Annotated in this window: 205 protein-coding genes, 3 tRNA genes, 1 riboswitch and 1 other annotated feature (2 of these 210 only partly in view); of the genes, 74 read left to right on the forward strand and 134 right to left on the reverse strand. The window is 60.7% G+C overall.

Going from position 1 to position 230,686, the window contains the following annotated elements; all coding sequences use genetic code 11:
• Positions 1–964, forward strand: the 3' portion of a protein-coding gene (locus ACYF6X_RS16505; RefSeq protein ID WP_130018510.1) for a hypothetical protein. It extends 770 nt beyond the left edge of the window; only the last 964 of its 1,734 coding nucleotides appear in the window; its start codon lies beyond the left edge, outside the window; its stop codon occupies positions 962–964.
• 70 nt (positions 965–1,034) lie between these two features.
• Here the strand turns inward: ACYF6X_RS16505 and truD are convergent, their stop codons facing one another.
• From truD to ftsB, 4 genes are read right to left on the reverse strand one after another with little or no spacing between them, the layout of a single operon-like run.
• Complete coding sequence (gene truD, locus ACYF6X_RS16510) at positions 1,035–2,081, reverse strand: tRNA pseudouridine(13) synthase TruD (protein ID WP_130018509.1); 1,047 nt, start codon at positions 2,079–2,081, stop codon at positions 1,035–1,037.
• A 4-nt stretch (positions 2,082–2,085) separates the two neighbouring features.
• Positions 2,086–2,559 (reverse strand): 2-C-methyl-D-erythritol 2,4-cyclodiphosphate synthase, encoded by a 474-nt coding sequence (gene ispF, locus ACYF6X_RS16515; protein ID WP_004932594.1) that lies wholly within the window; start codon positions 2,557–2,559, stop codon positions 2,086–2,088.
• Between the two features lie 10 nt (positions 2,560–2,569).
• The gene (gene ispD / locus ACYF6X_RS16520; RefSeq protein WP_130018508.1) at positions 2,570–3,277 is read right to left on the reverse strand and encodes a 2-C-methyl-D-erythritol 4-phosphate cytidylyltransferase; all 708 of its coding nucleotides are present in this window, start codon (positions 3,275–3,277) and stop codon (positions 2,570–2,572) included.
• 3 nt (positions 3,278–3,280) lie between these two features.
• Positions 3,281–3,601, reverse strand: coding sequence for a cell division protein FtsB (gene ftsB / locus ACYF6X_RS16525; RefSeq protein WP_021505314.1), 321 nt, complete (start codon positions 3,599–3,601; stop codon positions 3,281–3,283).
• A gap of 403 nt (positions 3,602–4,004) precedes the next feature.
• On the opposite strand from ftsB, the gene ACYF6X_RS16530 reads away from it, so the two are divergent.
• The 3 genes from ACYF6X_RS16530 to ACYF6X_RS16540 all read left to right on the forward strand — a co-directional run bounded on the left by ACYF6X_RS16530 (position 4,005) and on the right by ACYF6X_RS16540 (position 6,315).
• Positions 4,005–4,775: a basic amino acid ABC transporter substrate-binding protein gene (locus ACYF6X_RS16530; protein ID WP_107226777.1), complete on the forward strand. Its 771-nt coding sequence runs from the start codon at positions 4,005–4,007 to the stop codon at positions 4,773–4,775.
• A 114-nt stretch (positions 4,776–4,889) separates the two neighbouring features.
• Positions 4,890–5,609, forward strand: a complete 720-nt coding sequence (locus ACYF6X_RS16535) for an amino acid ABC transporter permease (protein WP_042706788.1) — start codon at positions 4,890–4,892, stop codon at positions 5,607–5,609.
• The gene (locus tag ACYF6X_RS16540) at positions 5,593–6,315 is read left to right on the forward strand and encodes an amino acid ABC transporter ATP-binding protein (RefSeq protein ID WP_060445929.1); all 723 of its coding nucleotides are present in this window, start codon (positions 5,593–5,595) and stop codon (positions 6,313–6,315) included. The genes ACYF6X_RS16535 and ACYF6X_RS16540 overlap by 17 nt, the downstream gene beginning before the upstream one ends.
• 52 nt (positions 6,316–6,367) lie before the next feature.
• On the opposite strand, the gene ACYF6X_RS16545 is transcribed toward ACYF6X_RS16540, so the two are convergent.
• The 5 genes from ACYF6X_RS16545 to cysG form a co-directional block, all read right to left on the reverse strand.
• Positions 6,368–6,694 (reverse strand): DUF3561 family protein, encoded by a 327-nt coding sequence (locus ACYF6X_RS16545; RefSeq protein ID WP_130018507.1) that lies wholly within the window; start codon positions 6,692–6,694, stop codon positions 6,368–6,370.
• 84 nt (positions 6,695–6,778) lie between these two features.
• Positions 6,779–7,468, reverse strand: a complete 690-nt coding sequence (gene cysC, locus ACYF6X_RS16550) for an adenylyl-sulfate kinase (protein ID WP_130018506.1) — start codon at positions 7,466–7,468, stop codon at positions 6,779–6,781.
• Complete coding sequence (gene cysN, locus ACYF6X_RS16555) at positions 7,407–8,834, reverse strand: sulfate adenylyltransferase subunit CysN (RefSeq protein WP_130018505.1); 1,428 nt, start codon at positions 8,832–8,834, stop codon at positions 7,407–7,409. Before cysN ends, cysC begins: the two co-directional genes overlap by 62 nt.
• 11 nt (positions 8,835–8,845) lie before the next feature.
• Positions 8,846–9,754, reverse strand: coding sequence for a sulfate adenylyltransferase subunit CysD (cysD, locus tag ACYF6X_RS16560; RefSeq protein ID WP_063991376.1), 909 nt, complete (start codon positions 9,752–9,754; stop codon positions 8,846–8,848).
• Between the two features lie 22 nt (positions 9,755–9,776).
• Complete coding sequence (gene cysG / locus ACYF6X_RS16565) at positions 9,777–11,207, reverse strand: siroheme synthase CysG (RefSeq protein WP_130018504.1); 1,431 nt, start codon at positions 11,205–11,207, stop codon at positions 9,777–9,779.
• Between the two features lie 261 nt (positions 11,208–11,468).
• Here cysG and ACYF6X_RS16570 point away from each other — a divergent pair, with 261 nt between their 5' ends.
• Positions 11,469–12,539 carry an aminopeptidase gene (locus tag ACYF6X_RS16570; RefSeq protein ID WP_060422571.1) on the forward strand — a complete coding sequence of 357 codons (1,071 nt, stop codon included), beginning with the start codon at positions 11,469–11,471 and terminating at the stop codon, positions 12,537–12,539.
• 55 nt (positions 12,540–12,594) lie between these two features.
• On the opposite strand, the gene cysH is transcribed toward ACYF6X_RS16570, so the two are convergent.
• The 3 genes from cysH to cysJ all read right to left on the reverse strand — a co-directional run bounded on the left by cysH (position 12,595) and on the right by cysJ (position 16,908).
• Positions 12,595–13,329 (reverse strand): phosphoadenosine phosphosulfate reductase, encoded by a 735-nt coding sequence (gene cysH / locus ACYF6X_RS16575; RefSeq protein ID WP_130018503.1) that lies wholly within the window; start codon positions 13,327–13,329, stop codon positions 12,595–12,597.
• Positions 13,330–13,390: 61 nt separating this feature from the next.
• On the reverse strand, positions 13,391–15,106 hold the full coding sequence (gene cysI / locus ACYF6X_RS16580) for an assimilatory sulfite reductase (NADPH) hemoprotein subunit (RefSeq protein WP_063991378.1): 1,716 nt from the start codon (positions 15,104–15,106) through the stop codon (positions 13,391–13,393).
• The gene (gene cysJ / locus ACYF6X_RS16585; RefSeq protein WP_130018502.1) at positions 15,106–16,908 is read right to left on the reverse strand and encodes an NADPH-dependent assimilatory sulfite reductase flavoprotein subunit; all 1,803 of its coding nucleotides are present in this window, start codon (positions 16,906–16,908) and stop codon (positions 15,106–15,108) included. The genes cysI and cysJ overlap by 1 nt, the downstream gene beginning before the upstream one ends.
• Before the next feature lie 436 nt (positions 16,909–17,344).
• Here cysJ and queD point away from each other — a divergent pair, with 436 nt between their 5' ends.
• Positions 17,345–17,704 carry a 6-carboxytetrahydropterin synthase QueD gene (gene queD, locus ACYF6X_RS16590; RefSeq protein ID WP_004932638.1) on the forward strand — a complete coding sequence of 120 codons (360 nt, stop codon included), beginning with the start codon at positions 17,345–17,347 and terminating at the stop codon, positions 17,702–17,704.
• A 30-nt stretch (positions 17,705–17,734) separates the two neighbouring features.
• On the opposite strand, the gene queE is transcribed toward queD, so the two are convergent.
• A complete protein-coding gene (gene queE, locus ACYF6X_RS16595; protein ID WP_063991380.1) occupies positions 17,735–18,406 on the reverse strand; it encodes a 7-carboxy-7-deazaguanine synthase QueE in 672 nt (223 codons plus the stop codon).
• A 326-nt stretch (positions 18,407–18,732) separates the two neighbouring features.
• On the opposite strand from queE, the gene ACYF6X_RS16600 reads away from it, so the two are divergent.
• The 4 genes from ACYF6X_RS16600 (at position 18,733) to ACYF6X_RS16615 (ending at position 25,169) form a co-directional block, all read left to right on the forward strand.
• Positions 18,733–20,073, forward strand: coding sequence for an MFS transporter (locus tag ACYF6X_RS16600; RefSeq protein ID WP_130018501.1), 1,341 nt, complete (start codon positions 18,733–18,735; stop codon positions 20,071–20,073).
• A gap of 375 nt (positions 20,074–20,448) precedes the next feature.
• A complete protein-coding gene (hutU, locus tag ACYF6X_RS16605; RefSeq protein ID WP_063991382.1) occupies positions 20,449–22,140 on the forward strand; it encodes a urocanate hydratase in 1,692 nt (563 codons plus the stop codon).
• A complete protein-coding gene (gene hutH, locus ACYF6X_RS16610) occupies positions 22,137–23,672 on the forward strand; it encodes a histidine ammonia-lyase (RefSeq protein WP_063991383.1) in 1,536 nt (511 codons plus the stop codon). Before hutU ends, hutH begins: the two co-directional genes overlap by 4 nt.
• Positions 23,673–23,774: 102 nt before the next feature.
• Complete coding sequence (locus ACYF6X_RS16615; RefSeq protein ID WP_130018500.1) at positions 23,775–25,169, forward strand: amino acid permease; 1,395 nt, start codon at positions 23,775–23,777, stop codon at positions 25,167–25,169.
• 37 nt (positions 25,170–25,206) lie between these two features.
• On the opposite strand, the gene ACYF6X_RS16620 is transcribed toward ACYF6X_RS16615, so the two are convergent.
• From ACYF6X_RS16620 to rlmD, 8 genes are all read right to left on the reverse strand, one after another.
• A complete protein-coding gene (locus tag ACYF6X_RS16620; protein WP_130018499.1) occupies positions 25,207–26,400 on the reverse strand; it encodes a methionine gamma-lyase in 1,194 nt (397 codons plus the stop codon).
• Positions 26,401–26,429: 29 nt separating this feature from the next.
• The gene (locus ACYF6X_RS16625; protein ID WP_130018498.1) at positions 26,430–26,834 is read right to left on the reverse strand and encodes a helical membrane plugin domain-containing protein; all 405 of its coding nucleotides are present in this window, start codon (positions 26,832–26,834) and stop codon (positions 26,430–26,432) included.
• A complete protein-coding gene (locus ACYF6X_RS16630) occupies positions 26,831–28,021 on the reverse strand; it encodes an NAD(P)/FAD-dependent oxidoreductase (RefSeq protein ID WP_130018519.1) in 1,191 nt (396 codons plus the stop codon). Before ACYF6X_RS16630 ends, ACYF6X_RS16625 begins: the two co-directional genes overlap by 4 nt.
• 298 nt (positions 28,022–28,319) lie before the next feature.
• Entirely contained in the window at positions 28,320–29,615 is a 1,296-nt protein-coding gene (eno, locus tag ACYF6X_RS16635) for a phosphopyruvate hydratase (protein ID WP_130018497.1), read from the reverse strand.
• Between the two features lie 81 nt (positions 29,616–29,696).
• Complete coding sequence (gene pyrG, locus ACYF6X_RS16640; RefSeq protein ID WP_063991387.1) at positions 29,697–31,334, reverse strand: glutamine hydrolyzing CTP synthase; 1,638 nt, start codon at positions 31,332–31,334, stop codon at positions 29,697–29,699.
• A gap of 348 nt (positions 31,335–31,682) precedes the next feature.
• Positions 31,683–32,477 (reverse strand): nucleoside triphosphate pyrophosphohydrolase, encoded by a 795-nt coding sequence (gene mazG, locus ACYF6X_RS16645; protein WP_063991388.1) that lies wholly within the window; start codon positions 32,475–32,477, stop codon positions 31,683–31,685.
• Between the two features lie 102 nt (positions 32,478–32,579).
• Positions 32,580–34,811 (reverse strand): GTP diphosphokinase, encoded by a 2,232-nt coding sequence (relA, locus tag ACYF6X_RS16650; protein WP_107226769.1) that lies wholly within the window; start codon positions 34,809–34,811, stop codon positions 32,580–32,582.
• A 9-nt stretch (positions 34,812–34,820) separates the two neighbouring features.
• Positions 34,821–36,170, reverse strand: a complete 1,350-nt coding sequence (rlmD, locus tag ACYF6X_RS16655) for a 23S rRNA (uracil(1939)-C(5))-methyltransferase RlmD (protein ID WP_107226768.1) — start codon at positions 36,168–36,170, stop codon at positions 34,821–34,823.
• Positions 36,171–36,236: 66 nt separating this feature from the next.
• Between rlmD and barA the strand changes: the two genes are divergently transcribed.
• Complete coding sequence (gene barA / locus ACYF6X_RS16660) at positions 36,237–38,963, forward strand: two-component sensor histidine kinase BarA (protein ID WP_063991391.1); 2,727 nt, start codon at positions 36,237–36,239, stop codon at positions 38,961–38,963.
• A 66-nt stretch (positions 38,964–39,029) separates the two neighbouring features.
• Here barA and degP read toward each other — a convergent pair whose 3' ends face one another.
• Together degP and dgt are read right to left on the reverse strand one after the other, a co-directional pair.
• Complete coding sequence (degP, locus tag ACYF6X_RS16665; RefSeq protein ID WP_033637134.1) at positions 39,030–40,469, reverse strand: serine endoprotease DegP; 1,440 nt, start codon at positions 40,467–40,469, stop codon at positions 39,030–39,032.
• Between the two features lie 179 nt (positions 40,470–40,648).
• Positions 40,649–42,166: a dGTPase gene (gene dgt, locus ACYF6X_RS16670; protein ID WP_130018496.1), complete on the reverse strand. Its 1,518-nt coding sequence runs from the start codon at positions 42,164–42,166 to the stop codon at positions 40,649–40,651.
• 129 nt (positions 42,167–42,295) lie between these two features.
• Between dgt and mtnN the strand changes: the two genes are divergently transcribed.
• The 4 genes from mtnN (at position 42,296) to ACYF6X_RS16690 (ending at position 44,868) form a co-directional block, all read left to right on the forward strand.
• Positions 42,296–42,997 carry a 5'-methylthioadenosine/S-adenosylhomocysteine nucleosidase gene (gene mtnN / locus ACYF6X_RS16675; protein ID WP_063991393.1) on the forward strand — a complete coding sequence of 234 codons (702 nt, stop codon included), beginning with the start codon at positions 42,296–42,298 and terminating at the stop codon, positions 42,995–42,997.
• A 22-nt stretch (positions 42,998–43,019) separates the two neighbouring features.
• Positions 43,020–43,805, forward strand: coding sequence for a vitamin B12 ABC transporter substrate-binding protein BtuF (gene btuF, locus ACYF6X_RS16680; protein ID WP_107226808.1), 786 nt, complete (start codon positions 43,020–43,022; stop codon positions 43,803–43,805).
• Complete coding sequence (locus ACYF6X_RS16685; protein WP_063991394.1) at positions 43,805–44,419, forward strand: TRIC cation channel family protein; 615 nt, start codon at positions 43,805–43,807, stop codon at positions 44,417–44,419. The genes btuF and ACYF6X_RS16685 overlap by 1 nt, the downstream gene beginning before the upstream one ends.
• A 200-nt stretch (positions 44,420–44,619) precedes the next feature.
• The gene (locus ACYF6X_RS16690) at positions 44,620–44,868 is read left to right on the forward strand and encodes a hypothetical protein (RefSeq protein ID WP_130018495.1); all 249 of its coding nucleotides are present in this window, start codon (positions 44,620–44,622) and stop codon (positions 44,866–44,868) included.
• A gap of 56 nt (positions 44,869–44,924) precedes the next feature.
• Here the strand turns inward: ACYF6X_RS16690 and erpA are convergent, their stop codons facing one another.
• The gene (erpA, locus tag ACYF6X_RS16695) at positions 44,925–45,269 is read right to left on the reverse strand and encodes an iron-sulfur cluster insertion protein ErpA (protein WP_033649222.1); all 345 of its coding nucleotides are present in this window, start codon (positions 45,267–45,269) and stop codon (positions 44,925–44,927) included.
• 89 nt (positions 45,270–45,358) lie between these two features.
• On the reverse strand, positions 45,359–46,798 hold the full coding sequence (gene clcA, locus ACYF6X_RS16700) for a H(+)/Cl(-) exchange transporter ClcA (protein WP_033637129.1): 1,440 nt from the start codon (positions 46,796–46,798) through the stop codon (positions 45,359–45,361).
• Between the two features lie 174 nt (positions 46,799–46,972).
• Here clcA and hemL point away from each other — a divergent pair, with 174 nt between their 5' ends.
• On the forward strand, positions 46,973–48,262 hold the full coding sequence (hemL, locus tag ACYF6X_RS16705) for a glutamate-1-semialdehyde 2,1-aminomutase (RefSeq protein ID WP_049272773.1): 1,290 nt from the start codon (positions 46,973–46,975) through the stop codon (positions 48,260–48,262).
• A gap of 60 nt (positions 48,263–48,322) precedes the next feature.
• Here hemL and ampE read toward each other — a convergent pair whose 3' ends face one another.
• Positions 48,323–49,177 (reverse strand): beta-lactamase regulator AmpE, encoded by an 855-nt coding sequence (ampE, locus tag ACYF6X_RS16710; protein WP_041033292.1) that lies wholly within the window; start codon positions 49,175–49,177, stop codon positions 48,323–48,325.
• Complete coding sequence (gene ampD / locus ACYF6X_RS16715) at positions 49,177–49,773, reverse strand: 1,6-anhydro-N-acetylmuramyl-L-alanine amidase AmpD (RefSeq protein WP_063991396.1); 597 nt, start codon at positions 49,771–49,773, stop codon at positions 49,177–49,179. Before ampD ends, ampE begins: the two co-directional genes overlap by 1 nt.
• A gap of 84 nt (positions 49,774–49,857) precedes the next feature.
• Between ampD and nadC the strand changes: the two genes are divergently transcribed.
• From nadC to hofC, 4 genes are all read left to right on the forward strand, one after another.
• Positions 49,858–50,748, forward strand: coding sequence for a carboxylating nicotinate-nucleotide diphosphorylase (gene nadC / locus ACYF6X_RS16720; RefSeq protein WP_063991397.1), 891 nt, complete (start codon positions 49,858–49,860; stop codon positions 50,746–50,748).
• A 188-nt stretch (positions 50,749–50,936) separates the two neighbouring features.
• Positions 50,937–51,374, forward strand: a complete 438-nt coding sequence (gene ppdD, locus ACYF6X_RS16725; protein WP_149558883.1) for a prepilin peptidase-dependent pilin — start codon at positions 50,937–50,939, stop codon at positions 51,372–51,374.
• A gap of 5 nt (positions 51,375–51,379) precedes the next feature.
• Complete coding sequence (gspE, locus tag ACYF6X_RS16730; protein ID WP_130017893.1) at positions 51,380–52,822, forward strand: type II secretion system protein GspE; 1,443 nt, start codon at positions 51,380–51,382, stop codon at positions 52,820–52,822.
• Positions 52,819–54,018: a protein transport protein HofC gene (gene hofC, locus ACYF6X_RS16735; protein ID WP_130017892.1), complete on the forward strand. Its 1,200-nt coding sequence runs from the start codon at positions 52,819–52,821 to the stop codon at positions 54,016–54,018. The genes gspE and hofC overlap by 4 nt, the downstream gene beginning before the upstream one ends.
• Before the next feature lie 52 nt (positions 54,019–54,070).
• Here the strand turns inward: hofC and ACYF6X_RS16740 are convergent, their stop codons facing one another.
• Positions 54,071–55,114 carry a GMP reductase gene (locus tag ACYF6X_RS16740; protein ID WP_015376656.1) on the reverse strand — a complete coding sequence of 348 codons (1,044 nt, stop codon included), beginning with the start codon at positions 55,112–55,114 and terminating at the stop codon, positions 54,071–54,073.
• A gap of 362 nt (positions 55,115–55,476) precedes the next feature.
• Here ACYF6X_RS16740 and coaE point away from each other — a divergent pair, with 362 nt between their 5' ends.
• From coaE to yacG, 3 genes are read left to right on the forward strand one after another with little or no spacing between them, the layout of a single operon-like run.
• On the forward strand, positions 55,477–56,091 hold the full coding sequence (gene coaE, locus ACYF6X_RS16745) for a dephospho-CoA kinase (protein WP_060706233.1): 615 nt from the start codon (positions 55,477–55,479) through the stop codon (positions 56,089–56,091).
• A 5-nt stretch (positions 56,092–56,096) separates the two neighbouring features.
• Positions 56,097–56,849: a cell division protein ZapD gene (zapD, locus tag ACYF6X_RS16750; RefSeq protein ID WP_063991401.1), complete on the forward strand. Its 753-nt coding sequence runs from the start codon at positions 56,097–56,099 to the stop codon at positions 56,847–56,849.
• A 51-nt stretch (positions 56,850–56,900) separates the two neighbouring features.
• Positions 56,901–57,092, forward strand: coding sequence for a DNA gyrase inhibitor YacG (gene yacG / locus ACYF6X_RS16755; protein WP_004932737.1), 192 nt, complete (start codon positions 56,901–56,903; stop codon positions 57,090–57,092).
• A gap of 39 nt (positions 57,093–57,131) precedes the next feature.
• Here yacG and mutT read toward each other — a convergent pair whose 3' ends face one another.
• From mutT to secM, 3 genes are all read right to left on the reverse strand, one after another.
• On the reverse strand, positions 57,132–57,536 hold the full coding sequence (mutT, locus tag ACYF6X_RS16760; protein WP_028127851.1) for an 8-oxo-dGTP diphosphatase MutT: 405 nt from the start codon (positions 57,534–57,536) through the stop codon (positions 57,132–57,134).
• An 80-nt stretch (positions 57,537–57,616) separates the two neighbouring features.
• The gene (gene secA / locus ACYF6X_RS16765; RefSeq protein WP_063991402.1) at positions 57,617–60,325 is read right to left on the reverse strand and encodes a preprotein translocase subunit SecA; all 2,709 of its coding nucleotides are present in this window, start codon (positions 60,323–60,325) and stop codon (positions 57,617–57,619) included.
• An 82-nt stretch (positions 60,326–60,407) separates the two neighbouring features.
• Positions 60,408–60,938 (reverse strand): secA translation cis-regulator SecM, encoded by a 531-nt coding sequence (gene secM, locus ACYF6X_RS16770; RefSeq protein ID WP_063991403.1) that lies wholly within the window; start codon positions 60,936–60,938, stop codon positions 60,408–60,410.
• A gap of 26 nt (positions 60,939–60,964) precedes the next feature.
• On the opposite strand from secM, the gene ACYF6X_RS16775 reads away from it, so the two are divergent.
• Complete coding sequence (locus ACYF6X_RS16775) at positions 60,965–61,480, forward strand: DUF721 domain-containing protein (protein WP_130017891.1); 516 nt, start codon at positions 60,965–60,967, stop codon at positions 61,478–61,480.
• A 105-nt stretch (positions 61,481–61,585) separates the two neighbouring features.
• Here ACYF6X_RS16775 and lpxC read toward each other — a convergent pair whose 3' ends face one another.
• From lpxC to mraZ, 16 genes are all read right to left on the reverse strand, one after another.
• Complete coding sequence (gene lpxC / locus ACYF6X_RS16780; RefSeq protein ID WP_004932754.1) at positions 61,586–62,503, reverse strand: UDP-3-O-acyl-N-acetylglucosamine deacetylase; 918 nt, start codon at positions 62,501–62,503, stop codon at positions 61,586–61,588.
• A gap of 103 nt (positions 62,504–62,606) precedes the next feature.
• The gene (gene ftsZ, locus ACYF6X_RS16785; protein ID WP_004932757.1) at positions 62,607–63,761 is read right to left on the reverse strand and encodes a cell division protein FtsZ; all 1,155 of its coding nucleotides are present in this window, start codon (positions 63,759–63,761) and stop codon (positions 62,607–62,609) included.
• A gap of 74 nt (positions 63,762–63,835) precedes the next feature.
• On the reverse strand, positions 63,836–65,092 hold the full coding sequence (gene ftsA, locus ACYF6X_RS16790) for a cell division protein FtsA (RefSeq protein ID WP_004932758.1): 1,257 nt from the start codon (positions 65,090–65,092) through the stop codon (positions 63,836–63,838).
• Complete coding sequence (gene ftsQ, locus ACYF6X_RS16795; protein WP_063991406.1) at positions 65,089–65,940, reverse strand: cell division protein FtsQ; 852 nt, start codon at positions 65,938–65,940, stop codon at positions 65,089–65,091. The genes ftsA and ftsQ overlap by 4 nt, the downstream gene beginning before the upstream one ends.
• Before the next feature lies 1 nt (position 65,941).
• Positions 65,942–66,862, reverse strand: coding sequence for a D-alanine--D-alanine ligase (locus tag ACYF6X_RS16800; protein WP_130017890.1), 921 nt, complete (start codon positions 66,860–66,862; stop codon positions 65,942–65,944).
• Positions 66,855–68,330 (reverse strand): UDP-N-acetylmuramate--L-alanine ligase, encoded by a 1,476-nt coding sequence (murC, locus tag ACYF6X_RS16805; protein ID WP_107226759.1) that lies wholly within the window; start codon positions 68,328–68,330, stop codon positions 66,855–66,857. Before murC ends, ACYF6X_RS16800 begins: the two co-directional genes overlap by 8 nt.
• 84 nt (positions 68,331–68,414) lie before the next feature.
• The gene (gene murG / locus ACYF6X_RS16810) at positions 68,415–69,479 is read right to left on the reverse strand and encodes an undecaprenyldiphospho-muramoylpentapeptide beta-N-acetylglucosaminyltransferase (RefSeq protein WP_130017889.1); all 1,065 of its coding nucleotides are present in this window, start codon (positions 69,477–69,479) and stop codon (positions 68,415–68,417) included.
• Positions 69,480–69,482: 3 nt separating this feature from the next.
• Entirely contained in the window at positions 69,483–70,685 is a 1,203-nt protein-coding gene (ftsW, locus tag ACYF6X_RS16815) for a cell division protein FtsW (protein ID WP_038873480.1), read from the reverse strand.
• Entirely contained in the window at positions 70,682–72,001 is a 1,320-nt protein-coding gene (gene murD, locus ACYF6X_RS16820) for a UDP-N-acetylmuramoyl-L-alanine--D-glutamate ligase (protein WP_107226758.1), read from the reverse strand. The genes ftsW and murD overlap by 4 nt, the downstream gene beginning before the upstream one ends.
• Before the next feature lie 2 nt (positions 72,002–72,003).
• Entirely contained in the window at positions 72,004–73,086 is a 1,083-nt protein-coding gene (gene mraY / locus ACYF6X_RS16825; protein ID WP_004932782.1) for a phospho-N-acetylmuramoyl-pentapeptide-transferase, read from the reverse strand.
• On the reverse strand, positions 73,080–74,441 hold the full coding sequence (gene murF / locus ACYF6X_RS16830) for a UDP-N-acetylmuramoyl-tripeptide--D-alanyl-D-alanine ligase (RefSeq protein WP_130017888.1): 1,362 nt from the start codon (positions 74,439–74,441) through the stop codon (positions 73,080–73,082). The genes mraY and murF overlap by 7 nt, the downstream gene beginning before the upstream one ends.
• Complete coding sequence (gene murE / locus ACYF6X_RS16835) at positions 74,438–75,925, reverse strand: UDP-N-acetylmuramoyl-L-alanyl-D-glutamate--2,6-diaminopimelate ligase (RefSeq protein ID WP_063991411.1); 1,488 nt, start codon at positions 75,923–75,925, stop codon at positions 74,438–74,440. Before murE ends, murF begins: the two co-directional genes overlap by 4 nt.
• On the reverse strand, positions 75,912–77,675 hold the full coding sequence (locus tag ACYF6X_RS16840; protein ID WP_004932790.1) for a peptidoglycan glycosyltransferase FtsI: 1,764 nt from the start codon (positions 77,673–77,675) through the stop codon (positions 75,912–75,914). The genes murE and ACYF6X_RS16840 overlap by 14 nt, the downstream gene beginning before the upstream one ends.
• Before the next feature lie 42 nt (positions 77,676–77,717).
• Positions 77,718–78,038, reverse strand: coding sequence for a cell division protein FtsL (ftsL, locus tag ACYF6X_RS16845; protein WP_012005204.1), 321 nt, complete (start codon positions 78,036–78,038; stop codon positions 77,718–77,720).
• On the reverse strand, positions 78,035–78,976 hold the full coding sequence (gene rsmH, locus ACYF6X_RS16850; RefSeq protein ID WP_049200285.1) for a 16S rRNA (cytosine(1402)-N(4))-methyltransferase RsmH: 942 nt from the start codon (positions 78,974–78,976) through the stop codon (positions 78,035–78,037). Before rsmH ends, ftsL begins: the two co-directional genes overlap by 4 nt.
• Positions 78,977–78,978: 2 nt before the next feature.
• Entirely contained in the window at positions 78,979–79,437 is a 459-nt protein-coding gene (gene mraZ, locus ACYF6X_RS16855) for a division/cell wall cluster transcriptional repressor MraZ (protein ID WP_025159638.1), read from the reverse strand.
• Positions 79,438–80,302: 865 nt separating this feature from the next.
• Between mraZ and ACYF6X_RS16860 the strand changes: the two genes are divergently transcribed.
• A complete protein-coding gene (locus ACYF6X_RS16860) occupies positions 80,303–80,743 on the forward strand; it encodes an L-alanine exporter AlaE (protein ID WP_063991412.1) in 441 nt (146 codons plus the stop codon).
• 37 nt (positions 80,744–80,780) lie between these two features.
• Here the strand turns inward: ACYF6X_RS16860 and cra are convergent, their stop codons facing one another.
• The 5 genes from cra to leuO form a co-directional block, all read right to left on the reverse strand.
• A complete protein-coding gene (cra, locus tag ACYF6X_RS16865) occupies positions 80,781–81,785 on the reverse strand; it encodes a catabolite repressor/activator (RefSeq protein WP_004932801.1) in 1,005 nt (334 codons plus the stop codon).
• Between the two features lie 218 nt (positions 81,786–82,003).
• Positions 82,004–82,495 (reverse strand): acetolactate synthase small subunit, encoded by a 492-nt coding sequence (ilvN, locus tag ACYF6X_RS16870; protein ID WP_063991413.1) that lies wholly within the window; start codon positions 82,493–82,495, stop codon positions 82,004–82,006.
• A 2-nt stretch (positions 82,496–82,497) separates the two neighbouring features.
• Positions 82,498–84,216 carry an acetolactate synthase 3 large subunit gene (ilvI, locus tag ACYF6X_RS16875; RefSeq protein ID WP_107226756.1) on the reverse strand — a complete coding sequence of 573 codons (1,719 nt, stop codon included), beginning with the start codon at positions 84,214–84,216 and terminating at the stop codon, positions 82,498–82,500.
• Between the two features lie 316 nt (positions 84,217–84,532).
• Positions 84,533–86,341 carry an AMP-dependent synthetase/ligase gene (locus tag ACYF6X_RS16880; RefSeq protein ID WP_130017887.1) on the reverse strand — a complete coding sequence of 603 codons (1,809 nt, stop codon included), beginning with the start codon at positions 86,339–86,341 and terminating at the stop codon, positions 84,533–84,535.
• A 466-nt stretch (positions 86,342–86,807) separates the two neighbouring features.
• The gene (gene leuO / locus ACYF6X_RS16885) at positions 86,808–87,755 is read right to left on the reverse strand and encodes a transcriptional regulator LeuO (protein ID WP_063991416.1); all 948 of its coding nucleotides are present in this window, start codon (positions 87,753–87,755) and stop codon (positions 86,808–86,810) included.
• An 872-nt stretch (positions 87,756–88,627) separates the two neighbouring features.
• On the opposite strand from leuO, the gene leuA reads away from it, so the two are divergent.
• The 4 genes from leuA to leuD are packed head-to-tail and all read left to right on the forward strand — an operon-like array spanning position 88,628 to position 93,310.
• On the forward strand, positions 88,628–90,202 hold the full coding sequence (leuA, locus tag ACYF6X_RS16890; RefSeq protein WP_004932820.1) for a 2-isopropylmalate synthase: 1,575 nt from the start codon (positions 88,628–88,630) through the stop codon (positions 90,200–90,202).
• Between the two features lie 2 nt (positions 90,203–90,204).
• Positions 90,205–91,296, forward strand: a complete 1,092-nt coding sequence (gene leuB, locus ACYF6X_RS16895) for a 3-isopropylmalate dehydrogenase (protein ID WP_033649192.1) — start codon at positions 90,205–90,207, stop codon at positions 91,294–91,296.
• A 1-nt stretch (position 91,297) separates the two neighbouring features.
• A complete protein-coding gene (gene leuC / locus ACYF6X_RS16900; RefSeq protein WP_044029698.1) occupies positions 91,298–92,698 on the forward strand; it encodes a 3-isopropylmalate dehydratase large subunit in 1,401 nt (466 codons plus the stop codon).
• A 9-nt stretch (positions 92,699–92,707) separates the two neighbouring features.
• A complete protein-coding gene (gene leuD, locus ACYF6X_RS16905) occupies positions 92,708–93,310 on the forward strand; it encodes a 3-isopropylmalate dehydratase small subunit (RefSeq protein ID WP_063991417.1) in 603 nt (200 codons plus the stop codon).
• 134 nt (positions 93,311–93,444) lie between these two features.
• Here the strand turns inward: leuD and ACYF6X_RS16910 are convergent, their stop codons facing one another.
• The 3 genes from ACYF6X_RS16910 to sgrT form a co-directional block, all read right to left on the reverse strand.
• Positions 93,445–94,917 (reverse strand): DASS family sodium-coupled anion symporter, encoded by a 1,473-nt coding sequence (locus tag ACYF6X_RS16910; protein WP_130017886.1) that lies wholly within the window; start codon positions 94,915–94,917, stop codon positions 93,445–93,447.
• 144 nt (positions 94,918–95,061) lie between these two features.
• A complete protein-coding gene (locus tag ACYF6X_RS16915; protein WP_130017885.1) occupies positions 95,062–96,258 on the reverse strand; it encodes a sugar efflux transporter in 1,197 nt (398 codons plus the stop codon).
• Between the two features lie 154 nt (positions 96,259–96,412).
• A complete protein-coding gene (gene sgrT / locus ACYF6X_RS16920; protein WP_004932838.1) occupies positions 96,413–96,586 on the reverse strand; it encodes a glucose uptake inhibitor SgrT in 174 nt (57 codons plus the stop codon).
• A gap of 90 nt (positions 96,587–96,676) precedes the next feature.
• On the opposite strand from sgrT, the gene sgrR reads away from it, so the two are divergent.
• The 7 genes from sgrR (at position 96,677) to ilvN (ACYF6X_RS16955) (ending at position 104,117) form a co-directional block, all read left to right on the forward strand.
• Positions 96,677–98,338 carry an HTH-type transcriptional regulator SgrR gene (sgrR, locus tag ACYF6X_RS16925; RefSeq protein WP_063991420.1) on the forward strand — a complete coding sequence of 554 codons (1,662 nt, stop codon included), beginning with the start codon at positions 96,677–96,679 and terminating at the stop codon, positions 98,336–98,338.
• A gap of 37 nt (positions 98,339–98,375) precedes the next feature.
• Positions 98,376–98,494, forward strand: a riboswitch (TPP riboswitch).
• Between the two features lie 57 nt (positions 98,495–98,551).
• On the forward strand, positions 98,552–99,538 hold the full coding sequence (gene thiB / locus ACYF6X_RS16930) for a thiamine ABC transporter substrate binding subunit (protein ID WP_107226753.1): 987 nt from the start codon (positions 98,552–98,554) through the stop codon (positions 99,536–99,538).
• Positions 99,514–101,121 (forward strand): thiamine/thiamine pyrophosphate ABC transporter permease ThiP, encoded by a 1,608-nt coding sequence (gene thiP / locus ACYF6X_RS16935; RefSeq protein ID WP_130017884.1) that lies wholly within the window; start codon positions 99,514–99,516, stop codon positions 101,119–101,121. Before thiB ends, thiP begins: the two co-directional genes overlap by 25 nt.
• Entirely contained in the window at positions 101,108–101,812 is a 705-nt protein-coding gene (gene thiQ, locus ACYF6X_RS16940; protein ID WP_107226752.1) for a thiamine ABC transporter ATP-binding protein ThiQ, read from the forward strand. Before thiP ends, thiQ begins: the two co-directional genes overlap by 14 nt.
• A gap of 88 nt (positions 101,813–101,900) precedes the next feature.
• Entirely contained in the window at positions 101,901–102,014 is a 114-nt protein-coding gene (gene ivbL / locus ACYF6X_RS16945) for an ilvB operon leader peptide IvbL (protein WP_154747116.1), read from the forward strand.
• Between the two features lie 111 nt (positions 102,015–102,125).
• On the forward strand, positions 102,126–103,820 hold the full coding sequence (ilvB, locus tag ACYF6X_RS16950; RefSeq protein ID WP_130017883.1) for an acetolactate synthase large subunit: 1,695 nt from the start codon (positions 102,126–102,128) through the stop codon (positions 103,818–103,820).
• Between the two features lie 3 nt (positions 103,821–103,823).
• Positions 103,824–104,117 carry an acetolactate synthase small subunit gene (gene ilvN / locus ACYF6X_RS16955; RefSeq protein WP_016929110.1) on the forward strand — a complete coding sequence of 98 codons (294 nt, stop codon included), beginning with the start codon at positions 103,824–103,826 and terminating at the stop codon, positions 104,115–104,117.
• Positions 104,118–104,143: 26 nt separating this feature from the next.
• On the opposite strand, the gene ACYF6X_RS16960 is transcribed toward ilvN (ACYF6X_RS16955), so the two are convergent.
• Positions 104,144–104,914 carry a DedA family protein gene (locus ACYF6X_RS16960; protein ID WP_033637083.1) on the reverse strand — a complete coding sequence of 257 codons (771 nt, stop codon included), beginning with the start codon at positions 104,912–104,914 and terminating at the stop codon, positions 104,144–104,146.
• A 214-nt stretch (positions 104,915–105,128) separates the two neighbouring features.
• Here ACYF6X_RS16960 and ACYF6X_RS16965 point away from each other — a divergent pair, with 214 nt between their 5' ends.
• The 3 genes from ACYF6X_RS16965 to rluA all read left to right on the forward strand — a co-directional run bounded on the left by ACYF6X_RS16965 (position 105,129) and on the right by rluA (position 111,357).
• Complete coding sequence (locus tag ACYF6X_RS16965; RefSeq protein ID WP_130017882.1) at positions 105,129–107,495, forward strand: DNA polymerase II; 2,367 nt, start codon at positions 105,129–105,131, stop codon at positions 107,493–107,495.
• A 247-nt stretch (positions 107,496–107,742) separates the two neighbouring features.
• Positions 107,743–110,649: an RNA polymerase-associated protein RapA gene (rapA, locus tag ACYF6X_RS16970; RefSeq protein ID WP_063991426.1), complete on the forward strand. Its 2,907-nt coding sequence runs from the start codon at positions 107,743–107,745 to the stop codon at positions 110,647–110,649.
• A 57-nt stretch (positions 110,650–110,706) separates the two neighbouring features.
• Positions 110,707–111,357 (forward strand): bifunctional tRNA pseudouridine(32) synthase/23S rRNA pseudouridine(746) synthase RluA, encoded by a 651-nt coding sequence (gene rluA / locus ACYF6X_RS16975; RefSeq protein WP_130017881.1) that lies wholly within the window; start codon positions 110,707–110,709, stop codon positions 111,355–111,357.
• 143 nt (positions 111,358–111,500) lie between these two features.
• On the opposite strand, the gene djlA is transcribed toward rluA, so the two are convergent.
• Positions 111,501–112,322, reverse strand: coding sequence for a co-chaperone DjlA (gene djlA, locus ACYF6X_RS16980; RefSeq protein WP_015376627.1), 822 nt, complete (start codon positions 112,320–112,322; stop codon positions 111,501–111,503).
• A gap of 227 nt (positions 112,323–112,549) precedes the next feature.
• Here djlA and lptD point away from each other — a divergent pair, with 227 nt between their 5' ends.
• The 6 genes from lptD to apaH all read left to right on the forward strand — a co-directional run bounded on the left by lptD (position 112,550) and on the right by apaH (position 119,314).
• Positions 112,550–114,913: an LPS assembly protein LptD gene (gene lptD, locus ACYF6X_RS16985; RefSeq protein ID WP_130017880.1), complete on the forward strand. Its 2,364-nt coding sequence runs from the start codon at positions 112,550–112,552 to the stop codon at positions 114,911–114,913.
• A 65-nt stretch (positions 114,914–114,978) separates the two neighbouring features.
• Complete coding sequence (gene surA / locus ACYF6X_RS16990) at positions 114,979–116,280, forward strand: peptidylprolyl isomerase SurA (protein ID WP_033637077.1); 1,302 nt, start codon at positions 114,979–114,981, stop codon at positions 116,278–116,280.
• Positions 116,267–117,259, forward strand: coding sequence for a 4-hydroxythreonine-4-phosphate dehydrogenase PdxA (pdxA, locus tag ACYF6X_RS16995; protein WP_130017900.1), 993 nt, complete (start codon positions 116,267–116,269; stop codon positions 117,257–117,259). The genes surA and pdxA overlap by 14 nt, the downstream gene beginning before the upstream one ends.
• A complete protein-coding gene (rsmA, locus tag ACYF6X_RS17000; RefSeq protein ID WP_060422426.1) occupies positions 117,252–118,070 on the forward strand; it encodes a 16S rRNA (adenine(1518)-N(6)/adenine(1519)-N(6))-dimethyltransferase RsmA in 819 nt (272 codons plus the stop codon). Before pdxA ends, rsmA begins: the two co-directional genes overlap by 8 nt.
• A gap of 12 nt (positions 118,071–118,082) precedes the next feature.
• Entirely contained in the window at positions 118,083–118,460 is a 378-nt protein-coding gene (apaG, locus tag ACYF6X_RS17005; RefSeq protein WP_019455040.1) for a Co2+/Mg2+ efflux protein ApaG, read from the forward strand.
• A 2-nt stretch (positions 118,461–118,462) separates the two neighbouring features.
• Entirely contained in the window at positions 118,463–119,314 is an 852-nt protein-coding gene (apaH, locus tag ACYF6X_RS17010) for a bis(5'-nucleosyl)-tetraphosphatase (symmetrical) ApaH (protein WP_130017879.1), read from the forward strand.
• Between the two features lie 44 nt (positions 119,315–119,358).
• Here apaH and ACYF6X_RS17015 read toward each other — a convergent pair whose 3' ends face one another.
• From ACYF6X_RS17015 to ACYF6X_RS17030, 4 genes are all read right to left on the reverse strand, one after another.
• Positions 119,359–121,248 carry a PhoX family protein gene (locus ACYF6X_RS17015; RefSeq protein WP_130017878.1) on the reverse strand — a complete coding sequence of 630 codons (1,890 nt, stop codon included), beginning with the start codon at positions 121,246–121,248 and terminating at the stop codon, positions 119,359–119,361.
• A 180-nt stretch (positions 121,249–121,428) separates the two neighbouring features.
• The gene (gene folA / locus ACYF6X_RS17020; RefSeq protein WP_038873402.1) at positions 121,429–121,911 is read right to left on the reverse strand and encodes a type 3 dihydrofolate reductase; all 483 of its coding nucleotides are present in this window, start codon (positions 121,909–121,911) and stop codon (positions 121,429–121,431) included.
• A 143-nt stretch (positions 121,912–122,054) separates the two neighbouring features.
• On the reverse strand, positions 122,055–122,519 hold the full coding sequence (locus ACYF6X_RS17025) for a threonine/serine exporter (protein ID WP_033637072.1): 465 nt from the start codon (positions 122,517–122,519) through the stop codon (positions 122,055–122,057).
• Entirely contained in the window at positions 122,516–123,316 is an 801-nt protein-coding gene (locus tag ACYF6X_RS17030) for a threonine/serine exporter family protein (protein WP_063991431.1), read from the reverse strand. The genes ACYF6X_RS17025 and ACYF6X_RS17030 overlap by 4 nt, the downstream gene beginning before the upstream one ends.
• Before the next feature lie 127 nt (positions 123,317–123,443).
• Here ACYF6X_RS17030 and ACYF6X_RS17035 point away from each other — a divergent pair, with 127 nt between their 5' ends.
• A complete protein-coding gene (locus ACYF6X_RS17035; RefSeq protein ID WP_015376619.1) occupies positions 123,444–124,058 on the forward strand; it encodes a LysE family translocator in 615 nt (204 codons plus the stop codon).
• A gap of 35 nt (positions 124,059–124,093) precedes the next feature.
• Here the strand turns inward: ACYF6X_RS17035 and kefC are convergent, their stop codons facing one another.
• The 8 genes from kefC to pvcA all read right to left on the reverse strand — a co-directional run bounded on the left by kefC (position 124,094) and on the right by pvcA (position 135,822).
• Entirely contained in the window at positions 124,094–125,947 is a 1,854-nt protein-coding gene (gene kefC, locus ACYF6X_RS17040; protein WP_038873391.1) for a glutathione-regulated potassium-efflux system protein KefC, read from the reverse strand.
• Entirely contained in the window at positions 125,940–126,497 is a 558-nt protein-coding gene (kefF, locus tag ACYF6X_RS17045) for a glutathione-regulated potassium-efflux system oxidoreductase KefF (RefSeq protein WP_107226746.1), read from the reverse strand. Before kefF ends, kefC begins: the two co-directional genes overlap by 8 nt.
• 171 nt (positions 126,498–126,668) lie before the next feature.
• On the reverse strand, positions 126,669–129,893 hold the full coding sequence (gene carB / locus ACYF6X_RS17050; RefSeq protein ID WP_130017877.1) for a carbamoyl-phosphate synthase large subunit: 3,225 nt from the start codon (positions 129,891–129,893) through the stop codon (positions 126,669–126,671).
• Between the two features lie 16 nt (positions 129,894–129,909).
• Positions 129,910–131,058: a glutamine-hydrolyzing carbamoyl-phosphate synthase small subunit gene (gene carA, locus ACYF6X_RS17055; RefSeq protein ID WP_048232622.1), complete on the reverse strand. Its 1,149-nt coding sequence runs from the start codon at positions 131,056–131,058 to the stop codon at positions 129,910–129,912.
• A gap of 470 nt (positions 131,059–131,528) precedes the next feature.
• Positions 131,529–132,350 (reverse strand): 4-hydroxy-tetrahydrodipicolinate reductase, encoded by an 822-nt coding sequence (dapB, locus tag ACYF6X_RS17060; protein WP_130017876.1) that lies wholly within the window; start codon positions 132,348–132,350, stop codon positions 131,529–131,531.
• 263 nt (positions 132,351–132,613) lie between these two features.
• On the reverse strand, positions 132,614–133,873 hold the full coding sequence (locus ACYF6X_RS17065; RefSeq protein WP_130017899.1) for a glycosyltransferase: 1,260 nt from the start codon (positions 133,871–133,873) through the stop codon (positions 132,614–132,616).
• A gap of 24 nt (positions 133,874–133,897) precedes the next feature.
• The gene (locus ACYF6X_RS17070) at positions 133,898–134,761 is read right to left on the reverse strand and encodes a TauD/TfdA dioxygenase family protein (RefSeq protein ID WP_107226743.1); all 864 of its coding nucleotides are present in this window, start codon (positions 134,759–134,761) and stop codon (positions 133,898–133,900) included.
• A 95-nt stretch (positions 134,762–134,856) separates the two neighbouring features.
• Positions 134,857–135,822, reverse strand: a complete 966-nt coding sequence (pvcA, locus tag ACYF6X_RS17075) for an L-tyrosine isonitrile synthase (RefSeq protein ID WP_063991437.1) — start codon at positions 135,820–135,822, stop codon at positions 134,857–134,859.
• 191 nt (positions 135,823–136,013) lie between these two features.
• On the opposite strand from pvcA, the gene ACYF6X_RS17080 reads away from it, so the two are divergent.
• Complete coding sequence (locus ACYF6X_RS17080; RefSeq protein ID WP_063991438.1) at positions 136,014–136,940, forward strand: LysR family transcriptional regulator; 927 nt, start codon at positions 136,014–136,016, stop codon at positions 136,938–136,940.
• Positions 136,941–137,214: 274 nt separating this feature from the next.
• Here ACYF6X_RS17080 and ispH read toward each other — a convergent pair whose 3' ends face one another.
• The 5 genes from ispH to ribF all read right to left on the reverse strand — a co-directional run bounded on the left by ispH (position 137,215) and on the right by ribF (position 143,055).
• Entirely contained in the window at positions 137,215–138,168 is a 954-nt protein-coding gene (ispH, locus tag ACYF6X_RS17085; protein ID WP_107226742.1) for a 4-hydroxy-3-methylbut-2-enyl diphosphate reductase, read from the reverse strand.
• Positions 138,149–138,619, reverse strand: coding sequence for an FKBP-type peptidyl-prolyl cis-trans isomerase (gene fkpB, locus ACYF6X_RS17090; RefSeq protein WP_063991440.1), 471 nt, complete (start codon positions 138,617–138,619; stop codon positions 138,149–138,151). The genes ispH and fkpB overlap by 20 nt, the downstream gene beginning before the upstream one ends.
• A 1-nt stretch (position 138,620) precedes the next feature.
• Positions 138,621–139,130, reverse strand: coding sequence for a signal peptidase II (gene lspA / locus ACYF6X_RS17095; protein WP_063991441.1), 510 nt, complete (start codon positions 139,128–139,130; stop codon positions 138,621–138,623).
• A gap of 13 nt (positions 139,131–139,143) precedes the next feature.
• Positions 139,144–141,960 carry an isoleucine--tRNA ligase gene (gene ileS / locus ACYF6X_RS17100; RefSeq protein ID WP_063991442.1) on the reverse strand — a complete coding sequence of 939 codons (2,817 nt, stop codon included), beginning with the start codon at positions 141,958–141,960 and terminating at the stop codon, positions 139,144–139,146.
• Between the two features lie 156 nt (positions 141,961–142,116).
• On the reverse strand, positions 142,117–143,055 hold the full coding sequence (gene ribF, locus ACYF6X_RS17105; protein WP_063991443.1) for a bifunctional riboflavin kinase/FAD synthetase: 939 nt from the start codon (positions 143,053–143,055) through the stop codon (positions 142,117–142,119).
• A gap of 390 nt (positions 143,056–143,445) precedes the next feature.
• Between ribF and rpsT the strand changes: the two genes are divergently transcribed.
• Positions 143,446–143,709 (forward strand): 30S ribosomal protein S20, encoded by a 264-nt coding sequence (gene rpsT, locus ACYF6X_RS17110; protein WP_033637053.1) that lies wholly within the window; start codon positions 143,446–143,448, stop codon positions 143,707–143,709.
• A gap of 71 nt (positions 143,710–143,780) precedes the next feature.
• Here the strand turns inward: rpsT and nhaR are convergent, their stop codons facing one another.
• The 4 genes from nhaR to dnaK all read right to left on the reverse strand — a co-directional run bounded on the left by nhaR (position 143,781) and on the right by dnaK (position 149,420).
• Complete coding sequence (gene nhaR / locus ACYF6X_RS17115; RefSeq protein ID WP_004932962.1) at positions 143,781–144,680, reverse strand: transcriptional activator NhaR; 900 nt, start codon at positions 144,678–144,680, stop codon at positions 143,781–143,783.
• Between the two features lie 192 nt (positions 144,681–144,872).
• Entirely contained in the window at positions 144,873–146,039 is a 1,167-nt protein-coding gene (nhaA, locus tag ACYF6X_RS17120) for a Na+/H+ antiporter NhaA (protein WP_033649145.1), read from the reverse strand.
• Between the two features lie 236 nt (positions 146,040–146,275).
• Positions 146,276–147,400 (reverse strand): molecular chaperone DnaJ, encoded by a 1,125-nt coding sequence (gene dnaJ, locus ACYF6X_RS17125; RefSeq protein ID WP_004932969.1) that lies wholly within the window; start codon positions 147,398–147,400, stop codon positions 146,276–146,278.
• 106 nt (positions 147,401–147,506) lie between these two features.
• Positions 147,507–149,420 carry a molecular chaperone DnaK gene (gene dnaK, locus ACYF6X_RS17130; RefSeq protein ID WP_130017875.1) on the reverse strand — a complete coding sequence of 638 codons (1,914 nt, stop codon included), beginning with the start codon at positions 149,418–149,420 and terminating at the stop codon, positions 147,507–147,509.
• A 324-nt stretch (positions 149,421–149,744) separates the two neighbouring features.
• Here dnaK and satP point away from each other — a divergent pair, with 324 nt between their 5' ends.
• Positions 149,745–150,344, forward strand: a complete 600-nt coding sequence (satP, locus tag ACYF6X_RS17135; protein WP_149558902.1) for an acetate uptake transporter — start codon at positions 149,745–149,747, stop codon at positions 150,342–150,344.
• 43 nt (positions 150,345–150,387) lie between these two features.
• Here the strand turns inward: satP and ACYF6X_RS17140 are convergent, their stop codons facing one another.
• The 3 genes from ACYF6X_RS17140 to tal form a co-directional block, all read right to left on the reverse strand.
• Positions 150,388–151,695, reverse strand: coding sequence for an MFS transporter (locus ACYF6X_RS17140; protein ID WP_130017873.1), 1,308 nt, complete (start codon positions 151,693–151,695; stop codon positions 150,388–150,390).
• A 124-nt stretch (positions 151,696–151,819) separates the two neighbouring features.
• Entirely contained in the window at positions 151,820–152,407 is a 588-nt protein-coding gene (gene mog, locus ACYF6X_RS17145; protein WP_004932980.1) for a molybdopterin adenylyltransferase, read from the reverse strand.
• 151 nt (positions 152,408–152,558) lie between these two features.
• On the reverse strand, positions 152,559–153,512 hold the full coding sequence (tal, locus tag ACYF6X_RS17150) for a transaldolase (protein ID WP_004932982.1): 954 nt from the start codon (positions 153,510–153,512) through the stop codon (positions 152,559–152,561).
• A 383-nt stretch (positions 153,513–153,895) separates the two neighbouring features.
• On the opposite strand from tal, the gene ACYF6X_RS17155 reads away from it, so the two are divergent.
• Both ACYF6X_RS17155 and yaaA read left to right on the forward strand, forming a co-directional pair.
• Complete coding sequence (locus ACYF6X_RS17155) at positions 153,896–155,332, forward strand: alanine/glycine:cation symporter family protein (protein WP_063991447.1); 1,437 nt, start codon at positions 153,896–153,898, stop codon at positions 155,330–155,332.
• Between the two features lie 106 nt (positions 155,333–155,438).
• Complete coding sequence (yaaA, locus tag ACYF6X_RS17160) at positions 155,439–156,215, forward strand: peroxide stress protein YaaA (protein ID WP_063991448.1); 777 nt, start codon at positions 155,439–155,441, stop codon at positions 156,213–156,215.
• A 47-nt stretch (positions 156,216–156,262) separates the two neighbouring features.
• On the opposite strand, the gene thrC is transcribed toward yaaA, so the two are convergent.
• The 5 genes from thrC to ACYF6X_RS17185 all read right to left on the reverse strand — a co-directional run bounded on the left by thrC (position 156,263) and on the right by ACYF6X_RS17185 (position 161,994).
• Complete coding sequence (gene thrC, locus ACYF6X_RS17165) at positions 156,263–157,552, reverse strand: threonine synthase (protein ID WP_130017872.1); 1,290 nt, start codon at positions 157,550–157,552, stop codon at positions 156,263–156,265.
• A gap of 3 nt (positions 157,553–157,555) precedes the next feature.
• Positions 157,556–158,485, reverse strand: coding sequence for a homoserine kinase (thrB, locus tag ACYF6X_RS17170; protein ID WP_016929148.1), 930 nt, complete (start codon positions 158,483–158,485; stop codon positions 157,556–157,558).
• Position 158,486: 1 nt separating this feature from the next.
• Positions 158,487–160,946: a bifunctional aspartate kinase/homoserine dehydrogenase I gene (gene thrA / locus ACYF6X_RS17175; protein WP_063991451.1), complete on the reverse strand. Its 2,460-nt coding sequence runs from the start codon at positions 160,944–160,946 to the stop codon at positions 158,487–158,489.
• Positions 160,947–160,970: 24 nt separating this feature from the next.
• Positions 160,971–161,088: a sequence feature (Thr leader region), on the reverse strand.
• Positions 161,027–161,113 (reverse strand): thr operon leader peptide, encoded by an 87-nt coding sequence (gene thrL / locus ACYF6X_RS17180; protein WP_071525951.1) that lies wholly within the window; start codon positions 161,111–161,113, stop codon positions 161,027–161,029. Its footprint overlaps the feature before it by 62 nt.
• A gap of 194 nt (positions 161,114–161,307) precedes the next feature.
• The gene (locus ACYF6X_RS17185; RefSeq protein WP_107226734.1) at positions 161,308–161,994 is read right to left on the reverse strand and encodes a tRNA/rRNA methyltransferase; all 687 of its coding nucleotides are present in this window, start codon (positions 161,992–161,994) and stop codon (positions 161,308–161,310) included.
• A gap of 628 nt (positions 161,995–162,622) precedes the next feature.
• Here ACYF6X_RS17185 and arcA point away from each other — a divergent pair.
• A complete protein-coding gene (gene arcA, locus ACYF6X_RS17190) occupies positions 162,623–163,339 on the forward strand; it encodes a two-component system response regulator ArcA (RefSeq protein ID WP_004933003.1) in 717 nt (238 codons plus the stop codon).
• 51 nt (positions 163,340–163,390) lie between these two features.
• Here arcA and creA read toward each other — a convergent pair whose 3' ends face one another.
• Positions 163,391–163,870: a protein CreA gene (creA, locus tag ACYF6X_RS17195; RefSeq protein WP_033652887.1), complete on the reverse strand. Its 480-nt coding sequence runs from the start codon at positions 163,868–163,870 to the stop codon at positions 163,391–163,393.
• Positions 163,871–164,212: 342 nt separating this feature from the next.
• Here creA and robA point away from each other — a divergent pair, with 342 nt between their 5' ends.
• Positions 164,213–165,082: an MDR efflux pump AcrAB transcriptional activator RobA gene (robA, locus tag ACYF6X_RS17200; protein WP_033641224.1), complete on the forward strand. Its 870-nt coding sequence runs from the start codon at positions 164,213–164,215 to the stop codon at positions 165,080–165,082.
• Here the strand turns inward: robA and gpmB are convergent.
• The gene (gene gpmB, locus ACYF6X_RS17205) at positions 165,079–165,726 is read right to left on the reverse strand and encodes a 2,3-diphosphoglycerate-dependent phosphoglycerate mutase GpmB (protein ID WP_025305227.1); all 648 of its coding nucleotides are present in this window, start codon (positions 165,724–165,726) and stop codon (positions 165,079–165,081) included. The two genes, robA and gpmB, sit on opposite strands and share 4 nt — an antisense overlap.
• Before the next feature lie 101 nt (positions 165,727–165,827).
• Between gpmB and yjjX the strand changes: the two genes are divergently transcribed.
• Entirely contained in the window at positions 165,828–166,346 is a 519-nt protein-coding gene (gene yjjX, locus ACYF6X_RS17210) for an inosine/xanthosine triphosphatase (protein ID WP_063991453.1), read from the forward strand.
• Positions 166,347–166,364: 18 nt separating this feature from the next.
• Here yjjX and trpR read toward each other — a convergent pair whose 3' ends face one another.
• Entirely contained in the window at positions 166,365–166,694 is a 330-nt protein-coding gene (trpR, locus tag ACYF6X_RS17215; protein ID WP_004933017.1) for a trp operon repressor, read from the reverse strand.
• 54 nt (positions 166,695–166,748) lie between these two features.
• Complete coding sequence (sltY, locus tag ACYF6X_RS17220; RefSeq protein ID WP_063991454.1) at positions 166,749–168,677, reverse strand: murein transglycosylase; 1,929 nt, start codon at positions 168,675–168,677, stop codon at positions 166,749–166,751.
• A gap of 639 nt (positions 168,678–169,316) precedes the next feature.
• Between sltY and ACYF6X_RS17225 the strand changes: the two genes are divergently transcribed.
• The 4 genes from ACYF6X_RS17225 (at position 169,317) to ettA (ending at position 173,512) form a co-directional block, all read left to right on the forward strand.
• Entirely contained in the window at positions 169,317–169,922 is a 606-nt protein-coding gene (locus ACYF6X_RS17225) for a YfiR family protein (protein ID WP_063991455.1), read from the forward strand.
• Positions 169,919–171,166, forward strand: a complete 1,248-nt coding sequence (locus ACYF6X_RS17230) for a diguanylate cyclase domain-containing protein (protein WP_063991456.1) — start codon at positions 169,919–169,921, stop codon at positions 171,164–171,166. Before ACYF6X_RS17225 ends, ACYF6X_RS17230 begins: the two co-directional genes overlap by 4 nt.
• 38 nt (positions 171,167–171,204) lie before the next feature.
• Positions 171,205–171,702, forward strand: a complete 498-nt coding sequence (locus ACYF6X_RS17235) for an OmpA family protein (protein ID WP_016929155.1) — start codon at positions 171,205–171,207, stop codon at positions 171,700–171,702.
• Between the two features lie 142 nt (positions 171,703–171,844).
• Positions 171,845–173,512 carry an energy-dependent translational throttle protein EttA gene (gene ettA / locus ACYF6X_RS17240; RefSeq protein ID WP_063991457.1) on the forward strand — a complete coding sequence of 556 codons (1,668 nt, stop codon included), beginning with the start codon at positions 171,845–171,847 and terminating at the stop codon, positions 173,510–173,512.
• A 31-nt stretch (positions 173,513–173,543) separates the two neighbouring features.
• Here ettA and ACYF6X_RS17245 read toward each other — a convergent pair whose 3' ends face one another.
• Positions 173,544–174,449, reverse strand: coding sequence for an AraC family transcriptional regulator (locus tag ACYF6X_RS17245; RefSeq protein ID WP_107226732.1), 906 nt, complete (start codon positions 174,447–174,449; stop codon positions 173,544–173,546).
• 162 nt (positions 174,450–174,611) lie between these two features.
• On the opposite strand from ACYF6X_RS17245, the gene ACYF6X_RS17250 reads away from it, so the two are divergent.
• Complete coding sequence (locus tag ACYF6X_RS17250; RefSeq protein WP_130017870.1) at positions 174,612–175,580, forward strand: SDR family NAD(P)-dependent oxidoreductase; 969 nt, start codon at positions 174,612–174,614, stop codon at positions 175,578–175,580.
• A gap of 14 nt (positions 175,581–175,594) precedes the next feature.
• Positions 175,595–176,602, forward strand: coding sequence for an NADP-dependent oxidoreductase (locus ACYF6X_RS17255; RefSeq protein WP_130017869.1), 1,008 nt, complete (start codon positions 175,595–175,597; stop codon positions 176,600–176,602).
• A 25-nt stretch (positions 176,603–176,627) separates the two neighbouring features.
• Here the strand turns inward: ACYF6X_RS17255 and ACYF6X_RS17260 are convergent, their stop codons facing one another.
• Positions 176,628–177,539 carry a LysR family transcriptional regulator gene (locus ACYF6X_RS17260; RefSeq protein ID WP_038878520.1) on the reverse strand — a complete coding sequence of 304 codons (912 nt, stop codon included), beginning with the start codon at positions 177,537–177,539 and terminating at the stop codon, positions 176,628–176,630.
• 97 nt (positions 177,540–177,636) lie between these two features.
• On the opposite strand from ACYF6X_RS17260, the gene ACYF6X_RS17265 reads away from it, so the two are divergent.
• Positions 177,637–178,638: a zinc-binding alcohol dehydrogenase family protein gene (locus ACYF6X_RS17265; RefSeq protein ID WP_130017868.1), complete on the forward strand. Its 1,002-nt coding sequence runs from the start codon at positions 177,637–177,639 to the stop codon at positions 178,636–178,638.
• Between the two features lie 31 nt (positions 178,639–178,669).
• Here ACYF6X_RS17265 and ACYF6X_RS17270 read toward each other — a convergent pair whose 3' ends face one another.
• From ACYF6X_RS17270 to serB, 4 genes are all read right to left on the reverse strand, one after another.
• Positions 178,670–180,103: a glycosyltransferase family 39 protein gene (locus tag ACYF6X_RS17270; protein WP_063991462.1), complete on the reverse strand. Its 1,434-nt coding sequence runs from the start codon at positions 180,101–180,103 to the stop codon at positions 178,670–178,672.
• Positions 180,104–180,235: 132 nt separating this feature from the next.
• The gene (gene nadR, locus ACYF6X_RS17275) at positions 180,236–181,510 is read right to left on the reverse strand and encodes a multifunctional transcriptional regulator/nicotinamide-nucleotide adenylyltransferase/ribosylnicotinamide kinase NadR (RefSeq protein WP_063991463.1); all 1,275 of its coding nucleotides are present in this window, start codon (positions 181,508–181,510) and stop codon (positions 180,236–180,238) included.
• A gap of 58 nt (positions 181,511–181,568) precedes the next feature.
• Positions 181,569–182,954: a DNA repair protein RadA gene (gene radA / locus ACYF6X_RS17280; RefSeq protein WP_025159617.1), complete on the reverse strand. Its 1,386-nt coding sequence runs from the start codon at positions 182,952–182,954 to the stop codon at positions 181,569–181,571.
• Between the two features lie 19 nt (positions 182,955–182,973).
• Complete coding sequence (gene serB, locus ACYF6X_RS17285) at positions 182,974–183,951, reverse strand: phosphoserine phosphatase (RefSeq protein ID WP_130017867.1); 978 nt, start codon at positions 183,949–183,951, stop codon at positions 182,974–182,976.
• Between the two features lie 110 nt (positions 183,952–184,061).
• Between serB and ACYF6X_RS17290 the strand changes: the two genes are divergently transcribed.
• On the forward strand, positions 184,062–184,745 hold the full coding sequence (locus ACYF6X_RS17290) for a YtjB family periplasmic protein (RefSeq protein WP_038878506.1): 684 nt from the start codon (positions 184,062–184,064) through the stop codon (positions 184,743–184,745).
• Position 184,746: 1 nt separating this feature from the next.
• On the opposite strand, the gene yjjJ is transcribed toward ACYF6X_RS17290, so the two are convergent.
• The 14 genes from yjjJ to ACYF6X_RS17360 all read right to left on the reverse strand — a co-directional run bounded on the left by yjjJ (position 184,747) and on the right by ACYF6X_RS17360 (position 198,729).
• On the reverse strand, positions 184,747–186,090 hold the full coding sequence (yjjJ, locus tag ACYF6X_RS17295) for a type II toxin-antitoxin system HipA family toxin YjjJ (RefSeq protein ID WP_130017866.1): 1,344 nt from the start codon (positions 186,088–186,090) through the stop codon (positions 184,747–184,749).
• 137 nt (positions 186,091–186,227) lie between these two features.
• Positions 186,228–186,959: a purine-nucleoside phosphorylase gene (gene deoD, locus ACYF6X_RS17300; RefSeq protein ID WP_004933059.1), complete on the reverse strand. Its 732-nt coding sequence runs from the start codon at positions 186,957–186,959 to the stop codon at positions 186,228–186,230.
• Positions 186,960–187,125: 166 nt separating this feature from the next.
• Positions 187,126–188,349, reverse strand: coding sequence for a phosphopentomutase (gene deoB, locus ACYF6X_RS17305; protein WP_063991466.1), 1,224 nt, complete (start codon positions 188,347–188,349; stop codon positions 187,126–187,128).
• A gap of 193 nt (positions 188,350–188,542) precedes the next feature.
• Complete coding sequence (gene deoA / locus ACYF6X_RS17310) at positions 188,543–189,868, reverse strand: thymidine phosphorylase (protein ID WP_063991467.1); 1,326 nt, start codon at positions 189,866–189,868, stop codon at positions 188,543–188,545.
• Between the two features lie 66 nt (positions 189,869–189,934).
• The gene (gene deoC, locus ACYF6X_RS17315) at positions 189,935–190,714 is read right to left on the reverse strand and encodes a deoxyribose-phosphate aldolase (RefSeq protein WP_004933072.1); all 780 of its coding nucleotides are present in this window, start codon (positions 190,712–190,714) and stop codon (positions 189,935–189,937) included.
• Positions 190,715–191,084: 370 nt separating this feature from the next.
• Positions 191,085–192,362, reverse strand: coding sequence for a NupC/NupG family nucleoside CNT transporter (locus ACYF6X_RS17320; protein WP_063991469.1), 1,278 nt, complete (start codon positions 192,360–192,362; stop codon positions 191,085–191,087).
• A 184-nt stretch (positions 192,363–192,546) separates the two neighbouring features.
• Positions 192,547–193,329, reverse strand: coding sequence for a TatD family hydrolase (locus ACYF6X_RS17325; RefSeq protein ID WP_063991470.1), 783 nt, complete (start codon positions 193,327–193,329; stop codon positions 192,547–192,549).
• Positions 193,326–194,444, reverse strand: a complete 1,119-nt coding sequence (locus ACYF6X_RS17330) for a patatin-like phospholipase family protein (RefSeq protein WP_063991471.1) — start codon at positions 194,442–194,444, stop codon at positions 193,326–193,328. The genes ACYF6X_RS17325 and ACYF6X_RS17330 overlap by 4 nt, the downstream gene beginning before the upstream one ends.
• Before the next feature lie 10 nt (positions 194,445–194,454).
• Positions 194,455–194,640 carry a CsbD family protein gene (locus ACYF6X_RS17335; protein WP_063991472.1) on the reverse strand — a complete coding sequence of 62 codons (186 nt, stop codon included), beginning with the start codon at positions 194,638–194,640 and terminating at the stop codon, positions 194,455–194,457.
• Positions 194,641–194,708: 68 nt separating this feature from the next.
• On the reverse strand, positions 194,709–194,870 hold the full coding sequence (locus tag ACYF6X_RS17340) for a DUF1328 domain-containing protein (protein ID WP_004857650.1): 162 nt from the start codon (positions 194,868–194,870) through the stop codon (positions 194,709–194,711).
• A 160-nt stretch (positions 194,871–195,030) separates the two neighbouring features.
• Positions 195,031–195,645, reverse strand: coding sequence for a molecular chaperone OsmY (gene osmY / locus ACYF6X_RS17345; RefSeq protein WP_063991473.1), 615 nt, complete (start codon positions 195,643–195,645; stop codon positions 195,031–195,033).
• Between the two features lie 517 nt (positions 195,646–196,162).
• Entirely contained in the window at positions 196,163–197,752 is a 1,590-nt protein-coding gene (prfC, locus tag ACYF6X_RS17350; RefSeq protein WP_063991474.1) for a peptide chain release factor 3, read from the reverse strand.
• A gap of 151 nt (positions 197,753–197,903) precedes the next feature.
• The gene (gene rimI / locus ACYF6X_RS17355; RefSeq protein ID WP_107226725.1) at positions 197,904–198,347 is read right to left on the reverse strand and encodes a ribosomal protein S18-alanine N-acetyltransferase; all 444 of its coding nucleotides are present in this window, start codon (positions 198,345–198,347) and stop codon (positions 197,904–197,906) included.
• Positions 198,292–198,729 (reverse strand): DNA polymerase III subunit psi, encoded by a 438-nt coding sequence (locus ACYF6X_RS17360; protein ID WP_033637012.1) that lies wholly within the window; start codon positions 198,727–198,729, stop codon positions 198,292–198,294. The genes rimI and ACYF6X_RS17360 overlap by 56 nt, the downstream gene beginning before the upstream one ends.
• Before the next feature lie 146 nt (positions 198,730–198,875).
• Here ACYF6X_RS17360 and rsmC point away from each other — a divergent pair, with 146 nt between their 5' ends.
• Positions 198,876–199,916 (forward strand): 16S rRNA (guanine(1207)-N(2))-methyltransferase RsmC, encoded by a 1,041-nt coding sequence (gene rsmC, locus ACYF6X_RS17365; protein ID WP_107226723.1) that lies wholly within the window; start codon positions 198,876–198,878, stop codon positions 199,914–199,916.
• 50 nt (positions 199,917–199,966) lie between these two features.
• Here rsmC and ACYF6X_RS17370 read toward each other — a convergent pair whose 3' ends face one another.
• Positions 199,967–200,959 carry an aldo/keto reductase gene (locus ACYF6X_RS17370; protein ID WP_063991477.1) on the reverse strand — a complete coding sequence of 331 codons (993 nt, stop codon included), beginning with the start codon at positions 200,957–200,959 and terminating at the stop codon, positions 199,967–199,969.
• Positions 200,960–201,077: 118 nt separating this feature from the next.
• Between ACYF6X_RS17370 and ACYF6X_RS17375 the strand changes: the two genes are divergently transcribed.
• The 4 genes from ACYF6X_RS17375 (at position 201,078) to ACYF6X_RS17390 (ending at position 202,433) form a co-directional block, all read left to right on the forward strand.
• Positions 201,078–202,022 (forward strand): LysR family transcriptional regulator, encoded by a 945-nt coding sequence (locus ACYF6X_RS17375; protein ID WP_130017865.1) that lies wholly within the window; start codon positions 201,078–201,080, stop codon positions 202,020–202,022.
• Positions 202,023–202,094: 72 nt separating this feature from the next.
• Positions 202,095–202,181, forward strand: a tRNA-Leu gene (locus ACYF6X_RS17380).
• A gap of 36 nt (positions 202,182–202,217) precedes the next feature.
• Positions 202,218–202,304 (forward strand) — tRNA-Leu (locus ACYF6X_RS17385).
• Between the two features lie 42 nt (positions 202,305–202,346).
• Positions 202,347–202,433 (forward strand) — tRNA-Leu (locus ACYF6X_RS17390).
• An 89-nt stretch (positions 202,434–202,522) separates the two neighbouring features.
• Here the strand turns inward: ACYF6X_RS17390 and ACYF6X_RS17395 are convergent.
• A complete protein-coding gene (locus ACYF6X_RS17395) occupies positions 202,523–202,807 on the reverse strand; it encodes a DUF1435 domain-containing protein (RefSeq protein WP_130018688.1) in 285 nt (94 codons plus the stop codon).
• A 442-nt stretch (positions 202,808–203,249) separates the two neighbouring features.
• On the opposite strand from ACYF6X_RS17395, the gene ACYF6X_RS17400 reads away from it, so the two are divergent.
• Complete coding sequence (locus tag ACYF6X_RS17400) at positions 203,250–204,146, forward strand: GGDEF domain-containing protein (protein WP_369919392.1); 897 nt, start codon at positions 203,250–203,252, stop codon at positions 204,144–204,146.
• 37 nt (positions 204,147–204,183) lie between these two features.
• Here ACYF6X_RS17400 and ACYF6X_RS17405 read toward each other — a convergent pair whose 3' ends face one another.
• Complete coding sequence (locus ACYF6X_RS17405) at positions 204,184–204,780, reverse strand: TetR/AcrR family transcriptional regulator (protein WP_107226720.1); 597 nt, start codon at positions 204,778–204,780, stop codon at positions 204,184–204,186.
• 137 nt (positions 204,781–204,917) lie between these two features.
• Here ACYF6X_RS17405 and ACYF6X_RS17410 point away from each other — a divergent pair, with 137 nt between their 5' ends.
• Complete coding sequence (locus ACYF6X_RS17410; RefSeq protein WP_130018689.1) at positions 204,918–206,114, forward strand: MFS transporter; 1,197 nt, start codon at positions 204,918–204,920, stop codon at positions 206,112–206,114.
• 10 nt (positions 206,115–206,124) lie between these two features.
• Here ACYF6X_RS17410 and ACYF6X_RS17415 read toward each other — a convergent pair whose 3' ends face one another.
• Positions 206,125–207,036 carry a LysR family transcriptional regulator gene (locus tag ACYF6X_RS17415; RefSeq protein ID WP_063991483.1) on the reverse strand — a complete coding sequence of 304 codons (912 nt, stop codon included), beginning with the start codon at positions 207,034–207,036 and terminating at the stop codon, positions 206,125–206,127.
• 108 nt (positions 207,037–207,144) lie between these two features.
• Between ACYF6X_RS17415 and ACYF6X_RS17420 the strand changes: the two genes are divergently transcribed.
• A complete protein-coding gene (locus ACYF6X_RS17420) occupies positions 207,145–208,347 on the forward strand; it encodes an MFS transporter (protein WP_130018690.1) in 1,203 nt (400 codons plus the stop codon).
• 1 nt (position 208,348) lies between these two features.
• Here the strand turns inward: ACYF6X_RS17420 and fucP are convergent, their stop codons facing one another.
• Genes fucP through ACYF6X_RS17455 form a run of 7 tightly spaced genes read right to left on the reverse strand, consistent with a single transcriptional unit; the run spans position 208,349 to position 214,510 of the window.
• Positions 208,349–209,578 carry an L-fucose:H+ symporter permease gene (fucP, locus tag ACYF6X_RS17425; RefSeq protein WP_130018691.1) on the reverse strand — a complete coding sequence of 410 codons (1,230 nt, stop codon included), beginning with the start codon at positions 209,576–209,578 and terminating at the stop codon, positions 208,349–208,351.
• A gap of 40 nt (positions 209,579–209,618) precedes the next feature.
• Positions 209,619–209,978 (reverse strand): L-rhamnose mutarotase, encoded by a 360-nt coding sequence (locus tag ACYF6X_RS17430; protein WP_130018692.1) that lies wholly within the window; start codon positions 209,976–209,978, stop codon positions 209,619–209,621.
• On the reverse strand, positions 209,975–210,751 hold the full coding sequence (locus tag ACYF6X_RS17435) for an L-fucose dehydrogenase (RefSeq protein WP_043136096.1): 777 nt from the start codon (positions 210,749–210,751) through the stop codon (positions 209,975–209,977). Before ACYF6X_RS17435 ends, ACYF6X_RS17430 begins: the two co-directional genes overlap by 4 nt.
• On the reverse strand, positions 210,729–211,592 hold the full coding sequence (locus tag ACYF6X_RS17440) for an amidohydrolase family protein (RefSeq protein WP_130018693.1): 864 nt from the start codon (positions 211,590–211,592) through the stop codon (positions 210,729–210,731). Before ACYF6X_RS17440 ends, ACYF6X_RS17435 begins: the two co-directional genes overlap by 23 nt.
• Before the next feature lie 14 nt (positions 211,593–211,606).
• Positions 211,607–212,884, reverse strand: a complete 1,278-nt coding sequence (locus tag ACYF6X_RS17445; RefSeq protein WP_130018694.1) for an L-fuconate dehydratase — start codon at positions 212,882–212,884, stop codon at positions 211,607–211,609.
• A gap of 14 nt (positions 212,885–212,898) precedes the next feature.
• Positions 212,899–213,744, reverse strand: a complete 846-nt coding sequence (locus tag ACYF6X_RS17450) for a fumarylacetoacetate hydrolase family protein (RefSeq protein WP_063991488.1) — start codon at positions 213,742–213,744, stop codon at positions 212,899–212,901.
• A gap of 25 nt (positions 213,745–213,769) precedes the next feature.
• Positions 213,770–214,510 (reverse strand): SDR family oxidoreductase, encoded by a 741-nt coding sequence (locus ACYF6X_RS17455; RefSeq protein ID WP_043136107.1) that lies wholly within the window; start codon positions 214,508–214,510, stop codon positions 213,770–213,772.
• 235 nt (positions 214,511–214,745) lie between these two features.
• Between ACYF6X_RS17455 and ACYF6X_RS17460 the strand changes: the two genes are divergently transcribed.
• Both ACYF6X_RS17460 and ampH read left to right on the forward strand, forming a co-directional pair.
• Positions 214,746–215,504: a FadR/GntR family transcriptional regulator gene (locus tag ACYF6X_RS17460; protein ID WP_025305190.1), complete on the forward strand. Its 759-nt coding sequence runs from the start codon at positions 214,746–214,748 to the stop codon at positions 215,502–215,504.
• Positions 215,505–215,630: 126 nt separating this feature from the next.
• The gene (ampH, locus tag ACYF6X_RS17465; protein WP_063991490.1) at positions 215,631–216,773 is read left to right on the forward strand and encodes a D-alanyl-D-alanine-carboxypeptidase/endopeptidase AmpH; all 1,143 of its coding nucleotides are present in this window, start codon (positions 215,631–215,633) and stop codon (positions 216,771–216,773) included.
• Between the two features lie 33 nt (positions 216,774–216,806).
• Here the strand turns inward: ampH and hpaC are convergent, their stop codons facing one another.
• From hpaC to hpaE, 9 genes are all read right to left on the reverse strand, one after another.
• Positions 216,807–217,322 (reverse strand): 4-hydroxyphenylacetate 3-monooxygenase, reductase component, encoded by a 516-nt coding sequence (hpaC, locus tag ACYF6X_RS17470; protein ID WP_033636989.1) that lies wholly within the window; start codon positions 217,320–217,322, stop codon positions 216,807–216,809.
• A gap of 16 nt (positions 217,323–217,338) precedes the next feature.
• Positions 217,339–218,901: a 4-hydroxyphenylacetate 3-monooxygenase, oxygenase component gene (gene hpaB, locus ACYF6X_RS17475; protein WP_033636988.1), complete on the reverse strand. Its 1,563-nt coding sequence runs from the start codon at positions 218,899–218,901 to the stop codon at positions 217,339–217,341.
• 178 nt (positions 218,902–219,079) lie between these two features.
• Positions 219,080–219,976 (reverse strand): 4-hydroxyphenylacetate catabolism regulatory protein HpaA, encoded by an 897-nt coding sequence (hpaA, locus tag ACYF6X_RS17480; RefSeq protein WP_038878427.1) that lies wholly within the window; start codon positions 219,974–219,976, stop codon positions 219,080–219,082.
• Between the two features lie 34 nt (positions 219,977–220,010).
• Entirely contained in the window at positions 220,011–221,381 is a 1,371-nt protein-coding gene (gene hpaX, locus ACYF6X_RS17485; RefSeq protein WP_130018695.1) for a 4-hydroxyphenylacetate permease, read from the reverse strand.
• A 3-nt stretch (positions 221,382–221,384) separates the two neighbouring features.
• Positions 221,385–222,179, reverse strand: coding sequence for a 4-hydroxy-2-oxoheptanedioate aldolase (hpaI, locus tag ACYF6X_RS17490; RefSeq protein WP_130018696.1), 795 nt, complete (start codon positions 222,177–222,179; stop codon positions 221,385–221,387).
• A 76-nt stretch (positions 222,180–222,255) separates the two neighbouring features.
• A complete protein-coding gene (gene hpaH / locus ACYF6X_RS17495) occupies positions 222,256–223,059 on the reverse strand; it encodes a 2-oxo-hept-4-ene-1,7-dioate hydratase (protein WP_004933170.1) in 804 nt (267 codons plus the stop codon).
• Between the two features lie 14 nt (positions 223,060–223,073).
• Complete coding sequence (locus ACYF6X_RS17500) at positions 223,074–223,460, reverse strand: 5-carboxymethyl-2-hydroxymuconate Delta-isomerase (protein WP_130018697.1); 387 nt, start codon at positions 223,458–223,460, stop codon at positions 223,074–223,076.
• A 50-nt stretch (positions 223,461–223,510) separates the two neighbouring features.
• Entirely contained in the window at positions 223,511–224,584 is a 1,074-nt protein-coding gene (gene hpaD, locus ACYF6X_RS17505) for a 3,4-dihydroxyphenylacetate 2,3-dioxygenase (RefSeq protein ID WP_089180517.1), read from the reverse strand.
• 37 nt (positions 224,585–224,621) lie between these two features.
• Complete coding sequence (gene hpaE / locus ACYF6X_RS17510; RefSeq protein ID WP_063991493.1) at positions 224,622–226,076, reverse strand: 5-carboxymethyl-2-hydroxymuconate semialdehyde dehydrogenase; 1,455 nt, start codon at positions 226,074–226,076, stop codon at positions 224,622–224,624.
• 108 nt (positions 226,077–226,184) lie between these two features.
• Between hpaE and ACYF6X_RS17515 the strand changes: the two genes are divergently transcribed.
• Positions 226,185–227,306, forward strand: coding sequence for an RNA-guided endonuclease InsQ/TnpB family protein (locus ACYF6X_RS17515; protein ID WP_130018698.1), 1,122 nt, complete (start codon positions 226,185–226,187; stop codon positions 227,304–227,306).
• A gap of 58 nt (positions 227,307–227,364) precedes the next feature.
• Here ACYF6X_RS17515 and ACYF6X_RS17520 read toward each other — a convergent pair whose 3' ends face one another.
• The gene (locus ACYF6X_RS17520) at positions 227,365–228,129 is read right to left on the reverse strand and encodes a fumarylacetoacetate hydrolase family protein (protein WP_063991494.1); all 765 of its coding nucleotides are present in this window, start codon (positions 228,127–228,129) and stop codon (positions 227,365–227,367) included.
• Positions 228,126–228,758, reverse strand: a complete 633-nt coding sequence (locus ACYF6X_RS17525; protein ID WP_063991495.1) for a fumarylacetoacetate hydrolase family protein — start codon at positions 228,756–228,758, stop codon at positions 228,126–228,128. Before ACYF6X_RS17525 ends, ACYF6X_RS17520 begins: the two co-directional genes overlap by 4 nt.
• 327 nt (positions 228,759–229,085) lie before the next feature.
• Between ACYF6X_RS17525 and hpaR the strand changes: the two genes are divergently transcribed.
• Positions 229,086–229,538: a homoprotocatechuate degradation operon regulator HpaR gene (hpaR, locus tag ACYF6X_RS17530; protein WP_015376534.1), complete on the forward strand. Its 453-nt coding sequence runs from the start codon at positions 229,086–229,088 to the stop codon at positions 229,536–229,538.
• Positions 229,539–229,637: 99 nt separating this feature from the next.
• Here the strand turns inward: hpaR and ACYF6X_RS17535 are convergent, their stop codons facing one another.
• Positions 229,638–230,561: a nucleotidyl transferase AbiEii/AbiGii toxin family protein gene (locus ACYF6X_RS17535; protein WP_130018699.1), complete on the reverse strand. Its 924-nt coding sequence runs from the start codon at positions 230,559–230,561 to the stop codon at positions 229,638–229,640.
• Positions 230,554–230,686: the final stretch of a type IV toxin-antitoxin system AbiEi family antitoxin gene (abiEi, locus tag ACYF6X_RS17540; protein ID WP_130018700.1), read on the reverse strand. The gene runs 401 nt beyond the window's last position; 133 of the gene's 534 nt are visible here — the last part of the coding sequence; the start codon falls outside the window, past its right edge; it ends in the stop codon at positions 230,554–230,556. Before abiEi ends, ACYF6X_RS17535 begins: the two co-directional genes overlap by 8 nt.

Genomic DNA, 230,686 nt, shown 5'->3' on the forward strand with positions numbered 1-230,686 from the left:
CGCCTATAGCAACCAGAAAATCAACGGTGGCACCTTCGCCGTCACCAGCCATTACACTAACAACCCAGTGAAGGAAATATTAAATATCACCTCCAACTTTACCCATTCTGAATTAACGTTATCCGGCGGAAGCAATCATATCACGGATATCAGTCTTAACGGTTTCGCCTTGGGCGGTGAGAATAATTATGTGCTGAAGCTCAATGTCAAAGCGGGCTTTACCGATTCGCTGGCCCACATCTACGTAGATGAGCTGAGCAACCCCAACGGCAATCTCGCGCCAATCAGCCTGGACATTCACAGCGAAATCGGCGGCACCGGCGGCGGCGACTTTTACAACACGCTGACCAGCCTGCAAAACAGCGGGCAGTTCAGCACAATCATCAATACGCTGGCCGGCAAGCAATTGGTGATAGAGGGCGCTTCGCAAGACGACAGCTTCAGCGTTGTCGGCAACACAACCCTCACCGGACACGGTTCGGGTTTTCATGGCGACACGATCAACTTTGCTCACAGCTCAATTTCCAGCCAGGTCAAAATCACCGACTATAACGCTGCCAACGACCGAATCAATGCAGGCGACGCCGTACAGCAATGGGCGTTTTCAGCGGCCAGCGGCAAATCGCTGGTTTCCTATGGCGACTACGGCAATACGGGCAATTTGAATGCCTTGTTCTCCACGTTGGGTGGCGCTGCCGATGCACAATCTCTGTTCAGCGCAGCGCTCAGCAAAGCCACCGGCGGCACCAGCGAACATGCGCTGGCGGAAGTCGGTGCCATAAAGTTGGGCAATTCGCTGTATATCATCATCGACAGCAATGGCAACCACGGCTTTGACAGCCAGGATATCGTCTTCTCGTTGGGTAACCGCGATCTGCAACAAACAGTGGCGGACATGCATTACAATTCACCTTCGATCACGCTTAACGGCCTGGCGGCGCCGCAGTTGGAAGCGCTGGCATAAAAACGCAAAAGCCCCGGTTGGGTTGACCGGGGCTTTCGGGGCTTGTCAAAGCCCGAACGGCTATTCTCCGTTACTCGCTGATATCTGCATCACCGTCAACGGGAAGCATAATCTCGCGCACCACGCTGGTGGCGAAGCTGCCTGCCGGCAGCCAGAAGCGCAGTTCCACGGTAACGTCATCCCACCAGTTCCACAGCATATTTTGCGGCTGCAACAGCAGGGCCCGACGAGCGGGTTCGACACGCTCGCGCTTTAAAAGCGTAAGCAATTCCGGCTGCTCCGCCAAGCATTGTTGTTCAAATGCCAACGCATCGCCGGCAGTACCCGGCCCGCCGTCGCCCGGCAACGTCGCGGTGACAACCAGCTCACCGGCATCCAGCCGCTGTTGCAGCGTCTCCAGCTCATCGGCCTTGGCGACGAACCAACTGCCGCGGCCGCTCAGCTGCAGGGCGTCCCCCTCCAGCACGGTGCGCTGCAGGCCTTCGGCCAGGCGCCTGCTCGCGACCAGATTAAACAGTGCACTGCGGCTGGCGGAAAGGTAGAAACTGCGTTTGCTGCGCTCTTTGACGCGGATTTCGTCGTTCGCCCAGCGGCGCGCCATCACCAGGTTGTTGCCGCCGCGGCCGAAGCGTTGGCTGCCGAAATAGTTTGGCACGCCCTGCGCGGCGATGGCCTGCAGACGGCGTTCCACGTCCTGCCGGTCGGAAATCTGGCGCAGCACCAGCGTAAAGTGGTTGCCTTTCAGGTTGCCGATGCGCATTTTACGCAGGTGGCGGGCTGACGAGAGCACCTCGCAGCCTTCCAGCGCAAACTGGGAGAAATCCGGCGTGTCCTTGCCCGGCATGTGCAGGCAGAACCACTGTTCGGTCACCGCGTGGCGATCCTTCAAGCCCGCATAGCTGACGGAACGGGCATGGATACCGGCGAAACGCGCCAAATAGTCGGCCACGAACTGGGTATTGCAGCCGTTTTTACGGATGTTCACCAGCACGTGCTCGCCTTCGCCGTCCGGCGCAAAGCCCAGGTCTTCCACCACCACGAAATCTTCCGGATTGGCTTTCAACACCCCGGTGCTCTGCGGCCGGCCATGCAGCCAGGTCAGATTCGCCATATCCATGCAATTATTCCTTGATCAGCAAGGCGACCGCTTCGCAGGCGATGCCCTCGCCGCGCCCGGTGAAACCGAGCTGCTCGGTGGTGGTAGCCTTTACATTGACGTCATCCATATGGCACTGCAGATCTTCCGCCAGGAAGACACGCATCTGCGGGATATGCGGCGCCATTTTCGGTGCCTGAGCGATAATGGTGATATCGAGGTTGCCGAGGCGGTATCCCTTGGCGCGGATGCGTTTCCAGGCTTCGCGCAGCAGCTCGCGGCTGTCGGCGCCCTTGAAGGCCGGATCGGTATCGGGGAACAGCTTGCCGATATCACCCAGCGCCGCCGCGCCCAGCAGGGCGTCAGTCGCGGCGTGCAGCGCAACGTCACCGTCGGAGTGGGCCAACAAACCTTTGTCGTAAGGGATGCGAACACCGCCGATCACTAACGGGCCTTCGCCGCCGAATTTATGTACGTCAAAACCGTGACCGATACGCATGATGCGCTCCTTAATTGTCCAACTGAGTCAAATAGAACGCCGCCAGCGCCAAATCCTCCGGCCGCGTTACTTTAATGTTGTCCGCCCGGCCGGCGACCAGCAGCGGATGATAGCCGCAATGCTCCAGCGCCGAGGCTTCGTCGGTGACGTTCGCGCCTTCATCCAGCGCGCGCTGCAGGCACTGCTTGAGCAGCGGCAGCGGAAACAGCTGCGGCGTCAGCGCATGCCACAGATCCTGCCGTTCGACGGTGTGGGCGATGGTTTCGCGGCCGGGTTCGGCGCGCTTCATGGTGTCGCGCACCGGGGCGGCGAGAATGCCGCCGACCTTGCTGTGTGCGGTGATCGCCAGCAGGCGCTCGAGATCGTCGGCGTGCAGGCAGGGGCGCGCGGCGTCGTGCACCAGTACCCAGTCCGCATCGCCCGCCAGCTTCAGCCCGGCCATCACCGAATCGGCGCGCTGTTTGCCGCCCTCAGTGACGATCACCCGCGGATCCTGGGCGATCGGCAACTGTTCGAACTGGCGATCTTCGGGGCCGATCGCCACGATCACCCGCTCAATGCGCGGATGACGCAACAGGGCGTGGATGGCGTGCTCGACGATGCTGTGCCGGCCGATGGTTAAATATTGCTTCGGGCATTCCGCCTGCATGCGGCTGCCGATACCGGCAGCGGGCAGGACGGCAATCACCGAGGGAAAGGTGCCTGCGGAGTGATTCATGCGTTATTTTTGTGCGTTATTTTGCGAGGAAGACGCCGCGTTGCGTCTGGATTGGTCAGGAACCAGACGATAGAAAGTCTCACCGGGCTTGATCATGCCCAGCTCATTACGCGCTCGCTCTTCGATCGCTTCCTGACCGCCGTTCAAATCATCGATTTCGGCAAACAGCTGATCGTTACGCGCTTTCAACTTGGCGTTGCTGCCCTGCTGGACCGCAACGTCTTCATTGACTCGCACGTAATCGTGAATACCATTTTTGCCCAGCCACAGTGAATACTGTAACCAACCGAGCAATGCCAGCAATAGCAGCGTAAGTTTTCCCATCTCCGCCCCCTGAAAAACCGACCAATCATCCCACAACTTCTCGTTGGACTCCACACTGAGAGCGGCATTTCAACGCCAAATTCAGAATACGGATGAAGGATTCCCGAGTTTATCGACTAATTCCACGGCGAAAGCGGCAAAAAAAGCCCCTTTTGCCCGATGCGCGCGACGCGTTTTGCAATGAAGCATACCCTGCCCTTCACCCATTATGCAGCAAGAACCACTGCACAGCCGCCTCCTGACCCATCGCTTACGCCACAGCAACGAAAAAAGTGAATATTTAACACCATAGAAAGAATAATCCTTATACAGGGGTTGTACTTTCATTCATTGAAGCTTATTTTTATGCACTCATAGTGCATAAATAATTCCAATATATAACCTTTCATTATCGGGGATCGCGATGTTAAAACGTTTAGTTCTGATCGGCGCCTGCCTGGCCGCCACCTTCTCCACCGTCGCGTTGGCGGCTGAAACTACCTACGTCGTCGGCTCCGGCGGCACCTATCGGCCGTTCGAGTTTGAAAATAGCCAAAAGCAGCTGGAAGGTTTCGACATCGACATCATCAAAGCGGTAGCCAAGGCCGAAGGTTTCCAAATCAAACTGATCAATACGCCGTGGGAGGGGATCTTCGCCACCTTGAATTCCGGCGATCGCGACATCATCATTTCCGGCATCACCATCACCGACAAACGCAAACAAATGGTTGATTTCTCGGCGCCATACTTCCCGGCCGAGCAGGCCATCGTGGTGCCGAAAGACTCGACGGTAGACTCCATCGCCGCGCTGAAAACGCTGAAGGTCGGCGTGGTGAACTCCAGCACCGGCGATATCGTGGTGTCCGACGTGCTGGGCAAAAACAGCACCGCCATCAAGCGCTTCGATAATACCCCGCTGATGCTGCAGGAGCTGTATGAAGACGGCATCGGCGCGGCGGTCGGCGACGTTGGCGTGGCCAAGTTCTATATCAAGACCCATCCGGAGAAAGCCTTCAAACTGGTGCCCGACGCCAAGTTTGAGCGCCAGTATTTCGGCATCGCCGTCGCCAAAGGCAACGACGAACTGCGTAACAAGATCAACGCCGGCCTGAAGAAGATCGTCGCCGACGGCACCTACGCCAAGATCTACCAAACCTGGTTCGACAGCAACGTGCCGACGCTGCCGGCGGAATAACACTCTGTCGCCGGCGCCCGCCAGGCCGTCGGCGCGCCACCGTTTCAGCACACCAAGAAGGAATACCCTTTGAACTTCCGCTGGGAGATCATCCAGGAATACGCGCCGCTGTTTATGGAAGGCGCCTGGATGACCATCAAATGCACCATTATCTGCGTACTGCTCGGCACCACCTGGGGCTTGATCCTCGGGCTGGGGCGTTTGGCGCAGGCGCCGCACGGCATCTGGAAACCCATCCTGCATTACGGCGTTCAGTGGCCGGTACGCATCTACATCAGCGCCTTTCGCGGCACGCCGCTGTTCGTACAAATCATGGTGGTGCACTTCGCGCTGGTGCCGCTGTTCATCAACCCGCGTGACGGCCTGCTGGTCACCAGCGGCCTGATGAGCGTCGATTTCGCCCGTGCGCTGCGCGCCGATTACGGTGCCTTTCTTTCCTGCGTGGTGGCGATCACGCTCAACGCCGGCGCCTATGTGTCGGAGATCTTCCGCGCCGGGATCCAGTCGATTGACCGCGGCCAGATGGAGGCCTCGCGCTCGCTGGGCATGAGCTACGGCAAGACCATGCGCCAGGTGATCCTGCCGCAGGCCTTCCGCCGCATGCTGCCGCCGCTGGGCAACAACGCCATCGCCATCGTCAAGGATTCGTCGCTGGCCTCCGCCATCGGCCTGGCGGATCTGGCCTATGCCGCCCGTACCGTCTCCGGCGCCTACGCCACCTACTGGGAGCCCTATCTGACCATTTCGCTGGTCTATTGGGTCATCACCTTCCTGCTCTCACTGCTGGTGCAACACATGGAAAAGAGGTTCGGTAAAAGTGATTCGCGTACATAACCTGCAAAAACAGTTCGGCGAGAGCCACGTGCTGCGCGGCATTTCCTGCCGGATCGCCGCCAACGAAGTGGTGTGCGTCATCGGCCCATCCGGCTCGGGCAAAAGCACCTTCCTGCGCTGCATCAACGCGCTGGAAACACTCTCCGGCGGCGAGATCGAGGTCAACGGCTTCGCCGTCCACGATCAGAAAACCGACCTGAACAAGATGCGTGAAAGCGTGGGGATGGTGTTCCAGCGCTTCAACCTGTTCCCGCACATGACGGTGTTGGAAAACATCATCATGGCGCCGGTGAGCGTGAAGAAGCAGCCGCGCGCCGAAGCCATCGCACAAGCCGAGCAGCTGCTGCACAAGGTCGGGCTGCTCGACAAGATAGACGCCTACCCCAACAGCCTGTCCGGCGGCCAGCAGCAGCGGGTGGCCATCGCCCGCGCGCTGGCGATGGAGCCGAAGATCATGCTGTTCGACGAACCGACCTCCGCGCTCGATCCGGAGCTGGTGGGCGAAGTGTTGGCGGTGATGAAATCGCTGGCACACGAGGGCATGACCATGGTGGTAGTCACGCATGAGATGGGCTTTGCCCGCGAGGTGGCCGATCGGGTGCTGTTTATCGATCAGGGGATCATTCAGGAGGAAGGTGCGCCGCAGCAGATCTTCAGCCATCCGGCCAATCCGCGCACACAGGCGTTTCTGAGCAAAGTTTTGTAACCTTCGGCACCGCTTTGCAATCCTTCGGGCGCCGGCATCGGCGCCCGCTCTCTCACCACCCGGTTAAGAAGCTGAACACCAGCCAGAACAGGCACAGCACGATGGTGCCAGTCAGCAGCAGCGTCAGGATCAGACGGCCGCGCAACAGCGTGCTGAGGGTGATGCCGATCAGCACCGACAGCGGCATCAGCGCCAGGAAGAACGGCCAGGTATAGAGCAGGAAAAACAGCGTGTTGGAACCGTAAACCAGGAACGGCAACGCGAACGCCAGCCAGTAGAAAACAAAGCCGCTGACGCCGCCCAGGAAAGAATAAGAAGGCTCCTCTCTCTCCTGTTTTGACTGCTTGGAGTCGATCAAGATAGGCGTGACATTTTGCATAGTGATCCCTGGTTATTCGGCTCGCTCTGCGGCGGCTTAGAGTAAAAAGCGCATGGCGAAAAACGCCACACGCTTTTTTTGAATTCAGGGTTTGATAATAGCCTGACCACGCAACACGTCTAACAATTGCGCAATCAAATTTGTTACCAATTGTTGGCCATCGAGGTGGATTTCAGGCCGCTGCGGCGCCTCGTAAACCGCGTCGATGCCGGTGAAATTGCGCAGCTCGCCGGCGCGCGCTTTTTTATACAATCCCTTCGGATCGCGCGCCTCGCAGATCGCCAACGGCGTGTCGACGAACACCTCGATAAAGCGATCGTCGCCGAGCATCTCGCGCACCATCTGCCGCTCGGCGCGGTGCGGCGAAATGAACGCGGTCAGCACCACCAGCCCGGCGTCCACCATCAGTTTGGCCACTTCCCCCACCCGGCGGATGTTTTCGCGGCGATCTTCGTCGGAGAAGCCGAGATCGCGGCACAGGCCGTGGCGCACGTTATCGCCGTCCAGCAGATAGGTGCTGACGCCGAGCCCGTGCAGTGCCTGCTCCAGCGCGCCGGCGACGGTGGATTTGCCCGAGCCGGACAGCCCGGTAAACCACAGCACCACGCCGCGGTGGCCGTTGCGCGCTTCGCGATCCGCGCGCGTCACGGCGTGCGGATGCCAAACCACGTTCTCATCGTCCGGCCCGGTCGCCCTCAGTTCAGCGGCCACCTTATCGGCCACCGAGCAGATCGCGCACGCCCCAGTGCGGGAAGTGCTTGCGCACCAGCGCATTCAGCTCCAGCTCGAAGGCGCTGAACTCGCCGCGCGCCGTCGAGGCGGTCTGCAGCGCTTCACGCACCAGACCGGCACCGACCGTGACGTTGCTCATGCGATCGATGAAGATCAGCCCGCCGGTGTCGTGATTGCTCTGATAGCTGTCCAGCATCAGCGGCTCGTCGAACGTCAGCTCCACCAACCCGATGCCGTTAAGCGGCAACGTGTCTGCCGGGTGTTGCGCCAGCGTATTGATCTCCACCTGATGACAAATGTTCTCCACGCGTGCGCGGGTCTTTTTACCGGCGATCTTGATGTCGTAACTCTGGCCCGGCACCAGCGGCTGCTCCGCCATCCATACCACGTCCACCAGCGCGCTCTGCGCCGCCTGCAGGCTTTCGCCGGCGTCGACCAGCAGATCGCCGCGGCTGATGTCCACCTCATCCTTCAGCACCAGCGTAATCGCCTCGCCCGGCACCGCCTCTTGCAGATCGCCGTCGAAGGTCACGATGCGCGCCACGCTGGATTCCACGCCGGAAGGCAGCACCTTGACCCGTTGCCCCACCCGCACCACGCCGGCCGACAGCGTGCCGGCATAGCCGCGAAAATCGAGGTTCGGGCGGTTGACGTACTGCACCGGGAAGCGCAGCGGCTGGTTTTCACGCTCGCTGACCACGTCCACGCTCTCCAGCACTTCCAGCAGCGTCGGGCCGCTGTACCACGGCATATGGGCGCTTTCGCTCGCCACGTTGTCGCCGTCCAGCGCCGACAGCGGCACGAATTTGATATCCAGATCGCCTGGCAGCTGCTGGGCAAAGGTCAGGTAATCCTGTTTGAACTGCTCGAACACCGCTTCCTGGTAGTCCACCAGATCCATTTTGTTCACCGCCACCACCAGATGGCGAATGCCCAGCAGGGTCGCGATAAAACTGTGGCGGCGGGTCTGATCCAGCACCCCTTTGCGCGCGTCGATCAACAGGATCGCCAGATCGCAGGTGGAGGCGCCGGTGGCCATGTTGCGGGTGTACTGCTCGTGTCCCGGGGTATCGGCGATGATAAATTTGCGTTTTTCGGTCGAGAAATAGCGATAGGCCACGTCGATAGTGATGCCCTGCTCGCGCTCGGCCTGCAGGCCGTCCACCAGCAGCGCCAGATCGAGCTTCTCGCCCTGGGTGCCGATGCGTTTGCTGTCGCTGTGCAGCGTCGACAGCTGATCCTCGTAGATCTGGCGGGTATCGTGCAGCAAGCGGCCGATCAGGGTGCTTTTGCCGTCATCGACGCTGCCGCAGGTCAGAAAGCGCAGCAGGCTCTTGTGCTGCTGCGCGTGCAGGTAAGATTCGACGCCGCCCTGGTCAGCGATTTGTTGTGCAATTGCGTTGTTCATCCGGCGGCTCCTTAGAAATACCCTTGACGCTTTTTCAGCTCCATCGAGCCGGACTGATCGCGGTCGATCATCCGCCCCTGGCGTTCGCTGGTGGTGGAGACCAGCATCTCTTCAATGATCTCCGGCAGGGTTTGCGCCTGCGAATCCACCGCGCCGGTCAGCGGCCAGCACCCCAGGGTGCGGAAACGCACCATGCGCTGGCTGATCACTTCACCCGGCTGCAGATCGATGCGATCGTCGTCCACCATCATCAGCATGCCGTCGCGCTCCACCACCGGGCGCGGTTTCGCCAGGTACAGCGGCACGATGTCGATCTTTTCCAGGAAGATGTACTGCCAGATATCCAGCTCGGTCCAGTTCGACAGTGGGAAGACGCGGATGCTCTCCCCTTTGTTGATCTGGCCGTTGTAGTTGTGCCACAGCTCCGGCCGCTGGTTTTTCGGATCCCAGCGGTGGAAGCGATCGCGGAACGAATAGATGCGCTCTTTGGCGCGCGATTTCTCCTCGTCGCGCCGCGCACCGCCGAAGGCGGCGTCGAAACCGTACTTGTTCAACGCCTGCTTCAGGCCCTCGGTCTTCATGATGTCGGTATGCTTGGCGCTGCCGTGCACGAACGGGTTGATGCCCATCGCCACCCCTTCCGGGTTTTTATGCACCAGCAGCTCGAAACCGTACTCCTTCGCGGTGCGATCGCGGAATTCGTACATTTCGCGGAACTTCCAGCCGGTATCGACGTGCAGCAGCGGGAACGGCAGCGTGCCGGGGAAGAACGCCTTGCGCGCCAGATGCAGCATCACGGAAGAGTCTTTACCGATGGAATACAGCATCACCGGGTTGGTGAATTCAGCGGCGACTTCACGGATGATATGGATACTCTCCGCCTCCAATTGCCGCAAATGAGTGAGTCGTTTTTCGTCCATAACAGGTCCTTAAAAGCCTTGCTTATGCCAAATTCACGACGGCCGGGCGCGCGGCCCCTTCCGTCTGCGATTGATGCCCGAACCAGGCGATTTGATGGTGCAGTTCCACCACTTCGCCAATCACCAGCAGCGCCGGCAGCGGCGCCCGGTGGGCCAGATGTTCCAGTTGATCCAGCGTACCGATCTGCACCTGCTGATCGGCGCGCGTGCCGCGGCTGATCACCGCCACCGGCGTATCGGCAGCGCGGCCGTGGGCGATCAGGCGTTGGCTGATGTCCGCCGCCTTCATGGTGCCCATGTAGATAGCCAGCGTCTGCCGCGCCCGGGCCAGATCGGCCCAGTCCAGGCCATCGCCGTCGGGACGGCAGTGGCCGGTGATAAAGGTCACGCTCTGCGCGTGATCGCGGTGCGTCAGCGGAATGCCGGCGTAGGCGGTCGCCCCCGCCGCGGCCGTGACGCCCGGCACCACCTGGAACGGAATGCCGGCGGCGGCGGCTACCTGCAGCTCTTCGCCGCCGCGGCCAAAGATGAACGGATCGCCGCCCTTGAGGCGCACCACGCGTTTGCCCTGCTGCGCCAGCTCCACCAACAGCCGGTTGGTCTCTTCCTGGATCACCGAGTGCGCGCCGGCGCGCTTGCCCACGCAGATGCGCTCGGCGTCGCGGCGCACCAGATCGAGGATCTCGCCGCTGACCAGGTGGTCATACAATACGACGTCCGCCTGCTGCATCACCTGCAGCCCGCGCAGGGTCAACAGCCCCACGTCGCCCGGCCCGGCGCCCACCAGGGCGATCTCGCCCTGCGCGCCTTCATCGCCTGCGGCGAAGCGGTGTAAATCCTGCTCCAGCTGCCGCTCCGCCTGCGCCGTTTGGCCGTTGGCCACCAGCGTGGCGAAACGGCCGCCGAAGGCTTTCTCCCAGAAACGGCGACGCTCGCCGATCGAGGCCAGCCGCTGTTTGACCTGGCCACGCCAGCGGCCCGCCACCTGCGCCATCTGCCCCAAACTGGCGGGCAGCAACGCCTCCAGCTTTTCGCGCAGCAATCGCGCCAGTACCGGCGCCTGGCCGCTGGACGATACGGCCACCACCAGCGGCGAGCGATCGATGATCGACGGGAAGATGAACGAGCAGCGCGGCTGGTCGTCCACCACGTTGGCCAACACCCGGCGTTTATCCGCTTCGGCGAACACCGCGGCGTTCAGCGCGTTGTCGTCCGTGGCGGCGATCGCCAGAAACACGTCGTCCAGCTGTTGCGGGTCAAAGGTTTTCCCCAGCCAGAGCAATTGCCCTCGCTGACGTTGTTGTTCCAGTTCCGGTGAGAGCGACTGCGCAACTATCCGTATTTCAGCCCCGGCGCGCTGAAGCAGATCGACTTTGCGCGCAGCCACGTCACCGCCGCCAACGACCAGCACCGGGCGTTGTTTCAGGTCGGCGAATATTGGTAGATAGTCCACAACAGCCTTTTCATATAACAGAAAGATAGTGTGACTATACGGGCTGAGATTTAGCCTCTGAAATGACGAAAAGGAATGATTAGTTCCTTTATGGAATATAGGCCGCAACGCCAGAGGCAAACGGTGATAACTGCGGCGACGGTTTGCGCGTTAGCGCGAAAATTAAGAGACGGGGAAATTGTGTAATGCCGCCCGGCGTCTCATACTGGGTGCCGCAGAAAAATGATCGGCAGCGCCGATAGCAAAGAAGGATTTTTCGGTATGTTTTCCCGTTTTTACCTGAAGACCAGCCTGCTGGCCCTCGCACTCGGCGGCGTCTTCAGCGTTTGTGCCGCACAGCCCGCAAAAGACGCGCCAATGGGCCGTTTCGCCGCCGAACAGACCCGCCACATCGCCACTTATTTCCCCGGCCGCATGGCGGGCAGCCCGGCCGAATTGCTCACCGCCGACTACCTGAAGCAGCAGTTCGCCAAGATGGGTTACCAAAGCGACATTCGCAGCGTCAACACGCGCTATCTCTACACCAGTAAAGACGGCAAGAAGAACTGGAACAACGTCACCGCCAGCTCGGTGATCGCCGCCCGCAACGGCGACAGTCCGAAACAGATAGTGATCGTCGCCCACTTCGACACCTACACGCCGCAGAGCGACGAAGATCTGGATAACAACCTCGGCGGCCTGACGCTGCAGGGCGTCGACGACAACGCCTCCGGCATCGGCGTGATGCTGGAGCTGGCGGAGCGCCTGAAGAGCATCCCCACCGCCTACGGCCTGCGCTTCGTCGCCACCAGCGCCGAAGAGCTCGGCTCGCTGGGCGCACAGAACTACCTGCAACGCATGAGCGCGGAAGAGAAAAGCAACACCGTGCTGGTGATCAACCTCGACAGCCTGATCACCGGCGATCGCCTGTACTTCAACGCCGGGCGCAACACGCCGCCGCAGATGGCGAAACGCTCCCGCGATCGCGCGCTGGATATCGCCCATCGCTACGGCATCGCCGCCGCCAGCAATCCGGGCAGCGCACAGCATCCGAAGGGCACCGGCTGCTGCTCCGATCAAGAGGTATTCGATGCGGCGGGCATCCCGGTGCTGTCGGTAGAGGCCACCAACTGGTCGCTGGGCGACAAGGACGGCTACCAGCAGCGCGCCGTCAGCCCGCACTTCCCGCAGGGCATCACCTGGCACCGCCCGCAGTATGACAACCTGCAGTACCTGGATCGCTACCTGCCGGGGCGGATCGACAAACGCAGCCGCGACAGCGTGCAGATCCTGCTGCCGCTGATCAAAGAGCTGGCGCAGGCGCACCCGCCGAAAGCACAGAAGAAAAAGTAGCCCGCAAAAAAACAGGGCCCAGCATTGCTGAGCCCTGTCGTGTGATTCGCCTCGTTTAGCCTTCGTGCAGGCCGCACTCGCGCTTCAGCCCGAAGAAACGCGTCTCTTCCTCGCTCATGCCCGGCTCCCACTTCTGGGTGGTGTGGGTATCGCCTACCGACAGGTAGCCCTGCTCCCACAGCGGGTGATAGCTCAGCCCGTGCTCGGTCAGATACTGGTAAATCTTGCGGTTGTCCCAGTCGATGATCGGCAGGATCTTGAACACCCCGCGCTGCACCGCCAGCACCGGCAGATTGGCGCGGCTGCCGGACTGCTCGCGCCGCAGGCCGGCGAACCAGCTCTGCGCCCCCAGCGTCTCCAGCGCGCGGTTCATCGGCTCAACCTTGTTGATCTGGTTGTACTTTTCAATCCCTTCCACACCCTGTTCCCACAGTTTGCCATAGCGCGCCTCTTGCCAGGCGGGAGACTCTTCGGCGCGGAACACCTGCAGATTCAGCTTCAGCTGGTCGGTCAGTTGATCGATAAAGCGGTAGGTTTCCGGGAACAGGTAACCGGTGTCGGTCAGGATCACCGGGATATCCGGCCGGATGCGCGTCACCAGGTGCAGACATACCGCCGCCTGAATGCCGAAACTGGACGAGAGTACGAACTCGCCGGGCAGATGCTCCAGCGCCCATGCAACGCGCTGTTCGGCGCTGAGGGTCTCCAGTTGGCCGTTGACCACCGCCAATGCCAGCGCCTGCCCGGATTTGGGCAACGCGTTCAGCGCCGCCAGATCGAATTCAGCCATGTTGTCTCTCCTGCTACTTGAAATTACCTGTGCGGCCCCTCTGCCCAGGGGCCGCCCGGCCTCACTCCCAGAAATCTCGCGCCGGATCCAGCACCGGTTTGACGATGCCCGCGCGAACGGTGAAGTCGCCAAAGCCTTCGCCGGCATTGCGCTCCTTCGCCCAGCGCCCCACCAACAGGTCGATCTCGCTCAGGATCTCGTCTTCGTTGATGTTCTCGCGATACATACGCGGAATGCGCGTGCCTTCGCGATTGCCGCCCAAATGCAGGTTATAGCGGCCGACCGCCTTGCCCACCAGCCCCAGCTCCGCCAGCAGCGCGCGGCCGCAGCCGTTCGGGCAGCCGGTGATGCGCAGCACGATATGCTCGTCGCCCACCCCGTGCCGATGCATGATCCCTTCCACCTTGGTGACGAACTGAGGCAGGAAGCGCTCGGCCTCCGCCATCGCCAGCGGGCAGGTCGGGAACGATACGCAGGCCATCGAGTTCTTGCGTTGCTCGCTGATCCCGTCGTCGATCAGGCCATGATCGCGCGCCAGGGCCTCGATCTTCGTCTTCTCGCTTGCCGGCACGCCGGCGATGATCACGTTTTGGTTCGCCGTCAGGCGGAAGTCGCCTTTATGGATCTTGGCGATCTCCGCCATGCCGGTCTTCAGCGGGCGCCCCGGATAGTCCAGCAGGCGGCCGTTCTCGATAAACAGCGTCAGGTGCCACTGATCGTCGATGCCCTTCACCCAACCGATGCGATCGCCGCGGCCGGTGAATTCATACGGCCGGATCGGCGCGAAGGTGATGCCGGCGCGCTTTTCCACTTCGGCGCGGAAAACGTCCACCCCGACGCGCTCCAGCGTGTATTTGGTTTTGGCGTTCTTGCGATCGGTGCGGTTGCCCCAGTCGCGCTGCGTGGTCACCACGGCCTCCGCGACCGCCAGCGTATGTTCGAGCGGAATGTAGCCGAACTCGCTGGCCTGGCGCGCATAGGTTTTCTTGTTGCCGTGTTCGATGGACAGCCCGCCGCCCACCAGCAGGTTGAAGCCTACCAACTTGCCATTTTCGGCGATCGCCACGAAGTTCATGTCATTGGCGTGCAGATCGACGTCGTTCTGCGGCGGGATCACCACCGTGGTTTTGAACTTACGCGGCAGGTAGGTCGGCCCCAGAATCGGCTCTTCGTCGGTAGTGGCCACCTTCTCCTGATCCAGCCACACCTCGGCGTAGGCGCGGGTGCGCGGCAGCAGGTGTTCGGAGATCTTCTTCGCCCACTCGTAGGCTTCCTGATGCAGCTCGGACTCCACCGGGTTGGAGGTGCACAGCACGTTGCGGTTCACGTCGTTGGCGGTCGCCAGCGCGTCCAACCCCAGACGGTTCAGCAGCTGGTGCACCGGTTTGACGTTGCCTTTCAGAATGCCGTGAAACTGGAACGTCTGGCGGTTGGTGATGCGAATGCTGCCGTACAGCGTGCTCTCCTGCGCGAACTTGTCGATGCCCAGCCACTGCTGCGGGCTGATGATGCCGCCCGGCAGGCGGCAGCGCAGCATCATGGCGTGGCGCGGCTCCAGCTTCTGCTCGGCGCGTTCGGCGCGAATATCGCGGTCATCCTGCTGATACATGCCGTGAAAACGGATCAGCAGGAAATTGTCGCCGTTGAAGCCGCCGGTCAGGCCGTCGTTCAAATCTTCGGCGATGGTGCCGCGCAGGAAGTGGCTCTCCTTCTTCATGCGCTCCGCATCGGCCAGTTTGCCTTCGACTACCAAAGGCCCGGGGTGTTTATCACTCATCAGTAAACATCTCGCTGATAACGGCGCTCAAGGCGCAGCTCACTTAAAAATTCATCCGCCTGCTCGGTATCCATGCCACCGTGCTCGGCCACCAGTTCCAGTAATGTGTTTTCCACGTCTTTCGCCATGCGATTGGCATCGCCGCAGACGTAAATGTGCGCGCCTTCCTGAATCCAGCGCCACACTTCCGCGCCCTGTTCGCGCAGTTTGTCTTGTACGTATATTTTATGTTGCTGGTCGCGGGACCAGGCCAGATCGATGCGGGTCAGCAGGCCGTCTTTCACGTAGCGCTGCCATTCGACCTGATACAGGAAATCTTCGGTGAAGTGCGGGTTGCCGAAGAACAGCCAGTTCTTGCCGCCGGCGCCGTCGGCGTCGCGCTGCTGCATAAAGGCACGGAACGGCGCGATGCCGGTGCCCGGGCCGATCATGATCACCGGCGCTTCCGGATTGGCCGGCAGGCGGAAGTTGTCGTTGTGTTCGATAAACACCCGCACGTCGCCGTCCTCCTCCAGGCGATCCGCCAGGAAGCCGGAGGCGCCGCCGCTGCGGGCGCGCCCGTCGATATCGTAACGCACCACGCCCACGGTGATGTGCACTTCGCTTTCGTTCTCCGCCTGCGAAGAGGCGATAGAGTACAGGCGCGGCGTCAGCGGGCGCAGTAGGCCGACCAGCTGTTCGGCGCTCAGGTCCGCCGGCGCCTGACGCACCATGTCAACGATCGGCGTGTTGTGCGCATAGCGCTGCAGCGCGGCTTTATCCGCCAACAAGCCGATCAGCGTTTCGTCGCGCGACAGCGCGGCGTATTTATCGACGATAGGCGTGGTGTTCTGCGTCAGCTCGAAATGGCTGCGCAGCGCCTGCGCCAGCGGCAGGGTTTGCCCTTCCACCTCGACCGGCTCGTCGCCTTTCAGCCACAACAGCTGCACCAGTTCGTCCACCAGCGCCGGATCGTTGTCGAACCAGACGCCGAGCGCATCGCCCGGCTGATAGCGCAGGCCGGAGTCGCCCAGATCGATCTCGATATGGCGCACGTCTTTATCCGACGCGCGGCCGGTAATTTTCTGATTGACCGCCAGTTGGGCGGTGAGCGGCTGTTCCTTGCTGTACGGGCTGCTGTCGATCAGATCGACCGCGCCGCTGGCCAACACGCCCGGCGCGGCGCTTTCCGCCGGCGCGCGCGCCTTCAGCACCGATACCACCTGTTTACGCCAGGCGGCGGCCAGTTCCTGGTACTCCACGTCGGCATCCACGCGCTCCACCAGGCGCTCGGCGCCCAGCTCGGCCAGCTTGCCGTCGAAATCCTTACCAGACTGGCAGAAATTCTCATAAGAGGTATCGCCCAGCCCGAACACCGCAAAAGCGGTATCATTCAGCTTCGGCGCCTTCTTCGAGAACAGGAATTTATGCAGCGCCACCGCTTCTTCCGCCGGTTCGCCCTCACCCTGCGTGGAGGCGACGATCACCAGCAGGCGCTCTTGAGCTATCTGCTTGAACTTGTAGTCGCCGGCGCTGATCAGCGTGGCGTTCAGATTGGCGGCCAGCAGATCGTCGCGCAGCTGCTCCGCCAGGCGGCGCGCATTGCCGGTCTGCGAAGCGGAAATGAGGGTGATGCCGGCAGCAGCCGCAGGGGCGACAGGCGCAATGGCCACGGCTCCGGGCTGTTGATTGACCATGCCCCAAAAATAGCCGGACAGCCACGCCAGCTGCGTCGGCGAATAGTCACCGATCGTCGCCTGCAGGCGCGCCAGCTGTTCGGGCGTCAGCGGGAGCAAAGATGTTGGAGGAGCCTGAGTCGTCATTGCTGTACTTATTTCCTATACTTAGCGCCTTTCCTGCCAGGCGCGCGCCAGTGTCAGTCGCTGTCTCTTCGCTGCGTCGGGTGTGCGGAAAAGATCAGGAGAGTTTGTAAGGTTACCGAGCAGAATAGCAACGATTAAATAAGGGATAGCAATAAATCATAACCAAAATGACTAAGCTGTTTTTCTGGTAAGGGATAACGCTTAAACCGTTAAACAAAGTTTTTTATCCAGATGAAATTAAAGCGCTTTTTTTTATCGTTTTTTCACCGTTCAACATTTCGGCTCATTACCCCAGCCGATAGGTGCCGCAAACACCAAACAAAAAAAGTGTTAACCGGGCGCGGTTACCGCGGCGCTAGACCATAACGGTATAAATGGCAAGCAGACGCGCTTTCCGGTACTATGCGGCGGTTTTTGAGTCAATGAGGCCGTAATAATGGCAACCACGCTGTTTAAAGATTTTCAGTTTGAAGCCGCACACCGTTTGCCGCACGTGCCGGAGGGCCATAAATGCGGCCGCCTGCATGGGCATTCGTTTATGGTGCGTCTGGAAGTGACCGGTGAAGTGGACCCCCACACCGGTTGGGTGATGGATTTCGCCGAGCTCAAGGCTGTGTTTTCCCCGATCTGGGAACGGTTGGATCACCATTATCTGAACGATATTCCAGGATTGGAAAATCCCACCAGCGAAGTGCTCGCCGCCTGGATTTGGCAGCAGCTCAAGCCCCAGTTGCCGGAACTGACTGCGGTGATGGTGAAAGAGACCTGTACCGCGGGATGCGTATATAAAGGTTAAAAGAAAGGGCGCCGCAAAGGCGCCCTGATTTTAGGCGATGTTCAGATACTTGTGGGTCTGCATCGACAGCCGCCAGTTGCGCGCGATGCAGGTTTCGATGCACAGGCGGGTCGCCTCTTCTTTCTGACTGATCGGCTGCAGCGCAATAATCCGTGCCTTGTCGTCCTGCAGCGTCGCCAGCAGCGCGTCCAGCGCCTCGATGTCGCGCTCGCGCGCCACCGGATGCTTCACCTCGTCGGCGCGCCGCAGCGCCTGATCCAACACCTTCATGCCGCCGCGCATATTCACCTTGGGCGAAACCGTCACCCAGGTTTTGGCGGAACAGCGGATGTCGTGGGTACCGCTGGTCTCAATCTGGCAGCCGTAACCATGCTGTTCGAACAGCTCGGTCAGCGGCATCAGATCGTAGATGCAGGGTTCGCCGCCGGTGATCACCACATGGCGCGCGGTGTAGCCTTGTTGACGCATCACCGCCAGCAGCTGCTCGGCGCTGGCATTGCCCCAGGCGTCGCTCTCTTCTGTTTTGACCAGGATCCGTTGCAGGTCGACTTCCCGATTGGCTTCCTTTTCCCAGGTATGTTTGGTATCGCACCAACTGCACCCTACCGGGCAGCCCTGCAGGCGGATAAAAATGGCCGGCACGCCGGTGAAAAAGCCTTCGCCCTGCAAGGTTTGGAACATCTCATTGATCGGGTACTGCATCAGTTTCTCAATCTGGAAAAGTAAAAAGCGATTATCGCAGATTCCGGCCCGGCGACCAAACGGCCAAAATTGTATTAAATTTTATCCTCCGCGCCGCCACCAGCATATCTCACCGCCCATGGCGTTTATTTAATTTGTTCGACGGGTTCTGATCTTTCATTCACGGTGTAACCTGCTTCGCAAAAACAACATTTATTTAACGCATAAGATAAATATATTTGACATAAAGCCTCGACGCGCAGATGTATATACAAGCAAACACAAGCCGGGCGTCAGTTTCGGCCGCGTTCCATCCATCACGACTACATCTGCGTTTAGAGGGTGCCATGACTCATTCCACCAGCGAGTTGAACATTCAGCAGGCCATCGACGACAGCAAGTTTTCGCTGTTTCACTGGACCCTGATCATTCTCGGATTCCTGATCCTCGCCATCGACGGTTTCGATACCGCCGCCATGGGCTATATCGCCCCCTCGGTCGCCAAAGACTGGGGCATCGTCAAACAGGATCTGGGGCCGGTGCTGAGCGCCGCGCTGCTGGGGCTGTCGCTCGGCGCGCTGATCGCCGGGCCGATCTCCGACCGCATCGGCCGCAAGCGCGTGCTGGTGTTTTCCTGCCTGTTCTTCGGCCTGTCGAGCCTGGCCACCGCCTACGCCGGCTCGCTCAATAGCCTGACGCTGTGGCGTTTCCTCACCGGCCTCGGGCTGGGAGCGGCAATGCCCAACGCCATCACGCTGATCTCCGAATACGCGCCGCAGCGCTGCCGTTCGCTGGCGATCAACACCATGTACTGCGGCTTTCCGCTGGGCGCGGCCGGCGGCGGCGCCATTTCATCGTGGCTGATCCCGAGCTACGGCTGGCACAGCGTGCTGCTGCTCGGCGCCATTGCGCCGCTGGTATTGACGGTCTTCTTGATCCTGCTGCTGCCGGAATCAGTCAAATATATGGTCAACCGCGGGCAGGATGCGATGAAGATCAAACGCATCGCGCAACGCTTCGTCAGCCAGAGCCTCGACGGCGTAACGCGTTTTTATCTGTACGAAGAGAAGCTGACGCAGGCCAAGACCAGCGTCGGCCTGCTGTTCAGCCGCCCTTACCTGCTCGGTACGCTGATGCTGTGGCTGACCTACTTCATGGGGTTGGTGATCTACTACGTGTTGCTGAGCTGGATGCCAATCCTGATGCAGGGGCTGGGCTATCAGCTGGAACAGTCGGCGATGCTCACCTCGCTGTTCACCTTCGGCGGCACGCTTGGCATCCTGGTGGCCGGCTGGCTGATGGATCGCTGGAATGCGCACAAGGTGGTCTCGAGCGGCTTTGTCGTCACCGCCCTGTTGATCGTGGCGATGGCGACCGAAGACAAGCAGATCGTGTTGCTGGGCGCCTTCATCTTCCTGATGGGCGTCACCATGAACGGCGCGCAGTCCGGGCTGCAAACGCTGGCAGCCACCTTCTACCCCACCCATAGCCGCGCCACCGGCATCGCCTGGATGCAGGGCATCGGCCGCTTCGGCGGCGTCGCCGGCACCATGATGGGCGCCCAACTGCTGGCGATGCAGTGGGAAGTGCAGAGCATCCTGATGTTCCTGTGCGTACCGGCGCTGATCGCCGCCATCGCCACGGTGTGCAAAATGAGCCGCAAACCGATGCTGCAACCGGCCGCCTGAGCCTGGCAAGCCCGCCCACGGCGGGCTTTGTTCCTGCGGTGATAGGACTTGTTTATCCTTCGCCGCCAACTGTAATCAGTCTGTAAAAATATTGTGACTAGTCGCCCAAAAATGAGTCAATTTTAATTCATTTTTGCCGAACAGCTCACTTTTCTCCGGCTTCCAGCACATGAGACCGGCGATAAAAAATCGCATATCAACATGATATAAAAAGAAAATAAATTTTTCTTATGCCACTTTTCAGCGGCAACTGGTCAGTGTTGCATATGCTTGTACATACAAGTATATGTTAATAAGCCCTACGCATTATTATGCCGTGGTACTCATCCCCACCGCGGCATGGAATCTGCACCGATACTGTTTGAGGAAACTGCTGTGACTACAAATAACAAAGTTCGCAATGTCGATGTACGCGCGCCACGCGGCACACAATTAAACGCAAAAAGCTGGCTGACCGAAGCGCCGTTACGCATGCTGATGAACAACCTCGATCCTGAAGTTGCGGAGAACCCACACGAGCTGGTGGTGTACGGCGGCATCGGTCGCGCCGCACGCGACTGGGATTGCTACGACAAGATCGTCGAAACCCTGAAGACGCTGGAAGAAGACGAAACCCTGCTGGTGCAGTCCGGCAAGCCGGTCGGCGTCTTCAAAACCCACAGCAACGCGCCGCGCGTGCTGATCGCCAACTCCAACCTGGTGCCGCACTGGGCGACCTGGGAACACTTCAACGAACTGGACGCCAAAGGCTTGGCCATGTACGGCCAGATGACCGCCGGCAGCTGGATCTACATCGGCAGCCAGGGCATTGTTCAGGGCACCTATGAAACCTTCGTCGAAGCGGGCCGCCAGCATTACGACGGCAGCCTGCAAGGCCGCTGGGTGCTGACCGCCGGCCTGGGCGGCATGGGCGGCGCGCAGCCGCTGGCCGCGACGCTGGCGGGCGCCTGCTCGCTGAACATCGAATGTCAGCAGAGCCGTATCGATTTCCGCCTGAAAACCCGCTACGTCGATGAGCAGGCCAACGATCTGGACGACGCGCTGGCCCGCATCAAAAAATACACCTCAGAAGGCAAAGCCATCTCCATCGCCCTGTGCGGCAACGCGGCGGAAATTCTGCCTGAGCTGGTTCGCCGCGGCGTGCGCCCGGACATGGTCACCGATCAGACCAGCGCCCACGATCCGCTGAACGGCTACCTGCCGAAGGGCTGGAGCTGGGAAGAGTATCGCCAGCGCGCCCAGACCGAGCCGGCTAAAGTGGTCGCCGCCGCCAAGCAGTCGATGGCCGATCACGTCAAAGCCATGCTGGCGTTCCAGCAGATGGGCGTGCCGACCTTCGACTACGGCAACAACATTCGCCAGATGGCGAAAGAAGTGGGCGTCGACAACGCCTTCGACTTCCCGGGCTTCGTGCCGGCCTACATCCGTCCGCTGTTCTGCCGCGGTATCGGGCCGTTCCGCTGGGCGGCGCTGTCCGGCGATCCGCAGGACATCTACAAAACCGACGCCATGGTGAAAGAGCTGATTCCGGATGACGAACACCTGCACCGCTGGCTGGACATGGCGCGCGAGCGCATCAGCTTCCAGGGCCTGCCGGCGCGCATTTGCTGGGTTGGCCTCGGCCAGCGCGCCAAGCTGGGCCTGGCGTTCAACGAGATGGTGCGCCGCGGCGAACTGTCCGCCCCGATCGTCATCGGCCGCGACCACCTGGATTCCGGCTCCGTGTCCAGCCCGAACCGTGAAACCGAAGCGATGAAAGACGGCTCCGACGCGGTCTCCGACTGGCCGTTGCTGAACGCCCTGCTGAACACCGCCAGCGGCGCCACCTGGGTTTCCCTGCACCACGGCGGCGGCGTCGGCATGGGCTTCTCCCAACACTCCGGCATGGTGATCGTCTGCGACGGCACCGACGAGGCCGCCGAGCGCATCGCCCGCGTCCTGCACAATGACCCGGCTACCGGGGTCATGCGTCACGCCGACGCCGGTTACGATATCGCTATCGACTGCGCCCGCGAGCAAGGCCTGAACCTGCCGATGGTTGCCGCGACCCAAGGAGAAAAAGCATGAAAGCGCTGACTATTCGCCCGGGCAAACTGACGCTGGCCCAGCTACGCGACGTCTATCAACACCCGGTAACGCTGACGCTGGACGACAACGCCTACGCGCCAATCCAGCAGAGCGTGGCCTGCGTGGAACGCATCGTTGAAGAAAACCGCACCACTTACGGCATCAACACCGGATTTGGCCTGCTGGCTTCGACGCGCATCGCCCGCGACGATCTGGAAAACCTGCAGCGCTCGATCGTGCTGTCACACGCCGCCGGCGTAGGCGAGCCGACCGACGACAGCCTGGTGCGCCTGATCATGGTGCTGAAGATTAACAGCCTGTCGCGCGGCTTCTCCGGCATTCGTCTGGAAGTCATTCAGGCGCTGATCGCGCTGGTCAACGCCGAAGTTTATCCACATATTCCGCTGAAAGGCTCGGTCGGCGCCTCCGGCGACCTGGCGCCGCTGGCGCACATGAGCCTGGTGCTGCTGGGCGAAGGCCAGGCGCGCCATCAGGGCCAATGGCTGCCGGCGACCGAAGCGCTGGCCAAGGCCGGCCTGAAACCGCTGACCCTGGCGGCGAAAGAGGGCCTGGCACTGCTGAACGGCACCCAGGTCTCCGCCGCGTTCGCGCTGCGCGGCCTGTTCGATGCCGAAGATCTGTTCGCCGCCGCGACCGTGGCGGGCAGCCTGACGGTGGAAGCGGCGCTGGGCTCTCGCAGCCCGTTCGATGCGCGTATCCACGAAGTGCGCGGCCAGCGCGGCCAGATCGACGCCGCCCTCGCCTATCGCCACCTGCTCGGCGCGCGCAGCGAAGTCTCCGACTCGCACCGCAACTGTGAAAAAGTGCAGGATCCTTACTCCCTGCGCTGCCAGCCACAGGTGATGGGCGCCTGCCTGACGCAGATCCGCCAGGCCGCCGAGGTGCTGGAAATTGAAGCCAACGCCGTCTCCGATAACCCGCTGGTGTTCGCCGAACAGGGCGACGTGCTGTCCGGCGGCAACTTCCACGCCGAACCGGTGGCGATGGCCGCCGATAACCTGGCGCTGGCGTTTGCCGAAATCGGTTCGCTGTCCGAACGCCGCATCTCGCTGATGATGGACAAGCACATGTCGCAGCTGCCACCGTTCCTGGTGGAAAACGGCGGCGTGAACTCCGGCTTCATGATCGCCCAGGTGACCGCCGCGGCGCTGGCCAGCGAAAACAAAGCGCTGGCGCACCCGTCGAGCGTCGACAGCATCCCGACCTCCGCCAACCAGGAAGACCACGTCTCCATGGCGCCGGCCGCCGGTCGCCGCCTGTGGAGCATGGCGGACAACGTGCGCGGCATTCTGGCGGTCGAATGGTTGGCCGCCTGCCAGGGCCTGGATTTCCGCAACGGCCTGAAGACCTCGGAAGGTCTGGAGCAGGCGCGCCGTCTGCTACGCGAGCATGTCAGTTTCTACGACAAGGATCGTTTCTTCGCCCCCGACATTGAAGCCGCCAGCCAACTCTTGGCGGCCGGTCACCTGACATCGCTGCTGCCTGCGGCGCTGCTGCCTAGCCAGGCATAATCATCACACACTGAATCACGCAGTTTGTTCTGCCCCGCCGGGTGCGTTCCACCCGGCGCGGGCAGCGCGTGCCTGTTCGGCAAACACTTAACGGGAAGCAACATGCGTAACGAAACGACACAACTCAGACGCGGACTAAACGCGCGGCACATCCGTTTCATGGCTCTCGGCTCGGCGATCGGCACTGGCCTGTTCTACGGCTCCGCCGGCGCCATCCAACTGGCCGGCCCGGCCGTGCTGCTGGCCTACCTGGTGGGCGGTGCAGCGGTATTCATGGTGATGCGCGCGCTGGGTGAAATGGCGGTGCACCAGCCGGTTTCCGGCTCGTTCGGCCACTACGCCAGCCACTATCTCGGCCCGCTGGCCGGGTTCCTCACCGGTTGGACCTACACCTTTGAAATGGTGATCGTCGCCCTGGCGGATGTCACCGCCTTCGGCATCTATATGGGGCTGTGGTTCCCGGACGTCGCCCAGTGGGTCTGGGTGCTCAGCATCATTCTGTTTATCGGCGCGCTCAACCTGTGCAGCGTCAAGGTATTCGGCGAGCTGGAGTTCTGGCTGTCGCTGGTCAAAGTCGCCGCCATCGTGGCGATGATCGTCGGCGGCGCGGCGGTGATGCTGTTCGGCTTCGGCCAAACCCAGCACGCCACCGGCATCAGCAACCTGTGGCAGCACGGCGGCTTTATGCCTAACGGCATGGGCGGCGTGGTCGCGTCATTGGCGGTGGTGATGTTCGCCTTCGGCGGCATCGAGATCATCGGCATTACCGCCAGCGAGGCGAAAGACCCCGCCAAAGTGCTGCCGAAGGCGATCAACGCCGTGCCGGTGCGCATCCTGCTGTTTTACGTGCTGACGCTGACGGTGCTGATGGCGATTTACCCGTGGAACAGCATCGGCCAGAACGGCAGCCCGTTCGTTGAGATCTTCAGCAACCTCGGCATCAGCTCCGCCGCCAACGTATTGAATGTGGTGGTGATCACCGCCGCCATTTCGGCCATCAACAGCGACATCTTCGGCGCCGGCCGCATGATGTACGGCATGGCGCAGGACGGCCAGGCGCCGCGCAGCTTCACCAAACTGACCGCCAGCGGCGTGCCGTGGATGACGGTGTTGGTGATGTCGGTCGCCCTGCTGCTGGCGGTGGTGCTCAACTACCTGATCCCGGAGAAGGTCTTCATGATCATTGCCTCGATCGCCACCTTCGCCACCGTCTGGGTGTGGCTGATGATCCTGCTGTCGCAGATCGTCATGCGCCGCACGCTGTCACCGGAGGAAACCCGTCAGCTGAGCTTCCCGGTGCCATGGTGGCCGGTGGCGCCGGCATTGGCGACCGCCTTTATGGCATTTGTCATCGGCCTGCTCGGCTACTTCGAAGAGAGCCGCATCGCGCTGTACGTCGGGCTGGTGTGGATCGCTATCCTCACCGCCGCTTATTGGCTGTGGGTGCGCAAGAAAGGCGGCGGCTCGCCGGTGAGCGCGGCAACGCAGCAGATGTAACACTCGCTTCTGATAAAACCCGCTGCGGCGGGTTTTTTTATTGCGCTTGCGCCAACGCCCGCCGTAGATCCCCCTGCAGATCCTCAAATGCCTCCAGCCCGGCGGACAGCCGCACCAGCCCCTCGCTGATGTGGTGCCGCTTCCGCTCTTCCGGCGTGTAAGCCGAGTGAGTCATACTGGCCGGGTGTTGCGCCAGGCTTTCGCAATCGCCCAGGCTGACCGCGCGCAAGATGAGCTGCAGCGCATTGAGGAAGCGAATACCCGCCGCCATGCCGCCCCGCAGTTCAAACGCCAGCATGCCGCCGGGGCGCGCCATTTGCCGCTGCGCCAACGCATGCTGCGGGAAGTTCGCCAGGCCGGGGTAATACACTCGCTCGACCGCCGGATGCTCCGCCAACATCTCTGCCAGGCGCTGCGCGTTATCGCAATGACGATCCATACGCAGCGGCAGCGTCTTCAACCCACGCAGCACCAATGCGGCGTCCTGTGCCGACAACACCGCTCCGTTCATATCCTTCAGCCCCTCCAACCGTATCTCCTGCGCCAGCGCCTCGCTCGTCACCGCTACTCCGGCCAGCAGATCGCCGTGCCCGCCGAGGTACTTGGTCGCCGAGTGCACCACGATATCGGCACCTAACGTCAGGGGCCGCTGCAGATAGGGCGTGCAGTAGGTGTTGTCCACCAGCAGCAACGCCTGATACCGATGGGCGATCTTCGCCACGGCGGCGATATCGATCAAGCGCATATTGGGATTCGCCGGGGTTTCGCAATACACCAGCCGGGTATGCGGACCAATAGCCGACGCCAGCCGCTCCGGCCGGGTCATATCAACGTGGGTTATCTTGACGCCAAAACGCGCCAGACCGTGATGAAAATAGCTGAAGGTGCAACCATACACCGTTTCATCGACGATCAGCTCGTCGCCCGGGTTGAGCAACGTCCAGCAACAGGCGGTGATCGCCCCCATGCCAGAAGCGAACGCCACCGCCGCTTCCCCTTCTTCGAGGTTGGCGATGCGCTGCTCCAGCAGATTCAGCGTTGGGTTAGCGATACGCGAATAAAAATACCCCGGCTCGGTGCCAGCAAAACAAGCACCGCCATATTCCGCCGTGGGAAAGGTAAAGGTGGAACTCATAAATACCGGCGGGCACAGTGCCCCCTGATGCTGCTGAGGATCATAGCCGTAATGAATGGCGCGGGTGGCGAAAGCGTGGCCAGTGATGGCGGACATAACGCAACTCCTTACCTGAGTGGGAAAGCTTAATTCGATGGCTCATCCTGGAGCGACGGCGGCAACGCGCTGTCCTGCGTGCGCCGGCCGATGATTTGCAGAGTACGCAGCAGCAGCATGACGCCCAGCAAGGTGTCCGGATGCTTCAGCAAGGCGTAAGCCGCACGAAAATTGGCGGGCGGCGGGTTCAATTGCAGCTCGCTGTGCGCCATCTTCAACGCAGTCCCTCCCTCCCAACCGACCGTAACCAGCCCTTCAAACACGCCGGCCAGTTTCTCTACCAGCGCGTTGTCGGCGATATCCACTACATCCGACAATAACGACAGCAGATCGACCACGTTGTCCAACCGCCCACCGGCCAGCAGCGGCCGCAGTTTTGCCAGCAACCCCGCCAGCGATTGGAGTTCGTCGCCATGCATCGAGCCTTCCGTCATATCAACCCCCTTACCGTGGCCCAGTAAAGGCCGCGATTAACGCCGTTGCGCAGCATGCCCCCCACCTTGGTAGCCGGAGTCGGCAGTACATCATGACGGTAGTCGTAGACCAGCGGCATGCCGGCATGCAGCCCCATTTGCGCGATCGCCTGCACCTTGCCGTCGTAATGGCTGACCGTTTGCCCCAGCCGTATTTCCGCCACGATGTTGTCGGCAATCACCGGCGCCTGGTTGTGGCAAGAACCGCCTGCTTTGCTGACCGGCAGATCCACGGTGTCGCCGATCACGTATACGCCCTGTTGGCCGTACACCTGTAGCGTTTGGTGATCGGTCGGCAGCCAGCCCTCACCGTTTTGAATATCGCTCAGACCGGTGTTGCGCACCGCCTCCACCGCCCGGATAGGTGGCGTCGCCATCAGGATGTCAAACGACTGCTCCTCCCCCTCGGCGGAATAGGCAATGTTGCGCTGTGCATCCACCCGGCTGAGCGTAAAACCGCGCTGGTGACGGATATCGCGCGCGGCAAAAATGGCGGGCAGTGCTTCGCCGGTCGGGCGCTGCAAAAACAGGCAGTTGCGCAGCAGTTGGGAAATGGTGGGATAGGTATAAACGATCTCCACCGCCTTACGCACACCGCGCCGCCGCAGGTAATCGTCCAACATCAGCGTGGTTTCAATCGGTGCAATGCCGCACTGGTGGGGCACATTGGGCGTTTCAGGGAAAGAAACAGTGATAAAGATACGTCCTTTTTCTATGGTCGCCAGTTTATGCGCCAACCGCCTGGCGGCCTGATACTGGTAGAAATGATCGCCTGCGTGCGCCAGCCCTTCGATGCGCTCCGGCCAGGGGACACAGCCGGTAGCAAAGACCAGAAAATCATAGGAATAAAGTTTACCGCTTTGCGTCGCTATACTTCGCTGTTTTAAATCGAAAGATTCCACTTTATCAACAATAAACTGTATTTCAGGCCGCAATAAACTCCGCTGTGAGCGCGTGAGTTCCTGTTTGAAAAAAGCATTGAACGCCACATACATAAACGCCGGCTTGTAATAATGCAGCGGCGAATCCGATATCATTAATAACTCGACTTTATTATTAATGATTTCCCGATGTAATTTTGCCGCCAATAGATTCGCCAGGATGGTGCCGCCGGTTCCGCCGCCGACAATGATTATTCGCTGTCGCATCAAGCCCTCGCTCAACCGGCCAGCAAGCCGGCAGTATTAACGTATTGTGATGATAGAGGTCTACGGCAGCACAGCGAGAAATAAACTGCCTCATTGGCAGTCTAGTAACGAATAATTATAAAGCAAATAAAATAGGAATATAAAATAAACGCAGTTACTATCCTTAATAAAATTATCGAGTTAAATAAGATCACGCTTTCAATAAAAAACTTATTATTAAACTAACAATTATCACGAATTTAAAACATAAAAAAACCCGCCGCAGCGGGTTTTTATTTAACAACCGAATCGGTCGAAATTATTGGCCTTTAACTTCTTTCAGGCCGTTGAACGGCGCACGGTCACCCAGCGCTTCTTCAATACGGATCAGTTGGTTGTATTTGGCAACGCGGTCAGAACGGCTCATGGAACCGGTTTTGATCTGGCCAGCCGCAGTCCCTACCGCCAGGTCGGCGATGGTCGCGTCTTCGGTCTCACCGGAACGGTGAGAAATCACCGCAGTGTAACCCGCATCTTTCGCCATCTTGATAGCCGCCAGAGTTTCGGTCAGAGAACCGATCTGGTTGAATTTGATCAGGATGGAGTTGGCAATGCCTTTCTCGATGCCTTCTTTCAGGATCTTGGTGTTGGTAACGAACAGATCGTCGCCCACCAGCTGGATTTTGTCGCCCAGAACTTTGGTCTGGTAAGCGAAGCCCGCCCAGTCGGATTCATCCAGGCCATCTTCGATAGACACGATTGGGTACTGTTTGGTCAGCGCTTCCAGGAAGTGAGTGAACTCTTCGGAAGTGAAGGCTTTGTTGCCTTCGCCGGCCAGTACGTATTTACCGTCTTTGTAGAATTCGGAAGCCGCACAGTCCATCGCCAGAGTCACGTCTTTGCCCAGCTCGTAGCCCGCCGCTTTTACCGCTTCAGCGATAACCGCCAGCGCTTCGGCGTTGGAACCCAGGTTTGGCGCGTAGCCGCCTTCGTCGCCCACGGCGGTGTTCATGCCTTTGGCTTTCAGAACTTTCGCCAGGTGGTGGAACACTTCAGAACCGATGCGCACCGCTTCTTTCAGGGTTTTCGCGCCAACCGGCTGAATCATGAATTCCTGAATATCGACGTTGTTGTCAGCGTGCTCGCCGCCGTTGATGATGTTCATCATCGGCAGTGGCATGGAGAATTTGCCTGGGGTGCCGTTCAGTTCAGCGATGTGCTCGTACAGCGGCATGCCTTTAGAGGCTGCGGCCGCTTTCGCTGCTGCCAGGGAAACCGCCAGAATGGCGTTGGCGCCGAAGTTGGATTTGTTTTCGGTGCCGTCCAGATCGATCATGATCTTGTCGATGTTCGCCTGGTCTTTGGCATCTTTACCCAGTACTGCCTGAGCAATCGGACCGTTTACTGCAGCAACGGCTTTCAGTACGCCTTTACCCAGGAAACGAGACTTGTCACCGTCACGCAGTTCCAGCGCTTCGCGGGAACCGGTAGAAGCACCTGACGGCGCAGCAGCCAGGCCGACGAAACCGCCTTCCAGATGAACTTCGGCTTCAACAGTCGGGTTACCGCGGGAGTCGATGATTTCACGACCGATGACTTTAACGATTTTGGACATTAGGTTTTCCTCAGTACAAGTTAAACTAAAACTCCAGACAAACAGCGCGCGGTTCTCACCGCGCGCCGCCTACCAAATATTTTATTTCACCTGGCGCTTCTGATGCTCGCCTGCGGCTTTCACGAAGCCGGCGAACAGCGGATGCCCATCACGCGGCGTAGACGTAAATTCCGGGTGGAACTGACAGGCTACAAACCACGGGTGATTCGGCAGTTCAATGATCTCGACCAGCTTGTTGTCGGCGGAACGACCGGCGACACGCAGCCCTGCGGCTTCGATCTGCTTCAACAGCATGTTGTTAACTTCGTAACGGTGACGATGACGCTCGACAATGGTCGGTTCGCCGTACAGCTGGCGCACCAGGCTGTTGTCGCTCAGGTTGCATTGTTGGCCACCTACGCGCATCGTGCCGCCCAAATCGCTTTCTTCGCTACGTACTTCGACGTTGCCTTCTTCGTCGCGCCATTCGGTGATCAACGCCACCACCGGGTACTTACAGTCTGGCATAAACTCGGTGGAGTTGGCGTTCTCCATGCCCGCCACGTTGCGAGCGAACTCCATCAACGCCACCTGCATGCCCAGGCAAATGCCCAGGTAAGGAATGTTGTTCTCGCGCGCATAGCGTGCGGTCATCACTTTGCCTTCCACGCCGCGGTAGCCGAAGCCGCCCGGGATCAGGATCGCGTCCAGCCCTTTCAGCACTTCCACGCCGCGGGTTTCCACGTCCTGCGAATCGATCAGCTTGATGTTCACGGTCAGACGGTTTTTCAGCCCACCGTGCTTCAGCGCTTCGATCACCGACTTGTAGGCGTCCGGCAGCTCAACGTATTTGCCGACCATACCGATGGTCACTTCGCCGCCCGGATTGGCTTCTTCGTAGATCACCTGTTCCCATTCGGCCAGGTTGGCTTCCGGTGCGTTCAAGCTGAATCGTTTACAAATATAATCGTCCAGCCCCTGAGATTTCAATAGGCCTGGAATTTTATAAATAGAATCAACGTCTTTCAGAGAGATAACCGCTTTTTCCGGCACGTTGCAGAAAAGCGCGATTTTAGCGCGTTCGTTAGCAGGAACCGCGCGATCGGAACGGCAAATCAGCACATCCGGCTGAATACCGATGGAAAGCAGCTCTTTTACGGAATGCTGGGTCGGCTTGGTTTTCACTTCGCCGGCCGCCGCCATGTACGGCACCAGCGTCAGGTGCATGTACAGGGTGTGCTCACGGCCCACTTCCACCGCCATCTGACGGATGGCTTCGAGGAACGGCAGCGATTCGATATCGCCGACGGTGCCGCCGATTTCCACCAGTACCACATCGTGGCCTTCGCCGCCTTCGATGATGCGCTCTTTGATCGCGTTGGTGATGTGCGGAATGACCTGCACGGTCGCGCCCAGATAGTCGCCGCGGCGTTCTTTACGCAGCACGTCGGAGTAGATGCGGCCGGTGGTGAAGTTGTTGCGACGCGACATTTTGGTGCGGATGAAGCGCTCGTAGTGACCCAAATCCAGATCGGTTTCTGCGCCGTCTTCGGTGACGAAAACTTCCCCATGCTGAATCGGGCTCATGGTGCCCGGATCCACGTTGATGTACGGGTCCAGTTTCATGATGGTAACGTTGAGGCCACGGGCTTCAAGAATAGCCGCCAAAGAGGCTGCGGCAATGCCTTTACCCAGAGAGGATACGACCCCGCCGGTCACAAAAATATAATTAGTTGTCATGCTGAACCTGAGAGTTTAGGTTTAAAGACGATGGAAGAACCAAGACGGGAAAGTAGTATACCCGAACCTCTCCTGACCTACAAACGATCGTTTTGCTGTCCATCATCTCGGCCGCCCTCCCGTGTTCATCAGGGTTTACTCCACCGGCGCCGCATAAACCCTCCATATAAAACAAAGAGTTAGCTGAGAAAATTTCTTTTTACCGCCCCTCAGGAGCGATAAAACGCCTTAGATTTCAGTTTGTTGCCCTTTTTCTGCCGCCGGCAGCCATGCGCCTCTGACCTGACTGAAAGCTTAACCGTTTCAGCTCGGGCGAACCTTGTCGGCGATCAACATTGTCGCGGCGATTCAACTTTCCTGACGTTTCACCTGCTGCCAGGCCTCTTCCATCTGCTCCAGCGTGGCGTCTTCAAGCCGCAGCCCGTTTTGCTTTACGATCGCTTCCACCTGGCGGAAACGGCGCTCGAACTTGCGGTTCGCCGCCTGCAGCGCGTTCTCTGCCTTGTGGCCTAAATGGCGCGACAGGTTCACCGTGGCGAACAGCAGATCGCCGATCTCCTCCTCCAGCTTGCTCTCGTCGACCACCGCCTGGCGGGCTTCGTGCATCACTTCGTCGATCTCTTCGTACACTTTATCCAGCACCGGGCCCAGGGTGTTCCAGTCGAAGCCGACCGAGGCGCAGCGTTTTTGGATCTTGTGCGCTTTCATCAACGCCGGCAGCGCCTGCGGAATGTCGTCCAGCACCGAGTGCAACTCTTTTTCGGCGCGCTCGCCGGCCTTCAGCTGCTCCCAGCGCGCCGCCACGGCTTCGCTGTCTCCGCCCTCGGCATCGCCGAAGATGTGCGGGTGACGGCGCTCCAGCTTGTCGCTGATAGCGGTGCACACCTCATCGAAATCGAATAGCCCCTGTTCCTGCCCCATCTGGGCGTAGAACACCACCTGAAACAGCAAGTCGCCCAGCTCGTCGCGCAGATCGGCGTAGTCCTGCCGCTCGATGGCGTCCAGCACTTCGTAAGTCTCTTCCAACGTATAAGGCGCAATGGTGGAGAAAGTTTGCTTGCGGTCCCACGAGCAGCCGATCTGCGGGTCGCGCAGCGTTTTCATGATGTTCAGCAGGCGCTGCAGCGGAGTGGATTGGGTCATAAAAAATCTCTGAGAAAGCATGGGGGCGCAGGGGAGCGCCCGCCGAATTCATGGATTTCGGGCCGCATCCGCTATCGATACGGCCCGAAAGGCGATGTGGGCTTAGTTACCGTGCAGACGCTTGGCGTCTATCACGTCCGGCAGCTGGTTCAGCTTCGCCAGCACCCGGCTCAGCACCTGCTGGTTGTAGATTTCGATATCCATGTCGATGGTGGCCAGCTGCTTCTTGGTGTCGCTGCGGCTGGCGACGCCCAGCACGTTGACCTTTTCGTTGGCCAAAATGGTGGTAATGTCACGCAGCAACCCGCTGCGATCGTTGGCCATCACGCGCACCACTAACGAATAACCGCTGGAGTAGCTTTCGCCCCACACCGCATCGACGATGCGTTCCGGCGCATGCGATTGCAAATCGACCAGCTGATCGCAGTCCGCACGGTGGATCGAGATGCCGCGCCCCTGGGTGATAAAGCCGACGATGTCGTCACCCGGGATCGGCTGGCAGCAGCGGGCGATATGGTGCATCAGGTTGCCCACGCCCTCCACTACCACTCGGCCGTTATCCTTGTTGCGGGTCGGCGGCGGCGCTTTCTGCTGCACCAGCTGGCGCAGCGCCTCGCGATCCTGCTCTTCGGCGCTCGGCTTGTTGAACTTGCCCTGCAGGTAATTCACCATCTGGTTCAGGCGAATGTCCCCACCGCCGATCGCCGCCAATACCTCGTCCAGCGAGTTCATATTGTAGCGCGGGATCAACAGCTTCTCAGCCTCTTTCAGGCTGATGCCGAGGTGTTCCAGTTCGTTGTCCAACATCTGGCGGCCGGCGAGAATGTTCTTGTCGCGGTCCTGCTTGCGGAACCAGTTGTGGATCTTCGAGCGCCCGCGGCTGGTAGTCACGTAGCCCAGGTTCGGGTTCAGCCAGTCGCGGCTCGGGTTTGGCTGTTTCTGGGTGATGATCTCAATCTGATCGCCCATCTTCAGCTGATAGGTAAACGGCACGATGCGGCCGCCGATCTTGGCGCCGATACAGCGGTGACCGACGTCGCTGTGAATGTGGTAAGCGAAATCGAGCGGCGTGGAGCCGGCCGGCAGATCCACCACGTCGCCTTTTGGCGTAAACACATAGACCCGATCGTCGAACACCTGGCTGCGCACTTCGTCGAGCATCTCGCCCGAGTCCGCCATCTCTTCCTGCCAGGCGATGAGCTTACGCAGCCAGGCGATGCGTTCTTCGTAGCCGGAGCGCACGGTTACGCCTGCGCCCTCTTTGTACTTCCAGTGCGCGGCCACGCCCAGCTCGGCGTCTTCATGCATTTGCCGGGTGCGGATCTGAATCTCGACGGTTTTGCCGCGCGGCCCCAGCACCACGGTGTGGATCGACTGGTAGCCGTTGGGTTTCGGGTTGGCGACGTAGTCGTCGAACTCGTCCGGCAAATGGCGGAAGTGGGTATGCACGATGCCCAACGCCGCGTAGCAATCCTGCAGGCGCTCCGCCACGATGCGCACCGCGCGCACGTCGAACAGTTCGTCGAACGCCAGATGTTTTTTCTGCATCTTGCGCCAGATGCTGTAGATGTGTTTCGGCCGGCCGTAGATCTCCACCCGAATGCCTTCGCTGGCCATTTCGGCGCGCAGCCCGGCGACGAAGTCGTCGATGAACTGTTCGCGATCGATGCGGCGCTCATGCAACAGCTTGGCGATGCGCTTGTATTCTTCCGGATGCAGGTAGCGGAAGCAGAAATCTTCCAGCTCCCACTTCAGTTGGCCGATGCCGAGCCGGTTGGCCAGCGGGGCGTAGATGTTGGAACACTCTTTCGCCGCCAGCACGCGTTCGTCTTCCGGCGCGTCTTTCACCTCGCGCAGGTGAGCGATGCGCTCCGCCAGCTTGATGACCACGCAGCGGAAATCCTCCACCATCGCCAACAGCATGCGGCGCACGTTGTCGACCTGTTCGGAGGCCATCGAGTCGTTTTGGGTGGCTTTCAGTTGGCGAATGGCGTCCATGTCGCGCACGCCGTGCACCAGCGCGACGATGCCGTTGCCGAACGCTTCGGTCAGGGTCTCTTCCTGCACGATGCCGGCGTCCACCAGCGGGAACAGCAGCGCAGCGCGCATGCTGTCGTTGTCCATGCTCAGCGTCGAGAGGATTTCCACCATCTCCAGACCTCGCCACAGCAGCAGCGAGGCGTCGGGGTGATTCTGGGTCTGCTGCTCACAATAACGCCAGGTTGCGGCCAATCGCTCACATGACTGCGGGTTAGGTAGCCCCAAGCCGGCTATCCACTCATCGAGAGCGAACTCACCCGCCGTATTCAGATGTGCACTTCTTACCGCAACCATAACTTCTCCCTACTTTGCAGCGACCTCTGGCGCGCGCTCGTTGATAAACAGCGCCATTGATTCAAGATGCCCCGTGTGCGGAAACATATCCAACATCCGCACGCGCGCAAGACGATAACCGGCGCTCAACAGCACTTTGCTGTCGCGAGCCAGCGTGGTGGGGTTACAGGAAACATACACCACCCGCGCCGGCGCCAGTTTTACAATGTGTGACATCACCCCGGCCGCACCGGCGCGGGCGGGATCCAGCATCACCTTATCAAACCCTTGTGCTGCCCAAGGTTGCCGCGCAACGTCGTCCTCCAGATTCTCGTGGAAGAACGACGCATTATTCAGCTTATTCTTATGTGCATTATATTGCCCATTCGCTACCAGCGTGGCAACACCTTCGATGCCCACCACCGCAGCGGCGCGGCGCGCCAACGGCAGGGTGAAGTTACCCATGCCGCAGAACAGGTCCAGCACCCGATCATTGGGTTGAATATCGAGCCATTCAAGGGCCTGCGCCACCATTTGTTGGTTTACGGCGTCATTGACCTGAATAAAGTCGCGCGGACTGAAGTCTAAGCGTAGCCCGTCAACCTGATAATACGGCGTGTCACCGCACAGTTTCTCCACGCGATCGCTGTCCGGTGCCAGATAAACGGCGACGTTTTCCCGCTCGCCAAACGCCAACAGCGCCTGCCGATCCGCCTCTTTCAGCGCGTCGAGATGGCGCAGCACCAGCAGCGGGCCGTTGTCCGCCAGCACCAGCTCCACATGCCCCAGCCGCCGGACCGCCTGCAGCCCGCTCAGACAGGCGCGCACCGGCGCCAGCAGCTGTTCCAGCTCCGGCCGCAGCACCGGGCAGTGATCCACCGCCACCAGCTCGCTGGAGGCCGCCTGCCGAAAGCCCATCATCAGGCGCTGCAGCTTGGGCTGCCACGCCAGGCTCAGGCGGGCACGGCGGCGATAGCCGTATTCCGGGCCGGCGATCACCGGCTCCTGCTGCGGGGTCACCCCGGTTTCGCGGGCGATCATGCGCACCAGCGCCGCTGCCTTGCTCTGCTGTTGCAGCCCCTCATCCGCATGCTGCTGCTGGCAACCGCCGCACACGCCAAAATGCGGGCAGCGCGGAGCCACCCGTTGCGGGCTGCGGCTCAGCAAACGCTTGAGCTTGCCTTTGGCGAACTGGCGCTTGTCTTCGGTCAGCTGGATTTCCGCCTGCTCGCCCGGCAATACGCCCGGCACGAACACCGCTTTGCCGTCGTGGCGCGCCACGCCCTGGCCGAAAGGATCGAGATCGCTCACCGTCACGGTGAAGATTTGTGAGCTCTGCCGGGTCGTCACGCGGCGTTTGGGAGAGTAGAATTGCGCCATATTTGTCGATTGTGTGCTGGTTCATTAAGCTAGTGTCAGCTGTCAATTCTCCCACATTGGAATCCCATGACCAAATACAGCCTGCGTGCGCGCATGATGATCCTGATTCTGGCCCCGACCTTGCTGATTGGTTTGCTGCTCAGCACCTTCTTCGTCGTGCACCGCTATAACGAGCTGCAGGAGCAATTGGTCGACGCCGGCGCCAGCATCATCGAGCCGCTGGCGGTGGCCAGCGAGTACGGCATGACGTTCCGCAGCCGCGAATCGGTCAGGCAATTGGTCAGTCTGTTGCACCGCCGCCATTCGGACATCGTGCGTTCGATCACCGTGTTCGATGCGCAGAACAACCTGTTCGTCACCTCCAATTATCACCACAACTTCGCTCAGCTGCAGTTGCCGAAAGGCGTGCCGTTGCCCACCGAACTGATGCTCACCCGACGCGGCGATTCGCTGATCCTGCGCACGCCGATCCTGTCGGAAAGCCAGTATCCGGATGAAACCGCCGACGGCGGCAGCCATCCCGACAACAACCTGGGCTATGTGGCGATCGAGCTGGATCTGCAGTCGGTGCGGCTACAGCAATACAAAGAGGTGTTCGTCTCCACCCTGCTGCTGTTGCTGTGCATGTGCATCGCCATCCTGTTCGCTTACCGCCTGATGCGCGACGTGACCGGTCCGATCCGCAACATGGTGAACACCGTCGACCGCATCCGCCGCGGTCAGCTCGACAGCCGCGTGGAGGGCTACATGCTCGGCGAGCTGCACATGCTGAAGAACGGCATCAACTCGATGGCGATGTCGCTCACCGCCTATCACGAAGAGATGCAGCAGAACATCGATCAGGCCACCTCCGACCTGCGTGAAACGCTGGAGCAGATGGAGATCCAGAACGTCGAGCTGGATCTGGCGAAGAAACGCGCGCAGGAGGCAGCGCGCATCAAGTCCGAATTCCTGGCCAACATGTCGCACGAGCTGCGTACTCCGCTCAACGGCGTGATTGGCTTCACCCGCCAGATGCTGAAAACCGATCTGAGCGCGACCCAGACCGATTATTTGCAGACCATCGAACGCTCGGCCAACAACCTGCTGACCATCATCAACGACGTGCTGGACTTCTCCAAGCTGGAGGCCGGCAAGCTGGTGCTGGAGCATATTCCGTTCGCCCTGCGTGAAACGCTGGACGAAGTGGTGGTGCTGCTGGCGCCCAGCGCCCACGATAAGGGGCTGGAGCTCACGCTGGATGTGCACAACGACGTGCCGGAGCAAGTGATCGGCGACTCGCTGCGCCTGCAGCAAATCATCACCAACCTGCTGGGCAATGCCATCAAGTTCACCGAAACCGGCAATATCGACATTCGCGTCGAGCTGCGCAAACAGCTGGATCGCCGGGTGGAAGTGGAGGTGCAGATCCACGACACCGGCATCGGCATCTCCGAACGCCAGCAGTCGCAGCTGTTCCAAGCGTTTCGTCAGGCGGACGCCAGCATCTCCCGCCGCCACGGCGGCACCGGGCTGGGGCTGGTGATCACGCAAAAACTGGTGAAGGAGATGGGGGGCGATATCTGCTTCCACAGCCAGTTGAACCGCGGCTCGACCTTCTGGTTCCACATCACGCTGGATCTGAACGAGGGCATGCTGTCGCTGGCGCCGAGCCTGCCGGATCTGAACGGCAAAACGCTGGCCTACGTCGAATCCAATCCGACGGCGGCGCAGGCGACGCTCAACATGCTCAGCGTTACGCAGTTGGTGATCACCCATTCGCCGACGCTGGCCCAACTGCCGCCAGGCCATTATGACTTCCTGCTGGCCGGCGTGCCCATCCCGTTCCGCGCCAACATGGCGCAGCACGAGGACAAATTGCTGGCCTCGCTGAAGCTGGCCGATCGGGTGATTCTGGCGCTGCCGTGCCAGGCGCAGATCGATGCCGAGCTGCTCAAGCAACAAGGCGCACTCGGCTGCCTGATCAAGCCGATCACCAGCACCCGGTTGTTCCCGCTATTGAGGATGGAGGCGCCGGCGCGCCTCACCGCGCAGCCTGAGCGTAAACGCCTGCCGCTGACGGTGATGGCGGTTGACGACAACCCGGCCAACCTGAAGCTGATCGGCACACTGCTGGGGGAACAGGTAGAAAAAACCCTGCTGTGCGAGAGCGGCGAGGAAGCGCTGGCGCTGGCGCGCGACAACGTGCTGGATCTGATCCTGATGGACATTCAGATGCCGAAGATGGACGGCATTCACGCCAGCGAGCTGATCCGCCAGTTGCCGCATCACAACTCCACGCCGATCGTCGCCGTTACCGCCCATGCCGCCAGCGGCGAGCGCGAGCACCTGCTGCAGGCCGGGATGGACGACTATCTGGCCAAACCGATCGACGAAAAAATGCTGACCCGCGTGCTGTCGCGCTACCACAGCGGCGACGTGGAAAACGCCATCGCCGACGACACGCCGCTGTCGCTCGACTGGCCGCTGGCGCTGCGTCAGGCGGCCAACAAACCGGACCTGGCGCGCGATTTGCTGCAAATGCTGCTCGATTTCCTGCCGCAGGTGCGCGAGCGGGTACAGGCGCTGCTCGACGGCCAGCATGACGACGAGATCCTCGATTTGATCCATAAGCTGCACGGCAGTTGCAGTTACAGCGGCGTGCCACGCCTCAAGCAGCTGTGTTTCTACCTCGAGCGGCAGCTGCGCCAGGGCATCACCAACGACGAACTGGAGCCGGAGTGGCTGGAGCTGTTGGATGAGATTGAACTGGTGATCCACGCGGCGCGCGCGCATCTGGCGCAACCCGCCTGAATCCTCAGGCCATAACGCAAAAAGGCACGCCGCAGCGTGCCTTTGTTTTTTAACGCCTGACGCTTATCACTGCGCCAGCAGGTACAGCTGGCTCTCGCCGCGCTGAATATTCAACGCCAGCACCGACGGCTTGCTGTCGAGGATTTTACGCAGCTCGCCCAGGTTCTGGATCGGCTGCTGGTTCACGCCCAGGATCACATCGCCCTTTTTCAGGCCGATACGCGCCGCGGCGCTGCCGGCTTTCACGCTGTCGACCTTGACGCCCTTCACGTTGCCGACCTGGGTGTTGCTCAGCTCGGCGCCTTCGATGCCGGTGTAGATATTGCCCGAGGCCACCTGGGTCTGCGCGCTTTGCTCCAGCGTGACGTCAATCGTTACCGGCTTGCCGTCGCGAATAATGCCCAGCGACATCTTGCTGCCGACCGGCAATGTACCGATCTCCGCCCGGAACGAGGCAAAGCTGGAAATGGCCTTGCCGTTCATGGTGACGATCACGTCGCCGGCTTTAATGCCCGCTTTCGCCGCGGAAGACTTCGGCATCACCTGGCTGACAAAGGCCCCGCGCTGCGCGTCGACCTTCATCGCCTTGGCCAGCTCAGAGTTCAGCTCAGTGCCCATGATGCCCAGCTCGCCGCGTTTCACCTGGCCATATTCGACCATTTGCGCCGTCAGGTTTTTCACCATGTTGCTCGGAATGGCGAAGCCGATACCGATGTTACCGCCGTCCGGCGCCAGGATCGCGGTGTTGATGCCGATCAGCTCGCCGTTCAGATTAACCAGCGCACCGCCGGAGTTACCGCGGTTGATCGCCGCATCGGTCTGGATAAAGTTTTCGTAGTTTTCGATGTTCAGGCCGCTGCGCCCCAGGGCGGATACGATGCCCGAGGTGGCGGTTTCACCCAGCCCATACGGGTTGCCGATCGCCACGGTGTAATCGCCGACGCGAAGCTGATCGGAATCCGCCATCTTGATCGCCGTCAGGTTCTTGAAGTCTTTCAACTGGATCAGCGCGATATCGGAACGCGGATCCTTGCCGATCACCTTGGCGTCGAAACGTCGGCCGTCGCTCAGCTGCACCTGGATCTTGTTGGCATTGTCCACCACGTGGTTATTGGTCACCACGTAGCCCTTGGCAGCATCGATGACCACCCCGGCGCCCAGCGCCTGGAATTTCTGCTGCGTGCCCTGCGGCTGGCCATCCGGCCCAGGCTGTTCGCCGCCCTGACACATCGGCGAGCCCTGGAACGGCGAACCGTCCTGACAGAACGGCGAATCTTCGCCGAAGAACTGTTGGAACTGCTGCGGCATGCGCGGCGTATTGACCGTGGTGCTACCCTCAACGTTAATGCTCACCACGGAAGGCATTACCTTTTCCAGCATCGGCGCCAGGCTCGGCAGCTGTTGGGTGCTGGATGAGGCGGTTTCAGCGGCGCTGGCCGTGACCGGGCCCATCGCCATACCGATACTGAATGCCAGTGCGCTCAGAACTAATGCGGTTTTTTTCATCTGTGTGTCTCTTATAAAGTCGTTCAAAAAGAATGATTGTCTTGCGTGCTTATTCAGAGTTAATTAATAGCCCGAAGTTCCGGCACAGATGATTGGCAATAGTAAACAAATATTGTCCGTCTTTACAAAACTCGAGACAGCCAACCGGTTGGAATTGCTGAAATTATTCTTCAGATCAATTATTCCGCCGCCATCAATCGACGATATTCATCATAGGCGTAAAGGTCGGTCATTCCGCTGATATAGTCCTGCAATAAACGCGCGCGGAAATAATATTCCCGAATGGCTTGCTGCTCCGGCGATAAATGCTGCAGCCCCTCTACCGCCTCCGCATACGCCAGCCGATGCTTGGTGGACAGCTTGTGGAACAGGCGCGTTTCGATCGGGTAAGCGCGATGACTGTCCTCGCGCACCAGCTGGCTGAAGTCCGCCAGCGACATCGCCAACAGCGGGCTGTAAATGTCCAGCAGGCCGCTGATCACCCGGTAGCCTTGCAGCTCGAGCTGCTCGACCTCCGGGTGGTTGAACACGTGCTTGAACGCCACATTTTTAAATATTTTCAGCAGCTGGTACGCCGGGCTGGAGTCCTCCAGCAGCGCCTGATTGAAACTGCCCTGATAGACCGCGTCCAGATTGTCGATAAAGCGTTGCGCCGCGTGCGGCACCAGCCGCGCCACGGTAAACACCCGCAGATACATGAAGAACTGATCTTCCGCGCTGCGCCGCGCGCCGCCGCGATCGATCTTGCGAAACGCGCTGGCGACGGTCTTGTCGAACAGATCGCCCGGCACCACCTCGCCCCACTCCTGAATCAGGTGCTGATACAGCTGCTCGACGGTGAAAATGCTCTTCTCCACCGCGTCTTCCAGATCGGCCACGCAGTACGAGATATCGTCGGCGGCCTCCATGATATAGGTCAGCGGGAAACGATCGAACTCGCCCATGTGCAGCTCGCGCCGCAGCCGATCGACGAAGGCCTCTTCCGCCAGATAGTAGCCGGGCTTTTTCATCAGGTAACTGTGGCTGGCGGGGATGTCGCTCGCCCAGTAGGCCGGGCGGGTGTATTTCAAAATGCAGCCGACCTGCGCATAGGTCAGGTTGAGCTTGAGCAGGCTGTACACCATGCGGATCGCCTGGGCATTGCCCTCGAAGTGGCTGAGATCCTGACGGATCCGGCTGCGCAGCCGGTTCAGATCGCTCTCCCCCTCATGCAGGCGCAGCGTCGCCACCAGGCAGCGATCGTGGCTGCCCGGCTCGCTGCCGCAGCTGGCGGGATCGAGCCGTTGGGCGAACCAGTCGTTGATCGCCGACTCGCCGAAGTGACCGAACGGCGGATTGCCGATGTCGTGCATCAGGCAGGCCATTTCCACGATGCTTTCAAACGGATCGAGCAGCCGGGTCAGGCCGAGCTCATCAATTCTCCCCGCCTGTTTGAAGCGGTTGAGGATCTCTTTGGCGATGTGGCGCCCAACCTGCTGCACCTCCATCGAGTGCGTCAGGCGGCTGCGCACCGCCGCGTTGCGCTCCAGCGGAAACACCTGGGTTTTTTGCTGCAGACGGCGAATGGCGGCCGAGTTGACGATGCGCCCGCGATCGCTCTCGAACTGCCGCACGATGTCGTACTCTTCCTCGGCCTCGATCGGTTTGCTGAAAGGCCGTTGGAAGCTGATTTTTTGCTTGAAGTCGATCCCGGACATCTGTTTCTCCGCCGTTGCGCCCTGCCCCCGTGATAACAATTCCCGGCAGCGGATGCAACGCATTATCTCTCATACACAGCCATGATAGACTATGCCGCAATTCTCACGGCCAATCAGCGAGTGTTATTTATGAAAGTAGGCATCATCGGCGCAATGGAGCAGGAAGTCACCCTGCTGCGCGATCAAATCGAAAACCGTCAAACTATCCAGCGCGCAGGCTGCGAAATCTACACCGGCCAAATTGGCGGCGTTGACGTGGCCCTGCTGAAATCCGGCATCGGTAAAGTCTCGGCGGCCATGGGCACCACTCTGCTGCTGGAACACTGCAGCCCGGACTTGGTGATCAACACCGGTTCCGCCGGCGGCCTGGCCAGCACGCTGCGCGTGGGCGATATCGTGGTGTCGGAAGAAGTGCGCTACCACGACGCCGACGTCACCGCTTTCGGCTACGAGCCGGGCCAGATGGCCGGCTGCCCGGCGGCGTTCGTCGCCGACGACGCGCTGATCGCGTTGGCGGAAGGCTGCATCAAACAGCTGGATCTGCACGCGGTGCGCGGCCTGATCTGCAGCGGTGACGCCTTCATCAATGGCGCCGAACCGCTGGCGCGCATCCGCGCGACCTTCCCGCGCGTCGCCGCCGTGGAAATGGAAGCCGCGGCGATCGCCCACGTCTGCCATCTGTTCGGCACGCCGTTCGTGGTGGTGCGCGCCATTTCCGACGTCGCCGACAGCGAATCGCACATGAGCTTTGACGAGTTCCTGGTGGTAGCGGCCAAGCAGTCTACGCTGATGGTCAACGCCATGCTGCAAACCCTGGCCAAGCGCGGTTGATGTGAGGCTGCGCTTCACCTCGATGCTCTGTCTGTTGGCGCTCTGGCTGGCCATGCCGGCCGGCGCCGCTCAGCGGGTGATCAGCCTGGCGCCCAACGCGACCGAACTCGCCTATGCCGCCGGCATGGGCGATGTGCTGGTGGCGGCGAGCGCCTATTCCGATTATCCGCCGCAGGCCGCCAAGCTGGAGCAGGTGGCCTCCTGGCAGGGCATCAATCTGGAGCGGGTGCTGGCGCTCAAGCCGGACCTGATCCTCGCCTGGCGCGGCGGCAATCCACAGCGCGTGCTGGATCAGCTCGCCGCGTTCGGCATCCCGATCTTCTATGCGGACGCCGATAATCTCGAAGGGATCGCCGGCTTGCTGGACAAGCTGGCGCAATACAGCCCGCACCCGGAGCAGGCGCATCAGGCGGCGGAAGGCCTTCGCCGCCAGTTCGCCGCTCTCAAACAACAGTATGCCGCTAACCCATCGCGGCGCGTGCTGCTGCAGTTCGGCACCCAGCCGCTGTTCACCAGCGCCGGCGCCACATTGCAAAGCCAGGTGCTGGCGCTGTGCGGCGGGCAGAACGTCTTCGCCGACAGCCGCACCCCTTGGCCACAAATCAGCCGCGAGCAGGTGTTGGCGCGCCAGCCGCAGGCCATCGTCATCACCGGCGGCGCGAAAGAAGCCGCCAATGTGAAAGCCTTCTGGGCGCCGCAGCTGCAGGTGCCGGTGATCGCGCTGAACGAAGACTGGTTCAACCGCGGCGGGCCGCGCATCCTGTTGGCGGCGCAGCAGCTGTGCCGCCAGCTGGCGGAGATCCGCTGATGCTGGTGTTCTGGTTGGATATTCTCGGTACGGCGGTGTTCGCCATCTCCGGCGTACTGCTGGCCGGCAAGTTGCGCATGGATCCGTTCGGCGTGCTGGTATTGGGCGTGGTCACCGCGGTCGGCGGCGGCACCATCCGCGACATGGCGCTGGCCAACGGCCCGGTGTTCTGGGTCAAGGATCCCACCGATCTGGTGGTGGCGATGATCACCTGCGTCTTGACGCTGCTGCTGGTGCGCCAGCCGCGCCGTCTGCCGCAGTGGGTGCTGCCGGTGCTGGACGCCGTCGGGCTGGCGGTGTTCGTCGGCATCGGCGTCAACAAGGCCTTCGCAGCCGGCACCGGCCCGCTGGTGGCAATCTGCATGGGGGTGATCACCGGCGTCGGCGGCGGCATTATCCGCGACGTGCTGGCGCGCGAGATCCCGATGATCCTGCGCACCGAAATTTACGCCACCGCCTGCATCATCGGCGGCATCGTGCACGCCACGGCGTTTTACACCTTCAGCATGCCGCTGCAACAGGCCATGATGCTGGGCATGATCATCACCCTGGTCATTCGACTGGCGGCCATCCGCTGGCACCTCAAACTGCCCGCCTTTATTCTCGAACGCTGAGCCGTCGCCCTGTGGGGCGACGCTTGGCAACGCCGCACCTGGTGATTTATTAGACTAAAAACGGGTTTGGTGATATTATTTTCGTCCGAAAAATAGCGTAGCGACGATGTAAAATTCTGTTATCCGCAGGTTAATCCCCTCCCCGCGCTGTTAAAACTTTTTAACTTTTTGCCGATAAGTCATCACAAGATGGCTTACGGATGACTATTCCCGCAATGATGAAAAAAATGCTGCTTGCCTGCTGTGGTGCCCTGCTGAGTGGCACCGCGTATGCCGATGCCGTCAGCGGCCAGATCGGCGTTACCCTGACCATTGAACCGCAATGCGCCGTGCGTCTCGAGGCCGACATCCCACAGGCCGAATGCAGCCACGCGACGGCGCAGCCGAACATCATCCACAGCCCACCGGCACAGGAGAACGGTGCGGAAGTGATCCTCGTGGAATGGTAGGCATAAAAAAACCCGCCGGCCGTAAGGCGAGCGGGTTGATATTCTGACTGGCAAACTCAGATGCTGAACGACGAACCACAACCGCAGGTGGTTTTGGCATTCGGGTTGGTCACCACGAAGCGCGACCCTTCCAGCCCTTCGGTGTAATCCACCGAACCGCCGACCAGATACTGTAGGCTCATCGGATCGACCACCAGCGCCACGCCCTGCTTCTCGATGGTCATGTCGCCATCGTTGACCTTGTCGTCAAAAGTGAAGCCGTACTGGAATCCGCTGCAGCCGCCGCCGGTAATGTAAACCCGCAACTTCAGGTTCGGATTTTCTTCGTCAGCAATCAGGAACTTAACCTTGCTTGCTGCTGCCTCGGTAAATTGCAGGGGCAGTGCCGTTTGATCACTCATACTCTTTACTCCCAACATTGTTCAGCATCAGATCGCGACTATGGCTGCCTGATTAATATTAACGATTATCCGATACCTGAGTGTTGCGTTCAAGTATTCACCGCATTTGTTGTATTTTCCTTACCTGTTTTCTCCGCCGCTTCCCGCGCCAGCTGCGCCTCCTGTCTTTGCAGCGTGCGGGCCAGGATCGACGAATACAGCGGCTTGCCGCCGAGCAGCTGCGCCACCACCGTAGCGCCGAGGCAGGTGATGATCATCGGTAAAATCAGTTGGTAGTTGTCGGTCATTTCCAGCACCAGCACGATACCGGTCAGCGGGGCGCGCACCGTGGCGGCGAACAGCGCCCCCATGCCGGCGATGGCGAAGGTGCCCGCCTCGATGCCGTACTGCGGGAACAGGTGCGCCCCCGCCAGCCCAAAAGCGGTGCCGAACAGCGTGCCCAGCGCCAGCATCGGCGCGAAGATGCCGCCCGGCGCGCCGGAGCCGAAGCACAGCAGCGTAGTGAAGATGCGGGTGATAAAGATGAACATCAACATGCCGACGCTGTAATTGCCCGCCGCGGCGATGGGGATCAGCCCAAAGCCGCCACCCGCCGCCTCCGGCTGGATCAGCCCCAGAATACCGCACACGCCGCCGAGCAGCCCGCCCATCAGCAAGACATTGCGCATTCTGCCGCCGTGCAGGCGCGCAAACATATCCTGAGTGCGGAAGATCAGCGCGTTGAATCCCACGCCCACCGCGCCGAATATCGCCCCCAGCACCAGATAGAGCCACAGGGTATTAATGGGCGCCGAAGAAAGTTTATCGACCGCGATCACCGAGCCCTGGCCGTTAAACAGCTGGAACACCACGCTCGACATGATAACGCCGATAAACACCGCTTTAATCGAGATCAGGTTGTAGCGGAACTGCGGCCGCATCTCTTCGATGATGAACAAGATGCCGGCCAGCGGCGCGTTGAACGCGGCGGACAGCCCGGCGGCGGCCCCGGTCGCCAGCAGCGTATGACGCGCCTCGGCGCCGCGAATGCGCAGCACGTCCAATACCATGCGCCCGACGTTGCCGCCCATTTGCACCGTGGGCCCTTCGCGCCCCAGCACCATGCCCGCCCCCAGCGTGCCCATGCCGCCGATGAATTTCACCGGGATCACGCGCCACCAGCGCACTGGCCGCAGCTCCTCCAGCGCGCCTTCGATCTCCGGAATACCCGAGCCGCCCGCCTCAGGCGCAAAGCGCCGCACCAGGTAATAACCCAGCGCCGCCAGCGCGGCGGACAGGATAAACGCCAGCGGCCACACCAGGATCCAGGAATCGGCGACCTGCGCCAGTGAAGCCAGCCGCTGCTGCTGCACCCACTCCACCGCCTTATCGAAGGCCACGCCGAGCAAACCGGCCAGCGTCCCCACCAGCGCGGCCATCACCAGGATCGCCACCGGGGTCTTATCGCGGCGAATAAACTGACGCACCGCATCGCTGCGGCTAAGACGCGGGCTCAACGTCCCGACTGGCTGTGATTGTGATTCCGTCATCGCGAGTAATTCGTCAGGTAATTTGTAATACAAATAGGCAAGACGGTTATTCTACCCCAACCCGGTGGCGGGCGCTGCCGTTAATGGTATCTGACTGTGATCGTTTCATAACGCGGCGCTCTCCTCTAGAATAGCGCGGTCAAATCATTCAAAAGAGAATCCAGGAGCCGATTTATGAGCCTACACAGCAAGTCCGAAAGTCTGTACGCCCAGGCGCAACAGTTGATCCCCGGTGGGGTGAACTCTCCGGTGCGTGCATTCACCGGCGTAGGCGGTGTGCCGCTGTTTATCGAGCGGGCAGACGGGGCTTACCTGTTCGATGCCGACGGCAAGGCCTATATCGACTATGTCGGTTCCTGGGGGCCGATGGTGCTGGGGCATAACCACCCGGCGATCCGCGACGCGGTGATTGAAGCGGCGCAGCGCGGCCTGAGCTTCGGCGCACCGACCGAGATGGAAGTCAAAATGGCGCAGTTGGTCACCGAACTGGTGCCGACGATGGATATGGTGCGCATGGTGAACTCGGGCACCGAAGCCACCATGAGCGCCATCCGCCTGGCGCGCGGCTACACCAACCGCGACAAAATCATCAAGTTCGAAGGCTGCTACCACGGCCACGCCGACTGCCTGCTGGTGAAAGCCGGTTCCGGCGCGCTGACCCTCGGCCAGCCGAACTCACCGGGCGTGCCGGCCGACTTCGCCAAGCACACCCTGACCTGCACCTATAACGACCTGGATTCGGTGCGTGCCGCCTTCGAGCAGTACCCGTCCGAGATCGCCTGTATCATCGTCGAGCCGGTTGCCGGCAACATGAACTGCGTGCCGCCGCTGCCGGAATTCCTGCCGGGCCTGCGCGCCCTGTGCGACAAGTACGGCGCGCTCTTGATCATCGATGAAGTGATGACCGGCTTCCGCGTGGCGCTGGCCGGCGCACAGTCCTATTACGGCGTCGAGCCGGATCTGACCTGTCTGGGCAAAATCATCGGCGGCGGCATGCCGGTGGGCGCCTTCGGCGGCCGCCGCGACGTGATGGACGCGCTGGCGCCGACCGGCCCGGTCTACCAGGCGGGCACCCTGTCCGGCAACCCGATCGCCATGGCGGCGGGCTATGCCTGCCTGACCGAAGTATCACAGGTAGGCGTGCACCAGACGCTGACCGAACTGACCGAAATGCTGGCCGCAGGCCTGCTGCATGCGGCGCAGGAAGAGAATATCCCGCTGGTGGTCAACAACGTCGGCGGCATGTTCGGCCTGTTCTTCACCGACGCGCCGACAGTGACCTGCTATCAGGACGTGATGCAGTGCGACGTGGAACGCTTCAAGCGCTTCTTCCACCTGATGCTGGAGGAAGGGGTGTATCTGGCGCCGTCCGCCTTCGAAGCGGGCTTCATGTCCGTGGCGCACAGCAAGGAAGACATTCAGCGCACCATCGACGCCGCGCGTCGCTGCTTCGCCAAGCTGTAATCCCGGCCGAATGGCCAAAAAAACGGGCGCCTCGGCGCCCGTTTTGTTTTTCGCAGCCGCTTAAAGCAGCGTGCCGTAAATGGTCAACAGCGCCACTACCACCACGATGATCATCGTCACCTTGCGCGCCAGCGTCACCGCCGCCCGCGGCGTTTGCACCGGATCCATATGCGGATCGCGCGCCAGCGAGAACTGCGCCAGCCGCGTCAACACCTGATACGACGACGAATGCCGATCCCCCAGCGAGGCGAACCAGGCCGGCAGCGCACGCTCGCCGTGGCCGAACAGCGCATAGGCCACCCCGGCCAAACGCACCGGGATCCAGTCCAGCCAGTTCAGCAGGTGATCGATGCCCGATTGCGAACGCTCCAGCGGCGTATTGTGGCGCGCCAGCCAGGTTTGATAGGCGCGCAGGAAGGCATACCCCGCCAACGCGATCGGCCCGTAAGGCCCAAAGACCACGAACCAGAACAGCGGCGCCAGGTAATAGCGGAAGTTGATCCACAGCAGCGCGTTTTGCAGCTCGCGCAGGCGCAGCTCTTCGCTGCAGTCCACCGGCAAACCGTGGATCAACGCCAGCTCTTCCGCCATCTGATCGCTGGCGTGGGTATCGCCCTGCCGCGCCGCTTTCAGGTAGGCGCGGTAGTGTTTGCGCTTGATGCCGGCGCCGACGCACAGCAGGTCGATGACGATCCACAGCAGCAGCGTCACCACGCCGAAGAACAACCCGTGCGACAGCCACAGAACGCCCCAGACGATCACCATCCAGGCGGTGGTCATCGCCAGCGTCTGCGCCAGCGAAACCCGATGCAGCCGCTGAAACACCACTTCGAGACGGTGATCCAGCTGCCAGTGTTCTCCCAGCTTAAACAGGCGCTCCCAGGCCAAAACCAGCAACAGCGTAAACAGCGTCATTAGCGATTCCTCTCCCTTTTTCTTGTCTCAAGCATAGCGTCGGCGGGCGCGCCGCGTTGTTCCAGAGATGCCAGATAGCGATCCCAATCGAACGCCGGTCCGGGATCGGTCTTGCGGCCGGGAGCGATATCGCAATGCCCGGCGATATTGGCCACCAGCGGCGGATAACGTTCGGCCAGCAGCGCGGTGACCGCCTGCAACCTGTGGTATTGCGCCTCGGTGTAAGGCAACAGATCGGTGCCTTCCAGCTCGATGCCGATGGAGAAATCGTTGCACCGATCGCGCCCCTGATACAGAGAAACGCCCGCGTGCCAGGCGCGTTGGTCGAAGGGCACATACTGCACGATCTCCCCGTCGCGGCGGATCAGACAGTGCGCCGACACCCGTAGCTGATGGATCTCGGCGAAATAGGGGTGCTGCGCGGGATCGAGCGTGCCGGTAAACAGCTGGTCGATATAGGGGCCGCCGAACTCGCCGGGCGGCAGGCTGATGTTGTGGATGACCAGCAGCGAGGGGGGCTCGTCATCCGGGCGCCGATCGCAGTGCGGCGAGAGCACTCGCGTCACCCCGACAATCCAGCCATTTTCCAACTGCATCAGACACCTCTCTACGGTGGTACTTATTCCTGCAACAGAGTAGCATGTTCCCCTACGATCTAACCGTCCATTTCGGAGTTTTCCATGCCGACACGCCGCTACAGTGCCGACAGTCGCCGCACCGAGCTTCTTGAACGAATTGAAAGTGATATTCCCTATGCCGTCGCCCAGGCGCTGCGCGAAGACTTGGGGGGTGAAGTCGACGCCGGGCGCGATATTACCGCGCAATTGTTACCGGCGGACAAGCAGGCCGAAGCCACCGTCATCACCCGCGAAGCCGGCGTGTTCTGCGGCCGCCGCTGGTTGAACGAAGTCTTTATTCAGTTGGGCAACCAGGTGCAGGTGGAGTGGCTGGTGGCGGACGGCGACCGTCTGACGCCGAACCAACCGCTCTGCCGGCTGCACGGCCCCGCGCGGGTGATGCTGACCGGCGAGCGCACCGCGCTGAACTTCGTGCAGACGCTCTCCGGCGTGGCGACCGAGGTCAGCCGCTACGTGGCCCTGCTGGAAGGCACCCGGACTCGCCTGCTCGATACCCGCAAGACCTTGCCCGGTCTGCGCACCGCGCTGAAATACGCCGTGCTGTGCGGGGGCGGCAGCAACCACCGGCTGGGGCTGTCCGACGCCTTCCTGATCAAGGAAAACCACATCATCGCCTCCGGCTCTATCAAGAACGCGGTGGAAAAAGCCTTCTGGCTGCACGCCGATGTGCCGGTGGAAGTGGAAGTCGAATCGCTCGATGAACTGCAGCAGGCGCTGGACGCCGGTGCCGACATCATCATGCTGGACAACTTCAGCGTCGAGATGATGCGCCAGGCGGTCGCCCAAACCCAAGGGCGCGCCCAGTTGGAAGTGTCCGGCAACGTCACCAGCGAGACGCTGCGCACCTTTGCCGAGACCGGCGTAGATTACATATCGGTCGGCGCACTGACCAAGCACATCACTGCACTCGATCTGTCAATGCGCTTCAAATGATCCCCTCGCCCCCGGCCGCTGTCGGGGGCGTCACCGAAAAATTGCGAACCCCCTCGCATCGTTTTTTTCACCGCTGCAAACGACATCATTACTGATGGAAGCGCGCCGAGAAACGCGCAAAAGCCCCTCGCCGTGCCCCCGAGCAAGCCGCTACCGTTGTCTTCCACACCCAATGGAGGAAATAACGCATGGAAACGCAACGCGGCTTTACCCTGATAGAACTGATGGTGGTGATCGCCATCATCGCCATCCTCAGCGCTATCGGCATTCCCGCCTACCAACGCTACATCCAGAAAGCGGCGATGACCGACATGCTGCAAACCATGGCGCCGTATAAACTGGCGGTCGAGCTGTGCGTGCTGGACGAGGGCGCACCCACCGGCTGTGAGGCCGGCAGCAAAGGCATTCCCACCGGCGGCACGTCGCGTTACGTCAGCGGGGTGAAAGTCGTCAAAGGCGTGATCACGCTGACCGGCACCCAAACGCTGCAGGGGCTGGCGGTGGCACTAACCCCCAAATCGAACGCCGAGGGGCTGACCCGCTGGAGCCGGCTGTGCAGCAGCGAAAACGCAACGCTGGTTGAAGTGTGTCAGGAAGTCTTCCGCTTCGACAATGCGGCGGAGTAACGGCGATGAACGCGCAAATCAGCGAAGAGGTTCATGCCCTGTGCCGGCGCTATCAGGCGCTGGCGCTGAACGAAGATCCGACCACCCTGACGGTCGCGCTCAACGAAGAAGCGCCGCAGGGGCTGCTGGCGGCGCTGCGTTTCGCCACCGGCAAGCGCATCCATCTGGAACACTGGCCGGCGGCCAGGCTTGAGCAGGCGCTGAACCAACGCCACGAATCGCTGTCGGCGCCGCTGGCAGCCGAAGAAGACACCGCCGACATCGCCTACCTCGACGACGGCGATGCGCCGGTGGTGCAGTTCATCAACCAGACGCTGCGCTTGGCTATTCAGCGCCGCGCCTCGGATATCCACTTCGAGCCCTTTCGGCAGCATTTTCGCATTCGTCTGCGCATCGACGGCGTGCTGCAAACCCTCGCCTCACCGCCGCCACAGCTGGCCGCGCGCCTCATCGCCCGGCTGAAGATCCTCGGCCAGTTGGATATCGCCGAGCGCCGTCAGCCTCAGGACGGGCAACTCAGCCTGACGCTGGATAGCGCGCGCTATGCCATGCGTATCGCCACCCTGCCGACGCTGCACGGCGAAAAGGTAGTGCTGCGCGTTCAGCAGGGTGAGCAGCAGGAGCTGCCGCTGGATCAACTGGGCATGAGCCGGGCAGATCTGGCGCGCTACGCGGCGGCGCTGGCCTGCCCGCAAGGTTTGATCCTGGTGACCGGCCCGACCGGCAGCGGCAAGACGGTAACGCTGTACAGCGGTCTGCGCCAGTTGAACGATGCACAAAGCAACCTGTGCAGCGTCGAGGATCCGATCGAGATACCGCTGTTCGGCGTCAATCAAACCCAGATCAATGCCAAAACCGAGCTGAGTTTCGCCCGGGTGCTGCGCGCCCTGCTGCGCCAGGATCCGGATGTCATCATGATCGGCGAGATCCGCGATGCGGAAACCGCCGAGATCGCGGTCAAGGCCGCGCAAACTGGCCACCTGGTGCTGTCGACGCTGCATACCAACTCCACCGGCGAAACCCTGACGCGCCTGATGCACATGGGCATCCCCGGCTACCTGCTCGCCGGCTGCCTGAAGCTGGTCGTCGCGCAGCGGCTGGTGCGCAGGCTGTGTCGCCACTGCCGCTACCCGCACAGCCTGCCCACGCATTTTCCCGCAGCGGTCTGGCCAGATCCGCTGACCGCCTGGCGCGCCGACGGCTGCGAGCATTGCTTCGGCGGCTACTATGGTCGCATCGGCGTGTATGAGCTGTTGGCCATTACGCCGGAAATACAGGCGGCGTTGCTGGCGAGCGCCGCGCCCAGCCTGCTGGCAGATGTCGCCCGCGAGCAGGGGCAGCTTTCGCTGCTGCAGGCCGGGCTGGCGCTGGCCGCCGAAGGCACGACCTCGCTGGAAGAACTGTACCGTGTGATCGACGTCGTCCAGCTCGGCGTAACCGCACCATGAAAGCGCGCCGGCTGTTTCTGTGGCAGGCTTTCGACGCTCAGGGCGCCTTGCGCCGCGGCGAACTGATGAGCGATGAAAAACGACAGGTGAGCCGATTACTGATCGAACAAGGCATGCAACCGTGGCGGATCAGGCACGGCAAGCGCGTCACGCCTGGCCAGTGGCGCGGAGAACCCTTAATCCACTTCACCCGCCAACTCGCTACCCTATTGCAGGCCGGGCTGCCGCTGGTCAATACGCTGCAGCTTCTGGCGGCAGAGCACCCTTCGCCAGCCTGGCGTTGCCTGTTGCGCCAGTTGGCAGAACAGGTGCGCGAAGGGCTGCCGCTCTCCGAAACCCTTGCCGCGCAACCAGGCATTTTTCCGCCTATTTATCGCCAGCTGATCGCCATCGGCGAACTGACCGGTAACCTCGATCGCTGCTGCCTGCAGCTGGCACAGCAGCAGGAAGCCCAGCTGATGTTGCGCCGCAAAGTGACCAAAGCGCTGCGCTATCCCCTCTTCATCTGTGCGGTGGCGCTGCTGGTCAGCGTGCTGATGTTGGTGATGGTGCTGCCGGAGTTCGCCAAGGTTTATCAATCGTTCGATGCGCCGCTGCCCTGGTTTACCCAAGGGTTATTGAGGTTATCCGCGCTGCTGATCGCCGTTGGCCCCTATTTGGCGCTGCTGCTCGGCGCATTGCTGTTCGGCTACTGCCGCTGGCTGCATCCGCGCCCTCCGTGGCGCCAACGTGAACAGGCTGCCTTGCTGCGCCTGCCGCTGATCGCCCGGCTGGTGAGCGGCGGCGCGTTGAGCCAAACGTTTCGTATTCTGACCATGACCCAACGCGCGGGGCTGACGCTGGTGGAAGGTTTGAACGCGGCGGCGCTGGCGGCTGACCATCTGCTGTACCGACAGGCGCTGGAGCAGGTGCAGCGGCGGATCGCCGAAGGTGAGGCGTTTCATCATGTCCTTGGCCTGCAACCGCTGTTTCCGCCGCTGTGTCGGCAGCTGGTGCGGGTGGGCGAAGAATCCGGTTCGCTGGACGCCTTGCTGGATAAATTGGCGCAGTGGTACGAACGGCAGACGCACGAGTTGGCCGATACGCTGGCGCAAACGCTGGAGCCGCTGCTGATGCTGGTGGTGGGCGGGATTGTCGGTGCTTTGGTGATCGCCATGTACCTGCCTATTTTTCAACTGGGCAGCGTGCTGGGATAAAGAAAAGGATAACGGGCGCCGCTGTGCGCTGCGCCCGAATGCAAGGTGTGGCTTATTTGCTGCCGAAGACGCGGTTTTCCTGCTCCGCCACGCGGATAAAGGTGGTGCGCTTGGTCAGCTCTTTCAGGCGCTCGGCACCGACGTAGGTACAAGCGGAACGCAGGCCGCCGAGGATATCGCGCACGGTGAACTCCACCTCGCCACGCAGCGGCAGCTTGACGGTTTTGCCTTCGGCCGCGCGATACTCAGCCACGCCGCCGACGTGGCGCTTCATCGCCGACTCGGAGCTCATGCCGTAGAACAGCATGAACTTCTCGCCGTTCTCTTCCACGACGGTGCCTTCGCACTCGTCGTGGCCGGCCAGCATACCGCCCAGCATCACGAAGTCAGCACCGCCGCCGAAGGCTTTGGCGACGTCGCCTGGCACCGAGCAGCCGCCGTCGCTGACGATTTGACCGCCCAGCCCGTGGGCCGCATCGGCGCATTCGATCACCGCCGACAGCTGCGGGTAGCCCACGCCGGTTTTCACGCGGGTGGTACAGACTGAACCCGGGCCGATGCCGACCTTAACGATGTCGGCGCCGGAGAGGATCAGCTCTTCCACCATTTCGCCGGTCACCACGTTACCGGCGCAGATCACGTGATTCGGGCAGGCTTCGCGCGCTTTCTGCAGGAAAGCGACGAAATGTTCAGAGTAGCCGTTGGCCACGTCGATGCAGATGAATTTCAGCGCCGGAGATAGAGCCAGGATCTGTTGCATTTTGGCGAAGTCGGCTTCGGAGGTGCCGGTGGACACCATCACGTGGCGCAGCACCGATTCCGGCATACGCTGCACGAAGTCAGCCCATTGCTCGACGCTGTAATGTTTGTGTACCGCGGTGAGAACGTCGAAAGAAGCCAAGGCCTCAGCCATGCGGAAGGTGCCCACCGTGTCCATGTTGGCGGCGATAATAGGCACGCCGGACCAGCTGCAACCTGAATGCTTGAAGGTAAACTGACGTTCCAGTTCAACCTCGGAACGGCTTTTCAGCGTGGAGCGCTTAGGGCGGATCAACACGTCTTTAAAGCCCAACTTCAAATCTTCTTCAATACGCATGACTTATGATTTCCTGGTTAATGGCGACGGATCGCAAGGAGGATGTTCGAATCTCTGCCCGACGGCTTTCCAGTGGCGCAAAAAGACGGCGGCGAGATTAATGCCAGTTCCAGTGACGTTATAATACGCGCTAATAATCGCCGAACAAGACTGCGAATTCGCCTTTATTTACGCTACAATCCGACAAATTTACCTGCATAATCGCAGTGTGATTGCCCGCTCATTTTTGCCGTGCCGCTGCGCTTTTTCTCGCCGTCCGATCGGTGCCGATGCGCAAGCGCCGCCTGCCGACTTGCACTTCTGCGCGATCGCTTTATGATTCGACTATTATTTTTTTATGAACATCGGATGCACCTAACACCATGGCCTACATTGTTGCGTTGACCGGGGGCATAGGCAGCGGCAAGACGACCGTCGCGAACGCCTTTGCGCGCCACGGCGCAACCCTTGTTGATGCTGACGTGATCGCCCGTCAGGTCGTCGAGCCGGGCACCCCTGCCTTGACCGCGATCGCCGAGCGATTTGGTAATGAAATGTTGCTGCCGGACGGCGCATTGAATCGAGCTGCGCTGCGTCAGCGCATCTTCAGCCATCCCGATGACAAAACCTGGCTGAACCAGCTGCTGCATCCGCTGATACACCGTGAAACCCAGCGCCAACTGGCGCAGGCCACCAGCCCGTACGCGCTGTGGGTGGTGCCGCTGCTGGTGGAAAACGGTCTGCAGGATCGCGCCGATCGGGTGCTGGTGATCGACGTTGACGCCGAAACCCAGCTGGCTCGCACCATCGCACGCGACGGCGTCAGCCGTGAGCAAGCGCAAAGCATTCTCGCCGCCCAGGCCACGCGCCGGCAGCGCCTCGCCGTGGCGGATGACATTATTGACAACAGCGGCGCCGCTCAGGGGATAGAGCCACAGGTCGCCGCACTGCATCGTCGCTACCTTGAACTGGCGGCAACAGCGCCCCAACAGGATTAAACTGCATGAGTGATGTTTCCCCAACCGTTCTCTTTGAACACCCGCTGAACGAAAAAATGCGCACCTGGCTACGCATCGAATTTCTGCTGCAACAGCTGCACGGCCAACGCGCCCTGAGTGAAACCGCCATCGCCCTCACCTTCTTTCGCACCGTCTCCGACTTGCTGGACGTGCTGGAGCGCGGCGAAGTGCGCACCGAACTGCTCAAAGAGCTCGAGCGCCAGCAGCAGAAACTGTTGGCCTGGGCCGATGTGCCGGGCGTGGATATGGCGCTGATCGACCAGTTGCGCAGCCAGTTGAAGTCGCGCTCATCGGCGCTGATGGCGGCGCCGCGCCTCGGCCAGGCGCTGCGCGAAGATCGGCTGATCGGTCTGGTGCGCCAGCGGCTGAACATTCCCGGCGGCTGCTGCAGCTTCGATCTGCCGACCCTGCACATGTGGATGCACGCACCGCAGCAGGATCGCGATGCCGACGTCGCCGCCTGGCTGCAGTCGCTGGATCCGCTGAACCAGGCGCTGATCATGGTATTGGATCTGATCCGCCAATCCGGGCCGTTCCGCAATCAAATCAGCCTGAACGGCTTTTTCCAGGACAACGCCGAAGGGGCGGATCTGCTGCGCCTGCGCCTCCATCTGGCGCCGCAGCTTTATCCGCAGATTTCCGGCCACAAGACGCGCTATGCCATTCGCTTCCTGCCACTGGATAGCGAAAATGGCGTGGTGCCTGAACGCCTGACGTTCGAACTGGCCTGTTGTTGAACTTGTGCAAGAAAGCCTTCTCAGCACTGACAGAAGGCGTAAGGAACCGTTATGACGACCGTAGTAAAATGCCCAACCTGTGGCACCGGCGTGGTTTGGGGCGAAGTCAGCCCGTTCCGGCCGTTTTGCAGCAAGCGCTGCCAGCTGATCGATCTCGGCGAGTGGGCCGATGAAGAGAAGCGCATTCCAAGCAACAGCGATCTGTCGGAAAGCGAAGACTGGAGTGAAATGGACGACCGTTGATCGTCCGCGATTGGCCTGGTGCCCGCCAGGCCAATCTTGTTATTGCGCGGCGTTAGCCTGCGCTACCAGCAGTTGAATAATGCCGACGTTGGCTTCCGGGAACTCGTCTTCACGCAGATCTGCCTGTTTTACCCAGCGCATCGGTTGCCCCTCGCGGCCGAACGGCTCGCCCGCCCAGGCTTCCACCAGATAAAAATTCAGCGTCACGATACGGTCGCTGAAGCGGTGCTCCACCACCTCCAGCAGTTCGGCGCGTTCGGCTTCGATACCGGTCTCTTCCCGCAGCTCGCGGCTCAGCGCCTGTTCCGGCGTTTCACCCTGTTCGATCTTGCCGCCGGGAAACTCCCAGAATCCGGCCATGTGCGCGTCGGCGGCGCGGCGGGTAATAAAGATCTCCCGTTGCGCATTACGGATGATGCCCACGGCGATATTCAAATGTTTCATCTCACCCTCCTGATGGGTGTCAAAAAACAGGGGCTCAGCAAGCTGAACCCCTGGGTGTTATCGGTTAACCGCAGCCGGCATTACTGCAGGCGGCCGTGGCACTGCTTGTATTTCTTGCCGGAGCCGCATGGGCACGGATCGTTGCGGCCCACTTTACGCTCGGCGGTCGCCGGTGCGTTCGGATCTTCGGTCACCAGCGCGTTCTCGTCGTGGTGGCTCAGCTGTTGGTGCTGCGCCAGGCGCTCGGCTTCTTCACGGCGCTGCTGTTCCAGCGCTTCCACCTCTTCCGGCATCCGCACCTGAACCTTGCTCAGCACGCTGATCACTTCATATTTCAGCGATTCCAGCATGGTGGCGAACATGTTGAAGGATTCGCGCTTGTACTCCTGCTTCGGATCCTTCTGCGCATAACCGCGCAGGTGGATACCCTGACGCAGGTAGTCCATCGCCGCCAGGTGCTCTTTCCACAGGGAATCCAGCGTCTGCAGCATCACGCCCTTCTCGAAGTTGCGCATCATTTCGCTGCCGACCACGTCTTCCTTACGCTGGTACTGCTCTTTGGCGTTCTCCAGAATACGTTCGCGCAGCGTCTCTTCGTGCAGCTCCGGCTCTTTATCCAGCCATTGTGCGATCGGCATTTCCAGATCGAAGTCGTTCTTCAGGCGTTCTTCCAACCCCTGAATGTCCCACTCTTCTTCCAGAGACTGCGGCGTGATGTAGTTGTCGATGGTGCTCTTGAACACGTCCTCGCGGATGCTGGCGATGGTTTCGCTCACGTCGGACACGTCCAGCAATTCGTTACGCTGGCTGTAGATAGCGCGGCGCTGATCGTTGGCGACGTCGTCGTATTCCAGCAGCTGCTTACGGATGTCGAAGTTGCGGCTCTCTACCTTGCGCTGGGCGTTGGCGATCGCCTTGGTCACCCACGGGTGCTCAATCGCTTCGCCTTCTTTCATACCCAGTTTACGCATCATGCCGGATACGCGATCCGAGGCGAAGATACGCATCAGGGCATCTTCCATTGACAGGTAGAAGCGGGATGAACCGGCATCGCCCTGACGACCGGAACGGCCGCGCAGCTGGTTATCGATACGGCGCGATTCATGGCGCTCGGTGCCGATGATATGCAGGCCGCCCGCCGCCAACACCGCGTCGTGGCGCACTTTCCAGGCCGCTTTGATGGCTTCGATCTGCTCTTCGGTTGGCTCTTCCAACAGCGCCACTTCGGCCTGCCAGCTGCCGCCCAGCACGATATCGGTACCACGGCCCGCCATGTTGGTGGCGATGGTCACCGCACCGCTCTGGCCGGCCTGGGCGACGATGTCCGCTTCCATAGCGTGGAATTTGGCGTTCAGCACCTTGTGCTCGATGCCCGCTTTGGTCAGCTCATGGGAAACTACTTCGGATTTCTCGATTGAGATGGTACCCACCAGCACCGGCTGACCTTTGGCGGTACGCTCGCGGATGTCTTCGATGATGGCGCCGATCTTCTCTTTCTCGGTCATGTACACCAGATCCGGCATGTCCTTACGGATCATCGGACGGTTGGTTGGCACCACGATGGTGTCCAGCTTGTAGATCGAGCTGAATTCGAAGGCTTCGGTATCGGCGGTACCGGTCATCCCAGCCAGCTTCTCGTACAGACGGAAATAGTTCTGGAAGGTGATCGAAGCCAGCGTCTGGTTCTCGTTCTGGATCTCCACGCCTTCTTTGGCTTCCACCGCCTGGTGCAGGCCATCGGACCAGCGGCGGCCCTGCATGGTACGGCCGGTGTGTTCGTCGACGATGATGACTTCGCCGTCTTTCACGATGTAGTCAACGTCGCGGGTGAACAGCACGTGGGCGCGCAGCGCGGCGGTAACGTGATGCATCAGCATGATGTTGGTCGGTGAGTACAGCGACTCTCCCTCATCCATGATGCCGGCTTCCACCAGCATCTCTTCAATCAGGATCAGGCCGCGTTCGGTCAGGTGGACCTGGCGCGCCTTCTCATCCACCGAGAAGTGCCCTTCTCCCTTGAAGGTGTCGGAGTCTTCTTTTTCCTGGCGGATCAGTTTAGGGATCAGCTTGTTGACCTTGATGTACATCTCGGAGCTGTCTTCGGCCGGGCCGGAGATGATCAGCGGCGTACGCGCTTCATCGATCAGGATGGAGTCCACCTCATCCACCAGCGCATAGTGCAGTTTGCGCTGCACGCGCTCTTCCGGGCTGAACGCCATATTGTCGCGCAGGTAGTCGAAGCCGTATTCGTTGTTGGTGCCGTAGGTGATGTCGGCGGCGTAAGCTTCACGCTTGGCCGGCGCCGGCATGCCCGGCAGGTTGATGCCGATGCTCAGGCCGAGGAACTCGAACAGCGGACGGTTGTTTTCGGCGTCACGCTGCGCCAGATAGTCGTTGACGGTCACAACGTGCACGCCGCGGCCGCTCAGGGCGTTCAGGTAGGCCGGCAGCGTCGCAGTCAGGGTTTTACCTTCACCGGTACGCATCTCGGCGATGCAGCGGTCGTTCAGCACCATGCCGCCCAGCAGCTGCACGTCGAAGTGACGCATGCCGAACACGCGCTTGCTCGCCTCACGCACCACGGCGAAGGCTTCAGGGATCAGGCTGTCCAGCGACTCGCCTTTCTCCAGGCGCGCGCGGAACTCGTTGGTTTTCGCTTTCAGCTCGTCATCGGACAGTTTTTCCATGTCCGGTTCCATGCGGTTGATCTGCTCAACCACTTTGCGCATGCGGCGCAGAGTACGATCGTTACGGCTGCCAAAAACTTTGGTTAATAATTTCACTAACATGATGTTTGATATCTCTGTCATGACGGCCGAATACGGCAGTCAACTTGCTATTATTTATGGTTTTTGTGCCCTAAGGGCGGAGTCAGACGAGCGCGGCAGGCCCGGCACGAATGCCCTGTACCTGCGCCACCCACAGGCCGGTCTGGTGCCGTGCCAGCGTTGGCAGCACCTCAAGGTGGGTGTGGCGAATGATGGTCGGCGGCTTCGGCTCGTGCGTCAGCAGCGCGTTGAGGGTAGAAAGCAGCGCCAATTGCGCGACCTGCAAAGGGGGTTCCGCTTCGGCTTCGCTCTCCTGCACCCGCGCATAAACCGCCTGCGGCGCCAGCGCGAAAGAGAGGTGACGAATGACGGTGCGCAGCGCATGTTGCTGCCAATAATCTACGCTGAAGGTAGGACGGCGATGCGCGTCCTGCAGCAGGGCCAGGCTGTTGAAGGTGCCGTTGGCCGAATTTTGCCGGTTTAGGCTGGACGACGCATTCGGCAGTGCGGCCTGATCGGGGGCGCCGGACAAATTGGAAGACGCGCCAAGCGTGGCCGCAACCATCCCTAACAGGAGATGGGGCCAGAAATAACGTCTGCCAAATTGTCGCCAACGATTTAGAATACCGATCACGAGTTTATAATCCGCCGGAGCCCATTATGCGCGATAGCCGTCCACAATTATTAGATGTCCTGTTCGACGACGCGTCTGCCGGCAGCAAAGGGCCGCTGCATAACGTCCAGCAACGCGCGGTGGCGCTGCTCAAGCTTAACCGTGCAGTGAAGGGCCTGTTGCCCGCTCCCCTGCAGCCCTGGTGCCGCGTCGCGAATTTCCGACAGGGTATTTTAGTGCTCGAAACGGCAAATGCCAGCTGGATGATGCGCTTGCGCTACGAACAACCCGCTCTGCTGTCTGCACTACGAGCGCAAATTCTACCATCATTGTCGTCGATCGACATCAGGATTAATCCGGCCTTGATGGCGAAAGGCAGCCACCAGGTGCAAAACGCAGAGAAAGCGCCGGTAAAACCCGTGCCGATGCGGCATTTGAGTCTGGAAAGTGCGGAAGAGCTGAGAGGGTTGGCGAGCCGTAGCCCGGAGAAACTGCGCAAGATATTGGAACGGCTGGCTGCATTGGCCGGAGAGGGTACCAACACAACCAGTCGTGATAAGTGATCAGCGACACAACTGCAAAACATCAGACGGCATCACGAGCCTGAATTCTCAGGCTCTCAGAGGATGCGCCTGCCGTTATTCTGCAGCAGGCGAGGAATTCAGACCTTACGCCAATACGGTGGACGGTGCCTTGAATGCCAACGGCATTTCGGCTTCGTCCTGGAAGGTCACGTATTCCCACGCTTCCTGCTTGGCCAGTACGGCCTGCAGCAGTTTGTTGTTCAACGCGTGGCCAGACTTGAACGCGGTGAACGCGCCAATGATGTTGTGGCCGCACATGAACAGGTCGCCGATGGCGTCCAGCATTTTGTGACGTACGAATTCGTCTTCGAAACGCAGACCGTCTTCGTTCAGCACGCGGTAGTCATCTACCACGATAGCGCAATCGAAGCTGCCGCCCAGGGCCAGGCCGCGAGACTGCAGGTATTCGATGTCGCGCATAAACCCGAAGGTGCGCGCGCGGCTGATTTGACGCACGAACGACTCAGCCGAGAAATCGAGACGATAGCGCTGAGAGCTGGCGTCGATAGCCGGGTGGTTGAAGTCGATGGTGAAGTCCAGGCGGAACCCGTTATGCGGGGACAACTCGGCCCATTTGTCGCCATCTTCAACACGCACGGTCTCTTTCAGACGCAGGAATTTCTTCGCCGAGTTCAGTTCTTCGATGCCGGCATCCAGCAGCAAGAACACGAACGGACTGGCGCTGCCGTCCATGATTGGGATTTCAGCGGCGTCGACTTCGATGACGATGTTGTCGATGCCCAACCCAGCCAGCGCGGCGTTGAGGTGCTCAACGGTCGAAATACGCACGTCATGCTCATTCACCAGGCAAGTACAGAGCATGGTATCACGCACGGATTTTGCATCAGCCGGAAAATCAACCGGTGGATTCAAGTCAGTGCGACGATAGATGACCCCGGTATTAGCCGGCGCTGGGCGCATTGTCAGCGTGACTTTCTTGCCGGTATGCAAACCGACACCAGTCGCCTGAACAATACGTTTTAATGTCCTTTGTTTGATCATCGTTTTATCTCGCAATGTTATCCATCCTACCAGCCAAGCATACAGCATGGCTGGCGGGACAGTTTAGCACAAAGAGCGGAGATTCCAAATTCTCAGGATATTCTTAGTCTGCCTGCTTACGCAGGAAGGCTGGAATATCAAGATAGTCGGGCTCTTTATTCGGCTGCGCAGCTTGGTCGTTGACCACCTTGGCGGCAGGTTTCACTTCCTGCGGCAGAGGCGACATGCCGTGCTGCTGATAACGGTGATCCATCACCGGCTGGCTGGCCTGCTTATTGGTCACCAGGGTGATTTCAGGACGCTTGTCCATACCGATACCGGTTGCAACCACGGTTACGCGCAGTTCGTCGTTCATTTCCGGATCCAGCGAGGTACCGATAACCACGGTAGCGTTGTCGGACGCGAATGCACGGATGGTGTTACCCACGGTTTCGAACTCATCCAGACGCAGGTCGAAGCCGGCGGTAATGTTGACCAGCACGCCGCGCGCACCGGACAGGTCGATGTCTTCCAGCAGTGGGCTGGAGATCGCCATTTCGGCCGCTTCTTCGGCACGGTCTTCACCGCAAGCCACGCCGGAACCCATCATCGCGTAGCCCATTTCGGACATCACGGTGCGCACGTCGGCGAAGTCGACGTTCATCAGGCCCGGACGGGTGATCAGCTCGGCGATACCCTGCACCGCGCCTTTCAGCACGTCGTTGGCCGCGCCGAACGCGTCCAGCAGAGAGATGCCGCGACCCAGAACTTTCAACAGCTTGTCGTTCGGGATGGTGATCAGCGAGTCCACGTGTTTGGACAACTCAGCGATACCCTGCTCCGCGAATGCCATGCGCTTCTTGCCTTCGAAGTTGAAAGGCTTGGTCACCACGGCCACGGTCAGAATACCCAAATCTTTAGCCACTTCAGCCACCACTGGCGCCGCACCGGTACCGGTACCGCCGCCCATGCCGGCCGCGATGAAGACCATGTCTGCGCCGTCCAGCGCTGCGCGCAGGGCTTCGCGGTCTTCTTCCGCTGAATTGCGACCCACTTCCGGGTTCGCGCCCGCACCCAAACCTTTGGTAATACCGCTACCGATCTGGATGGTTTGGCCAACCGCCGTTTTGCGGAGCGCCTGGGCGTCCGTGTTCACAGCGAAGAATTCAACACCTTCGATGCGCTCGCGCACCATGTGTTCAACGGCGTTGCCACCGCCGCCGCCGACGCCGATGACTTTAATCACCGCGTCATTGGTTAGTTCCATTGGTTCAAACATAGTTTCTCTCCGTTTTGTGCCTGTCGCTGCGAGATCATAAAAAGATTACTCAGCATGATCTCTTTGTTGAAACATTAAAACTCTTTTCTCAGCCAGCTATTGATGCGTTTAAACCAATTGCCCACCGAGGCGCGTTTTTCTACTTCCGTCTCACCGCTCAGGTGAGACTCTTTTCCATAGTGCAGCAGACCTACCGCTGTCGAGTAGTAAGGCTCCTGCGCATAATCCGTCAGACCCGTGATGTTCAAGGGTTGGCCGATGCGTACCTGGGTGTGGAACACCCGTTGCGCACAGGCTGCCAGGCCATCAATCTGGGCGGCGCCACCGGTCAGCACGATACCGGCTGCCAGATGATGCTTCACCCCTTGCTGACGCAGTTGCTCCTGCAATTGCAAAATTTCATCGTTAACCAGATTCAACAGTTCGGTGTAGCGTGGCTCAATGACTTCAGCCAGCGTCTGTCTTTGCAGACTGCGCGGAGGACGTCCCCCGACGCTAGGCACCTCTACATTCTCATCCTTGCTAACAATCGACCCAAGCGCACAGCCGTGTCGAACTTTAATCGCTTCCGCGTCGGTCGGCGGCGTGCCGAAGGCGTAGGCGATATCGCTGGTGACCACGTTCCCGGCGTAAGGGATCACTTTGGTGTGGCGCAGCGCACCACCGGTGTACACCGCCATATCCATGGTGCCGCCGCCGATATCCACCACGCAAACGCCGAGCTCCCGTTCATCTTCGGTCAGCACCGCATAACTCGCGGCCAGACCGGCGAAAATAAGTTGGTCAACTTTCAAGCCGCAACGTTCCACGGCCTTGACGATGTTCTTCGCCATATCGTTATGGCAGGTAATCAGATGCACCTTAGCCTGCATGCGCACGCCGGACAGCCCAACCGGGTTTTTGATGCCTTCCTGATAATCGATGGCGTATTCCTGAGGAATCACGTGCAGAATGCGGTGTTCGTCGCGCACGCGCACCGATTTGGCGGTGTGCACCACGTTCTCCACGTCGTCCTGCGTCACTTCCTCTTCCGAGATCGGCACCATGCCGATTTCGTTCTGGCAGCTGATGTGTTTGCCCGACAGCGCCAGGTACACCGAGGAGATCTGGCAGTCCGCCATCAGCTCGGCCTGATCAATGGCGCGCTGTACGCACTTCACCACCGACTCCAGGTCGTTTACGCCACCCTTATCCATGCCGCGAGACGGGCAGCTGCCCACCCCGATAATGTTGACCATGCCATCGGGCAGAACTTCCCCTACCAACGCGGAGACTTTTGCAGTACCGATCTCCAGTCCAACTACCAGTTTTCTGTCCGTCGACTTGATCATTGTTGTTTTGCCTGTGCCTGATTCTGTTGCTGATTACTGTTTTGCTGACCGCCAAGCGCCTGCGGATCGACCAACACCGGAGCCCACCCTACCGAAGCGCCGGACTCGTAGCGCAGATCGACATAGCTGACACGCTTGCTCTCCGCCTGGCCCTGCTGCTGCAATACCGGGTAAAGCTCGATAAACCGCTGCAAACGCCCATTGCGGTCATCGCGCCCCAGCTCAAGCCGGACATCGTTGTCCAGCGCCAGCTGCCAGGAATGGCGCGCGGTCATCGCCGCCATTTTCAGCGTATATTTGCTGGCCGCCAACGTGGCGCTCATCGCCCGATAGCCTTCCAGCACATCCTGCTCGCTCCCTTCCGGCCCGTAGAGCAGCGGCAACTTCTGTTTACCCGCCCGCTCCGCCGGCACGCTGAACGCTTTGCCTTCGGCGTCCACCATGTGCAAATCGTTCCAGCGCGCCACCGGGACGTACTCCACCAGATGGATCTTCAGCTCATCCGGCCATTGTTTGCGCACGCTGGCCTGCTTGATCCACGGCAGACGTTCGATCTGCTGCTGGATGACGTCCACATCCTGCGTCATAAAGGTGCCGGGCGCGCCCAGCGCCAGGATCGCCTGACGAATATCATCGTTGGTGGTGTAGTGGCGTTCGCCGGTCACCACCAGCCTTGAGAGCGGCAGGCGGCTGGCGTCTTTCATCCAGCCAAGCACCGCCCAACCGCTCCACACGACCGTTCCCAACACCATCAGCAGGAAAATCACTCCCGCCAACTGGGTTCCATTGCTGCGGCGCGGGCCGTTATCCACCTCGCGATCGCGCGCATTCAGGGCAGCTTGCGACATATCAGTCGGCCAACTCCAAAATTCTCGCCACCAACTGCGAGAAGCTTAATCCAAACTGGCGCGCCGCCATCGGCACCAGGCTATGACTGGTCATGCCCGGAGAGGTGTTCACCTCAAGCAGATAGAAGCTGCCATCGCTGTCTTGCATCACGTCGACGCGGCCCCAGCCGCTGCAGTCCAGGCCGCGGTAAGCGCGCAGCGCCAACGCCGCCATCTCGGCTTCCTGCTCGGCGCTCAAACCGCTCGGGCAGAAGTACTGCGTGTCGTCCGAAATGTACTTGGCCTGGTAGTCGTAAAACACGCCGGCCGGCTGGATGCGGATCGACGGCAGCACCTGGTCGCCCAGCATCGCCACGGTATATTCCGGGCCGCTCAGCCACTTCTCCACCAATACGTCGTCATCATGGCGGAAGGCCTCTTCCAACGCGGCTTCCAGCGCGGCGCTTTCGGTGACCTTGCTCATGCCGACGCTGGAGCCTTCGCGGCTCGGCTTGACGATCAGCGGTAGGCCAAGCTCCGCCACGCGCGCCAGCAGCGCCGCTTTTTCGCCGCTGAGGTACAGCTGGCGATTCAGCGCCACGTAAGGCGCCACCGGCAAGCCCATCGACTGCCACACCATCTTGGTGCGCCATTTGTCCATGGTCAGCGCCGAGGCCATCACGCCGCTGCCGGTATAAGGCAGCTCGAGGAACTCCAGCAGCCCCTGCAGGGTGCCGTCCTCGCCGCCGCGGCCATGCAGCGCGATAAACACTTTGGTGAACCCCTGCTCTTTCAGCTGGGTCACCGGGAAATTGCGGGTATCGACGCCGTGCGCATCGATACCGGCTTCGCGCAACCCGGCCAGCACCGCGGCGCCGGATTGCAGAGAGACTTCACGTTCAGCGGAGGTGCCGCCCAGCAGAACTGCAACTTTATCAGCCATGGTGCTCCTCCTCTTTCTTCGGCGGCTGCAGCTTCAGCTCGGCCAGTTTACGGGCGATTTTGCCCACGTTGCCGGCGCCTTGCACCAGCACCAGGTCTTCATTCTGCAGCAGCTGCGCCAGAGTTTCCGGCACGGTATCGGCATCGGAAACCAGGATCGGATCCAGCTTGCCGCGGCTGCGGATGGTGCGGCACAGCGAACGGCTGTCCGCCCCCGGGATCGGCGCTTCACCGGCGGCGTACACGTCGAGCATCAGCAGCACATCCACCTGCGACAGCACGTTGGCGAAATCGTCGTACAGATCGCGGGTGCGCGTATAACGGTGCGGCTGGAAGATCATCACCAAACGCTTGTCCGGCCAGCCGGCGCGCGCCGCTTTCAGCGTGGCATCCACCTCGGTCGGATGGTGGCCGTAGTCGTCCACCAGCATCGCGCTGCCCGCTTTGCCGTTGACCGGCTCCAGCGGGAACTCACCGAGGAAATCGAAGCGACGCCCGGTCCCCTGGAAGCCCGCCAGCGCGCGCAGGATATCTTCGTCGTCGATGCCTTCCTCGGTCGCTACCGCCACCGCCGCTGCGGCGTTCAACGCATTGTGGCGGCCCGGCGCGTTCAGCGTCACCGTCAGCAACGGCTTGTCCTGACGGCTCAGGGTAAAGTGCCCCTGCGGCCCAATCTGCCGGTAGTCTTCGATGCGCACATCGGCATCTTCACTGAAGCCATAGGTGGTGATGTGGCGACCCACGCGCGGCAACAGCTCGCGCACTACCGGATCGTCGATGCACATCACCGCACGGCCGTAGAACGGCAGGTTGTGCAAGAAATTGATAAACGTCTGCTTCAGGTTCTCGAAGTCGCCCTGGTAGGTGTCCATGTGGTCGGCTTCGATGTTGGTGACCACGGCCACCATCGGCTGCAGGTGCAGGAACGACGCATCGCTCTCATCCGCTTCCGCGATCAGATAACGGCTGGAACCCAGTCGCGCGTGGGTGCCCGCCGCCTTCACCAGCCCGCCGTTGACGAAGGTCGGGTCCAGGCGGGCTTCGGCATAAATGCTCGAGACCATCGCCGTGGTGGTGGTTTTGCCGTGCGTGCCGGCGATAGCGATGCCGTGGCGAAAACGCATCAGCTCCGCCAGCATTTCAGCGCGGCGGATCACCGGGATGCGCGCTTCACGAGCGGCGACGATCTCCGGGTTGTCGGCAGAGATGGCGGTAGAAACCACCACCACGCTCGCATCCAGCACGTTTTCCGGACGGTGATTGAAATAAATCGTCGCCCCGAGCGCGCTCAACTGTTGGGTCACCGGATTCGGCGCCAGGTCGGAGCCGCTGATCTGATACCCTTCGTTTGCCAACACTTCGGCGATACCACCCATGCCGGCACCACCGATGCCGACAAAGTGAATGTGCCGGACGCGACGCATCTCGGGCACGATAGTACGTAGTTTCGCCAGTTGTTGTGTATTCATCACTCTCTCTAATCCGGATCCGGTACCCCGGCCCTACATCACATTGCTTTTATTCAGGTTCGGCACACCGAACCCCTGCACTCGTTACTTGGCGAGCCGCACCAACTCCGCCGCCACACGCTCGGTGGCATCCGGAATGGCGACCGCGCGCGCTTTCTCGGCCATGGCCAGCAGCGTCTTGCGATCCCAGCTCGCCAGCAGTTCGGCCACCACATCGGCGTTGAACTGCGGCTGTTCGATAATCTTCGCCGCGCCGGCTTCTTCCAGCGGGCGTGCGTTCCAGTACTGCTGACGGTCCTTGTGCATGAACGGCACGAAGATCGCCGGCAGCCCCGCCGCCGCGATTTCGCTGACGGTCAACGCGCCGGAACGGCAAACCACCACATCGGCCCAGGCGTAAGCGGCGGCCATGTCGTCGATGAACTCGGTCACCTTGTGCTGCGTCTGCCCTACCCTCTCGTAGTCGCGCAACACCGTTTCCAGCGCGCCCTTGCCAACCTGATGCCAGAGCGTAATTCTATCGCCCAAACGCGCCGCGACTTCAGGAACTGTCTGATTCAGCACCCGCGCGCCCTGACTTCCGCCAATCACCAGCACGCGGATCGGGCCTTCGCGCCCCTGCAACCGCTCCGCCGGCAACGGCAGCGCCAACACATCGGTACGCACCGGGTTGCCCACCACCTCGGCGTTCGGGAACGCACCGGGGAAGGCCTGCATCACTTTGCCGGCGATGCGCGCCAGCCAGCGGTTGGTCAAGCCGGCGATGCCGTTCTGTTCGTGCAGCACCACCGGGATGCCGCACTGCCAGGCTGCCAGGCCGCCAGGGCCGGAAACGTAACCGCCCATCCCCAGCACCACATCCGGCTGATAGCTGCGCATGATGGCTTTCGCCTGGCGCACCGCCTGCCAGATCCGCAGCGGCGCAGTCAGCTGGGCCTTCAGGCCTTTGCCGCGCAGGCCGGAGATGCGGATAAAATCAATCTCGATCCCGTGCTTCGGCACCAAATCGGCTTCCATTCGGTCTGCGGTTCCGAGCCAGCGCACCTGCCAGCCCTGCGCCATCAGATGATGCGCGACCGCCAGCCCCGGGAACACGTGCCCGCCGGTACCGCCTGCCATCACCATTAAACGCTTAGGTTTCCCGCTCATCCCTTACCTCTTCACAAACGCCTGAGCCTTGGTCAGGCGCGTTTCATAATCAATTCGCAGCAACAGCACGATGGCCGTCGACATAATCAGCAAGCTCGAACCGCCGTAACTGATCAGCGGCAGCGTCAGACCTTTGGTCGGCAGCATGCCCGCCGCGGCGCCGACGTTAACCAGCGCCTGGAAGCTGAACCACACGCCGATCGCGCAGGCCAGGAAGCCGGAGAAGCGTTGATCGATCTCCAGCGCGCGGCGCCCGATGGACATCGCGCGAAAAGCGACGAAGAATACCATTAACAGGGCTAAAACCACACCGATATAGCCCAGTTCTTCACCCAAAATGGAGAAGATGAAGTCGGTGTGCGCCTCCGGCAAATACTCCAGTTTCTGCACCGAGTTGCCGAGCCCCTGCCCCCAGAACTCGCCGCGGCCGAACGCCATCAGCGACTGGGTCAGCTGGTAGCCGCTGCCGAACGGATCGGCCCACGGGTTCCAGAACGAAGTCACGCGGCGCATACGGTACGGTTCCGCAATGATCAGCAGCACCACGGCGAACACGCCGGAGCCGATGATCGCCAGGAACTGCCACATTTTCGCACCGGCCAGGAACAGCATCGCCAGCGTGGTGATGAACAGCACCACCACGGTACCGAGGTCCGGCTGCGCCAGCAACAACACCGCCAGCACCACCATCACGCCCATCGGCTTGCAGAAGCCCCAGAAGTTGCTGCGCACCTCTTCCACCTTGCGCACCAGGTAGCTCGCCAGGTAGCAGAACAGCGACAGCTTGGACAGCTCCGCCGGCTGAATACGCAGCGGGCCGAGCGCGATCCAGCGCGAGGCCCCGTTCACCGAGCTCCCCACCACCAGCACGATCAGCAGCATCACGATCGACATCAGCAGCATCACGTTGCTGTAGCGCTGCCAAATTTCCATCGGGACGCGCAGCGTCACCAGCGACAGGCCGAACGCCAAGCCAAGGTACAGTGCGTCACGTTTGGCGAACAGGAACGGATCGTCCGCCAGGCGTTGGCCGATCGGCATCGACGCCGAGGTCACCATCACGAAGCCGATGATCGCCAACCCGAAGGTCAGCCACAGCAGGGTGCGATCGTAGAGCACCATGTTGACCGCGTCGTTATCGCGCGCGCCGGTCACCCAGTCTTTCAGCCGCTCTGTCAGCCCGAAGTTCGGCAAGCGTAGTTTCATCCGCCAAGCTCCTGCGCCAAGCGGGCGAACTCATCGCCGCGCACTTCAAAATTACGGAACTGATCGAGGCTGGCGCAGGCCGGCGACAGCAATACCATGTCGCCAGGCTGTACGCGGCTGGCGATGGTGCGCATCGCCTGCTCCATGGTCTCGGTCAGCGTCGCCACTTCCGGCCGCAGCTGTGCCAGCTGGGCGCCGTCGCGGCCAAAGCAATACAGACGCACGTTGTCGCCCTGCAGATAGCGCGCCAGCGGCGAGAAATCGGCGGATTTGCCGTCGCCGCCGAGCAGCAGATGCAGCGTACCGTCCACCTGCAGGCCGTTCAGCGCCGCTTCGGTGCTGCCAACGTTGGTGGCTTTGGAGTCGTTGATCCAACGCACGCCGTTGTGCTCCCAGGCCAGCTGGAAGCGGTGCGCCAGGCCGGTGAAGGTGGTCAGCGCCTTCAGGCTGGACGCGCGCGGGATGTTGACCGCATCCGCCAACGCCAGCGCCGCCAGGGCGTTGGTGTAGTTGTGGCGGCCGGTCAGCTTCATCTCGCGCGTATTCAGCACCTTCTCACCGCGCACCCGCAGCCAGGTTTCCCCTTGCTGACGGTTCAGGTGATAGTCGCCCACGTCGGCGCCGAAGCTGACGCAGCGCTCGTCGGCGCCGCGCACCGGCATGGTCAGCGCGTCGTCCGCGTTCACCACGCACACGGCGGCGTTTTCATACACGCGCAGCTTGGCGCCGCGATACTGCTGCAGGCCAAACGGATAGCGGTCCATATGATCTTCGGTCACGTTCAAGATGGTCGCCGCCGCCGCCCGCAGGCTATACGTCGTTTCCAGCTGGAAGCTGGACAGCTCCAGCACGTAAAGCTGGCACTCCTGACGCAGCAGGCTCAGCGCCGGCAGGCCGATATTGCCGCCCACGCCCACCGCCCAACCGGCAGCTTTCGCCATCTCGCCCACCAGGGTGGTGACGGTACTTTTACCGTTGGAGCCGGTGATCGCCACGATCGGCGCCTGCGCTTCACGGCAGAACAGTTCGACGTCACCGACGATTTCCACGCCGGCGTCCGCCGCGGCGCTCAATGCCGGGGTCGCCAACGCGACGCCCGGGCTGGCAACGATCAGATCCGCCGCCAGCAGCCAATCCTGGTTCAGATCGCCCAGATGGCGCTCCACGCTTTCAGGCAGTTTGTCCAACCCTGGCGGCGCGATACGGGTATCCATCACGCGCGGCGTTACGCCGCGCGCCATGAAGAAATCGACACAGGACAGGCCGGTAAGGCCCAATCCGATGATGACGACTTTTCTACCCTGATAGTCTGCCATGATTAACGCACCTTCAGCGTTGCCAGGCCAATCAGCACCAGCATCAGCGAAATGATCCAGAAGCGCACGATAACGCGCGGTTCTGGCCAGCCTTTCAATTCATAGTGGTGGTGAATCGGCGCCATGCGGAAAATGCGTTGCCCGCGCAGCTTGAACGATCCCACCTGCAGGATCACCGACAGCGTCTCTACCACGAATACGCCGCCCATGATCACCAACAAGAACTCCTGACGCAGCAGCACCGCGATGGTGCCCAGCGCGCCGCCCAGCGCCAACGAACCGACGTCGCCCATAAACACCTGGGCCGGGTAAGTGTTGAACCACAGGAACCCGAGGCCGGCGCCGACGATGGCGGTACACACGATCACCAACTCACCGGCATGACGCAGATACGGAATATGCAGGTAGTTGGCGAAGTTCATGTTACCGGTCGCCCAGGCCACCAGCGCGAAGCCGGCCGCCACGAATACCGTCGGCATGATAGCCAGGCCGTCCAGGCCGTCGGTCAGGTTGACCGCGTTGCTGGTGCCGACGATCACGAAATAGGCCAGCAGGATATACAGCAGGCCCAGCTGCGGCATCACGTCCTTAAAGAACGGCACAACCAGCTCGGTGGCTGGCGTGTCTTTTCCTACGGCGTACATGGCGAATGCGACAATCAGCGCAATCACCGACTGCCAGAAATACTTCCAGCGGGCGATCAGCCCTTTGGTGTCTTTGCGCACCACCTTGCGGTAGTCGTCGACGAAACCGACGATGCCGTAACCCACCAGCACGAACAGCACGCACCAGACATACGGGTTGGACGGGTAGGCCCACATCAGCACCGAAATGGTGATGGAGGTCAGGATCATGATGCCGCCCATGGTCGGCGTGCCGCGCTTGCTGAAGTGCGACTCGGGGCCGTCGTTACGCACCACCTGGCCGAAGGACATTTCTTGCAGGCGCTTGATCACCCGCGGGCCCATCCACAGCGACAGGAACAGCGCGGTCAGCAGGCTGACAATGGCTCGGAACGTCAGATAAGAAAAGACGTTGAAGCCTGAGTAATACTTGACCAAATGCTCGGCCAGCCAAACTAACATGGTGCTTTCTCCTGTAACGCGCGTACTACCTGCTCCATTGCGGCACTACGTGAACCTTTGATTAACACGGTAATGACCGCATGTTCCGACAGTAATTCCGCCACGCGCGCGATCACTGCTGTCTTGTCTTGATAATGTTCGCCATTGCCGGACGCTTCGCTCAGCACGCGGCTCAAACCGCCAACGCTGATCACTTTGTCGACCCCGGCCAGACGGGCGGCTTCGCCCACCTGACGGTGGCATTCTTCCGCTTCCGCACCCAGCTCGGCCATATCGCCGACCACCATCACGCGGTAGCCCGGCATCTCTGCCAGCACCTGCGCCGCCGCGGTCATCGACCCGACGTTGGCGTTATAGCTGTCGTCCAGCAGCAGCTTGCCTTCGGCCAGCGCCACCGGGAACAGACGCCCCGGCACCGCCTGCAGCTGTTTCAGCCCCTGACGCACCGCTTCGAGGGTGGCGCCCACCGACATCGCCAACGCCGTCGCCGCCAGCGCGTTGGCCACGTTGTGGCGCCCCGGCAGCGGCAGCGCGATCTCGGCGGTGCCGAACGGGCTGTGCAGCGTGAACTGCGTGCCTGCACCGTTCACCCGCACGTTATCCGCGAAGAAGTCCACGCCTGCGGCGGCCTGCGGCGAGAAGCGCCAGACGGTTTTGCCGCCCAACATGCTCTGCCAGTGCGGCCAGTCGTTGTTATCAGCGTTGATGATCGCCACGCCGTCGGCCGGCAGGCCGGTAAAGATTTCACCTTTCGCCTGCGCGACGCCGGCCAGCGAGCCGAAGCCTTCCAGGTGCGCCGCCGCCAGGTTGTTCACCAAAGCGGTCTGCGGACGGGTCAATGCGGTGGTGTAAGCGATTTCGCCAATATGGTTAGCGCCCAGCTCTATCACGGCAAAATCATGCTGCGGCTCCAGACGCAACAGCGTCAGCGGCACGCCGATGTCGTTATTGAAGTTGCCGGCGGTATACAGCACTTCGCCGCATTCGCGCAGAATGGCGGCGGTCATTTCTTTCACCGATGTCTTGCCCGAGGAACCGGTCAGCGCCACCACGCGCGCCGGCACCTGCTGACGCACCCAGGCGCCAAGCTGCCCCAGCGCCAGACGGGTGTCTTGCACCACCAGCTGCGGCACGTCCACCAATAAGCGCTTACTGACCAGCAGCGCCCCGGCGCCTGCGGCTATGGCATCCGCCGCGAAGTCGTGAGCGTCGAAACGCTCGCCTTTCAGCGCCACAAACAGGCAACCGGCGGTCACCTTGCGGGTGTCTGTCGTCACCTCGACAATTTGGCAATCGACGCCAATCAGTTCAGCGCTCAATACCTCAGCCAGTGTCTGAAGAGAGACAGGGATCATGCCAGCACCCCCAGCAGTCGGGCGACCGTCGTGCGGTCGGAGTAATCCAGGCGGCGGTTGCCCACCAGCTGATAATCTTCGTGGCCTTTGCCTGCCACCAACACCACATCCTGTTCCTGCGCCTGCATGATGGCGCTGGTCACCGCTTCGGCGCGGCCGTGGATCACCAGCGCCTGCCCGGCATCCAGCAATCCGGTCAGGATGTCGTTGATAATCGCGCGCGGCTCTTCGGTACGCGGGTTGTCATCGGTGATCACCACGCGATCGGCGAACTGCTCGGCGATGCCGCCCATCAGCGGGCGCTTGCCCTTGTCGCGATCGCCGCCGCAGCCGAACACGCACCACAGCTGCCCCTGGCAGTGCAGGCGCGCGGCTTCCAGCGCTTTCTCCAGCGCATCCGGCGTGTGGGCGTAATCCACCACTACCGTCGGTTTGCCCGGCGCGTTGAACACTTCCATGCGGCCGCAGACCGGCTGCAGGCGGCTGCCGGTTTCCACCAGCGCCTCCAGCGGATAGCCCAGCGACAGCAGCGTCGCCAAGGCCAACAGCAGGTTGCTGACGTTGAACGCGCCCATCAGGCGGCTTTCGATTTCGCCGTCGCCCCAGCTGGAGCTGAAACGAACGGTGGCGCCATTGTCGTGATAATCGACCGCCGTGGTTTTCAGCCAGCGGCCGTGGCAGCCCGGCTGCAGGTTGTCCTGCATCGTCACCGCCACCGCATCCGGCAACTTGCTCAGCCAGCGCTGACCGACGTCATCGTCGGCATTGATGATTGCCTGCCCCACGCTGTGGCCGGCGAACAGCGACCATTTGGCCGCCTCGTAATTGGCCATGTCACCGTGGTAATCCAGGTGATCGCGGCTCAGGTTGGTGAAGACCGCCGCGGCGAACGGTAGCGCCGCCACCCGGTGTTGCACCAGACCGTGGGAAGAAACTTCCATGGCGGCGAAGGTCGCGCCCTGTTCCGCCAGCTCGTTTAATACGTGTTGAACATCCACCGCAGAACCGGTGGTATTCTCGGTCGGACACACCTGGCCCAGCAGGCCGTTGCCGACGGTGCCCATCACCGCGCTGGTTTCGCCCAGCAGTTGGCTCCACTGCGCCAACAGCTGCGTGGTGGTGGTTTTGCCGTTGGTGCCGGTCACGCCGACCAGACGCAGACGCTCGCCCGGCTGGTGGTAAAAACGCCCGGCCAGCGCGGAAAGGCGCTGGTTCAGTTGGCTCAGGTAGATCACCGGCACGCCGTGCATTTCAACGATGGCGCCGTCTTCGGCCTGGCCGTCAGCTTCGGCGATCACGGCGGCGACGCCCTGCGCGATGGCCTGCGGAATATAGCGGCGTCCATCCGTTTGATGGCCGACAACGGCGACAAACAGATCCCCGGCAGCCGCCACACGGCTGTCTAATGTCATTTCCCGCAGCGCGCGCCCGGGTGCCGTCGGCACCCACGGGGCGAGTAAGTCGCGCAAATTACGATCTGCCACCTGAACCCTCTTTCTTGTTAATCACTAATTCGCTTTTGTCACCGGTAGGCAACGCGTCAGGCTCGACGTTCATGGTGCGCAATACGCCACCCATGATGGCACCGAACACCGGCGCGGAGATTGCGCCACCATAGTATTTCCCGCCCTGCGGGTCGTTGATGACGACCACCAGGGCAAAACGGGGATTACTTGCCGGCGCGACGCCGGCGGTATAAGCGATGTATCGGTTGACGTACTTGCCGTCCGGGCCCACTTTTTTCGCGGTACCGGTTTTGATGGCGATACGGTATCCCTTGATGGCGGCTTTCACGCCGCCGCCACCCGGCAAGGCCACGCTTTCCATCATGTGCACCACGGTGCGCACCAGAGGTTCAGGGAAAACGCGTTCGCCGGCGACCGGAGGGTCAACCTTGGTGATCGACAATGGGCGATACACGCCCAGGCTGCCGATCGTTGCATAGACTCGCGCCAACTGTAACGGAGTTACCATCAGCCCGTAGCCGAAAGAGAAGGTGGCCCTCTCTATGTCAGACCACCGTTGTTTTTTTGGGTATATGCCACTGCTTTCTCCGACCAGCCCCAAATTGGTCGCTTTTCCCAGCCCAAAACGAGAGTAAGTATCTACTAACGCTGAGGACGGCATCGCTAACGCCAGCTTTGAAACACCGACGTTACTCGACTTCTGCAAGATCCCGGTCAATGACAGCTCCGAGTACCGCGCCACGTCTTTGATCTCGTGGCCCTGAATGCGGTACGGGATGGTGTTCAGCACGCTGTTTTCTCTCACCACGCCGTTTTGCAGCGCGGTCATCACCACCATCGGCTTCACGGTTGAACCGGGTTCAAAAATATCGGTGATGGCACGGTTACGCATGGTCTCTTTCGGCGTACCGGCCATGTTGTTCGGGTTGTAAGACGGGCTGTTGGCCATCGCCAGCACTTCGCCGGTGTTCACGTCGATCAGCACCGCGGTGCCCGACTCGGCCTTGTTGAACGCCACCGCGTTGTTCAGTTCGCGATACACCAGCGCCTGCAGGCGTTCATCGACACTCAGCACCAGGTTGTGCGCCGCCTGGCTGTCGACGGAGGAGATATCTTCGATCACCCGGCCGAAGCGGTCCTTACGCACCGTTCTCTCGCCCGGTTGCCCGGTCAGCCAGCGGTCAAAGCTCTTCTCGACGCCTTCGATGCCTTGCCCGTCGATGTTGGTCACGCCGATGATGTGCGACGTCACCTGCCCTGCCGGATAGTAACGGCGTGATTCCTGCCGCAGATAGATCCCCGGCAGCTTGAGCTTGTGGATGTAGTCGCCGATCGCCGGGTTCACCTGGCGAGCCAGATAAACGAAGCGCCCTTTCGGGTTGGCGTTGATGCGGTTGGAGAGTTGGTCCAACGGGATGTTCAGCGCATCGGAAAGCGCTTTCCAACGGCTGTCCAGGGTGATGCCGCCGCGCTCGTTCAGCTCTTTCGGATCCGCCCACACCGCATTGACCGGCACGCTGACCGCCAACGGCCGGCCGGCGCGATCGCTGATCATGCCGCGCGCGGTCGGCACTTCCTGCACGCGCAACGAACGCATGTCGCCTTCTTTTACCAGCCGATCGGGATTGATGACCTGCAGGTACGCGACGCGCAGCATCAGGCCAACCATCGCCAGCAAAATGCAGCCGCACAGCAACGCAAAACGCCAGCTGACAAAGCTGGCCTGATCTTCCTGGCGTCTCAACTTACCGGGGCGCGCTGCTTTCATGCGTTTCCTTTCTACTCCGTGTCATTATTCAGGTTAAACCATTCATTGTTTAACGATGATATTTTCCTGCGATGGATCAACGTGTTGCATCTGCAGTTTTTCTGTCGCGATACGTTCAACCCGGCTGTGATCGCCGAGGGCGTTCTCTTCTAAAATCAGGTTGCGCCACTCGATATCCAGCGCATCGCGCTCCAGAACCAGCTGTTCGCGCTCGGCGGTCAGCAGGCGGGTACGGTGCGCGGTGGTCACCACGAAAACCGCAGAGACCAGTGACGCAATCAGTAAAATCAGGGGGATCTTGGCGTTGCGCAGCAGATCGCCGCCAATCACCCCGACCAGGCCGTGACGTTCGTTGCCAATCACGCGGGCATCCTCTCAGCAATACGCAGCACCGAGCTGCGCGCACGCGGGTTGTCCGCCACTTCCGCTTCCGACGGCATCATTTTGCCCAGCGCTTTCAGCGTTCGCCCGCCCATGCTGCGCAGTTGCTCTTCGGTCAACGGAATGCCCGCCGGCACCTGAGCGCCGCGGCTGTGGTGACGCATAAAGCGTTTGACGATGCGGTCTTCCAGCGAGTGGAAGCTGATGATCGACAAACGGCCCTGTGGGGCCAGCACTTCCAGTGCGCCGTCGAGCGCACGCTCGATCTCTTCCAGCTCGCTGTTGATATAGATACGAATCGCCTGGAAGCTGCGCGTCGCCGGATGCTTGTGCTTTTCACGGAACGGGCTGGCATCGGCAATCAGATCCGCCAACTCTTTGGTGCGCGTCATCGGCTCCACGCGGTTTCTTTCCACGATGGCGCGTGCGATGCGCTTGGCGAAACGCTCTTCGCCAAAGGTTTTCAGCACCCAGGCGATGTCGTCCGCTTCGGCCTTCATCAGCCACTCCGCGGCGGACAGGCCGGTGGACGGATCCATACGCATGTCCAGCGGACCGTCGCGCATAAAGGAAAACCCGCGCTCTGCGTCGTCAAGCTGCGGCGAGGAAACGCCCAGATCGAGCAGAACGCCGTCGATCTTGCCCACCAGTTCACGTTCCCGCACGTAGTGCGACAACTCGGAGAATGGGCCGTGTACGATGGTAAAACGAGGATCTTCAATAGATTTGGCGGCTGCAATCGCCTGAGGGTCACGGTCAATCGCCAGCAAGCGCCCTTCCGGCCCCAGCTGGGACAGAATCAGACGAGAATGGCCACCGCGACCAAAAGTACCGTCGATATATATGCCGTTGCTGCGGATGTTGAGGCCGTTGACGGCTTCGTCCAGCAGGACGGTGGTGTGTTTATAGTTTTCCAACATGCTTATAGCGACAAGTCCTGTAGCCGCTCAGACAACGGTTCCTGAGTCGACTGTTCAGCGTCAATATCATCCTTGACTTGTTGATACCAGGTCTGTTCATCCCACAGTTCAAACTTGTTGAACTGACCGACCAGCATCACTTCTTTCGTGAGTCCGGCGTGCTGCCGCAGCGTATTGGCTAACAGCAAACGACCGGCACTATCCATCTGACACTCACTGGCATGCCCCAGCAGCAGGCGCTGAACGCGGCGCTCGGCGGGATTCATGCTCGACAGACGTGATAATTTTTGTTCAATAATTTCCCATTCGGGCAAAGGATAAAGCAGCAGGCAGGGCTGATGGAGGTCAATGGTACAGACCATTTGGCCTTGCGATTCCTCGTTGAGCAATTCCCGATATCGGGTAGGTACGGCGAGCCGCCCTTTGCTGTCGAGGTTGACCATCGTCGCTCCACGGAACATTCCTGAGCTACCCCTTAGTGACCGTTTTCACCACTTTACCCCACAAATTCCCACACAATGGAGTTTACGGAGGGTATGAAAACCTTGTCAAGCCAGAGCGCCAGCGCTTTGGCAATATTTCTCTGGTCATTTTGGGAGCTGACTCGCGAAAGAAACTCTGATAATTCGACGATTAAAAATTAACACCATGATAAACGGAGAGAATTTTCTAAGCGGAAAGAATCTGATTAAAAACCTGACGAACTGGCGATTAATTAACTCATTACTTCCTTCTGCAAGCCATGTCTCATTTTTCAGCTCGGCAATCTCAGGGCTGTAACCGCTGCCGCCCCGCGCCCGCCAAGGCTCGGCGCCTGACGAATCGACCGCAGAATAAGGCCATAACCCCTTGAGTTAATAACGCTCAATCGTTATTCACCGTGAAACTGCGCGCTATTTTACTTCAATTTGTACCGCCATGATGAGAGCACGGCGAAAATAAATGGCTCGGATATTACGAGCAGAAGTAATTTCGATTTAAATCAATTTGGTAAGATTATTCCCAAAATACCTGTTTACAATTATGGTTTCATTTCCTTACACCTTTATTTCCACAATTTTTGCCGGAAAAAATCCTCTTCAAACACCAAAAATCGCAACTACATGTTTTTAATGGACTTATTTAAAAACACCGATTTTAATCTCCCCTCCCCATCCTGTGCCCCAGTTCTGCGGGACAAAAACCGAACAAATGTTAAAAATAAAAATATAAATCTAGTTAAAAAACACACGACGGATTAGTACACTATATAAAACGCAAAAAACCAGAATTAACAACCACAAAAAATAAATCCAACAGAATATTAACAAAGAAAGGAGAGAGTGCATGCTTTCGCCCGCCGTTCACTGGCGTAGCGCCGCTGCCGATACGTTCGCGCTGGTGGTGTACTGCTTTATCGCCGGTATGGCGATAGAAGTGTTGATCTCCGGCATGAGCTTCCAGCAATCCCTCTCTTCGCGCCTGCTGTCGATCCCGGTCAACATTCTGATCGCCTGGCCTTACGGCCGCTATCGCGATCTGTTTATTCGCACGGCGCGCCGCTGCCCGCGCGGCCAGTTCCTGCTGCGCAACCTTGCCGATCTGCTGGCCTACGTCAGCTTCCAGTCGCCGGTTTATGCCGCCATTCTGTGGAGCGTAGGCGCCGACGGCCCACAAATGCTGGCGGCGGTGACCAGTAATGCGCTGGTTTCCATGGCGATGGGCGTGGTGTATGGCTATTTCCTGGAATATTGCCGACGGCTGTTCCGGGTGGCGGGCTATGTCTAAACCAGGAGCCCGCCAAAGCGAGCTCCCGTAGTGCGAACTATTTGCGGCTCAGGCTGCCGCGGCGGAACAGATTGCGGCGGATACGCGTCAAACCCGGTTTGGGTTTACGCGGTTCGTCCAGGCTGGCCAACACCAGCTCCAGCACGCGTTCGGCCACGTCACGATGGCGCTGCGCCACCGCGAGCACCGGGCACTCGAGAAAATCCAACAGTTCATGGTCGCCGAAGGTGGCAATCGCCAGATCGGTCGGCAAACGGCCACGTTGCTTCAGCGTCACGTCCATCACGCCCTGCAACAGCGAGAACGAGGTGGTAAACAACGCCTGCGGCATCGGGTGTGTTTTCAGCCATTCGGCAAACAGCGCGCCGGCGGCTTCACGTTCATAGCTGTTGGCGTACAGGTAATCGACGTGGCGGGGATCCTCTTGCCAGGCCTGACGGAACCCCTGCTCGCGCAGGAAGCTCACCGAAAGCTCCGGCAAGGCGCCCAGATACAGCACCGATTCCGCCGGGAAGGTGCGCAGCTCCTGCGCCAAAGCAAAGGCATCTTCCTGATCGGCCCCGACGACGCTGATGAAATGCTCGCGATCCAGCGCGCGGTCCAGCGCGATGATCGGCAGCGGATCGTTGGCCCAGCGTTGATAGAAGGGATGCTCCGGCGGCAAGGCGGTGGAGACGATAATGGCATCCACCTGGCGCTGCAGCAGGTGCTCGATGCAGCGCATTTCGTTGTCCGGCTGATCTTCGGAACAGGCGATCAGCAATTGGTAGCCACGCTGGCGCGCCTGGCGTTCCAGGTAGTTGGCGATGCGGGTATAGCTGGTATTTTCCAGATCCGGGATCACCAGACCGATAGAACGGGTACGCCCGGCGCGCAGCCCCGCCGCGACGGCATTCGGGTGATAGTTATGCTCCCTGACCACGGCCATCACTTTCTCGACGGTTTTATCGCTGACACGATACTGCTTCGCCTTGCCGTTGATGACATAACTGGCCGTCGTGCGCGAAACGCCCGCGAGACGCGCGATTTCATCCAGTTTCACATGAACCCCTTAATGACGCTGAAAATAGAAGTGAAGGCTGTGCTCGGATTAACCATGACATCCCGTGCGGTTATTCAATCCAGCCTCTGCGATCTAACAGCAGAAAACACTGCCTAGCAACCGCTTTTGCCGAAAGGTGCCAGCAATCGGGCAAAAAATACCGAAAAACAAAGGGCGCAGCCACGCCGCGCCCCCGATTATTCACCACCAGAGCGCGCTCAGCGCATGATTTTGTCGCCGCGCGACACGCCAACCACGCCGGAACGGGCCACTTCCACGATCTCCGCCACTTCACGCACCGCGCTGAGGAAGGCGTCGAGCTTGTCGCTGGTGCCGGCCAGCTGTACCGTGTACAGCGTCGCCGTCACATCGACGATCTGGCCGCGGAAAATATCGGCGCAGCGCTTCACCTCTTCACGGCCGTAGCCGCTGGCCTGCAGCTTCACCAGCATGATCTCGCGCTCGACGTGGGCGCCCTGCACCAGCTCGCTGACGCGCAGCACGTCCACCAGCTTGTGCAACTGCTTCTCAATCTGCTCCAGCACTTTCTCGTCGCCGACGGTCTGGATAGTCATGCGCGACAGCGTCGGATCGTCGGTCGGCGCCACCGTCAGGCTCTCGATGTTATAACCGCGCTGGGAGAACAGCCCGATCACGCGCGACAAGGCACCGGATTCGTTTTCCAGCAAGACAGATAAAATACGGCGCATGATCAGGTCCTCTCCGTTTTGCTAAGCCACATTTCGTCCATGCTTCCGCCGCGGATCTGCATCGGGTAAACATGTTCAGTTTCATCGACGGTCACGTCGACGAACACCAGCCGCTCTTTTTCCGCCAGCGCCTGCGCCAGCTTGCTCTCCAGTTCATCCGGCGTGCGGATGGCGATGCCGACATGGCCGTAAGCCTCGGCCAGCTTGACGAAGTCCGGCAGCGAATCCATGTAGGACTGCGAGTGACGGCCGGAATAAATCATGTCCTGCCACTGTTTCACCATGCCCAGATAGCGGTTGTTGAGGTTCACTACCACCACCGGGAGGTTATATTGCAGCGCGGTGGACAGCTCCTGAATATTCATTTGAATGCTGCCGTCGCCGGTCACGCACACCACGGTTTCCTCCGGCAGCGCCAGCTTGACGCCCAATGCCGCCGGCAAACCGAAGCCCATGGTGCCGAGGCCGCCGGAGTTGATCCAGCGGCGCGGTTTATCGAACGGATAATAGAGCGCGGCGAACATCTGGTGCTGGCCCACGTCCGAGGTGACATAGGCGTCGCCTTTGGTCAGGCGGTGCAGGGTTTCGATCACCGCTTGCGGTTTGATGGTGCCGCTGTGCTTGTCGTAACCCAGGCAGTCGCGGGCACGCCACTGCTCGATAGACTGCCACCAGTCACGCAGCGCGTCGTGATCCTGCGCTTTCTCGCCCTGAGCCAACAGCTCCAACATCTGAACCAACACCTGCCTGGCATCGCCGACGATCGGAATATCGGCGTCCACCGTTTTGGAGATCGAGGTCGGATCGATATCGATGTGCAGCACGGTGGCGTCAGGGCAGTATTTGGCCAGATTATTGGTGGTGCGATCGTCGAAACGCACGCCGACGGCGAAGATCACGTCAGCATGGTGCATGGTTTTATTGGCTTCATAGGTGCCGTGCATGCCGAGCATGCCGACGCTCTGGCGATGGGTACCGGGAAAAGCGCCCAATCCCATCAGGCTGCTGGTCACCGGCAGGTTCAGCTGTTCCGCCAACGCCAACAGTTCGGCTTCGCAACCGGCGTTGATCGCGCCGCCGCCGACGTACATCACCGGCTTTTTGGCCGCCAGAATGGTTTGCAACGCGCGTTTGATCTGCCCGCGGTGGCCCTGCACCGTCGGGTTATAAGAACGCATGCTCACGTCCTGCGGGTAGGCATAAGGCATCCGCACCGCCGGGCCGACGATATCTTTCGGCAGATCGATCACCACCGGGCCGGGGCGGCCGCTGGAAGCCAGGTAGAACGCCTTCTTCAGCACCGCCGGGATGTCTTCGGTACGTTTTACCAGGAAGCTGTGCTTCACCACCGGGCGCGAAATGCCCACCATATCGCACTCCTGGAAGGCGTCGTAGCCGATCAGCGAGCTGGGCACCTGCCCCGACAGCACCACCATCGGGATCGAGTCCATGTAGGCAGTGGCGATGCCGGTAATGGCGTTGGTGGCGCCGGGGCCGGAGGTCACCAGCACCACGCCCACTTCACCGGTGGCGCGTGCGTAGCCGTCGGCCATGTGCACCGCGCCCTGCTCATGGCGCACCAGAATATGATCGATCCCTCCAACCGTATGCAGGGCGTCGTAGATATCGAGCACCGCCCCGCCGGGGTAGCCGAATACATGCTTAACGCCCTGATCGATCAACGATCGGACGACCATCTCGGCTCCTGACAACATCTCCATGGGTTTGCCTCCAGGCTTGCTTATTCTTGTCTGGCGCCGGAACGTAGCGCCTGCTGCGGGGCAATGCCCCAAAGTTTTTATGGGTTGTCGCTATCGAATTAACATAACGTCAGAATATGGGGCAGGCAAACGGCAAAATGGCTTAACGGTAGCGGGGTTATTGCCAAGCGGCTGGCGATCGCGGCTTTATAAAAACAATGCGCTAGCCTCAGGGTTGTCAGGCTAGGCATTGTTTCGAACAGGGGGGAAATTACAGAACTAAATCAGGTGAAGGATATGCCGTTTTTTTCACCGGATGCATGGCCCGGCGGCGGCGTCAGGCCTGTTCCTGGTACATCGAGTCGATTTCGCGCTGATAGCGCAGCAGGATCACCTTGCGGCGCAGCTTGAGCGTTGGCGTCAACTCCCCCAGCTCCATCGAAAAAGCCGCCGGCAGCAGCGTGAACTTCTTCACCTGTTCGAAGCGAGCCAGCTCCTTTTGCATCTCGCGCAGGCGCTTTTCGAACATCTCGAGGATCTCGCCGTTGCGCAGCAGTTCCAGGCGATCCTGGTATTTCAGGTTCACTGACTTCGCATACTCTTCCAGCGACTCAAAGCACGGCACGATCAGCGCGGAAACGAATTTACGCGCATCGGCGATGATCGCCACCTGCTCGATAAAGCGATCCTGCGCCAGCGTGCCTTCCAGCATTTGTGGCGCGATATACTTGCCGCCGGAGGTTTTCATCAAATCCTTCAGGCGTTCGGTGATGAACAGGTTGCCCTCTTCATCGATCGCCCCGGCGTCGCCGGTTTTCAGCCAGCCGTCCTCGGTAAAGGTCGCGGCGGTTTCCAACGGTTTGTTGAAATAGCCGCGCATCACGATCGGCCCGCGCACCTGGATTTCATTTTCCTCGCCAATGCGCACCTCGACCTCCGGCAGCGGTTTGCCGATGGAGCCGAAGCGGAAATGCCCCTCTTCCCAGCAGGAGACGGTCGCACAGGTTTCGGTCATGCCGTAACCGTACTTGATGTTGACGCCCATCGCCTGGAAAAACAGGATCACATTGTCGTCCAGCTTGGCGCCCGCCGCCGGCAGAAAGCGCACCCGGCCACCGAGGATACCGCGCAGCTTGCTCAACACCAGCTTATCGGCCCAGCGATGGGTGAAGTCGAACACTTTGCCCAACGGTTTGCCGGCGCGCTCCTGCAGGAATTTGCGCTCGCCGCAGACGATCGCCCAGTGGAACAACGCACGGCGCAGCCAAGGCGCGCGCGCCACTTTTTCGTGCACCGCGCTGAAAATCTTCTCGTAGAAACGCGGCACCGCACACATCAGCGTCGGGCGGACCTGCCCCATCGCTTCCCGCACCCAGTCGGTGTTCGGCAGGAAAACGTTCTGCGCGCCGGAATGCATCACAAAGAAGCTCCAGGCACGTTCGAACACGTGCGACAGCGGCAGGAAGCTGAGCGACACATCCTCTTCGCCGACCGTCAGTCTTTCATCATGCAGGTAGAGCTGCGCCGCCAGGTTGCGGTAGTCCAGCATCACCCCTTTCGGCTCGCCGGTAGTACCCGAGGTATAGATCAGGGTGAAGAGATCCTGCAGGTCGCACTCTTCAATACGCTGCAGACGTTGAGCGGCAAAAGCCGCCGGATCGGCAGCGCGTTCGAAGGCGCTCAGATGCTGTGCGATCTCGCAGCCGCGCAGATCGGCATCCTCGTCGAAGACGACAATATGGCGCAGCTGTGGGCAGACGCCGCGCAGCGCGATGGCGGCGTCAAGCTGCGCCTGCTCGCCGACGAACAGTATACGGATGTCGGCGTCGTTGGTGACGAACGCCGCCTGCGCCGGCGTATTGGTGGAATAGAGCGGTACGCTGATGCCGCGCAGGTGAAGGATAGCGAGATCGGTCAACGCCCAGGCCATCGTGTTATTGGCGAAAATACCGATGCGTTCTTGCACTTCGACGCCCAACCCCAGCAGTCCGGCAGCAATGCGATCGATGCGGGTGGCGGCCTCTCCCCAGGTCAGTTGCAACTCGCCGTTGGGCGACCATTGGCGAAAAGCTGTGCGATCGGCTCGGTGGATGATTTGATGCTGTATACGACGGATCAAATGGTATTGCAGCAGATTAGTGATCATAGTGCTCTAAGCCTGAAATGAATCAAACAGTTAAGCCTGAACGACGCCTTACGGCTCTCATCTCAGCTTACACGTGTTTACTTTTTTCTGCGCAGTCTACCTACTCTCAGGCAGAGGGAAAAGCGATTTCAGCGTAGAAGTGTGAGCCAAAACTCAGTCCGACTTCCGCACTTTCATCGGTTGGACAAAACGGGGAGGAAAAGGTTTGCTGATGGCAGTAAAACGCGGCCCGTTCGGGCCGCCGCATCGAGTTAGTTTAAAATACCAGTCGAAAAGTAAAAATCAGAATATTAATTTATATTAATTATTTTTGCTGAACGAACAAACTCACTCTGAAAATAAGTTATTTTATCGCCGTAAAACCAAGAAACATCTTAATAAAAACACAGATAGTTCTTAGTTTTTATCATGAGAAAAAAACGCTCAGTTGAATATTATCTTTATGTGGCTTCCATTTTTTATCGCTTTACTTTGGGTTGCCTGCCTCAATCAGGACGGATTTCATCCACTGATGGCCTTTATCCCGCTCGGAGGATTCATGCCAAGAGAGATAGCAGGTGGCTTTATTATCATTGCCACATAAAGGAACCGCCTTTATTTTCAATGCCTCCGTCTGCTGTCGCACCAACCAGGCGGGCGCAATCGCCACCATTTCCGTTTGCGACACCATATTCAACACACTGTAGAGATCCGTGCACTGTTGCGTCACGGCGCGCAGCATCGGCTCCTCTAAATAAAAAGGTTTACTGAACGATCCAAAACTTTCCAGGGAAACCACGGCGTGCTGCTCGGCCAGCATGTGCTCCGGCGTCGCCTCCTCGCCCATTCTCGGGTGCGCCTGCGCAACCGCCAGCACTAATTCGTCGTCGAACATCGCCAGGCTGCGAAATTCCGCTGATTCGAAACGGCTGTAGCCGATGACAAACTCGACGTCCTGATAACGCAATTGATGTTCGATATTATTGTTAATGTATGACTTTATTTGCAGATTAAGCTGCGGTGCGATCTGTTTGACGTGATTGATTATCCCGGCGCCCAGGCGCAAGTCGAGCGGGCTGCACAGCGAAAGAGAGAACGCTCGCGTGCTGGTCAGCGGCTCGAACTCGGCACCCGGCAACTCATTCTGCACCAGCTGCAGCGCTTGCCGCACCGGACCAAACAGCTGCCTGGCCCGCATGGTGGGCTGGATCCCGCGCCCGCAGCGCACGAACAGTTCGTCGTTGAACATCACCTTCAGGCGCGCTACCGCGTTGCTCACTGCCGGCTGCGACATCCCTAACGAATTAGCGGCTCGCGTAATATTTTGCATTTGCATCACGGCGTCAAACACCGTCAGCAAATTAAGATCGACGCTGCGCAAATGAATGTCCGCCGGCTCTTTGACCATGGCGATTTCTGAATCATATTCAGCCATATTTCACTCCACTAAATCCTGTGTAGATAATCTAATCCTTATGCTCGACAAACAATGAAACGCCGCATTGTCTTATCTTTGCACGACAAATCCTGCCATTACCGTCATCAACCGATAAAAAACCTCGTGTTATCGACACGATATAAGTCGTATATGGAATACATGTCAGCAGCTTCCCCCGTCAACGAGAAGAATGCCACCTGGGTAGTACTAATAATTAGGTATCAACAATGATTAATACAATTAAACAACGTAGCCGCGCTGTATGAGACAAACTATAAAAACACATCATAAGCAATCAAACCATCTAAAAACACCGCTCACTTTGTGTAAAAACGCATTATTTTGTTATATTATGACTAAAACAATCAATTGTTCATATGGATTCAATTTAAATCATTTGTATTAAAAATGTTATTTTATTACTCCCCGTGATTAATCCCTCTTATTTTTTCATCACAAATCTTAACGCAACGAAATCCAGAAGCAATTAGCGCAGTCTATATTCGATTCGTTTATGCTAAGCAGCACGCAAACTGGACCCGTTTTTTCTCTAGGGCGTCGCTTTTTTGCCGCATGATCCTCTGTTCGGCCGATTAGCCGATGCATTGTCCCCGCATTCAATCAGGTGTTGACATCGCCAGGGCAATCACGTATCAAATTAGGCAGACACCCCATTTAAGAGAAGCTGAACCCTTATGATCCGTACTCACCGTCTACTAGGCCTACTACTTAACGCATCTTGTTTGCGCGGTATGCCTGTGGACGAAGTTCGGAGCTGACTCAGCCGATCACCCATAAGAAACCCGCGCTACTGCGCGGGTTTTTTTTTGCCCGCTTAGCGTGAAATCAACACGATAAGGAATGCACCGATGAGCCAACAAGTCATTATTTTCGATACCACGCTGCGTGATGGCGAACAGGCATTGCAGGCCAGCCTGAGCGTAAAAGAGAAGATTCAGATTGCGCTGGCGCTGGAGAGAATGGGCGTCGACGTGATGGAGGTCGGCTTCCCGGTCTCTTCGCCGGGCGACTTCGAGTCGGTGCAAACCATCGCGCGTCAGATCAAGAACAGCCGCGTCTGCGGCCTGGCCCGCTGCGTGGATAAAGACATCGACGTGGCCGCCGAAGCGCTGCGCGTCGCCGAAGCGTTCCGCATCCACGTATTCCTGGCCACCTCGACCCTGCACATCGAATCGAAGCTGAAACGCTCGTTCGACGAAGTGTTGGAGATGGCGGTGCGCTCGGTCAAACGCGCCCGCAACTACACCGACGACGTAGAGTTCTCCTGTGAAGACGCCGGCCGCACGCCGATCGACAATCTGTGTCGCGTGGTCGAAGCCGCCATCAACGCCGGCGCCACCACCATCAATATTCCGGACACCGTCGGTTACACCACGCCGAACCAGTTCGGTGGCATCATCACCACCTTGTATGACCGCGTGCCGAACATCGACAAAGCCATCATCTCCGTGCACTGCCACGACGATTTGGGCATGGCGGTCGGCAACTCCATCGCCGCGGTCCAGGCCGGCGCCCGTCAGGTGGAAGGCACCCTGAACGGCATCGGTGAGCGCGCCGGCAACTGTTCGCTGGAAGAGGTGATCATGGCGATTAAAGTGCGCCAGGACATCATGAACGTGCACACCAACATCAATCATCAGGAAATCTTCCGCACCAGCCAGATCGTCAGCCAGCTGTGCAACATGCCGATCCCGGCCAACAAGGCGATCGTCGGCTCCAACGCCTTCGCCCACTCCTCCGGCATTCACCAGGACGGCGTGCTGAAGAACCGCGAAAACTACGAAATCATGACCCCGCAGTCGATCGGCCTGAAAGACGTGCAGTTGAACCTGACCTCCCGCTCCGGCCGCGCGGCGGTGAAACACCGCATGGAAGAGATGGGCTACCAGGAGCAGGACTACAACCTGGATACCCTGTACGCCGCCTTCCTGAAGCTGGCCGACAAAAAGGGCCAGGTATTCGACTATGACCTGGAGGCGCTGGCCTTCATCAACAAACAGCAGGAAGAGCCGGAGCACTTCAGCCTGGGCTACTTCAGCGTGCAGTCCGGCAGCAGCATCATGGCCACCGCCTCGGTGAAACTGATCTGCGGCGGCGAAGAGAAAGCCGAAGCCGCCACCGGCAACGGCCCGGTCGATGCGGTTTATCAGGCAATCAATCGCATCACCGACTACCCGATCGAGCTGGTGAAGTACCAGCTGACCGCCAAGGGCCATGGCCGCGACGCGCTGGGCCAGGTGGATATCGTGGTCTCTTACAACGGCCGCCGCTTCCACGGCGTAGGTCTGGCGACCGACATCGTCGAATCCTCCGCCAAGGCGATGGTACACGTGTTGAACAATATTTGGCGCTCACAGCAGGTAGAAAAAGAAAAGCAGCGTCTGCAGCAAAACAAACATCAAAATAATCAGGAAACGGTGTGAACATGACGAAGACTTATCACATTGCCGTCTTGCCCGGAGACGGCATCGGCCCGGAAGTAATGGCTCAGGCGCGCAAAGTGTTGGACGCGGTGCGTCAACGCTTTGATATTCGCATCACCACCGCCGAGTACGACGTCGGCGGCATCGCCATCGATCGCCACGGCAGCCCGCTGCCGCCGGCGACCGTCGCCGGCTGCGAGCAGGCCGACGCCATCCTGTTCGGATCGGTAGGCGGCCCGAAATGGGAACATCTGCCGCCGGCTGAGCAGCCGGAGCGCGGCGCGCTGTTGCCGCTGCGCAAGCACTTCAAGCTGTTCAGCAACCTGCGCCCGGCGCGCCTGTATCAAGGGCTGGAGGCATTCTGCCCGCTGCGCGCCGACATCGCCGCCCGCGGCTTCGACATTCTGTGCGTGCGCGAACTGACCGGCGGCATCTACTTCGGCCAGCCGAAGGGCCGCGAAGGCCAGGGCATGCAGGAGCGCGCTTTCGATACCGAGGTGTATCACCGTTTCGAGATTGAACGCATCGCGCGCATCGCCTTCGAATCCGCCCGCAAGCGCCGCCACAAAGTGACGTCGATCGACAAGGCCAACGTGCTGCAAAGCTCCATCCTGTGGCGTGAGGTGGTCAATCAGGTCGCCAAGGATTACCCGGACGTGTCGCTGTCGCACATGTATATCGACAACGCCACCATGCAGCTGATCAAGGATCCGTCCCAGTTCGACGTACTGCTGTGCTCCAACCTGTTCGGCGACATCCTGTCCGACGAATGCGCGATGATCACCGGCTCGATGGGCATGTTGCCGTCCGCCAGCCTGAACGAGCAAGGCTTCGGCCTGTACGAACCGGCAGGCGGTTCCGCGCCGGATATTGCAGGCAAAGGCATCGCCAACCCGATTGCGCAGATCCTTTCCGCCACCCTGCTGCTGCGTTACAGCCTGGGCGCCGATGAAGCGGCCGACGCCGTGGAGCGCGCCATCAACCAGGCGTTGGAACAGGGCTACCGCACCGCCGATCTGGCCGGTGACGGTAAAGCCGTCAGCACCGATGAAATGGGCGACATCATCGCTCGCTTTGTAGCTCAGGGGGCATAACATGGCCAAAACCTTATACCAGAAGCTGTACGACGCCCACGTGGTGCACGAAGCGCCGAACGAAACGCCGTTGCTGTATATTGACCGTCACCTGGTGCACGAAGTCACTTCGCCGCAGGCGTTCGACGGCCTGCGAGCCATGGGCCGCAAGGTGCGCCAGCCCGGCAAAACCTTCGCCACCATGGATCACAACGTGTCGACCCAGACCAAAGACATCAACGCCAGCGGCGAGATGGCACGCATCCAGATGCAGGAGCTGATCAAGAACTGCGCGGAATTCGGCGTTTCGCTGTATGACCTGAACCACCCGTTCCAGGGCATCGTGCACGTGATCGGGCCGGAGCAAGGCATGACGCTGCCGGGCATGACCATCGTCTGCGGCGACTCGCACACCGCCACCCACGGCGCTTTCGGCTCGCTGGCGTTCGGCATCGGCACCTCCGAGGTGGAGCACGTGCTGGCGACCCAGACCCTGAAACAGGGCCGCGCCAAGACCATGAAGATTGAAGTCACCGGCGACGCCGCCGAGGGCATTACCGCCAAAGACATCGTGCTGGCGGTGATCGGCAAAACCGGCAGCGCCGGCGGCACCGGCCACGTGGTGGAGTTCTGCGGCAAGGCAATCGAAGCGTTGAGCATGGAAGGCCGCATGACCCTGTGCAATATGGCGATCGAAATGGGTGCCAAGGCCGGGCTGGTCGCGCCGGACGACACCACCTTCGCCTACCTGAAAGGGCGTCAGTTCGCACCAACCGGCGAAAACTGGGAGCAGGCGGTCGCCTATTGGCGCACGCTGAAGTCCGATGCCGACGCCCAATTCGATACCGTGGTGACGCTGCACGCCGAAGAGATCGCGCCGCAGGTCACCTGGGGCACCAACCCCGGCCAGGTGATCGCCGTCAATCAGGCGATCCCGGCGCCGGAATCGTTCAGCGATCCGGTCGAGCGCGCCTCCGCCGAAAAAGCCTTGGCCTACATGGACTTGAAGCCGGGCATCAAATTGACCGAGGTGCCGATCGACAAAGTGTTCATCGGTTCCTGCACCAACTCGCGCATCGAAGATCTGCGCGCGGCGGCGGCGATCGCCAAGGGGCGCAAGGTCGCCAGCGGCGTGCAAGCTATCGTGGTGCCGGGCTCCGGCCCGGTGAAAGCCCAGGCGGAAGCCGAAGGGTTGGACAAAATCTTTATCGAAGCCGGTTTCGAATGGCGTTTGCCGGGCTGCTCGATGTGTCTGGCGATGAACAACGACCGTCTGAATCCGGGCGAGCGCTGCGCGTCCACCAGCAACCGTAACTTCGAAGGGCGTCAGGGCCGCGGTGGGCGCACCCACCTGGTCAGCCCGGCGATGGCCGCCGCGGCCGCCGTTGCCGGTCACTTCGCCGACATCCGTGATATTCACTAAGGGGCTAACGTGGCTAAATTTACTCAACATACCGGCTTAGTGGTGCCTTTGGATGCGGCCAACGTCGATACCGACGCCATTATTCCCAAACAGTTTTTACAGAAGGTCACCCGCACCGGCTTCGGCCAGCACCTGTTCAACGACTGGCGTTTCCTCGACGACGCCGGCCAGCAGCCGAACCCGGAGTTCGTGCTGAATAAACCGCGCTATAAAGGCGCGAGTATCCTGTTGGCGCGCGAGAACTTCGGCTGCGGTTCCTCGCGCGAACACGCGCCCTGGGCGCTGACCGATTACGGGTTCAAAGTGGTGATCGCGCCGAGCTTCGCCGATATCTTCTACGGCAACTCGTTCAACAACCAGCTGTTGCCGGTGACGCTGAGCGAGCAGCAGGTGGATGAGCTGTTCAAGCTGGTGGACGCCAACGAGGGGACGGCGTTCGTGGTGGATCTGGAGAACCAGACGGTCAACGCCGGCGGCAAAAGCTATCCTTTCGAAATCGACAGCTTCCGCCGCCACTGCATGATCAACGGGCTGGACAGCATCGGTCTGACGCTGCAGCACGAAGCGGACATCTCCCGCTACGAAGCGCAGCAGCCGGCGTTTCTGAACTGATCGTCGGCGAATACCCTAAATAATTGGAACTGCGGCAAGGCGGCAAGTAAGTCAATCCCCTGGAGCTTAGTGTACTAAGTGACAGGGGTGCACTTACACAGCCAACACGGCGGCAGTTTCAAGTATGACGGGTATCACCAGTAGCCCAGCAGCTTCCACCACGCCCCACCGATCAGGATCCAGATCAACAGGTTAACCACGCTCATCACCCATCCCGCTTTCCACCATTCCCCCAGCGTCACGTAGCCGGAGCCAAAGATGATCGGCGCGGTGCCGGTGCCGTAATGCGTCAGCGACATCATCAGCGAGGAAGAGAACGCCAGGATCAGGCCCAGCAGCGCCGGTGGCGCGCCGAGCGCGATGCCTGCGGCGAAGAAGGCAGCGAACATCGCCGTCACGTGCGCGGTGGTGCTGGCGAAGAAATAGTGCGAATACAAATAGATGAGGGTCAGCAAGATCGTGCCGCCCACCCAGCTCATGCCCATATGGTCGATGCCGTTGCCCACGGTTTGCGACAGCCAGCCGATCAGCCCCAACTTGCCGAGGAAGCTGGCCATCATCACCAGCGCCGAGAACCACACCACGGTGTCCCACGCGCCTTTATGCTTGAGCACATCCTCCCAGCTCAGCACGCCGGTGGCCAGCAGCACCGCCAGGCCGATCAGCGCCGCGGTGGTGGGATTGACCGCCAGCGCCGGACCGAAGATCATCGCCGGAATGCCGGCCCACAACGCCAGCAACAGCGCGAACACGCCGAGGGTGATTTTCTCCGGCAGCGTTATCGGCCCCAGCGCCTGCAGTTTGTCGCGCGCGAAACGCGGCGCGTCCGGAGTACTTTTTACCTCCGGCGGATACAGCAGGTAGATGACCAGCGGCATCACGATCAGCGAGCACAGCCCCGGCACCAGGGCGGCAATCGCCCACATCGACCAGGACAGCTCGAAGTTGCCGTGGGTGCCTTTGGCGATCAGGCTGACGATCAACGGGTTAGGCGCGGTGGCGGTGATAAACATCGCCGAGGTAACCGGGTTGATGTTGTAGTTTACCAACGACAGGTAGCGGCCGATTTTGCCGGAGGTATTGAGCTCGGGTTTAGAGCCGAAGCTGTCGGCGATCGACTTCATGATCGGGTGAATGATGCCGCCGCCGCGCGCGGTGTTGCTCGGCGTCACCGGCGCCAGCGTGGTTTCCGCCAGCGTCAGCGCATAGGCGATGCCCAGCGTTTTCTTGCCGAACAGCGAAATGAAGTAGTAGCCGATGCGCGCGCCCAGCCCGGTTTTGTTCAGGCTGAGGGAGATCATGATCGAAAAGCCGATCAGCCAGATCAGCGGGTTGGAAAAGCCGCTGAGCGCATCGTCCAGCGCGGCGCCCGGCTTGCCGGGGTTGGTGACGCCGGTCACCGCCACCAGAGCGATGGCGATCACCGAAACCGCGCCGATCGGCATCGCTTTGCCAATGATGGCGATGATGGTGCCGATAAACAGCGCCAGCAGTTGCCAGGCGTTGGGCGCAACGCCCTCCGGCACGGGAATGAGGAACCAGATGATCAGCGTGGCGGCAAGGGCGCACAGGGAAGGAAGCGGTTTGAGCGGTGTGAGTTTATCCATAACGTTCCCACTGTTCTAAACGACAAGGCGGCATCTCAATAGCGAGACGGGCGTGAACGCAACGATCGCGCTCCATATGCCTTCAGCTTGGGCGTCCGCTTCTGCCTTCTCAATGACTTGCATCAAGAATGCCGTCGTTTGACCTCACACTTCACGCACTTTGGCGCTCATCCCGAGCGCCGCCAGCGCCAGCAGCACCGCCATCCAATATACCGAACCATGACCGAAATTTTCCACCAGCGCGCCCTGCAGCACCCCGGCCAGGATCACCCCGGTAGAGATGCTGTTGGTGAACAAGGTGGTGGCGGCGCCCGGTCGGCCCGGCATCAAATCCTGAAAATAGAGCATGCCGATACCGGCGACGATGCCGATAAACACCGCGTTGAGCAGCTGCAGCGCAATCAGGGCCGGCTTGGCCGCCAGCACCGTCAGCCCGAGGTAAAACAGCACGCCTGCCGCCACCGCCAGCAGCATCATGTTGCGCTTGCCGAAACGTTTGACGTAATAACCGGCCAGCAGCATCGCCGGGATCTCCAGCCCGGCGGCGGTGCCCATCAGCACCCCGGCCAACCCTTCCGGCAGGCCGAGATCGGCGGTGATATACAGCGGCATATCGATGATGTACAGGGTGTTGCAGGTCCACATCAGCATCGAGGCGATGAACAGCAACCGCACGTCGCGATTGCGCCAGGCGCTGGCGGGCGCGATCGGCGCAGACACCCCACTCTGCAGCCCCTCATTTCCCGCCGCGCGCGGCACCGAAGGCAGCATAAATCCCACCAGCAGCACGCAAAGCGCGAAGGTGGCGGCGGCGATCAGGAACATCACGGTAAAGCCGTAGTTCAGCGCCAACGCAAACGACAGCGGCGGGCCAATCACCCAGGCCAGCGAAAGCTGGGCGCGCATCACCGAGCTGAACATCACCACTTCACGCGCCTCGCGGTCGGCATATTCCCGCGCCAGCGCGAAAATCTGCGGCATGGCGGTGTTGGCAACGGCGGACATCAGCACCCCGGCGGTGATCAGCGTCAGGTAGTCGCGATTAAAGGCGAACAGCAGGCAGTTGCCGACCGCCATCAGGCAGCACAGCAAGATCAGCCTGCGCCGATCGCCGCGGGTGTCGGAGCGCTTGGCCAGCAGGAAACTGACGACGATGCCGGCCACCGCGTTGGCGGTGTAAAACAGCCCGACCCACAGCGGCCGCACCTTGACCTCGGTGGTCAGAAACAGGCTGAGCGTCGGCGTCAGCAACGCGCCGGCGATGCCGGAGAGGAAAGCGATCAGCAGGAATGCGGCAAAGATGGGGTTAATGCGCAGTGACAACCGGCTCAGGCGTTGCATATCGTCTTCCCTGACCTCAAAGCAGAAGAAAGAACCTTAGGCCACGGCGAGAAAAATGCAAGCGCATCGCCATGACCACGCATAAAAAAACCAGTGGGTCGCCCCACTGGCTGGTGAAACAGCACCATTACTCAGAAATTGGTTGCCGCGGCCCCTACAGGTGCTCGCGATACTGCTTATCGGTCATCTCTTTAATGTCCCATTGTGTCAGGTGCGCCAGCATCGCCAGCCGCGCCTGTTCGGGCACCACGCTCAGCCAGTCGGCGCGCTGGCGGCGCACCGCACTGAAGTAGCGCTGATAGAACTGTCTGGATAAGAAAGCTTTCATGATTACGCCCTCCCCTTTCATTGATGAAAATTATCGGCGTAATATAGGGAAAAAAAAATTGACGAGTTGAGGCAGGAGCGTTCCTCTTTTATGTCCACGTCCCGATTGCAGCAGCAGTTCATCCGTCTGTGGCAGCGCTGCCACGGTGAAACCACCGACACTACGCTGCAGGCGCTGGCGGAGGTGCTCAGCTGCTCGCGCCGCCACGTGCGCTCCCTGCTGAGCGCCATGCAGCGGGAAGGCTGGCTCACCTGGCAGGCGGAGTCGGGGCGCGGCAAGCGCTCGCGGTTAACCTTCCACTACACCGGCCTGGCGCTGCAGCAACAACGGGCCGAGGAGCTGCTGGAACAGGACCGCATCGATCAGTTGGTGCAGCTGGTGGGCGACAAAAACGTGGTGCGCCAGATGCTGCTGTCGCAGCTGGGCCGCAGCTTCCGCCAGGGGAAACACATCCTGCGGGTGCTCTACTACCGGCAGCTGTACAACCTGCTGCCCGGCTCGGCGCTGCGGCGTTCGGAGACCCATTTGGCGCGCCAGATCTTCAACGGCCTGACGCGCATAAATGAGGAAAACGGGGAACTGGAGTCCGATCTGTCTCACCATTGGCAGGCGCTGACCCCGCTGCACTGGCGGTTTTACCTGCGCCCGGCGATCCATTTTCATCATGGCCGCGAGCTGGAGATGGCGGACGTCATCACTTCCCTCTCGCGTCTGACCTCGCAACCGCTGTTCTCGCATATCGAGAGCGTCACCTCGCCGACGCCGTTCGTTATCGACGTGCAGCTGCGCAGCCCCGACCACTGGCTGCCCTGGCTGCTGGGCAGCGTGCAGGCCATGATCCTGCCGCGCGAATGGCGTGAACTGCCGGATTTCGCCCGCCATCCGGTCGGCACCGGCCCCTACCGCATGGTGCGCAACCATCCCAGCCAGATGAAGATCCACGCCTTCGACGACTATTTTGGCTACCGGGCGCTGATCGACGAGGTGAACATCTGGGTGCTGCCGGAGTTTTCCGAAGAGCTGGTGCACTCCGGCGTGCAGCTGCAGGGCGATGAAACCGGCAACAGCGAGCTGGAAAGCCGGCTGGAAGAGGGTTGCTATTTCCTGCTGTTCGATCAGCGTTCACCGCTGGCCGTCGACCCCGCCATTCGCAGTTGGCTGTGCGAATTGATCAACCCCATTTCGCTGCTGAGCCACGCCGGGCCGCTCTACCAGCGCTATTGGTCGCCGGCGTACGGCCTGCTGCCGCGCTGGCACCACAACCGCACGCTGGCGCAGCAGCCCAAGCCCGCGGGCCTGACCGAACTGACGATGACCCACTTCAATGAACATTCGGAGTTTCACGCCATTCGCCAGGCGATCGAACCGCTGCTGGCGCAGCACGGCATCCGTCTGATCGTGCAAAGCGTGGATTATGCCACCTGGCACCAGGGCGACGCGCGCAGCGATCTGTGGCTCGGCAGCGCCAACTTCTATCTGCCGCTGGAGTTTTCGCTGTTCGCCACGCTGTACGAACTGCCGCTGATGCAGCATTGCATGAACGAAGATCTGGCGCAGGACGCAGCGCTGTGGCGCGCCAACCGCTTGCCGCTGGCCGAGTTCTGCCAGCGTCTGGTCAGCAACCACCAGCTGCATCCGCTGTTCCACCACTGGCTGCAGCTGCACGGCCAGCGCAGCATGCGCGGCGTGCGGATGAACACCCTCGGCTGGTTCGACTTCAAGTCCGCCTGGTTTGCCCCGCCGGAGGCATAAGCGCCTTTCGCCCGGGTCGGTTAATCTTTACAATAGCGCCGTCTCAACGGGGTGCGGTAAGTCGGGCCACGTGATAAGCCCGATTTTCCGCTGAGAGCACACCCGTCGAACCTGATCCGGTCAATACCGGCGGAGGGATTTGAGCCCAGCGAACCGGCGACGCCGCCTCGCCCCCTCAGATGCCCTTGCCCCCTTATTTTTCAGGAGTGCAACGTGGTCAAAACATTTCTGCCCTGCTTATTGCTGCTGTGTGCCGCGCCGGTGTTGGCCAAGCCGACGCTGACGGTTTACACCTACGATTCCTTCGCCGCCGACTGGGGCCCAGGCCCGGCGGTGAAAAAAGTCTTTGAAGCCGAGTGCGACTGTGAACTGAAGTTCGTCGCGCTGGAAGACGGCGTCTCGCTGCTGAACCGCCTACGCATGGAAGGCAAGAACAGCGCCGCCGACGTGGTGCTGGGGTTGGACAACAACCTGTTGCAGGCGGCGCAGCAAACCGGCCTGTTCGCGCCGAGCGGCGTCGACACCGCCAAACTGACGGTGCCGGGCGGCTGGCAGGACGCGACCTTCGTGCCATACGACTACGGGTACTTCGCCTTCGTCTACAACAAAGAAAAACTGAAGAACCCGCCAAAAAGCCTGCAGGAGCTGGTCAGCGGCGATCGCAACTGGAAAGTGATCTACGAAGATCCGCGCACCAGCACGCCGGGCCTCGGCCTGCTGCTGTGGATGCAAAAAGTGTATGGCGACAAGGCGCCGGCCGCCTGGCAGCAACTGGCGAAGAAAACCGTCACCGTCACCAAAGGCTGGAGCGAAGCCTACGGCCTGTTCCTGAAGGGCGAAGGCGATCTGGTGCTCAGCTACACCACCTCTCCGGCCTATCACCTGATCGAAGAGAAAAAAGATCTCTACGCCGCCGCCACGTTCAGCGAAGGGCACTACCTGCAGGTGGAAGTGGCGGGCAAGCTGAAGGCCGCCAAACAGCCTGAGCTGGCGGAGCGTTTCATGCAGTTCATGGTGACACCGGCGTTCCAAAACGCCATCCCGACCGGCAACTGGATGTACCCGGTGATCAACACCCCACTGCCCGTCGGCTTTGAGCAGATGAACGTGCCGCAGACCGCGCTGCAATACAGCGCCGAAGAGGTGGCCAAACAACGCGGCGGTTGGATCCGGGCATGGCAAACCGCCGTCAGCCGCTGATCCCCCGCTGGCTCTGGCCGGGGCTGTTGGCCGCCGGCGTGATCCTGCTGGTCGCCGCGCTGGCGATGGGCTCGCTGTGGCGTCACGCGCCGGACAGCGACTGGCGCGGCCTGTGGCAGGACAGCTACCTTTGGCACGTGGTGCGCTTCACCTTTTGGCAGGCGCTGCTGTCGGCGCTGATTTCGGTGCTGCCCGCCGTTCTGCTGGCGCGCGCGCTCTATCGCCGCCGCTTCCCCGGCCGGCAGCTGCTGCTGCGGCTGTGCGCCATGACGCTGGTGCTGCCGGTGCTGGTGGCGGTGTTCGGCCTGCTCAGCGTCTATGGGCGCCAAGGCTGGCTGGCGACGCTGTGCGGCTGGCTGGGCATCGAATATGGCTTCTCGCCCTACGGTCTGCAGGGCATTCTGCTGGCGCACCTGTTCTTTAACCTGCCGCTGGCCACCCGCCTGTTGCTGCAGGCGCTGGAGAATATCCCGGTGGAGCAGCGCCAGCTGGCCGCCCAGCTGGGCATGAATGGCTGGCAGCAGTTCCGCTTCGTCGAATGGCCGGCGCTGCGCCGCCAGATCCTGCCGAGCGGCGCATTGATCTTCATGCTGTGCTTCGCCAGCTTCGCCACCGTGCTGTCGCTGGGCGGCGGGCCGCAGGCTACCACCATCGAACTGGCGATCTATCAGGCGCTGAGTTACGACTACGATCTGGGTCGCGCCGCCATGCTGGCGCTGATCCAGTTAAGCTGTTGTCTGGGGCTGGTGTTGATCAGTCAGCGCCTGAGCCAGGTATTGCCGGTGGGGCATACCCACGCCCAGCGCTGGCGCAATCCGGAAGACAGCCTGTGGCGACGCGTCGGCGATTTTCTGCTGATCGCCGCCGCGCTGTTGCTGCTGCTGCCGCCTCTGCTGGCGGTGATCGCCGACGGCGCCAATCAGGCCGTCGTCAGCGTGCTGCGCCAGCCGGTGCTGTGGCAGGCGCTGTTCACGTCGCTGCGCATCGCCCTCGGCGCCGGGCTGTTGTGCGTGGCGCTCACGATGCTGCTGCTGTGGAGCAGCCGCGAGCTGAAGCTGCGGCAGCACCTGCGCGGCGGCCAGGCGCTGGAGCTGAGCGGCATGGTGATCCTGGCGATGCCGGGCATCGTGCTGGCCACCGGCTTCTTCCTGCTGCTGAGCGATACGATCGGGCTGCCGCAGTCGCCCTATGCGCTGGTGATCCTCACCAATGCGCTGATGGCGGTGCCCTATGCGCTGAAGGTATTGGAGAACCCGATGCGCGACCTCGCCGAACGTTACAACCCGCTGTGCCTGTCGCTGGATATCCACGGCTGGCAACGGCTGCGGCTGATCGAACTGCGCGCGCTGCGCCGCCCGCTGGCGCAGGCGCTGGCCTTCGCCTGCGTGCTGTCGATCGGCGATTTCGGCGTGGTCGCCTTGTTTGGCAACGAGCATTTCCGTACCCTGCCTTTTTACCTGTATCAGCAGATTGGCGCCTACCGCAGCAACGACGGGGCGGTGACCGCGCTGCTGTTGCTGCTGTTGTGTTTCCTGCTGTTTACCCTGATCGAACGCTTACCGGGGCGCCATGCTGACGCTTGAAAAACTGACCTATCTGTACGAACACCTGCCGATGCGCTTTGATCTGCGCATCCAGCCGGGCGAGCGCGTCGCGGTGCTCGGCCCCAGCGGCGCCGGTAAAAGCACCCTGCTGAGTTTGATCGCCGGTTTTCTGCCGGCGGCCAGCGGCCGGCTGCTGCTGAACGATGAAGACCACACCGCCACGCCGCCGGCCAAACGGCCGGTGTCGATGCTGTTTCAGGAGAACAACCTGTTCGCGCACCTGACGGTGGCGCAGAACATCGGGCTGGGGTTAGATCCCGGTCTGCGCCTGACTGAACAGCAGCGCCAACAGCGGGCGCATATCGCCCGTCAGGTCGGCCTGGAGGAGCACCTGGAGCGCCTGCCGTCGCAACTTTCCGGCGGCCAGCGCCAGCGCGCCGCGCTGGCGCGCTGTTTGATTCGCCAACGGCCGATCCTGTTGCTCGACGAGCCCTTCTCGGCGCTCGATCCGGCGCTGCGCAACGAGATGCTGCAGCTGCTGCAGACGGTGTGCGAACAGCGCAACCTGACGCTGCTGATGGTGTCGCACAACCTCGACGACGCCGCGCGCATCGCGCCGCGCACGCTGCTGGTGGTCGACGGCCGCATCTACTACGACGGCCCGACGCAGGCCCTGCTGGACGGCAGCGCGCCCGAAGCGCGCGTGCTGGGCATCTTGGGTAAAGCGTGATCTGACGCGCGTTTTTTATGCTGCGCCAATAAACCTGTTGTGCGAATTTTGCGCCTGTGCTTTTATAAAAACCTGACTTTTTTTACTGATGATAAGGTTCCCTGTGATCGCATCCTCGCTGACTTCGACCCTACTAGTTACCGCGCTACCAGCCGCGGTGGTCGTCGTGCGTGTGGTGGTGGTCGTCGGCAATGCGCCGTAGGGTCCGAATCAACGCATCGATTCCCAAACCCCGCCGGCGCAAACCGGGCGGGGTTTCTTGTTTTAGCACCCTGCCCAGAAAAGCTCACCGGCCTTGAGAAAGGACAGGAACATGGCAACTTCGGGCACGCCTCAGCCGGGCACCCGCTTCACCGGCGCACAATTGATCGTTCATCTGCTGGAGCGGCAGGGCATCACCACCGTCGCCGGCATCCCCGGCGGCGCGGCACTGCCGCTGTATGACGCGCTGAGCCAAAGCACCCGCATTCACCACGTGCTGGCGCGCCACGAACAGGGCGCGGGCTTTATGGCGCAGGGCATGGCGCGCGCCAACGGCAAAGCGGCGGTGTGCATCGCCTCCAGCGGACCGGGCGCCACCAACCTGGTCACCGCCATCGCCGACGCCAAGCTCGATTCCATTCCGCTGGTGTGCATCACCGGTCAGGTGCCTTCTTCGATGATCGGCACCGACGCCTTCCAGGAGGTGGACACCTACGGTATTTCCATCCCAATCACCAAGCACAACCATCTGGTACGCGATATTCGCGAATTGCCGCAGGTGATCGTGGACGCATTCCGCATCGCCGAATCCGGCCGCCCCGGCCCGGTCTGGATCGATGTGCCGAAAGACGTGCAGACCGCCACCATCACCCTGGAGGAGCTACCGCCGATCGCCGTGCAGGACGCCGCACCGAGCTTCGATCCGGCGCTGGTTTCGCAGGCCGCCGCGATGATCAACCAGGCGCAACGCCCGATCCTCTACCTGGGCGGCGGCATCATCTGCGCCGACGCTCACCGCCAGGCGCTGGAACTGGCCGAACGCGCCGGTCTGCCTACCACCATGACGCTGATGGCGCTGGGGTCGATGCCGGTGGAACACCCGCTGTCGCTGGGCATGCTGGGCATGCACGCGGCGCGCAGCACCAACTTCATTCTGCAGGAGGCCGATCTGCTGATCGTGCTGGGCGCGCGCTTCGACGATCGGGCAATCGGCAAAACCGAGCAGTTCTGCCCTAACGCCGCCATCATTCACGTGGATATCGACCGCGCCGAGCTGGGCAAGGTCAAACAGGCCAACGTGGCGATCCATGCCGACGTCGGCCAGGTGCTGCAACAGCTGCTGCCGCAGATCGACACGCAGCCGCGCAGCGCGTGGCTGAGCACCGTCAATGACCTGAAGCGCGAGTTCCCGTTCAACATGCCGAACGCCGACGATCCGCTGAGCCATTACGGCCTGGTGCTGGCGGCCGCGCGCTGCGTGGACGACAGCGCCATCATCACCACCGACGTGGGCCAGCATCAGATGTGGGTGGCGCAGGCCTATCCGCTGAGCCGGCCGCGCCAGTGGCTGACTTCGGGCGGCCTGGGCACCATGGGCTTCGGTCTGCCGGCGGCGATCGGTGCGGCGTTGGCGGAGCCCGAGCGCAAAGTGCTGTGCTTCTCCGGCGACGGCAGCCTGATGATGAACATTCAGGAAATGGCCACCGCGGTCGAACACGATCTGGACGTGAAAATCATTTTGATGAACAACCAGGCGTTGGGGCTGGTGCACCAGCAGCAAACCCTGTTCTACCAGCAGCGCATCTTCGCCGCCGCCTATCCGAAGCGCACCGACTTCCTGAAGATCGCCGCCGGATTCGGGCTGGATACCTGCGATTTGAACGCCGCGGAAGATCCGCAGGCCGCGCTGGCCGAAGCGATCCAACGCCCGGGCCCCTGCCTGATCCACGCGCTGATCGACATCAACGAAAAAGTGTTCCCGATGGTGCCGCCGGGCGCCGCCAATATCGACATGATTGGAGAATAAGCCATGCTGCAACCACAAGATAAACCCCAGGTGATCCTGGAGCTGGCCGTGCGCAACCATCCCGGCGTCATGTCGCACGTTTGCGGGCTGTTCGCTCGCCGCGCGTTCAACGTCGAAGGCATTCTGTGTCTGCCGCTGAAGGACGGCCAGCAGAGCCGCATTTGGCTATTGGTCGCCGACGATCAGCGGCTGGAGCAAATGATCAGCCAGGTGGAAAAGCTGGAAGACGTGCTGCAGGTGAAGCGCCACAGCGAAGACGTGCGGGTATTTGAACAGCTGGAAGCGTTCTTCCAGTAATACGAAGGGGGCTTACGCCCCCGCAATCATTGCCCGGACAGCACCTGCCACAACAGGTGCCGATACACCGGCATCAAGGGCTGCTGGCTCAGCAGATAACCGACCGCCAGCGCCGCCAGCCAGCTCAATCCGCACACCACGCGCAGCCGCAGCGGCGTCAGCCAACGGCTCAGCCGATCGGCGCTGCGCTTATCCTCACGCCACCAGCGCCAACTCAGCCACACAGCCAGCCAGATCGTGAGCGCCGCGGCGAGCAGCAACCACTTGAACATCGCGCTGTTGGCGCCGGCGGGAATGTCGATCGCCACGCCCGCCAGGATGCCGGGGAAGAAATAGACCGGCGGCCAGGTCAGGCAACCGATGATATTCGGCAAGGCAAACTTGTACGGCGGTAGATCGAGCATGCCGGCCACCATCGGCACCAGCGGGCGCGTCGGGCCAACGAAGCGGCCGATCAGAATGGTCGCCATGCTGTGCTGGTGCAAGGCGTGTTCGGTTTTGTCGAGCAGCGCTTTGTTCTTCTTCAGGAACGACCAGCGGTGCAAGGGCCCTTTGAAGGCGCGGCCGACGAAATAGGAGATCCAGTCGCCGAGCAGGCAGCCGACGATCCCCGCCGCCCAGGCGTAGTAGAAGTCCACCTTGCCGCTGCCGATCAGGGCGCCGATGCTGGCCATCATCACCGTGCCGGGCAGCAGCAGCCCCACCAGCGCCAGCGACTCGAGAAAAGCGACCAGCAGGACGACCATCAGGGTGAAAGCCAGTGACTGGGTGATCAAATCTTGTAAATAGGCTTCCATTACACCTCTGCGGATTATTCGGCCAAACGGGGCCGAGGATTTTCCAGCGGCGCCGCTGGCGAGTCAATCGATGAATTGTATGCGTATTTGGCAGCGCCGAACGCCGATGGACAATGACTGTATAAAAACACATACTATAATTTATCTATATTAGCGCCAAAACCGACATCTCGCTGAATGTCGCGCACGCCGCCCGGTGGAAGACGAAGGGGTTATGACAGCACTGCAACAGGGTTTCCTGCTCACTCGCCACTGGCGCGACACGCCCGCCGGCACCGAGGTCGAATTTTGGCTGGCGACCGACGCAGGCCCGCGTCAGCTGCGCTTGCCGCCGCAAACCTCGGTAGCGTTTATCCCCGCCGAACAAAAGCCGCGCGCGGAACTGCTGCTGCGCGAAGAACGGCAAGTCGAACTGAAACCGCTGGCACTGACGGATTTTCATCACCGCCCGATGCTGGGGCTGTACTGCCGCCAGCACCGTCAGCTCATCAAGCTGGAAAAACTGCTGCGGGAAGGCGGCGTTACGGTCTACGAGGCCGACATTCGCCCACCCGAACGCTACCTGATGGAGCGCTTCATCACCGCGCCGGTGTGGTTCAACGGCCAGGCCAACGGCGGCGCGCCCTTGCTCAACGGCCAGATGAAGCCGGCGCCGGACTACCGCCCGACGCTCAGGCTGGTGTCGCTGGATATCGAAACTACCGCCCACGGCGAACTTTACTCTATCGCGCTGGAAGGCTGTGGCCAGCGGCAGGTCTACATGCTGGGGCCGGCCAACGGCGGCGATGCGCCGCTGGATTTCGATCTGGAATACTGCGCCAGCCGCCCCCAACTGCTGGAACGGTTGAACGCGTGGCTGGAGCGCCACGATCCTGACGCCATCATCGGCTGGAACCTGGTGCAGTTCGATCTGCGGGTGCTGCAAAAGCACGCCGAACGCTACCAGATCCCGCTGCGGCTGGGGCGTGGCGGCAACCTGTTGGAGTGGCGCGAGCACGGCTTCAAACAGAACCACTTTTTCGCCGCTGCCGCCGGCCGCCTGATCATCGACGGCATCGAAGCGCTGAAGTCCGCCACCTGGAACTTCCCCTCCTTCAGCCTGGAATACGTTTCGCAGGCGCTGCTGGGCGAAGGCAAGGCGATCGACAACCCTTATCAGCGCATGGCGGAGATCGACCGACGCTTCGCCGAAGACAAGCCGGCGCTGGCCCGCTACAACCTGAAGGACTGCGAGCTGGTGACGCGCATCTTCGCCAAGGCCGACCTGCTCAACTTCCTGCTGGAACGCGCCACCGTCACCGGACTGGCGGCCGATCGCAGCGGTGGATCGGTGGCGGCCTTCAGCCACCTCTATATGCCGCGCATGCACCGCCTGGGCTTTGTCGCCCCCAACCTCGGCGAACAGCCGGAGGAACACAGCCCCGGCGGCTTCGTGATGGACTCCCAGCCCGGCCTGTACGATTCGGTGCTGGTGCTGGACTATAAAAGCCTGTATCCGTCGATCATCCGCACCTTCCTGATCGATCCGGTCGGGTTGGTGGAAGGCATGCGCCACCCAAACGACGCCGATTCGGTGCCCGGTTTTCGCAACGCCCGCTTCTCGCGCAGCAAACACTGCCTGCCGGCGATCGTCGAGCAGATCTGGCAGGGGCGCGAAGCCGCCAAGCGCCAGCACAACAAGCCCCTGTCGCAGGCGCTGAAGATCATCATGAACGCGCTGTACGGCGTGCTGGGATCGAGCGGCTGCCGCTTCTTCGATCCGCGGCTGGCGTCGTCGATCACCCTGCGCGGCCACGAGATCATGCGCCAAACCCGCGAACTGATCGAAGCCGAAGGGTATCAGGTTATTTACGGCGACACCGATTCCACCTTCGTGTGGCTGAAACAGCCGCATGACGAGCAGCAGGCGGCGCAGATCGGCCGGGCGCTGGTGCAGCGGGTCAACGCCTGGTGGCAGCAGCATCTGCAGCAGCAGTTCGGGTTGGAGAACGCGCTGGAGCTGGAGTTCGAAACCCACTATTCCCGCTTCCTGATGCCGACCATTCGCGGCGCCGAACAGGGCAGCAAGAAGCGCTACGCCGGCCTGATCGCACGCGCCGGCGGCGAGGAAGAGATGGTGTACAAAGGCCTGGAAACGGTGCGCACCGACTGGACGCCGCTGGCGCAGCAGTTCCAGCAGCAGCTCTATCAGCGCATCTTCAAACGGCAGCCCTATCAGGACTATGTGCGCGACTACGTCGGCAAAACCCTGAACGGCGACTTCGACGATCAGCTGGTGTACCGCAAACGCCTGCGCAGAAAGCTCGACGACTATCAGCGCAACGTGCCGCCGCACGCCCGCGCCGCGCGCATCGCCGACGACTACAACCGCAGCCAGGGGCGGCCGCTGCAGTATCAGAACGGCGGCTGGATCAGCTACGTGATGACCGTCGCCGGGCCGGAACCGCTGGAGACGCGCCATTCCCCCATCGACTATCAGCATTACCTCGAACGCCAGCTGCAGCCGGTGGCAGACGCTATACTCCCTTTCTTGCACGACGACTTCACCACGCTGGTCACCGGGCAGATGGGGCTGTTTTGAGATTGCGCCAGGTTAAGAAAAATCATCCGGTTTTGCAGGTGACGAACGCGCCGCCTTCCATTACCATAGCGCCCTTCCCAAAACTGAACCACGCTTAGCCCTGCCGTCTCACGACGTCTGCATGGCGTGAACGGCTATTGCCCGTCAAATTTAAAACAAACCGGGATTAGCAGACGTTCAGTACAGGTGCCGCGGCCCTTCCCGCCCGGTAACAAGACTTACTTACAAAGAATCGAGCCGACAATATATGCCTTTTACTCTTGGTCAACGCTGGATCAGCGATACGGAAAGCGAATTAGGACTGGGCACCGTCGTGGCGCTGGACGCGCGCATGATTACCCTGCTTTTCCCCGCCACCGGTGAAAACCGCCTCTATGCCAGAAACGATTCGCCGATCACCCGCGTGATGTTCAACCCGGGCGATACCGTCAGCAGCCACGAGGGGTGGCAGCTGCAGGTGGAAGAGGTGAAAGAGGAAAACGGTCTGTTGACCTATATCGGCACCCGCCAGGACACCCAGGAAAGCGGCGTGGCGATGCGTGAAGTCCTGCTGGACAGCAAGCTGACCTTCAGCAAACCGCAGGATCGCCTGTTCGCCGGCCAAATTGACCGCATGGACCGTTTCGCGCTGCGTTTCCGCGCGCGCAAATACCAGAGCGAGCAGTATCGCCTGCCGTTCGCCGGCCTGCGCGGCATGCGCGCCAGCCTGATCCCGCACCAGCTGCACATCGCCCATGAAGTCGGCCAACGCCATGCCCCGCGCGTCCTGCTGGCGGACGAAGTCGGCCTCGGCAAAACCATCGAAGCCGGCATGATCATCCACCAGCAGCTGCTGGCGGGCCGCGCCGAGCGCGTGCTGATCGTGGTGCCGGAAACGCTGCAGCACCAGTGGCTGGTGGAGATGATGCGCCGCTTCAACCTCTACTTCTCGCTGTTCGACGACAGCCGCTACGCCGAAGCCAAGCTCGACAGCAGCAACCCGTTCGAAACCGAACAGCTGGTGATCTGCTCGCTGGACTTCGTGCGCCGCAACAAGCAGCGCCTGGAAGAGCTGGCGGACGCCCAGTGGGATCTGCTGGTGGTTGACGAAGCGCACCACCTGGCCTGGAGCGAAGAAGCGCCGAGCCGCGAATATCAGGTGATCGAACAGCTGGCCGAGCATATCCCCGGCGTGCTGCTGCTGACCGCCACCCCGGAGCAACTGGGCCAACAAAGCCACTTTGCGCGCCTGCGCCTGCTCGATCCGAATCGTTTCCACGACTACGGCGAGTTTGTCGCCGAGCAGCAGAAATACCGCCCGGTGGCCGACGCCGTCACCCTGCTGCTGAGCGGTGAGCGCCTGGCCGATGACAAGCTGAACCTGCTGGGCGAGCTGATCGACGAGCAGGACATCGAACCGCTGCTCAAAGCCGCCAACAGCGAAGGCGACAACGCCGAGCAGGCGCGCCAGGAGTTGGTTTCCATGCTGATGGATCGCCACGGCACCAGCCGCGTGCTGTTCCGCAACACCCGTAACGGCGTGAAGGGCTTCCCGCACCGCAACCTGCACCAGATCAAGCTGCCGTTGCCGACCCAGTACCAGACCGCGATCAAAGTCTCCGGCATTATGGGCGCCAAGAAGTCCGTCGAAGCGCGCGCGCGTGACATGCTATACCCGGAGCAGATCTATCAGGAATTCGAGGGCGAAAATGCCACCTGGTGGAACTTCGACCCGCGCGTCGAGTGGCTGCTGGACTACCTGCTGGCCAACCGCAACGAAAAAGTGCTGGTGATCTGCGCCAAGGCCGACACCGCGCTGCAGCTGGAGCAGGTACTGCGCGAGCGTGAAGCGATCCGCGCCGCGGTGTTCCACGAAGGGCTGTCGATCATCGAGCGCGACCGCGCCGCCGCCTACTTCGCCTCCGAAGAGGAAGGCGCGCAGGTGTTGCTGTGTTCCGAGATCGGCTCCGAAGGCCGCAACTTCCAGTTCGCCAGCCAACTGGTGATGTTCGATCTGCCGTTCAACCCGGATCTGCTGGAGCAGCGTATCGGCCGTCTGGACCGTATCGGCCAGATGCACGATATCCAGATCATGGTGCCTTACCTGGAACACACCGCACAGGCGGTGCTGGGGCGTTGGTTCCACGAGGGGCTGGATGCCTTCGAACACACCTGCCCGACCGGCCGCACCATCTACGACAGCTGCTACGAGCAGTTGATCGGCTATCTGGCCGCGCCGACCGAACAGGAAGGCTTCGACGAATTCATCCACGCCTGCCGCCAGCAGCACGATCAGTTGAAAGCGCAGCTGGAACAGGGCCGCGACCGCCTGCTGGAGATGCACTCCAACGGCGGCGACAAAGCCCAGGCGCTGGCCGCCGCCATCGCCGAGCAGGATAACGACGTCAACCTGGTGGGCTTCGCGCTCAACCTGTTCGACATCGTCGGCATCAATCAGGAAGACCGCAGCGACAGCCTGATCGTGCTGACGCCGTCTGACCATATGCTGGTGCCGGACTTCCCGGGCCTGCCGCAGGACGGCTGCACCGTCACCTTCGACCGCGATCAGGCGCTGTCGCGCGAAGACGCGCAGTTCGTCAGTTGGGAGCACCCGATCATCCGCAACGGACTGGATCTGATCCTGTCCGGCGACACCGGCAGCTGCGCGGTGTCCCTGTTGAAAAACAAAGCGTTGCCGGTCGGCACCCTGCTGGTTGAGCTGGTCTATGTAGTGGAGGCCCAGGCGCCGAAACACCTGCAGCTGACGCGCTTCCTGCCGCCGACGCCGATCCGCATGCTGATGGACCGCAAGGGCACCAACCTGGCGGCTCAGGTCGAGTTCGAAAGCTTCAACCGCCAATTGAACGCGGTCAACCGCCACACCTCCAGCAAGCTGGTCAACGCCGTGCAGCAAGACGTGCACGCCATGCTGCAGCAGGCGGAAAGCCTGGTGGAAGCGCAGGCGCGCACGCTTATCGAACAGGCGAAGCAAGAGGCGGACGACAAGCTGAGCGCCGAGCTGGCGCGTCTGGAAGCGCTGAAGGCGGTCAACCCGAACATCCGCGACGACGAAGTCGAAGCGCTGGAGTTCAACCGCCGTCAGGTGCTGGCCAACCTCAATGAAGCAGGCTGGCGCCTGGACGCCATTCGTCTGGTAGTGGTCACCCACCAGTAACCGGCGCGACGCGGGGAGGCAGCCGCCTCCCCGTTCGGCCCTTTTCGCGGAGCCAAGATGGAACCCTACAATCCCCCGCAGGACCCGCTGCACATCCTGTATCAGGATGAACACATCATGGTGGTCAACAAGCCCAGCGGCTTGCTGTCGGTGCCCGGCCGCGCGCCGGAAAACAAAGACAGCCTGATGACCCGCATTCAGGCCAATCACCCGGCCGCCGAATCGGTGCATCGGCTGGACATGGCCACCAGCGGGGTGATCGTGGTGGCACTCAACAAGGCCGCCGAGCGCGAGCTGAAGCGTCAGTTCCGCGAACGCGAACCGAAGAAATCCTATATCGCCCGCGTTTGGGGGCATATGGCGCATGACGAAGGGTTGGTGGACTTGCCGCTGATCTGCGACTGGCCGAACCGGCCGCTGCAAAAGGTGTGTTTTGACACCGGCAAAGCGGCGCAAACGGAGTATCGGGTGCTGTCACGCGACGCCGACGGCAGCACCCGCGTGATGCTGACGCCGATCACCGGCCGCTCGCACCAGCTGCGGGTGCACATGCTGGCGCTGGGGCACCCAATCCTCGGAGACGGCTTCTACGCCCCGCCGGAGGCCAAGGCGATGGCGCCGCGGCTGCAACTGCATGCGCAAGAGCTGCGCATCACCCATCCCGCTTTTCAGACGCCGATGCACTTTCGCACCGAGCCGGATTTCTAAGCGCATCACCCAGGGATACCCTAAATAATTCGAGTTGCAGGAAGGCGGCAACTAAGCGCAGCCCCGGGAACGTACAAAAAGTACGTGACCGGGGTAAGCGCGGGCAGCCAACGCACCTGCAGCTCGAAGTATGACGGGTATCGTTATTTGAAGCCTTTCTCGCGTTTGATCAGGTCGTACGCCGCCTGAATCTCCTGCGCTTTCTGCTTGGCCATTTCCATCATCTGCGGCGGCAAGCCTTTCGCCACCAGCTTATCCGGATGGTGTTCGCTCATCAGCTTACGGTAGGCGCGTTTGATGGTGGCGGCATCGTCGCTGCTGCGCACGCCGAGCACCTTGCACGCGTCGTCGAGCGTCGGGCCGCGCTGAGCCTGCTGATAGCCCCCCTGCGAATACCCGCCCTGCTGACCGCCGCCGAACTGGCGCCCGCCCTCCATCATGCTGAGGAACTGGTCAAACTGCGCGCGCGAAATGCCCAGCTCTTCGGCGATGACGTACAGCACCTGACGTTCGTTCGGGTGCAACGAGCCGTCGGCGAACGCCGCCTGAATCTGAATTTCCAGAAACATCCGAATCAGATCGAAGCGGCCAAAACAGATGCTGCGGAACTGCTGCAGCGTCTCACGCAGCGGGAACTGGCTCTGTTTGCCCTCGCGAAACGCCTGCTGCGCCGCGGTGCGCGCTTCGCCGTGCAGTTGCAGGCGATCCATGAACAGGCTGGCGATCTGGATATCCGCCTCGGTAACGCGTCCTTTGGATTTGGTCAGGTGGCCCATCACCTGAAAAGTGGTGCGGAAAAATAGCGTTTGCCGCGTTTGCTGGTCGGTGAAGAACCCCCGGCTGCGCTTGTTGCTGCGCGCCGTATCGATCATGTGACCAATAATCAGCCCCAGAACTACACCCCAGAATCCCGCGCCAGACCAGATGGCGACGATGACGCCGAGCAGTTTTCCCCAATACTGCATATACTCCTCAATTATCATGCCGAAAGCCGCCGTCCCCCTTCGCTTCAGGAAAGGGTGCAGGCGATTTTTCCTAGAATTTGGATTATCATACCTGTCATTTATCTTTGCGCCTAACGACGACGCAAGTAAACGGCTGGATTTAGCACTAGCGCAACGCAGATGAGTAATATAGTCTCTGACCGTTTGCCGGACATGACGCCTCTGATGACGGAACACCAAAACCGCGTATGAAAAAAAGTTTCCCAACACTGCTGGCCACGATGATTTGGACGGCACTCTACAGTCAGCATGCGCTGGCTGATCTGGCCGAGCAATGCATGCTTGGCGTTCCCGTTTACGACAAGCCTTTGGTCAGCGGCGATCCGAACAGCCAACCGGTGACCATCAATGCCGATGACTCGCGCGCCGACTACCCGAAAAGCGCGCTGTTCAGCGGCAACGTGCATGTCGAGCAGGGCAACAGCACCCTGACCGCCAAAGAAGTTGAGCTGAACCAGACGCAAAACCCGGGCCAGGCGGAGCCGGTCCGCACCGTCACCGCCACCGGCGACGTGCACTACAGCGACAATCAGATCAAACTGAAAGGCCCGAAGGCCTGGTCGAACCTGAACACCAAAGATACCGATGTCTATGAAGGCGACTACCAGATGGTAGGCCGTCAGGGGCGCGGCGACGCCGACAAGATGAAAATGCGCGGCGCCAACCGTTACACCATTCTGGAAAACGGCACCTTTACCTCCTGTCTGCCAGGTGATGACAGCTGGAGCGTGGTCGGTTCAGAAGTGATCCACGATCGCGAAGAGCAGGTGGCGGAAGTATGGAACGCCCGCTTCCGCATCGGCGGCGTGCCGGTGTTCTACAGCCCGTACCTGCAGCTGCCGGTCGGCGACAAGCGCCGTTCCGGCTTCCTGATCCCGAACGCCAAGTACGGCAGCAACAACGGCTTCGAGTTCATGTTGCCGTACTACTGGAACATCGCGCCGAACTACGACGCCACCATCACGCCGCACTATATGTCCAAGCGGGGCCTGCAGTGGCAGACCGAGTTCCGTTATCTGGTGCAGCCGGGCCTCGGCCTGATGGAGTTCGACTGGCTGCCGGACGACAAGGAATACGGCAAAGACAATGACGACAGCAAACGCTGGCTGTTCTACTGGAACCACAACGGCGTCATGGATCAGGTGTGGCGCTTCAACGTCGACTACACCAAGGTCAGCGACTACAAATACTTCACCGATCTGGACTCCAAATACGGCTCCACCACCGACGGCTACGCCACGCAGAAATTCAGCCTCGGCTACGCCAACGAGAACTGGAACGCCACGCTGAGCTCCAAGCAGTTCCAGATCTTCGACAATACCGACCGTACCTGGTCGCAGACCTACAAGGTACAGCCGCAGCTGGACCTGAACTACTACAAGAACGACCTCGGCCCGTTCGACTTCCATATTTACGGCCAGGCGGCCAAATTCACCAGCGTCAACCCGTACAGCCCGGACGCCACCCGTCTGCACATGGAACCGACGCTGAACCTGCCGCTGACCAACGGCTGGGCCAGCCTGAACACCGAAGCCAAGGTGATGGCGACTCACTACCAGCAGGATATTCCTGACGGTTTCGCCGCCAACTACAGTATGCGTAATCAAGGTGCAACGGCACCGACGTTGGATGACTCGGTCAACCGCGTACTGCCGCAGTTCAAGGTCGACGGCAAGCTGGTGTTCGAGCGGCCGATGATCTGGGCAGAAGGCGCCACCCAGACGCTGGAGCCGCGCGTGCAGTATCTGTACGTGCCGTACCGCGACCAGAGCAATATCTATACCTACGACAGCACGCTGCTGCAAACCGACTACTCCGGCCTGTTCCGCGACCGCACCTACAGCGGCCTGGATCGTATCGCTTCGCAGAACCGCGTCTCTACCGGTTTGACTACCCGCATTTATGATGACGCGCTGGTTGAACGTTTTAACGCTTCCGTGGGTCAAATCTACTACTTCAGCCGTTCGCGTACCGGTGACCAGATGACCGGTTACGACAACAACGACGATACCGGCAGCGTGGCCTGGGCCGGCGATACCTATTGGAAAATCGACGATCGTTGGGGCCTGCGCGGCGGCCTGCAGTACGATACCCGCCTGAACAGCGTCTCGCTGGGCAACGGCGTGGTGGAATACCGCCAGGACGCCGAGCGCGTGGTGCAGCTGAACTACCGTTACGCCACGCCGGAATATATCCAGACGGCGTTGAACACCCGGCAGGTTCCGGCCTTCCAGGACGGCATCTCGCAGGTGGGCATCACCGGCAGCTGGCCGATCGCCGATCGTTGGGCAGTGGTCGGGGCGTATTATTACGACACCCGCGCCAAACAATCCGCCGATCAGCTGGTAGGGCTGAAGTACAACACCTGCTGCTGGGCAGTGACCCTGGGCTATGAGCGCAAGATCACCGACTGGAACAACAGCAACAATACCAGCGTTTACGACAACAGAGTTTCGTTCAACGTCGAACTGCGCGGCCTGAGCAGCGATCATAGTCTCGGTTCCGCAGAAATGCTGCGCTCCGGCATTCTGCCGTATCAGCGTGCATTCTGACGCTTTGCAACACTTTGAAAACGAGAACTTTCACCCGCATTTGCGGATTACATAATGGGAAATGTATGAAGAACTGGAGAACGCTTATTCTCGGATTGGTGGTTTGCGCCAATGCCGCGTTCGCAGCACCCCAAGAAGTGGATAAAGTCGCCGCCGTCGTGGATAACGGCGTGGTACTCGAAAGCGACGTCAACGGTCTGTTGCAGTCAGTGAAGCTCAACGCCCAGCAGGCCGGCCAACAGCTGCCGGACGACAAGACGCTGCGCCATCAGATCATCGAACGCCTGATCATGGATAACATCCAGCTGCAGATGGCCAAGAAAATGGGCATCACCGTGTCCGACGCCGATCTGGACAAGGCGATCGCCAATATCGCCGCACAAAACAAGATGAGCGTCGATCAGCTGCGCAGCCGCCTGTCGTACGAAGGGTTGAACTACAACACCTACCGTTCGCAGATCCGCAAAGAGATGCTGATCTCCGAAGTGCGTAACAACGAAGTGCGCCGCCGCGTCACCATCCTGCCGCAGGAAGTGGACGCGCTGGCCAAACAGGTGGGCGCGCAGAACGGCAGCGACACCGAAATGAACATCAGCCACATCCTGATCCCGCTGCCGGAGAACCCGTCGCAGCAGCAGGTCGACAAAGCCGAAGAGCTGGCCAAACGCCTGGTGGGCGAAATCAACAGCGGCGCCGACTTCGGCAAGCTGGCGATCACCTACTCCGCCGATTCTCAGGCGCTGAAAGGCGGCAATATGGGCTGGGGCAAACTGCAAGAGATCCCGACCCTGTTCGCGGAACGTCTGGTGAGCGCCAAGAAAGGTGACGTCGTCGGCCCAATCCGTTCCGGCGTCGGCTTCCACATCCTGAAGGTGAACGACATTCGCGGCGCCAGCCAGTCGGTGTCGGTCACCGAAGTGCACGCCCGTCACATCCTGCTGAAACCTTCGGTGGTGCTGACCGACGATCAGGCGCGCGCCAAGCTGCAATCCGTTGCGGAAGCGATCAAGAGCGGCCGCGCCAAGTTTGCCGACGAAGCCAAACAGCTGTCGCAGGATCCGGGTTCCGCCATGCAGGGCGGCGATCTGGGCTGGGCTTCCCCGGACATCTACGATCCGGCCTTCCGCGATGCGTTGCTGAAGCTGAGCAAGGGTGAAATCAGCGCGCCGGTCCACTCTTCCTTCGGTTGGCACCTGATTCAGCTGCTGGATACCCGTCAGGTGGATAAGACCGACGCCGCGCAGAAAGATCGCGCTTACCGCATGCTGTTCAACCGTAAGTTCGCCGAAGAGGCGCAGACCTGGATGCAGGAACAGCGCGCCCAGGCTTACGTGAAGATCCTCGATGGCAGCGATGCACAGCAATAAACGCGTCGTCATTACCCCCGGCGAACCCGCCGGGGTAGGGCCGGATTTGGTGGCAGCGCTGGCGCAACAGGATTGGCCTGTTGAGCTGGTGGTGTGCGCCGATCCGGCCCTGCTGCTTGAACGCGCCCAACGTTTGGGCCTGCCGCTGACGCTGCGCGACTACCAGCCGCAGCAACCGGCCAAGGCGCAACGCGCCGGCACGCTGACCGTGCTGCCGGTCCCGCTCGCTCACCCGGTCACCGCCGGGGAGCTGAACGTCGGCAACAGCGCCTACGTGGTGGAAACCCTGGCGCGCGCCTGCGACGGCTGCCTGAACGGCGAATTCGCGGCGCTGATCACCGGCCCGGTGAACAAGGGCGTGATCAACGACGCCGGCGTGCCGTTTATCGGCCATACCGAATTCTTTGCCGATCGCAGCCGCTGCGATCGCGTGGTGATGATGCTCGCGACCGAAGAGCTGCGCGTGGCGCTGGCGACCACCCACCTACCGCTGCTGGCGGTGCCGGGCGCCATCACGCAACAGAGCCTGTTCGAAGTCATCCGCATCCTCGATCACGATCTGAAAACCAAATTTGGCATCGCCCAGCCGCACATTTACGTTTGCGGTCTGAACCCCCACGCCGGGGAAGGCGGCCATATGGGGCACGAAGAGATAGACACCATCATCCCGGCGCTCGACGCGCTGCGCGCTGACGGCATCCATCTTGTCGGCCCGCTGCCGGCGGACACCCTGTTCCAGCCCAAATATCTGCAAGATGCCGATGCGGTGCTGGCGATGTATCACGATCAGGGGCTGCCGGTGTTAAAATACCAAGGGTTCGGCCGCGCGGTGAATATCACCCTCGGTTTGCCTTTCATACGCACCTCGGTCGACCACGGTACCGCTCTGGAACTGGCCGGCACCGGCACCGCCGATGTCGGCAGTTTCCAAACGGCCCTGAATCTCGCCATTAAAATGATAATTAATTGTAATGAATAACAGAGTCCACCAAGGGCACTTTGCCCGCAAACGCTTTGGACAAAACTTTTTAACCGATCAGTTTGTCATCGATAGCATTGTCTCCGCCATTCACCCGCAGCCGGGCGAAGCGGTGGTCGAGATCGGCCCCGGCCTCGGCGCACTGACCGAGCCGGTCGGCGCGCGCATGGACCGCATGACGGTGATCGAACTGGACCGCGATCTGGCCACCCGGCTGGAGAACCACCCGCGGCTGAAAGACAAACTGACCATCCACCAGCAGGACGCCATGACGGTGAATTTCGCCGAACTGGCCGAGGAAGCTGGCCAACCGCTGCGCGTATTTGGTAACCTGCCGTACAATATTTCGACGCCGCTGATGTTCCACCTTTTCAGCTATACTCAGGCAATCCGCGACATGCACTTTATGTTGCAAAAAGAGGTGGTCAACCGTCTGGTGGCCGGCCCGAACAGCAAGGCCTATGGGCGTTTGACCGTAATGGCGCAGTACTACTGCAACGTCATTCCGGTGCTGGAAGTGCCGCCGACCGCGTTCGCGCCGCCGCCGAAGGTCGATTCCGCCGTGGTGCGTCTGGTGCCGCACAGCGTGCTGCCGAACCCGGTGGGCGACGTGCGCATGCTGAGCCGCATCACCACGCAGGCGTTCAACCAGCGGCGGAAAACCATCCGCAACAGCCTGGGCGACCTGTTCACGCCGGAGCAGCTGACGGAGCTGGGCGTCGATCCTTCGCTCAGAGCAGAAAATATTTCTGTGGCGCAATACTGCAAGCTGGCGAACTGGCTGTCAGCCAATCCGACGCCGCAGCAATAAGGAGTTGTTGTCATGATTGATTCGCCCCGCGTGTGTATTCAGGTTCAGAGCATCTATGTGGAATCACAGTCGATCCCTGAAGAAGAGCGTTACGTCTTCGCCTATACCATCACCATCCGCAATCTGGGGCGGAGCGACGTGCAACTGCTGGGCCGTTACTGGCTGATCACCAACAGCAACGGCCGCCAAACCGAAGTTCAGGGCGAAGGCGTGATCGGCGAACAGCCCGTCATTCCGCCCGGCGGAGAGTTTCAGTACACCAGCGGCGCCATTCTGGAAACGCCGCTGGGCACCATGGAAGGCCATTACGAAATGGTGGACCATCAGGGTCAACCATTCCGCACCGCTATTCCCGTGTTTCGCTTAGCCATTCCAACGCTGATCCATTAATTATGTCGACATACCTTATCGGCGACGTTCACGGTTGTTACGATGAACTGAAGTCGCTGCTGGCTCAGGCTGCTTTCGATCCCGAGCGCGATCGGCTGTGGCTGACCGGCGATCTGGTGGCGCGCGGCCCCGCCTCGCTGGACGTGCTGCGCTTCGTGCGCTCACTCGGCCCGGCGGTGCGCATGGCGCTGGGCAACCACGATCTGCACCTGCTGGCGGTCTACGCCGGCATTAGCCGCAACAAGCCCAAAGATCGCATCACCCCGCTGCTGGAGGCGCCGGACGCCGACGAGCTGATCAACTGGCTGCGTCGCCAACCGGTGCTGCAGGTGGACGATGAGCAAAAGCTGGTGATGGCGCACGCCGGCATTACCCCGCAGTGGGATATCGACACCGCGAAAATGTGCGCGCGCGAAGTGGAAGCGGTATTGAGCAGCGACAGCTACCCGCTGTTTCTCGACGCCATGTACGGCGACATGCCGAACAACTGGGCACCGGAACTGAGCGGCCTGGCGCGCCTGCGTTTCAGCACCAATGCGTTCACGCGCATGCGCTACTGCTTCCCCAACGGCCAGCTCGACATGATCTGCAAAGATGCGCCGGGCACAGCGCCCGCGCCGCTGAAACCGTGGTTCGAGCTGCCGCGCCTGGTGGATCCGGAATACACCATCGTCTTCGGCCACTGGGCCTCGCTGGAAGGCAAGGGCACGCCGGAAGGCGTGATCGGGCTGGATACCGGCTGCTGCTGGGGCGGCGACTTGACGATGCTGCGCTGGGAAGACCGCCGTTACTTCACGCAGCCCGCCAATCGCGGCGAGGCGCCTGATCACGCCGGCAGACTGGCCGCATCCTGAAATCATAAAGGCGGCCCCAGGCCGCCTTTGTTCCCTTTACCGCTTTACGCCCCAATCACCCCGCCATCTTCGCGCGTGATCATCAATACCGATGAACGTGGGCGCGGGCTGTTGTTCGGGAAGTGCGAATCGCCCTCTTCTCCCGGATGCTGTACGTTGACGAACATCGTCTTGTAGTCCGGAGTGAAAGTGATACCGGTCAGTTCGCAGGACTTCGGCCCCACCATGAAACGGCGAATTTCGCCGCTGACCGGATCGCCCACCAGCATCTGGTTGTTGCCCTGCCCGACGTAATCCCCCTTGTTGCTGTACTTACCGTCGGTGAGGATCCACAGGCGGCCGGCGCGATCGAAGCCCAACCCGTCCGGGCTGTTGAACGTGTTGTCCGCCGTGATGTTCGGCGTGCCGCGGTTGACGCCTTCCGGGTGGGCAATCGGGTTGCCACACAGCGCATACATGTCCCAGGCAAAGGTGCCGGCGGTGGCATCGCCGCCTTCGTCCCAGCGAATGATCTGGCCATAGATGTTGTTCGGCCGCGGGTTGGCGACGTTCAGCGGCATCCCTTCCTCACCGCGCTTGCTGTTGTTGGTCAGCGTGCAGTAAGCGCGGCCGTCATGCGGGTTCACCGCGATCCACTCCGGGCGATCCATTTTGGTGGCGCCGACCTGCTGCGCCGCCTTGCGGGCGAAGATCAGCACTTCGGCCTCATCGCGGAAGCCGTTCTCCGGCGTCAGGCCGTTCTTGCCGAACTCGAGCGCAATCCAGCGTCCTTTGCCCTTCAGCGGCGTGCCGGCTTCGTCGCCGTCGAACAGCGCCACGTACAGCGTTCCCTCGTCCAGCAGCGTGCGATTGTTGGCCGGATTGGCAGCGTCGACCACGCCTTTGGAAACGTACTTGTAGATATGCTCGCCGCGCTCGTCGTCCCCCATGTACACCACCAGGCGGCCATCTTTGGCCACGGTCACCGCCGCATTTTCATGCTTGAAGCGGCCCAGCGCGGTGTGCTTGATGGGCGTCGAGGTCGGATTCAGCGGATCGATTTCCACGATCCAGCCATGGCGGTTGAATTCGTTGGGGTTCTTCGCCACGTCGAAGCGCTCGTCATAGTCCGGCCAGTTACGCTCCGGCTCGCTGACCTTCAGCGTGTAGCGCTTCTGTTCCGGCGTGGTTGGGTAATCGGCCTGGCGGGTGCCGAAGTAGGTATCGAAGTTTTCTTCGCAGGTCAGATAGGTGCCCCACGGCGTCTTGCCGTTGGCGCAGTTGCCGAAGGTGCCCAGCACCTTGCGGCCGCTCGGATCGGCGGCGGTCTGCAGCAGCGGATGCCCGGCGGCCGGGCCGCTGAACTGCATGTCGGTGTTGGCGGTGATGCGGCGGTTATAGCGCGACGGGCGCTCCACTTCCCACCGCTGGCCGTCGCCGACGCGCTTTACCGCCACGATGGAAACGCCGTGCGCCGCCTGCGATTTACGCACCTCTTCCAGGCTGGTGGCCTTGGCGCCGCCGTGAGCGAACAGGTACTGCTCGTTGACGTATTCGTTATTGATGGCCATCACGCCGTGGCGATCGTCGATCGGGAAGAAGCTCATGCCGTCGTTATTGTCGCCGAACTGTTTTTCCTGATCGGCGGCGCTGTTGTTGCCCTGCGGATCGAAGGCCGGCGCACCGTCTACCAGCGGTTCCCCCCAGGAGATCAGCACCTCCGCGCGGTAGCCCGGTGCAATGGTCACCTCGTCGGCGGTAGAGGCGGCGATGCCCTGAAAGCCCAGCAGTTTGTTCGGCGGCAGATCCTCGGCCAACGCCTCGGCGGAGACCGACCAGATGCCGCCGCCGAGAAAGCCGGCCAGGCCGACGGCACCGGCGCTGCCGAGCAGCAGTTTGCGGCGAGTGGGATCGATCAGGCGGTCGGCGTCTAATTGCTCAATTTGCTTGTTCATAGCGTGGTTACCTTTTTAGTTATGGCGCCGCGGTCAAGATTCACCAGAGTTGCCGAGGCGCTCGGAGTTGGGCTTCATACTAATCAGGTAATGTGACGGAAAGGTTACGAACGACGGGCGCAAAAAGGCCGGGGGCGCAATTGCTTGCGCCCCCGGGGAGAGTTGGCTAACGCGCTGAAATCAGCGGCGCTGCAGGATCTCGAAGCAGTAACTGTGCGAGTTCAGATCGTCGGCGTCGTGGAACTCGCTGAACGTGGTTTCCCATTCGTCCGGCTCGTAATCCGGGAAGTGGGTATCGCCGCCGACCTCGGCGTCGATGTGCGTCAGGTACAGGCGATCGGCGCGAGGCAGCAGCTGGGTATAGATGCGCCCACCGCCGATCACCATCACTTCTTCCACGTCGCCGGCGGCGGCCAGCGCTTCATCCATCGAGGTCACCCAGGTCACCCCGGCTTCGCTGCCCGGACGGCTGCTCAAAACGATATTGTGGCGGCCCGGCAGCGGGCGGCCGATGGACTCGAAAGTCTTGCGGCCCATAATAACCGGCTTATTCAACGTGTTGCGTTTAAACCACGCAAGGTCCGCCGGCAGGTGCCACGGCATGGCGTTTTCCATGCCAATAACGCGATCCGCCGCCAAGGCAGCGATCAGGCTGATAATCATTGTTTAACCCTGTGTAGGCAGCAAAATTGGTGACACTATACGTAAAGGCCTGAGTGCCGTCGATAGGCTAATCAAGCAAGATGAATATATAAGATAGCTCTTATCAGTATATCTAATAACCAACGATCTCCGGCCGGGAAATTTCACACGCCGGGGCGTTTGCGATACAGCCACAGGCCCGGTAACGACAGGCCGATCGACAATGCGCCGACGATGAAACTGGCCTTGAGAAAGTTGGTGATCATGGTCTCCATCAGGGCTTCGCTGTAGCCCAGATGCGAGATCTCTACCACCGTTATCATCGCGGTATAGGCGGAAATGCCGGGGAACATCGGGATCACCGCCGCCACGGTGAATACCTTCGGGTGCGCCAGCAGCCAGCGCGACCAGTAGATGCCGATGATACCGATCAGGATCGCCGCCAGCAGCGAGGCCCACTCGATGTTCATGCCGCCGTGCATCATCAGCATGCGCGAACCGCGCCCGATGGCCCCAAGCAACGCGCAATAACGCAGCGCGCGCAGCGGCACGTTGAACACCATGGCGAAGCCCAGCGCCGGCACCGCCGCCAACAGCATCTCCTGCAACAAGGCCCACAGCAGACTCATGACCACCCCCGCAGATCCCACAACGACATCGCCATCACCACCCCGATGCAGGTCGCCAGCGTCAGCAGGCTGGCCATCGCCCAGCGTGCCAGCCCGGTATTGACGTGCCCCTTGAACATATCGGCCACCGCGTTGATCAGCGGGAAGCCCGGCACCAGCAACAGCACGCTGGCGGCCATCGCCACGCTCGAGGTGTCTTTAAACGCCGGCAGGCGCAGCAGCAGCCCGGAGATCGATGTAGCGACAAACGCCGTCAGGCAAAAATTGATCAGCGGATTCATCTGGCGGGCGGTGAGAATTTGGCGCACCAGCATCGCCGTGCCGCTGGCGATAAAGGTCACCAGGAAGGCGTCAGAGCCGCCACCGTTGAGCATGCTGAAGCACCCGCAGGACAACCCCACCATCAGTACCACCAGCCAGCGCGGGTAGCGCAACGGCCGGATCCTTTCAAAACGGCGCGCCACGTCGTGCGCATCCGCCAGGTGGTGTTCGGCGAGGATCACGATATGCTGCACTTCGGTCACCACCTGCATATTGATGCCGCGATCGACGTTCTTGCGGGTGGTAGTCAGACAGGCGCCGTGGCTGAGGGTGGTCAACACCACCGCATTGGCGGAGATCGAGCTTTCCACGCTGTCCATCCCCAGCGCCAGCCCCAGGCGGGTCGACAGCTGTTCCACCACCGTGCTCTCGGCGCCGTGCTGCAACAGCAGCAGCGCGCATTGAATGCACAGGCGGGTAATTTCACGCTGTTGCCGGTGCGGCTCCGGCCTCTCTGTGGCGGTAGTCTGCTGCATGGTGCTCCGTCGCTGGCGGTAGATGAATAATTATCATAGAGCCTAACAATACCTCATTGGGTTGATGCGCATCAGAGGAAGCGGCGTTATTATCGCCAGAACTCTGTCTTTTGCGCGAGACGCTCCCATGCTTGAAACTTCGCTGTTCGTCGCCGGCATTGCCGCCCTCGGCATGCTCTCCCCCGGCCCGGATTTTTTCCTGGTGATCAAAAACGCCGCCCGCTATCCGCGGCTGGCCGCCATGATGACCGCCTTCGGCGTGATCTGCGGCGTCGCCACCCACATGTCCTACTGCGTCGCCGGGCTGGCGGTGGTGATCACCACCACGCCGTGGTTGTTTAACCTGCTGAAATACGCCGGGGCGGTCTATCTGGTGTGGATCGGCATCCAGGCGCTGCTGTCGCGCGGCGGCGGCAAGATGAACGTCAGCAATCTGCCGCAGCAGCAGGTCAGCCTGAAGAGCGCCTTTGCGCAAGGCTACCTGTGCAACCTGCTGAACCCGAAAGCCACCCTGTTCTTCCTGGCGGTATTTACCCAGGTGTTGCAGATCGATTCCGGCCTGGGCGACAAGCTGTGGTACGCGGGGATTATTCTCGGCCTGTCGGTCATCTGGTGGCCACTGCTGGTGTTCCTGATCCAGAGCGGGCCGGTGCGCCGCGGGCTGGAAAAGACCCAGAAGATCGTCGACAAGCTGCTGGGCGGTATGCTGATCGCCTTGGGCATCAAGGTCGCGCTGAGCTAAGCAAAAAAAGGGGCGCCGATCTGGCGCCCCTATTCTTATCCTTTAGCTTCCACCACTTCATCCTCCGGCGCCTTGCCGTCGATACTGCCGCGCCAGCCGGTCTGCTGCACCCGCGCCAGCCGATTCTGATCCTGCTCGATGGCCGCGCTGAGCATCTCCTTGGCCCGCTGCAGGCTGGCGATGCGGAACTCAGTGTCCTGATAATTCTCCAGCGTGTCTTCCAGCATCTTCAGGTTATAGCGGCGGAACGTATCCGCCTTCTCGCGCGCCTCATAGGCGTCCAGCCCCAGCAGCTCCAACGTTTCACGGCCGATGCGCAGCGAGCTTTCAAAGGTTTCGCGCTCCGGTTTTTCCACTCCCAGCTGCCGCAGCTGATACCAGTGATCGACGTCGCGCGCTCGCGCCACCACCTTCAGATGCGGGAAGTGCTGCCTGGCCAGCTCGGTTAACGCCAGGCTGTCTTCCACGTCGTCGATGGCGTTGATCAGCACCTTGGCGTGGGCGGCGCCGGCGGCCTCCAGCAAATCGGCGCGCGTGGCGTCGCCGTAGAACACCTTGGTGTCGAATTTGCGCAGCGTCTCGATATGGTCCGGATCGTGATCCAGTACCACGGTGTGTACGCCGTTGGCCAACAGCAAACGGCCGGCGATCTGGCCGAAACGGCCGAAGCCGGCGATGATCACGCTGGCATTCTCGTCGTCGATAACGTCAGCCGGGCGCTCCTCTTTCGGCGCATTTTTCTCCAGCTGCGCGGCGATCACCAGCAGCAGCGGCGTGGCCGCCATCGACAGCGCCACCGCCAGCGTCAGCGACTTGGCCCATTCGACCGGCAGTACGCCGGCCAGCTGCGCGGCGCTGAAAATCACGAAGGCGAATTCACTGCCCTGCCCCAGCAGAATGGCGAACAGGCCGCGCTGGCGCTTCGGCACGCCGAGCAGCGGCCCTATCAGCCACAGCAGCGCCGCCTTGATCAACATAAAGCCCAGCAGCAGCGAGGCGATCAGCAGCGGATGATGGAACAGCGTGCCGAAGTCGATCGACATGCCAACGCCGATAAAGAACAGCCCCAGCAGCAGCCCCTTGAACGGCTGAATATCGCTCTCCAGCGCGTGGCGGTATTCCGAGCTCGCCAGTAGCACCCCGGCCAGGAACGCCCCCATCGCCATCGACAGCCCGGCCATCTCCAGCAGGATGCCGAAACCGAACACCAGGAACAGCGCCACGGCGCTGAACACTTCGCGCATGCCCGAACGGGCGACGAAGTGCAGCAGCGGGCGGGTGACGTAGCGGCCGAGCAGTACCACTATCGTCAACGCGCCCACCACTTTGGCCGCCGACAGCACGAAAGCGCCCAGCGTGGTGGTGGCGCCGCTGCTGGCCAGCAGCGGGATCATCGCCACCAGCGGGATCGCCGCAATATCCTGGAACAGCAGCACCGCAAACGCGCTGCGGCCGATCGGCGACGGCGTCAGGTTGCGTTCGCTCATCGCCTGCATGGCGATGGCGGTGGATGAGAGCGCCAGCGTCAGGCCTATCAGCAGCGCCACCTTCCAGTTAAGGCCAAGGAAATAACAGAAGGCGCTCAGCGCCAGGCCGCAGCCCACCATCTGAATGCTGCCGCCGCCGAACACCGAGGCGCGCAGCGTCCACAGCCGCTTGGGATCCAACTCCAGGCCGATGATAAACAGCATCAACACCACGCCGATCTCGGCGAAGGTCAGGATCGACTCGGCGTCCGACACCAGCTTCAGCCCCCAGGGGCCGATAATGCAGCCGGCGATCAGGTAGCCGAGCACCGAGCCCAGCCCCAATCGCACCGCGATCGGCACGAACAGCGCCGCGGAGCCGAGGTAGATCAGCCCCTCGATCATCATGTGGTGGTTATCCATGGCTGGCCTCCCGAGTTTCCGCTTCGGCATGTTCCATCAGGTAGTCGACCAACCGCTGCCGGTAGGCTTCGCCGGCGGCAAGCAGCGCCGGTTCGTTGCAGGTAAAGGTGTTATGCAGGGCGAAATAAGGCTGCCAGTTCATGCCGCAGTAAATCGCCGTGGCCTGCAGCGGCTGCGCCAGCGCGGCGAAATTGGGAAAGTCGCCCAGCTCGAAGTGGTGCTCGTCGCCGCCGCTGGTCACCGCCCACAGGCAATCTTTACCCACCAGCGCATTGCCGTCGTGGCCATAGGCCCAGCCGTGCTCCAGCACTTTGTCGATCCATAGCTTCAACAGCGGCGGGAAGCTGTACCACTGCATCGGATGCTGCAGCACCACCATGTCGGCGCGCGCCAGCGCCCGCTGCTCGGCGTTGATGTCGATATTGAAATCGGGGTACAGCTCATACAGCGAGCGCACCTCTACCTCGGGAAGATCCCTCACCGCCTGCAGCAGGCGCTGATTGGCATGCGAATGCCGGGGATACGGGTGAGCATAAATTATCAGAATCATTGTTATCGTCGTTCCTTCGTTCCTTGCCAATACACCAAGCATATACCAATCACACAGGGTGACAGTTTGCCCACTGATTGATAGCGGAAATTTTTAACGCCTGCCGACAAATTCGCTGAATAAAAAAGGGCGCTGCATCTGCAGCGCCCCTGGCCTAGCGTTATCGCACGGTTACTTGCCGATGCGCGCGTGCATTTCCTGCACCGACGTGACCTGCTCGGTCGGATCCGCTTTCAGCGCCATCGCGGTGGCGAAGCCGCCGTTCAGCGTGGTGTCGTAGTGCACCTTGTACTGCAGGGCGCTGCGGCGAATCAGCTTGGAGTCCTCAATCGCCTGACGACCAGCCGTGGTGTTGACGATGTAGGTGTACTCACCGTTCTTGATACGGTCCTGGATGTGCGGACGCCCTTCGTGCACCTTGTTGACCAGGCGCGGGTTGATGCCCGCTTCGCCCAGCACCACCGCGGTGCCGTGGGTGGCGTCCAGCTCGAAGCCCTGCTTCAGCAGGCTGGCGGCCAAATCGACCACGCGAGCCTTGTCGCCTTCACGCACCGACAGCAGCGCGCGGCCCTGTTTCTTCATGCCTGAGTTGCTGCCCAGCATCGCTTTGGAGAAGGCCTCCGCGAAGGTGCGGCCCACGCCCATCACTTCCCCGGTAGAGCGCATTTCCGGCCCCAGAATCGGGTCGACGCCCGGGAATTTGTTGAACGGCAGTACCACTTCTTTCACCGAGTAGTACGGCGGGATAATTTCTTCGGTCACACCCTGCTCGACCAGCGTTTTGCCCGCCATCACGCGCGCGGCCACTTTAGCCAGCGGCACGCCGGTCGCTTTGGACACGAACGGCACGGTACGCGCGGCGCGCGGGTTCACTTCAATCAGGTAGACTTCGTTGTCTTTTACCGCGAACTGCACGTTCATCAGGCCGCGCACCTGCAGCTCGAACGCCAGTTTTTCCACCTGGCGACGCATCACGTCCTGAATTTCCTGGCTCAGGGTGTATGCCGGCAGCGAACACGCGGAGTCGCCGGAGTGCACGCCCGCCTGCTCGATGTGCTCCATGATGCCGCCAATCAGCACGCGCTCGCCGTCGCAGATGGCGTCGACGTCCACTTCCACCGCGTCGTCCAGGAAGCGGTCCAGCAATACCGGCGCATCGTTGGACACGCTGACCGCAGTCTGGAAGTAGCGGCGCAGATCGATTTCGTCATACACGATTTCCATCGCCCGGCCGCCCAGCACGTAGGAAGGGCGCACCACCAGCGGATAGCCGATGCCCGCCGCCTTCTCCACTGCCTGCTCGATGGCGGTGACGGTGGCGTTGGCCGGCTGCTTCAGGCCCAGACGGTTAACCGCCTGCTGGAAGCGCTCGCGGTCTTCGGCGCGGTCGATGGCGTCCGGGCTGGTGCCGATGATCGGCACGCCCGCGGCTTCCAGCTCGCGCGCCAGCTTCAGCGGGGTCTGGCCGCCGTACTGCACGATCACACCCTTCGGCTTCTCGATGCGCACGATTTCCAGCACGTCTTCCAGCGTTACCGGCTCGAAGTACAGGCGGTCGGAGGTGTCGTAGTCGGTGGAGACGGTTTCCGGGTTGCAGTTGACCATGATGGTCTCGTAGCCGTCTTCGCGCAGCGCCAGCGAGGCGTGCACGCAGCAGTAGTCGAACTCGATGCCCTGGCCGATACGGTTCGGCCCGCCGCCCAACACCATCACTTTCGGCCGGTCGTTGGTCGGGTTGGACTCGCACTCTTCTTCATAGGTGGAGTACATGTAGGCGGTGTCGGTGGCGAATTCCGCCGCGCAGGTATCCACGCGCTTGTACACCGGATGCAGGCCGTGGCTGTGGCGCAGCTTGCGAATTTCGCTCTCGGCGACGCCGGCCAGCTTGGCCAGACGCGCATCGGCGAAGCCCTTGCGCTTCAGGGTGCGCAGGAACGCTTTGTTCAGGCCGTTGATGCCCGCTTCGGCCACCTGCTCTTCCAGGCGCACCAGTTCTTCAATCTGCACCAGGAACCAGCGGTCGACGTTGGTCAGGTTAAAGACGCCGTCAACCGACAGCCCGGCACGGAAGGCGTCGGCGATATACCAGATGCGGTCAGAGCCGGCGTCTTTCAGCTCGCGGCGGATCTTGGTCAGCGCTTCCGGATCGTCCAGGCTCACTTTCGGATCGAAGCCGGTGGCGCCCACTTCCAGACCGCGCAGCGCTTTTTGCAGCGACTCCTGCTGGGTGCGGCCGATGGCCATCACTTCGCCGACCGACTTCATCTGGGTGGTCAGGCGGTCGTTGGCGCCGGCGAACTTCTCGAAGTTGAAGCGCGGGATCTTGGTCACGACGTAGTCGATGGACGGTTCGAACGATGCCGGGGTGCGGCCGCCGGTGATGTCGTTCATCAGCTCATCGAGGGTGTAGCCCACCGCCAGCTTGGCGGCGATCTTGGCGATAGGGAAGCCGGTGGCTTTCGACGCCAGCGCCGAAGAGCGCGACACGCGCGGGTTCATTTCGATAACGATCAGGCGGCCGGTTTTCGGGTTGACCGAGAACTGCACGTTGGAGCCGCCGGTTTCGACGCCGATCTCACGCAGCACCGCCATCGAGGCGTTGCGCATGATTTGGTATTCCTTGTCGGTCAGGGTCTGGGCCGGTGCGACGGTGATCGAGTCGCCGGTGTGGATGCCCATGGCGTCGAAGTTTTCGATGGAGCAGACGATGATGCAGTTGTCGTTCTTATCGCGCACTACCTCCATCTCGTACTCTTTCCAACCGATCAGCGATTCGTCGATCAGCAGTTCTTTGGTCGGTGACAGGTCGAGGCCACGTTCGCAGATCTCTTCGAACTCTTCGCGGTTGTAGGCGATGCCGCCGCCGGTGCCGCCCATGGTAAAGGAAGGGCGGATGATGCACGGGAAGCCGACGTCAGCGGCTACCGCCAGCGCTTCTTCCATGGTATGCGCGATGCCGGAACGCGCGGTGTCCAGACCGATTTTCTTCATCGCCACGTCGAAACGGCGACGGTCTTCGGCCTTGTCGATCGCATCGGCGGTCGCGCCGATCATGGTAACGCCGAACTCGGCCAGTACGCCCTGACGTTCCAGCTCCAGCGCGCAGTTCAGCGCCGTCTGGCCGCCCATGGTCGGCAGCACCGCATCCGGGCGCTCTTTTTCGATGATCTTGCGCACCACTTCCCAGTGGATCGGCTCGATATAGGTCGCATCAGCCATTTCCGGGTCGGTCATGATGGTCGCCGGGTTGGAGTTGACCAGAATGACGCGGTAACCCTCTTCGCGCAGCGCTTTACACGCCTGGGCACCCGAGTAGTCGAACTCACACGCCTGGCCGATAACGATCGGGCCAGCGCCGAGGATCAGGATGCTTTTTATGTCTGTACGTTTTGGCATTTTTTACTGCTCCTGATTATTTGGCGTTAGAACGGTAAGTCTCAATCAGTTCGATGAAGTGATCGAACAGCGGCGCGGCATCGTGCGGGCCTGGGCTGGCTTCCGGGTGACCCTGGAAGCTGAACGCTGCTTTGTCGGTGCGGTGAATGCCCTGCACCGTGTGGTCGAACAGCGATTTGTGCGTGACGCGCAGGTTCGCCGGCAGGTTGTTTTCATCGACGGCGAAGCCGTGGTTCTGCGCGGTGATCATCACGGTGTTGTTGTCCAGATCCTTCACCGGGTGGTTGCCGCCGTGGTGGCCGAGTTTCATCTTCATGGTTTTCGCCCCGCTGGCCAGCGCCAGCAGCTGGTGGCCCAGGCAGATGCCGAACACCGGAATGTCGGTTTCCAGGAACTGTTTGATGGCGGCGATGGCGTAGTCGCACGGCTCCGGGTCGCCCGGGCCGTTGGACAGGAAGATGCCGTCCGGATTCATTTTCAGCACCTCGTCGGCCGGGGTCTGCGCCGGCACCACGGTCAGGCGGCAGCCGCGATCCACCAGCATGCGCAGGATGTTGCGCTTGGCGCCGTAGTCGTAAGCCACCACGTGGAACGGCAGTTCCGCGGCGGTTTTGGCTTCAGGCAGGTCACCTTCAAGCGTCCAGCTGCCTTGCTGCCAGCTGTAGGCCTCTTGGGTGGTGACCTCTTTCGCCAGATCCATACCCTTCAACCCCGGGAAACCTTGCGCCTTGGCCAGGGCCAGCGCGGCGTCCGGCGAGTCGGCGGCGATGATGCAGCCGTTCTGGGCGCCCTTCTCGCGCAGCAGGCGGGTTAATTTACGGGTATCGATATCGGCGATTGCCACGATGTTGTGACGCTTGAGGTAGTCGGACAGGCTTTCTTCGTTGCGGTAGTTGCTGGCGATCAGCGGGAGGTCACGAATGACGAGGCCTTGGGCGTGTACTGCGGAGGATTCTTCGTCGGAAGCATTGGTGCCGACATTGCCGATATGAGGATAAGTAAGAGTAACGATCTGGCGGGAATAGGAAGGATCAGTGAGGATTTCTTGATAACCGGTCATCGACGTATTGAAGACCACTTCCCCCACTGCCGTTCCCTCTGCCCCGATGGCCCGACCGTGGAATTGGGTTCCGTCTTCCAGAACCAATAGCGCTGACTTTATCAAAACATCCTCCGAGGAATAATCAATCACAATATTTGCATATTAATTCAGATATCGCGATCTAAATCAATGCAAAAACCGTCCGCGAGGCCAATTTTTGGCAAATTGGGCGCATTTTAATGATGAGTGCTCGGCTTGTCTACCCAAACTGCCGTTTTTTGTTTTATTTTTGCAGTTCTCGGCGCTCATGCGGCTTGAGCGGCGATAAAAACACAGAAAACCGGGGCTGGAAAACGGTTGCGGGAAAGAATGACGGGAAACGGTGCCAGAATGGGCTCAAAAAGACGCTAAAATGAGACTCAGCGGATAAAAACGGGACGATCAGCAAGATAAACACCAACAAATAACAATCAAAACAACAAAGTCTTACCAAAGCCTCATTTTTCATGTTAAAAAAAAGGACAATAAAATTATTGTCCGATTATCATAGAATTATGATCAATACAACCACATCACGATGGTATGCAAATCAATTATAATTGGTCAAGATTCAACACATCTCGCATATCAAACAGACCTTTATCCCGGTTATGCAACCAGCTAGCCGCGCGCACCGCGCCGCTGGCAAAAGTCATCCGGCTGGAGGCCTTATGGGTGATTTCCACCCGTTCACCGATGTCGGCGAACATCGCGGTGTGTTCGCCGACGATGTCGCCGGCGCGAATGGTGGCAAAGCCGATGCTTTTCGGATCGCGTTCGCCGGTATGGCCTTCGCGCGCATAGACCGCGCAGTTTTTCAGGTCGCGCCCCAACGCGCCGGCGATCGCTTCGCCCATGGCCAGCGCCGTGCCCGACGGCGCATCCACTTTGTGCCGGTGGTGCGCCTCGACGATTTCGATATCGCTATAGTCGCCCATTACCTGCGCGGCCTTCTCCAGCAATTTCAGCACCAGGTTGACGCCGACGCTGAAGTTGGCGGCGAACACGATGCCGATATGCTGCGCCGCATCGCGGATCGCCTGTTTGCCGGCGTCATCGAAGCCGGTTGTGCCAATCACCATCGCCTTGTGGTGCGCCACGCAAAAATCCAGGTAGCCCCGGGTGCTCTCCGGGCGGGTAAAGTCGATCAAAACATCGAACTCGCTCGCCACCTTCTCCAGACTGTCGCTCACTTTGATACCCAGCGCGCCAATGCCCGCCAGTTCGCCGGCGTCGACGCCGACCAGGCTGGAGCCAGGACGCGACAGCGCCGCCCCCAATAACACGCCTTCCGCCTGCTGCACCGCCTGGATCAACTGACGGCCCATCCGGCCGCCGGCGCCCGCAATCGCAATGCGGATTTGTGAATCACTCATGCTTGCTCTCTTCTTGATTTGACGCCTATCCCATTAGGCTATCGATTCAGGGTAACCGCCCCGCTTCAGCGTCGCCAGAGGATTCATTTCATAATTAGAAAATTATGATATTCCCCCGTTCTCATCAGCGGCGCTGTCGTGAGATTAACATTCAACCGATTTGGCGGCCTGCGACGATTGTACATAATCATGCAGTTTCCATGGCAAAAAAATGCATAAAAAAGGCGCCGAAAACGGCGCCTTAGGAAGGGAGAACGGCGAGGTCAGGCGGTAATGGCCGCCACTTCGTTGGCGATCGCCGTCAGCGCGTCGTGGCGGGCATAATCCTCACGCACCAGCGCCGCGCGTTGGCGATAGATCGGCTGTTGCAGAATGCGCATCGCCGCCGCCAGGATCTGTTCGGCGGTCGGTGTGCTGGTATGCAGACTGATGCCGCAGCCGGCGGCCACCACGCGCGCGGCCGCCTCAAGCTTGTCCTCACCGGTACCGGCGACGATCAGCGGCACGCCGCTGTCCAGCGCAGCGTTGATCGAGCCGTAACCGCCGTTGGTGATCAGCAGCGCCGCCTCCGGCAGCCAGCGTTCGAAGGAGATAAATTCCCGCACTCTGGCATTGCCCGGCAGCGCGTCCATCAGCCCTTCCGTCGCCCGCCCGCCGGTGGTGGCCAGCACCCGCACCGGCAGATGCGCCAGCGCTTGCAGCGTCGGCACGATCAGCTGATGCAGATCGACATTGGCCAGCGTGCCCTGAGACACGATCACCAGCGGCCGACGATCGTCCGCCTCCCACAGCGTCTCTTCCGCCGCCGGCTGGCCGCCTCTGCGCAGCGGACCGACGAAGCGCACGCCGCTCGGCAGATCGTCACGCTCATATTCCAGCGCCGTGGTAGCCAGCTGCAGGAAACGCTCGCAGTCGCCGATCAGCGCGTCGGTGAACGGGCGATCCAGCGCCCGCCCGCCCGCCTGCACCAGCGCCGCATCGAAGCTCTGCTGTACTTCATCGAGCAGCACGCGCGTTTCTTCATCCACCAGCTGCTCACGGGTCAACGCCTGCGGCAGCAGCGCCGGCGGGATACGCGGGCCATAAAAAATAGCATCGCGCGAAGAATACGACAGCGGCGTGACGCCGATACCGAAGACCGGCGGCCGCTCGGCGGACTGCAGCAGCGGCAGCACGCCGTAGAAGCAGTTCTCCACCATCAGCAGATCGGTCTTTTCGGCAGCGATGGCCGCACGCAGTTGCCGATCCAGCAACGGGATCGGTGCGGCGAAGAAATCCTTCAGCGCCAGCGCCATCTGCGCATTGCCCGGCGGCAGCGCGGCGCGCGCCGGAAAGTGCTCTTCCAGGTGGCGATAATCGAAATCCACCTGCGCGTCGAATGGCACGAAGTTTGCCCCAGCCGCCTCAGCGCGTTCGCGAAACAGCGCGCCGGTCATCACTCGCACCTGATGCCCTTGGGTAATCAGGTGGCGAGCGATAGCCAACATCGGGTAGACGTGCCCCGGAGTGGCGACCGCCGCCATCAGTATCCTTGCCATAATGCTCCTTTACGCTTCTGCGTTGGCCGGCTTCAGCGCCAGATTGGCGCACACCGGGTTGCTCTGAATATGCACGCGCTGCAAATGACGCGCGGAACGGGCGGTAAAACCCTCACGGCCGTGCAGCAGCGAGAAGTTGTCCGCCACCACCACGTCGCCCTGCTGCCACTGATGGGCATAATAGTGACGCGGATCGTACAGGTGCTGCTGCAGAGTGTGATGGAACTGTTCCTGCTGTTGTTCCGGCACGCCGTGGTATTCCAGCGCATGCTGATTGAGGAATTTTTTCCCCTCCGTCGGCGGTTCATTGTAGCGCATGATCAACCCCCTGCCGTTCGGGTGCTGCACCACCAGTGGCGAACAGACTTCGCCGCCGTAATGCACCACCTGCTTGATGCGGTAGGTGATCGACACCGACAGCCACTGATCCAGCAGCACTTCGTCCGCATTGGCCAACAGCCGCGTGGTATCGACGAAGGTAGTGCACCCGCCTTCGTCCTGCGACGGCGCCGCCACGCAGTGGAACAGCTGGAACTCGGGGATGGTCGGCTTATACATGCCATCCCAATGCAGCGGGACGTAGCTGCTGTCGAAAATATGATCTTTGGCGTCCGGATGCTCCTTCACGTCCAGCACCGCACCGAACGGCCACATCATGATCTCGCCCCACTGCTCGGCGTAGCGAGTCAGGACTTCCGCCTCGCTGAAACCGGAGTCGAATCCACGCAGCACCAGCAAGTGATGTTCCTGCGCCAGCGCCCGCAGCGCCGCCACCGGCAGTTCGCCGATCTTTTGCCCCGGATGCTGCGGCGTCAGGATCGCGCCAAACGGGGTATTCGGTTGAATATGGCAATTAAGCGGTTGGTTGTTCATCGGTGATTCTCCTTGCATCGAATGTGCTGCTCACACGGCAACGTGCCGTCAAAAAAGCCCCCGCAGGATATCGGGGGCAAAAGCCCGCAGCGGCCTCAGGCCACCTGCGGTTGTTCGATCAGGTAATGGCTCGGCGTGCCGCGGATTTCCACCAGTTCGCCGTCCAGGCTCTGCGCGTCTTTACGCTTCATCAACACGAACTGGCCGTTCACGTTGGCCGCCACACCGTGCCACGGCGTCAGCCAGTCGTCTTTGGTCGGCATCATGTGGATGCCCATTTTCAGGCTGTCGACCGGCTGCGGGTGAATCGACAGGCGGATCGCCGCCGGAAAATGCTGCGCCAGCAGGTTGCCCCAGGCCCAGCTGCGTTGGATCACCCCGCAGGCGCGCTGCTTGGCGTCTTTCTGCAGCGCGGCGTTGGAACCGCTGTAGCCCGGCAGTTGGCTGTCTTCATACAGGAAACGCGTGATGGCGCGGTACAGCAAGAGGCCCTGTTCGTCCTGCATCAGCTGTTGCTTGATCGCCTCTTCCGATTCGGCGTAGCCCTCCACCAACAGCCGGCGCAGCAGATCGTAATCATCGGTATGCTCCGCCAGGCCTTTGACGTCGCCGAGGTTAAACACGCTCAGGTGCGTCGCGCCCACTTCATGCAGCAGGCTTTCAATCTCACGCTGATAGTGGTTGATCGCGTCGTCGCTGACGCGGATCAGATCGCCGAACACGTGGCCATCGGAGCAGATAACGATATGCGCCCCCGGCGGGTAATAGAGCTGAATGCGCTGGCACAGCGAGTTGAGGAAGATCAGCGACAGCCGCTCCGCCATGTCCGGCACCGCACCGATCACCTTGTTGGTGTTGGGCGACTTGGTGGGAAAGGCCGGCAGCACGAATTCGATACGTTGCTCGTTTTCGATGAATGCCCGAATGCGCGGCAATTGCACCTGAGTGACCCGCCGCTCTTCTTCGGCGATCGAGGTGTCGTCGCCGGGGAAACGGCGGCGGTATTGCAATAATTCACGTAGGATCTTTAACGATATTTCTTCTTTCTGAGCGCTGTCCACAATGAGCTCCTGTTGCGATGTGGCGCGGGTGTATTATTGATAAGCGCAATAAGATTTATCAAAAAGAGAAAAAATCCCTGCAAAATAATAATCAGCCCGGCGTTTATATGCTTCAGGCAATATAGAAGAGATGGTGCTATATTATTAGCCCGTATAATTCACAATCTTGGTTAAGTTGTGCTTAACAAACTATGAGCAATATTTTAAAACGCATGGCCATTTTCTCAAAAGTGGTCGATTGCGGCGCATTCAGCATGGCGGCAAAAGAATTGGGCATGACGACCTCCGCCGTCAGCCAACATATTCGTCAGCTGGAGGAGCATCTGGGCATTCAATTACTGCTGCGATCGACGCGTTCATTGAGTCTGACCGAAGCAGGATTGTGTTTTTATGAGGATTGCCTGCTGATGATCCACGCCGCCGAACGTGGCCAACAACGGATCGCCGCATTGCGCGGCGAGCTGGTCGGCGAACTGCGCGTCGCCACCTCCACCGAATTCGCCACTCACTATCTGGTGCCGGCGCTGCAAAGCTTTCTCGACGAGCATCCTCGGCTCACGCTGCGGCTGGAGATCCACGATGAGAAGATAGACCTGATCGCGCAACGCATCGATCTGGCGATACGCGGCGGCGTGCTGGCCGACTCCAGCTACGTTTCCACGCGGCTGGCGCGCTGCCGCGAAGTGTTGTGCGCCTCGCCGGCCTACCTGGCACACCACGGCGTGCCGGATTCGCCGCAGGCGCTGAGCCATCACCACTGGGTGACCTTTACGCCGCTCGGCAACCCGCAGTTTGTCCGTCTTATCCATCGCAACGGCGGTGAACACCGCATGCGCATGACCGGGCGTTTGTTCACCAACAGCGGTATGGCGATGAAGGAGTTGGCGCTGACCGGCAAGGGTATCATTCGCAATTTCTTCGCCAACGTTGAACGTGAATTGCGCAGCGGTGAATTGATTGAAATATTACCCGATTGGCGGTTACCGGAAATTAATTGCTATGCCATTATGCCGCGCAGGGAGATCCAGCCATTAAAAGTCAGACGGTTGCTGGAACATATGAAACTCTATTTGCAGGAGAAGGGATTAACCGCCGTAGAACATATTCGGCAGGAATAAAATAAGAAACATCTGCAACATCTATTATTGTAATTATTGTAATCACCTTGCCAACACCGGGCCCTATTTAGATTGCAGCCTAATGATATTCTTATTAATGACTTTTCGCCAGCCTATATAATTAATCACACCGATGTTACTTCAAATACTCAGAATAAATTTGACTTTAGTTAGCAGAAAATTTGAATATGCATGAAGTGTTATTTTTTTATGCGGCACGTTTTCCAAAAAAAACGGGAAGCCTAAGCTCCCCGTTGTCATCCACCGGCGTATGTCAGTCTATCTGCCGAACATCCACGCGCAGCTCTTTAGGCACTTCAAACACGATGTTCTCTTCACGCCCGCTGATTTCATGCACGTCCAGGCCCCCCAGCGCTTTCAGGCGAGAGATCACCTCCTGCACCAGCACGTCCGGCGCTGAGGCGCCGGCGGTAACGCCGATATTGCGCGCTTCGCTCAGCCAGCCTTCCTGAATATCCGCCGCCGAATCGATCAGATAAGCCGGTTTGCCGACGCGCTGCGCCAGTTCCGCCAGACGGTTGGAGTTGGAGGAGTTCTTCGACCCCACCACCAGCACCACGTCCGCATCGCCGGCCAGGTTACGCACCGCTTCCTGACGGTTGGTGGTGGCGTAACAAATATCATCCTTGCGCGGGCCGATAATGCTCGGGAAGCGCTGACGCAGCGCGTCGATCACGTCCGAGGTATCATCAACCGACAGCGTGGTCTGCGTCATGAAGCACAGGTTGTTTTCGTCTTTCACCTGCAGCTTCCACACGTCTTCCGGCGATTCGACCAGATACATGCCGCCCTTCGGGTTGCTGTACTGGCCCATGGTGCCTTCCACTTCCGGATGCCCGGCGTGGCCGATCAGGATCGCTTCGGTACCGCGGCGGCTGGCGCGCGCTACTTCCATATGCACCTTGGTCACCAGCGGGCAAGTGGCGTCGAACAGCATGGTCAGATCGCGCGCCTTGGCTTCGGCGCGCACCGCCTGAGAAACGCCGTGCGCCGAGAAGATCAGGATAGAGCCGTCCGGCACCTCGGCGATCTCTTCGATAAACACGGCGCCGCGCTCACGCAGACTGTCGACCACGTAGCGGTTGTGCACCACTTCATGCCGCACGTAGATCGGCGCGCCATACAATTCCAGCGCGCGTTCCACGATGCTGATCGCACGATCAACCCCGGCGCAGAAGCCGCGCGGGTTAGCCAGCAATATTTGCATGCGTCTCCTCCTGCTGCGGATCGATCTCCAGTACTTCAATATCGAAGGTCACCGGATGGCCCGCCAGCGGATGGTTGAAATCAACGGTGATTGAATCCTCCGCCACCGCGCGCACCACGCCGGGCATTTCACTGCCGTCGATGGCGGTAAACAGCATGATGGTGCCCACGTCCGGCACGCCGGTTTCCGCGAAGTCGCGGCGCGAGAAGAACTGGACCAAATCCGGGTTCTCCGCGCCGAACGCCGCTTCCGGCTGCAGGGTAAAGGCGCACTTGTCGCCCGCGCGCAGGCCGAGCAGTTGCGCTTCCAGCGGCGCCGACAGGCTGCCGTCACCCAGGCGGAACAGCGCCGGCTTGCCGCTGTTGCGGGTGGATTCGGCGGTCGAACCGTCTTCCAGTTTCAGCGTAAAGTGAACCAGCACCGCGCTGTCACTGATAACCTGAGCCGTCATATTACTCACCTTTACTCTTTGCGCCTTTGTTCGCCGGCGACAGGAAACCTTCCAGCACGATCATCGCCGCGCCCACGCAGATAAAGCTGTCCGCCAGATTGAAGGTCGGGTAGTGCCAGTCACCGACGTAGAAGTCGATGAAATCGACCACGAAACCGTGCCACAGGCGATCGAACAGATTGCCCAGCGCCCCGCCGATAATAAAGGCATAGGCGATGTTGTTCAGCTTCTGCTGCGCCGCGCTGCGGTACATCATCACCAGCAGCACCGCAACGATGGCGATGGCGATGCCGGCGAAGAACCAGCGCTGCCAGCCGCCATGGTCGGCGAGGAAGCTAAACGCAGCGCCGTAGTTGCGCGCGTAAAACAGGTTGAACGACGGGATCAACGGCTGGGACTGGCCCAGCGTAAAGTTAGCGAGGATCCACTGCTTGCTGCCGAAATCCAGCGCCAGCACCGCCACCACAACCCACAGCCAACGCAGGCCGGTCGAACAAATTGATTTACTCATCAGGCGCGAATTCTCAGGCAAAGTTACGCTTCTCGCCGTCACCGGCGACGTTGCTCACACAGCGGCCGCAGATATCTGCGTGCTCCGCCACCAGGCCGATATCGGTGGTGTAATGCCAGCAGCGCGGGCACTTCTCACCCGGCGCCGTGCTGAAGGCGATCTTCAGCCCTTTCAGCAGCTCAGAAGCCTGCGCGTCGGCCGGCGCATCCGCCAATGGCGCAACGCTTGCCGCAGAGGTCAGCAGCACAAAGCGCAGCTCATCCTGCAGGCTGTTCAGGCGTGCCGCCAGCTCGCTGTCGGCATACAGCGTCACCGCCGCTTCCAGCGAACCGCCGAGGCGTTTGTCGGCACGCGCCTGCTCCAGCACCTTGTTCACTTCACCGCGCACTTTCAGCAGCTCGGCCCAGAAAGCGTCGTTCATCGGCTCGCCTTCCGCCAGCCCGAACAGGCCGTCGTACCACTCTTCGGTGAACACGTACTGCGCGCGTTTGCCCGGCATGAAGCCCCAGATCTCGTCCGCAGTGAACGACATGATCGGCGCCATCCAGCGCACCAACGCTTCCACGATGTGATACAGCGCGGTCTGGCAGCTGCGACGAGCGACGCTGTCGCTCTTCGCGGTGTACTGACGATCCTTGATGATATCCAGGTAGAAGGAGCCCATCTCGACCGAGCAGAACTGCATCAGACGCTGCACCACTTCGTGGAAATCGTAGTTGGCGTAAGCCTGTTCGATATCCTGCTGCGCAGCCAGCGCACGGCCGACCGCCCAGCGATCCAACACCACCATGTCTTCCGGCGCCACGCAATCGGTGCTCGGCTCGAACCCGTTCAGGTTGGCCAGCAGGAAGCGCGCGGTGTTGCGGATGCGGCGATAGGAGTCGGCGGAACGCTTGAGGATCTCGTCGGAGACCGCGATCTCGCCGGTGTAATCGGTCGATGCCACCCACAGACGCAGGATGTCGCCGCCCAGCTTGTTCATCACGTCCTGCGGGCTGACGGTGTTGCCGATCGACTTGGACATCTTGCGGCCCTGGCCATCGACGGTGAAGCCGTGAGTCAGCACTTCTTTATAAGGCGCCTTGCCTTTCATCGCGGTGGAGATCATCAGCGATGACATGAACCAGCCGCGGTGTTGGTCGGAGCCTTCCAGATACATGTCGGCGCTGTGGCCCTGGAACTCAGGACGCACGTCAACCACAGAGGCATGGGTGGAACCGGAATCGAACCACACGTCCAGCGTATCCGGCACTTTCACGTAGTCGGCGGCTTCCGCGCCGAGGATGTCGGCCGCGTCCAGATCCCACCAGGCCTGAATGCCGTCTTGCTCGACGCGCTTGGCCACTTCTTCCATCAGCTCAACGGTGCGCGGGTGCAGCTGCTCGGTTTCTTTGTGCACGAACAGCGACATCGGCACGCCCCAAGTGCGCTGACGCGAGATGCACCAGTCCGGACGATTGGCTACCATCATTTCGATGCGCGCCTGGCCCCAATCCGGGATCCACTGCACGCCTTTGATCTCTTCCAGCGACTGCTGACGCAAGCCTTTCTGATCCATGCTGACGAACCATTGCGGCGTAGCGCGGAAGATGATCGGCGTCTTGTGGCGCCAGCAGCACGGATAGCTGTGCAGGAACTTCTCGACGTGCAGCAGCGCGCCTTTCTCACGCAGCAGGTCGACGATCAGATCGTTGGCCTTGAAGACGAACTTGCCGTCCAGCAGCGGGTAGGTGCCGGTCAGGTAGCAGCCGTTTGGCCCTACCGGGTTGGCCACTTCCAGGCCGTATTTCTGGCCGATCACGAAGTCGTCCGGGCCGTGGCCTGGCGCGGTGTGCACCGCACCGGTACCGGCGTCCAGCGTTACGTGCTCGCCGAGGATCGCCGGCACGTCGAAGTCCATGAACGGGTGTTTGAAGCGCAGCAGCTCCAGATCGGCGCCTTTGCAGCTGCCCAGCACCGTCCATTCGGTGATGCCGGCGCGTTTCATCACGCTTTCCACCAGCTCGGCCGCCAGGATCAGGCACTGGCCGTCAACCTGCACCAGTTGATAGGTGAAGTCGGGGTGCAGCGAGATCGCGCGGTTGGCCGGCAGGGTCCACGGGGTGGTGGTCCAGATAACCAGAGAGATGGCGCCGCTGAAGTGGCTCACGCCGAACTTGGCCGCCACGGCAGCCGCGTCGGCCGCATGGAAGCTCACGTCGATCGACGGCGAAGTCTTGTCGTAGTACTCCACTTCCGCTTCCGCCAGCGACGATCCGCAGTCAGTGCACCAGTGAACCGGCTTGGCGCCTTTCAGCAGGTGGCCGTTGCTGATGATCTTGCCCAGCGCGCGGATGATGTTGGCTTCGGTTTTGAAGTCCATCGTCAGGTATGGACGATCCCAGTCGCCCAGCACGCCCAGGCGGATGAAGTCCTTCTTCTGGCCTTCAACCTGCTCGGCCGCGTACTCGCGGCACTTCTGGCGAAACTCGGCCGCCGTCAGCTTCTCGCCCGGCTTGCCGTACAGCTGTTCAACCTTCAGTTCGATCGGCAGGCCGTGGCAGTCCCAGCCCGGCACATAAGGCGAGTCGAAGCCGGCCATCCCTTTCGACTTGATGATAATGTCTTTGAGAATCTTGTTAACCGAGTGACCAATATGAATGCTGCCGTTCGCATACGGAGGACCGTCATGCAAAATGAAGGTTTTTTTGCCCTTTTTGGCAGTACGAATAATCCCGTACAGATCCTGTTCATACCAACGTTGCAGCATGCCAGGCTCGCGCTTGGCGAGATCGCCGCGCATCGGGAACCCTGTTTCCGGCAAGTTCAGGGTATTCTTGTAGTCACTCATGAGATTCTCGTTTCCGTTTTCGGCTATTTACCCGTCACACTTCAAGCTGCATCTTTGTCGGCCGCCCTTTCTTACCCGAATCACTTGCCAGTGCAAGCTCATCGGGGTTCGCGCGGTTGCCGCCGCGATGCAACTCGAATTGTTTAGGGTAAACGATTAAACCAGTGTTTTTAACCCGAAGAACTTCCGGGCCGTCACCACATCATTGGCGATTTGCTGCTTCAGGGCATCGAGCGAAGCAAACCGTTGTTCATTGCGCAATTTTGCGCGAAGCACCACCTCAATATGGCGCCCATAAAGATCCATTGTGACATCCAGCAGATGCACTTCCAGCTGCTGGCGCACGCCGGCGACGGTCGGGCGCGTACCGATATTGGCCACGCCCGGCAGCGGCTGCGGCCCCAGGCCGTACACCTCCACCGCATACACCCCTTTCACCGGCGCCACCAGGCGCTTGAGCGGCAGGTTGGCGGTCGGAAAGCCGATGGTGCGGCCCAGTTCATCGCCGTGCACCACGCGCCCGGAAATGCTGTACCGGTGGCCCAGCAAGGTCTCCGCCAACGGCAGATCGTCCTCGCTCAGCGCGGTGCGGATCGCGGTGCTGCTGATGCGCCGATCGCCTTCGCGGAAGGTCGGGGTGCTAACCACTTCGAAGCCGTACTCTTTTCCGGCCTGCTGCAATAGCGGGAAATCGCCCTGGCGCCCGGCGCCAAAGCGAAAATCATCCCCAACCATCAGGAATTTGACGCCCAGTTTTTCCACCAGCAGCTCGGCGACGAACGCCTGTGCGGTGTTGGCGGCAAAACGCGGATCGAACTTGACGCACAGCAGGTAATCGACGCCCGCCTGCGCCAGGTAGTTGGCCTTGTCGCGCAAGCGCGTCAAGCGGGCCGGCGCCTTGTCTGCGGCGAACATCTCCAGCGGCTGCGGCTCAAAGATCATGACCATCACCGGCAGCCCGAGGCGTTGCCCTTCTTGCTTCAACTGCTCCAGCAACGCCTGATGACCGCGATGCACGCCGTCGAAGTTGCCGATGGTGAGCACGCAACCATGGTGGCGCGCCCGGATATTGTGAATGCCGCGAATTAGCTCCATAGCTGGCTCAAAACAGTGGAAATCGGCGGATTATACCTTGTACAGCCGGTAAGGTTAACCCGCGATTGGTGCCTTTATGTAATAGACATACCATACCGGAGATAATCTGTGCGTGAAACGGCTTCGCCGCAGTTTATCCGGCGCCGCCGGGCCGATTCTCGACCGTGGCCAACGGCTTGCATCCGCCGCGGCAAAACATTGGCGAATTTTCTCGCGAAACACTGTATTCCCAAGAGCGAAGCTGGTAAAATCCTGCGCCATCACAACGTAGCGAGTGCCGCCTGTACAAACGGCGCTTATTTGCACAAATCCATTGACAAACGAAGGCTAAAAGGGCATATTCCTCGGCCTTTGAATTGTCCTCAATAGAATATATTTGGGAGTTGGACCTTGGCTAATATCAAATCAGCTAAGAAACGCGCCGTACAGTCTGAGAAACGCCGCAAGCATAACGCTAGCCGTCGCTCAATGGTGCGTACCTTCATCAAGAAGGTAGACGCAGCTATCGCAGCTGGCGACAAAGAAGCAGCACAAACTGCATTCCTGGTAATGCAGCCACTGGTGGACCGTCAGGCAGCTAAAGGCCTGATCCACAAAAACAAAGCAGCGCGTCATAAGTCAAACCTGACTGCACGCATCAACGCAATGCAATAAGCATTTCGTTATCTGCTTGATAAAAAAACCGGCTCAGGCCGGTTTTTTTACGCCCTGCGTTCAGTGAACCGCTAGCAGGAAAACAGCGCCGAGAAGTCTTTGTTGCATACGCGCTGCACCGCCGGATGCTGGATCATGCGCTCGGCAAAGATGATGTAATACTCCTCCTGCACGCTGTCAATGCGCCCAATCTCCACCACGTTGTCATCGTTGTAGGTATCCTGCGCATACAGCGTCGGCGCCACGAAGATCGCATTGTGGTACATGCCGAAGGCCTTCATCAGCGCCGCATCGTCGAACTCGCCCAAAATCTCCACCTGAATGCCCTGCGTATTGAACCAGTTGAGCAGCTTGCGCCCCAGCATCGAGCGGCGGCCGGGGATCAGCAGTTTGCGCTGCTCCAGACAAGCCGGGAACGGCAGCTCCGGCGCCGGCTGGCGACAGAAGAAGCTGATGCCGCACTCGCCCAGCTTCAGCGAGAACAACCCTTCCTGCTGGCTGGAGTCCACCGGGCAATCCGACAGGATCATATCCAGCTTGTGCTGGCTGAGCTGCTCCAACAGCATCTCGTGCGTCGATTCAAAACAGCGCAGGTGGATCTGTTCGTTGTCCACCACCACCGCCGTTTCCAACACCTGGCTGACCAGACGCTTCGACAGCGCGTCCGCCACGCCGACGTCGAACAGCAGGTTCGACTCTTTACGGTAGTTGACGATATCCAGCATTTCCTGGCTGAGCATAAACATCTTGTCGGCATAGCGGAACACCAACTGCCCCAACTCCGAAGGCACCAACCCGCGTCCCTGGCGTTTGAACAGCTTGCCGTCCAACCGCTCTTCCAGCGCTTTGATCTGGCCGGTGATGGTTTGCGGCGTCAAAAACAACGCTTCGGCGGCACCGACCACGGAACCGGCCTTGCAGACCTGCCAGAAATAGTAAAGGTGATTAAAGTTGATATGCGACATCCTCACGAGCGGCTCTCCTTAACAACGTTTCGCAGCGGCAAACGGTGTGCCGTGACGAGCGACAAACTTCCTTTCCCTGCTTCAGACAACGTATAGCCCCATTAGTCCCAACGAAGAACGGCCGAAGCTGCACATATTTTATACCGCGCAGCTCCGACCAGCCATTTTATTATGTGCCCTTACCGGGCACATTCAGGATTAACGCACGCGCGGCAACGCCAGACGCAGCAATCCATACCCTACCACCGCCGCCGCGGTGGAGCCCAACAGGATCCCCAAACGGGAATAGGTGCTGAGCGCCGCATCCGCATCGCCGAACGCCAGCGAGGCGATGAAAATCGACATGGTGAAACCAATACCACACAGCACCGAAACGGCAAACACCTGTTTGAAACCGATCCCCTCAGGCAAGCGAGCGATGCCCATTTTCACCGCCAGCAAGCTGAAGAGGAAAATCCCCAGCGGCTTACCGATAAACAAGCCGGCCGCAATCCCTACCGGCAGCAGCGACGTCAATCCTTCCAGCGATACGCCCTGCAAAGAAACCCCGGCGTTGGCGAATGCAAACAGCGGCAGGATCATAAACGCGACCCAAGGGTGCAGTTCATGCTCCAGCGTTTCCGATGGCGACGGCCCCTTCTTGACGTTCAGCGGGATCATAAAGCCGACGATCACCCCGGCCAGCGTCGCGTGCACCCCGGACTTGAGTATCGCGACCCACAACACCAGGCCGACCATCATATACAGCGAGGTTTTACCCACGCCACGCCAGTTCATCACCGCCAGCAGCACCGTCGCCGCCGCCGCTACGCCCAGCGCCACCATCGACACTTCGTGGGTGTAGAACAGCGCGATGATGATAATCACGCCCAGGTCATCGATAATCGCCAACGCCAGCAGGAACACTTTCAGGCTGGTCGGCACGCGGTTGCCCAGCAGCGCCATTACGCCCAGCGCGAAGGCGATATCGGTCGCGGCCGGGATCGCCCAGCCCTGGCGGGTGACTTCATCCGCGCCGTTGAACAGCAAGTAAATCAGCGCCGGTGCCAACATGCCGCCCAGCGCGGCGATCGCCGGAAATACCGCTTTGTCGCGCCCGGACAGCGAGCCTTGCATCAGCTCGCGCTTGACCTCGAGCCCCACCACCAGGAAGAAGATGGCCATCAGGCCGTCGTTGATCCACAGCAGCAGCGGCTTGGCGATCTCCAGCGAAGCAATCTTCACCATCACCGGCAGGTTAAGGAATGCCTGATAGATCCCCTGCGCCGGGGTGTTGGCCATGATCAGGGCGACGATCGCCGCCGCGATCAGAATGATGCCGCCCGCGGCTTCCTGACGTAAAAATTGACGAATGATGTTGGTCACAGTACGTCTCTCCAAATCTGTGCAGGACGTAGCGCCCTGCGAACCACAGTCATGAAGTGAGTATAGAGGGCGTTTTAGTTCGAAAAAATAAGTTTATAAATGCTAAATAACTCGAAAAAACCGATCAAAAGCACGAGTAAATCACATTATTATTAGGGAATTAGCGTTGTGGCGAGTAAATAAAAACCCCGGGACAGGCGCCCGGGGTTCCAACATAAACCAACAGAAACAGCAGGTTAGCGAGTCAGGTCATCAAAGAACTTTTTCACTCCGTCGAAGAAGCTCTTCGAACGCGGGCTGTTCTTGTCGCCGGATGGGCCGCCCAAGCTCTCTTCCAACTCACGCAGCAGCTGCTTCTGCTTGTCGTTCAGATTGACCGGGGTTTCCACCACTACGCGGCACAGCAGGTCGCCCTGACTGCCGCCACGCACCGATTTCACACCCTTGCCGCGCATGCGGAACAGCTTGCCGGTTTGGGTCTCCGAAGGCACCTTCAGTTTTACCCGGCCGTCCAGCGTCGGCACTTCGATCTCGCCGCCCAGCGCCGCCATGGCGAAGTTGATCGGCACTTCACAGTACAGGTTGTTGCCTTCGCGCTCGAAGATCGGGTGCGCCTTCACCTGCACCTGAACGTACAGATCGCCCGCCGGTGCGCCGTGCTCGCCGGCTTCGCCTTCACCCGCCAGGCGGATGCGGTCGCCGGTATCGACGCCGGCCGGAATTTTCACCGACAGCGTTTTGGATTTTTCTACCCGGCCGTGGCCATGGCACTTGTTGCACGGATCTTTGATGATCTGACCGCGGCCATGGCAGTGCGGACACGCCTGCTGCACGGTGAAGAAGCCCTGACGCATCTGCACCTGTCCCTGGCCGTGACAGGTTGGGCAGGTGACCGGCGAGCTGCCCGGCTTGGCGCCGCTGCCGTGGCAGACGTCGCACTCTTCCAGCGTCGGGATGCGGATCTCTTTGGTGACGCCACGTACCGCTTCCTCGAGGGTCAGCTCCATGTTATAGCGCAGATCGGAACCGCGGCTGGCACGCTGACGGCGGCCTCCGCCGAAGATGTCGCCAAACACGTCGCCAAAGATATCGCTGAAGTCGGCGCCGCCGCCAAAGCCGCCGCCGCCCATGCCGCCCTGTTCAAAGGCCGCGTGCCCGTACTGATCGTAGGCTGCGCGTTTCTGGTCGTCGGTCAGGACTTCGTAAGCTTCTTTAACTTCTTTAAACTTGGTTTCGGCGTCTTGCTCCTGGTTGCGGTCAGGATGGTATTTCATCGCCAGGCGTTTGTACGCCTTTTTGATCTCACGTTCATCCGCCGTCTTGCTGACGCCGAGAATCTCGTAATAGTCTTTCTTCGCCATTCTTTCGCTTACCCTTAACATGCGTGCACGGGCGCAGAGTTGCCTCGACGCCCGTGCTGGTTTCCGGGAGCGGCACCTCGGCCGCCCCGTGCCCGCTTAAGGGCGATTATTTTTTGTCTTTAACTTCTTCAAACTCGGCATCAACCACGTCGTCGTCTTTCTGCGCCGCGTTGTCCGCGCCGGCGTCAGCACCCTGCTGAGCCTGCTGCGCCTGAGCCATTTCCAGCAGTTTGCCGGAAACCTGCACCAGAGCCTGAGTCTTCGTTTCGATCTCGGCTTTATCTTCGCCTTTCACCGCTGCTTCCAGATCTTTCAGCGCCGCTTCGATCGCCGTTTTATCTTCCGCCGGCAGTTTGTCGCCCGCTTCTTCCAGCTGCTTGCGAGTGCCGTGGATCAGGTGATCCGCCTGGTTACGCGTCTGTACCAGCTCTTCGAACTTGCGGTCAGCTTCAGCGTTCAGCTCGGCATCGCGCACCATTTTCTGGATTTCGTCTTCGTTCAGGCCAGAAGATGCCTTGATGGTGATCTTCTGCTCACGACCGGTGTTCTTGTCTTTGGCAGACACGTGCAGGATGCCGTCGGCATCGATATCGAAGGTCACTTCGATCTGCGCCATGCCGCGCGGTGCCGCCTGAATGCCGTCCAGGTTGAACTGGCCCAGAGATTTGTTATCGCTGGCGCGCTTACGCTCACCCTGCAGCACGTGGATGGTTACTGCAGACTGGTTGTCTTCCGCAGTAGAGAACACCTGGCTGTGCTTGGTCGGGATTGTGGTGTTTTTGGTGATCAGCGGCGTCATCACGCTGCCCATGGTTTCGATACCCAGCGACAGCGGGGTCACGTCCAGCAGCAGAACGTCCTTCACATCACCGGCCAACACGCCGCCCTGTACCGCAGCGCCTACGGCAACCGCTTCGTCCGGGTTCACATCTTTACGCGGTTCTTTGCCGAAGAAGTCTGCGACTTTCTTCTGCACCATTGGCATACGGGTCTGGCCGCCCACCAGGATCACGTCCTGAATGTCGGAAACCGACAGGCCTGCGTCTTTCAGCGCCACTTTCAGCGGCTCGATAGAGCGCGCAACCAGATCTTCAACCAGCGACTCGAGTTTGGCGCGAGTCACTTTGATGTTCATGTGTTTTGGACCGGTCGCGTCTGCAGTGATGTACGGCAGGTTAACGTCGGTCTGCTGAGCAGAAGACAGCTCAATCTTCGCTTTCTCAGCGGCTTCTTTCAGACGCTGCATCGCCAGCGGATCGTTGCGCAGATCGATACCCTGATCTTTCTTGAACTCTTCCACCAGGTAGTTGATCAGACGGCTGTCGAAGTCTTCACCACCCAGGTGGGTGTCACCGTTGGTCGCCAGCACTTCGAAGGTTTTTTCGCCGTCAACGTCGTCGATTTCGATGATGGAGATATCGAAAGTACCGCCGCCCAGGTCATAAACCGCGATAGTGCGGTTGCCGACTTCTTTGTCCAGGCCGTAGGCCAGGGCTGCAGCGGTCGGTTCGTTGATGATGCGCTTGACTTCCAGACCCGCGATGCGGCCGGCGTCTTTGGTCGCCTGACGCTGGGCGTCGTTGAAGTAAGCCGGTACGGTGATAACCGCTTCAGTTACCGGTTCGCCCAGGTAATCTTCCGCCGTTTTCTTCATTTTTTTCAGCACTTCCGCAGAGATCTGCGGCGGAGCCATTTTCTGGCCTTTCACTTCCAGCCAGGCGTCGCCGTTGTCGGCTTCGACGATTTTGTACGGCATGATCGCTTTGTCGCGCTGCGCTTCTTCATCCTGGAAGCGGCGACCGATCAGGCGCTTGATGGCGAACAGGGTGTTTTCAGGGTTGGTCACTGCCTGACGCTTAGCCGGCTGGCCAACCAGAGTTTCACCGTCCTGGGTATATGCGATAATAGAAGGAGTGGTGCGGTCGCCCTCGGCGTTTTCCAGCACGCGTGCCTTGGCACCATCCATAATTGCTACGCAAGAGTTGGTCGTACCCAGGTCGATACCAATAATTTTGCCCATCTAAACGTCTCCACTAAAAAATTCATAATCAGTCAGGTTGCTAACCTATATGCGGGCGATTTTTTGCTTTTCAACTGCCCGATATCTCAGTGCGACCCGCGGTTAGCAACTGCGGTTGCAAATAAGATGGGGCCATCCAATCCGGCATCAAGGGGCAAGGCGAAAAAAATTTCTTTTTTTATCGTCATTCAGATCATTGTTTCCGGCTGCGGGGATCATTATGATGCGCGCGCTCTGGTGGAAAACTTCGATTTTTTGGCCATTCAGACCATTTATTATTTTACTTCGCTGTTTCCGTTAATTTTCTGTTATCGCAGAGGACTTATGCACACCAACAAGTTGGCGAATCCCGGCCCTCTCGGCCTGATGGGCTTCGGGATGACCACCGTCTTGCTGAACCTGCACAACGCGGGCTTTTTCCCACTGAACTCCGCCATCATCAGCATGGGGATTTTCTTCGGTGGCCTGGCCCAGATCCTGGCCGGTCTGCTGGAATACAAGAAAGGCAACACCTTCGGCATGACCGCGTTCACCGCCTACGGCAGCTTCTGGCTGAGCCTGGTCGGCCTGCTGCTGCTGCCACGTCTGGGCCTGGCTGAAGCCACCGAGGCGCACGTGCTGGGCATCTACCTGGCGCTGTGGGGCATCTTCACCCTGTTCATGTTCTTCGGCACCCTGGGCGCCAACCGCGTGCTGCAGTTTGTGTTCGCCAGCCTGACGCTGCTGTTCGCCCTGCTGGCCGTCGGCAACATCACCGGCAACCACGCGCTGCTGACCTTCGCCGGTTATGAGGGCATCATCTGCGGCGCCAGCGCCATCTACCTGGCGATGGCCGAAGTGCTCAACGAGCAATACGGTCGCACCGTGCTGCCGATTGGCGAGCCGGCCCCGGCCCGCGTCGCGGCCTCGCCGGTCACGGCGTAATCGCCCTTCCCTGACGAAAAGCCCTGCAATGCAGGGCTTTTTTTTAGCTGTAGGAATCGGCTCGCCGCTCCCCGGCTTCGCTGTTCAGATCGCGATGCAGGTAGACACCGAGCAACAGCCCGATGAGCGACAGCGCCAACACGTAGTAAGCGGGTGCTAACGGGGTCAATTTCATGATCAGCGTCACAAAAATAGGGGTTAAACCGCCAAAAATAGCGTATGAGACGTTATATGAGAACGAGATGCCGGTAAACCGCACTTCCGCCGGGAACGCCCGCACCATCACGTACGGCACGGCCCCCACCACGCCAACGCTGAACCCCACCAGGGCATAGCAGGCGAACAGCATTTCCGGGTGTACGCCCACCGTCTGATAGAACAGCCAGCTGCAGCCGGCCAGCAGCACACTGCCGACCACCAGCGTTTTGCTGGCGCCGAAGCGATCGGCCGACAAACCGGCGACGATGCAGCCGGCGATCAGCATGATGGTGGCGATGCTGTTGGCCTGCAGCGTCAAGGCCGGCGCAATGCCGAACTGTTTTTGCAGATAGGTCGGGGTCATCAGGATCACCACCACGATACCGGCGGAGAGCAGCCAGGTCAGCAGCATCGACACCGCCACTTCCCGTTTGTGGTTGAGCACCACCGATTTCAGCGGCAGCTCCTCGGCCAGCGCTTTACGCGCCCGCATTTCGATGAAGATCGGCGTTTCCTGCAGCCAGCGGCGCAGGTACATCGCCACCAGGCCGAACATGCCGCCCAACAGGAAAGGAATGCGCCAGCCGCCGCCGGCGATGCTCTGCGGGCTGAGCGTAGTATTGATCACCGTCGCCACCACCGACCCCAACAGGATGCCCACCGTCAGCCCGGCGGTCAGCGTGCCGCAGGCGAAGCCGATGCGCCGGCGCGGCACGTGTTCAGCGACGAAGACCCAGGCGCCCGGCACCTCACCGCCGATCGCCGCGCCCTGCAGTACGCGCATCAGCAGCAGCAACAGCGGCGCAGCGATGCCGATGCTGGCGTAGGTCGGCAGCAGGCCCATCGCCAGCGTCGGCAACGCCATCAGCAGAATACTCAGGGTAAACATCTTCTTGCGGCCAACCAGATCGCCGAAGTGTGCCATCACGATGCCACCCAGCGGGCGGGCCAGATAGCCGGCGGCAAAGATGCCGAAGGTTTGCACCAGCCGCAGCCACTCCGGCATGTCCGCCGGGAAGAACAGATCGCCGACCACGGCGGCGAAGAACACGAAGATGATGAAGTCGTAAAACTCCAGCGCACCGCCCAACGCGGCCAACGTCAGCGTTTTGTAGTCTTGCCGGTTCAGCCGGCGATTATTGTCGTGAGGCATAGGGCACCGTCGGTAAAGGCTGTAAAAATAAAAGCCGCAGGCTTTCTGTAAAAGAATCCTTACTATAGCGGCAAATTATTTTCACACCAGACGGGCTGAAGCCGATCTCGCAGAACGCTGAAATTTAGAGGTTTATCTCGCGACGCGCGCTCTTTGGCCGAAATGCTGCTACCACCGCGGCGTGCGTTTCGACGTAAGGCCCATCGAGCAGTTGAATGCAATAAGGCACGCTGGCGAAGATGCCGTGCACCACCGCATTGCCCTGCTCATCCTTTACCCCTTCCAGCGTTTCCTTGATCGACTTCGGCTGGCCGGGCAGGTTGATGATCAACGCCTGTTTGCGGATCGCCCCCACCTGGCGAGAAAGAATTGCCGTTGGCACATAGTGTAGGCTGATCTGACGCATTTGCTCGCCGAAGCCGGGCATCACGCGATCGGCGATCGCCAGCGTGGCATCGGGGGTGACATCGCGGCGCGCCGGCCCGGTGCCGCCGGTGGTCAGCACCAAATGGCAACCCATTTCGTCCACCAGTTCGCACAGCGTCTGTTCAATTTGCGTCTGCTCATCGGGGATCAACCGGGTTTCCAGCTTGAACGGCGTCGCCAGCGCGCCGCTCAGCCACTCTTCCAGCGCCGGGATGCCTTTATCCTGATAAACGCCGCCGGAAGCGCGGTCGGAAACGGAAACCAAACCAATACGTAAAATATCCATGCGTAACCTCTACAGCCTGATGGGGTCCGAACGGGTTCATCTCCCGTTCTGTTGTCATTGCCGAGAGTATAAGGGCTTCCCCCGCCGGCGGGTGCGTCAGGCATAAAAAAAGGTGGCCTAAGCCACCTTTTTACTGCGCGATCTGCGGGAATTACAGCAGGTCGGCGATCATTTTTTCCAGTTTGCCCTGGTCTACGGCGAACTTGCGGATACCGTCGGTCAGTTTCTCAACCGCCATCGGATCCTGGTTGTGCTGCCAGTAGAACTCAGGTTCGGTCAGTGCGGCAGGACGCGCCTTCACTTCACCGGTGTAAGACAGTTTGCGCTCCAGCGCGCCTTCGCTCTCCGCCAGCTCTTTCAGCAGCGCAGGGGCGATGGTCAGGCGGTCACAGCCGGCCAGTTCGATGATTTCGCCGACGTTACGGAAGCTGGCGCCCATCACCACGGTGTTGTAACCGTGCTGTTTGTAGTACTGGTAAATTTCGGTCACGGAGATCACGCCCGGATCTTCGTGCGGGGCGAACTCTTTCTTGTCGCCGTTGGCTTTGTACCAGTCGAGGATACGGCCGACGAACGGCGAGATCAGGTAAACGCCGGCTTCGGCACAGGCGCGAGCCTGAGCGAAGGAGAACAGCAGCGTCAGGTTACAGTTGATGCCTTCTTTCTCCAGCTGCTCCGCCGCGCGGATGCCCTGCCAGGTCGAGGCCAGTTTGATCAGAATGCGATCGTTGCTGATGCCGGCTTCGTTGTACAGTTTGATCAGGCGCTTGGCTTTGGCCACGCTGGCGACGGTGTCGTAAGACAGGCGTGCATCCACTTCGGTGGAGATGCGGCCCGGAACCAGTTTGAGGATTTCCAGACCGATGTTGACCGCCAGCTTGTCGGCGGCGTCGGCGATCTGCTGCTCGCGATCGCTGCTCTGGCCGCGCGCCCAGGCGATGGCTTCGTCAATCAGTTTGCGGTATTCAGGAATTTGGGCTGCATTGAGGATCAGCGAAGGGTTGGTTGTGGCGTCCTGCGGTTGATACAGCTTCATTGCCGCGATATCACCCGTATCTGCAACCACCGTGGTCAACTGGCGCAGGGAAGTTAATTTGTCGGTCATGTTGGCATTATCTCATCGTTTGTGCATGAACTTTTGGCATTGTTCAACCATGCCCTCCCTTGATAATAACATGCGCCAAGCCCGGTGCAAGGCTGGAAAACCGCGGCGCGCAAGCATCTGTTTTATCCCTGGGCGAGCAACCGTTTACGCCGATATCTTTCGCCATAACCGAGCGGATGGAAAGGCAATAACGTGCTATTGTCCGAATAAATTATGTTAAATTCGAAAAAATTGATGCAATCCGGCCGCTAATCTGCGAAAAATCTTAATCGACTGACGCCGGACCAATTCCAGCTAAGCTCTTGTAAAAAATAGGCCAATGTTTTTCACCTGCGGTGGATGCTGCAAGGTGCGCATTAAATTTCGATAAGAGGAGGGATCCCTTGACGGACCTGATGAACTTTATAAACAATATTTTGTGGGGGTCGGTGCTGATTTATCTGCTGCTCGGCACCGGCATCTACTTCACGTTGCGCACCCGCTTTATCCAGCTCCGCCACTTCAGCCACATGTTCTCGGTGTTGAAAAACAGCAATAAAAGCGACAGCGCCGGCATCTCCTCTTTCCAGGCGCTGTGCACCACGTTGGCGGCGCGCGTCGGCACCGGCAACCTGACCGGCGTCGCCATCGCCCTGACCGCCGGCGGCCCCGGCGCCATCTTCTGGATGTGGGTGGTGGCGTTTATCGGTATGGCCACTTCATTTGTCGAAAGCTCGCTGGCGCAGCTCTACAAAACCAAAGACGATAACGGCAACTACCGCGGCGGCCCGGCCTACTACATGGAAAAGGGCCTCGGCATGCGCTGGATGGGCGTGCTGTTCTCGATCTTCCTGATCATCGCGTTCGGTCTGGTGTTCAACGCCGTGCAGGCCAACTCCATCGCCCAGGCCTCCGCCGTCGCCTTCCATTTGCAGCCGCTGCACGTCGGCATCGGCCTGGTGCTGCTGAGCGGCGTGGTGATCTTTGGCGGCATCCGTTCCATCGCCAAAGTGGCCGAGCTGGTGGTGCCGCTGATGGCCGGCGCCTACCTGTTGTTGGCCCTCTGGGTGATTGGCCATAACATCGAACACATGCCGGCGATCCTGGCGCTGATCTTCAAAAGCGCCTTCGGCCTGCAGGAAGCCGCAGCCGGCGCCGTCGGTTACGGCATCTCCCAGGCGATGACCCAGGGCGTGCAGCGCGGCCTGTTCTCCAACGAAGCCGGCATGGGCTCGGCGCCCAACGCGGCGGCGTCCGCCTCGCCTTATCCGCCGCATCCGGCTTCGCAAGGCTACGTGCAAATGCTCGGGGTGTTTATCGATACCATCGTTATCTGCAGCGCCACTGCGGCGATCATCCTCTCTTCCGGCATACTCGATCAGCCGACCGACAGCATCAGCGGCATCGATCTGACCCAGCGCGCGCTGTCGACCGCCGTCGGCAGCTGGGGAGCGCCGTTCGTCGCCATCGCCATTTTCTTCTTCGCCTTCACCTCGATCATCGCCAACTATGCCTATGCCGAGAGCAACCTGGTGTTCCTCGAGCACAACCATCCGGGTGGCCTGCTGATTTTCCGCTGCGTGGCGTTGGGCATGGTGATGTTCGGCGCGCTGGCGGAGCTGCCGCTGGTGTGGAAAATGGCGGATACCTCCATGGCGCTGATGGCAATCACCAACCTGACGGCGATCCTGCTGCTGTCGCGGGTGGCGCTGAAGCTGGCCGACGATTACCATCGCCAACGCCGCCTGGGCAAGCTGCCGACCTTCGACGCCAACCGTTATCCGGAGCTGAAGTCGCAGCTGGAGCCGGGCGTGTGGGACGACCAAAAGCCGCCGCGCTGAGTTTTCCGGGGCGCGTGCAATACGCGCCCCTGCCTATTGGACCGATTGCCCCTTTTTCCCGCGCTTTTTGCTACAGTATCCGCACTTGGATAAACAGGATCTGGCCATGCTCGTTATTATTTCCCCTGCAAAAACTCTCGATTACGACAGCCCGCTGGCGACAGAACGCTTCACGCAGCCCGAACTGCTGGACAAGTCGAAACAGCTGATCAAAATTTGCCGCGAGCTGACGCCGGCGCAAATCGCCAGCCTGATGAGCATCAGCGACAAGCTGGCCGGGCTGAACGCCGCGCGCTTTAGCGAGTGGCAGCCGAAATTTACCCCGGACAATGCCCGTCAGGCGCTGCTGGCGTTCAAGGGCGACGTTTACACCGGCCTGCAGGCGCAGGATTTCAACGAGGCTGACTTCGATTTTGCCCAGCAGCATCTGCGCATGCTGTCCGGCCTGTATGGCGTGCTGCGCCCGCTCGATCTGATGATGCCGTACCGGCTGGAGATGGGCATCAAGCTGGAAAACCCGAAAGGCAAAGACCTGTACAGCTTCTGGGGGGATAAAGTCACCCAAAAACTCAACGAAGCGCTGGAGCAACAGGGCGACGACGTGGTGGTCAACCTGGCGTCCGACGAGTATTTCAAGGCGGTGAAACCGGCCAAACTGCACGGCGCGCTGATCAAACCGATCTTCCTCGACGAGAAGAACGGCAAGTACAAGGTCATCAGCTTCTACGCCAAGAAAGCGCGCGGGTTGATGAGCCGCTTTATCATCAAGAACCGCCTGACGCGCAGCGAGCAGCTGGTGGACTTCAACCTGGAAGGCTACGTCTTCGACGAAGCCGCCTCGCAGGGCAATGAACTGGTGTTCAAACGCCCGGAGCAGGCATAAAAAAAAGCCGTCGCAAGACGGCTTTTCGCATTCTAGCCTGCCGAACCTCAGGCTGGCAGCCCCATCAGGAACTTGCGCAGCTCACCGAAGCCGGCCGGCAGCGTGTGCGACAGCAGCGGCAGATCGGCCCGCAGCGCCAGCGCTTTCGGCAACGGCAGTGCCTGGCCGAGGATCGCTTCTACGCTCTCTTTGAACTTGGCCGGATGCGCGGTGCCAAGGAACAGACCGAACTCCCCTTCCTGCAGCTGATCGCGCAGCGCGCGATAGGCAATAGCCGCGTGCGGTTCGGAGAGATAGCCCAGTTCGGCCAGTTCACGCATCGTTTCCTTGGTGGTCTCATCGCTGACGGCCGCGTGGCCCAGCTCTTTCAGCTGCCAGACCTTACGACGGAACAGCTCTTCCACGCGCGGCCAGTTGTTTGGCTGGCTGACGTCCATGGCGTTGGACAGCGTCGCGACCGTGGCGTGCGGCTGCCACTGGCCGCTGGTCAGGAAGCGCGGCACGGTGTCGTTGGCGTTGGTGGCGGCGATAAAACGCTTCACCGGCAGACCCAGCGACTTGGCCAGCAGCCCGGCAGTCAGATCGCCGAAGTTGCCGCTCGGCACTGAAATCACCAGCTGATTGCGCGCTTCCTGCGGCAGCTGCGCCACCGCTTCGAAGTAGTAGCAGATCTGCGCCAGCAAACGGCTGATGTTGATCGAGTTGGCCGAGTTCAGGTGCAGCGCGTCTTTCAATTCCTGATCGTCGAACGCCTGCTTCACCAGCGCCTGACAGGCGTCGAAGTCGCCGTCGATCGCGACGGTGTGAATGTTGCCGCCCAGGGTGCAGAACAGCTTCTCCTGCAGCGGACTGATTTTGCCCTGCGGGTAGAGGATCACCACCCGGACGTTCTTCAGGCCGTAGAAGGCGTGCGCCACGGCGGCGCCGGTGTCGCCGGAGGTGGCGGTCAAAATGGTCACCGGCTGATCGCCGGCCACTTCCGCCAGCATCTGCGCCATAAAGCGGCCGCCGAAGTCTTTGAACGCCAGCGTCGGGCCGTGGAACAGCTCCAGACAGGAAACGTCTTCGGTCACCTTCGCCACCGGCGCCGGGAACTCAAAGGCGGCCTGCACGCGTTTCTTCAGCGCCGCTTCCGGCACCTCTTCGCCGATAAAGGCCGACAGAATGCGGCTGCTGCGGGTGACAAAGTCCTGCTCCAGCAGGTGGTCGATCTCGGTCAGTTCGAACTCCGGCAGCTCCAGCGGGAAGAACAGCCCCTGCTGCTTGCCCAGGCCTTGTTTGATCGCCTGCGCGAAGCTGACCTGCTCGTTGTGATCCTTAAGGTTGTACAGTTTCATGCGTTATCCCAGTAGTCGAGCGCCTGCGGTATCCAGACGGCAAATATGAACAAAACCTTCGTCGTTTTGCAGATAGTGTTGTTGCAGCCAGGCGGCCATGCGTTGCGCGGTGGCGCCGTCGTTACAGACGGCGAACAGCGTCGGGCCGGAGCCGGAGATGCCGCAGGCCAGCGCACCGATGTCCTGAGCGGCCTTGCGTGCTTCGGCGAAGCCCGGCAGCAGCCGGGTGCGGTACGGTTCGGCGATCACGTCCTGCATCAATTTGGCGGCCAGCTGCGGCTGCCGGGTGTGGCAGGCATGGATAAAGCCGGCCAGATAGCGGCCGTGGCTGATGCAATCCTGACGACGGTATTGCGCGGGTAAAATGGCGCGCGCTTCGGCGGTGGAGACCTTGATGCCCGGATAGGCCATGACCCACAACCAATCGTCGAAGCACGGCACCTCCTGGCTGATGATGCCTTCTTCTTCCAGCATCAGCTGCAGGCCGCCCAGGTAGCATGGCGCCACGTTGTCGTAATGCACGCTGCCGGAAATGCGGCCTTCCAGCTCACCCATCAGGCCGAGCAGCGTCGTCTTATCCAGCGGCCGATCGCAGAATTCGTTCATCGCCATCAGCCCGGCGACCACCGAACAGGCGCTGGAACCCAGCCCCGATCCGATCGGCATGTTCTTTTCCAACCGCATCGCCACCGGCACTTCGCGGCCGATCTCCTGGCAGAAACGCTCCCAGCATTGATAAACGATGTTCTCTTTCGGCTCGGCCGGCAGCTTGCTGACGAAGCGCCCGGCATTCTGCAAACTGAACGTCTCGGCAGCCTCTACGCTGACGCAGTCGCCCAGCAGCGTGCCGTCGATCGGCGAAACCGCCGCGCCCAGCACATCGAAACCGACGCTGACGTTACCGATCGAGGCCGGTGCATACACCTTAACCATATTAAACTCCCAACTTCCATGACAGTGTGCGCAGCAGATCGGCAAACACGCCCGCTGCGGTCACATCGTTACCGGCGCCGTAGCCGCGCAGCACCAGCGGCAGCGGCTGATAATAGCGGCTATAGAAGGCCAGCGCGTTCTCGCCGTTCTTCACTTTATACAACGGATCGTTGCCGTCCACCGCCTCGATGCGCACCTTGCAGCGCCCTTCGTCGATCAGGCCGACATAGCGCAGCACCTTGCCTTGTTCGGCGGCGTTGGCCACGTTGCGCGCGAACTCTTTATCCAGCTCCGGCAGCCGCGCCAGGAACTGATCCACATCGCCCGACGCGTCGAAGGACGGCGGCAGCACCGACTCAACCTCGATATCGCTCAGCTCCAGCTTGTAACCGGCCTCGCGCGCCAGGATCAGCAGCTTGCGCGCCACGTCCATACCGGACAGATCGTCGCGCGGATCCGGCTCGGTGTAGCCGTTGGCCCGGGCCTGCAGGGTCGCCGCCGACAGCGACAGCCCTTCGTCCAGCTTGCCGAAGATAAAGGACAGCGACCCGGACAGGATGCCGGAGAAGCGCACCAGCTCATCGCCGGCGTTCAGCAGGTTTTGCAGGTTCTCAATCACCGGCAAACCGGCACCGACGTTAGTGTCGTAAAGGAACTTGCGGTGCGAACCGGCGGCCGCCGCGCGCAGTTGCTGATAATAGTTCATCGACGAGGTGTTGGCCTTTTTGTTCGGCGTCACCACATGGAAACCGTCCGCCAGGAAATCCACATACTGATCGGCCACCGCCTGGCTGGAGGTACAGTCGACGATCACCGGGTTCAGCAGGTGATACTCCTTCACCAGCCGGATCAGGCGGCCGAGATTGAACGGCTCCTGCGCGCCGGCCAGCTCGTCGCGCCAGCTGTCCAGCGCGATGCCGTGCACGTTGGTCAGCATCACGCGCGAGTTGGCGATGCCGCACACCCGCAGGTCGATATGTTTTTGCTTCAGCCACGGCTGCTGGCGGTAGACTTGCTCGATCAGCGCCCCGCCGACGCCGCCGACGCCGATGACGAACACTTCGATCACCTGATCGGTGTTGAACAGCATCTGGTGGCTGACGCGCACGCCGGTGGTGGCGGAATCATTGCTGACCACCACCGAAATTGAACGCTCGGAAGAGCCCTGGGCGATGGCGACGATATTGATGTTGGCGCGCGCCAGCGCGGAGAAGAAGCGCGCGGAGATGCCACGCAGGGTGCGCATGCCGTCGCCGACCACCGAGATGATCGCCAGGCGTTCCATGACGTCCAGCGGATCCAGCACGCCGTCTTTCAACTCCAGATAGAACTCCTCCTCCAGCGCGCGGCGGGCGCGCTGCAGTTCGCCCTGCGGCACGCAGAAGCTGATGCTGTATTCGGAAGAGGATTGGGTGATCAGCACCACCGAAATGCCGGCGCGCGACATCACGGCGAACACCCGCGCGGCCATGCCGACCATGCCTTTCATGCCCGGGCCGGAGACGTTGATCATCGCCATGTTATTCAGGTTGGTGATGCCTTTCACCGGCATCGCGTCATCGGTGCTGTCTTTGCCGATCAGCGTGCCGGGGGCCTGCGGGTTGGAGGTGTTTTTAATCAGGCAAGGGATTTGGAACTGGGCAATCGGCGTGATGGTGCGAGGATGCAGCACTTTGGCGCCGAAATAGGAGAGCTCCATCGCCTCCTGGTAAGACATCGATTTCAGCAGCCTGGCGTCCGGCACGGTGCGCGGATCGCAGGTATACACGCCGTCGACGTCGGTCCAGATCTCGCAACAGTCGGCGCGCAGGCAGGCGGCCAGCACCGCAGCGGAATAGTCGGAGCCGTTGCGGCCCAGCACCACCAGCTCGCCCTTGTCGTTGCCGGCGGTGAAACCAGCCATCAGCACGATGTGGTCGGCCGGGATAGCCGCCGCGGCGATGCGCAGCGTGGACTCGGCGATGTCCACGGTAGACTCCAGGTAGTGTCCCTGCGCCAGCAACTTCTCTACCGGGTTGATCACCGTGACCGGATAGCCCTTGGCGCGGAACACCCCTTCCATGATGGCGATGGAGAGCTTTTCGCCGCGGCAGATGATCGCCGCGTTCACGCTGTCCGGGCACTGCCCCAGCAGCGAAACGCCGTGCAGCACCTGTTTGAGCTGCGCGAACTCCTGATCGACCACGCCTTTCAGCCTGTCGTATTCAAAGCCCGGCAGCGCCTGCGCCAGGCCGCTCAGCAGATCGGCAAAGATCCGCTCGGCGTCGCTGATATTCGGCAGAATGTCCTGACCCGCCACCGTTTTGTCGATCATCGCCACCAGATGGTTGGTGATCTTTGCGGGGGCGGACAAGACCGTGGCTACCTGTCCCTGACGCGCATTACTCTCCATGATGTCGGCAACGCGCAGAAAACGTTCTGCATTCGCCACCGAGGTTCCGCCAAATTTCAGCACTCGCATGTGTGATCTCTCCGAATTTAAGCCGAAAAAAAAGCCCGCACTGATTAGGTGCGGGCTTTTTTCTGTGTTTCCTGTGCGCGTCAGCCCGCCCCGTTACCTGTGGTATCGGTGGTGGTAATAATTGTGGTTTTCAGGCTGATATTGCGCATGTTGTCTGTCTGTCTCATGAAATACTCTGTCCCCTCTATTGGTTAAAGCAATCGCTATCCCAAGTCAAACGATTTCTTTTTTTTGCTTATTTTCCGCTCAGCGGCGACATTGCGCGATATCGGAGGTGAAAAGCAAAACGACAGAACAAAAAAACAACTTAAAGCCGATTTACTAGTGGATCACGCTGGGTAACCGTCCGATGGAGCCGCTATCACTTGGCGAGTTTTTTTTCGATGTCGTGCAGCAGCGTATGCAACATCGCCGTATCTCGCTGTTGCAGTGCGCCGAGTCGCTGGTGCAGCCAGTCGCGCAATTTTTGGTCATCGCCGACATCCAATGCGTTCAACAAGGCATCGGCGCGGTGGCGCAGCGCCTTGAGCGGCCCTTCCGACGCCGCCGTTTCCTGCGGCGTGCTGACGCCCATCAAGCTCGCCAGTTGGTAGCAGTACACCATCACCGCCTGGCCCAGGTTAAGCGACGGATAGTCTGCCTGCATCGGCACGCCGGTCAGCAAATCCGCCAGCGCCAGTTCTTCGTTGGTCAGGCCGGAATCTTCACGGCCGAACACCAGCGCGGCCTGGCCGACCCACTGCTTACGCTCACTCAACTGTTCCAGCAGCTCGGGCGGCGTGCAGTAGTAGTGAAAACGCGCGCGGCTGCGAGCGGTGGTGGCGACGGTGAAATCCACGTCCGCCAGCGCCTGCTCCAGCGTGGCGAACGTTTGCACGCCATCGAGGATCTCGCCGGCACCGTGTGCCACCCAGCGTGCCGCCGGCTGCAGGTGCGCCTCGCTGTCGACGATGCGCAGCGACGTGAAGCCCATGGTTTTCATCGCACGCGCCGCCGCGCCGACATTTTCCGGCCGCGCCGGAGCCACTAAAACAATATGAAGCTGCATCACTTTTCCACCGAAGGCGGGCCTGCGTTTTGACGGTGGCGCAGCGCCCGCTTATATTTACAATTGCGTAACAATAAACGCGTTAATAGCAACAAACAAGATTAAACGGCTCGTTGAGCTAATAAACCCGTCGTAATAGTCATTATTCGTTCTTATGTTTTACTGCATTTATTTATCAATGAGTTAAAACAAAGCGATGATCAATAAGCGAATAATTGTATCCTATCGGGCCGGATAATGCTGAATCGTTCACAGAATTTGAGGTTCTGTGACTTAAACTGGCATTTCTGTAAGTGTTTTTCACAAATCTGTTAACGTGCTACAATTGAATTTGATATATGTCAACAAAGCGTAGTTTTGTTGGGTGATGAATTCGGCACGCGCTGTTATATTGCTGTTAATGGGGTTAGGATATGCGCCAATTTGGCACCCCAGGGGTTGTAGGGAACAGCATCCCCACCAGGCTAGCGATCTTGTTGACATGAGATGGAAAGTGCATCAAGAACGAGTTTACGTACTTTAGTCATTTGCTGAGAGGGAACGTGGCGCTATCTCTGCCCTCCTCTAAGAAAACAAAGACTTCTGTACTTCCTATTTTCTATTTTGTTGGCAATTTTAGGTAGCAAATATGCAGACCCCGCACATTCTGATTGTCGAAGACGAGTTAGTCACTCGTAACACCCTGAAGAGCATTTTCGAGGCGGAAGGCTACATTGTTCATGAAGCCAATGATGGTGCAGAGATGCACAATATCCTGTCTGAAAATGATATCAATCTGGTCATCATGGACATCAACCTGCCAGGCAAAAACGGCCTGCTGTTGGCGCGCGAACTGCGTGAACAGGCCAGCGTCGCCTTGATGTTCCTGACCGGTCGCGATAACGAAGTGGACAAAATCCTCGGCCTGGAAATCGGCGCCGACGATTACATCACCAAGCCGTTCAACCCGCGTGAATTGACCATCCGCGCACGCAACCTGCTGTCGCGCACCATGAACCTGGGCAGCCTCGGCGAAGAACGCCGCCTGGTCGAGAGCTACAAGTTCAACGGTTGGGAGCTGGACATCAACAGCCGCTCGCTGATCAGCCCGGCCGGCGAACAGTATAAGCTCCCGCGCAGCGAATTCCGCGCCATGCTGCACTTCTGCGAAAACCCGGGCAAGATCCAGTCCCGCGGCGAACTGCTGAAGAAAATGACCGGCCGCGAGCTGAAGCCGCATGACCGCACAGTGGACGTCACCATCCGTCGCATTCGCAAACACTTCGAATCGACGCCGGACACGCCGGAAATCATCGCCACCATTCACGGCGAAGGCTACCGCTTCTGCGGCGATCTGGAAGAGTAACTCCGGCCTGCCGTCATGAAAACGGGGTTCAGCATGCTGAACCCCGTTTTTTTATTTCGTCTCGGCCCACGGCATGATCGGCACCGCGCTCAGTGCGTTCTTCGGCGAGCCGTCGATCACCTTGTCGGAGTAGCTCAGGTAAATCAGCGAATTGCGCTTGGCGTCGTAGAAGCGTACCACCTGCAGCTTCTTGAACACCAGCGAGGTGCGTTTCTGGAACACCACCTCGCCTTCCGCCTTGCCGTTTTTGATCTTGTCGCTCAGCTCGATAGGCCCCACCTGCTGGCAGGAAATGGCCGCGTCGGCGGTGTCTTCCGCCAGCCCCAGGCCGCCTTTGATGCCGCCGGTTTTGGCGCGGCTGATATAACAAGTTACATTTTTAACATCCGGATCGTCGAACGCTTCCACCACGATTTTGTGGTCCGGCCCCAACAATTTAAACACCGTATCAACGGAGCCCACCTGCTCCGCCTGCGCGCTACCAACGGTTGCGCAAACCAAACCGAATAAAAATATCCAGCCTTTTTTCATTTACTTAACTCCGATATAACCTTGCCGCAAAAATAGGTTCGGCGATCGCCATCATTTATGTCTAAGCTCACGGAATCGGTTTTTTACGGGTCCGCACCGTCCGTTTTAGCACAGAGCGTGACAAAAATCTTTGAGAGTCGCGGAGTAAAAAAATTGCTATGATGCGGCGTCGTTATTTCTTTGCGCCCACTACGGTGTACCCCAATCCAACTCTGGCGCGGCATGCGCAGCAGAGGCAAAGAGTGCAACGCATAATGGCTCATGGATCGGTCTGATAGCGCAGCACCAGCGTGACGAATCAACAGTTCGGGTTCCTACCCCCAAGCTTTACGAGGAAGATCTATGGATCAAGCCGGTATCATTCGTGATCTGCTTAGCTGGCTGGAAAGCCATTTGGACCAACCCTTGTCGCTAGATAACGTGGCGGCCAAGGCCGGCTACTCCAAATGGCATCTGCAACGGATGTTCAAAGATATTACCGGTAATGCCATCGGTGCTTACATCCGGGCAAGAAGGCTGTCCAAAGCCGCCGTCGCGCTGCGTTTGACCAGCCGGCCGATTTTGGATATTGCCCTGCAATATCGCTTCGACTCGCAGCAGACCTTCACCCGCGCCTTCAAAAAACAGTTTGCGCAAACGCCGGCGCTGTACCGCCGCGCCGAAGACTGGAACGCATTCGGCATCTGTCCGCCGATCCGTCTGGGGGCCTTCACCCTGCCGCAACCGGAATTCGTCTCGCTGCCGGACAAGCATCTGGTCGGCCTGACCCAAAGCTACTCCTGTACGCTGGAACAGATCACCACGGTGCGCACCGAACTACGCTCGCAGTTCTGGCGTCAGTTCCTCGGTGACGTCGAAACCCTGCCGCCGGTGCTGTACGGGCTGCACCACTCGCGACCAAGCCAGGAGAAGGACGACGAACAGGAAGTGCTGTACACCACGGCGCTGGAACCGGATCAGGTGCCTGACAAGGTACAGGAAGGCCAGCCGCTGGTGTTGCCGGGCGGTGAGTTTGCGATGTTCAGCTACGAAGGGCCCACCGAGGGACTGCAAGACTTTATTCTGACGGTCTACGGCACCTGCCTGCCGGCGCTCCAGCTGACACGTCGCAAAGGGCACGACATCGAGCGCTTCTACCCGAAAGGCGAGCGCCGTCCGCATCAGGCACCTATCGAGATCAAGTGCGATTACCTGATCCCGATTCGGCGTTAACGCTGCAGTTCATCCAACGCGGGCATGTCCAGATGCGTGACATCGCCCGCCGTTTCCACGATCCAGCCGGAAGCCAGCCACGGGCTCTGCTGGTGATCGACGCGCGACAGTGAGCAGTTGCGCAAACGCAGGCGGCGTTCCGCATAGGCCGGCAGCCCCAGCACCGTACTGATCAAACACCCCAGCGCGATGCCATGACTGACGAGCAGCGGCTTGCTGCCTTCCGGCAGCATCAGGCAGCTCTCCAGCGCGGCGCGCATGCGCTCGCCCAGCTCCTCCATGGATTCGCCTTGAGGGATACGGCCGTCAGGAGTACCATCGACCATCTGTTTGCGCCACTGCTCTTCCTGCGGCGTCAAACTGTCGATCAGGCGTTCTTCCAGAACCCCCATGTGCAGCTCACGCAAACGCGGATCGCCAATCACTTCGCAGCCACAGGCTTCGGCGATGATCTGCGCGGTGCGGCGCGTGCGCCCCAGATCGCTGGTAATGATGTGCGTAATGCCTTCTTTGCTGACACGCCTGGCGACCAGACGGGCCTGGTGTTCACCCATGGCGGTTAACGGGCTGTCGGACTGACCCTGGATGCGGCGAGCCGCGTTCCATTCCGTTTCGCCATGGCGAACGAGGTATACCTGTAACATTTTTGTTTTCCGTTATACTGCGTGAAATTTGCGTTTATCCCCGGCCCGGCGGCGCTTTTGCCGCTGCCCGGCGTATCGGCCAGAAGGATATCAAACCCGTTATGTACCATGTTGTCGCTGCAACTACCAACCCGGCAAAGATCAAGGCTATTCAACTGGCCTTCGATGACGTCTTTGGCGCAGGCCAATACCGCATTGAATCCGTTGACGTCGCCAGCGGCGTCTCGCTGCAGCCGATAGGCAATCACGAAACCCGCACCGGCTCGCGTCAACGCGTCATGGAAGCGCGCCAGGTCAGGCCCGAGGCCGATTTTTGGGTCGGCGTGGAAGCCGGGATTGAAGAGAATATGACCTTCGCCTGGATGACCATCGAGAACCCACACATCCGCGGCGAATCCCGCTCGGCGAGCCTGATGCTGCCGGAAGTCATCTTACAAGGTATTCGCGCCGGTCGCGAATTGGGCAGCGAAATGGCGGCGATCACCGGCAATGCCGAGGTGAAGCGCCAGGGCGGCGCCATCGGCGTCTTCACCGACGGCCAGCTGAGCCGCACCAGCGTTTACCACCAGGCGCTGCTGCTGGCGCTGGTGCCGTTTCACAACGCCATCTATCAGCAATAGCACATAGCACCGAGCCAGCTAGGGCGCGTCATGCAACAGCTGCTGCTCGAGCCACTGTTTCAGCTCGGGTGAAGCCGCTTTCAGGCTGTTCGAGCCGCGGGTGATGGTGGCGATCCCCGCGCCCAGTTCATTTTTCAGCTCGCGCTGGCTCATCTCGCCGCGCATCAGTTCCTGAATGATCCGCACCCGGGTGCCCAGCGCGGTGCGCTCGTCCGGCGTCAGCATCAGTTGCAGCAGCGGCTGATGCAGTTCTTGCGCAAACGAATTCTGCAGCAGCGCGACGAAGCGCAGCCAATCCTCATTGCCTTGTTCTGAAAGAGCGGGGTCGTTTAACGATAATTGCGTCATGGCAGCCACCATACTATTTAACTAGTACAGCAGCATACCATAGGGCCGTCAAAATCAATAACGTCTCTGCCACTCGGCGTCGGTCAGCACCTTGGCCGGCCGGTGCGTCAGATAGCGGTAAAACGCATCGTAGGCCAGTACATTCTTGACGTAGCCGCGGGTTTCCGAGAACGGAATACTTTCGATGAACGCCACCGGATCGATACGCCCCGCGCTGTTGCCCAGCCAGGTGTTCACACGCGACGGGCCAGCGTTATAGGCGGCGCTCGACAGGATGCGGTTGCGGCCGAACTGCTGATAGACCGACTCCAGATAGCTGGTGCCGATGGTGATGTTGGTCTGCGGATCGAACAGCTGGCTCGGGCCGACGTAACCGGGAATATTGAACATCTGCACCGTATGCTGCGCGGTGCGCGGCATCACCTGCATCAGGCCGGTAGCGCCAACCGGCGACTGCGCCTTCGGATTCCAGGCGCTTTCCTGACGCGCTATCGCCATCGCGTAGCTGGTGGTGATCCCCTTGTCATCGGTGGCACGGCGGAACTCCTGCGGCCAGGCTACCGGGAAGCGCTCCTCCAGATGATCCCACAGCTTGCCGACGATGGTCGCCTGCACGCTCAGATCGGCCCATTTTTGCTCAAAGGCGTAGCGCGCCAGCGCCTCTTGTTCCGGCCGGCTGCGGCTGGCGACGTAAGAGCCCCACTCGCTGCGGGCCAGGTTGTCCATATTCCAGTACATCAGCTCGCGCACCCGGGCGACTTCCGGCCCGTCGGTCAGCGACGCGCGCGGCTTGGCTGCCACCGCCACCATCACCGGATAAGTGGCCTTCAGCTTCTGCGCCGCCACCATCGGATAGAAGCCGCGTTCGGTCATCAGGTTACGCAATATCTCCTCGCCTTCGGCGCGTTTCCCTTCGTCCATCAGCTGACTGGCGCGCCAGTAGCGCCACTCATCCTTGTTGCGCGACGCTTCCGGCAGACGGGCCAGCCAGGTCGCGACACCTTGCCGATCGCCGTTGCCCAGCGCCATACGCACCCGGCGCTCCAGCAGCGAAGGCGAACGGCTGCGCAGAATCACCTGATCGCGCCACTGCGCCTGTTCATAGGTAGCGTCACTGCCCATCAGGCGCCAGGCCACCGCCTCTTCCAGCCCCAGCCGCTCGTCATCGCTCATTTTCTGCAGCCGCGCGAGCGTCGGGATCATCGCCCGCGCGTTTTCCACATCCTGCCGCGCCAGGCGTTCAAAGGCGATGCCGGTGGCAGCGCGGGTGAAATCGGTCGGCCCCACGCTGCGGGCGAAGGCTTCCACGGTGGTCGGATCGTTTTGCAAGCGCACCAGGGCGTTACCCATGGTTTGATAGTCGGCCGGCAGCTGGCTGTAAAGGTTGCTGACCAGCGAACTGTTGCCCTCTTTCAACGCCAGCTTCATGCGCGCCAGAATATCCAGCGGCGTCTGCTTGCCTGCGCCGCGCCAGACGCTGAACAGCCGATCGCAGGCGCCCGGCAGCGTTTTGCCGTTCAGCCACAGTTCGTCGGCGCCGCTCCAGGCCGCCTGCTGGTCGCCGGTGGCCCACTTGGCGTAGTAATAGTTGCAGCGCGCCGCCACCGGTTTGGGCGGCTGCGGACTGAAGGCCAATAGGGTGCGCCAGTCTTCGCGCCGCGCCAGCTCATTGACGAAGCGTGGCGCCAGTGATTTCGCCGGCGGCAGCGTCGGGTTGCGCTTGATAAAGTCGTTCACCTCGGAGAACCCCGCCTGGCTCAGATCCTGTGTCAGCTTGCGGTATTCCAGGTAAGGATAAAGCGGGTAATCGCGCAGCGTCGGCATCAGCTGCGCCACCACATCCATCTGATTGCCGTCCCACGCCTGCTTGATCTGCTGGTAGCGCTGACGTTGCGCATCCAGAGAATCCGCCAGTGCCGCGCCTGAAAACGCCGTCAGGCACAGGCCCATTGCCAACAGCCGTCGCTTGTCCACCTTGACCATCCTCGCTCTTTCCTCACTGGTTGTACCGCGGGAGCCGCCCAGCTCCCCGGTGACCGCCGCGCCACAGCGCCGCGGGACAAAATAATGCCGGGCGCACGGCCCGGTCGCAGATATCTACCATAGACAGCGCAATCGCTTATCCATTCAATACTGTAGAAGAAGAAGTGTATCGTCATGACGGGAGCCAGGTAAAAAACGTTTACTTTGGCTGACAAATCAGGCCGGCGGAATATTTCTGGCTACCGGATTTTTATTAGCTGCTTCGGCGTTTATTGGGGAAGTAAAATATTTTTTAATTATTAGCTATCACATTATTGCATTTATAAGATGGCAGCGCCGTTGCGCAAATCGCCTGACAGCTGGCCAAACGCGCCAACTTTGCAGAAAAGCGGTGGCAAACCCGGGTAGGCATTTTTATACTATCAAAAATAAGTAGGATAATTCCGAGAAAACAGCACATAAAGCGCCCAACGAAGGCATCTTATAATACAATCCGCGCCAATTATGGGTTAGATAGTGTTCATTAGGCAGTGCGACTGACAGCTTTCAGCAAAACGATTGTCCCTTCAAGCGGGCCGGATTTTTCCTTGTCAGGCCACGGCCTGCGGGCGGTGGATCAGGCCGGAATGGCGGGTGAAGATGGCGAATAAAACCGCGATAGCGATGCGTTGCGCAAAAAGCCCCGTGCCGGGCTTCCTTGACGCACGCCTGAATATCGGCCGCCTGCTACTGATCGTGTTGTTGGTGCTGCTGACGTTGCCCGGGCCTGCGCACGCCGCCGATGATCCCTATCAAAAGCGTACGCACGCCGTGACGACCGTGGTGGTCGGCATCATCAGCTACGCCCGCTGGTCGCGTGAGCCCAATCCGATCCGCTTGTGCGTGACCGCACCCACCCAGTATGCCGAAGGGCTGTTCGATCCGATCCTGCTGAGCGCGCCGCGTCCGATTAAAACCGAACGCGTACCGTTTGACAGCCCAACGTTGAGTACCGGCTGTGATGTCATCTATTTAGGGAACATCAACGCCGCGCAGAGACAAAATTTCATGCAGCGCATTTCCGGCAACTCCATTCTCAGCATCAGCGAGAACGATAGCGAATGCTCCGCCGGCAGCGCATTTTGCCTGCTTATCGATGGGGATCAGGCCAGTTTCAAGGTCAACCTGGACGCCCTGGCACGCAGCGGCGTGCGCGTCCACCCCAACGTGCTGCAGCTGGCACGCAAACAGGCGCCGCCGCTATGAGGCTGTTGCGTAGAAACCGTTCCGGCAATGCGCGCCCGACATTGGGCCGGGTGCTGCAGCGGGTGCATCTTGGGCTGGCGCTGATCGCCGTCGGCACCGCCGGCATCTTTCTGACGCTGGTGGCGCTGTTTGCGCTGCGCGCTTACGCCAACCACAACCTGCACCTGATCGCGCGCTCCATCAGCTATACCGTCGAGGCCGCCGTGGTGTTTGAAGACCGCACCGCCGCGCGCGAGGCGCTGATGTTGATCTCCTCCAACGAAGAGATCCTGGAGGCGCGCATTCTGGATAATAAAGGCAAGATGTTGGCCAGTTGGCGTCATCCCACCGACGGCCCGCTGCACGGTCTGGAACAAATCGTTGCGCACTGGGCGCTGCCCGAGCCGGTCATTTTGCCTATCTCTCACGAGGGCAAACAGGTCGGCCAGGTCTGGTTGAGCGGCAACGGCGGCAGCCTGCTGCGTTTCCTGTTGCGCGGCCTGGTCGGCATGATCGCCTGCATGGTGCTCAGTACCCTGTGCGCCCTGGTGTTGTCGCGCCGCATGCTGGCCGGCATCGTCCGTTCGTTGGACGATATCGCCAACGTGGCGCACGCGGTGCGCCGCGATCGCACCTTCGGCCTGCGGGTGCCGTCGGCGCCAATCGCCGAGCTGCATGAGCTCAGCAACGATTTCAACGGCTTGCTCGACGAGCTGGAGGCCTGGCAGGCACATCTGAAGCAGGAGAACGATTCGCTGGCTCACCGGGCGACGCACGACAGCCTGACCGGCTTGCCGAACCGCGCCTTCTTCGAAGGACGACTGAGCCGGGCGCTGGGCGATATCGAACCGCCGGCGAAATTGGCGGTGCTGTTTATCGACGGCGATCGCTTCAAGGAAGTGAACGACAGTTACGGCCACGCCGCAGGCGATGCGGTGCTGACCACCATTGCCGGACGCATTCGCGCGCAGCTGCGCGAGACCGATCTGGTCGCGCGTCTGGGCGGGGATGAATTCGCCGTGCTGCTGGCGCCGGTACACGGCACGGAAGATGTCTTGCAGATCGCTGACAACATCATCGACTGCATGACGCAACCGGTCATTTTACCGAACGACGAGGCGGTCATTACCTCTCTGAGTATCGGCATTGCGCTGTACCCTGATCACGCGTCGACGCCTCAGGGTCTTTTGCACGAAGCTGACGATGCGATGTATCAGGCAAAGCATCGTTATAATGGAGGCTGGCGGCTGGCTATACATAAATAAGAGCCCCGGCTATAACACTTGAACTAGGGATTTTGACTATGATACAGCAACTGTTTAAAGGTCGTTTTTCACTGCTGGCGATGGCGTTCGTCGCCCTGCTGGCGCTCGCCGGCTGCCAGAGCAAACCGCAGGGCCTGACGCCCGAACAGGTCGCGCTGCTGCAATCGCAGGGCTTCAAACTGACCGACAACGGCTGGGAGTTCGGCCTGTCGGATAAAGTGCTGTTCGGCAACAACATCGGCAAGCTGAACCCGGAAAGCACCGAGACGGTGCAGAAGATGGGCCGTGCGCTGTTGAGCGTCGGCATCACCAAGTTCCGCCTGGACGGCCATACCGACAACTACGGTGAAGACAGCTATAACGATCAGCTCTCCCTGCGCCGCGCCGATGCGGTGGCCGATCTGCTGGCCAGCGTCGGCATTCCGCGCGCCAATATCGAAACCCGCGGCATGGGCAAGCGCGATCCCGTTGCCGACAACCGCACCTCCAGCGGCCGCGCGGAAAACCGCCGCGTCGCGATCGTCGTCACGCCATAAGCCACCAATATGCGCCTTTATCGGCGCATAAACGGTTATACTTAGCGATCGCTGAGCGATGTCTGGGATCCGAGATCGAAACGGGCTACACTCATGCCGCCAGACATCCTATAAATACTGATATAAAGAGGCTTAGAGCAACGTGGCTCAATACGTCTATACCATGCACCGCGTCGGCAAGGTAGTACCGCCGAAGCGTCATATTTTGAAAAACATCTCCCTGAGCTTCTTCCCTGGGGCCAAAATTGGCGTACTGGGCCTGAACGGCGCCGGTAAGTCTACCCTGCTGCGCATCATGGCCGGCATCGATACCGATATCGAAGGGGAAGCACGCCCGCAGCCGGGCATCAAGATCGGTTACCTGCCGCAGGAGCCGCAGCTTAACCTTGAACACACCGTGCGTGAGTCGGTGGAAGAAGCGCTGGCGGAAGTGGTCGGCGCGCTGAAACGCCTGGACGAAGTGTACGCGCTGTACGCGGAAGAAGGCGCAGACTTCGACAAGCTGGCCGCCGAACAGGGCCGCCTGGAAGAGATCATTCAGGCACACGACGGTCACAACCTCAATACGCAGCTGGAACGCGCCGCCGATGCGCTGCGCCTGCCGGACTGGGACGCCAAAATCGCCCATCTGTCCGGGGGTGAGCGCCGCCGCGTAGCGCTGTGCCGCCTGCTGCTCGAAAAGCCGGACATGCTGCTGCTGGACGAACCGACCAACCACCTGGACGCCGAGTCCGTGGCCTGGCTGGAACGCTTCCTGCACGACTTCGAAGGCACCGTGGTGGCGATCACCCACGACCGTTACTTCCTGGATAACGTAGCCGGCTGGATCCTCGAACTGGACCGCGGCGAAGGCATTCCGTGGGAAGGCAACTACTCCTCCTGGCTGGAGCAGAAAGACGCGCGTCTGGCACAGGAAGCGTCCGCCGAAGCCGCTCGTCGCAAGTCGATCGAGAAAGAGCTGGAGTGGGTGCGTCAGGGTGCCAAAGGCCGTCAGTCCAAAGGCAAGGCCCGCTTGGCCCGCTTCGAAGAGCTGAACAACACCGAATATCAGAAACGTAACGAAACCAACGAACTGTTCATTCCGCCTGGCGCACGTCTGGGCGATAAAGTGGTCGAAGTCAGCAACCTACGCAAGTCCTACGGCGACCGCCTGCTGATCGACGACCTGTCGTTCTCGGTGCCGAAAGGGGCAATCGTCGGCATCATCGGCCCGAACGGCGCGGGTAAATCCACGCTGTTCCGCATGATGTCCGGTCAGGAGCAGCCTGATTCCGGCAGCATCGTGCTGGGCGATACCGTCAAGCTGGCGTCCGTCGATCAGTTCCGCGACAGCATGGACGGCTCGAAAACCGTGTGGGAAGAAGTCTCCGGCGGGCAGGACATCATGCGCATCGGCAACACCGAGATGCCGAGCCGCGCCTATGTCGGCCGCTTCAACTTCAAGGGCGTCGATCAGGGCAAACGCGTGGGCGAGCTGTCCGGCGGTGAGCGTGGCCGTCTGCACCTGGCCAAGCTGCTGCAGGTTGGCGGCAACGTACTGCTGCTCGATGAACCGACCAACGACCTGGATATCGAAACCCTGCGCGCGCTGGAAAACGCCCTGCTGGAATTCCCTGGCTGCGCCATGGTGATCTCGCACGACCGTTGGTTCCTCGACCGTATCGCCACCCACATCCTGGACTACCAGGACGAGGGCAAGGTGGAATTCTTCGAAGGCAACTTCACCGAGTACGAAGAGTACAAGAAGCGTACGCTGGGCGCCGACGCGCTCGAGCCGCACCGCATCAAGTACAAGAAGATCGCCAAGTAATACCCCAGGCGCCGCATGCGGCGCCTTTTTTTTATTCCCGTGTCCGGCGATAGTCGCGCGGCGAGCATGCCATCATGCGCTTAAAGGCGTGGCTGAACGCGCTGTCTGAATCGTATCCCAAACGCTGCGCGATGGTGGACACCGGTTCGCTGCCGGTACGCAAAGCCCGCGTCGCCAGCAGCATGCGCCATCGCGACACATACTCCAGCGGAGCCATACCGGCCTTCTGCTTGAAGCGCAACGCCAGCGTCGAGCGAGAAACGCTAGCAGCGGCGGCCAGCGACGCCACCGTCCAGCGCCGGGCGGGATCGGCGTGCACTGCCTGCATCGCGGCGCCGATGCGCGGATCGAACAAGGCGGGCAGCCAACCCGACGCCGCGCTCTCCTCCCCCATCAGGTATATCCGCAGCGCCTGGGTCAACATGATTTGCCCCAGATGATGCGTCATCAACGTACTGCCCGGTGAAGGCCTAACCAGCTCATCCGCCAGCCGTTGCAGCGCCCATTGCAGCACGGCCGCCTCTTCCGTCCCCCCGCGGATCACCATCAGCGCGGGCAGGCTGCCAAACAACCGCTCCACTTCCTGGCCAAAGCTAAAACGACCACCGATAAACAGGCACGTTTCCCCCTCGCCGCAGCTCGCCATGCCGTTTTTCGCCTGCAGATAAAGCGCGTCTGCGTCGAGCGCCGGCAGTGACAAGTCACTGCCGACGGTCAGCGGCAGGCTACGAGTCAGCAGTAAACAGTCGCCGGCCGCCAGCCACAGCGGTTCAGCCAGCCCTTCCGCCGCCAACCAACAGCCGCCACGCACCACCGCGTTGAACTTCCCGCCTTGCGGAGCGGGAAAATGAACGGCCCAGTCGCCGCCGGCCTTCAGGCCGCCGAAAAATGCATTTTGGCTGTTCAATGGTGCCAGCACTTCCGATAAAGGATCCATACCCTCTCCCCCTAAGGTCCTTTCAAGAGCATAGCCCGTGCGATGCTCCAGCCAAAGGCGTTAGGACGATGGCGACAGAAATTAGGTTTTTGTTGCATTCAGCCGCTGATAGCACCGACTTACACTCCCAGTGTCACAGCCAACCGCAGCGAGGAACGTCCAATGAACCGACAAGTGCCCCTCAATTCCAGCTTTAACGCCACCACCACCGCCGCCGACGTACTCAAAGATCGTCAACTGGCCGGCATGACGGCGCTGGTAACCGGCGGTCATTCCGGCCTGGGATTGGAAACGACTCGCGCATTGACGCAGGCGGGAGCACAGGTGATCGTCGCCGCCCGCGATCCCGTCATCGCCCGCACTCGTCTGGCCATCGCCGGTATCAGCAACGTCGACATTTATGAGCTTGATTTGGCCGATCAGAGCAACATCAGAAAGTTCACGCAACAACTTCTGGCGACCGGCGCCCACCTCGATATGTTGATCTGCGGCGCCGGCATCATGGCCTGCCCTGAAACCCGTATCGGCCCAGGCTGGGAGGCACAATTCGCGATCAACCACCTGGGGCATTACGCGCTGGTGAACCACCTCTGGCCGGCATTGGCGGGCGGCGCCCGCGTTGTCGTCATCTCATCTTCCGGTCACCATGCCAGCGCCATACGCTGGAATGACGTCCAGTTTCACAGCGGCTATGACAAGTGGCTCGCCTATGGCCAATCGAAAACCGCTAACGCGCTCTTCGCCCTGCAGCTTGACAAGCTGGGGAAAAACGCAGGCGTGCGCGCCTTCTCGCTGCATCCCGGCATGATCCCAACGCCACTGCAGCGCTATCTCTCGCAGGAAGAGATGTTCGCATTGGACTGGATCGACGCCAACGGCAAACCCGCCCACCCGGAAATGCTGAAGACCCCGCAACAAGGAGCGGCAACCCAGGTTTGGGCGGCGACATCACCTCAACTCAATGGCCTTGGCGGATTGTATTGCGAAGATTGCGATGTCGCCCGGCGTAACGATAACGAGGGCTTTTCATTCAGCGGCGTAAAAAGCTACGCCGTCGATCCTGAACAGGCCCAACGCCTGTGGAAACTGTCGGCACAACTCACCGGTGTCGATGCCTTCGGCAAGATTTAAACAGGAGCCCACCAATGCAGAATCGCCAAATCATCCTCGTCAAACTCCCTCAAGGAAAACTGACCGTCGATTGTTTTCAGACTCGTGAGGCACCCATGCCGATCCCCGGCTCTGAAGAGGTTCTGTTGCGCACGCTGTACGTACCACTGGATGCGGCCAGCAGAGCCTGGATGCAGGGCGTCACCTATCGTTCCGGATTGCAGGTGGGAGACATCATGGCCGCGACCGCGCTGGCCGAAGTTGTCGAATCGCGCTCTCCCCTGCTGGCCGCCGGCGATTTAGTGTTGGCAGAAACCGGCTGGCAAACTTTCACGGCCCTACCGGCGGCGGAGGCGCTCAAACAGCCGAACATCGTTCCGCATACGCATTTGCTCAGCGTTTACGGCGTGCCCGGACTCACCGCTTACTTCGGCCTGCTGGAATGCGGACGCCCCAAGGCCGGTGAAACCGTCGTCGTATCCGCCGCTGCGGGGGCGGTAGGCATGTTCGCCGGACAAATCGCCCGGCTTCACGGCTGCCGCACGGTGGGCATTGCCGGCGGCGCCGCCAAAACGGCACTGCTGACGGACAGGCTGGGGTTCGACGCGGCGATAGATTATAAGGCGGAAAATCTGCATGACACCCTGAGCCGCTCATGCCCCAACGGCATCGATGTGCTGTTCGACAACGTCGGCGGCGATATTTTGGCGACCAGCCTGCCGCACATGGCAAAACAGGGGCGCATCGTTTGCTGCGGCGCGGTATCGCAGTACGATACGGCCTCCCCGCCGGCAGCACCTGCCGGGATCCCGGGTTTGCTCATCGTCAACAGTTTGACGATGCAGGGGTTCCTGTTAGCCGATTTCCTTCACCGCCAAGAACAGGGGCTGGCGGCGCTCACGGCCTGGGTCGCCGAGGAAAAATTAGTGGTCATCGAAGATCTGATCACCGGTTTTGAGCTGTTGCCCGCTGCGCTGGTCGGCCTGCTGGCGGGCGAGAATATAGGGAAGCGCATCGTCCAGGTGGCGAGGTGCTCCGCCTGATCCGGGAAGGCGACGCTCCCGGCCGTCACTCCCGCGCCAGCTCGCGCGCGTAGTCGTCAAACGCCGGGTGCTGAAGCACCACATCGATGAAGCAGGCCAGCGCCGGGGAATTCAGCTTGCGGCTCGGGTAGACCAGATACAGTTCGTTGCCCTCCGCGCGCCATGCCGGCAAGACTTCCACCAACAGCTTCTGCGCCACCACCTCGCGGCTGAGAAACGCCGGCAACAGCGTGATCCCCGCACCGGCGATAGCGCATTCACGCGCATACAGCAGGTTGTCGGTGGTGTGCGCCAGCGGCAGTTGCCAACGGTAGTAATCGTCGCCGCAGCGCAGGTTCCAGGCCGTCCAGGCGCGGTGAGCGATACAGCGATGCTGCTGCAGCTGCTGCGGGTGTTCGATCGGCGGATGCTGCGCCAGATAGGACGGCGCCGCCAACAGATAGCGCGGCGCATACCCGAGACGGCGACCGATCAGCGAAGAATCCTGCGGTTTGCCGGTGCGCAACGCGGCGTCGAAGCCTTCCTGTACCAGATCCACCATGGCATCGGACACCGATACCTCCAGCGAAACGTCCGGATACTGGCGCTGAAAATCCGCCGCCAGCCGCGCCACCAGGGTCGCCCCCAGCCCGGCGGGCGTCGAGATGCGCAGGCGGCCGCTCGGGTTATCGCGCAGCCGCTGCAGCGCCAGATCGGCGCGTTCAGCGGCAGACATCATCGCCTGACAATGTTCCAGATAACGCTCACCGGCGAAGGTCAGGTTCAGCTGGCGCGTGGTGCGATTGAGCAAGCGCAGCCCCAGCGTCTGTTCGAGCTGGCTGATGCGCTGGCTGACGCTGGATTTCGGCAGCCCGACGCGCTGCGCGGCGGCGGTAAAGCTGCCGCACTCCGCCACCAGCGCGAACAGCGCCATATCCTGCAGCTGTTTGAATTCCATTGTTCACCTTAAACGAACACTCAGTTAGATATTGTCCATCTTATCACCCCTCTGCCGCGGGTCTACACTGGGGGCATCATTTGAAAGGAGTACAATCATGTCGATAAAAGCCATTGCCGTAGACCCGCAGAACCCCGCAGATTTCATCGAAATCTCACCGGAAATGCCGGTTCCCGGCCAGTACGATCTGCTGGTGGAAGTGAAAGCGGCGTCGGTTAACCCGGTGGATACCAAAGTACACGCGGGTCTGCAAAAGAGCGGTCTGCAGCAGCCGCGCATCCTCGGCTGGGACGCCAGCGGCGTCGTGGTGGGCGTAGGCAGCAGCGTCAGCGGCTTCAAGCCCGGCGATGAAGTGTGGTACGCCGGCGACATCACCCGCCCCGGCAGCAACAGCAGCCACCAGTTGATCGACTCACGCATCGCCGCGCACAAACCGCGCAGCCTGAACTGGGCCGAGTCCGCCGCCCTGCCGCTCACCGCCCTCACCGCCTGGGAGGCGCTGTTCGAACACCTGAACATTCAGGATGCGCCGGAGAACAAGACGCTGCTGATCATCGGCGGCGCCGGCGGGGTCGGCTCGCTGGCCATTCCGCTGGCCGCATTGCGCAGCAAGGTGAAAGTGATCGCCACCGCCTCACGGCCGGAATCCGCCGCCTGGTGCCGTGAACGCGGCGCCGATCTGGTGGTGGACTACCGCGATCTGAAGGGCAACCTGGCGCAGCACGGCATCGAGCAGGTGGATTACATCCTGTGCCTGAACGATACCGACGGCCACTGGCCGGCGATGGCCGAGCTGGTCGCGCCGCTGGGCCATATCTGCACCATCGTCGAGAACGCGCAGCCGTTGGATCAAAACGCGCTGAAGCTGAAAAGCGCCGCGCTGCACTGGGAATTCATGTTCACCCGCAGCATGTTCACCACCCCGGACATCGCGCAGCAGGGCCAGATCCTGCAGCAGGTGGCGCAGTTGCTGGACGAGGGCAAGCTGAGCACCACGCTGAGCGAAACCCTGCACGGGCTGACGGTAGAAACGCTGACCGCCGCGCATCAACAGCTGCTCGGCGGCCATATGCAAGGCAAGCTGGTTATCGCTTACTAAGCCTGAATCGCGGCGGCGCCCTGCGCCGCCGTTACTGCGGACGAACGAAGCCGACGCACAGCGTCTGCTCATCGGCATGCGGATCGGCGCGGAACGTCAGCGTCTGCTGCCAATCGAGGCGCAGTTTCGGCCAGTGGGCCAACTCACCGCCGAAGTCGCTGTGCGCGCAGTCTTCACCCAACCGCCCGAACAGGGCGACGCCGTGCTGCGCAATCTGCGAATAGCTGATGTTGACGTTGTAAATATTCGGTCGCGTATGATTGGACCAGCGCGTAATGGTCTGCGGCCGGGAAGCGGCGTACACCGTCATCCACTGCGACAGGTATTCGCCGCCGACGTAGCGCAGGCTGACGCCATACCGTTCCTGCCACTGCCGTTCCACCCCGGCGCTGAACGCCTTGATACCCACCATTTTCTGGCCGGCGTTGCGCACGTTGCCCAGCATCACCGCGGCATACCCCAGATAGACCGCCAGCGCCGCGCACATCAGCCCAATGGTCGCCGCACGCAGTGAACGCACTGGCGGCTGACGTACGCAGCCGACCAGCAGCGCAGGCGCCAGCATGAAGAACGGCTGCAGCCATTCGGTCAGCCGGCCGCCGACGTTGAAGGAGAACCAGAAGGTGATGATGCCGAGCGGCAACAGGTAGACCCACAGCAGTACCCGCATCGGCAACGCCGCTGGCCAGGCCAGCACCGCCCCGCTGCGCCGCAGGATCACCCACAGTGCCAGCGACGGATAGAACACCAGCAACAGCGACTGCAGCATATCGAGGTTGAGCTGCATCTTGATCTGCGAATCCACCCACTTGAAGGCGGCGAAGTCGTGGTTCCACAGCCAGAACAGGTTCGGCAGCACCAGCGCCAACCAGATCGCCACCGCCAGATAGAACTGCGGCTGGCGATAGCAGCGGCGAAGCTGCGGTACGAACAGCGTCGACAGCGCCGCGAAATAGACGAAGGCGAAGGTCGAGTATTTCGCCATCATCGCCAGACCGGCCACCACTGCGAAAACCGGCCACCAGTTGGCCGAACGCGAGATAGCCAGGTGGAAAAACAACGCCATCCACGGCCACAGCATCACCAACAGGTAGTTATCGTTGTAGGGAATGATGTCGAAATTGATGATGCCGGACAGATTGAGCGTCAGCAGCGCCATCCAGGCCAGCGAGGTGCTGCCGCTTAGGCGGCGCGCCAATAGCCAGACGCCCAACATGCCGATGGCGATGGCGATAAAGTGCCCGCCATACCAGTACAGGTTCAGCGGCAGCCACGATAGCCAGATCGCCGGCTGCATCGCCGCACCGACCAGCCAAGGATTTTTCGGTGAGCCCCACTCACCGTTGAGGCCCCAGTTGAGCGCCTCGACGGCGTCGTAAGGCAGGGTAGGATCGAGATGAACAGTCAGCAGCGTCCAGGCTGCGGCATAGCAGACTAACCAGAGAGCGAGTAAGCGATAAGACATGTCTTCTTCTAAGCGTTATTGTAAAGAAAATCTTAACCTAGTCGCTGTCGAATGAACCATGTTTAAACAAGCCGTTAAATGTGCGCCCGAGAGGCGTTTCTGCCGCCGCGACCGCACATTCCGCTAATTTTCTCAGCCTGCGGCGTGGCGATGGGCGGGCGCATTCGCCAACCGGCCGGCGTCCGCCGCCAGCAGCTGCTGCACCAGCTCGACGCAGCGCAGGAAACGCTCTTCGTAATCGCTGGACTCAACGTGCACATACTCGATGTTGTTGGCGCGCAACATCTCCTCCAGCAGGTGCTGGAACGCCAGGCGATCGGCGGTGCTGCCGAGGCTGCGCAGGCCGTCCGCCACCCACGGCGTGTTGTTTTCCAGCAGGATCACCAGATCGAAACGGTATTCGTCGATCAGCGCCTGCACGAAGGGATGCTCACGCCCCTCGTACTTTTTGCAAAACGCCTGGGTGGTGACGAAATCGGTATCGATAAACGCCACCTTGTTGGCGTACTTGACCGCGAAATCCACGTATTGCGCCTGCCCCAGGGCAATTTTGTCGTAGTCGGAGTACTGCAGTGCCATCTCGTCGCCGCCCAGGTGCGAAAACACGTAATCGCGGCCATATTCCCAGGCGCTGGTGGTGTTGAAGATGTTGGCCAGCTTGTTGACCAGCGTCGACTTGCCGCTCGACTCGCCGCCGAGGATCGCCACGGTGCGCACGAAGAACGGCTTCACCTCGGTCGGGATGTAGTCCCAATAGCGGAACGGATCCTGGCGGATCTGATTGCCGCTGATGTTCATGAACGAACGCTCGGGATCGACCAAGATGGTTTCGATGCCCAGATGCTCGCGGTAGCGCGGCGCATCCTGCGCTTCGCTGGAATAGATGAAGCTCGGCACGATGCCCTTCTGTTCCATAAAGGCCTTCATGCCGTCACTCCACACGTTCCACCCGTGCGGATAGGGCTCGATCCCCTGCTCGTCGAACGAGTGGATATGGATGTTTTTCTGGTACTTGAAGGTCTGCAGCAGCCAGCGCAGGCGATCGCTGACCGTTGGCTGTTGCGACATCGAACTGTTCTCGAACAGCTCGCGGTCGCGCGGCTCGTCGTGGCACAAGATAACGTGCAGTTCGTCCACCTGGCTGCAGGCGCGCTGGATCAGGTAGATGTGGCCGGTGTGCAGCGGGTAAAATTTACCAAACACCACGCCGACTTTAACCTCTTTACGCGGGAACTCCAGCCCGAGAAAACGGTGCAGCGCTTCGAGCTTTTGCGCGCTCGGACTTTTGATCTTGTCGTTCAACAGCTGGCTCAGATAGCCCTTGGTCATGCCGCTGGCATCCGCCACCTGCTGCAAAGTACAGCCCTTTTGCTTAATGGACGTCTTCAGGTAATCAAATTGCGGCATGGCCACCTCCGTTTAGTATGCTAAACAAAATAGCATATCTTTCTCGCCGTCGGCGACATTAATAAAACTCTTCCAGCACGTCGAGCGCGTCCGCCAGCTTCTTGACCCCGAACACCTGCATGTTGGCCGGCGGCTTCTTCGGCATATTGCCGTGCGGCACGATGGCGCGCTTGAAGCCGTGCTTGGCCGCTTCGGAGATGCGCTCCTGGCCGCTCGGCACCGGACGGATTTCTCCCGCCAGCCCCACTTCGCCGAACACCACCAGATCGTTTGGCAGCGGCCGATCGCGCAGGCTCGAGACCAGCGACATCAGCAGCGCCAGATCGGCGCTGGTTTCACTGACCTTCACCCCGCCGACCACGTTGACGAACACGTCCTGATCCGACATCTGCAGCCCGCCGTGGCGGTGCAGCACCGCCAGCAGGATCGCCAACCGGTTCTGCTCCAGGCCTACCGCCACGCGGCGCGGGTTGGACATCATCGAGTGATCCACCAGCGCCTGGATCTCCACCAGCAGCGGCCGGGTGCCTTCCCACACCACCATCACCGAGCTGCCGGAAGTGACTTCATCGCCGCGGCTGAGGAAGATTGCCGAAGGGTTGCTGACTTCGCGCAGCCCCTGTTCGGTCATGGCAAACACCCCCAGCTCGTTGACCGCGCCGAAGCGGTTCTTGTGGCTGCGCAGGGTGCGGAAGCGGGAATCGGCGTCGCCGTCCAGCAGTACCGAACAGTCGATGCAGTGTTCCAGCACTTTTGGCCCGGCCAGCGAGCCGTCTTTGGTGACGTGGCCGACCATGACGATCGCCACGCCGCGCGTCTTGGCGAAGCGCGTCAGATAGGCGGCGGTTTCCCGCACCTGCGCCACGCTGCCCGGCGAAGACTGAATGTCCGCCATGTGCATCACCTGAATCGAGTCGATCACCATCAGCTTTGGCTGCTCCTGCTCGGCGATCAGGCAGATCTGCTCGATGCTGGTTTCCGACAGCATGTTCAGGCCGCCGGTCGGCAGCCCCAGACGGTGAGCGCGCATCGCCACCTGCTGCAGCGACTCCTCGCCGGTGACGTACAGGGTTTTCATCTGTTCGGACAGTTTGCACAGCACCTGCAGCAACAGGGTGCTCTTGCCGGCGCCGGGGTTACCGCCGATCAGAATGGCGCTGCCGGGCACCACGCCGCCGCCCAGCACGCGGTCGAACTCGAGAAAGCCGGTGGTGAAGCGCGGCAGCGCCTCAAGGCTGATTTCCGACAGCTTCTGTACCTTGCTGACGCCGGCGTCACCGGCATAGCCGCTGAGGCGATCGTTGCGCGCCGCTGCGGGCGACGCGGCCAAACGCACTTCCGTGATGGTGTTCCAGGCATGACAGGCGCTGCACTGCCCCTGCCAACGCGGATAGTCCGCCCCGCACTCATTGCACACAAATGCCCGTTTTGCCGCTTTTGCCACGTCTTACCTCAATCTTTCGTTATCGCACTTCGTGTTTCAGGCTGCCGGTGAGAATACACAGCACGCCCATCAGATCCGCATGCCGGATCGCCACCTGCGCTTTTTCATACACTTTCGGTTTGGCGTGGTAGGCGATGCCCAACCCCGCCGCCTGCATCATTTTCAAATCGTTGGCGCCGTCGCCGATGGCCACGGTCTGCGCCAGTGGGATCTCCAGCTTCTCTGCCAGCCGCAGCAGCGTGTCGGCTTTGAACTGTGCGTCCACCACCGGCCCCAGCACTTCGCCGGTCAGCTTGCCGTCGCGGATCTCCAGCTCATTGGCCGCTGCCGCCACCAGCCGCAGCCGGTTGCGCAGGTATTCGGCGTAGTAGGTGAAGCCGCCGGAGGCGATCGCCACATGCCAGCCCATCGCCTGCAGCTTGCCCACCAGGCTGGTCAGCCCCGGCATCAGCGGCAGCTCGTCGCGCACCTGCTTGAGGATGTTGGCGTCGGCCCCTTTCAGCGTACCAACGCGCTGGCGCAGGCTGGCGGTAAAGTCCAGCTCGCCGCGCATCGCGCGTTCGGTGACTTCCGCCACCTGCTCGCCGACGCCCGCCAGCTTGGCGATCTCGTCGATGCACTCGATCTCGATCGCCGTCGAATCCATGTCCATCACCAGCAGCCCCGTCGTGCGCAGGTGCGGGATCTTGCCGAGCGGCGCCACGTCCAGCCCGCTCTCCGCCGCCAGCAGCTTGGCGCGCGGCGTCAACGTGCCCGCCAGGCGCACCACCTGATAATCGTCCACGCCCCAGGCGGTGACGATCACCATCGCCGCGCCCAGCTTGCGTTGGAATTGCGTAATGCGCGCCTTGTCCAGCTTTCTGCCGTATAACAGCCACCCGGTATTGCCCGCCCGGTAGTCCAGCGGCATCACTTCGTCGCCGCTGAGCGAAAGGGGAAGACCCGGCCATTGGGAGATCTCCGCCGGAAGATCGCAATAGGTCAGACTGTTTGACATCATTGACTCCTGAATGGACAAAAACGCTGCATGATAAAACGACGCATCAAGCTATCCTATCGCCAGCGGTTCTGGCAACATAAAGTGTCCCCGATGCCCAAGGAACCTGCATGGCTCGCGCTAAACTGAAATTTCGCCTGCACCGCACCGCTATTATCCTGATTTGCCTGGCTTTGCTGGTGCTGCTGATGCAGGGCGCCTCTTATTTTAGCCTGAGTCACCAAATGGCGCGATCCGAGCAGGTTGAAGAGTTGGCGCAGACGCTGACCAAACAGGTCGCCTACAGCCTGGCGCCGCTGCTGGACGACGACGGCAACACCCCGCGCATCGACGCCATCCTCAAGCAGCTCACCGATCACAGCCGCATTCTCGACGTCAGCGTGTATCAGCTGGACGGCACGCTGGTCTCCCACGCCGGGGAGCAGATAAGTATACGCGATCGCCTGTCGCTCGACGGCAAACGCGCCGGCAGCTACTTCAACCACCAGTTGGTCGAATCCATTCAGGGCAAAGACGGCCCAATCGGCTTTATCCGCATCACCCTCGACACCCACGTGCTGGCGACCGAATCCAAGCAGGTGGACAACACCACCAACCTGCTGCGCCTGATGATCCTGCTGGCGCTGGCGATCGGCATCATTCTGGCGCGCACCCTGCTGCAACACCGCCGCAGCCGCTGGCAGCAGTCGCCGTACCTGTTGACCGCCAACACGCCGTTGGCAGAAGGCAATACGGTGGAAGACGACGAAGAGGATGCGCCGGAAACAAAACAGGAAGCGCCGAAGAAGGGGTAACTCAGGCCAGGCGCTGAATGCGCTCGTGCAGCTTCTGCAGTTGCACCAACATTTGCTCGGCAATCGCCCGGAACGCCTCGCTGATGTCGTCATGTTGCGCGGTTCGCCGCCAGAACTCGAGAGCCAATAGCTCCGCTTGCCGCCAGACGGCGCCGCTCACCTCGTTGCTCAAACGGATCTCCACCGCGTCGCGGCGCAGATTACCGCTGCTTGCCGGGGCAAAAGCCATCGGCAACATATCATACAAAGGCGCCAACATGACCGGCCGCTGGGTTATTCGCAAGAACGACAGGTTGCCCTGGTGCATATCGCTGTTGGCGATCAACCGGCCAAAGGCCCAATACAGGGCAATCCGTTGGTAGACTGAGTGATTGATCACCCCTTGCTGCAATAGCCGCTCGGCGGCCACGACCCAGTTGGCGTGGCCGCTGCCGCTGAACTCGGCATCCAGCGCCTCCAGCGACACCATCGCTACCCGCCCTTCTTCACCGATGCGATCAAAGCGCTCTACCTCTAAAAAGCATTGCCGGTCGGCGCCGAACAGGATTTGCGCCGATGCGGCAGGCAATCCCGCAGCGGCGACCGTCTGCAACACCAGCGACTCGGCGATCAGCAAATCGCTCCAGCGCTGTGCAATGACATGCGTCGGCGCCAGACTGAACTTCACCAACACATGCGCGCGGCGCCCAGGCGCCAGCTCAGCATAAGCGGCAAATTTGGGTTGCTCGCCACCGGCGGAAGAGCCCACCAGTTCCCCGGCCAGCGCCTGGACAGACAATGCGGCGTAACGCTCGGTTTTATCTTCCACCGTGATGGCGACGGCAGTATCCCGCATTAACCAACGCTGATAGCTGTCGGCACCAGGCAGCAGATCGCCGGTTATGTCCTCGCCATAACGGCAGAGCGCCAACAAGCGTTGACCTTCATCCCATCGCCGCACATCCTCCGGCAAATTCAACTCGCGCGCCGCTGCTTTTCCCCAGGCTCGCCCGAGAAAGCCAATCGGCCGCAGGTCGTTCAAATACCATGGCATGCCGTCATAAAGCTGCCACTCTCCGCTGCGCTCATCGCACACCGCACAGTTATCGGCAGGATACAGCGGGTAAAGTGTGGCAAACAGGTGCGCCTTACCCCGTTCATCAACCCGATACAGCGGAAACTGCCTCTCACCGCCGATCCCGCGCCGCAATACATAGCGCGTCGCCTTACCTTTACCGAGGATCAATACTGCGCCCGCCAGTTCGCGGATACGGCGCGATAGCGTCGGCTGGCTGATGCCTAACGCTTCTGTCAGTTGACGAGCCGTAGCTGGCCCATGACGCAAAGCTTGTTCAACGGTGATCATCAGATGAATAGATTGGTGAATAGATTGATAGAGGAAGTAATAGCGTTAAACGGCAGAAAGGTAAAGCGTTAGCCAAAACTGGCCAAGCGGAATGAATAGATTGACAGGCGGGCGCCATGATGACGCCCGCCGGAGTATTACGCTTTGTCGCCCAGCAGTACGGATTCCAGCGCGATAACGATCATTTCGTTAAAGGTGGTCTGGCGTTCCGCCGCCGTGGTCGCCTCGTGACGCAGGATGTGGTCGGACACGGTGCAAATGGTCAGCGCCTTGCAGCCGAACTCTTCGTACAGCTCCGCCGCCACGCCGTAGATGCCGGCCGCTTCCATTTCCACGCCCAGGATGCCGTACTTCTTCATCACCTGGAACATGTCCGGATCCGGCGTGTAGAACAGATCGGCGGAGAAGATGTTGCCCACGCGCGCCGGGATGCCCTGCGCCGCCGCCGCGTCGACCGCATTGCGCACCATGTCGAAGTCGGCGATCGCCGCGTAGTCGTTGTCCTTGAAGCGCAGACGGTTCACCTTGGAGTCGGTGCACGCGCCCATGCCGATCACCACGTCACGCAGTTTGATATCGTCACGCACCGCGCCGCAGGAGCCCACGCGAATGATCTTCTTCACGCCGAATTCGGCGATCAGCTCGCGCGCATAGATGGAGCAGGACGGGATGCCCATACCGTGGCCCATTACGGAGATGCGACGGCCTTTGTAGGTGCCGGTGAAGCCCAACATGCCGCGCACGTTGTTCACTTCCACCGCGCCTTCCAGGAAGGTTTCGGCGATGTATTTTGCACGCAGCGGATCGCCCGGCATCAGTACTACGTCAGCGAAATCACCCATCTCAGCATTAATGTGCGGCGTAGCCATAATTTTCTTCCTTTAGAAATCTTATTTAATAAAAACGTCAAACATCTAAGCCTTGAATTTCGAGTTGCAGCTAGGCAGCTAGCGGGTGAATCCCCAGGAGCTTACTTGAGTAAGTGACTGGGGTTCACGCGTGAAGCTAACAACGCTGCGGCTTGAAAGACAGGGCTTAGAACAGGGTCTTACCGTAATCCATCGGCGACAGGCCAAAGTAATTGGCGACGGTCTGGCCGATGTCGGCGAAGGTCTCGCGGTGGCCCAGTGAGCCCGGCTTCACTTTCGGGCCGTAAACCAGCACCGGGATGTGCTCGCGGGTGTGGTCGGTGCCCGGCCAGGTCGGGTCGCAACCGTGGTCGGCGGTGAAGATGATGATGTCTTCGTCTTTCACCAGCTTCAGCAGCTCCGGCAGGCGGCGGTCGAACAGCTCCAGCGCAGCGGCGTAGCCCGCCACGTCGCGGCGGTGGCCATAGGAGGAGTCAAAGTCCACGAAGTTGGTGAACACGATGGTGTTGTCGCCGGCCTTTTCCATTTCGATCAGGGTCGCGTCGAACAGCGCGTCGATGCCGGTCGCCTTCACCTTCTTGGTGATGCCGACGTTGGCGTAGATGTCGGCGATTTTACCGATCGACACCACTTCACCGCCCTTCTCGTCCACCAGCTTTTTCAGCACGGTCGGCGCCGGCGGCTCTACCGCCAGATCGTGACGGTTGCCGGTGCGCTGGAAGTGGCCCGGCTTGTCGCCGACGAACGGACGCGCGATCACGCGGCCGATGTTGTACCCGCCTTCGGTCAACTCTTCACGCGCGATTTCGCACAGCTCGTACAGGCGATCCAGGCCGAAGGTTTCTTCATGACAGGCAATCTGGAACACCGAGTCGGCGGAGGTATAGAAAATCGGCTTGCCGGTTTTCATGTGCTCTTCGCCCAGCTGATCGAGGATCACGGTGCCGGATGAGTGGCAGTTGCCCAGATAACCCGGCAGCTTGGCGCGCTCCACCAGCTTATCCAGCAGCGCCTGCGGGAAGCTGTTGTGCTCGTCCTTGAAGTACCCCCAGTCGAACAGTACCGGCACGCCGGCGATTTCCCAGTGGCCCGACGGCGTGTCTTTACCGGAAGAGAGCTCGCTGGCGTAAGCGTAAGCGCCGATGATGTCGGCGTTGCGATCCAGCCCCTGCGGGAAGTTGCCGGTGGATTCTTCCGCTGCTTTACCGAGGCCCAGACGGCTCAGGTTAGGCAGCGTCAGCGGCCCCTGGCGGCCCACGTTGGCCTCACCGCGCGCGCAAACCTCGGCGATGTGGCCCAGGGTGTCGGAACCCTGGTCGCCAAAACGTTCGGCGTCTTCGCTGGCGCCGATGCCGAAGGAGTCCAATACCATAATAAATGTGCGTTTCATCTGTGCTCTCCTGCGTGTTCTCACGCTATTGCGACCGCAAGACTGCAATCGCCCTTATTCTCTAAATTTAGACCCAATGGATTTCAAGTTGTAGCTAGGTGGCTAGCGCGTGTATCCCCAGGAGCTTACTCAAATAAGTGACTGGGGTGCACGCGTGCAGCCAACAACGCTACGGCTTGAAAGACGAGGGTCATCACGCTTGAGTGATGCGCTTATACACCACCGGCGTCGCCTCCGGCGCCTTGTCGCTCAGCGTCATTGCGCTGCGCACCGCATCGGCCGCCTGCTGCCAGCTCTCTTCATCGTTGGCGTGGATCATCGCCAGCGGCTGCTGGGCATCCACTTTATCGCCCAGGCGCGCCACCTCGGTCAGGCCAACGCTGTAGTCGATGGCGTCGCTCGCCCGACGACGGCCGCCGCCCAGCGACACCACCGCCATGCCCAGCGCGCGGGTATCCATGGCGCTGATGATGCCCGACTTTTCAGCATACACCGGCTTGCTCAGCGTTGCCGCCGGCAGATAGCTATCGTAGCGTTCGACGAAGTCTATCGGCCCCTGCTGCGCCGCCACCATGCGGCCAAACACCTCCGCCGCCTTGCCGTTGTCCAGCACCGCCTGCAGTTTGGCGCGCGCATCGGCCTCGTCTTGCGCCAGGCCGCCGGACAGCAGCATTTCCACGCACAGCGCCAGCGTCACTTCCAGCAGGCGCGGGTTGCGGTATTCGCCGGTCAGGAAGCGCACCGCTTCGCGCACTTCCACCGCGTTGCCGGCGCTGGAGGCCAGCACCTGGTTCATGTCGGTCAGCAGCGCGGTGGTCTTGCAGCCCGCGCCGTTGGCCACGCCGACGATCGCCTGCGCCAAGTCTTGCGACAGCGCATAGGTCGGCATAAAGGCGCCGGAGCCGACCTTCACGTCCATCACCAGCGCATCCAGCCCTTCCGCCAGCTTCTTGGCCAGAATGGAGGCGGTGATCAGCGGGATCGAATCCACGGTGGCGGTAATGTCGCGAGTGGCGTAGAAACGTTTGTCCGCCGGCGCCAGCGAACTGGTCTGGCCGATGATCGCCACGCCGACGTCCTGAATGATTTTGCGGAAGGCGTTATCGTCCGGGAAAATATTGAAGCCCGGAATGGCTTCCAGCTTGTCCAGCGTGCCGCCGGTATGCCCCAGGCCACGGCCGGAGATCATCGGCACATAGCCGCCGCAGGCCGCCACCATCGGGCCAAGCATCAGCGAGGTCACGTCGCCCACGCCGCCGGTCGAATGCTTGTCGACGATCGGGCCATTCAGCGCCAGACTCTTCCAATCCAGCACGGTGCCGGAATCGCGCATCGCCATGGTGAGCGCCACGCGCTCCGGCATGCTCATGTCATGGAAGTAAATGGTCATCGCCAGCGCGGCGATCTGCCCTTCCGACACCACGTTGTCGCGAATGCCGTTGATGAAAAAGCGGATTTCCGCTTCGCTTAACGGCTGGCCGTCGCGTTTCTTACGAATAATTTCTTGAGCCAGGAACAAGGCATCCCCCTGTGTCGCCGAGAATCGGTGTAGACGGGCGCGCCTGGCGCCCGCCAACGAAATCGATCAGTAGCCGCCGCCGGCGGTCTGGGTCTGGTGGCCCAGCGCGGTCAGCAAGCTGGCCAGCAGGCTGGAAGCGCCAAAGCGGAAATGCCGTGCGTCGGCCCAGCCTTCGCCCAGAATACGATCGGCAAGTTGCAGATAATGCAGCGCGTCTTCTGCGGTGCGCACGCCGCCGGCCGGCTTGAAGCCCACCGTCTTCGCCACGCCCAGATCGCGGATCACCGACATCATCAGCTCGGCACTTTCCAGCGTGGCGTTGACCGGCACCTTGCCGGTGGAGGTCTTGATAAAGTCCGCCCCGGCCTTGATGGCGATCTCGGACGCCTTGCGGATCAGGTCGGCCTGCTTCAGCTCACCGGTTTCGATGATCACTTTCAGCAGCACGTTGGCCGCCTGACAAGCCTGCTTGCACTGTTTCACCAGCTCGAAGCCGACCTGCTCGTTGCCGGCGATCAGCGCGCGGTAAGGGAACACCACATCCACTTCATCCGCGCCATAGGCGATGGCCGCGCGGGTTTCCGCCAGCGCGATGTCGATATCGTCGTTGCCATGCGGGAAGTTGGTCACGGTGGCGATACGGATGTCCGGCGTGCCTTGCTCGCGCAGCGCCTTGCGTGCTACCGGGATAAAACGCGGGTAGATACAGATGGCCGCCGTGTGGCCGGCCGGGCTGTTGGCCTGACGACAGAGGGCGATCACTTTCTCGTCGGTGTCATCATCATTCAGCGTGGTTAAATCCATCAGGTTCAGCGCACGTTGCGCTGCTGCGGTTAATTCGGTCATAAAACTCTCCAACTGAGTACCTGGATGTTGGCGAGCGGACTTGGTTCCATGAAGATAGCGCTGGGGAACGGCGTTCCCGCGGCGGCAACTGAGATCCTTCTCACCGCACATGGCCACCCGCCTTGCGGCCGGCCAGTAATAGCTATTTGAACACGAATGCCGAGGGCGATTCGCGTTCATCGTCACACTATATGAAATAGCACTGTAACAGACCGGAATTATATGTGAAGAGCATCACAAAATAACGCGATATCGTTCACAAATTCGCTAAAGAAGCGGCTGAAGATCGCGGGTGCGGCAAGCACCCGCGTTGCTTAGAGTATAGGCGGAGTCCCGCGATCGGTCGCGCCGTCGCGGGCTCCGGGATGGCTTACAGCGCCAGGAAGAAACCGGCGATGGTGGCGCTCATCAGGTTGGACAGCGTGCCCGCCGCCACGGCCTTCAGACCGAAACGCGCGATGTCGTGGCGACGGTTGGGCGCCATGCTGCCCAGACCGCCCAGCAGGATCGCCACCGAGGAGAGGTTGGCGAAGCCGCACAGCGCGAAGGAGATGATCGCCTTGGTGTGGGCCGACAGCACCTGCAGGCCTTCCGCCGCCACCACGTCGTCCGGACGCAGATAGGCGCCGAAGTTCATGTAGGCGACGAACTCGTTGACGATGATCTTCTGGCCGATGAACGAACCGGCGGTCATCGCCTCGCTCCACGGCACGCCGATCAGGAAGGCGATCGGCGAGAACACCCAGCCGAGGATCAGTTCAAGCGACAGCTGCGGATAATCGAACCAACCGCCGATGCCGCCGAGAATGCCGTTAAGCAGGGCGATCAGCGCGATAAACGCCAGCAGCATCGCACCGACGTTCAGCGCCAGCTGCATGCCGGAAGCCGCGCCGGAAGCCGCCGCATCGATCACGTTGGCCGGACGCTCTTCTTCGGCGATCAGTTTCATCGCATCGTCTTTATCGTGGGTCTGCTCGGTTTCCGGCACCATCAGCTTGGCGAACAACAGCCCGCCCGGCGCGGCCATGAAGGACGCGGCGATCAGGTATTCCAGCGGCACCCCCATCTGGGCGTACCCCGCCAACACCGAACCGGCTACCGAGGCCAGGCCGCCGCACATCACGGCGAACAGTTCTGACTGGCTCATGGTGGCGATATACGGGCGCACCACCAGCGGCGCTTCGGTCTGGCCAACGAAAATGTTGGCGGTCGCCGACAGCGATTCGGTGCGCGAGGTGCCCAGCAGCTTGTGCAGGCCGCCGCCCAGAACGCGGATAACCAACTGCATGATGCCGAGGTAGTACAACACCGCAATCAGCGAGGAGAAGAACACAATCACCGGCAGAACGCGCAGCGCGAACACGAAGCCGCCGCCGCCGAACACCTCGAACATCTTGTCGGACACCAGCCCGCCGAAAATGAACGAAATGCCCTGATTGCCGTAGGCGATAACGTTTGCCACACCGTTAGACATACTGCCGAGAATGCTGCGGCCCAGCGGCACGTACAGCACCAGCGCGCCGATGCCGACCTGAATGATGAACGCCCACACGACGGTGCGCAGTTTGATGGCCCGGCGGTTGCTGGAGAGCAGCACCGCAATGGCGATCAGCACCGCCATGCCAACCAGACTCATGATGAGTTGCATGCAAAGTTTCCCTGTTGCAAAAAATAAAATACATCCCTGCTCATGAAGAGAGGTTTGCTATTGGAGAGTTTCGGGGGGGATTATACTGAGCGAGGTCACCCTCGCACCGATTTATGTCACAAATGTATACAACGAGACGCAAATGAAAATCTTATAACGTGACACAAGTCACGTTATAAACCCATCAATCCGGCATAGCAAACAGTGCCTGAGTATTGCATTGCAGGTGAGCGGCGATCTCATCGGCCGGTTCCGGCCGCAGCTCGCACAGCGTCTGAAACACCTCGGCGGCGCGTTCGGGGCGATTCGGCTGCCCCTGATAGCCGGCCAGCGGCATGTCCGGCGCATCGGTCTCCAACAGCAGCGCCTCGAGCGGCAGCTGCACCATCACGCCGCGCGTTTTCTGCGCCCGCTCATAGGTGATGGTGCCGCCCACGCCGATGTAATAGCCGAGGCGGATAAACGCCTGCGCCTGCGACAGGCTGCCGGCGAAGCCGTGCACCACGCCGCGACGCGGCAGCTGCATGCGCCGCAGCGCCGCAGCCAGCTGATCGTGGGTGCGGCGCGAATGCAGGATCACCGGCAGGTCATGCTGTTTCGCCAGCTTCAACTGGGCCAGTAGCACGCTGTGCTGGCGCTCGAACTGCGGGTTGTCCATATACAGATCGAGCCCAATCTCCCCTACCGCCACCAGCTTGCGCGGCCGCTCGGCCAGCAGCGCCGCCAACTGTTCCAGCTGCGGCTCATGATGCTGCGCGATATACAGCGGGTGCAGCCCCAGCGCGGCGAACAGCGGTGCGTGATCCTGCGCCAGCCGCAGCACCCGGGCAAAGCGATCGGCGGTGACCGTCGGGACGATGATGCGCTGCACGCCGGCGCTTGCCGCCCGCGTCAGGCTCTCGGCCTCATGCCCGGTAAAGGGCGGAAAATCGAAATGGCAGTGGGTATCGGTAAAGGCGTAACTCACAGCGCGCCCCCTTCACCCGGCGGCAAATCGCCCGGCAGAATGATCTTCGGTGCCGCCACGGCGGCCTCCGGCTGCGCTGCCAGATCGGGCGGCATGACGATATCGGTCACGATCGGCGAAGGCATTCTGACGTTCTCCGGCTGGATCAGGCGGCGCGACAGCGCTTTTTTCACTTTCATGCCGTCCGGCTCCGGCTGCGCCATCCACTGGCCGACGGTGGCCAGGAAGTAACGGCCGCAGCGGCGCCCCAGGTGATAATCCTGATTGAGCGACCCCAGTCGGCTGCCCAGCGCATTGCTGGCCAGCGGTTTCGGCGGAAAAATTTCGAAGATGCGCAGCTTGCCCGGCGGCTTCTCGATAAAGCGCTGGATGCGGTGATAGCTTTGCTCGTGATGCTGCAGGATGCGCACCATCTGCTGCAGGCTGCTGTCGCTCAGCCAGTGCTCCATGCGCTTCATCCACTGCGGGGTGTAGTACATCTGCGAAGGTACGGTGCGGATCACCACGATGGTGTCGGCGCCGCGACGATAGGCCTCTTCCACCGGGATCGCATCGCTGATGCCGCCATCCTGGTAGCTGATGCCGTCCAGCTCCACGCCCTGGCGATAAAAACCGGGAATGGCGCTGGACGCCTTGATGGCCGGCAGCCAGCGTTCGCGCTGCGCCGGCAGATAGGTCGGTTCGAAATCGTCGCTGCGACAGGCACACAGCAGGAACTCGCGTCCGTCGGTAAGATGCTGTTCCGCCACGTCCATCGCCAGCGGCATCTGTGCCGCCGCCGTATCAACCAGCCAATCGAGATCGATCAGATGCCCGCCGCGCACGAAGCGCAGCGGATTGAAGAATTGGGCCGAGGTGGTGTAACGGGTGATCACCCGGCGCGCGTAGCCCATCTGCCCGCAGATATAGGCAGACAGATTCTGGGCGCCGGCCGATGTGCCGATCATCAGGTCGAAAGGGTTAAAGCCCGCGCGCTGAAACTCGTCCAGCACGCCGGCGGTGAAAATGCCGCGCTGGCCGCCGCCTTCGCAGACCAGCGCCATCTTGCCTGGCCGAAAGGGTTTAGACGCCAGCGGTTCTATATTGCCGAGCGTGATGGGTATTCTGTATCCCAACTTGGCATCCTCAGTGAGACGTTTTCTCCGAGGATACCGCGTCTCGCTCTCTTCCGTAATCCTCTTGCAGCACACCGGCGAGGAAATCATTACTGCCGGCCAGCCAGGCGCAATCGCTGCCGGACCATTCGGCCAATGCCTGCCATACCTGGCCTTTCAGCTGTTTCCAGCGCCCGACGATGATGTCGCTGTTCATGGCCGGCCCTCCCCGACGTGAGAAAAGGAATTAAGCTTTGTTACAGTTTGCAGGAAAAAGCCGGCCGGCTAAGGGCGCCGACGGCCGGTGAACAGGCTGACCAGGAACAGGATGATACCGACGACGAACACGATTTTAGCCGCCCAGGCAGCAGTGCCCGCCAACGAACCGAACCCTAACGCCGCAGCGATAAGCGCGATAACTAAAAAGATAATGCCCCAACGAAACATAAGCTTCTCCTTACCATTGTGAAAAATTCGCTGCTGCCTACCGCCCCGACAACGGGACGTCGGCGGCAAATCAGTTTCTTTTTTTGGTGGTACATGCCGGGCCGCCTTCACGGCCCGACAGATGTGGCTTGTTGTTGCTTGTTACGGGCGCCTGGCGGGGTTACTGCTTGACCACCAGGTCGTTTTTCACGCTTTTCACGCCGTCGATGGCCTTGGCGATGCTTTCCGCACGTTCAGACTGCGCCTGCGTTTTCACCTCACCGGACAGCTGCACCACGCCATCGGTGGTTTCCACTTTCACATTGCGCGACGGCACGATGTCATCGGCCAACAGCTTGGCTTTCAGCTCGCTGGTGGTGGCGGTGTCGCCGGCATACGATTTGATCGACTGGTTGGCTTCATCTTTCACGTGCAGCTTGTCGCTGACGGTCTTGACGCCTTCCACCTTACCGGCGACCGCGACCGCATGCTCCGCCTGCGCCTGGCTGCCGACGAACCCGCTCAGGATCACGGTGCCTTTTTCGGTCTTCACCGAAATGTCGGCGCTTTTGATGGTCTTATCTTCCACCAACGCACTTTTAACTTTAGCCGTTATCGCGCTGTCATCCATGTAACCATCAACTTTTTTCATGGAGCTATCGATTTTGGCACCGGCACTATCCGCGGCGTTAGACGCCTTGTTGAGCAGACTGTCTTCGGCCAGCGCACTGCCGCTTACCAAAACAGAACCCAATACGACAGCCATCAGCGAGTGTGCAAATTTGGTCTTTTTCATCGATCTCTTCCTTTTGTTGGGGGCCCGTAGCGCCAGAGCGCCGGAACCCTGCGGCCACCTTCACGCGGCCTTCTCGGTAAATACTTCATCATCGCTATACGATTAAGCGTTCACGACAGGAATATTGCAACAGCCGTGCCAACTCAAGAAATACCTTAATTATCAAAGAGAAAAATATTTCAGTCGGATTTTTAATCAAAAAACTGTCGTCTATTGACGACAGGCTAAGTTACACAAAACTGAAATATAGCTATCTCATTGATATTTAAAGACACTGACTGTCTCCTATCGGCAACACATCAGAATAACTCACCAAACAAATAACGTATTACAGTGATTTACTCTCAAGCAATGTGCGGACATCTCGTTAAAGATAGACCATCAGACGGAAAACGCAGGCCGAACGAACATCGCCTGGCGATAGCGGTTCGCAGGATAAAATATGAGGAAGGTTTATTAATTAGCGCAGTGAGGATGGAGGAAACGTGCAGGGCGCACTGGGCGCCCTGCCGAGCAATCAGTGTTCGCGCGTCTTGCGGAAGGTCACGTCAGGATAGCGTTCCTGCGTCAGGTTGAGGTTCACCATGGTCGGCGCGATGTAGGACAGGTTATCCCCACCGTCCAGCGCCAGGTTGAGCTCGTTCTTGCGCTTAAACTCTTCGAACTTCTTCACGTCGTCGCACTCGACCCAGCGCGCCGTCGACACGTTGACCGATTCATACAGCGCTTCCACGTTGTACTCGCTCTTCAAACGCGCCACCACCACGTCGAACTGCAGCACCCCGACCGCGCCGACGATCAGATCGTTATTGGCGATCGGACGGAACACCTGCACCGCGCCCTCTTCGGACAGCTGCACCAGCCCCTTCAGCAGCTGTTTCTGCTTCAGCGGATCGCGCAGGCGAATGCGGCGGAACAGTTCCGGCGCGAAGTTCGGGATACCGGTGAACTTCATGTCTTCACCCTGGGTGAAGGTATCGCCGATCTGAATGGTGCCGTGGTTGTGCAGGCCGATGATGTCGCCCGGATAGGCTTCTTCCACGTGCGAACGGTCGCCGGCCATAAAGGTCAGCGCGTCGGAGATCACCACGTCTTTGCCGGTGCGCACCTGGCGCAGCTTCATGCCCTTCTCGTAGCGGCCGGAAACCACGCGCATAAAGGCCACGCGGTCACGGTGTTTCGGATCCATGTTGGCCTGGATCTTGAACACGAAGCCGGTGAATTTCTCTTCCGCCGCCGTCACTTCGCGGGTATCGGTTTTGCGCGGCATCGGTGCCGGCGCCCAGGCCACCAGGCCGTCCAGCATGTGATCCACGCCGAAGTTACCGAGTGCGGTACCGAAGAATACCGGGGTCAGCTCACCGCTCAGGAAAGCTTCCTGATCGAACTCGTGGGAAGCGCCCTGCACCAGCTCCAGCTCATCGCGCAGCTGCGCCGCCAGATCTTCGCCTACCGCCGCATCCAGCTCCGGGTTGCTCAGGCCTTTGACGATGCGCACTTCCTGAATGGTGTGGCCTTTACCGGTCTGGTACAGGTAGGTTTCATCCTTGTACAGGTGGTAAACGCCCTTGAACAGTTTGCCGCAGCCGATCGGCCAGGTGATAGGCGAGCAGGCGATCTTCAGTTCGCGCTCGACTTCATCCATCACTTCCATCGGATCGCGGATGTCGCGGTCCAGTTTGTTCATGAAGGTCAGGATCGGCGTATCGCGCAGACGGGTCACTTCCATCAGCTTACGGGTACGATCCTCAACGCCCTTGGCGGCATCGATCACCATCAGACAGCAGTCGACGGCGGTCAGCGTACGATAAGTATCTTCGGAGAAGTCTTCGTGCCCCGGAGTATCCAGCAGGTTGACCAGACTGTCGCGGTACGGGAACTGCATCACGGAGGTGGTGATCGAGATCCCACGCTGCTTTTCCATTTCCATCCAGTCGGATTTGGCGTGCTGGCTGGAGCCGCGGCCTTTTACCGTACCGGCGGTCTGGATCGCCTGTCCGAACAGCAGCACTTTTTCGGTAATGGTGGTTTTACCGGCATCGGGGTGCGAGATGATGGCGAAAGTTCTTCTTTTAGAGACTTCGCGGGCAAATTCACTAGGAGACATGGTTTTCAGGTTCTACGGTTAGTCCGCCCTGCGACATCATCAGAACGCGCCGATCGCGGCGCCGGGCAAAGCGGTGAATAAAAGATAACAGCCGGGCATTTTCGCCGATTTGCCAACCGGTGACAATCAATGCTTTTTCCGGCCAGGCGGATTACGCCAGCGGCAGCGCCATCACGATCGCGTCTTCGCGGCCGTGGGCGCTCGGGTAATAATTGCGGCGCACGGTGACCTCGTTAAAACCGAGATCTTCATACAGCGCGATCGCCGCCTGGTTGGAAGCGCGAACCTCCAGCCACAGCGTGACTACGCCGCGGCTCTCCAGCTGTTCGATCACCGCGTTGAGCAGCAGGCGGCCAAAGCCCCGACGCTGGTACTGCGGATGAATAGCGATGTTGAACAGCGTGGCTTCGTCCAGCACGATCTGCGTGATGGCGAACCCCGCCATCTCCCCGTCGGCGTTCAGCTTCAGGTTAAGGTAGCGATCGCCCTGGTTGCTGGCGAAGGTGGTTTCCGTCCAGGGGAAAGCGTGGCTGGCTTGCTCAATGGTGAAGGCCGTGGCCAGGTCGGCCGCCGTCAGGGTAGAAATCGTGTTCATGATGACAAATCTGCTGCCAGAGGGCACGTTTGGCCCCCGCGTCTTGGGAAAGCTCGGCCAGCGCCGGGCTGTGTAGCTGCGCGCCGGCGACCGCAAGCGGCTCCGCCACGCCCAGCCGCCAACTGTTGCATGCGGTCTCTTCAGGCAGCATCGCCGCCTGTTCCGGCGTCAGGCTGTAAGTTTGCGCCGGCGTCAGCCCCAGGCTGCGCAGCACGTCGCAAAACAGCGGATCGTCGGGTGCGGGCAGCGTCTGTGCCACCACCAGCAGGCGCGCCTCGGGCGGCAAACTGACCGCCACTTCGCCCTGCAACACGCCCGGGCGGCGCAATGTCCACTGCGTAATACCCAGTTGTTGTAACAGCCAGTCGCGTTTTGATGCCATGCCGATTCCTACCCGTTGTGGTGCGCCATGCCTGCCATGCGCCGCGCTATGCTAACAAACCCGCGCAGCCCGCGCCAACAAACCCGTCGAACATATCGCCACAAAGCTCTATAATCCCCGGTCTCATTTCCAGGAGCCAATATCTGATGTCTGCATTAACCCCCGCCAGTGAAGTCATGCTGCGCCACAGTGATGAATTTATCGAACGCCGCGTGCTGTTTGCCGGCGACCTGCAGGACAGCCTGCCGGCCCAATTCGAGGCCGCGGACGTGCGCGTCCACACTCAGCATTACCATCACTGGCAGTTACTGAACCGGACGATGGGCGATAACGTGCAGTTCGGTTTGACCGTCGATCCCGCTTTCGTCGCCGACTGCGACACGCTGGTTTACTACTGGCCGAAGAGCAAGCAGGAAGCGCAATTCCAGCTGTGCAACCTCCTGGCGCTGTTGCCGGTAGGCGTGGACGTGTTCGTGGTCGGTGAAAACCGCAGCGGCGTGCGCAGCGCCGAGCCAACGCTGGAAGGCCACGCCACGCTGGTGAAAATCGACAGCGCGCGCCGCTGTGGCCTGTATCACGGCCGCCTGGACGCACAGACCGAGTTTGACCTGAACGACTGGTGGGACAGCTATCAGCTGCACGATCTGGAAGTGAAAACGCTGCCGGGCGTGTTCAGCCGCGACGGCCTGGACGTCGGCAGCTCGCTGCTGCTGTCGACGCTGGAAAAACACATGAAAGGCAAGGTGCTGGACATCGGCTGCGGCGCCGGCGTGATGGCCTCGGTGATGGCCAAGCTGTCGCCGAAGGTGAAACTGACCCTCAGCGACGTCAACGCCGCCGCGGTGGAATCCAGCCGCGCGACGCTGGCCGCCAACGGCATCGAAGGCGAAGTGATCGTCAGCAACGTTTACTCCGACATCACCGGTCGTTTCGACATGATCATCTCCAACCCGCCGTTCCACGACGGGCTGCAGACCAGCCTGACCGCCGCCGAAACCCTGATCCGCGGCGCGGTGAAACACCTGCCGATCGGCGGCCGGCTGCGCATCGTCGCCAACGCCTTCCTGCCGTACCCGGACATTCTGGACGCCACCTTCGGCAGCCACGAAGTGCTGGCGCAAAACGGCCGCTTCAAGGTGTACCAAGCCACCGTCGGCCGCCCGCCGCGCGCGCCGAAGAAAAAATAATTCGCCGTTGGCGGAAAACGACAGAGCGCGGCCTGAGGCCGCGCTTTTTTTTAACCGTTGATATAGGTCATCGACTCGGCGCCATAGCGTTCGCCGGCCGCCGCACTCAGCGGGAACACCGCTTCGATCGCAGCCAGTTCGGCCGCGCTCAGCGTTATCTCCGCCGCCGCGACGTTCTCTTCCAGATAGCGACGGCGTTTGGTGCCAGGGATCGGCACGATGTGCTCGCCCTGCGCCAACACCCAGGCCAGCGCCAGCTGTGAAGGCTTGACGCCCTTCTGCGCCGCCAGTTCGCCCACCTTCTCCACCAGCGCCAGGTTGCGGGCGAAGTTTTCCCCCTGGAAGCGCGGGTTGCCGCGGCGGAAATCGTCCTCGGCCAGATCCTCCGCCCGCCGGATAGCACCGGTCAGGAAACCGCGCCCTAACGGGCTGTAAGGCACAAAACCGATGCCCAGGCGCTCACAGGCCGCCAGCACGCCCTGTTCGGCATCGCGCGTCCACAGCGAATACTCGGTCTGCAGCGCCGTGATCGGATGCACCTTGTGCGCCCGCTCCAGCGTGGCGACCGACGCCTCGCTCAGGCCGATATAGCGGATCTTGCCTTCGCGGATCAGATCCGCCATCGTGCCCACGACGTCTTCGATCGGCACCTGCGGATCGACCCGATGCTGATAATAAAGATCGATCTCCTCTACGCCCAAGCGCCTCAGGCTGCCCTCGACGGAGCGCCGGATATACTCGGGCCGGCTGCTGACGCCGCGCGCCGAAGGATCCGCCGGATCGCGCAGGATGCCGAACTTGGTGGCCAGGAACACCTGTTGCCGTTTGCCCTTGATCGCTTCCCCCACCAACTCTTCGTTGGTGTGGGGGCCATACATGTCGGCGGTGTCGAGCAGCGTGACGCCCAGCTCCAGCGCCCGGTGCAGCGTGGCGATGGCCTCCTGCCGATCGGCGCCGGTGGAGTAAAAGTCGCTCATGCCCATGCATCCCAGCCCCAGGGCGGAGACGACGGGACCGTGGGAACCCAGTTTACGATGTTGCATTGTGCTGCCCTCATGCGATGAATGGATAACGCAGCAAAGTCTGGTTGTTTACGCTACAAAGATAAATAATGCAGATTGCACATCACTGTTCAAAAATCACCAACAATCCGGAGTGGACATGGATCAGGTTCAAGCCATGCGCATTTTTACCCGCATCGTCGAACTGGGCAGCTTCAGCCGGGCGGCCGAGCGTCTGCAACTGCCGCGCGCCACGGTCAGCAACGCGCTGAAACGGCTGGAGCAGCGGCTGGGCGTGCGCCTGCTGATCCGCACCACCCGCCAGGTACAGGTGACCAGCGAAGGCAGCCTTTACTATCAACGCTGCGTACAGCTGCTGGGGGCGCTTGAGGAAGCGGACACGCTATTCAGCCACCATAAGCTGCAGCCGTCCGGCAAGGTGCGCATCGACATGCCCCATTCGCTGGCGCGCCAGATCGTCATTCCGGCGTTAGACGACTTTTACCGCCGCTATCCCGACATCACCCTGGCGCTGGGCGCCAACGACACCCACGTTGATCTGTTGCGCGAAGGCGTAGACTGCGTGCTGCGCGCCTGGGAAACCGAAGACGACAGCCTGGTGGCGCGGCGCATCGCCCAATTGCCGCAGGTCACCTGCGCTTCCCCCGCTTACCTGCAGGCCCACGGCACGCCGCTCGACATCGATAGCCTGGCGCCGCACCGCGCGGTGGGGTATTTTTCCCTGGCCAGCAACCGCGATTACCCACTGGAATTCTGCCGCGGCGGCAAAGTGGAGCTGCGCGAGCTGCCTGCCCGCCTGAGCGTCAGCGGTGCCGATGCCTACATCGCCGGCGCACGGGCCGGCATGGGATTGATTCAGGCGGCGCGCTATTCGCTTGCCCCCTGGCTGGAACGGGGCGAACTGGTGGAAGTGTTGGCAGGCACGCCGCCCCCGCCGATGCCGATTTACATCATGTATCCGCCCGGCCGTTTCCTGGCGCCACGGGTCAGGGTGTTGATTGATTGGCTGATTTGGCTGTTTGACCAGCAGAAAAGCGTCGATATGGCTGTTTTTCCAGCAAACGCCTGCAAAGCGGGGAAATAACTGTTGACGTGCCCGCCAAAATCTCTAGAATTCGCCTCCGTGGTAACGTTACTCCGGTAATGTTTCTGGTACGCGAAGGTGGCGGAATTGGTAGACGCGCTAGCTTCAGGTGTTAGTGTCCTTACGGACGTGAGGGTTCAAGTCCCTCTCTTCGCACCAAATAACCACATGATTTATATTGCACTCAGCATCGATGCGAAGGTGGCGGAATTGGTAGACGCGCTAGCTTCAGGTGTTAGTGTTCTTACGGACGTGAGGGTTCAAGTCCCTCTCTTCGCACCAAGCTGGCGACGTAATATAAATCAAAGCAACAACATCGACTGTGCGAAGGTGGCGGAATTGGTAGACGCGCTAGCTTCAGGTGTTAGTGTCCTTACGGACGTGAGGGTTCAAGTCCCTCTCTTCGCACCAATTGATGATCTCTCCGGTAGTTACTTCAAAAAAATCCCAACACATTGATAATAAACACGCCTAAGCGTGGTTTTGCCGTTTCCGGCGTTTCACCCGAAGCTGAAGTTGAGGCTGATTGCCGCCAGGCCGCCCGCCAACGCCATGCAGGAAGGCAGCAGCAGATAGTGGCGCAGCCGGCTGTTGAACAGCATCACCAGCGTCACCAACATCGCTATCACAATCAGGGTGCGCAGCTGCATCATATCCAGATCGATCAAGGCCAGCAGCGGCATCAGCGCGCATGGCAGCAAAACGCCCCAGGCGCTGGCCAGGCGATCGCCGAGGCACCAGCTGACGCCCCACAGTCCACACGCGGCAATCATGGCAGTGAGCATGACAACCCCCTTAAGTGATAATGATAACCAATATCATATAACACTTTTTTGGCCGCCGCATCATTTTCACTGCAGTGACCAAACCCAGATGACACCAGCAGGAAAAAATGATAATTTGACATAAGAAAATTCCTAGTCCTGTTTGCATGATAATAATCACAATCATCAACCATGCAACTTCCGTGGATATTTCGCGCCGAGGGAATGCTTCTCAACCTTAATTATTCGACAGTACGACTTTGCAAAGAGTGACCTCCGTATGAACGCCCGTTCTTATCAGGAATTACTGAACAGCAAGCAGCGCCTGGCATTATTTCTTTTTCTAATGATGAATGCCGCCTCTTCCATATTTACGTTATTGTTCCCTTTTAGGGATGTCCCTTCTTTTACTCTGCCTTTATTATGCATACCGTTATTTTGTCTGGCGGCGGCGCTATTTTCTCTGCACGCGCCGCGGCAATACCTGTGCAAACTCAACCTGTTCGCCAGCGTGCTCGGCCTGCTGTGGGCTGCACATATCTACGTTAAAAGTCAATATTGCCTGCCGAATAACCAAGATTTTTTATTAATTAGTTTGTTCAGCATCTTTTTTATCAGCGCTATTTCTCTGACGGATAACTTTACCGCCTTTTGTTTACACGCCGTGCCTTCCGCAATGATGATCCTGGCATTAGATGGCATGCATAATACCCTGCGGATATTATTCACCACGCTATTACCTATTATCGCTTTCTCCATTCATCACCTGATGTTGAAACGCAGTGAAATCTTTACCCACGCGCTGGTGGCCAACCTGTATAACGAACGGGACAAATTCAATAATTTGAGCATGCTCGATCCCCTGACCGGCCTTTATAACCGTCGCGGGCTGGAGAATAAGATCAACATGCTGCTGGAACCGCAAACCGGCCGCCACTACGTGCTGCTGCTGGATATCGACCATTTCAAGGTCTACAACGACAGCTACGGCCACGCCATGGGCGACCGGGCGCTGGTGCAGGTGGCGATCGCCATCCGCGATGCGGTGCGTTCGCGCGACATCGTGGTGCGCTACGGCGGGGAAGAGTTTTTGGTGCTGCTGACCAACGTGCACGAAGGCTATGCGGCGCAGCTGGCCGAGCGGGTGCGCCAACGGGTGGCGGAACTGAATATCCCGCACGGCGCCAGCCCGCAGCACAGCGGCACGCTGACGCTCAGCGCCGGCATCTCCGCGCTGGAAAAGCTGGACGTCGAATCGGCGATCGGCGCGGCCGACGCCGCGCTCTATCATGCAAAAAACAACGGCCGCAACAATATTCAGCTGGCGCAAAACGTTCAGCCCGTCGTCATTCACCCTTAAGCCGCCGCCGAAACGGCGCGGCGGCCGCCAGTAAAACTTAAGCGGGGATGAAACGCAGCCCGTTCAGCAACAGATTCAAACTGGCCAAGGCCTGCTCCAGCGCTGCGTCTTTTTCCGGGTGATGGGCGACCCACAGCGCGGCATCCATCAGGCCGCCATTGATCAAATGCGCCAGCGATTCCGGCTCGGCGACGGCAATGCGCCCTTGTACCATCAACGCCTGCAATGCGCCCGTCATCCAGACAATGCACGCCAGCTTACTGGCCTGCAGATACTCAGCCCCCAGTACCGAAGGTGAATCGCGCAGCAGAATGCGCTGCGCTTGCGGCTCCGTCATCATGATCAAATAACCGCGACAACGCGCCGCAAACGCCTCCCAGTCATCCGCCGCACTTGCGGTAATGTCGGCCAGACGCGCATCCATTTCAGCGTCAATCGCCTTCACCACCGCCAGGAACAACCCCTTTTTATCGCCAAAATGGTGATAGAGCGCGCCGCGCGTCATGCCGGCTTGCGCGGTAAGTTCATCCATCACCGTCTCGGCATACCCCACGCTACCAAACTGCTGACGGGCCGCCGCCACCAGCTTTTGTCGGGTTTCTTCAATCATTTCGGTGCGCGCTTTACGTGCCATGGGTCCACTCCCATCTCGTTATTGATGACGTTATAATTGACATACATGACGTATGTCAATTAACGTAACATACGTGGCGTATGTCAATGACGAACATTGAGCGAATACTGAGCCGCCAACATTCCGGAGCCCTATCCATGGCAAATCCTTATTTCAACCTGTTCAACGCCCCGGGCAGCAAGGCGTTTTCCTCCGCCGGGCTGATCGCGCGCCTGCCGGTCTCAATGACCGGCATCGGCATCATCACCATGCTCTCGCAGGTACGCGGCTCTTATTGGTTGGCGGGCGCGGTGGCAGCGACATTCGCCTTTTCCATGGCGCTGCTTGCGCCGCAAATCGCGCGCGCGGCGGATCGTCACGGCCAAAGCCGCGTGCTGCCGTATGCCACTGGAGTCAGCGCGATCGCCCTGCTACTGCTGCTGCTCTGCACCCACTATCGGGCGCCGGACTGGACGTTGTTCATCTTCGCCGCGCTCGCGGGCGGTATGCCCAGCATCTCCGCGATGGTCAGGGCCCGCTGGAGCGAAATTTATCGCGGCACGCCACAGCTGCACACGGCATTTTCATTCGAGTCCGTGTTAGACGAAGTGGCCTTTATCATCGGCCCACCGATCGCCGTGGGGCTTAGCGTTTCACTCTTCCCTGAAGCCGGCCCTCTGGTGGCCGCGCTGCTTCTGGTAGCGGGCGTTGCGGCATTCGCCTCGCAAAAAAGCACCCAGCCCCCGGTTTACACCCGCAATAACCAGCGGCAGCGCGCCATCCTGGCCATGCCGTCGATGCAGATCCTGGTGGTGGCGCTGATCGCCCTCGGCACCATCGTCGGCACCGTGGACGTCATCAGCGTGGCCTTCGCCGAGCAGCAAGGGCAACCGGCCGCCGCCAGCATTGTGCTATCGGTTTACGCGTTCGGCTCCTGCCTGGCCGGGCTGATGTTCGGCGCAATGAAGATCCCCGTCCCCTTGCCTCGTCTGTTCTTATACGCGGCGCTCGCCACCGCCTTCACCACCTTGCCGCTGCTGTGGGTGCACAATGTCTTGACGCTGGCGGCGGCGATGTTTGTTGCCGGATTGTTTTTTGCGCCGACCATGATCATTGCCATGGGGCTGGTTGAAAACATCGTGCCGCCCTCCCGGCTGACGGAGGGGTTGACCTGGATGGTCACCGGTCTGGGGATAGGCGTGGCGCTCGGCGCCGCATTGGCGGGCCTGGCGATCGATGCCGCCGGGATAACGGCCGGTTTCAGCGTCACGCTCACCGCCGGACTGATCGTGCTGCTGGTGGCGGCCGGCGGCTACCGCTTAATGCGGCGAACGCTGGCCTTGAAAGCGGCGTGAATCGCCCGCGCTAAGCAGTTTCCCAAATCGCCTTGCCCTGCCAGCGCCGTTCGATCGCCGCCAGGAACAGTTTCACCTTGGGGGAGAGATGGCGTCGGCTGGGATAAACGGCGCAGATCGGCGGCCCCGGGCGACAATAGCGCTCCAGCACCGGCACCAGCGTGCCGGCCGCAATCTGTTCGCCGACCAGAAACGCCCCCACCTGGCACAGGCCGGCCCCGGCGACAGCCGCATCCCGCAAGGCCTCGACGTTATTGAAACGCATCCGGCCACGCACCGGCCGTTCGTGCAGTTGGCCGTTGACCAAATAGCGCCAGGGCGCCGGCAGCCCCTGATGGCTGAAGACCAGCGTCTCGTGATCGCCCAGCGCCTCCGGTTTCGCAGGCGTACCGTGCCGCGCCAGATAATCCGGCGCCGCGCAGGTGATCAGGCGATGCGGCGCGAGCACCCGCCGCACCAGCCGGCTGTCGTCGCTGCCGCCGACGCGGACAGCCACGTCGATGCCGTCGCGCACCAGATCGCTGTACTCATCGGAGAAGCTGACGTCGGCGTCCACCTCCGGCCACTGCGCCAAAAACTCCCGCAGAATCGGCAAGATATGCAATCGCCCCAACGAGACCGGCAGATCCAGCCGCAGCCGCCCGCGCGGTGTTTGCCGCCGCGTATTCAGCGCCGTTTCCGCCTCTTCGGCCTGCGACAAGATGCGCTGCGCATACTCGTAAAACACCGCGCCATCTTCGGTCAGGCTGACGCTGCGCGTGGTGCGCTGCAGCAGCCGGGTGGCCAATCGCTCCTCCAACCGGTTCACGCATTTGCCCGCCGCCGATCGGGAAATGCCCAGCCTCTCGGCCGCCAGCGTGAAGCTGCAGGCGTCGGCGACGCGAATGAACACCAGCAGGTCTGTCAGGTTATCCAACGGCATAGACGGTAAATTAGCCACGATGTGTCCCCAATGTTGCGCATTCTGACCAGTTTATCAGCCATTTTGGCACGGATACACTGAGGCTCTTCATCTGTTGGGAGAGTCATTATGAGTGCCTTACACGCCGACGGCGGCGCAAAGCCCTGGCTGGCGACCTTCGCGATCGGCCTGTCCACCTTTACCGTCGTCACCGCAGAAATGCTGCCCGTCGGGCTGCTGACTCCGATCGTCACTACCCTGAACGCGACGATCGGCCGCGCCGGATTGCTGATTTCCCTGCCCGCCCTGTTTGCCGCGCTGTTCGCCCCGCTGGTGGTGCTGGGCGCCCGGCGCACGGATCGCCGCAGCCTGCTGATCGCCTTTCTGCTGCTGCTGATCGCCGCCAACCTGCTGGCCGCCGCCGCCACCTCCATGGCGCTGCTGTTCGCTGCGCGCATCCTGCTGGGTTTTTGCATCGGCGGCATCTGGGCCATCGCGGGTGGGCTGGCGGAACGTCTGGTGCCGCCGGCTTCCGTCGGATTGGCGCTGTCCGTCATCTTCGGCGGCGTAGCGGCGGCCTCGGTGTTCGGCGTGCCGCTCGGGGTGTTCCTCGGCGAAGCGCTGGGCTGGCGCATGGCGTTTCTGGCCGTCGCCGTCCTCGCGGCGCTGACCCTGCTCCTGCTGCTGTGCGTGCTGCCGCCGCTGCCGGTAACGCAGGCGATAAGCTGGCGGTCATTCACCGCGCAGCGTGCGAATCGTCGGCTGCTGACCGGGCTGCTACTGACGTTTCTGCTGGTCGCCGGCCACTTTATGGCTTACACCTTTGTCCGCCCGCTGCTGCAGACGGTCGCCGGCATCGAGGGCCGCTGGGTGGGGCCGCTGCTGTTCGCCTACGGCGTCGCCGGTATCGCCGGGAATTTCATCGCCGGCCAGGCCGCCGCCAAACGGCTGCGCCGCACCCTGGCGCTGATCGCCCTCGGGCTGGCGCTCGCCGTCCTGCTGCTGCCGCTGCTGGGCCACGCCCCGATGAGCGGCGGCGCCTTCCTCCTGCTGTGGGGCATCGCCTATGGCGGCGTTTCTGTTTCGCTGATGGCGTGGATGCTCAAGGCGGCCCCTGGCGCGGTCGAGGTCGCCTCTTCGCTGTATATCGCGCTGTTTAATCTGGCGATTTCCTGCGGTTCACTGGCGGGCGGGCTGGTGGTGGACGCCGGAGGTTTGACGATAAACGGCGTGCTGTCCGGCATGGTGCTGCTGCTGGCGTTGGCGATCCTGATGCGAACGCGCCCGCAGGCGCTGACAACGGCGGCGAAGGCCGATTCGCCGCCGGGTTGAATCAGGCGCGGCGCTGCCGCAGGCCGTAAACCAGCACCACCGCGAAGCACAGCAGCGGCAGCAGATAAGAGAGCGCGGTGCTGTAACGGTCGGCCAGCGCGCCCATAAAGTACGGCATGATGGCGCCGCCGACGATCGCCATGATCATAAAGGAACTGGCGCGCTTGGTGTGTTTACCCAGGTTTTTCACCCCCAGGGCGAAAATGGTCGGGAACATGATCGACATAAAGAAGAATACCGCGATCAGCGCCACCACCGACACGCCGTCAACGCTCAGCATCACCACGCCGCACAGCGCGATGTTGATCAGCGCATAGGCCGCCAACAGCGTCGCCGGCTTGACTCGCCCCATCAGCCAGGTGCTGAAGAAGCGCCCGACCATAAAGCAGATCATGGCGATTGACAGCAGGTAAGAAGCGCTCTGGTTAGACACCTCGCGCCAGTGTTCGGTGGCGTAGTTGATGAAAAACGCCCCCACGCCCACCTGCGCCGCCACGTAAAAGAACTGCGTGATAACCCCGCCGACGAAATGCGGATGCTGCCACAATCCCTGCGCTATCACGCCGTGCACCGGTTTTTCCTCTTCGCGGATCGCCGGCAGCCGGGTGCGGCTGAACAACAGCGCGATCAGCAGCACCAGCACGGCGATCGCCACATAGGTCATCTTCACCGCGCTCTGATCGCCGCCGCCGGCGGACTGGCTGGCAGAGAAGAACAGCGAGCCGCCGATCAACGGGCCGATAAACTGCCCGAGGCCGTTGAACGACTGGGCCAGATTCAGCCGCCGTTCGGCGCCCTGCGCGTCGCCCAACACCGTGGCGTACGGGTTGGCGGCCGTTTCCAGGCAGCCCAAACCGCTGGCGATAACGAACAGCGCGAACAGGAACATGCCGAAGCTGTTGGCCGACGCCGCCGGCACGAACAGCAGCGCCCCCAGCGCATACAGGCACAGCCCGACCAGAATGCCCGCCTTATAGCCCTTGCGGTCCATAAAGTATCCGGCGGGCAGCGCCACCAGGAAATAGGCGCCGAAATAGGCCGCCTGCAACAAACCCGACTGCGCCTTGGTAACGTGCAACGTCTCCTGAAAATGTTTGTTTAATACGTCCAGCAGGCCATAGGACAGCCCCCACATAAAGAACAGGCTGGTGACCAGGATAAAGGCCCAGCGCAGATTGGCGGTCACGGCGACGCCCGGCTGCGCGGAGGCCGCACTTTTTTCAGCAAGCATGGTGATACCCTCGTATCGTCTGGCGATGATGATGTTGGCGTTATTGCTGTTGCAGAGAAAATATCCGCGCCATTTCCACCCATTTTTCGCCCTGCGGCGTCCAGGGGGTGGCGGCCTGGTAGTGCCACATCAGCGCTTCCCATCGCTGTACTTCGGGGTTGTTCAGGCTGACGGCGTCAAAACGCGCGGCGTCGAAATCGGCGCTGACCTCCACGATCATGAACAGCCGGGTGCCCAACCGGTAAATCTCCATGTCCAGAATGCCGTGCTCACGCAAATGCGCGGCGATGCCCGGCCAGATGCGCTGATGCTGCTGCTGGTACTCCGCAATCAGCGCCGGTGAGTCAATCAGATCGAGCGCCTGGCAGAAACGGCGCCGCCCTGCCGCCGCGCCGCTCACGTCAGCGCCCGATCGAGATGCAGGTAGCCGCCGTCCACCGACAGCCACTGCCCGGTGGTGTGCGACGACCGCGACGACAACAGGAACGCCACGGTATCGGCGATCTCCTGCGGCGTGGTCATGCGCTGCCCGAGCGGAATGCGCGCGGTGATTTTCTCCATCTGCCGCTGCGGCTCGGCGAAGGTGTTGAGCCAGCGCTGGTACTGCGGGGTGATCACCTCCGCCGGCACCACCGCGTTCACCCGCACGCCGTCATGGCGCAGCGACACCGCCCATTCACGCGTCAGCGCCAGCACCGCGCCCTTGGCGGCGGTGTAACCGCTGGTGCCGCCCTGGCCGCTGAGTGCGGTCTTGGAGGCGATATTGACGATGGCGCCCCGGCTCTCCTGCAGCGCCGCCTGGCACAGGTGCGCCATCAGGTAGTAGTGCACCAGGTTCTTTTCCAACGAGCCGACGAACGCTTCGCGCCCCGCCTCCAGCCCGACGCCGTCGTTGACCCCGGCGTTGTTTACCAGTCCGTCAATACGGCCGAAGGTCGCCAGCGTCTGGCTGACCGCGCGGCGGCAGGCCGCCTCGTCGCACAATTCGGTGAGGATCACCTCGGTGCGCGGCTGCAGCCGCTGCAAATCGGCCAGCAGCGCCGCCTCCGGCGCGGCGTTGGTGACCAACACCGGGATCGCCCCTTCTTCGGCCAGCACATGAGCAATCGCCGCGCCGATGCCGGCACCGCCGCCGGTGACCAGCACCACCTTATCTTGCAGATACAGATCCATAACCAGACTCCGTTAAACCGTAAATTCGCCAGGCGGTGTCGCCCCAAATCGCCGCCTGCTCGGCGGCCCCCAGCGTCAACAGCGCCCGTTCGCACAGTTGCACTACCTGGCGGTAGTCGCCGGACAGCAGGCACACCGGCCAGTCGGAGCCGAACATCAGCCGCTGCGGGCCGAACGCCTCCAGCGCGGCGTCGAAGAACGGCAGCAGTTCTTCCGCCCGCCACCGGCCACCCTGCGCCTCGGTGATCAGCCCCGACAGCTTGCAGGCCACGTGCGGCAGCGCCGCCAGCGGCCGGATTTGCAGCGCCCAGTGCCGCGCGCCGCGCGCGATGTCCGGCTTGCCGAGATGATCCAACACCAGCCAGTGCTCATCGTGGCGGGCGGCGAACGCCGCCGCAGCCGCCAGATGCCGGTGCGTCACCAGGATCTCGTACACATACCCGGCGCGCTGCAGCGTTTGTATGCCGCGCCCCACTTCCGGCCGCGCCAGCCAGGCCGCCGGATCCGCTTCGTCCTGCACCTGATGGCGCACCCCGCGCAGCGCGGTACGCGGCCGCAAAGTCTCCAGACGCTGCGCCAGCTGCGGCGCGGCGATATCCAGCCAGCCCACTACGCCGCATACGCCCTCGCCCTGTTCAGCCAGCGCCAGCAGGGCCAGCGTCTCGTCCTCGCTGGGGCGCGCCTGCACCGCCAGCGCGCCGTCGAAACCGTGTTCCTGCAACCGCGGCCGCAGCCGGGGCGGATCGAAATCCTGCCGCAGCACGCTCATCCGCTCGTCGATCCACGGGTAGTGCCGTGGGTGATAGCGCCAGTAGTGCTGGTGAGCGTCGATGCGCGGCACGCGATCCTCCCGCCTCACCCGCGGAACCGATACTGCGCGATCGACGACGGATGCATCTCGATCGAATAGCCGGGACGGCTCGGCGGCATGTAGGCCGCGCCTTTGATCACGCAGGGATCGACAAAGTGTTCATGCAGATGATCGACATACTCGATCACCCGGCCTTCGTGGGTGCCGGCAATGCACAGGTAGTCGATCATCGACAGGTGCTGCACGTACTCGCACAGCCCGACGCCGCCGGCGTGCGGGCAGACCGGCAGCTGGTATTTGGCCGCCATCAGCATCACCGCCAGCACTTCGTTGACGCCACCGAGGCGGCAGGCGTCGATCTGCACCACGTCTACCGCGCCGCGCATGATGAACTGCTTGAACATGATGCGGTTCTGGCACATCTCACCGGTGGCCACCTTGACCGGCGCCACCCCTTCGCGGATGCGGCGGTGCCCTTCCACGTCGTCCGGGCTGGTCGGCTCTTCGATAAACCAGGGTTTGGCGAACGCCAGATGCTTCACCCACGGAATGGCTGCGTCCACCTCCCACACCTGGTTGGCGTCGATCATCAGCCGGCGATCCGGGCCGATCACCTCGCGGGCGATACGCACCCGGCGGATGTCGTCTTCCAGATCGCGCCCGACCTTCAGCTTCAGGTAGGAGAAACCGGCGTCGACCGCTTCCTGGCACAGGCGGCGCAGCTTGTCGTCCGGATACCCCAGCCAGCCGGCAGAGGTGGTGTAACAGGGATAGCCCTCCTGCAGCAGCCGCGCCAGGCGCTCTTCTTTGCCCTCGGCCCGCTGCTTGAGCAGCGCCAGCGCTTCCTGCGGCGTGATGCAGTCGGTGATGTAACGGAAGTCGATGCAGCGCACCAGCTCCTCCGGCGTCATCTCCGCCACCAGCCGCCACACCGGCTTGCCGACCGATTTGGCCCACAGATCCCACACCGCGTTGACCACCGCGCCGGTCGCCAGGTGGATAGCGCCTTTGTCCGGCCCGATCCAGCGCAGCTGGCTGTCGCTGGTGAAGCGCCGCCAGAAGGCGCCCATGTCGGCGGCGATATCCTCCAGCCGCTCGCCGACGATCTGATGCTCCAGCGCGCGGATCGCCGCGCAGCAGATCTCGTTGCCGCGGCCGATGGTGAACGTCAGCCCGTGGCCGCTGAGATCCGCGCGATCGGTCTCCAGGATCACGTAGGCGGCGGAATAGTCGGGATCCGGATTCATGGCGTCGGATCCGTCCAGCCCCAGCGAGGTGGGGAAACGAATGTCTTCAACCCGCAGTGCGGTAATGGTGGTCATGGCGGCGCTCCCGGTTAGGCCTGTACGGTTTGCTGGCGCTGTTCGCCCAGCCCTTCGATGCCCAGACGCATCGTCTGGCCCGCCCGCAGGTAGATGGGCTGCGGTTTCTGCCCCATGCCGACGCCCGGCGGCGTGCCGGTGGAGATCACATCGCCCGGCTGCAGGCTCATGAAGCGGCTGAGGTAGCTGACGATCTGCGGAATGCGGAAGATCATGGTGCTGGTGTTGCCGTCCTGATAGCGCTTGCCGTCCACCTCCAGCCACAGGTTCAGGCTGTGCGGATCGGCGATCTCATCGGCGGTCACCAACCAGGGGCCGATCGGCCCGAAGGTGTCGCAGCCTTTGCCCTTGTCCCAGGTGCCGCCGCGCTCAATTTGATATTCGCGTTCTGAGACGTCGTTGATCACGCAGTAACCGGCGACGTGGCGCATCGCGTCGGCTTCGCTGATGTAGCGCCCGCCCTGGCCGATCACCACGCCCAGCTCCACTTCCCAGTCGGTTTTCTGCGAGCCGCGCGGGATCTCCACCCGATCGTGGGGGCCGACCACCGCGCTGGTCCATTTGTTGAACACCACCGGTTCTTCAGGAATGGCCGCACCGGTCTCCGCCGCATGATCGGCGTAGTTCAGGCCGATGCAGATAAACTTGCCGATGCCGCCGACGCAGGCGCCGAGGCGTGGCTGCCCCTCGACCAACGGCAGCGCGGCGCTGTCCAGCGCACGCAGTTTGGCGAGCGATGCCGGCAATAACGCGGCGCCCCCCACGTCGGCGATATGCTGCGACAGATCGCGCAGGCGGCCCTGCGCATCCAACATGCCGGGGCGCTCTTGCCCGGGTTGCCCGTAACGTAAAAGTTTCATGCCTTCCTCTCTCAAAAATGGCGGCTCAGTTGCTCCAGCCGCCGTCGATGATCTGCACCGTGCCGGTGGTGTACGAACTGGCGTCGGAGGCCAGATACAGCGCCAATTGGGCGATTTCCTCGGTGGTGCCGATGCGCCCGATCGGCTGACGGGCGACGAACGCCTGATACACCTCTTGCTCGCTGCGTCCCTGCTCGCGCGCCTGCTCGGCGATGCGCTGGCGCAGCGACGGCGACTCTACCGTGCCGGGGCAGATGGCGTTGCAGCGGATGCCCTGCGTGACGTAGTCCGCCGCCACCGAGCGCGTCAGGCCGATCACCGCCGCCTTGCTGGCGCTGTAAGCGAAGCGATTTGGCACCCCCTTCACGCTCGAGGCCACCGAGGACATGTTGATGATCGAGCCTTTGCCGCGCGCCAACATGCCCGGCAGGAAGGCGCGGATCATGCGGAACATCGCGGTGACGTTGAGATCGAGCGCGAACGCCCACTGATCTTCGCTGCAATCGAGGATCGATCCGCTGTGCACCACGCCGGCGCAGTTGAACAGCACGTCGATCGGGCCGATCGCTTCCGCCGCCGCCGCGATGGCGGCCGGATCGGTGACGTTCAGCGTCAGCGCGCGGATCCCGGCAGAGCCCTGCAGGCGCTCGAGGTTGATATCGCTGGCGATCACTTCGGCGCCGGCGGCGGCGAACAGCCTGGCGGTGGTAAAACCGATCCCTTGCCCGGCGGCGGTGATCAGTACGCGTTTCCCGGTTAAATCCATCTTGACTCCTCGGCCTAAAGGTCTAATGGTCAGGCCACTAAAGGCGGTTAAAGGTCAGGCCTCTAACATGACAAAAGACGCTTTACGCGTTATCGTTGGGGGAAGAAGTTAATAAAACAGCCTTGAAACCGCATTTCAATTAACCATTTTTTTACACTTGAATAACGATTACTCAAGCGCCTTATCGCATAATTGTGCGCCAAATCACTGAACGCCGAATCGTCAAAGGTCAAAAATGCCGATTACCCGACTGGAAAACCCAAGGATTTACAGACAGATAGCTGACCAGCTCAAACGTCTTATCGAGAATAACGAATTTCCGCCGGGCAGCCGCCTGCCCTCGGAGCGGGATCTCGCCCAGCAGTTGCAGGTCAGTCGCGCGTCGGTGCGCGAGGCGCTTATCGCGCTGGAAGTGATCGGCCTGGTGGACGTCAAGGTCGGCAACGGGGTGATCGTGCGCTCGCCAACGCCGCTGGCGCCGTCGCAGGAGCCGGTGATGGCCCAGGCCGGCCGCAACCAGTGGGCGGAGATCGACGACGAACTGAACATCGAGCTGGATTTCAACGCCGAGCTGCCGCCGTTTTCTCTGCTGCAAACCCGTCTGCTGATCGAACCGGAGACCGCCGCGCTGGCCGCGCGCCACGCCACCGACGAAGAGCTGGCGGGCATCCGCGCCGCCTATGAGCAGAACTGCCGCGATAACCGCGCCGGTTCCGCCACCCACCCCGGCGATCGGCTGTTCCACATCCGCATCGCCCAGGCCAGCGGCAACCCGGCCTATGCATTCATCATCGGCCACCTGCTCGGCCACCGTTACGGCAGCATGTTCCGCGTGCTGCAGCGCCACTATACGCCGGATGACATGCCGCATCGTTCCGAGCTGGAACACCGGGCGATCCTGGCGGCGATCGAAGCGCGCGACGTGCGCGGCGCCCGCAAGGCGATGAAGGCGCACCTCGATGAAGTGATCGCCATTTTCGCCCGCGCGCAGTAGGCCGCCGGCGGTGAAAAAATTTTATCGCCACCGCTCTTTTTTCTACATGCAGCCGGGGCTTGAGCGCATTACACTGGGCGACGAATAAGCCCTTTCCCCGCTGCATTGTTAAATGGATAACGACCGTTGAAGAACTCTGTCTCCGCTTTATTGCTGGCGCTGGGCCTGTGCGCCGCGCCGCTGGCCGTGCAGGCCGCGCCCCCGCAGCTGGCTTCGCAAATCGTCGACCAGTATGCCGAACATATTTTCTACAACAGCGGCGCCACCGGCATGGCGCTGGTGGTGATCGACGGTAATCAGGTGGTTAACCGCAGCTTTGGCGATACCAAACCCGGTAACAACCTGCGCCCGCGTCCGGATTCGCTGATTCGCATCGCCTCGATCACCAAGCTGATGACCAGCGAAGTGATGGTGAAAATGGCGGCGGCAGGCCAGGTCAAACTGACCGACCCGCTGCGCAAGTACGCCCCCAAAGGCGCCTATGTGCCGGCTTACAACGCCGGCCAACCGATCACCCTGCTGAACCTGGCGACGCACACCAGCGCGCTGCCGCGCGAGCAGCCGGGCAAAAAGCCGCCGAAGACGCCGGTGTTCACCTGGCCGACCAAGGCCCAGCGCTGGCAATGGCTGGCGCATGCCAACGTTACGGTGCCGCCGGGCGTACGCGCCGCCTACTCCAACCTGGCGTATGACCTGCTGGCCGACGCGCTGTCGCGCGCCGCGGGCAAGCCCTACAACGCGCTGCTGAAAGAGAAAATCACCGCGCCGCTCGGCATGGTCGACACCACGCTGACGCCGAGCCCTGAACAATGTTCGCGTCTGATGGTGGCGGCCGCCGGCCCGAGCGCCTGCCGCGACACCACCGCCGCGGCCGGCAGCGGCGGCGTCTACTCCACCCCGCGCGACATGCAGCGCTGGATGCAGCAGTTCCTCTCCTCCAGCGCCAGCGGCCCACGCAAAGCCACCGCCGCCAGCGAGCAAACCATGTACTTCCAGCGTCACGATCTGGTGTCGCTGAAGGGCATGGACGTGCCGGGGCAAGCGGATGCGTTGGGGTTGGGCTGGGTGTATATGGCGCCGAAGGACGGGCTGCCGGGCATCATTCAGAAGACCGGCGGCGGCGGCGGGTTCATTACCTACATGGCAATGATCCCGGCGAAAAACGTCGGGGTGTTCGTGGTGGTGACCCGCTCTGAGCTGAGCAAGTTCACCAACATGAGCGATCCGGTCAACCGCCTGGTGAGCGATCTGGCGACCAACAAGAGTTGAAACGTGGGGCGCAACAGGCTGCGCCCCAACGCCTCAGGCCGGCACCGCCATCGGGTGGATCACCGAATGGAAATTGCGCTTGAAGTAGATCAGCCCGTTGCCGGCTTCACTCAGCGCGATCTGCTTGATCTGCACCAGGTACATCTGGTGGGTACCAATGCTCTGGATCTGCTCGATCTCCCCTTCCAGGCTGGCCAGGGTATTGCGCAGCACCGGCTGCCCCAGCGCGCCGAGCTGCCACTCTTCCAGCCGGAAACGATCTTCCATGCTGACGCCGGTCATGCCGGCGAAGTGGCGCGCCATCAGCTCCTGCTCGTGGTTGAGCACGTTGACGCACAGCCTGCGGTTTTCCTGAAACACCGGGTTCATCGCGCTATTGCGGTTGATGCACACCAGCAGCGTCGGCGGCGTATCGGTTACCGAGCACACCGCCGTGGCGGTGATGCCGCAGCGCCCCGCCGGGCCGTCGGTGGTGACGATATTCACCGCCGCCGACAGGCTGGCCATGGCGTCGCGAAAGCGCAGGCGCTGTTCATTTTCCTGAGACATACAACCTCCTCCTGAATTACTTCAGCAGATTATCCAACTGATTAATATCGTCATTGTTCCGCAAGTGCGGCACCTTCCATCCGTGCTGATCGTAATCGGCCAGGCACTTGTCGACCATCTGCATCATGCGATCCATGTTGCCGGATCCCTGCGCGTGGCGCAGGCACTGCAGGCGGATCTCATCCTGACTGCCGGCGTAGTTGATCTCATACAGCTCGTGACGGCCGCCGAATTCGCTGCCGATCGCATCCCACATCAGCTTGAGGATCTTGATGCGTTCGACGTGATCCATACCGTCCGATCCGCGCACGTAGCGCGCCAGGTACTTGTCGATTTCTGGGTTGTTCATGTCGCGCACGCTGGACGGCAGGTAGATCAGGCCGCTGGTGACGTTCTTCTCGATGATGTGTTTCACCTTGGTGTAGGCCATCGGCGCCATCACGCGGTAGGTTTGCAGCGCGGCGGAATCCGGCAGGTAGGCGCCGTTTTCCCATTTTGTGGCTTCGGCGCACATCGCGTCGCTCAGCGACCAGAACAGGTTGCGCCAGGCCACCACTTCGCCCAGATCCGCCTGCACGCCGCGGAACTCCAGCACGCCGGTGCAAGAGAGGCTCTTTTGCAGCAGCGCGGTGATAAAGTCCATCTTCACCGCCAGGCGCACGCAGGCCTGCAGCGGGAACAGCCGGGCGAAACCGCCCTGGGTGCTCCAGCGGCGGCAGCGGTCGAAATCGCGGTAGATCAGCACGTTTTCCCACGGGATCAGCACATGATCCATAATCAGGATCGCGTCGTTCTCGTCGAAGCGGCTGGAGAGCGGGTAGTCGAACGGCGATCCGGTGGCGCCGGCCACCAGCTCGTAGGAGGCGCGCGAAATCAGCTTCACCCCTTCGGCGTCCATCGGTGCCACGAACATCAGCGCGAAGTCCGGGTTATCGCCCATCACCTGCGCCGAACCGAAGCCGATGAAGTTGTAGTGGGTCAACGCCGAGTTGGTGGCCACCACTTTGGCGCCGCTGACCACGATGCCGGCGTCGGTCTCTTTCTCCACCTGAATGTAAACGTCCTTCACCTCGTTGACCGGCTTGTGGCGGTCGATCGGCGGGTTGACGATGGCGTGGTTGAAATAGAGCCCGGTTTCCTGAATGCGTTTGTACCAGTGGCGCGCATTGTCGGCGAACTGGCCGTAGAACTCCGGATAAGCGCCCAGTGCGCAGCCGAAGGCCGCCTTGTAGTCCGGCGTGCGTCCCATCCAGCCGTAGCTTTGGCGCGACCAGTCGGCGATGGCATCGCGCTGCTGGCGCATCTCTTCCGGGCTGCGGGCGTAGCGGAAGAATTTGTGGGTATAGCCGCCGTTGCCGGTGTCGGTATTCCAGCACAGGCGATCCTGGCTGGCCGGATCGTGCAGCGCGTCGTACAGCTGGCCGACTGACGCCGCCGCGTTGCGGAACGCCGGATGGGTGGTGACGTCTTTCACGCGCTCGCCGTAAATGTAGATTTCACGGCTGTCCTGCAAACTTTTCAGGTATTCGGCGCCGGTGAACGGGCGTTTGCTGTCGGCACGAAAGTCTTCTGGTTTCATCGGGTCTTCCTCGTCATCGGCATTTTTCAGGCCGTGGAGTCGGCCATTTGTTAAAATAATGTTTTCTTTTGGTTGCTTAATTGAAGCTGCCAAAGCCGGTTTCGAGAAGAGACTTTTGCGGCAATCGCCGGTACTTTTCAGGTCAGTTTGCCGCTTTCACGGCAAACTGTGATCGCGGTTACGAAAGGGCGTGTTGCGCCGCGCGGTAGGTCGAGGGGGAACAGCCTTCCAGCCGATTGAAAAAACGGGCGAAATAGGCCGGATCCTTGAAGCCGAGGCTGTAGGCGGTTTCATGCACCGTACAGGCGCTGAACAGCAGCATGCGTTTGGCCTCGCGCAGCAGCCGATCGAAGATCAGCCGCTTGGGCGGCCGGTTGGCGAAGCGCCGGCACAGGTCGTTGAGCCGCGATTCGGTCACTCCCAGCGCCTGCGCATACTCCGGCACCGGCAGGTGCTCGCGAAAACGCTCGTCCACCATCTTGTTGAACCGCTGAAACAGCTGCAGTTCGCCGCGCACGCCGCTGTTGGCGCTGTCTTCCAGCGCGGTGTTGCGCAGCAGCAGCGTGAACACCGCCTGCGCCAGCAGCGCCAGCGTCTGTTCGCGCCCGGCCAGGTTCTGCCCGAACTCGCGGCGGATCAGCGCCCAGTAGTGGCTGAGCGCCGTCAGCTCCTGCGGCGCGTCGGCCAGCGACAGGCAGATGCCCGGCATGTCCAGCGCCAGGTTGCTGCCGGGATACAGGCGCTCCAACAGCGGCCAAATCAGCTCCTGGCGCACCGTCAGCACATGGCCGTCGCTGTCCGGTTCGGTGAAGAACGCATGCGGCACCGACGGCGGCGTGAGGATGAACAGCGGCGCCTGCACCGAATAGTGCTGGTCGTCGAGCTGCAGCTCTATCTTGCCGGTCTCCAGGAAATGCACCTGGAAGAAGCAGTCGTGCCAATGCACCTGCATGTCGCGGCCGAAGAATGCCGCCAACCCGGCGAAGGTTTCGTAGTGCACCTCGTCGGCAGCGTAGCGCGCGTCATACTCTTTGCAAATATCGATGTTGGCGATAAAACCGGTACTTTTCCGCACCTCATGACCTCCTGCAATCATGCCCACTTGCGCATCAAGGCGTCGCTCTCGGGCGCGAATCCTTCATCGGAATGCGCCACACCAACACGGCGCCGACGATCAACAGCGCCGAGACGAAATACAGCCCGGAGTTGAAGCTGCCGGTCAGATCCTTGAACCAGCCGATCAACAGCGGGCTGAGCGCCGATCCGATGTTGCCGGTGGCGTTGATCACCGCGATCCCCACCGCCCGCGCTTCCAGACTGATCGACTGATCCGGCGTGGTCCAGAAGATCGCCATGGCGGTAAAGGAGCCGACCGAGGCCATCACGATCCCGAGCAACTGGATCAGGCTGTGATCGGTGGCGGACGCCAGCAGCCAGCCGGCGGCGGCGAACAGGTACGGCAGCGCGGTGTGATGCTTGCGCTCCTGCAGCCTGTCGGATCGTTTACTCCACCACACCATGCCGGCGATGGTGCAGATCTGCGGGATCGCCGCCAAAATGCCGATCGTCACGTTGCTGCTGCCCTGGTTAAAGCTTTGCAGGATCTGCGGCGTCCAGATGTTGATCGCGCTCAGGGTGTTGGTCAGGCAGAAATAGGCCAGCGTATACATCAGCACGATCGGCGTGCAGATCTCGCGCCACAGGCTGCGCTGTTGCAGCGCACGGTGGCTGCTCGGCCCGTTGGGCTGCACCAGCTGCAGCTTATCGGCCTCCATCATCGCCTGCAGGCTGACTTTCTCCTCGTCGGTCAGCCACTTGGCCTTGGCCGGCGTATCGTCGAGGTAGAACCACACCACCACGCCCAGCAGCACCGACGGAATGCCTTCCAGCAGGAACAGCCACTGCCAGCCCTTCAGGTTCATCACCCCGTCCAGCGCCAGGATATAGCCGGAAACCAGCGAACCGATCGCCATGGTCACCGGCATGGCGATCATGAACAGCGCGTTGGCGCGGGCGCGGTAGAACGCCGGGAACCAGTAGGTGAGGTACACCAGAATGCCCGGCAGGAAACCGGCCTCGGTGATGCCGACGATCATGCGCAGCACGTACAGGCTGGTCGGCCCGGTGGCGAACATGGTACAGGTGGAGGCGATGCCCCACAGCACCATGATGGTGGCGATCCAGCGCCGCGCGCCGACCCGGCTCAGCATCATGTTGCTCGGAATACCGAAGATCACGTAGGTGACATAGAACAACGTCGCCGCCAGCCCGAACATGGTCGAGCTGAGGCCGAGATCTTTGCCCATCGTCAGCCCGGCGAAGCCGATGTTGATACGGTCGAGGAATGAGAAAACAAACAACACGAACAGGAAAATGATCAGGCGCCGAAACAACTTTTTAATCACCGATTGCTCGGCGGCGGTTAACGCTTTATGTTGCTGCGCCGGGTTGGCCGGCGGCAGCGAATCGACGTGGTTCATGGTTCAGTAGACTCCCGATGAAGGCGCTTGCGCCCCGCCCTGTTTGAACTCGTCCGCCAGGGCTTCCGCCGCCCGCGCCAGCAGGGTGGTATCTACCCCCACCGCAACGAACAGCGCGCCGGCCGCCAGATAGCGCTGCGCCAGCGCCTTGTTGGCCATCAAAATGCCCGGCGCCTTGCCGGCGGCGCGGATGCGTGCGATGGCCTCGTCGATGGTGCGCTGCACCTCCGGGTGCTGCGGATTGCCGGCAAAGCCCATGTCGGCGCTGAGATCCGCCGGGCCGATAAACACGCCGTCCACCCCTTCCACCTGCAAAATAGCGTCGAGGTTTTTCACCGCTTCGCGGGTTTCAATCTGCACCAGCACGCACATCTGCTCGTCGGCCTGCTGCAGGTAATCGGGCACCCGGTTCCAGCGCGAAGCGCGCGCCAGAGCGCTGCCGACGCCGCGCACGCCGTGTGGCGGATAGCGCGTGGCGCGCACCGCGTCGCGCGCCTGTTCGGCGTTTTGAATCATCGGGATAAGCAAGGTTTGCGCGCCGACGTCCAGCAGTTGCTTGATGATCACCGCATCGTTCCACGGCGGCCGCACCACCGGCTGGCTCGGGTAAGGCGCGACCGCCTGCAGCTGCCCCAGCACCGTTTGCACGTTGTTGGGCGCATGTTCGCCGTCGATCAGCAGCCAGTCGAAACCGGCGCCGGCCAGCAGCTCGGCGCTGTAGCTGCTGCACAGCCCGAGCCACAGCCCGATCTGCGGGCGTTTTTCCTGCAGCGCACGCTTGAAGTGGTTGGTTAACATCGCATTCTCCCTGACAAGCGGGCGCAGCGCGTGGCCCCGCCCGGTTTATTGCGGCCCGGTTCGCCGAGCCTGCTTTTTAGACGAAGCGGCAGCTGATGCAGCCCATCGGGCCGTAGTCGACGTGGAAGGTATCACCGCGCCGCGCCGGCACCGGCCGGGTGAAGGAGCCGCCGAGGATCACCTGCCCCGCTTCCAGCTCCACCTCATACGGCGCCAGCTTGTTGGCCAGCCAGGCCACGCCGTTGGCCGGATGGTTGAGCACCGCCGCCGCCACGCCGGATTCTTCAATCACGCCGTTGCGGTACAGCAGCGCGGAGATCCAGCGCAGATCCAGCGCATCCGGCTTGATCGGCCGCCCGCCCATCACCACCCCGGCGTTGGCGGCGTTGTCGGAGATGGTGTCGAACACCTTGCGCGGCCGCTGAGTCTCGGGATCGACGTTGTGGCTGCGCGCGTCGATGATCTCCAGCGCGGGAATGACGTAGTCGGTGGCGTTGTAGACGTCGAACAGCGTGCAGTTCGGCCCGCGCAGCGGCTTGGCCAGCACGAACGCCAGCTCCACCTCCACCCGCGGCACGATAAAGCGATCGATCGGAATGTCGCTGCCGTCATTGAAGAACATGTCGTCCAGCAGCGCGCCGTAGTCCGGCTCGGTGATCTGCGAGCTCACCTGCATGGCGCGCGAGGTCAGGCCGATCTTGTGGCCTTTGAGCGTGCGACCCTCGGCGATCTTCAGCTCCACCCACTGCCGCTGAATGGCATAAGCGTCTTCGATGGTGATCTCGGGATGATCGAGCGACAGCGCGCGGATCTGCTCACGACTCTTTTCCGCCTGATGCAGGCGCTGCACGGCGCGGTTAACCTGCTCTTTATCCAGCATTTACGACCCCTTATTCACGCCTTGTTGAACAGCGCGTGGACATTGTTCTGTTTGTAATTCAGCACCGGATCCAGCTCTTCCATGGTGAAAGAGAGCGCCAGGTAACGCTGCGCCATCAGCGCGGCGAAATGTTCCTTGATCAGCGCAAACAGCATCTCGCCCACCTGCTGTCGGCTTTCCAGACTGCGGCCGTGGCCGATCTTCAGCGTCATGTGCACGAAGGCGTAGTCCTGCTTGCCGTCGGCCATCTGCCAGGTGTCGAGCCAGATGGCGCGGCTGCGCACGCCGGCCAGCGGAAAGATGCCGGTCGCCGCCAGCGCCTCATTGACCTTGGCGAACAGGGTGGGCAAATCCACCTCGCGGCGGATGTTGTCGGTACATTCAGCGTAAAAATGGGGCATAGCGTTCTCCAGACGGCGCATAGGCGCGGGCGCGGCCCGCGCAGCGGCATTTACAGCGTATTGCCAAGCTTGAAACCTTTTTCCGTATCGCCCTCACGGGTATAGGAAAAACCGTCTGCGCCGATGGTGACGGCCATTTCGCTGGGCGCACTGCGCTCGATGACCGGCTGTGGCTGCCCATCGAGATCCAGCACCAGCGAACCTTCGGTATACCAGCTCGGCACCACCGGATTGCCCCACCAGTCGCGGCGCTGGTTGTCATGCACATCCCAGGTCACGGTCGGGTTGTCCGGATCGCCGGTGTAGTAATCCTGCGTGTAGATTTCCACGCGGTGGCCATCGGGATCGCGCAGGTAGAGGTAGAACGCGTTGGAGACGCCGTGACGGCCGGGGCCGCGTTCGATCAAATCGGATTTGCGCAGCGCGCCGAGCTTGTCGCAGATGGCCAAAATATTGTGCTTTTCATGGGTGGCGAAGGCGATGTGGTGCATGCGCGGCCCGGCGCCACCGGTCATCGCGGTATCGTGCACCGTCGCCTTGCGGCGCATCCAGGCGGCGTAAACCACGCCGTCTTCATCGCGGATGTCTTCCGTTACGCGAAAGCCCAGCCCCTGGATGTATTCCACGGCGCGCGGCACATCAGGGGTGATTTGGTTAAAATGGTCGAGGCGCACCAGCGCGCCCGGCGTATACAGATCGTAGCGCCAGGCCAGACGCTCGACGTGCTGCACGTCGTAGAAAAACTCATACGGGAAACCGAGCGGATCCTCTACCCGCACCGCATCGCCGATGCCTTTGGCGAACCCGTTCACCCGACGCTCGGTACGGCAGCCAAGCGCCTTGAAATACGCTTCGGCGCGATCGACGTCTTCCGGCGTGCGCACTCGGAAAGCAAACGCCGCAACGGCGGCGACCGGGCCTTCGCGCAGCACCAGGTTATGGTGAATGAACTCCTCCATCGAACGCAGGTAGAGGGTTTTATCCTCTTCGGCGGTCACGACCAGGCCGAGGATATCGACGTAAAATTCACGTGCGGCTTTAAGGTTCGTGACCTGAATTTCCATGTAGGCACAGCGCACGACGTCGGGAGCAGGGACAGCATCAGTGGTCAGTTTTGTCGTCATTGTTCTCATCTCTTTCGTTATTATTGTGGCCTGAGGCTCAAACGCCCCATTTCGGGATCGGGTGGTCGCCCATGGAAATGCACACGTTCTTCATTTCGGCGAACACTTCGAAGCTGTATTCGCCGCCTTCGCGGCCGGTGCCGGAGGCTTTCACGCCGCCGAACGGTTGGCGCAGATCGCGTACGTTTTGGGTGTTGACGAAAACCATGCCCGCTTCAATGCCGCGGGCCAGGCGCAGAACCTTGCTCACATCCTGCGTCCAGATGTACGACGCCAGGCCGTACTCCACGTCGTTGGCCATGCGCAGGCCGTCTTCTTCTGACTTGAACGGCAACAGGCAGGCCACCGGCCCGAAGATCTCCTCCTGCGCCACGCGCATCCGGTTGTCGACATCCGCCAGCACCGTCGGGCGCAGGAAGTTGCCGTGGCTCAAGCCGGCCGGTTTGTCCGGGCCGCCGGCCAGCAGGGTCGCCCCTTCTTCCACCCCGAGGCGGATATAGCCGGAGACTTTTTCCCAGTGCTGCGGGCTGATCAGCGCCCCCACCTGGGTGTTGGGATCTTGCGGATCGCCCACGCGCAGGCGGTTGGCGCGCTCGGCAAAGCGTTTGACGAATTCCGGGTAGATGCTCTCCTGAATGAAGATGCGCGAACCGGCGGTGCAGCGTTCGCCGTTGATCGAGAAGATGGTGAACAGCGCGGCGTCGAGCGCCCGCTCGATGTCGGCGTCTTCAAAGATCAGCACCGGCGACTTGCCGCCCAGCTCCATGGAGAATTTCTTCAGCCCGGCGCTTTCGATGATGCGACGGCCGGTGGCGGTGCCGCCGGTGAAGGAGACCGCGCGCACGTCTTTATGGCGCACCAGCGCGTCGCCGGCGGTGGCGCCGTAGCCCTGCACCACGTTCAGCACCCCGGCCGGAATGCCGGCCTCCAGCGCCAGCTCGCCCAGACGATCGGCGGTCAACGGCGACAGTTCGGACATCTTCAGCACCGCGGTATTGCCCAGCGCCAGGCAAGGCGCGGTTTTCCAGGTGGCGGTCATGAACGGTACGTTCCACGGCGACACCAGCGCGCACACCCCCACCGGCTGCACCAGCGTGTAGTTGAGCATCTTGTCGTCCACCGGGTAGGTCTTGCCGTTCATCTGCTGGCACACCTCGGCGAAGAACTCGAAGTTGTGCGAAGCGCGCGGGATCAGCACGTTTTTGGTCTGGTGGATCGGCAGGCCGGTGTCGGCGGTTTCCAGTTCGGCGATCTGCGGCACGTTCTGGTCGATCAGCTCGCCCAGGCGGCGCATCAGGCGCGCGCGCTCTTTCATCGGCGTGTTGGCCCACTTGGGGAACGCCTCTTTCGCCGCCGCCACCGCCTGGTCGATCTCTAGCTGACCGCCGGAGGCCACCTCCGCCAGCACCTCACCGTTCGCCGGGTTGGAGGTGGTGAAGTACTCTTTGCTGGCGACGTTCTTGCCGTTGATCCAGTGGTTGATGGTTTTCATTAGCACTTCTCCTGCAACTTTTGGCGTGAAAGCCAAAAAAGTGACTGAGTGATTTTTGACCTAAAATCTCTTTGCATCTATCCACATCTCTCTGTAATTTGTTACGCCATGAAACGTGCCTATAAGTTCCGGTTCTATCCCTCAACTGAGCAAATTCAACTTTTAGCTCACACATTTGGCTGCGTACGTTTCGTTTATAACTTCATCCTGAATTGGCGCTCCGAGGCCTTTCGTCAACGGCAAGAAAAAGTCAGTTATGCCCAAGCTAGCGCACGGTTAACCATCCTTAAGAGAACACCTGAACTCGCTTGGTTAAATGACGTTTCATGTGTCCCGCTCCAGCAATGCTTGCGCCACCAACAGACTGCTTTTAAAAACTTCTTTGAAGGTCGAACTTCATATCCGGCCTTTAAATCCAAGCGCCACAAGCAAGTTGCTGAGTTCACCGCCAGCGCTTTTAGGTACCGAGAAGGACATCTATACATAGCGAAAAGCAAAACGCCTCTGAACATCCGCTGGTCGCGCAAACTGCCGTCGTCCCCTTCGACAGTCACTGTGAGCAAGGACTCTGCAGGTCGATACTTCGTCAGTTGTCTATGCGAAGTCCAACCGGAGCTATTACCTGTTACGTCATCAATTGTGGGAATAGATGTTGGTCTAACTCGTCTCTTGGTCACAGACAGCGGATTTAAAGCTGACAACCCGCGTAATACAGCCAAGAATGCCAAGCGGCTTGCATTGCTACAGCGCCGATTAAACAAGAAACAACTGGGTTCAAAAAACCGCGCTAAAGCTCGCCAAAAAGTTGCCCGGTTGCATGCAAAAATTGCGGATTGCCGTCTGGACAATCTGCATAAGTTGTCCCGCACACTCATTAACGAAAACCAAGTTGTGTGCGTCGAATCGCTAAGCGTGAAAAACATGATGCGTAATCCACAGTTGGCAAAAAGCATTGCTGATGCAGGCTGGTCGGAACTCATCCGACAGCTCAGGTATAAAAGTGAGTGGGCAGGCCGTCTTCTCATCGCGGTCGCCCCATTCTTCCCATCATCTAAGCGCTGTTCCTGCTGCGGATACACCATGCAAGTTTTACCCCTGAATGTTCGCTTTTGGTTGTGCCCCAAATGTCAGAGTCACCATGACCGCGATATCAACGCGGCCCGAAATATCAAAGCTGCCGGGCTGGCAGTGTTAGCCCATGGAGCGACGGTAAATCCTCAAGTCGCTTGATGCGGCCTTGGTTCATTGCACTGAAATGGGAACCCTTGTTTCTTTGAAGCTAGGGAAGTCAACGCAGGCTCTCCTCGTAATCTTTTTCACTGATAATGTGGTTAACCAGACGGCCGACGCCCTCGATCTCCACCACCACTTCGTCGCCCGGCTGCACGTCGGCCAGCCCTTTCGGCGTGCCAGTGGCGATCATGTCGCCCGGCTGCAGCGTCATGAATTCGCTCAGGTAGGCGACCAGGAACGGAATGTCGAAAATCATGTCGGCGGTGCTGCCGCGCTGGCGCAGCTCGCCGTTGACGTAGGTGCTGAGCGCCAGCCGGTGCGGATCGGCGACGTCGTCGCGATCGACGATGTAAGGTCCGATCGGCGTCAGGGTGTCGCGGCTCTTCACCCGCAGATTCGGCCGGTAGTAATTCTCCAGGTAATCGCGGATGGCGTAGTCGTTGCACAGGGTGTAGCCCGCCACATACTCCATGGCGTGCTCGCGGCTAACGTTGCGCGCGGTCTTGCCGATCACCGCCACCAGCTCGGCTTCGTAATGCATGTACTCCACGCCGGCCGGGCGCACCGACACCTGGCGGTGACCGGTCAGGGTGTTCGGCGCCTTGAGGAACACCAGCGGCTCTTCCGGCGCCTTGAATGCCAGCTCGCTGGCGTGGTCGGCATAGTTCAGCCCCAGGGCGAACACCGTACCCTGCGCCGGCGGTAACCATTCAACTTCGCGCTCCTGCAGCACCTCGCCGTTCGGCAGCGTGACGCGCAGTTGCTCGTCCACCTGCACGTTGAAGACCTGGCCATGATGGCGAATACGGGCATGTTTCATGATGCGGCTCCTGCCTGAGTGACGCGGTTGGTCAGCGTGGGCAGGCCGGCGGCGCGCACCGTCACCTCATCCCCCGGTTTGATCTCCACCCGCTGGTGAGGGGTGCCGATCAGCACCGCATCGCCCGGCTGCAGGGTGATGAAATCGCTGATGGCGGCGATCAGCTCCGGCACCGAGCGCACCAGATCGGCGGTAGACCAGCGGTCCTGCTCCACGCCGTTGATCTCGGTGACGATCTCCAGCCGATCGGCAGTCTCCAACTGGCCGATCTCTCCCAGCGGGCAGAACCCGTCGCGGCATTTGGCCTTGATCGCCGGGCGGTAGAAGCTGCTCTCCGGCAGGCTGACGTCGTTGGCCAGCGCGTAACCGGCCAGATAACGGCTCACCTGCGCCGCCGGCACCTTGCGCGCGGTATCGCCGATGATCACCGCCAGCGTGCCACCGCTGTACACGGTTTCACCGGCCGGAAACGGGATCGCCCCGCCGTTGGCGAGGTGGGTGTTGCGCGGTTTGATAAACCAGACCGGGGTTTTGGGCGGGGTCTGATACGGCGGCTGGTGAAACGCCTGATCCCAGGCGTCCAGTTGGCTGCGGTGATTCAGCGCAACGGAAAAAACGGTGCCTTTCATGCGAACTCCTCCAATGGCAAAACATGACAACCGGTATTCATTAACATATTAATGATTACTTTTATACGCTGTGCAGCTTTTACGCAACGCGCTTGGAGTGATTTGTGATCGTGATAACAAAATATTCACAAATAACGAACATTAGCGTGATTATTCAATGTATTAATTATTTTTTGCGCCATTTTTCGCTGCGCCACGCATTTTTGCTTTATCCCTACGGGTAACTTTGGCTACTATTAAGTTATTAACAAAATCGGGCTTTGCGGGGCAGGCGCCCCCATAACGAGCGCCGTAACAACGAACACCTTGATAGCTAAGGCCAAACTTATGCATGAATCGTTAACCATCGCCCTGCTGCAGGCGCGTGAAACCGCCATGGGGTTCTTCCGCCCGATCCTGAAAAGCCACAATTTGACCGAACAGCAGTGGCGCATCATCCGCGTGCTGGCCAACAGCCGCTCGATCGAATTCCACGAGCTGGCGGCGGAAACCTGCATCCTGCGCCCCAGCCTGACCGGCATTCTGTCGCGCATGGAGCGTGACAAGCTGATCTTCCGCCTTAAGCCGGTTAACGATCAGCGCAAGCTGTACGTGTCGCTGACCCAGCAGGGCCAGGATCTGTATGAAGTGGCGCGCCACCAGGTGGAACAGGGCTACGCCGAGATTGAAGCCGCTTTCTCGCGGCAGAAAATGGACCAGCTTATGACGCTGCTGGACGAGCTGATCACCCTGGGCGACAGCCTGCCCGCCAACGTCACCGCGCATCCCGCCAAGAAGTGAGGTCACTGGCCGAGATATTCCATTGACAACTGACTTTGCGGCTAACCTGTACCCAAGAAAAAGCCCGAACTCGTCGGGCTTAGAGGGATTAAATTTCCTCTACATTTTGAACGGCGGGACGGCCGCAGGCTTACCGTAGAGTTGCCTTTGCACTGTAGTCAGCAACTCACTTAGCGTAATCTCAAGATATTGCATAAACGGCGGCTGATTGATGGTGCGCTCATAAACGTCAACGGGCAGGAATCGCCTCATCTCAGCATTAAATTCCCGGCTTGAAACAACGGCATGTAAAGTATCGATTCGAGCCTGCAGCAACGTTTCGAACTTGCGAATCAGGCCATAATCGACCAGCTTTTTCGCCACCAACTCAGCATCGACATCCGCATTTTGCTGCTTTAGCCAGGCTAAATCCCAGACATCCCGATAGCGGATGCGGCGCGTAGTCGCAGGCAGGGAAACGAGTTTGTCAGCCATAATTTCATTCAGTGTCTCAACCTGGACAATCAAATCAGAATATCCGTCCGGCAACTGAGAATAATTCCTTATCAGCATCCGTGGTTCGCTCGTATAGGCTGGAATATTGGCTATCTCGATTTTGATGCGTTGCTTCGGTAATTCTTTACGCTCCGGGAACGTCGTCACCGACATTTGCCATTTGTCCACGGTAACATCAACGTAGTCGGGCTCCCGTCTCAGTTCCGCAGGCTCTTTAACCGTCACCTCCAGACCATACCGACTGCCAACATAGCGCTCAATGCACGTTTTGATTTCCTTCATGTTTGCAGAGCAAAAAAGACGGCCTCCCGCAAAGTCCAAGTCCTCGCTGAAACGGTTAGACCCGTAGCACAGGCGCAGCGACGTGCCCCCCTGAAATATCAGAGACTTTAACAATCCTGCATTCGAGAGTGCGTACAAAATGTCATAATGCAACAGTTCCTTTTCCACCACGGGCCTGACGGACGCCAGATTATCTGACCCGACGATGTCATCGACCAGCTGATTAAAATCGACGAAATCAGACATCAGCGAGCTCTCCCTGTTGAATGAGATGTGTATTTCTCCCTACCCGAAACAGATCTTTTATTGCTGTTTCTTTCGTTGCGATGCGCAATGGGCCCCGACCTTCAAGGCTTCCACGAAGAATATCG

The sequence above is a fragment of the Serratia sp. ID 25-353 genome (assembly GCF_054792795.1).

Bases quoted from the DNA above. Each gene is read 5' to 3' on its own strand.
- truD (WP_130018509.1), bottom strand. From the start codon at position 2,081: ATGGATATGGCGAATCTGACCTGGCTGCATGGCCGGCCGCAGAGCACC.
- ispF (WP_004932594.1), bottom strand. From the start codon at position 2,559: ATGCGTATCGGTCACGGTTTTGACGTACATAAATTCGGCGGCGAAGGC.
- ispD (WP_130018508.1), bottom strand. From the start codon at position 3,277: ATGAATCACTCCGCAGGCACCTTTCCCTCGGTGATTGCCGTCCTGCCC.
- ftsB (WP_021505314.1), bottom strand. From the start codon at position 3,601: ATGGGAAAACTTACGCTGCTATTGCTGGCATTGCTCGGTTGGTTACAG.
- ACYF6X_RS16530 (WP_107226777.1), top strand. From the start codon at position 4,005: ATGTTAAAACGTTTAGTTCTGATCGGCGCCTGCCTGGCCGCCACCTTC.
- ACYF6X_RS16535 (WP_042706788.1), top strand. From the start codon at position 4,890: ATGGAAGGCGCCTGGATGACCATCAAATGCACCATTATCTGCGTACTG.
- ACYF6X_RS16545 (WP_130018507.1), bottom strand. From the start codon at position 6,694: ATGCAAAATGTCACGCCTATCTTGATCGACTCCAAGCAGTCAAAACAG.
- cysC (WP_130018506.1), bottom strand. From the start codon at position 7,468: ATGCGCTGGTGCGCAAGCACTTCCCGCACTGGGGCGTGCGCGATCTGC.
- cysN (WP_130018505.1), bottom strand. From the start codon at position 8,834: ATGAACAACGCAATTGCACAACAAATCGCTGACCAGGGCGGCGTCGAA.
- cysD (WP_063991376.1), bottom strand. From the start codon at position 9,754: ATGGACGAAAAACGACTCACTCATTTGCGGCAATTGGAGGCGGAGAGT.
- ACYF6X_RS16570 (WP_060422571.1), top strand. From the start codon at position 11,469: ATGTTTTCCCGTTTTTACCTGAAGACCAGCCTGCTGGCCCTCGCACTC.
- cysH (WP_130018503.1), bottom strand. From the start codon at position 13,329: ATGGCTGAATTCGATCTGGCGGCGCTGAACGCGTTGCCCAAATCCGGG.
- cysI (WP_063991378.1), bottom strand. From the start codon at position 15,106: ATGAGTGATAAACACCCCGGGCCTTTGGTAGTCGAAGGCAAACTGGCC.
- cysJ (WP_130018502.1), bottom strand. From the start codon at position 16,908: ATGACGACTCAGGCTCCTCCAACATCTTTGCTCCCGCTGACGCCCGAA.
- queD (WP_004932638.1), top strand. From the start codon at position 17,345: ATGGCAACCACGCTGTTTAAAGATTTTCAGTTTGAAGCCGCACACCGT.
- queE (WP_063991380.1), bottom strand. From the start codon at position 18,406: ATGCAGTACCCGATCAATGAGATGTTCCAAACCTTGCAGGGCGAAGGC.
- ACYF6X_RS16600 (WP_130018501.1), top strand. From the start codon at position 18,733: ATGACTCATTCCACCAGCGAGTTGAACATTCAGCAGGCCATCGACGAC.
- hutH (WP_063991383.1), top strand. From the start codon at position 22,137: ATGAAAGCGCTGACTATTCGCCCGGGCAAACTGACGCTGGCCCAGCTA.
- ACYF6X_RS16615 (WP_130018500.1), top strand. From the start codon at position 23,775: ATGCGTAACGAAACGACACAACTCAGACGCGGACTAAACGCGCGGCAC.
- ACYF6X_RS16620 (WP_130018499.1), bottom strand. From the start codon at position 26,400: ATGTCCGCCATCACTGGCCACGCTTTCGCCACCCGCGCCATTCATTAC.
- ACYF6X_RS16625 (WP_130018498.1), bottom strand. From the start codon at position 26,834: ATGACGGAAGGCTCGATGCATGGCGACGAACTCCAATCGCTGGCGGGG.
- ACYF6X_RS16630 (WP_130018519.1), bottom strand. From the start codon at position 28,021: ATGCGACAGCGAATAATCATTGTCGGCGGCGGAACCGGCGGCACCATC.
- eno (WP_130018497.1), bottom strand. From the start codon at position 29,615: ATGTCCAAAATCGTTAAAGTCATCGGTCGTGAAATCATCGACTCCCGC.
- pyrG (WP_063991387.1), bottom strand. From the start codon at position 31,334: ATGACAACTAATTATATTTTTGTGACCGGCGGGGTCGTATCCTCTCTG.
- mazG (WP_063991388.1), bottom strand. From the start codon at position 32,477: ATGACCCAATCCACTCCGCTGCAGCGCCTGCTGAACATCATGAAAACG.
- relA (WP_107226769.1), bottom strand. From the start codon at position 34,811: ATGGTTGCGGTAAGAAGTGCACATCTGAATACGGCGGGTGAGTTCGCT.
- rlmD (WP_107226768.1), bottom strand. From the start codon at position 36,170: ATGGCGCAATTCTACTCTCCCAAACGCCGCGTGACGACCCGGCAGAGC.
- barA (WP_063991391.1), top strand. From the start codon at position 36,237: ATGACCAAATACAGCCTGCGTGCGCGCATGATGATCCTGATTCTGGCC.
- degP (WP_033637134.1), bottom strand. From the start codon at position 40,469: ATGAAAAAAACCGCATTAGTTCTGAGCGCACTGGCATTCAGTATCGGT.
- dgt (WP_130018496.1), bottom strand. From the start codon at position 42,166: ATGTCCGGGATCGACTTCAAGCAAAAAATCAGCTTCCAACGGCCTTTC.
- mtnN (WP_063991393.1), top strand. From the start codon at position 42,296: ATGAAAGTAGGCATCATCGGCGCAATGGAGCAGGAAGTCACCCTGCTG.
- btuF (WP_107226808.1), top strand. From the start codon at position 43,020: ATGCTCTGTCTGTTGGCGCTCTGGCTGGCCATGCCGGCCGGCGCCGCT.
- ACYF6X_RS16685 (WP_063991394.1), top strand. From the start codon at position 43,805: ATGCTGGTGTTCTGGTTGGATATTCTCGGTACGGCGGTGTTCGCCATC.
- ACYF6X_RS16690 (WP_130018495.1), top strand. From the start codon at position 44,620: ATGACTATTCCCGCAATGATGAAAAAAATGCTGCTTGCCTGCTGTGGT.
- erpA (WP_033649222.1), bottom strand. From the start codon at position 45,269: ATGAGTGATCAAACGGCACTGCCCCTGCAATTTACCGAGGCAGCAGCA.
- clcA (WP_033637129.1), bottom strand. From the start codon at position 46,798: ATGACGGAATCACAATCACAGCCAGTCGGGACGTTGAGCCCGCGTCTT.
- hemL (WP_049272773.1), top strand. From the start codon at position 46,973: ATGAGCCTACACAGCAAGTCCGAAAGTCTGTACGCCCAGGCGCAACAG.
- ampE (WP_041033292.1), bottom strand. From the start codon at position 49,177: ATGACGCTGTTTACGCTGTTGCTGGTTTTGGCCTGGGAGCGCCTGTTT.
- ampD (WP_063991396.1), bottom strand. From the start codon at position 49,773: ATGCAGTTGGAAAATGGCTGGATTGTCGGGGTGACGCGAGTGCTCTCG.
- nadC (WP_063991397.1), top strand. From the start codon at position 49,858: ATGCCGACACGCCGCTACAGTGCCGACAGTCGCCGCACCGAGCTTCTT.
- ppdD (WP_149558883.1), top strand. From the start codon at position 50,937: ATGGAAACGCAACGCGGCTTTACCCTGATAGAACTGATGGTGGTGATC.
- gspE (WP_130017893.1), top strand. From the start codon at position 51,380: ATGAACGCGCAAATCAGCGAAGAGGTTCATGCCCTGTGCCGGCGCTAT.
- hofC (WP_130017892.1), top strand. From the start codon at position 52,819: ATGAAAGCGCGCCGGCTGTTTCTGTGGCAGGCTTTCGACGCTCAGGGC.
- ACYF6X_RS16740 (WP_015376656.1), bottom strand. From the start codon at position 55,114: ATGCGTATTGAAGAAGATTTGAAGTTGGGCTTTAAAGACGTGTTGATC.
- coaE (WP_060706233.1), top strand. From the start codon at position 55,477: ATGGCCTACATTGTTGCGTTGACCGGGGGCATAGGCAGCGGCAAGACG.
- zapD (WP_063991401.1), top strand. From the start codon at position 56,097: ATGAGTGATGTTTCCCCAACCGTTCTCTTTGAACACCCGCTGAACGAA.
- yacG (WP_004932737.1), top strand. From the start codon at position 56,901: ATGACGACCGTAGTAAAATGCCCAACCTGTGGCACCGGCGTGGTTTGG.
- mutT (WP_028127851.1), bottom strand. From the start codon at position 57,536: ATGAAACATTTGAATATCGCCGTGGGCATCATCCGTAATGCGCAACGG.
- secA (WP_063991402.1), bottom strand. From the start codon at position 60,325: ATGTTAGTGAAATTATTAACCAAAGTTTTTGGCAGCCGTAACGATCGT.
- ACYF6X_RS16775 (WP_130017891.1), top strand. From the start codon at position 60,965: ATGCGCGATAGCCGTCCACAATTATTAGATGTCCTGTTCGACGACGCG.
- lpxC (WP_004932754.1), bottom strand. From the start codon at position 62,503: ATGATCAAACAAAGGACATTAAAACGTATTGTTCAGGCGACTGGTGTC.
- ftsZ (WP_004932757.1), bottom strand. From the start codon at position 63,761: ATGTTTGAACCAATGGAACTAACCAATGACGCGGTGATTAAAGTCATC.
- ftsA (WP_004932758.1), bottom strand. From the start codon at position 65,092: ATGATCAAGTCGACGGACAGAAAACTGGTAGTTGGACTGGAGATCGGT.
- ftsQ (WP_063991406.1), bottom strand. From the start codon at position 65,940: ATGTCGCAAGCTGCCCTGAATGCGCGCGATCGCGAGGTGGATAACGGC.
- ACYF6X_RS16800 (WP_130017890.1), bottom strand. From the start codon at position 66,862: ATGGCTGATAAAGTTGCAGTTCTGCTGGGCGGCACCTCCGCTGAACGT.
- murC (WP_107226759.1), bottom strand. From the start codon at position 68,330: ATGAATACACAACAACTGGCGAAACTACGTACTATCGTGCCCGAGATG.
- murG (WP_130017889.1), bottom strand. From the start codon at position 69,479: ATGAGCGGGAAACCTAAGCGTTTAATGGTGATGGCAGGCGGTACCGGC.
- ftsW (WP_038873480.1), bottom strand. From the start codon at position 70,685: ATGAAACTACGCTTGCCGAACTTCGGGCTGACAGAGCGGCTGAAAGAC.
- murD (WP_107226758.1), bottom strand. From the start codon at position 72,001: ATGGCAGACTATCAGGGTAGAAAAGTCGTCATCATCGGATTGGGCCTT.
- mraY (WP_004932782.1), bottom strand. From the start codon at position 73,086: ATGTTAGTTTGGCTGGCCGAGCATTTGGTCAAGTATTACTCAGGCTTC.
- murF (WP_130017888.1), bottom strand. From the start codon at position 74,441: ATGATCCCTGTCTCTCTTCAGACACTGGCTGAGGTATTGAGCGCTGAA.
- ACYF6X_RS16840 (WP_004932790.1), bottom strand. From the start codon at position 77,675: ATGAAAGCAGCGCGCCCCGGTAAGTTGAGACGCCAGGAAGATCAGGCC.
- rsmH (WP_049200285.1), bottom strand. From the start codon at position 78,976: ATGTTGGAAAACTATAAACACACCACCGTCCTGCTGGACGAAGCCGTC.
- mraZ (WP_025159638.1), bottom strand. From the start codon at position 79,437: ATGTTCCGTGGAGCGACGATGGTCAACCTCGACAGCAAAGGGCGGCTC.
- ACYF6X_RS16860 (WP_063991412.1), top strand. From the start codon at position 80,303: ATGCTTTCGCCCGCCGTTCACTGGCGTAGCGCCGCTGCCGATACGTTC.
- ilvN (WP_063991413.1), bottom strand. From the start codon at position 82,495: ATGCGCCGTATTTTATCTGTCTTGCTGGAAAACGAATCCGGTGCCTTG.
- ilvI (WP_107226756.1), bottom strand. From the start codon at position 84,216: ATGGAGATGTTGTCAGGAGCCGAGATGGTCGTCCGATCGTTGATCGAT.
- ACYF6X_RS16880 (WP_130017887.1), bottom strand. From the start codon at position 86,341: ATGATCACTAATCTGCTGCAATACCATTTGATCCGTCGTATACAGCAT.
- leuO (WP_063991416.1), bottom strand. From the start codon at position 87,755: ATGGCTGAATATGATTCAGAAATCGCCATGGTCAAAGAGCCGGCGGAC.
- leuA (WP_004932820.1), top strand. From the start codon at position 88,628: ATGAGCCAACAAGTCATTATTTTCGATACCACGCTGCGTGATGGCGAA.
- leuB (WP_033649192.1), top strand. From the start codon at position 90,205: ATGACGAAGACTTATCACATTGCCGTCTTGCCCGGAGACGGCATCGGC.
- leuC (WP_044029698.1), top strand. From the start codon at position 91,298: ATGGCCAAAACCTTATACCAGAAGCTGTACGACGCCCACGTGGTGCAC.
- ACYF6X_RS16910 (WP_130017886.1), bottom strand. From the start codon at position 94,917: ATGGATAAACTCACACCGCTCAAACCGCTTCCTTCCCTGTGCGCCCTT.
- ACYF6X_RS16915 (WP_130017885.1), bottom strand. From the start codon at position 96,258: ATGCAACGCCTGAGCCGGTTGTCACTGCGCATTAACCCCATCTTTGCC.
- sgrT (WP_004932838.1), bottom strand. From the start codon at position 96,586: ATGAAAGCTTTCTTATCCAGACAGTTCTATCAGCGCTACTTCAGTGCG.
- sgrR (WP_063991420.1), top strand. From the start codon at position 96,677: ATGTCCACGTCCCGATTGCAGCAGCAGTTCATCCGTCTGTGGCAGCGC.
- thiP (WP_130017884.1), top strand. From the start codon at position 99,514: ATGGCAAACCGCCGTCAGCCGCTGATCCCCCGCTGGCTCTGGCCGGGG.
- thiQ (WP_107226752.1), top strand. From the start codon at position 101,108: ATGCTGACGCTTGAAAAACTGACCTATCTGTACGAACACCTGCCGATG.
- ivbL (WP_154747116.1), top strand. From the start codon at position 101,901: ATGATAAGGTTCCCTGTGATCGCATCCTCGCTGACTTCGACCCTACTA.
- ilvB (WP_130017883.1), top strand. From the start codon at position 102,126: ATGGCAACTTCGGGCACGCCTCAGCCGGGCACCCGCTTCACCGGCGCA.
- ilvN (WP_016929110.1), top strand. From the start codon at position 103,824: ATGCTGCAACCACAAGATAAACCCCAGGTGATCCTGGAGCTGGCCGTG.
- ACYF6X_RS16960 (WP_033637083.1), bottom strand. From the start codon at position 104,914: ATGGAAGCCTATTTACAAGATTTGATCACCCAGTCACTGGCTTTCACC.
- ACYF6X_RS16965 (WP_130017882.1), top strand. From the start codon at position 105,129: ATGACAGCACTGCAACAGGGTTTCCTGCTCACTCGCCACTGGCGCGAC.
- rapA (WP_063991426.1), top strand. From the start codon at position 107,743: ATGCCTTTTACTCTTGGTCAACGCTGGATCAGCGATACGGAAAGCGAA.
- rluA (WP_130017881.1), top strand. From the start codon at position 110,707: ATGGAACCCTACAATCCCCCGCAGGACCCGCTGCACATCCTGTATCAG.
- djlA (WP_015376627.1), bottom strand. From the start codon at position 112,322: ATGCAGTATTGGGGAAAACTGCTCGGCGTCATCGTCGCCATCTGGTCT.
- lptD (WP_130017880.1), top strand. From the start codon at position 112,550: ATGAAAAAAAGTTTCCCAACACTGCTGGCCACGATGATTTGGACGGCA.
- surA (WP_033637077.1), top strand. From the start codon at position 114,979: ATGAAGAACTGGAGAACGCTTATTCTCGGATTGGTGGTTTGCGCCAAT.
- pdxA (WP_130017900.1), top strand. From the start codon at position 116,267: ATGCACAGCAATAAACGCGTCGTCATTACCCCCGGCGAACCCGCCGGG.
- rsmA (WP_060422426.1), top strand. From the start codon at position 117,252: ATGAATAACAGAGTCCACCAAGGGCACTTTGCCCGCAAACGCTTTGGA.
- apaG (WP_019455040.1), top strand. From the start codon at position 118,083: ATGATTGATTCGCCCCGCGTGTGTATTCAGGTTCAGAGCATCTATGTG.
- apaH (WP_130017879.1), top strand. From the start codon at position 118,463: ATGTCGACATACCTTATCGGCGACGTTCACGGTTGTTACGATGAACTG.
- ACYF6X_RS17015 (WP_130017878.1), bottom strand. From the start codon at position 121,248: ATGAACAAGCAAATTGAGCAATTAGACGCCGACCGCCTGATCGATCCC.
- folA (WP_038873402.1), bottom strand. From the start codon at position 121,911: ATGATTATCAGCCTGATCGCTGCCTTGGCGGCGGATCGCGTTATTGGC.
- ACYF6X_RS17025 (WP_033637072.1), bottom strand. From the start codon at position 122,519: ATGAGTCTGCTGTGGGCCTTGTTGCAGGAGATGCTGTTGGCGGCGGTG.
- ACYF6X_RS17030 (WP_063991431.1), bottom strand. From the start codon at position 123,316: ATGCAGCAGACTACCGCCACAGAGAGGCCGGAGCCGCACCGGCAACAG.
- ACYF6X_RS17035 (WP_015376619.1), top strand. From the start codon at position 123,444: ATGCTTGAAACTTCGCTGTTCGTCGCCGGCATTGCCGCCCTCGGCATG.
- kefC (WP_038873391.1), bottom strand. From the start codon at position 125,947: ATGGATAACCACCACATGATGATCGAGGGGCTGATCTACCTCGGCTCC.
- kefF (WP_107226746.1), bottom strand. From the start codon at position 126,497: ATGATTCTGATAATTTATGCTCACCCGTATCCCCGGCATTCGCATGCC.
- carB (WP_130017877.1), bottom strand. From the start codon at position 129,893: ATGCCAAAACGTACAGACATAAAAAGCATCCTGATCCTCGGCGCTGGC.
- dapB (WP_130017876.1), bottom strand. From the start codon at position 132,350: ATGAGTGATTCACAAATCCGCATTGCGATTGCGGGCGCCGGCGGCCGG.
- ACYF6X_RS17065 (WP_130017899.1), bottom strand. From the start codon at position 133,873: ATGGCGGCGGTCGCCACTCCGGGGCACGTCTACCCGATGTTGGCTATC.
- ACYF6X_RS17070 (WP_107226743.1), bottom strand. From the start codon at position 134,761: ATGAACAACCAACCGCTTAATTGCCATATTCAACCGAATACCCCGTTT.
- ACYF6X_RS17080 (WP_063991438.1), top strand. From the start codon at position 136,014: ATGAGCAATATTTTAAAACGCATGGCCATTTTCTCAAAAGTGGTCGAT.
- ispH (WP_107226742.1), bottom strand. From the start codon at position 138,168: ATGCAAATATTGCTGGCTAACCCGCGCGGCTTCTGCGCCGGGGTTGAT.
- fkpB (WP_063991440.1), bottom strand. From the start codon at position 138,619: ATGACGGCTCAGGTTATCAGTGACAGCGCGGTGCTGGTTCACTTTACG.
- lspA (WP_063991441.1), bottom strand. From the start codon at position 139,130: ATGAGTAAATCAATTTGTTCGACCGGCCTGCGTTGGCTGTGGGTTGTG.
- ileS (WP_063991442.1), bottom strand. From the start codon at position 141,960: ATGAGTGACTACAAGAATACCCTGAACTTGCCGGAAACAGGGTTCCCG.
- ribF (WP_063991443.1), bottom strand. From the start codon at position 143,055: ATGGAGCTAATTCGCGGCATTCACAATATCCGGGCGCGCCACCATGGT.
- dnaJ (WP_004932969.1), bottom strand. From the start codon at position 147,400: ATGGCGAAGAAAGACTATTACGAGATTCTCGGCGTCAGCAAGACGGCG.
- dnaK (WP_130017875.1), bottom strand. From the start codon at position 149,420: ATGGGCAAAATTATTGGTATCGACCTGGGTACGACCAACTCTTGCGTA.
- satP (WP_149558902.1), top strand. From the start codon at position 149,745: ATGCACACCAACAAGTTGGCGAATCCCGGCCCTCTCGGCCTGATGGGC.
- ACYF6X_RS17140 (WP_130017873.1), bottom strand. From the start codon at position 151,695: ATGCCTCACGACAATAATCGCCGGCTGAACCGGCAAGACTACAAAACG.
- mog (WP_004932980.1), bottom strand. From the start codon at position 152,407: ATGGATATTTTACGTATTGGTTTGGTTTCCGTTTCCGACCGCGCTTCC.
- tal (WP_004932982.1), bottom strand. From the start codon at position 153,512: ATGACCGACAAATTAACTTCCCTGCGCCAGTTGACCACGGTGGTTGCA.
- yaaA (WP_063991448.1), top strand. From the start codon at position 155,439: ATGCTCGTTATTATTTCCCCTGCAAAAACTCTCGATTACGACAGCCCG.
- thrC (WP_130017872.1), bottom strand. From the start codon at position 157,552: ATGAAACTGTACAACCTTAAGGATCACAACGAGCAGGTCAGCTTCGCG.
- thrB (WP_016929148.1), bottom strand. From the start codon at position 158,485: ATGGTTAAGGTGTATGCACCGGCCTCGATCGGTAACGTCAGCGTCGGT.
- thrA (WP_063991451.1), bottom strand. From the start codon at position 160,946: ATGCGAGTGCTGAAATTTGGCGGAACCTCGGTGGCGAATGCAGAACGT.
- thrL (WP_071525951.1), bottom strand. From the start codon at position 161,113: ATGAGACAGACAGACAACATGCGCAATATCAGCCTGAAAACCACAATT.
- ACYF6X_RS17185 (WP_107226734.1), bottom strand. From the start codon at position 161,994: ATGCAGCTTCATATTGTTTTAGTGGCTCCGGCGCGGCCGGAAAATGTC.
- arcA (WP_004933003.1), top strand. From the start codon at position 162,623: ATGCAGACCCCGCACATTCTGATTGTCGAAGACGAGTTAGTCACTCGT.
- creA (WP_033652887.1), bottom strand. From the start codon at position 163,870: ATGAAAAAAGGCTGGATATTTTTATTCGGTTTGGTTTGCGCAACCGTT.
- robA (WP_033641224.1), top strand. From the start codon at position 164,213: ATGGATCAAGCCGGTATCATTCGTGATCTGCTTAGCTGGCTGGAAAGC.
- gpmB (WP_025305227.1), bottom strand. From the start codon at position 165,726: ATGTTACAGGTATACCTCGTTCGCCATGGCGAAACGGAATGGAACGCG.
- yjjX (WP_063991453.1), top strand. From the start codon at position 165,828: ATGTACCATGTTGTCGCTGCAACTACCAACCCGGCAAAGATCAAGGCT.
- trpR (WP_004933017.1), bottom strand. From the start codon at position 166,694: ATGACGCAATTATCGTTAAACGACCCCGCTCTTTCAGAACAAGGCAAT.
- sltY (WP_063991454.1), bottom strand. From the start codon at position 168,677: ATGGTCAAGGTGGACAAGCGACGGCTGTTGGCAATGGGCCTGTGCCTG.
- ACYF6X_RS17225 (WP_063991455.1), top strand. From the start codon at position 169,317: ATGGCGAATAAAACCGCGATAGCGATGCGTTGCGCAAAAAGCCCCGTG.
- ACYF6X_RS17230 (WP_063991456.1), top strand. From the start codon at position 169,919: ATGAGGCTGTTGCGTAGAAACCGTTCCGGCAATGCGCGCCCGACATTG.
- ACYF6X_RS17235 (WP_016929155.1), top strand. From the start codon at position 171,205: ATGATACAGCAACTGTTTAAAGGTCGTTTTTCACTGCTGGCGATGGCG.
- ACYF6X_RS17245 (WP_107226732.1), bottom strand. From the start codon at position 174,449: ATGGATCCTTTATCGGAAGTGCTGGCACCATTGAACAGCCAAAATGCA.
- ACYF6X_RS17250 (WP_130017870.1), top strand. From the start codon at position 174,612: ATGAACCGACAAGTGCCCCTCAATTCCAGCTTTAACGCCACCACCACC.
- ACYF6X_RS17255 (WP_130017869.1), top strand. From the start codon at position 175,595: ATGCAGAATCGCCAAATCATCCTCGTCAAACTCCCTCAAGGAAAACTG.
- ACYF6X_RS17260 (WP_038878520.1), bottom strand. From the start codon at position 177,539: ATGGAATTCAAACAGCTGCAGGATATGGCGCTGTTCGCGCTGGTGGCG.
- ACYF6X_RS17265 (WP_130017868.1), top strand. From the start codon at position 177,637: ATGTCGATAAAAGCCATTGCCGTAGACCCGCAGAACCCCGCAGATTTC.
- ACYF6X_RS17270 (WP_063991462.1), bottom strand. From the start codon at position 180,103: ATGTCTTATCGCTTACTCGCTCTCTGGTTAGTCTGCTATGCCGCAGCC.
- nadR (WP_063991463.1), bottom strand. From the start codon at position 181,510: ATGCCGCAATTTGATTACCTGAAGACGTCCATTAAGCAAAAGGGCTGT.
- serB (WP_130017867.1), bottom strand. From the start codon at position 183,951: ATGTCAAACAGTCTGACCTATTGCGATCTTCCGGCGGAGATCTCCCAA.
- ACYF6X_RS17290 (WP_038878506.1), top strand. From the start codon at position 184,062: ATGGCTCGCGCTAAACTGAAATTTCGCCTGCACCGCACCGCTATTATC.
- yjjJ (WP_130017866.1), bottom strand. From the start codon at position 186,090: ATGATCACCGTTGAACAAGCTTTGCGTCATGGGCCAGCTACGGCTCGT.
- deoD (WP_004933059.1), bottom strand. From the start codon at position 186,959: ATGGCTACGCCGCACATTAATGCTGAGATGGGTGATTTCGCTGACGTA.
- deoB (WP_063991466.1), bottom strand. From the start codon at position 188,349: ATGAAACGCACATTTATTATGGTATTGGACTCCTTCGGCATCGGCGCC.
- deoC (WP_004933072.1), bottom strand. From the start codon at position 190,714: ATGACCGAATTAACCGCAGCAGCGCAACGTGCGCTGAACCTGATGGAT.
- ACYF6X_RS17320 (WP_063991469.1), bottom strand. From the start codon at position 192,362: ATGCAACTCATCATGAGTCTGGTTGGCATGGCGGTGCTGATCGCCATT.
- ACYF6X_RS17335 (WP_063991472.1), bottom strand. From the start codon at position 194,640: ATGAACAGCGACATCATCGTCGGGCGCTGGAAACAGCTGAAAGGCCAG.
- ACYF6X_RS17340 (WP_004857650.1), bottom strand. From the start codon at position 194,870: ATGTTTCGTTGGGGCATTATCTTTTTAGTTATCGCGCTTATCGCTGCG.
- osmY (WP_063991473.1), bottom strand. From the start codon at position 195,645: ATGAAAAAGACCAAATTTGCACACTCGCTGATGGCTGTCGTATTGGGT.
- prfC (WP_063991474.1), bottom strand. From the start codon at position 197,752: ATGTCTCCTAGTGAATTTGCCCGCGAAGTCTCTAAAAGAAGAACTTTC.
- rimI (WP_107226725.1), bottom strand. From the start codon at position 198,347: ATGAACACGATTTCTACCCTGACGGCGGCCGACCTGGCCACGGCCTTC.
- ACYF6X_RS17360 (WP_033637012.1), bottom strand. From the start codon at position 198,729: ATGGCATCAAAACGCGACTGGCTGTTACAACAACTGGGTATTACGCAG.
- rsmC (WP_107226723.1), top strand. From the start codon at position 198,876: ATGTCTGCATTAACCCCCGCCAGTGAAGTCATGCTGCGCCACAGTGAT.
- ACYF6X_RS17370 (WP_063991477.1), bottom strand. From the start codon at position 200,959: ATGCAACATCGTAAACTGGGTTCCCACGGTCCCGTCGTCTCCGCCCTG.
- ACYF6X_RS17375 (WP_130017865.1), top strand. From the start codon at position 201,078: ATGGATCAGGTTCAAGCCATGCGCATTTTTACCCGCATCGTCGAACTG.
- ACYF6X_RS17395 (WP_130018688.1), bottom strand. From the start codon at position 202,807: ATGCTCACTGCCATGATTGCCGCGTGTGGACTGTGGGGCGTCAGCTGG.
- ACYF6X_RS17405 (WP_107226720.1), bottom strand. From the start codon at position 204,780: ATGGCACGTAAAGCGCGCACCGAAATGATTGAAGAAACCCGACAAAAG.
- ACYF6X_RS17410 (WP_130018689.1), top strand. From the start codon at position 204,918: ATGGCAAATCCTTATTTCAACCTGTTCAACGCCCCGGGCAGCAAGGCG.
- ACYF6X_RS17415 (WP_063991483.1), bottom strand. From the start codon at position 207,036: ATGCCGTTGGATAACCTGACAGACCTGCTGGTGTTCATTCGCGTCGCC.
- ACYF6X_RS17420 (WP_130018690.1), top strand. From the start codon at position 207,145: ATGAGTGCCTTACACGCCGACGGCGGCGCAAAGCCCTGGCTGGCGACC.
- fucP (WP_130018691.1), bottom strand. From the start codon at position 209,578: ATGCTTGCTGAAAAAAGTGCGGCCTCCGCGCAGCCGGGCGTCGCCGTG.
- ACYF6X_RS17435 (WP_043136096.1), bottom strand. From the start codon at position 210,751: ATGGATCTGTATCTGCAAGATAAGGTGGTGCTGGTCACCGGCGGCGGT.
- ACYF6X_RS17445 (WP_130018694.1), bottom strand. From the start codon at position 212,884: ATGACCACCATTACCGCACTGCGGGTTGAAGACATTCGTTTCCCCACC.
- ACYF6X_RS17450 (WP_063991488.1), bottom strand. From the start codon at position 213,744: ATGAAACTTTTACGTTACGGGCAACCCGGGCAAGAGCGCCCCGGCATG.
- ACYF6X_RS17455 (WP_043136107.1), bottom strand. From the start codon at position 214,510: ATGGATTTAACCGGGAAACGCGTACTGATCACCGCCGCCGGGCAAGGG.
- ACYF6X_RS17460 (WP_025305190.1), top strand. From the start codon at position 214,746: ATGCCGATTACCCGACTGGAAAACCCAAGGATTTACAGACAGATAGCT.
- hpaC (WP_033636989.1), bottom strand. From the start codon at position 217,322: ATGTCTCAGGAAAATGAACAGCGCCTGCGCTTTCGCGACGCCATGGCC.
- hpaB (WP_033636988.1), bottom strand. From the start codon at position 218,901: ATGAAACCAGAAGACTTTCGTGCCGACAGCAAACGCCCGTTCACCGGC.
- hpaX (WP_130018695.1), bottom strand. From the start codon at position 221,381: ATGAACCACGTCGATTCGCTGCCGCCGGCCAACCCGGCGCAGCAACAT.
- hpaI (WP_130018696.1), bottom strand. From the start codon at position 222,179: ATGTTAACCAACCACTTCAAGCGTGCGCTGCAGGAAAAACGCCCGCAG.
- hpaH (WP_004933170.1), bottom strand. From the start codon at position 223,059: ATGCTGGATAAAGAGCAGGTTAACCGCGCCGTGCAGCGCCTGCATCAG.
- ACYF6X_RS17500 (WP_130018697.1), bottom strand. From the start codon at position 223,460: ATGCCCCATTTTTACGCTGAATGTACCGACAACATCCGCCGCGAGGTG.
- hpaD (WP_089180517.1), bottom strand. From the start codon at position 224,584: ATGACGACAAAACTGACCACTGATGCTGTCCCTGCTCCCGACGTCGTG.
- hpaE (WP_063991493.1), bottom strand. From the start codon at position 226,076: ATGAAAACCATCAACCACTGGATCAACGGCAAGAACGTCGCCAGCAAA.
- ACYF6X_RS17515 (WP_130018698.1), top strand. From the start codon at position 226,185: ATGAAACGTGCCTATAAGTTCCGGTTCTATCCCTCAACTGAGCAAATT.
- ACYF6X_RS17520 (WP_063991494.1), bottom strand. From the start codon at position 228,129: ATGAAACATGCCCGTATTCGCCATCATGGCCAGGTCTTCAACGTGCAG.
- ACYF6X_RS17525 (WP_063991495.1), bottom strand. From the start codon at position 228,758: ATGAAAGGCACCGTTTTTTCCGTTGCGCTGAATCACCGCAGCCAACTG.
- hpaR (WP_015376534.1), top strand. From the start codon at position 229,086: ATGCATGAATCGTTAACCATCGCCCTGCTGCAGGCGCGTGAAACCGCC.
- ACYF6X_RS17535 (WP_130018699.1), bottom strand. From the start codon at position 230,561: ATGTCTGATTTCGTCGATTTTAATCAGCTGGTCGATGACATCGTCGGG.